The following is a 230686-nucleotide window of genomic DNA, read 5'->3' as shown; positions in this document are numbered from 1 at the left end:
CAAATAGGGTTGCGATTCGATGGAGGTGAGATTAAGGCTTGACCTATCGATAAAAAAGCGTAAAAAGTGGGTTCAATCAATCGATTAATCAGTTTGTTCCGCGCTGCAGCTCAAGGCGATCCGCAGCTTGATGATCTGCCGATTGAATTTGGCGGTGACATCGACGCTTTTACCGGCCGGTACGTTCACCCGTCGCACGCGCGGTGCCTCCGGGCCATTGCGAAAGGTCACCTTGCACGCCGCCGGGACCTGCCCATAGTTGTTGAGGGTGATGGCGCCGATGTCGTAGGCCGTGTCATAGGCGGTGTAGTCGAGCTTGACCCCGGTCAGCTCTTTCTCCACATCGATGGGGTACGCCATGGCCGCGAGGGGCAGGCACATCAGTATTGCCGCACAACATTTCTTCATCGGCCGCTCTCCTTGAAAGAGCGCAGCTTAGGACAACAGGAGCGAAAGATGAAAGCGCCGCGCGTAACCCTAGACCAGTGGCGAACCCTGCAAGCAGTGGTCGATCACGGCGGGTTTGCCCAGGCCGCCGAGGCGTTGCACCGCTCGCAGTCCTCGGTCAGCTACACCGTGGCCCGCATGCAAGAGCAACTGGGTGTGCCGCTGTTGCGCATCGATGGCCGCAAGGCGGTGCTGACCGAGGCCGGCAATGTGCTGCTGCGCCGCTCGCGCCACCTGGTCAAGCAGGCCAGCCAGCTCGAAGACCTTGCCCACCACATGGAACAGGGCTGGGAAGCCGAAGTGCGCCTGGTGGTCGATGCCGCCTACCCCAGTGCGCGCCTGGTGCGCGCGCTGGCCGCATTCATGCCACAGAGCCGCGGCTGCCGGGTGCGCCTGCGTGAAGAAGTGCTGTCTGGCGTAGAAGAAGTGATGCACGAAGGCATCGCCGACCTGGCCATCAGCAGTTACAGCATCGGCGGCTACCTGGGCGCCGAACTGAGCGCGGTCGAGTTTGTCGCCGTCGCTCACCCCGAACACAGCCTGCACCGCCTGGGCCGCGAACTGACCTTCCAGGACCTGGAAAGCCAATTGCAGGTGGTGATCCGCGACTCCGGCCGCGCCCAGCCACGCGACGTCGGCTGGCTGGGTGCCGAACAACGCTGGACCGTCGGCAGCCTGGGCACCGCTGCCACCTTCGTCAGCAGCGGCCTGGGCTTTGCCTGGCTGCCCCGGCACATGATCGAGCGTGAACTGCGCGAAGGCGTGCTCAAGCCTTTACCGCTAGATCAGGGTGGCAGCCGTCACCCGCTGTTCTACCTTTATTCGAGCAAAGAGAAGACCCTGGGCCCGGCTACGCAGATTCTCATCGACCTGCTGCGCAATTTCGACACCGCGCCACTGGACGTGCCCTTCGCAGCCCCCCCACAAGCTTGAGAGGACCGCGCCCATGGCCTATTTCGAACACGAAGGATGCTCACTGCATTACGAGGAATATGGCCAGGGCGAACCCCTGGTGTTGCTGCACGGTCTGGGCTCAAGCTGCCAGGACTGGGAGTTGCAGGTGCCGGCGCTCAGCCGCCACTACCGGGTAATCCTCATGGACATCCGTGGCCACGGCCGTTCCGACAAACCCCGCGACGGTTACCAGATCGCCACCTTCAGTGCCGACCTGCTGGCCTTGCTCGAACACCTGCACACAGGCCCCGTACACTTCGTCGGCCTGTCCATGGGTGGCATGATCGGCTTCCAGTTTGCCGTCGACCACCCGCAATGGCTGCGCAGCTTGTGCATCGTCAACAGTGCCCCCGAAGTCAAGCGCCGCACCCGCAGTGACTGGGTATGGTGGTTCAAGCGCTGGGGCCTGGCGCGTGTCCTGAGTGTCGAAACCGTTGGCAAGGGCCTGGCCGAGCGGCTGTTCCCCAAGCCCCGACAAGCAAACCTGCGGCAGACGATGGCCCAGCGCTGGGCACGCAATGACAAACGCGCCTACCTCAAGAGTTTCGACGCTATCGTCGACTGGGGCGTGCAGGAACGCATCGGGCAGATCCACTGTCCTACCCTGGTCATCGCCGCCGACCACGATTACACCCCGATACAACTGAAAGAGCGCTACGTCGCCCTTATGCCCAATGCCAGGCTGGTCGTCGTCGACGATTCCCGGCACGCTACCCCCCTCGATCAACCCGAGGTCTTCAACCAGACCCTGCTGCAGTTCCTCGCAGCCGCCTCCACCTCTCAAGGATCTTTGAGCCCATGCTGAAAAAACTCCTGCTCACCGCCTGTTCGGTCGCCTTCGCCACCAGCGTCATGGCCTCTGACAAGACCCCGCACGTTCTGCTGGACACCAGCTTCGGCCAGGTCGAAATCGAGCTGAACGCCGAGAAGGCACCGGTCAGCACGAAGAATTTCCTGCAATACGTCGACAGCGGTTTCTACAACAACACGATTTTCCACCGGGTGATCCCGGGCTTCATGGTGCAGGGCGGCGGCTTCACTGACCAGATGGTGCAGAAGAACACCAACGACCCGATCAAGAACGAAGCCAGCAATGGCCTGCTGAACACCCGTGGCACCCTGTCGATGGCGCGCACCTCGGACCCGAACTCCGCCACCAGCCAGTTCTTCATCAACGTGGCCGACAACGATTTCCTCAACCCAGGGCGTGACCGTGGCTACGCCGTATTCGGCAAGGTGACCAAGGGCATGGAAGTGGTCGACCAGATCGTCAATTCGCCGACCACCATCAAGAAAGGCATGCGCGATGTACCGGCGGACCCGGTGTACATCAAGTCGGCCAAACGCATCGACTGACCGCAGGCTTCACAGGGACGTGAAACCGCCTGAGGGCAGGATGGAACAGGAGTGCCGTTACCCATGCTGTACCGCCGTTTCGAGCAACTGATCGACATTTTTCGCGAAGCCCCCAGCGAGTCACCGCCGACTACCGTGTGGCCGTTCTACCTGTATTACCTGCGCCAGGTGTGGCCTAGCTTCCTGGCCCTGCTGGTGGTCGGCCTGTTCGCCTCGCTGATCGAGGTGGCGATGTTCAGCTACCTCAGCCGCATCATCGACCTGGCCCAGGGCACGCCCAATGCCAACTTCTTCAGCGAGCACAGTGGCGAGCTGATCTGGATGCTGGTGGTGATCCTGCTGCTGCGGCCGGTGTTTTTCGGCCTGCACGACCTGCTGGTGCACCAGACCATCAACCCCGGCATGACCAGCCTGATCCGCTGGCAAAACCACACCTATGTGCTCAAGCAGAGCCTGAACTTCTTCCAAAGCGACTTTGCCGGGCGCATCGCCCAGCGCATCATGCAGACCGGCAACTCCCTGCGCGACTCCGCTGTGCAGGCCGTGGACGCGCTGTGGCACGTGCTGATCTACGCCATCACCTCGCTGGTGCTGTTCGCCGAGGCCGACTGGCGCCTGATGCTGCCGCTGCTGCTGTGGATCGTCGGCTACATCGCCGCGCTCTTCTACTTCGTGCCAAGGGTCAAGGAACGCTCGGTGATCTCCTCCGACGCCCGTTCCAAGCTGATGGGGCGCATCGTCGATGGCTACACCAACATCGCCACCCTGAAGCTGTTTGCCCACACCGATTACGAACAGCAATACGCACGCGAAGCGATCCGCGAACAGACCGAAAAAACCCAGCTTGCATCGCGCGTGGTCACCAGCATGGACGTGGTCATCACCACCCTCAATGGCCTGCTGGTGGTCACCACCACGGGGCTTGCGCTGTGGCTGTGGAGCCAATCAATGATCACGGTCGGCGCCATCGCCCTGGCCACCGGCCTGGTGATCCGTATCGTCAACATGTCGGGCTGGATCATGTGGGTGGTCAACGGCATCTTCGAGAACATCGGCATGGTCCAGGACGGCCTGCAGACCATCGCCCAGCCAGTCACGGTCACCGACCTGCCCAATGCGCCGGCACTCAAGGTCAGCCGAGGCGCGGTGCGATTCGAGGACGTCGATTTCCACTACGGCAAAGCCGCCTACGTTATCGAAGGGCTTGACCTGAACATTCGCCCAGGCGAGAAAATCGGCTTGATCGGCCCGTCCGGGGCGGGCAAGTCGACCCTGGTCAACCTGCTGCTGCGCCTGTACGACGTGCAGGGTGGGCGCATCCTCATCGATGGCCAGGACATTGCCCAAGTGAGCCAGGCCAGCCTGCGCGCACAAATTGGCATGATCACCCAGGACACCTCGTTGCTGCACCGCTCGATCCGCGACAACCTGCTATATGGCCGCCCCGGCGCCAGCGAGGCCGAGTTGCTCGAAGCCGTGCGTCGTGCCCGCGCCGACGAGTTCATCCCGCAGCTGTCGGACGCCCAGGGGCGCACCGGCTTCGATGCCCATGTAGGTGAACGCGGGGTCAAGTTGTCGGGTGGCCAGCGCCAGCGCATCGCCATCGCCCGGGTGCTGTTGAAGAATGCGCCGATCCTGATCATGGACGAAGCCACGTCGGCGCTGGACTCGGAAGTGGAGGCAGCGATTCAGGAAAGCCTGGAGACGCTGATGCAGGGCAAGACAGTGATTGCCATCGCCCACCGGCTGTCGACCATTGCCCGCATGGATAGGCTGGTGGTGCTGGACAAGGGGCGGATTGTCGAAAGTGGCAGCCACAGTGAGCTACTGGAGCAACAAGGCTTGTATGCCCGCTTGTGGCACCACCAGACCGGGGGCTTTGTCGGGGTCGATTAGGCTCCCACAGGATGGGTGACAGCCTGAAACAACTCAGTCCCGACGATAGGGCAGCATCTCCCTGGCCTCTTCGGCATACCCCCTCACCCCTTCACGCTCCTGCTGCAGAAATTCCTCCACCGCCCGCCGTAGTCCTGGGTGCAGCAGGTAATGCCAGGAGCGCGTCAACACCGGCTCGAACCCGCGAATCAGCTTGTGCTCACCCTGTGCCCCGGCATCGAAACGCTGATAGCCCTCGGCAATGGCAAAGTCCATGCCCTGGTAGAAACACGTCTCGAAATGCAGCCGGTCGAACTCATCCAGGCAGCCCCAGTAACGGCCGAACAGGCTGTCGCCACCTACCAGGCTCAAGGCCATCGCCACATCACGCCCGCCCTGGCGCGCCATTACCACACGCACGGCCTCGGGCATGCGCTCGGCCAGCAGGCTGAAAAAATCGCGGGTCAGGTAAGGTGCACGGCGGCGCACCGCATAGGTGTTGGCATAACACAGGAAGACGAAATCCCACTGCGCCTCGTCCAGCTCATCGCCGCGGTACCAGCGAAAGTCGATGCCCTGCCCCGCCACCTGCTCGCGCTCCTTGCGCATCTGTTTGCGCTTGCGTGAGCTGAGGCTGTCGAGAAAGTCCTGGAAGTCGCGATACCCTCTGTTTTGCCAGTGAAACTGGCAACCCAGGCGTTCCATCCAGCCAGGCAAGCCAGCCAGCAGCGCATCCAGTGCCGGGTCGGTGAAATTGATGTGCGCACCGGATAGCCCGCCCTTGCCCAGATACTCCGGCAGGGCCTGCAGCATCAGCAAGCCGTCAGCCGGGTCAGCCGCCAGCAGGCGTGGCCCGCTGACCGGGCTGAACGGCACCGCGCCGAGCAACTTGGGGTAGTAGGCGATGCCGGCCCGCTCACAGGCATCGGCCCAGCCATGATCGAACACGTACTCGCCAAACGAGTGCCACTTGCGGTACGCCGGCAACAGCGCCCTTACCTGCCCGTCACGCTCCAGCACCAGGTGCTCGGCGGCCCAGCCGGTGTTGCGCGCCACGCTGCCGCTGTCCTCCATGGCACTGAGAAATGCATGGCGCAGGAACGGTTGACCGGCTGGCACCAGGGCATCCCAGGTGGTCGCCGGAAGATCACGTAAATGGGCAAGGCTGTACAGGCTGGTCACGGTTTCGGCTCGCTGTCTGAAGGCCTTCAGTATCCCCAAGGAATGCCCGCCACTCAAATGACGATCGCCAGGCTGATCCTTTTATTCTCAATTACTTAACAACAGTGCCACTAATTAGACATTAATCTGTCATTGCCCCCCGCAATACTTGCGCCTGTTTTCCGGAACCCCAGAACCTGTCTATTCAGGCCCTTTCCGAAGACATGCCAACGCAGGGGCAGGCGCTTGAGCCTCCCCCATTTTTTTCAGTAGGGAGAACCTTATGCGTCTTGTTTCTACACTTACCGGAGTGAGCCTCACCGGCATGATGCTGGCTCTGAGCGCCCCGGCCAGTGCTGCTGTCGACGCCAAGCTGCTCGAAATGCTCCGCGCCAATGGCTCGATCAACCAGGCGCAGTACAACGAACTGCAGGGCGACCTGGCAAAAGAAACCAAGGAAAAGGCCGACCAGAAAGCTCAGTCCGAACGTATGAGCTCCTTTGAACAAAAAGTGGCATGGGCCGCCAAGACCCAGATCAAGGGTGACGTGCGCCTGCGCTACGAAGACGTCAACGTCGACAACCCGATCTCCCGCAGTGGTAACCAGGACCGTGAGCGCGTACGTGCCCGTGTCGGCTTCTACAGCGAGATCAACCCGCAGGTCGACGCCGGTGTGCGTGTGGCCACCGGCAGCAGCGCCGACGCCCGCTCGACCAACCAGAGCCTGGACAACTACTTCGAGAAGAAATCGCTGTGGGTCGACCTGGCCTACCTCGACTGGCACCCGACCGCCGTGCCGAACCTGCACCTGATCGGCGGCAAGATGATGCAGCCATGGGTGAGCATGGGCGACATCATCTGGGACAGCGACATCAACCCGGAAGGTGTGGCCGCCACCTACAAGACCAACCTCGGCCCGGCCGAAGTGTTCGGCAGCATCGGCCACTACAACCTGAAGGACAACGTCGACGGCGACGGCGTGCAGTTCAAGCACGACGCACAGCTGTATGCGGCCCAGCTGGGTACCAAGTTCAACGCGGCGGATACCGTCAAGGTTACCGTTGGTGGCAGCATCTACGGCTACGACAACGACAAGGCCTCGGCAGCCCTGCGCTCGCTGGGCAACACCACCGACGAATTCAACCTGGTGGAAGGCTTCGGTCAGGTCGACTTTACCGGCTTCGCCATCCCTCTGTCGGCTTACGGCCAGTTCGTCAAGAACACCGAAAGCACCGATGGCAAGGACAAGGCATGGCTGGCCGGCCTGAAGAGCAAGATCGGTGCCTGGAGCCTGGACTACAACTACCGCGACGTGCAGCGCAACGGTGTCGTCAGCCTGTTCACCGACTCTGACTTCGGCAACGGTTTCACCGGTTCCCGTGGCCACAAGTTCAAAGTGGGTTACGAAATCGACAAGAACTTCGCCCTGGGCGCGGCCTACATGATGGCCAAGACCGACTACTCCAACCTGCCGAACAGCGATGCTGACGTAGACACCCTGCAGGTAGACCTGGAAGCCAAGTTCTAAGCTGCAAACGCCTCTGCTTCACCTGAAGCGGGAAACGCCGACCCCATCCGGCGTTTCCCGCTTTTTTTTGCCTGTGAAACTGTGCTGCGAATGGGCCGCAAAGCGGCCCCAAGCAATCAGCGCTTGCGCAGAATCACGCTACCAATCGAATACCCCGCACCAAACGAGCTCAACACACCCAGCGAGCCCTTGGCCAGGTCATCCTGGTACAGGTGGAAGGCAATCACCGACCCGGCCGAACTGGTATTGGCGTAACGGTCCAGAATCACCGGTGCATCTTGCTCGGCCACTTCACGTCCCAGCAGTTTCTTGACGATCAGGTGGTTCATGCTGAGGTTGGCCTGGTGCAGCCAGAAACGCTTCACATCGCTCGGTTGCAGGCCGTTTTCCTGCAGGTGCTCACCGATCAGCTCGGCCACTTTCGGGCACACCTCGCGGAACACCTTGCGGCCTTCCTGGATGAACAGCTTGTCCGCTGCGCCTTCGCCCTCTTCCGCCGCACGGTTGAGGAAACCGAAGTTGTTGCGGATGTTGTTGGAGAACTCGGTCCACAGCTTGCTGCTGACGATGTCGAACTGGTGCGCCGAGGTGGCCTGGTCGGCACGCTCGATCAGTACCGCGGTGGCGGCATCACCGAAAATGAAATGGCTGTCACGGTCACGGAAGTTCAGGTGGCCGGTGCACACCTCCGGGTTGACCATCAGCACTGCCCGGGCCTGGCCCAGGGCCACGCTGTTGGCGGCGGTCTGGATGCCGAAGGTGGCCGACGAACACGCCACGTTCATGTCGAAGGCAAAGCCCTGGATACCCAGCGCCTGCTGCACCTCGATGGCAATGGCCGGGTACGGGCGCTGCAGGTTGGAGCAGGCGACGATCACCCCGTCGACATCGGCAGCGGTGCGCCCAGCGCGCTCCAGGGCCTGGCGGGCAGCGGCCACGGCCATTTCGCAGAGCACCGACGGCTCATCGTTGCTGCGCTCTGGCAGGCGTGGCTTCATACGCTGCGGGTCGAGGATACCGGCCTTGTCCATGACAAAGCGGCTTTTGATGCCGGAGGCCTTTTCGATGAATGCCGCATCGGACAGCGGCGCCGCTTCGACTTCACCACGCTCGATGGCGGCGGCGTTGTCCTGGTTGAATTGCTGCGACCAGGCGTTGAAGGAGGCCACCAGTTCTTCGTTGGAAATGCTCTGGGCCGGGGTGTACAGGCCGGTGCCGCTGATCACGACGTTATGCACGGTCGTTCCTCTGGTCAAAGGCCATCGCCACAGGGCGCTGGCTGGAAACATGACAGGATAATGGCACCTTGGTACCAATTTAAAGGCGAGGGCTGCGCCCTCGTTCGCGGGCAAGCCCGCTCCTACAAGGATCGCGTCGCCCCCGAGAACACTGCTGTACCTGTGGGAGCGGGCGTGCCCGCGAAGGGCCGCAAAGCGGCCCCAAATTGCATCAATATTGCCACAACTGTGGAAGTTTAGCCTTCCACCTGACTCCATTGTTTGCTCAATCTTTTGTCGGAAATCGGCACCTTGGTCCCCAGCTGCTGGGCAAACAGCGACACCCGATATTCCTCCAGCCACCAGCGGTACAAGGCCAGTTGCTCATCGCGCTTGCCTTCCTGGGCATGCTTGTCGGCACGGGCCTTGTACTGCGCCCACAGGTTGGCCAGCTCACCGCTCCACACCCGGTCCTTCTGCACTTGCGACCCCAGCTTCTCCAGGCGCAGTTCCACCGCCTTGAGGTAACGCGGCAGTTCCTTGAACCAGGCCCCTGGCGTTTCGCGCACGAAGCCCGGGTAAACCAGGTTGCCCAACTGCTGCTTGATGTCGTTCAGTGCCACCGCCTGGCTCAGGTCGATCTTGCCCTTGAAGCGCTTCTGCAGGCCATGCCACAGTTTCAACACCTCCAGCGTCTGGCGTGCTAGGCGCTCGGCATGCTCGGCCCAGCTACCGCGCTTACGCTCGGCCAGCCCGGCCAAGGCCGCACCATCACGTGGCAACGGTTGCTCGCCTTCGAGGATGCAACTGTCCAGGCTGGCCAGCAGAATGTCTTCGACCAGCGCCTCGACCCGGCCCAATTCACGGTACAGCAGGCCCAGTTCAGTCAGCCCCGGCAGCTTGCCACGCAGAAACTTGGCCGGCTCGGCCAATTGCTGCAACAACAACCGTTGCAATGCACGGCGGTGTTGGAACTCGGCTTCGGCCTGGGTCGAGAAGCGCCCTTCACGTACAGTGCCGTTGTCTTCCACCAGCGCCGGGTACACGGTCATCGACAGGCCGGCGATCTTCTGCTGAGCGGTCTGCTTCACTTCGCTGAAGGCCTTGGCCTGCACCGGCTGTTCGCTTTTCGCATCACGCGGCACGGCCAGGGCAGCCTGACTGGCGGCAGCAAAGCGCGCGGTCAGTTCGGCCAGGTCACGGCCTTCGCCCAGGAACTTGCCCTGGCCATCGACCACCTCGATGTTCATGCGCAGATGGCCTTCGACCAAGTTGACCGATTCGTCCCAGGCCTCGTCCGGCACGCGCGCACCGGTCATGCGCAACAGCTCCTGGCCCAGGGCCTGCGGCAGTGCCCCTTGGCCGAAGGTCATGCGCGCCAGCGACGCCTTGACGAAGTCCGGCACCGGTACGAAGTTCTTGCGCAGGGCCTTGGGCAGGTTGCGCACCAGCGCCACGCACTTGGCTTCCAGCAGGCCTGGCACCAACCATTCCAGGCGCTCGCCCGGCAAGCTTGGCAGCAGCGGCGCCGGCACCCGCACGGTAACGCCATCGCGGGGGTGGCCGGGCTCGAAGTGGTAACTCAGCGGCAGGCGCAGCTCGCCCACTTGCAGGCTGTCAGGGTACTGCGCGGCGGTCACTTCGCTAGCCTCACGGGCCAGCACGTCTTCCTCGCGCATGATCAACAGGTTGGCGTCCTTCTGGCTGCCCATGCGGTACCAGCTGTCGAAGGTCGCGGTCTGATGGATTTCCGCCGGCAGACGCGCTTCGTAGAAGGCATAAAGCGTTTCTTCGTCAGCCAGGATGTCGCGCCGACGAGCCTTGGCCTCCAGCTCGTCGAGCTCTTCAAGCAGGCGTTTGTTGGCCGCCAGGCACTTGGCCCGTGACTGAATCTCGCCGCCCACCAGGCCTTCACGGATGAACAGCTCGCGTGAGGTGACCGGGTCGATCGGGCCGTAATGCACAGGCCGACGGCCGACCAGAATCAGCCCGTAGAGGGTGATCTGCTCATAGGCCACCACCTGCCCGCGCTTCTTCTCCCAGTGCGGCTCGAAGTGGTTCTTCTTGATCAGGTGACCGGCCAGCGGCTCGATCCAGTCCGGTTCGATCTTGGCCACCATGCGTGCATAAAGCTTGGTGGTTTCGACCAGCTCGGCAGCCATTACCCACTGCGGGCGCTTGCGCCCCAGGCCCGACGACGGATGCACCCAGAAGCGCCGCTGGCGGGCCCCTTGGTAGTCGCCTTCTTCGGTCTTCTGGCCGATCTGGCTGAGCAGCCCGCTAAGGATCGCCTTGTGCAGCTTCTGGTAGTCGGTCGGTTCCTTGTTCACCGTCAACTGCAGGTCGCGGCAGATCAGCGCCAGCTGACGATGGGCATCGCGCCACTCACGCAGGCGCAAGTAGTTCAGGAAGTGCTTGCGGCACCAGTTGCGCAGCGGGTTGGCGGTCAATGCCTGGCGCTGTTCCTCAAAACCACGCCACAGGTTGACCAGCGCGGCGAAGTCGGAGTCCACGTCTTTCCACTGTGCGTGCGCCTGGTCGGCGGCCTGCTGGCGCTCTGGCGGGCGTTCGCGCGGGTCCTGCACCGACAACGCACTGGTGACGATCAGCACTTCCTGCAAGCTGCCCTGGCGTGCGCCTTCGAGCAGCATGCGGCCCAACCTTGGGTCGATTGGCAAACGCGCCAGCTGGCGGCCGATAGGCGTCAGCTGGTTCTCGCGGTTGACCGCCGAAAGCTCCTGCAGCAGGTTGAAGCCGTCGCTGATGGCCTTGCCATCCGGCGGCTCGATGAACGGGAAGGCATCGATAGCGCCCAGGCGCAGGTGCAGCATCTGCAGGATCACCGCCGCCAGGTTGGTGCGCAGGATCTCTGGGTCGGTGAACGCTGGCCGGCTGTTGAAATCCTCTTCGCTGTACAGCCGCACGCATATGCCCGGTTCGACCCGGCCGCAACGGCCCTTGCGCTGGTTGGCGCTGGCCTGCGACACCGCTTCGATGGGCAGGCGCTGAACCTTGGCGCGGTAGCTGTAGCGGCTGATACGCGCAGTACCGGTGTCGATCACATAGCGGATGCCAGGTACAGTCAGCGAGGTTTCGGCGACGTTGGTGGCCAGCACCACGCGGCGCCCGGTGTGCGGCTGGAAAATGCGCTGCTGTTCGGCAGGCGACAGCCGCGCGTACAGCGGCAGAATCTCGGTGTGGCGCAATTGCGCCTTGCGCAGGATCTCCGCGGCATCGCGGATTTCCCGCTCGCCCGGCAGGAAGATCAGCACATCGCCGGGGCTTTTGCCCTCGCTGCGCTCATGCTGCGCCACTTCATCCAGGGTGGCGAGGATGGCCTGGTCGACGGTGAGGTCGTCCTCGATCTGGTTACCTTCCTCGTCCTGCTCGCTGGTCAGCGGGCGGTACCAGGTTTCCACCGGGAAGGTGCGCCCGGACACCTCGATGATCGGCGCGCCGTCAAAGTGTTTGGAGAAGCGCTCCAGGTCGATGGTGGCCGAAGTGATGATCAGTTTCAGGTCCGGCCGGCGATGCAGCAGCGTCTTCAGGTAGCCGAGCAGGAAGTCGATGTTCAGGCTGCGCTCGTGGGCCTCGTCGACGATGATCGTGTCGTAGCGCTCGAGGAAGCGGTCATGCTGGGTTTCAGCCAGCAGGATGCCATCGGTCATCAGCTTGACCAGGGTGTTGGCATCGCTCTGGTCTTCGAAGCGCACCTGGTAGCCAACCAGCCCGCCCAAGGGTGTGCCCAGCTCTTCGGCGACCCGCGCCGCCACGCTGCGCGCGGCGATCCGGCGTGGCTGGGTGTGGGCGATCAACCCATGGCTGCCACGGCCCAGTTCCAGGCAGATCTTCGGCAACTGGGTGGTCTTGCCCGAGCCGGTTTCACCGGCAATCACCAGCACCTGGTGTTCGGCCAGGGCCTTCTTGATTTCCTCACGCTTGGCGGCGATCGGCAGGTTGTCGTCGTAGCGCACGGTTGGCACGCTTTGCTGGCGCGCGGTGACCTGGGCGCAGGAGGCCTGGACCTTTTCCACCCACTGCGCCAGCTTTGCCTCATCGGGACGCTTGCGCAGTTCGTGCAGTTGCCGGCGCAGACGATGACGGTCGGCAATCATGGCGTGGTCGAGGTTTTGCAGCAGTTTGTCGATGGCGTGGTCAGTCATGGGGCTTTTTAGTGATGCAGGTGAGCCTGCTTTTTCATGATCGGCATTCGGTAAGTCGGGCGATTGTCGCAGATTTGCCGATTTTCTGCTGCCTGCACGATCCCTGTGGGAGCGGCCTTGAGTCGCGAAAGGGCCGCTCCCACATTGAACGAGCGGCCTTCCAGGCAATGTTTAGCCAGGTACGATGTAAAGGTTGCCATTCACTGCTTTAATCAACCTTACGCCGCATGTGAGTATCAAAGGCATGACTCCCGCCCAGCCCATCGCCCCACCGTCGTGCCGCCCTTCGCTAGCGAAGGCCCGGAGACGTGCCGGGGAAAATCCGCTGGTGCATGTCATCCTCGCCTTCTGGGCCCTGTGGCACTGCCGCCACGCACGCCCACCGGACACTTCGCTGACGCCATTGTGACCAAACCCGGCCTCCACCTGGCCGTTTGACTCAACTGGGCCGCCTGCTTGCGCGGAGGCCCTGTGCGCTCGTGAGCGAATCCATCATGCACTTTGCACCCGTAGAGCAGGCTACCCGTTTCCTGGCCGACAACCCCGATATCGAGCTGTTCGAGCTGTTCATCCTCGACGCCAACGGCGTACCACGCGGCAAGCTGCTGCACCGCGACGAACTGCTGGCCGTGTACCAGACCGGCCGGCCACTGCCCAGCACCATCCTCGGCCTGACCCTGAACGGCGACGACGTGGAAAACTCAGGCCTTGTGTGGGACGTCGGCGATATCGACTGCCGCGCCTACCCGCTTGACGGCAGCCTGGTGCGCCTGCCCTGGCGCCGGGTGCCTACCGCCGCCGTGCAGGTGAGCATGCACCCGAGCGAGGGCCTGCCGGCGAGCATCGCCGACCCACGCCATGTGCTGCTGCGCACCATCGAAGCATTGAAGGCCGACGGCTATCACCCGGTGATGGCCTGCGAACTGGAGTTCTACCTGCTCGACCAGCAGCGTGATGCCCAGGGCCGCCCGCAACCGGCGCTGGACAACGATGGCGGTCGCCCTCGCAGCACTCAGGTCTATGGCTTGCGCGAACTGGAGCAGATCGAGCCGTTTCTCGCCGACCTGTACGCCGCCTGCAAGGCCCAGGGCATCCCTGCGCGCACGGCCATCTCCGAGTACGCCCCCGGCCAGGTGGAAATCACCCTCGAGCACGGCGATGCACTGCAGGCGATGGACCAGGCGGTGCGCTACAAGCGCCTGGTGAAAGGTGTGGCCCATGCCCACGGCATGCAGGCTTGTTTCATGGCCAAGCCATTCGCGCAACTGGCCGGCACCGGCATGCACATGCACCTGAGCCTGGCCGACAGCGCGGGCAACAACCTGTTCGCCAGCGAAGACAAAGCCGGCACCCCGTTGCTGCGCCAGGCGGTGGCTGGCATGCTGCGCCACCTGCGCGACTCGCTGCTGCTGTTCTGCCCCAACGCCAACTCGTTCCGCCGCTTCCAGGCCAACAGCTATGCGCCCCTGGCGCCGACCTGGGGCGTGGACAACCGCACCGTGAGCCTGCGCGTGCCAGGCGGCCCGGCCAACAGCCGACATGTGGAACACCGCATCTGCGGCGCCGATGCCAACCCTTACCTGGCTGCAGCCGCGATCCTTGCAGCCAGCCACCGAGGCATCCGCGAACAGCTGGACCCTGGCGCACCGGTCGAAGGCAACGGCTATGCCCAGGCCACCGAACACCTGCCCACCGACTGGCTGACCGCCCTCGACGCCCTGCAAAACTCCCATTGGGCCCGTGAAGCATTGGGCGCAGACTTCCTTGGCGTGTACCTGAAGGTCAAGCGCGCCGAGTACCGCCAGTTCATGGCCGAAGTCAGCGAACAGGACTGGCGCTGGTACCTGCACCAGGCCTGAGCCCCTACATAACAAGGAACACCCATGAACGCAGCATTGAACAACGGCCCGGCGCAGCGCGCGCCGTCCTACTACACCGCCACCCTCAACGACCACACCGAGTACCCCCAACTCAAGGGTACCGTACAGGTGGATGTAGCCATCATCGGCGGTGGCTTCACTGGCGTAGCCACCGCGGTAGAGCTGGCCGAGCGAGGCCTGAAGGTCGCCATCGTCGAAACCAACCGCATCGGCTGGGGCGCCAGCGGGCGCAATGGCGGCCAGGTCACCGGCAGCCTGTCGGGCGACGAGGCCATGCGCTCGCAGATGCGCAGCCACCTGGGCAGCGAAGTCGATGACTTCATCTGGCGCTTGCGCTGGCGCGGGCACCAGGTGATCGAGCAACGCGTGGCGCGCTATGGCATCGATTGCGACCTCAAGCACGGCCATCTGCATGCGGCGATGAAGCCCTCGCACATGAACGAGCTGCGCGCATTCGAGGCCGAGGCCCGTCGGCGTGGCATGGGCGAGCAGGTGCAACTGCTCGACCGCGCTGCCGTGGCCGAGCACCTGCAAAGCCCGTTGTACCTGGGCGCGTTGAAAAACCTGCGCAATTTGCACCTGCACCCGCTCAACCTGTGCCTGGGTGAAGCCCGAGCTGCGCACAGCCTGGGCGCACTGATTTTCGAAAACTCCGAAGTGCTGGACATCGTCCATGGCCCGCGCCCGGCGGTAGTCACTGCCCACGGCAGGGTCGAGGCACGCCAGGTGATGCTGGCCGGCGACGTGTATCACAAACTGGAAAAGCGCCAGCTCAAGGGCAAGATCTTCCCGGCCATGGGCGGCATCGTCACCACTGCGCCGCTGGGTGAGCTGGCCGAACAGATCAACCCGCAGGACTTGGCGGTGTACGACTGCCGCTTCGTGCTCGACTACTACCGCCTGACCGCCGACAAGCGCTTGTTGTTCGGCGGTGGCGCCAACTATTCCGGCCGTGACTCACGGGACATCGAAGGCGAACTGCGCCCGTGCATCGAGCGCACCTTCCCGGCATTGAAAGGCGTGCCGATCGAGTTCCAGTGGAGCTGCGCCATGGGTATCGTGGTCAACCGCATCCCGCAGTTGGGCAAGCTGTCGGACAACGTGTGGTATTGCCAGGGTTATTCGGGGCATGGCATTGCCACCAGCCACATCATGGGCGAGATCATGGCCGAGGCGTTGACCGGGACGCTGGAGAAGTTCGACACCTTTGCCCAGTGCAAGCATGTGCGGGTGCCGATGGGGGACTTGTTGGGGAACCCGCTGCTGGCGGCGGGGATGTGGTACTACCAGATGCTTGAAAAACTGCGCTGATTTCACCTTCTCTAGAAGTATCTCGGCCAGTGTGAGAGCGGCCTTGCGCCGCTCCCACACTGGCCGTTCAGGCTTCTGATCAGGCGATCTTCTTCAAGCCTTGCTTCTTCAGTTCTTCATCGCGCAATTCGCGGCGCAGGATCTTGCCCACGTTGGTGGTCGGCAGTGCGTCGCGGAACTCGATCTGGCGCGGCACCTTGTAGCCGGTAACGTTGGCACGCATGTGCTCCATCACCTGCTCCTTGGTCACGGTCATGCCCGGCTTGACCACGATGAATACCTTGATCACTTCACCCGACTTCTCGTCCGGCACACCAATGGCTGCACACTGCAGCACGCCCGGCAGGGCCGCCAGCACGTCTTCCAGCTCGTTGGGGTACACGTTGAAGCCAGAAACCAGGATCATGTCCTTCTTGCGGTCGACGATGCGCATGTAACCGTCCGCCTGGATCAGGGCGATGTCACCGGTCTTCAGCCAGCCTTCGCTGTCGAGAATCTCGGCAGTGGCGTCTTCGCGCTGCCAGTAGCCCTTCATCACCTGCGGGCCCTTCACACACAGCTCGCCCACTTCGCCCAGCGGTAGCTCGTTGCCGGCGTCGTCGATGATCTTGCACAGGGTCGATGGCACCGGAATACCGATGGTGCCCACCTGGTTGGCCTCCGCCGGGTTCACTGCCGCCACCGGGCTGGTTTCGGTCATGCCGTAACCTTCGCAGATGGCGCAACCAGTAACGGCCTTCCAGCGCTCGGCCACGCTCAGTTGCAGGGCCATACCACCCGACAGGGTGATTTTCAGCGCCGAGAAGTCCAGGGCACGGAACGCCTCGTTGTTGCACAGGGCAACGAACAGTGTGTTGAGGCCGACAAAACCGCTGAACTTCCACTTGCCCAGTTCCTTGACCATGGCCGGCAGGTCACGCGGGTTGCTGATCAGCACGTTGTGGTTGCCGATCAGCATCATCGCCATGCAATGGAAGGTAAAGGCATAGATGTGGTACAGCGGCAGCGGGGTGATGAGGATCTCGCAGCCTTCGTGCAGGTTCGAGCCCATCAGCGCCCGGCACTGCAGCATGTTGGCCACCAGGTTGCGATGGGTCAGCATGGCGCCTTTGGCCACGCCGGTCGTACCGCCGGTGTATTGCAGCACGGCCACATCGTTGGCCTGCGGGTTGGCCTCGGTAACCGGCTGGCCCTTGCCCAACGCCAGGGCGTCGTTGAAGCGCACGGCTTGTGGCAGGCTGTAGGCCGGCACCATCTTCTTCACGTACTTGATCACGCTGTTGATCAACAGGCGCTTAAGCGGCGGCAGCAGGTCGGCCACTTCAGTGACGATGACGTGTTTGACCTGGGTCTTGGGTACCACCTTTTCGGCCAGGTGGGCCATGTTGGCCAGGCACACCAGGGCCTTGGCGCCGGAGTCGTTGAACTGGTGTTCCATCTCCCGCGCGGTATACAGCGGGTTGGTGTTGACCACGATCAGCCCGGCACGCATGGCGCCGAAGACCGCGACCGGGTATTGCAGGACATTGGGCAGTTGCACGGCAATGCGGTCACCCGGCTTGAGGTCGGTATGCTGCTGCAGCCAGGCGGCAAACGCCCCCGACAGCGCATACAACTCGCCATAAGTGATAGTCTTGCCCAGGTTGCTAAAGGCCGGTTTGTCGGCAAAGCGTTGGCAGGATTGCTTGAGTACTGCCTGGATATTGGGGAATTCGTCAGGATTGATTTCCGCCGTAATCCCGGCTGGGTACTTATCCTTCCAAAAATTTTCGATCATGGAAGCCCACTCCTTCAGCAACAGCGAAGTTCGATTCACGCGTCGATGCGCTTATTATTGATATGAGATGACGGTTCGTTGCAAACCGGATCATCTGAAAGCGGGCCGAGAGTAACAGCTTTGCCTGGGGTCGCCTAGAGGCCAAAACAGGCCTTGCGGTCACAAAAATGACTCAATGAACAATACAGGTCATTTTTAGAGTTTTTAACCAAAATGTCGCAGATCAGGCTGTAATTGGCCTGTTAGAGCTGTTCAAGGCAATCGCGGGCAAGCCCGCTCCTACAAAGACCGACGTAGGAGCGGGCTTGCTCGCAAAGTAGCCAACACTTACCTCAAGCGATGTCGCGCAACTCCCGTCGCAGAATCTTGCCTACCGGCGTCATCGGCAACGACTCGCGCAGCACGATGTGCTTGGGTACTTTGTAGCCGGTGAAGTTGGCCTTGCAGTAGGCCTTCAGCTCATCCACGCTCAGCCCGCCCTCGCGCGGCACCACGAACAGCTTCACCGCCTCGCCGGAGCGGTCGTCCGGCACGCCGATGGCTGCACAGTTGGCGACCTTGGGGTGGCCCATCACCACGTCCTCGATCTCGTTGGGGTACACGTTGAAACCCGAGACGATGATCATGTCCTTCTTGCGATCGACGATGCGGGTGAAGCCGTCCGGGTCGATCACCGCGATGTCACCGGTCTTGAACCAGCCTTCGGCATCCAGGGCCTGGGCCGTGGCCTCGGGCTGCTGCCAGTAACCCTTCATCACCTGTGGCCCCTTGATGCACAACTCGCCGCGCTCGCCCAGCGGCATTTCGTTGCCGTCATCATCAATGACCTTGAATGCAGTACCCGCCACCGGAGTACCCACTGTGCCCAGGCGCGCCAATTGACCATAGGGGTTGGTGCTGGCCACAGGCGAGGTTTCGGTCAGGCCGTAGCCTTCGACGATGCGGCACCCGGTAAGGGCTTCCCAGCGCTCGGCGGTTGCCTTGACCAGCGCCGTACCGCCGGAGTTGGTGACTTTCAGCGCCGAGAAATCCAGCTGGCGGAAACCAGGATGGTCCATCAGCGCAACAAACAGGGTGTTGAGGCCCAGCAACGCAGAGAATCGCCACTTGCCCAGCTCCTTGATGAAGCCGGGAATATCCCGAGGGTTGGTAATCAGCACGTTGTGGTTGCCGGTGACCATCATGCACATGCAGTTCGCGGTAAAGGCATAGATGTGGTAAAGCGGCAGGGGCGCGATCATCACCTCCTGGCCGTCCTTGAGCAGCTTCTGCCCATCGGGGCCGTGCTGCGAGAAGCACGCCAGCACCTGCAGCATGTTGGCCACCAGGTTGCCGTGGGTGAGCATGGCGCCCTTGGCCAGGCCGGTGGTGCCGCCGGTGTACTGCAGCACGGCGATGTCGTCGAGGTTCAGCGGCACGGGCTTGGGCGACAGCCCACGGCCCTCGCGCAGCACCTGCTTGAACGGCACCGCCTGGGGCAAATTGTAGGCCGGCACCATCTTCTTCAGCTTGTCGACCACAGTGTTGACCAGCCAGCCCTTGGCGGTGGGCAGCAGGTCGCCCATCTTCGCCTCGATCAGGTATTCGATACCGGTATCGGGCAGCACTTCCTGCACGCGCTTGCCGAACATGTTCAGGTACACCAGCGCACGGGCGCCGCTGTCCTTGAACTGGTGGCGCATCTCGCGCTCGGTGTACAGCGGGTTGGTGTTGACCACGATCAGCCCGGCGCGCATGGCACCGAACACGGCGATGGGGTACTGCAGCACATTGGGCATCTGCACCGCGATGCGGTCACCCGGCTTGAGGTCGGTGTGCTGCTGCAACCAGGCAGTGAAGGCTGCCGAATGGCGCTCCAGCTCGGCATAACTCAGCGTCACGCCCAGATTGCTGAACGCCGGGCGGTCGGCAAAGCGCTTGCAGGAGCGTTCGAACACCTCGACGACCGAGGCGTAGGCGTTGATGTCGATGGTGGAAGGCACGCCCGCCGGGCGCTTGTCATTCCAGAATTCGGCTTGCATTTATTATTGTTCCTCTGCCTGGACCTGCACTGCGTCCTTTTGTCCTCTACCCGATTGCCTGCTGGCAAAAAGGCGTTGATCCGACGTTAGCAGGTAAGCCCAAGGCGGCATATACGCCAAGTGCCGCCATTAACATTGTGAATCTTATTTGTGCCCTTCCTGCAATCCGGCCGGTTGTGCATACACTGTCCGGGTAACCGCGCGCACAAGGACCCGCCATGCCCCACGACGCCTTCTGGCTACCCGCCAGCGAGCACTGCAGCCTGTACGTACACCAATGGCTGCCGGCCACGCCAGTAAAGGCCGTGGTGCTGCTGGCCCATGGCATGGCCGAGCATGCCGGGCGCTACCAACGCCTGGGGCATGCCCTGAGCGAGGCCGGCTTTGCCCTGTTCGCTGCCGACCAACGCGGCCACGGGCGCACCGCCGAACAGGGCAGCCTCGGCCTGTTCGCCCGCCATCATGGCTGGAATGCCGTGGTCAACGACCTTGGACGCGTGGCCCAGCACATCGGCCAGCAATACCCGTGCACGCCACTGTTCCTGCTTGGCCACAGCATGGGTAGCTACATTGCCCAGGCCTACCTGTTGCACCACAGTGGCAGCCTGCACGGGGCGATCCTCAGCGGCTCCAACTACCAGCCGGCGGCGCTGTACCGCGTGGCACGGCTGATTGCCCGGCTTGAGGCCTGGCGCCAAGGGCCGTTGGGTAAAAGTGCACTGATCGAGTGGTTGTCGTTTGGTTCGTTCAACAAGGCCTTCAAGCCCAACCGCACAGCATTCGACTGGCTCAGCCGCGACCCCGGCGAGGTCGACCAGTACGTCAACGACCCGTTGTGCGGCTTTCGCTGCAGCAACCAGCTGTGGTTGGACCTGCTGCAAGGGTTGGCGCAGATCAGCCAGCCGAGTAACCTCGCGCAGATCGATCCCAACCTGCCAATACTGGTAATTGGTGGCGAATGTGATCCGGTCAGTGCTGGCAAGCGTCTTACCCATCTGGCCGACGCCCTGCGCGCGACCGGCAATCGACATGTACGGCTACGCGTCTATCCTGATGCGCGGCATGAAGTACTCAACGAAACCAACCGTGACGAGGTCACCGCCGATATTCTCGGCTGGCTTGAACAGGCGCTGGCCCTTGGCCGCCCTGTGCGCAGTGAATGATAGCCGCCCTCGCCCAACGCTTAAGGAAGCACCGATGTCCCAGGTCACCAACACGCCTTACGAAGCCCTCGAAGTCGGCCAGAAAGCCGAGTACAAGAAGTCCGTCGAAGAACGCGACATCCAGCTGTTCGCTGCGATGTCCGGTGACCACAACCCGGTTCACCTGGATGCCGAGTTCGCCGCAAAGAGCATGTTCCGCGAGCGGATTGCCCATGGCATGTTCAGCGGCGCGCTGATCAGTGCTGCAGTGGCCTGCACCCTGCCTGGCCCTGGCACCATCTACCTGGGCCAGCAGATGAGCTTCCAGAAACCGGTGAAAATTGGCGACACCCTGACCGTGCGGCTGGAAATTCTCGAGAAGTTGCCCAAGTTCAAGGTGCGCATCGCGACCAATGTGTACAACCAGAACGATGAGCTGGTGGTCCAGGGTGAAGCCGAGATCCTGGCACCGCGCAAGCAGCAGACCGTCGAGCTGGTGTCGCCGCCGAATTTTGTGGCTAGCTGAAAACTGATAAGCCAATACCGGCCTCTTCGCGGGCAAGCCCGCGAAGAGGCCGGTATCGCCAACATCATTCAATGAGTTTCAACCGCTGCTCGATATGCCGCCGCTCCGGCGCCTGTCGGGTCAACGCCAGTGCCTGCCGCCAGGCCGCACGCGCCTCCTCCATTTGCCCCAGCTGATAATGCAGCTCGGCCCGCGCCGCATGCGCCAGGTGATAGTCCAGCAGTTCACCCCGCGCCAGAATCCCTTCGACTACCCGCAGGCCAACCTCCGGCCCATCTCGCTTCGCCAGCGCCACCGCCCGGTTCAACTCCACCACCGCCGACGGCCAATGACGCTGCAACACGTCATAAAGCCCAACGATCTCAGCCCAATCTGTCTGTTCAGCCGTTGCCGCTTCGGCATGCACGGCAGCAATCGCCGCCTGAACGGTATAGGCGCCAAACGCCCGGCTCTGCAGGGCCTGGCGCACCAGTTCGCAGCCCTCTTCAATGCGTGGCCGGTCCCACAGGCTGCGGTCCTGCTGTTCCAGCACCACCAGGTTGCCCTGGGCATCGATACGTGCCTGCTGCCGGGACGCCTGCAGCAACATCAAGGCCAGCAGGCCGACCGCTTCCGGGTCGGGCAGCAACTGCACAAGCAACCGCGCCAGGCGAATGGCTTCATCACTGAGGTCCTGCTGCAGCAGTGCCTCGCCCGATGACGCCGAATAGCCCTCGTTGAACACCAGGTAGATCACCCGTAACACGCTATCCAGGCGCTCGCGCAGTTCGTTCAGTTCCGGCACTTGATAAGGGATGCCGGCCTCGCGGATCTTGGCCTTGGCGCGGACGATGCGCTGGGCGATGGTGGCCGGGCTTTGCAGAAAGGCACGGGCGATCTGCTCAGTGGTCAGGTCGCACACTTCGCGCAGGGTCAATGGCACCTGGGCGTCAGCCGACAGTGCCGGGTGGCAGCAGGTAAAGATCAGCCGCAGGCGGTCATCGGCCAGCAGTTCGTCGTCACTGGGATCCTGCGCCTGGCCTTCGAGCAGCATGCTCAGGTCTGCCTGGGAGCGGTCGAAACGGGCGCGTCGGCGCAACGCATCAATAGCTTTGAAGCGCCCGGTGGAAACCAGCCATGCCCTTGGGTTATCGGGTATGCCGTCGCGCTGCCAGCGCTCGACGGCGATGAAGAAGGCATCATGCATGGCCTCCTCGGCCAGGTCGAAGTCACCCAGCAAGCGGATCAACGTCGCCAGGATGCGCCGCGACTCACGCCGGTACACCGCCTCGACTTCGGCGCGCACCTGCGCCAGTGCCGTCATTAGTCGGGCATCCGCTGGGTCACCACCTCCACCAGGCGGTCCAGGCTTTCTCCCCAGCCCTGGTGGAAGCCCATTTCCTCGTGGGCACGGCAGTCAGCGGCAGTCAAGTGCCAGGCACGGGCGGTATAGCGAGTTTTGCCTTGTTCCTCGTCAAAGCTGATCACGGCAGTCATGAAGGCCTTGTCCGACGGCACCCAACCGGGGCCGAAGGCATCGGTGAACACCAACCGGCGCGGCGCGGCAATTTCCAGAAATACGCCCTGGTTCGGGTACTCGCTGCCATCCGGGGCCCGCATCAGGGTGCGAAACAGGCCGCCGGCCCATAACTGCATCTCGCACTCCGGGGTGGTCATGCCGTGCGGCCCCCACCACTGCATCAGCCACTGGGGGTCGGTCCAGGCACGGAATACCTTGGCCGGTGGTGCGTCGATCAGGCGGCTGATGGACAACTCGTGTTGCGCTTGCGCAGTGGGTGCAAGGCTCATGCTGGTTGTTCTCCTTGGCTATCAGGGTTGCAGTTCGCGCACCGGGCGCACCTCAACACTGCCAACCCGCGCGGCAGGGATGCCCTTGGCGATATTCAGTGCTTCGTTGAGGTCGCGGGCCTCCACCAGGTAAAAGCCGGCCAGTTGCTCCTTGGTTTCGGCGAAGGGGCCATCGGTCAGGCTCATGTGCCCCTTGCGCACGCGCACCGTGGTCGCCGTTTGCACCGGCTTCAACGCCTCGGCCGCCAGCATGCGCCCAGAACCGTGAATGGTTTCGGCGTAAGCCATGCATTCGGCGTCTTCCGGGCTGTCGGGAAGGCTGTGCAACAACCCCTCGTCACAATAGACCAGGCACAGGTATTTCATGGTCACCTCCAGAGCATTGGCAAAGTGCGTTTGGCGATAACGGCTCAGGGCTTGAGATCAAACAGGGCTTTTTGCGTTTCCATGTCGAACGGTGCCGACCAGTGCTCGTGGATCACCTGCCACTGGCCACCTTGACGACGATAGCCCACGGTGGCGCGCATGAAGCCGCACTGGCTTTCGTCATCCCCCGGCCCGCAGCGGTTAAGCCAATGGGCCAGGGCCAGGTCGCCAGCGGCGTGCACGGTGAGTTCGGCAAGCTCGAAGACCATGGGGCCCGTGCACATGTTCATGCACATTTCCCAGTGCGCGGTGTAGGGGGCTTTGCCTTTGAATTGCAGGGACTGGATGGCATCGAAGGCGACAATGTCATCGGCATAGGGGGCGGTGATGTTGGGGATGTCGCGATCGCGCACGGCCTGCATCCAGCGCTCGATCAGTTGGCGGATCTCGGTTTCGGCTGCGGTGCTCATCGGGGTTCCTCCGACAGGACAATGGGTTTGGGCACGGCGTGGAGCGTACCTTCACCTATTGTCGAACGATGTCTGAAGGAATCGACATGGCTTGTAGAAAATTCTGAAAGGTGATGGCTCCATCGCCGGCAAGCTGGCTTGCCGGCGATGGAGCCATCACCTAGTAGAATGGATATTTGTCGATCAGCCCTGCTGGCAACCCTCACCCATGGCTCGGTACTGGATGGTGTGCACCTGGCCCTGGTGGTCTTCGTAAGTCATGGTCGCAGGTACCACCTCGCAGACATTGGGGATGGTCGACAAGTTGATCACCCGCTTGATGTCCAGGTTCATGGAGTAGTCGTACTGCTGGGCCACAGGCTGGCTGGAGACGGGTGTGACCTCATCGGCAAGGGCGAACGAGGAAATACCGACCAATGCAAGAATCAGTAATGGTTTCATGTGGGTTTGCCTTTTGAGCATTCAAGCTGATCGATTGACTTCTATTGCCGTATCCGGCGCGGAGAAGTTGCCATCTACGGTGAAGATGGCACGAAGTACCGATCCCGCTTCGTACTGCCAGGGGGGACGAATAAAATTCTACTCCCGGCCAGCAATAGTTGAACCCCAGAGTCGGATATTCACCCTTGCCGGTTTTGCAACAATCTGCGACAAAGTGGCCGCAAATCATCAGGCCAGAGCCTCTGGCCACGTTTCAGGGTAGGGCTCGCCATTTCTGAAAAATTGTCCTGTTCGAAACTTTCGGACATAGAACGCCGTTTACTGGACCACTTTTATCGCCAGCACGGCTCACGCATGCGCGCGGCAAGCGACGCCGAACTGTGGGTAGCAAGGGCCCCAGGCATCATTGCTGGGCTGAGCCTGAGTGCGGTGGGTGAGGGTTTCTGGCTGACCGGCCTGTTCGTCGACCCACAGCAGCGCAGTCAGGGGGTGGCAGCACGGTTGGTGGAGGCGGCGCTGGTACAGGCTCGCAGGCCTGTCTGGCTGTTCTGCCATCCCGACCTTGTCCCCTTCTATCAGCGCCTGGGTTTCGACCTGGCTCAACAACTGCCAGAAGCCTTGGCCGGCCGCCTGCAACGCTACCAGCGCAGCAAATGCCTTGTCGCCTTGCAGCGGGGTCAGTCGTCGCTGACCTCAAGCCCAGGGAACAGCACCTCGGTGTAACCAAACTTGGCAAAGTCCTGGATACGCGAGGGGTACAGTCGGCCAATCAAGTGGTCGCACTCGTGCTGCACGACCCGCGCATGGAAGCCGTCGGCAAAGCGGTTGATCGGGTTGCCCTGGGGGTCGATGCCTTCGTAGCAGATATGCTTGAAGCGCGGCACCACGCCACGCAGGCCGGGCACCGAGAGGCAACCTTCCCAACCGTCCTCGACCTCGCTGGAGGTCGGGGTGATGACCGGGTTCAGCAAAATGGTCTGCGGCACCGCCTCGGCATCGGGGTAACGCTCGCTGCGCTCGAAGCCGAAAATCACCAGTTGCAGGTCGATGCCGATCTGCGGCGCGGCCAGGCCCACACCGCCCACATGGCGCATGGTTTCGAACATGTCGTCGATCAGTTGCTGCAGTTCGGCAGTGCCGAGCATGTGCTCAGGCACTGGCGGGGCGATGCGCAGCAGGCGTTCATCGCCCATCTTGAGAATGTCACGGATCATCGGGGGTTCGGCTCGACGGTATGAGGCTCGCTCGGGTTCGGGTGCTCGTGGCCCAGTACCGTCAAGGTTTCCTTGGGCTTTTCCCCGTCGAAGTCTTTTTCGCCCGGGTTCTTGCCTTCGGCTGACATGTGCTCGATCACCGCATTCATTTCGGCGCCGAGCAGCAGCACGGCGGCCGAGATATAGAAATACAGCAACAGCACGATGATTGCACCAATGCTGCCGTACATGGCGTTGTAGTCGGCAAAGGTCTTCACGTAATAGGCAAAGCCCAGTGAGGCCACGATCCACACCACCACCGCCAGCACCGAGCCTGGGGTGATGAAGCGAAACTTCTGTTTCACGTCGGGCATCACGTAGTAGATCAGCGCCACCGCCACCATCAACAGGATGATGATCACCGGCCAGCGCAGGATGGTCCACAGGGTGACGATGAACTCCTGCATACCGATCTGGGCAGCGATCCACTCCATCACCTGAGGGCCCAGCACCATCAGTGCCGCGGCCGCCAGCAGCATACCGGCCAGGCCCACGGTGTAGAAAATGGACAGCGGGATGCGCTTCCACACCGGGCGGCCTTCAGGCACGTCGTAGGCGGCGTTCATGGCGCTCATCATCAAGCGCACGCCGGCAGAGGCAGTCCACAAGGCAATCACGATACCTACCGACAACAGCCCGCCCTTGGACTGCTGCAGCTGGTCGATTACCGGGTTGACCTGCTCCAGCGCCTGGGGCGGTAACACCAGTTCCGACTGCAAGCGCAGCCAGGAGAAGAAGTCCGGCAAGTGCAGAAAGCCGATCAGGGCAATCAGAAACAACAGGAAGGGGAACAGCGAGAACAGCGCCTGATACGCCAGCGCTGAGGCATAGGTGGACATCTCGTCGTCGAGGAATTCCTTGACGGTGCGTACCAGCACGCGGTGCAGGGGCAGGCCGCGCAGGTCGGGGAAAATCATAGCGTCTCCTTTCGCCGCTTGATCATTACAACAGGCAAGTCTAATAGACCCTGTCGTTGCTGTGCTGCTCCCGGCCATGATTGAAGAATTTGCTTACGACAGTGCCGCCCCCTTTGCGGGCTTGCCCGCGAAGGGGGCGGCACAAACCACCTCGAATCAAGGCTTTTTCACCGCATCCTTCACATTGCCCTTGATTTGCTGCGCCTCGCCTTTGAGTTCCTGTGCCTTGCCCTCGGCCCGCAGCTTGTCGTTGTCGGTCACCTTGCCGACTCCCTGCTTCACGTTGCCGATCGCTTCGTTGGCCAGGCCTTTCGCTTTGTCTTTGGTACCGCTCATGGCAAAACTCCTGCAAATGGAGACACGTGGACCGTGTCGACAGTAGGTGGACCCAACGCCTTCATCAGGAGTTTCAACGAATTTTCCTTCCATAAGCCGAGCGGTAAATCTGCGGGCGAATACCGCACCCAATCGCCACCGCGCCCCTGCGCAGTCAGTACGGCTGCCCTAGAATCCCCGCAAACGTCCGCCCGAAGCAGGCGGACACTCGATAAGAACAATGTTTTCGGATACCCACACCCATGCGTTTGATGCCTGCGCTGGTGGCCTTGCTGCCACTGCTCCCCTTGCCCACCCTGGCCGCCGCACCGGCCAGCCCCGAAACCCTGCGTGTCGAGCGTTATGCCGACGACGGCCAACCCGGCTCGCTGCGCTGGGCCATCGAAACCAGCAACCAGAACCCAGGCCACTACCGCATCGATATTGCGGCCGTGGGCAAGCCGCCCTATGTCATCCGCCCCAGCCGTGCACTGCCGGAAATCAAAGGCCCGGTACGTATCACCGGCCTGTCCTGGGCACAAAACGGCCAATACATCGCCATCGACGGCTCGGCCTACATCAAGGACCAGGGCGTACACACCTGCCCCGGCGCCCTGCCCGGCCAGTTCGGCACCAACGTGCGCACCACCACCAACCCCGGGCTGGTGCTGCGTGACACCCAGGGCGTGCACCTGAGCGGCCTGGAAGTGCGCAATTTCTGCATCGGCATCCTGGTCAACCGCGCAAGCTACAACGTGATCGAAGACAACCGCATCGTCGCCAACAAGGGCGGCGCGGGCATCATGCTGACCGGCGACGACGGCGCCGGTAACCCCACCGCCACCACCACGAACAACAACAAGGTGCTGCGCAACCAGCTGATCGACAACGGCGACGGCCTGGAGCTGACCCGCGGTGCGGCGTTCAACCTGGTGGCCGACAACCTGTTCCGCTCCACCGCAGCCAACCCTGAGCCCTCCCAAGGCATCGAGATTCTGCTGGGCAACGACAACAGCGTGGTGCGCAACCGGTTCGAAAACTACTCCGACGGCCTGCAGATCAACTGGGGCAAGCGCAATTACCTGGCGGCCAATACCTTCAGCGGTAACTCGATCGGCGTCAGCGTCACCGGCGAGGGCAACATCCTCGACGGCAACCTGATCCACGGCAACCGCATCGGCGTGGCCCTACGCCCGGAGCCGGACATTACCGCCACGCGCCTGAGCGCCAACCGCATCTGGGGTAACAGCCAGGACATCCGCCGCTGCGAGGCCGGCGGTTCATGCGTGCCCGACCAGCGCACCGGCGCCATCGTGTTTGGCGTGCCGGCCCAGGCGCATGCGCTGTATGTGGGGTCGCGTGGGGTGGGGGCCGACCTTGCCAAGCAAGACCAGGCGATCATCTGCGATGCCAAGGGCGAGCCCAAGCCTTGCCAGCCGCTACCCAACCATAACCAGCAGGCACCACGGCTGTTAGCGCTGGAAGGCAATGTGTTGCGTGGAGAAGTGCAGGGGCCGGCGTCGAGCCTGCTGCGGGTGGAGTTCTTTGGCAATGCCGAGGCCGATGGCACCGAGGCGCAGCAGTACCTTGGGGACGTGCTGGTGAACAGCGACCCGCAGGGCGAGGCGCGGTTTGCGCAGGTGTTGGAGAATATGGGCGAGTTGCGCAGCTTTACTGCGACGGTGACCACTGCCGATGGGGCAACTTCTGAATTGAGCCCGCCGGTTCGCCGGTGAAGTACCGGCCCTTTCGCAGGCTTGCCCGCGAAAGGGCCCGCATACGCACCGCACGTTACAAGCCTTGCCCCGCCCGGTGCCACCCCTCACAATGCAGGCCTTCATAGCGTCAACCCGCAGGAACCTGCATGAAACTCGACAAACCCGCCGCCATTGCCCGGCGCAACGAAGCACTGGCCCGGCCGGTGCTGACCAGCAGCAATACCCTGTTCGCCATCCTCGACCGCAAGCGCAACCTGTGGTGGTTCGAAGTGCCGGTGGCGCTGCTGCGCAAGGGCCAGCCCGACTGGGTCAACCTGCTACTGCACAACCCAGAAAGCGATGAGCTGCAGCACCTGAAGGTGCCTACCAACTTCCTCAAAGCTCACCAGGAGCAAATGGAAGTGCGCAACCCCGGCAAGCGCCGCTCGACCATCAGCCTGGCCCTCAGCGCCGACCGCGACTCGTTGCTGCGCGACACCCGTCCCGGTGGCGAGCAGTTGGACTTCCGTACCTTCGTGCAGGCCTGATCAGGCCTTTTCGATCCGATCGTCATGGATGACGATCAGGCCCTGCTTGAACAACCCGCCAATGGCCTTCTTGAAGTTGCCCTTGCTGACGTTGAACAGCTTGCTGATCAACGCAGGATCGCTCTTGTCACACACACCCAACACCCCGCCTTCGGCCTCCAGGCGCGCCATGATCTGCTCTTGCAGGGTGTCTGCCAGGGCCGCGCCGACCGGCTGCAGGCTCAGCGAGATCTTGCCGTCCGGGCGCACTTCCTTGATGAAGCCCTTCTCGTGCATGCCCGAGCGCAGGAACTTGAACACCTCGTTCTTGTGGATCAAACCCCAGTGGCGGTTGTTGATGATGGCCTTGAAGCCCATCGGCGTTTCGCCGGCCACCAGCAACTCGACCGGCTGGCCAACCTTGTAGTCGGCCGGGGTAACGTCGAGGTAGCGGTCCAGACGCGAGGTGGCGGTGATGCGGCGGGTGCGCTTGTCGAGGTACACGTGCACCACGCAGTAATCGCCGATCTTCAGCGGCCGTGCCTCTTCCGAGTACGGCATCAGCAGGTCCTTGGACAGGCCCCAGTCAAGGAAGATACCGGCACCGTTGATGTCCTTGACCTTGAGGCTGGCGAACTCGCCCACCTGCACCTTGGGCTTCTCGGTGGTGGCGATCAGCTGGTCTTCGCTGTCCAGGTAGATGAACACGTTCAGCCAGTCATCGACCTCGGTCTCGGCATTTTTCGGGATATAGCGCCCGGGCAGCAGGATCTCGCCATCGGCGCCGCCGTCCAGGTACAGACCGAAGTCCACGTGTTTCACGATTTGCAAACTGTTGTAACGCCCAAGCAGAGCCATTTCCGATGATCCTCAAGACAAGGGGGCTATTTTCCGGATAGACATGGGGTGGTGTCAAAGCTTCCGGACGGTTGCCCCTTTGCGCTTGAGCTTTTGGGGCGCTGGATCAGAAATCGTAGCGCAGGTTCAACATGGCGTTACGCGGTGCACCGTAGTGCCCGTAGTTGCCAGCAAAGCCCGCATAGTACTTTTCGTCGAACAGGTTGTTGATATTGAGGGTGGTGCTGAGGTGATCGGTGACTTGGTAGCGTGCCATCAGGCTGGCCACATAGTAGTCATCCTGTTTAGCCCGAGTCTGGTAGCGGCTAAAGTACAGTGACGTACCCGAGTTCCAGTTGACGCCACCGCCGACGGTGAGCTTGTCCCATTCGCCAGGCAGGCGGTAGGTAGTCCAGAAACGCAACGTGTCTGTGGGCAACTGGGTCAGCTGGCGGTTGCCATCGGAGTCTTCGGTACGGGACCAGCTGTAGCTGGATTGTACGCTCCAGCCTGGCAGTACCTCGCCGGAAAGCTCCAGGTCGACACCTTTGGTTTCGGCACCACTGACAGCTTTATAGGCGATGTCGCTGGTACCTGGAATCGTCTCGCCCGTGGCAACACCCAGATTGTCACGCTTGATGTAGTAGATCGCGGCGTTGGCATTGAGGCGGCGGTCGAAGAACTCACCCTTCCAACCGGCCTCGTAGTTGGTGCCTTCCACGGGATCCAGTGGTTTGTTGTCGATGTCCCGGTTCGATTGCGGTTTGAAAATGTCGGTGTAGCTGACATAAACCGATTGCTCAGGCGTCAAGTCGTAGACGATGCCGGCATAGGGTGTGACCACGCCACGTTCGCGCATTCCATACACGGTAGGGTCCCGTTCGGGGATGGCATTGAGCACCTTAGAGTAATAGTTGTATTCGTAGTTGCTGCCGCGCGCCCCCAGGATCACGTGGAGATCATCGGTGAAGTTGAGGCGTGTTGCCGCAAAGTAACCGCTTTGCCGTGAGTTGATGTTGAAGTCCAGCAGTGGCGTGTAGCTGGCCGGTTTCGGCAGTTCGTTATCCCACGTATCGAAATCGAAACCTTGGGTGCCGCCGGTGTAGGAAAAGTGCGTGTTGTCATATTGCTGGTAGTTGTAGCCGATTATCAGCTCGTGGGTCTGTCCAAACGCTTGAAATGGCCCTTGCAGGGTCACGTCCACCCCTTTTTGGGTCTGGTCAGCCCACGATTTCCCTCGCTCAGCGTTAGCACGGTTGGTTGCCGGGTCCAGGCTGGAGGTCAGGCTGTTGGTTGCGTAGTAGGCTACGCCGACGTCCCGGTCTACGTCCATGTAGTTTGCGGCCACTTTCAACTGCCAATCGTTGGCAAGCTGCTGTTCGACATTGATGGTGTAGTTGAAGGTTTCATAGTCATCGTAGGCCCAGCGTGCCCCGGCGCTGGTCGAGCGCGAGAAGTTGGTTTGCTGGCCATTGTTGTACATCAAGGGTACGCCAGGGGCGCCAGTGGCCTTGTAGGTCTGATAGTCGACGCCGAAACGCACCAAGGTGGTATCGGTAACATCGGCTTCGATGACGCCATAGGCAATGTTCTTATCCTGGCTGTACCAGTCCATGAAGGTGTTGTTGTCCTGCTTGGCAGCCACGAAGCGGCCACGCAGCTTGCCGCTGTCGATCAGCGGACCGGAGACGTCTGCTTCGAGGCGGTTGTAGTCCCAAGAGCCGATTGTGCCTTGCACGTAGGATTGAAAATACGCAGTCGGGCGCTTGTGAATGACGTTGACTACGCCGCTGGGGTCGCCTGCACCGGTCATCAGGCCGGTAGCACCACGCACAATTTCCACGTGGTCGTACAGGGCCATGTCCAACAAGGTGCCAGGCATGGTGCGTGTCTGGTTTTCCTGCGTCGTGGTCACCCCATCAATCTGGTAAGTATTGATCTGGCTGCCGCGTGAATAGATATTGAAGCGCTCGCCGCCGTCCTGGGACATGGTAATTCCGGGGGCCTGTGTCAGCACTTCGCTCATGGTATGCAGTTGCTGGTCATCCATGCGCTGGCGGGTAATGACGCTAATCGTCTGCGGTGTCTCTCGAATCGACAGGTTCATCTTGGTCGCCGTATTGGTCGACCCGGTCGTATAAGACCCCATCCCTTCCGTCGTAGCCCCCAGGCCCGAGGCATTGATGCTGGTTGCGCCCAGCTCGAGTGCGCCATCCTTCGTACGCGGCAAAAGCAGGTAATTTCCATTACTGGCGGCCATCACCTGTAGATCGCTCCCTGCCAGCAACCGGGCAAACCCTTGGTCGACACTGTATGTCCCCTGCAAACCCGTACTGTGCTTACCCTGGGTCAGCTCGGCCTCGAACGACAGCACCACCCCGGCATCGCTGGCAAAGCGGCTGAGCACCGCGCCCAATGGCCCGCTGGCAATGGCATAGCTGCGAGTGGCTTCGACGGCACGGGCCTGCCCTGCCGCACTCAGCGGATGAATCACCGTGGCCTGCAGCAGCAAGGCGGCACTGAACATGGCAACGACGAGGGGTTTTCTGGGGTAGCAGTGAGGGGTAACGCGGCGTGGCATGAGGGGCTCCTTCAAAGGCCTGTGGTGGCGGTTTGCAGGAGGGGTCGTGTGAAATTGGAAAACCGACAATGCAAACGAGAAATATTTTTAAAAACGATCTGCTGCCCCAATGACAGTTTCAGGCCAAAGGCCGCACCCTCACCCAGAATCGCGTGCGGGTCTCGATCCGCACCGGCAGCGCCTGGGCAATCGCCTGCAACGCGCGCGCGGTATCGTCCAGCGGGAAGGCCCCAGACAGGCGTAGATGGGCAACCTCCTTGGCACACTCGATAAAGCCGGGGCGATAGCGCTGCAACTCATCCAGCACCTGGCCCAGCGGCCAGTTGTCGATCACCAGCCGGCCATTCACCCACTCATCCCGATTGGGGTCGAGCACTTGTGGCGCAGGCAGTGGCCCGGAACCAAAGCGCAGGCTCATGCCCGCCTCCACCCGCAACGGCTCGGTCTCTGGGCGGTTACGCACGGCAACGGCATGTTCCAGCACGTCCAGTTCGGTCTGCCCGTCCAACTGGCGCACGACAAAGCGCGTGCCCAGCGCACGCATCTCGCCCTGCTGGCTGCGCACGCTGAGTGGCCGTGCATCCTTGGCCGTGGTCACCATGATTTCTCCAGCGCGCAGGATGATCAGCCGCTGCTGGTGGTCATAGCGGATGTCCACGGCACTGGCCGTGTTAAGCGTGAGCTGTGTGCCATCCTCCAACCGCAGCTGGCGCCGTTCCCCCGTAGCGGTGCGTACATCGGCCAGCCACAGTGGCGTCTGGCGGTAGCCGGTCCAGGCCAGGCCCGACACGCCAAGGCCTAGCACCAGGCCCTTGAGCACAGTGCGCCGGCCAGTCAACGGCTGTTCCACCGCCAACGTTCGTTGTGCCACAGTCGACGGCACGCTGCGCAACTCGGCATGAAAGGCCTCCAGGCGCTGCCAGGCCCACTGATGAATCGGGTCGCCCTGATGCCAGGCCTGCCAACGCTGGTACAGCGTCTGATAGTCCGCCCCGGCACTCAAGCGGGCATGCCACTGCGCCGCATCACGCAGGGCCTGGCGTTGCTGGGCCGGGCTCACCGCTCGGCATCCAGCGCAAACAGCAGGCACTGCTCGGTGGCCTTGGCGATGTATTTGGTCACCGAACTGACAGACACCCCAAGGCGTTCGGCAATTTCGGCGTAGCTCAAGCCTTCGAGGTGGGAAAGAAACAGCGCCTGGCGCACCTTGTGGTTCAGGCCATCGAGCATGGCATCGAGTTGCAACAGCGTTTCCAGCAGCAGCACCCGTTGCTCGGGTGACGCCTCAACCAGTTCTGGCTCCAGCGCCAAGGCTTCCAGATAGGCCTGCTCCAGCGAGCGCCGGCGCAAATGGTCGACCATCACCCGCTTGGCCACCGTCGCCAGAAAATGACGCGGCTCGCGCAGCGGGTGGGCCACCGTGCTGGCGATCAGGCGCAGGAACGTGTCATGGGTCAGGTCCGCCGCCCGCTCGCGATCGCCCAGACGCCGGCGCAGCCAGCCTTGCAGCCAGCCGCTGTGGTCGCGGTACAGGCAGTGCATGTCATCGTGCGGTGCAGGCGGGACCTTGTACACGCAATCATCCTTGTAACGATGCGGATAAGAATTAGTCGCAATAATAGTGAGATTGCCGATGGAAGGAAACCGCCATTGCAACGATACGGTGGAACCCTGCGGCTACCCTTACCTCTACCGATTGGTTGCCAATGCAAGGAACAGCACATGCCCCTACGCCTGTCCAAAGCCCTGCTCATCACCATCGGCTTCGCTGCGGCCCTGGCCGCCTGCAGCCGTATCGACCTGGCCTACCGCAACCTCGACCGCCTGGTGCCATGGTCGCTGGGTGATTACCTGGACATGAACCGCGAGCAGAAGGCTTTGCTCGACGACCGGCTCAAGGAGCACCTGGCCTGGCATTGCAAGACTCAGCTGCCCGGCTACCTCGACTGGCTGGACCGGATACGCGGCATGGTCGCCGACGACCAGGTTACCGACCAGGCCCTGCAGCAACGCACCCGCGAGGCCCGCGAAGCGATTGGCCGGGTGGCCGAGGAAATCACCCCTTCGGCCACCGAGTTGCTGCGTGGTATGAGCGACAGCCAGGTAGCGGAGATGCGCGCGGCCTTCCGCGACGACATCAGTGAGCGGCAGAAGCAATACGTGGATACCCCTCTGCCGAAGCAGATCGCCCGCCGTACCGAACGTATGGAAAAACGCCTGACACCGTGGTTTGGCGAGCTGACCCCGGTGCAAAAACAACGTGTGCGGGCCTGGTCCGAAGCGCTGGGCGATCAGAACCGAGAATGGATCGCCAACCGGGCCCACTGGCAGCAGCAATTGCTGTTGGCGATGAACCAACGCAACGACGCGAGCTTCGAGCCGCGCCTGGCGACCTTGTTGCAGCACAAGGAGAGTTTGTGGACACCCGAATACCAGGCGGCCTATCAGAACACCGAGCGGCAGGCGCGCAGCTTGCTGGTGGATCTGGTGCAGCAAAGCACCCCGCAGCAGCGGCGGTTCTTACAGGAGCGGTTGGGCAAAGTACGTACCGATTTCAGTGATTTGAAGTGCCTGAAAGGTGCACCCGCCTGAGCTATCACCTTGATGCGGTAGCGGTGTGGCAGCTATCTAACACAAGCATTGGATCGGCTCATGCACGCTGTCGGCTTGGCCTGAAACCCAGGCCATGCCCCTACCATTATCGCGAGGATCAGGTGCATGAACGCTGAATCGACAATCCAAAAAGAGTTCAACCCTTTCATTTCAGGCACGCTTGAAGAACTGTTGAAGACCATAGCGTCAGACGGTGTGATATCAATAGAAGAATACCAGCAGGTCCGCGAAGAAGCGGACAAACGCATGGAAAACCTCATTGGCTTGTTCGGCACCCGCAACAGCACGCTGAAGGCCTACATGAACTCCATGGACGTCACCATGCAACTGCTGCAGTTGACAGCGCTACAGGCCAAGAACGCCAAACTCACGGATACTGGCGAAGCGATTGTCCGCGATGCATTGATGGCCCAGGTCGAGTACCTGCGGGCCGGTGCCAACCTCGTACTCAGGCTGCTGTAACAACACCCCAGGTCTCGGCGGACCAACGCTCGCTGAGGCCTAACGCCCCTTGCGCCGATAGGGAAACACATCGATCACCTTCCCCTCGCGTATCGCCGCCTGCAGCCCCTTCCAGTAATCCGCGTCATATAGTTCACCATGCAAACGGCTGAACAGCCGCCGCTGGCCCATATCGGCAAACAGAAACGGCGGAAACTCCTCGGGGAACACGTCATGGGGCCCGATCGAGTACCACGGCTCGCCCGACATTTCGTCCTCCGGGTAACGCGGCGGCGGGATGTGGCGGAAATTCACCTCGGTCAAAAAGCTGATTTCGTCATAGTCGTAGAACACCACCCGGCCATGGCGGGTAACGCCGAAGTTCTTCAGCAACATGTCGCCGGGGAAGATGTTCGCCGCCGCCAACTGCTTGATGGCCAGGCCATAATCCTCCAGCGCCTCCAGCACCTGGCCCTCGCTGGCATGCTCAAGGTACAGGTTCAGCGGCGTCATGCGCCGCTCGGTCCAGCAATGTCGGATCAGCACCGTGTCGCCCTCCAGCACCACCGTCGACGGTGCTACCTCGAGCAGTTCGGCCAGGCACTCCGGCTCGAATTTGTCACGTGGGAAGCGAAAATCGGCAAACTCCTGGGTATCGGCCATGCGCCCCACTCGGTCGACGCTTTTCACCAGCCGGTACTTGTCGATCACCGTGGCCCGGTCGACTGTTTTCGACGGCGAAAAACGGTCCTTGATGATCTTGAACACCGTATTGAAGCCCGGCAGAGTGAATACGCTCATGACCATGCCACGCACCCCCGGCGCCATGATGAAGCGGTCATCGCTGTTGGCCAGGTGGTTGATCAACGCCCGATAGAACTCCGACTTGCCGTGCTTGTAGAAACCGATCGACGTGTACAGCTCGGCAATATGCTTGCCCGGCAGGATACGCTTGAGAAAGTTGACGAACTCCGCCGGCACCGGCACATCGACCATGAAGTACGAGCGGGTGAAGGAAAAGATGATCGACACCTCGGCCTCGTCGGTGATCAACGCATCGGCCTCCACCCCATGGCCTTCGCGGTGCAGCAGCGGGATCACCAGCGGCCACTGCTCATCGCTGTTGTACAGCCTGCCGACCAGGTAGGCCCCCTTGTTGCGGTACAGCACAGGCGAAAACAGCTCAACCGTCAGCGTCGAGTCCTTGCATACCCAGTCCGGCAGGTGTTCACGCAGTTGCGCTTCAAGCCGTGACACGTCGCTTTCAAGGTCGCCATAAGCGAACGCGTAGTCAGCGAAGATTGCCCGCAACAGGCTCTGGAGGCTGGCATCAAGGCAATAGGTACGGGTTTGCGCAGCGCGCTGGTGGCTGCGGATCGATGGCCGGGTGGTGTGGATGAACATGCAGCCGTCGCTGATCTGGTCATGGCTGAACAAACTGCAGAACAACGAGTTGTACCAGGTCTCCGACAGTTCATCGTCCAGCCGTGGGTCGATCAGGCGGATGTAGGCACTTTTCACCAGAGGCCACTGCTCCACCTCCAGCAGCACCTCATCATCGAATGCATCACGCAACCAGCCATTGACCTCGCCGACCTTCTGTTCGTACAGGTTGATCCGTGCAGCGGCGGCCCGCTGGATATCTTGCCAACGCGCCTGTTCGAAGCGCTCGCGCGCGCCGAGGGTGATGCGGCGGAAGTGCTCGCGATAGTCGTCGAAGCCATCGAGGATCATCCGGGCGATCTCGCCGGCAGGCCAGTGCTGAGTCATGCGGGACACCTCGGTGCGGGGTGAGATAGACAGCTTAGCCGCACTCTCGAGGGAGTGTCGCCAGCACCGGCCTGTTCGAGGGATCCGAATTGCACCGCAAGAAAGCACAAGAATCCCCCTGCCCCCTGACGTACACTCGCGCCCCTGCCCTGTACCCGGAGACCGCCGTGAGCCCCATCGCCCTAGCCCGCCTGCTGACCCTTGCCGCCGTCTGGGGGGCGAGTTTCCTGTTCATGCGCATCATCGCCCCCGAACTCGGCACGGTGCCGACGGCGTTCTTCCGTGTGTCCATCGCCTGCCTCGGCTTGGTCGCCATCGTTGCCGCCGCCCGCGTGCGCTGGGACTTCCAGGGCAAGCTCGGCGCCTGCCTGGTGTTGGGCATGATCAACTCCGGTATCCCCGCCACCTTCTATTCCGTCGCCGCTCAGGTATTGCCGGCCGGTTACTCGGCGATTTTCAATGCCACCACGCCGCTGATGGGCGTGCTGATCGGCATGCTGTTCTTCCGCGAACCCATGACCCTGCCGAAGCTGTGCGGCATCTTCTTGGGCCTGTTTGGCGTCGGCATCCTCAGCGGCGCCGGCCCGGTAGCGCTGGACATGGCCTTGCTGCAAGGCGCCCTCGCCTGCCTGGCGGCCACCACCTGCTATGGCTTTGCCGGGTTCCTCGCGCGCCGCTGGGTCAGCGGCCTGGACAGCCGCCTGTCGGCGCTGGGCAGCATGCTTGGCGCCACCTTGCTGCTAAGCCCAGTGTTCGCCTGGAGCGCGCTCAGCCAGCCGCCCGCCAGCTGGGGCGGCTGGCAGGTATGGCTGTCGTTGCTGGGCCTGGGCCTGCTGTGCACCGCCTTCGCCTACATCCTGTACTTCCGCCTGCTCGAAGAAATCGGCCCGGTCAAAGCCAGCACCGTGACCTTCCTGATCCCGGTATTCGGCGTATTGTGGGGGGCGTGGTTGCTGGACGAGCCGCTGTCGATGGCACACCTGTACGGCGGCTTGCTGATTGGCATGGCACTGTGGCTGGTACTGCGGCCGGCGCGCAGTTGAGGCGGAGCACACGATGAGCAGCGCGTACAAGAAGGTCCTGTTCCGCCTGGAGCAGGACGCAAACGGCTACCCACCGGCCTCGGTCGAGGGCCTGTGGGCCAAGGCCGTGGAAGGTGGCTATGCCGTCGACAACATTCCCTTCCATGTCTACGGCATCGCCCCGGGTGACGTCATCGCTACCCGTGAAGAACAAGGCGAGACCTGGTTCGCCGAGCTGTGCCACAGCAGCGGCAGCTCGGTGTTCCGGGTGATCGTCAAACCACCGGAAACCCTCGACCAGGTGCGCGCCGCCTTGCAGGACTTCGGCTGCAACTGCGAAACCGAGCAGGCAGTGAAGATGCTGGCGGTCGAGGTCCCGCCGCAGCGTTCGCTCGACACCCTGCTCTATTACCTGCTCACCCAGCGCGAGGCCGGCTTGTTGGACTTCGAGGAAGGCGTACTGCACCACGCCATCCCCGAAGAGTTCCGCTAAGGCCTACGCCTCTGCCAAGCGCGCGGCGGGTTTGCGAAACACGAACAGCAAGCCCACCACGATCAGCCCCATGCCCAGCAGGCTGAGCGGTGCCAGGCGGTTACCGAAGATCAGGAAGTCCATCACCGCGGTTACCGCTGGCACCAGGTAGAACAGGCTGGTGACGTTGACCAGGTTGCCTTTGGCGATCAAGCGGTACAGCAGCAAGGTCGCCAGCAGCGAAACCACCAGCCCCATCCACAGCAGCGCACCGACAAAACCGCCGGTCCACGCCACCTGCAGTGGCTGCAGCGGTGCGAACAGCGCGCACATGGCGAAGCCCGCCAGGTATTGCAGCGGCAGCGTGCCCATGGGGTTGTCGGTAATGCGCTTCTGCAGGATCGAGCCAAAGGTCATGCTGACCAGCGCCAGCAGGGCGAACAGCATCCCCGCCAGCGACACCCCGCCCAGGTTGATGCCCTGGTAGACCACCATGATCAAGCCGCCCAGCCCCAACCCCAGGCCGAACAGGCGGCTCCAGGAGCGCTGACGCTCCATCAGCACCACGGTGAGAATCGGTTGTACCCCCATCACCGTGGCCATGACGCCAGGGGTGACGTGGGTGTTGAGCGCCAGCAAGTAGAAGATCTGGTAAGCGCCGAGCAGCACACACCCAGTACCCAGGGCGCGCAGAATGCCCCCGCGTGTACGCGGCCAGCGCAGCCCCAGCAGCGGGCTGACCATCAACAGGCCGGCCAGGGCCAGCGCCGAGCGCAACAGCAGAAAGGCGAACGGGCTGGCATGCGCCAGGCCCAGCTTGGAGACGATCGCCCCGCTGCTCCACAGCAGGACGAACAGGCTGGTAGTGGCCGCCGAGGCCACGGATGCTTTGTTAAAGACAGACATGTATTGCCACCTGATATAGGCAGATAAGCCAAACGGACGGCGTGCGCTTCAGCGAGGGAAGTAGCCGACCGTGTTCAGTAGGTTGCGTGTGCGAAAGGGAGCGGCCAGAAGCCGATCAGCCCAGCACGACCACGCAAGGAGGCGGAGCTACGCCGCCTACAACGCCACTGACAGGTGGTGGGTAATGACTGATCATGACCGGCTGCTGGCTACCACGCACGACCATGCCCGCGACGGGCGCGATGGCAAAGCATGGGGTGGAAGGGCTGGCTGGCATGAACAGGTCTTCGGGAAGAGAACAATGGGTTGGACTATAGCCCGGCGACTCACGGCTGACAACCTCGTCGGTATAGGTGCGGCGCCAGTGCTGGTTAATTTTCCACCGCCCCGGCTCGTCTGAATGCGAAACGCAGCACGCATTCACCCGTTTCGAGGATCACCAATGAACGTATCCACCTGGCTCTACCGGCCAGCCCAGATCACCTGCCTGCTGCTGGTCAGCGCCTACGCCCACGCCGCCAAGCCCGGCGACGTGTTCAAAGACTGCAAGGACTGCCCGGAAATGGTCGTGCTGCCCGCCGGCAGCTACGTGATGGGCGCGCCCGACGACGAAGTCGGCCGCCAGCCCGACGAAGGCCCATTGCACACCGTGACCTTCGCCAAGCCGTTCGCCATGAGCCGCTACCAGGTTACCGCCGGCGAACTGGATGCCTATATCAAGGCCACCGGCACCGTCATCAAAAGCGGTGACGACCGCCCCGGCCGCTGGTGCGAGGCCAGCAAGCCGACCTACAAGCAAGGCCCCCGCCAGCCGGCGGTGTGCGTCGACTACGACGAAGTGCAGGCCTACGCCCAGTGGCTGGCCAAGACCACCGGCAAACCCTACCGCATGGTCAGCGAGGCCGAGCGCGAATACGCCGCCCGCGGTGGTTCCACCGGGCCGTTCCCCTTCCCCTTCGACGAGCCGGGCAAGTATGAGATCAGCAAGCACGCCAACACCTACGGCCCCCGCGACGGCTACACCTACACCGCGCCGGTGGGCAGCTACCCGGCCAATGCCTTCGGCATGTACGACATGCACGGCAACGTCTACGAGTGGGTTGCCGACTGCTACCACGAAAGCTACGAAGGCGCCCCAAGCGACGGCAGTGCCTGGATCCAGGACCCCACGTGCATCCGCGCGCACATGCGTGGCAACGACTGGGGCGAGCCGCCGATCTTCTCGCGCTCAGCCAACCGCAACGACCGCCTCAAGACCACCCGCGGCGACTTCCTCGGTTTTCGTGTAGCACGCGAATTGTGAAGTTGTGACGCGGTTAACGCAGCAGTGGTGAAAAATACAGTCAATAAGAATCGTTCCGGTTTTTCACGGTTGCTGCGTCACATACCAGACATAGAAAAAAACCCCTCTGCCAACGAGACCGCAATAGATGTCCAAGTCCTTGCCCGGCCCGCTCAACCCGCTTGCCAAAGCGTTACTGATCCGTCACTCCCTTCGCCCCCGGCACGCGTTGTCTCGCGTCGGTCTGGGCCTGGCGCTGTCCACGGCGCTGGTTGCCCAGGTGCAGGCACAGGAGTGGACCCTGGATATTCCGGCACAGTCGATGAATTCGGCGTTGCAGGCACTGGCCAAGCAGACCGATATGCAATTGCTGTATAGCCCGGAGGACATCAGCGGGCTGCGTTCCACGGCGCTCAAGGGCCGGCATGACCTGCAGTCCTCGCTGCGCACCCTGCTGCAGGGGACCGGGCTGCGTTATCAGATCGATGGCAATACCGTGACCGTGACGGCGAGTTCGGCGGGAAAGGACGGTCAGGTCGAGCTTTCGGCGACCAACGTCAATAGCACTGGCCTTGGCGCCACTACCGAAGGCACTGGTTCCTACACCACGGGTGTGACCAATACAGCCACCAAAATGAACCTGTCGATCCGCGAGACGCCACAGACCATCACTGTGGTGACCCGCCAGCGAATGGATGACCAGCACCTGAGCAGCATGACCGATGTGCTGAAGCAGACACCTGGCATCACCATGTCCCAGGATGGTGGTGAGCGCTTCAACATCTATTCTCGTGGCAGTGCCATCAACACGTACCAGTTCGATGGTGTTACCACGTTTCAGGACAACCAGACTCGCAACATGCCCAGCACCTTGCTGGACATGGCCCTTTATGACCGAGTGGAGATCGTCCGTGGTGCAACGGGCCTGATGACGGGTGCCGGTGACCCCAGTGCGGTGGTCAACCTGATCCGCAAGCGCCCGACGCGCGAGTTCAAGTCCTACATCCAGGGCGATATCGGCTCCTGGGACTACTACCGTGCCGAGGCTGACGTTTCTGGTCCCCTGACCAAGGAAGGCAACGTGCGCGGGCGTTTTGTCGCTGCGCAGCAAAACAACCACACGTTCATGGACTGGTACACCCAGGACCGCAGCATCCTGTACGGTGCCCTGGAGGCCGACCTGACCGACACCACCCTGGTTCGCTTCGGCATTGACCGGCAAACTTACAAGGTCAACGGTGCCTCGGGTGTTCCACTCATTTTCACCAACGGCCAGCCCACCCACTTTTCTCGTTCGAAAAGTTCCGACGCTCGCTGGGGTTATGACGACTACGAAACCACCAACTACACCATGACGCTCGAACAGCAACTGGCCAACGACTGGCAGTTGAAAGTCTCGACCCTGTACATGGACGTTGATCGCAATACGTTCTCTTCCTACGTTTCGACAAGAACCAACAGGTCATACCTGGAACCGGATGGCTCAACAACCATCAGTGCTGGCGTGGCCTCGGCGGATCAATACCAAAAAGGTGTTGACGCCTCCCTGCAAGGGCCGTTTCAACTGTTTGGCCAAAGTCACGAACTCATTTTTGGCTACAACTATCTTGAGTACGAGAACAAACATCGCGAATACGCCGGGCCTGATCAGGATATCAACTACTTCACGTGGGAAAACGTGACCCCAAAACCCGGTAAAGACGAGCTTTCGCCAAGCATCAAATATGACATTTTCAACCGCCAAAGCGGCTACTACCTAGCCGGGCGGTTCAACTTCACCGATGACCTGCATCTGATTCTGGGCGCGCGAGCTTCCGACTACCGCTTCGACTACAGCCTTGGCATCATCGACAGCCCCGATGCGCCGCCCACCTACAACATGAAAGAGCATGGTGTAGTGACGCCGTATGCGGGGTTGGTCTATGACCTGACCCATGAGCAATCGGTGTACGTCAGCTACACCGACATCTTCAAGCCACAAAGCAATATCGACGCCAGCGGCAAACCACTTGACCCGGAAGTCGGCAAGAACTACGAAATGGGCTGGAAAGGCGAATTCCTGGATGGCCGCTTGAACGCCAACGTTGCCATCTACCTGGTACAAAGGGATAACTTCGCCGAAGAGACCACCGAACCTGCACCCAACGGCGGTAATGCCTACAAAGCAGTGGATGGTGCGCAAACCAAAGGCGTGGATCTGGAGCTCTCGGGCGAAGTGCTACCTGGCTGGAACGTTTTCACCGGCTACAGCCACTCCCGCACCGAGGATGCTGACGGCAACAGGCTGACCACCCAACTGCCAATGGACACCTTCCGCCTCTGGAACACCTACCGCCTGCCAGGCGAATGGGACAAGCTGACTGTGGGTGGGGGCGTGAACTGGAACTCCAAATCCACACTGCAATATGCGCGCTATAACAGCCACGTCACCCAGGATGACTACTTCGTCACCAGCCTGATGGCTCGCTACCGCATCAACCAGAACCTGGCGGCCACGCTTAACGTCAACAACGTATTCGACAAGAAGTACTATGCAGGCATGGCCGGCAGTTATGGCCACTACGGTGCACCACGCAACGCTACGGTGTCACTGCGCTACGACTTCTGAGCCGCGCTGGCCAGACCCACGCAAGTCCTGGGTCTGGCCACACACTCCCCGCGTCACCTCCCCGTCACTGCGTTCAACTTCCCGCCGCACACCTAAAGCGCTGCCCTTGCGCATGTTTACCCAGGACAGCAAGGTCACGTCTACGCGCTGAGCAAACGACATCGCCCCACGCCGACAGCCTGTGTGCTGTCGGCGTGGGGCGAGAGGTGATGGTGCCCTGTAAACCTGACAGTGACCGTTACTCGACCATGGAGCCCTCTTTCAACCAGTGCATGGCCAGACCGTCGATAACTTCACGCTGCCTGAGAATGTCGTAGTGCCCTGCCTCCACTGCATGGCTTGCCTTCGTTGCGAAAGTCCAGGCCGCGTCGCCATTGCGGCCCGCCCACCAGCATGTCGCCAAGGCTTGGGTGGGAGGCAGGCTGGTCAGGTTCAATGACAAAGCTTTCAGACGCATCGCCACCGCAAAGGTATGGGCCAGCTCCGAACTGTCGATATCGGCATAAAGCGATGGCTCGGTCTGCGCAGCACGAACGGCCTCGATGGCACCCTGCAACGTCGAAACGTCCGTCCCCACGGCCAGCTCAGGTACTGCCAGGCGGTCTTTTGGCACACCCAGCAATACACTGAGGAAGCCCTGCAAATCCTCCGTCCAGTCCTCGGCCACCTCGGTATGCAATGCACAGGGCACGAAGCTGTCCACCAGGCCGAGCAATGCTACCGTCTGGCCCTGACGCTCCAGCTCCTTGGTTACCAGCACCGCCAGGGTTCCCCCCAACGACCAGCCTGCCAAGCGGTATGGGCCTGCCGGCTGCTTCTGGCGGATGTATTGGGCATAGTCGATGGCCATCGCCTGCAACGATTCATCTTGCCACGTGCGGTCGAGCAGCATTCGGCACTGCACGCCATAAACACTGCAATGCCCCTCCAGGCGACGCGCCAGCGGCTCATAATCGAATACCGTGCCGAAACCTGCATGCAGGCAGAACAACGGTGTGGCATGGGCCACGCGGGTGTTGAGCAACAACACAGGATCCAGGCAGGCTTCATCCGCCGAATAACCTGACAGCTCACCAATGGTCGGTTTGGCCATCACGTCACGCAACTTCAGATCCAGCGCCAAATCGCTGTGCGCACGCACTTTGGAGAGCATTTTCAGCACCCGAAGCGAATCCCCCCCCAGCTCGAAGAAGTTGTCGTCGACTCCAATCGACTCAACACCCAGCACGTCTTGCCAGATGTGCGCCAAGGCCAACTCGGCTTCATTGCGCGGTGCCCGGTGCTGCCGATGCGCGGCAAAATCAGGCGCCGGCAGCGCCTTGCGGTCGACCTTGCCATTGGGCGTCAACGGCATCGCCTCCAGCACCACCAGTTGCGCCGGGACCATGTAGTCCGGCAGCTCGGTACGCAGGGCTTCACGCAGTTGTGCCGGGTTCGTATTCTCGCTGCCACTGACCACATAACCCACCAGCTGCTTGCCGGTGGCGCCTTCACGCGCCACCACAACCGCATCACGGACATCGGCCAAGTTGCGCAAGCGCGCCTCGATCTCGCCCGGCTCGATACGGAACCCGCGGATTTTCAACTGGTTGTCCAGCCTGCCGATGAAGTCCAAGGTGCCATCGGCACGGCGGCGTACGCGGTCACCAGTGCGATAAAGACGCGCGCCTTCCGCGAACGGGTCCGCGACAAAACGCTCGGCGGTAAGCGCTGCACGCTGGTGATACCCCCGCGCCAGCCCTTCACCGCCGATATAGAGCTCACCCGCCACGCCATCAGGCAACGGGTTGAGGTCCTGGTCGAGTACCTGCAAGGTCCGCAGGCCCACACGATCGCCAATCGGCGCATACACCGCCTGACAGGACTGATCGGCCGATACCTTCCACAGCAGGGGTGTCACCACCGTCTCGGTAGGCCCGTACCCGTTGGTCAGGTACTGTGGCCTTAGCGTGCGCTTGACCAGCTCGAACAACGCATCGGGCACCGCATCGCCACCAAAGCAGTAGATACGCACTGGCGGTGCAACCTGTTGCTGGCTCTCGCCGAACTCGGCCAACTGCTGCAGATACGCCGGAGGGAAGCAGGCGATATCGATGCGTTGCTCATGCAGCACCTGCCAGGTTTCCTCTGCCGTCCACAGGCGATTGCCACGGATCACCAGGCAGCCACCCGACGACAGCGTCGACAGCCAGCGCTCTTGCGCGCCGTCGAAAGCGAATGACATGAACAGCAGCTCACGGGTGCTTTCGTCCATCTCATAAAGTTCGGCAATGGCTTGGCAGTGCATGCGGATCTGCCCATGGCTGACGGCCACCCCCTTGGGCTTGCCAGTCGAACCCGAGGTGTAGATCAGGTACGCCAGGTTGTCATCTTCCACCCGCGCGCGTGGCACACCGTCGGGCAGGCCCGCCAGCGCCAGGCGGTCAAGCTCTACGATTCGCCCAACCGTGTCGAAACGCTGGCTCAAGGCACTGTTGGTCAGCAGCAGGTGCATGGCCGAGTCTTCGACAATCCATTGCAAACGGTCCTGCGGATAATCAATGTCCAGCGGTACATAGGCAGCACCGGTCTTCATCACGGCAAGGAAGGCAACGATCACCTCGACCGAACGCTCCAGGGCAATACCGACCGTACTCTCCGGCTTGGTGCCCAAGGCGATCAGATGGTGCGCCAGGCGGTTGGCGCGCTGGTCGAGTTGCGCATAGCTCAACTGCTGATCACCACATACGACGGCCAGGGCGTCAGGCCGCAACCGAGCGTGCTCGGCAATGCTCCGGGCCAGATGCGCAACATGCGTCGTAGCTGCCGCCAGCGTGTTGCGCTGACGGGTCTGCTGGCTCTGCTCCAGTGTCAGCATGTCGAGGCTGCCCAGCGTGGCATCCGGGTTATCCAGCATGCCCTCGAGCAGCCGCTCGAAGCTGCCGCGGATAACAGCCACTGCGGCCTCGCTGAAGCTGCCACGCAGGTACATGAACTCTACCGAAAGTGTCTCGCTCAAGTGCACGGCCAGGTCCATCGCATAGTTGGTGACGCCGCGCTCGCTCACTGCACCAAACTGCAACGCACTGTCGCCACTGTCGTTCAGGCGTTCGTCCAGCGGGTAGTTCTCGAACACGATAATGCTATCGAACAACGGTTGCCCCGGGCGCCCCGCCCAGCGCTGAACATTCGACAGCGTGGCATGTTCATGGTCACGCAGCTCAAGGTTGTAGGCTTGCAGTTGCTGCAACCAGTCGTTGACACGCCAATGTGCAGCAGGCGCCTGGACGACAGGCAGTGTGTTGATGAACAAACCGAGCATGTTGTCCACCCCCGGCAAATTCGCCGGCCGGCCAGCCACGGTGGCGCCAAAACAGACAGCCTGCTGCCCGCTATAGCGCTGCAGCAGCAGCAACCAGGCAGCCTGTACCAGCGTATTGGGCGTTACCCGCAAGCGTTGAGCCTGGGCGCGCAGGCGCTCGGTTCGCCTGGCATCCCAATGCAGGTACAGCGCGGCATGCCCAGGCAAGTTGGCATCCGGTCGTGGCAGCAACGTCTGCTCCAGCAGGGTCGAGCTTTCAAGGCTGCCAAGCTTGCGCGTCCAGAACGCCTCCAGCTCATCCTGGGGCTGCGCCTCGAGCCAGCGGATATAGTCTCCGAAGCGCGGTACCTGGGTATCCAGCGCTTGCCCGTGATAAGCCTGGAACACTTCACCCAACAGCCGCGAGTTGCTCCAGCCATCCATCAGGATGTGATGGCGGGTCCAGATCAGTTGCATGCGCTGTTCATCCAGGCGCACCAGCGTTACCCGCATCAACGGTGCCTGCGACAGGTCGAAGGCCTGCTCGGCATCAGCATCGACCAGTGCCTGCAAAGCGTCGGCCTGGTCATCACGCGCACGCCAGTCCAGCACACGGATCGGCAGCTCGACATGGCGATGGACGATTTGCAGTGGCTGTGCCAGTTGCGCGTCTGACCAGAAGCTGGTGCGCAGAATGTCATGACGCGCCACCACCTGCTTCCATGCCTGGGTGAAGCGTTCGATATCCAGGCCGTCGACCGCAACCGATGTCTGGTTGAGATAGAGCGCAGCGTCCCCTCCCTGGTCGCTGTAGAACAACATGCCTTGCTGCATCGGCGACAGAGGGTAGATAGCGTCAACCTGCGCCACCGGCACCGGCAAGTGCTGCAACTGCGTCTGGGTCAGGCCGGCCAGCGAAGGTTGTTGGCTACTTGTCACCGGGTCATCGGCAACCTGCTCACCCACCTCGGCTACAGCGGCCAATTGCTCAACGGTCTGATACTGGAACAATTGCTTGGGTGTGAAGCGGATACCCGCCTGGCGCGCGCGACTCACCACTTGTATCGAAATGATCGAGTCACCACCGAGCTCGAAGAAGTTGTCCGTTACCCCGACTTGCGCCACTTTCAATACGGCACCCCAGATATCCGCCAACTGCCGCTCGAGCGCGTTGCGCGGAGCCACATGCTCGCCCTGCGACTGCGTCTGATCGATATCCGGGAGGCGTTTGCGGTCGAGCTTGCCACTTGGCGTCATGGGCATGTGCTCGAGCAGCATCAGGTAGCTCGGCACCATGTAATCCGGCAAGCCGGCCTTCAGAGACTGCTTCAGCGTTGCCCGCAGCTCCGCCTGATCCGCGCCCTGGTCAACCGCGACCACATAGCCGCACAGCTGCTTGACGCCGGCGTGGTCGACAACGATCACTGCAGCCTGGCGAACCTGTGGGTGCGCCTGCAAGTGCTGCTCGATTTCCCCCAGCTCGATGCGGAAACCGCGAACTTTCACCTGATGGTCGGCCCGGCCACGGTAGGCAAGTTCACCCTGCTCATCGAAGTAACCCAAATCGCCGGTGCGGTACAAGCGAGCCCCCGCTGTTTCGGCCAGCGGGTCAGGGATGAAGCGCTCCGCCGTCAACGACGGGCGCTGGTGATAACAGCGTGCCAGGCAGCCGTCACCACCGATGTACAACTCACCCGGCACGCCAATCGGTGTAGGCAACAGGCCGTCGTCCAAGGCACGCAGGGTACGCCCGGCCAACGCGCGGCCAATCGGTACACCGCTATGTGCCGCAGGCACCTGCGCAAGCCGTGAGCAATCGTACGTGGTCGCCACCACGGTGGCCTCGGTAGGGCCGTAGGTGTTGAGCAGACGCACCTGCGCCGGCCCATCCTCCAGCCAGGCCTGCAACCCGTCCAGGGCCACCGCCTCACCCCCCACATGAATCTGCTTCAGCTGGCCATAGGCAACTGCAGCGCGACGGTCCAGCGCCAACAAGCGCCAGTAGGCTGCCGGCAAGTCAGCCACCGTAATGCCGTGGCGGATGACCTGCGTGCTGAATGTGTCTGTGTCCCACAGCTGCTGATCGCGCATCACCACGCAGGCGCCCCGTGACAATGGCGGGAAGAACTGCTCGATGAACCCGTCAAAACTGAACGTGGCGAACTGTAGCACCCGGTCATCCGGCGTCAGTCGCGAATAACCACTGGCAACTTCACAGAAGACTGACAGTGCCTGGTGAGCAATGGCCACCCCTTTCGGCATGCCCGTGGAGCCGGAGGTGTAGATGACATAGGCCAGGCTGTCGAGCGAGACCTCACATAACAGCGGCTGCTCACTGCAGTCTTGCAGCCAGTCCTCACCTGACTGTAGCTCGATACATGGCAACTCAGCAGGGACCGGCATGCGCGCCATCGCCTCGGCGTCACCCAGCAGCAGGCCGATGCCACTGTCCTCGATCAGGTAGGTCAGGCGGTCCTGCGGGTAATCCGGATCCAGCGGGACGTATGCCGCCCCGGCTTTGTGGATGGCAATCAAGGCCACGGCCAGCGCCAACCCACGCTCGGCGGCAACCCCAACCAGGCTGTTGGCGGTAACACCGTGCGCAGTCAGCAGATGCGCCAGACGATTGGTGCGCAGGTCCAACTCTCGGTAAGTCAGCTGTTGCTCGCCGAACACCAGCGCTGTCGCACCGGGGCGCTCTCGGGCCTGCAACTGGAACAACTGGTGAGCGCACAGGCCCGACGGGCTAACTGCCTCGCTTTGGTTCCAGTCATGCAGCAAAAGTTGGCGCTCTGCATCTCCCAGCATCGGCAGCTCGCCGATCGCCACCGAGGCATCATTTACCAGCGCCCGCAGCAGGTTGCCGAAGTGCTCGGCCAGACGCTGGATAGCCTCGTCGTCCCAACTGCCGCGGTTGTGACTGTACTGAATGGCCAAGGTGTCACTTAAGGTGGCCGCCAGGGTCAGCGGGTAGTTGGTCTGCTCCAGGTTGGCCACCGGACCAAAGCGCAAGCCATCGGGTGCACCTTCCTGCAAGGCCTGGGAAACCGGGTAGTTCTCGAACACCAGCAAGCTGTCGAACAGCGCTTCGCCACCCAAGCCGGCCCAGCGTTGTACCTCATTCAACGGGGTATGCTCGAAGTCACGCAAGGCCAGGTTGCAGGCTTGCACCTGGGCAACCCATTCGGCAACGGTCTGTTCGCTGCGCGGCGCACCGACGACTGGGAGGGTATTGATGAACAGGCCGATGTGTTCTTCCACCCCTGGCAGATCCGCCGGACGCCCAGCCACAGTGGCGCCAAAGCAAACGGCAGATTGACCGGTATAGCGTTGCAGCAGCAGCAACCAGGCTGATTGCACCAAGGTATTGACGGTGACCCGGTTGGCACGTGCAAAATTTTCGATGCGCTGGGTCGTCGAGTGGTCGAACAACTGATAGTGCTCACCCTGGCCTGACTGCGGCGCAGTGCTTCGGCGTACTACCTGAGCCAGCCGGGTCGACTCCTCCAGCGGTGCCAGTTGGTCCTTCCAGAACGCTTCGGCTGCTGCCGCGTCCTGGCGTTGGAGCCAGGCGATATAGTCACGATAAGGTGCGGCCGGCGCCGTTGCTTGCTGCCCGGCGTAATGCTGCAACACCTCGCCCAGCAGGCGCGAAGTGCTCCAGCCATCCATCAGGATGTGATGGTTGGTATAGATCAGGTGGTGGCTGTCATCTGCCGTGCGCACCAGGGTCAGCCGCTGCAACGGAACCTGGTCCAGCGCGAAGCCGGTTTGTCGGTCGCTCTCGGCCAGACGTTGCAGCTGCTCCGACGCTGGCTGACCACGCCAATCGTGCTCGGCCAAGGCCTGCACGACCTGCTTGTGTACCACTTGCACAGCCTGGTCGAGCTCTCCCTGCCAGATAAAGCCACTGCGCAGGATCGCGTGCTTATCCACCGCCGCCTGCCAGGCCTGGCGGAAGCGTTCCACGTCCAGCCCCTGAACATCCACGCGCAACTGGTTGATGTAGTCGCCGGACTGCTGTTCGTAAAGCGTATGGAACAACATGCCCTGCTGCATCGGCGACAGCGGGTACACATCGGCTATCTGTTCGGCCTCTATCGGCAGGTTGTCCAGTTGCGCCTGGGTAAGGTCAGCCAACGGGAAGTCCGAAGGCGTCACGCCACGGTGCTGCGGTTGGCGGCAATGATCGATCAGTAGCGCCAGCTCTTGCGCATAATCGTCGGCCAGGTGCTGGATGGTGGCTGTATCGAAAATGTCCCGGCTGAAGCGCCAACCCAGTTTCAGCTCCCCACCGTACACCTGCCCGTTCAGTGCCAAGAGGCTGCCCAACGGGGCACTTTCATCTTGGGTGGCACCGCCGTACTCCTTGGCCGGCACGAACAACCCTGCCTGCTGGTCGAAGCTGGCGTCGAACTGGCCGAGGTAGTTGAACACGACCTCACCCCGTGGCAATGCCGCCAGGGTCGCTTGCGCTTCAGGGCTACCCAAGTAGCGCAGCAGGCCATGGCCAAGGCCTTTGTTGGGTACCGCGCGCAACTGCTCCTTGATGGTCTTGAGCGAGTTGACCAGCCCGGCCTGTGGGCTGAGCCTGACCGGGTACATGCTGGTGAACCAGCCCACACTGCGGCTCAGGTCGCCGCCCTCGAACAGGTCTTCACGGCCATGGCCTTCCAGGCGTACCAGTACCTCGGCACGACCGGTCCAGCGGCTGATCACTCGCGCCAGGGCTGTCAGCAACAAGTCATTGATCTGCGTTCGGTAGGCGGCCGGCGCTTCCTGCAGCAGTTGTCGGGTCAGTTCGCGGTCCAGCTGGGTGCTGACCGAGGCGGCATGGCGTTCGAGGTTGCTGCCTTGCGGGCGGTCGCACGGCAAGGCATCACTGGCGCCTTGCAGTTGCGCCTGCCAATACCCCAGTTCCGCTTGCAGCTGCGCGCTGGCTGCATAGTCCTGCAGCTGCTCGGCCCAGGCCTTGAACGAGGTGGTCTTGGGCTGCAGTTTCAACGGCTGCTCATCGCGCAGCGCCTCATAAGCCTGCTGCAGATCTTCCAGCAGCACACGCCACGACACACCGTCCACCACCAGATGATGGATGACCAGCAGCAAGCGCTGGCCGCCGTCTGGCAAATCGGCCAGAACGGCGCGCAGCAGCGGCCCATGCGTCAGACTCAAGCTGCGTTGCGCCTCGTCAGCCAGCTGCGTCAACGCCTCGGAATCTACCACCGTACGATGCCATAACAGGGCGTGCTCTGCATCGCCGAACTCGGCCTGCCAGCGGCCATGCGCCTGGGTAAACTGCAAGCGCAAGGCATCATGGTGCGCCACCAACGCCTGCACGGCCGCTTGTAGGTGATGTTCGTCCAACACCTCGCTGGTTTGCAGCATCACCGATTGGTTCCAGTGGTGGCGCTCGACGATATCTGACTCGAAGAACCAGTGCTGGATCGGCGTCAGCGGCATGCTCCCCACTACCCGTCCCTGGTCGATCAACGTACTCACCTCACGCCGAGCAACCGCAGCCAAACCTTGCACGGTCTGGTGCTGGAACAGGTCTTTGGGCGTGAACTGTATGTCCACCTGGCGAGCACGGCTGACCACCTGCAGCGACATGATCGAATCGCCGCCCAGCTCGAAGAAGTTGTCGGCAAGGCCGACTCTTTCCAGCTTGAGCACGTCGGCCCAGATGGCCGCGATCTCTCGTTCCAGCTCGGTTTGCGGTGCCACGTACTCGCCCTGCAACAAGCTCGCATCAGGCGCAGGCAAGGCCTTGCGGTCGAGCTTGCCGTTGCCGGTCAGCGGCAGCTGCTCCAGGAACAGCAAATGCGCGGGCACCATATGCTCGGGCAGGCTTGCCTTCAGTTCGCTTCGCAGGCTGTCACGTAGCCTGGCCTGCTGCTCGGTGTCCTGCAGCACCTCAGACTCAACTGGCACCACGTAACCCACCAGTTGCTTGCCACTGGCGCCATCCACCGCCAGCACCGCCACTTGCCGTACCGCTGGTTGTTCGATCAGGCGTGCTTCGATCTCGCCCAGCTCGATACGGAAACCGCGAATCTTCACTTGATGATCGATTCGCCCGATGTACTCGATGACGCCATCGCTGCGGTAACGCGCCAGGTCGCCCGAGCGGTACAGGCGCCCGCCATTGCCATCGAACGGGTTCGGTACGAAGCGCTCGGCTGTCAGCCCGGGGCGGCCATGATAGCCACGCGCCAGGCCCGCCTGGCCAATCAACATTTCCCCCGTGCAACCCGGCAGAATCGGGTTCAATGCTGCATCGAGCAAGTACCACGACAGGTCGGGAATCACCTCGCCAATCGGGCTGCTGGCACCTTTGTGCAAGTCTTCGAAAGTGACCGGCCGATACGTCACGTGCACGGTGGTTTCGGTGATGCCATACATGTTGATCATGCGCGGCCGACGGTCGCCGAATACCTCGAACCAAGGCTTCAGGCTGCTCACTTCCAGGGCTTCGCCACCGAACACCACGTGCCGCAGGGCCAGGCCCTGCCCCGCTTTCATCGCCTCGCAGGCCACCGGGATCAGCGGCTTGAACGCAGAAGGTGTCTGGTTGAGTACGGTGACCTGCTCGCGAACCAGCAATGCGTGGAAGTCTTCACTGGAGCGCGCCACATCCTTGGGTACGATGATTGCCTTACCGCCATACAGCAACGCGCCGTACAACTCCCACACCGAGAAGTCGAAGGCGTAGGAATGGAACACCGTCCACACATCGCTGGCATCGAAGTTGAACCAGTGCTGGGTGGCCGCAAACAGGCGTACCACATTGCGGTGTGGCAACAGCGTGCCTTTGGGCTTGCCGGTTGAGCCGGAGGTATAGATCACATAGGCCAGGTTGTCCGGGGTCACTCGGCACACGGGGTTGGCGTCGCTGTAGCCCGCGAGGCCGGCGTGGCCATCCAGCACAAGGGTTTTCACCCCTGCCGGTACTGGCAGCGCATCACGCAAATGCTGCTGGGTCAGCAACAGATGAATGCCGCTGTCCTGGAACATGTAGCTGAGACGGTCCTGTGGATACTCTGGGTCCAACGGCACATAGGCAGCGCCAGCCTTGAGTATGCCCAGCAGGCCGATGACCATTTCCAGGCTGCGCTCCACAGCCAGGCCAACCAGCACATCCGGCCCGGCGCCCAGTTCCAGTAGTTTGTGTGCCAGTTGATTGGCGCGGCGGTTGAGCTCGGCGTAACTCAGGGAACGCTCACCGAACACCAGCGCCACGGCATCTGGGGCGGCCTCGACCTGGGCTTCGATCAGTTGGTGAAGTGGCCGCTCTGCCGGGTAGTGGGCCAGCGCCGGGTTCCAGGCGCGCTCGATCTGCTGCTGCTCCTGCTGGCCGATCAACGGCAGCTCGACGATCCGCTGCCCAGGCTGGCGAACGATGGCCTCCAGCAGGTTCACCCAGTGCCGTGCCATCTGCTCGATGGTGGCAGCATCGAACAGGTCGACCGCGTAGCTCAACGCGGCACCAAGGCTGTGTTCGTATTCGAAGGTATCCAGGGTCAGGTCGAACTTGGCCGTGTCGTGATCCCAGCTCAGCCCCTCCACGTGCAACCCTTGCACGCTGCGTTGCTTGCCCTTGGCCTGCATCTGGTGGTTGTACATCACCTGGAACAGCGGGCTGTGGCTCAGGCTACGCTCTGGTTGCAAAACCTCGACCAGTTGCTCGAAGGGCAAGTCCTGATGGCTTTGCGCCCCCAACGCTCGCTGCTTGACCTGCTCCAGCAACTCGCTGAAGGTCATCTGCAGATCGAACTCAGCGCGCAACACTTGGGTGTTGACGAAAAAGCCGATCAGCCGCTCGGTTTCTACCCGATTACGGTTGGCAACCGGCACCCCGACGCGAATGTCCGGCTGCCCGCTATAGCGGTGCAACAATGTCTGGAAGCTGGCCAGCAGCAGCATGAACAAGGTCGCACCCTGCTGTTGGGCAAGCTGCTTGAGTGAATGCACCAACGCGTCCGGCAGCCGAACCTCGTGCCGGGCGCCACGGTGGCTATTGGCGGCAGCACGTGGGCGGTCGGTCGGCAACTCAAGCACCGGCTGGTCATCGCCAAGCTGCGCCTTCCAGTACGCCAGTTGGCGCTCTTGCTCACCCGCCTCCATCCACTGACGCTGCCAGATCGCATAGTCGGCATATTGCACTGGCAACGTTGGCAGCTGCACGTCTTCACCTTGGCTGTATCCCGCATACAGCTGCATCAGCTCGTCGATCATCAGTGGCATCGACCAGCCATCGGAGACGATGTGATGCATTGTCACCACCAGCACATGCTCGTCCTGCGCAAGGCGCAGCAACTTGACCCGTAGCAGCGGCCCCTGCTGCAGGTCGAATGGGCGACGCGCCTCGGCCTGCACCTGCTCCAGCACGTCACGCTCAGCGGCGCTCTGCAGCATCAGGATGTCGAGCACCAAGGTGATTTCGGGGTGAATGACCTGGACGGTACCCTGCGCCTCTTCCCTGAAGAGTGTACGCAGGGTCTCGTGGCGGGCGATCAAGGCTTGGAAACTGCGCTGCAAAGCCTCGGCATCCAAGCGGCCGCGCAGACGCAGCGCAGCCGGGACGTTGTACGTCGGTGCACCAGGGTCAAGTTGCCACAGAAACCACTGCCGCTGCTGGGCATACGACAGCGGTAGGGAGGCTTCAGGCTCACGCTTGAAGATCGGGGTGACGCCATAAAGGTTCACCCCCTGCTGCTTGAGCAAGGCTGCCAGGGCCTGGCGCTCTTTGGTGGACAGTAGCTTTACAGACTCAAGCAGCTCTTGCACAGTAAAAATCTCCTAAGAAAGCAGCTTTTCAATTTCCTCCGTAGATAGACGTTTCAAGGCCTCCAGGGATTTAGCCAGTTCGTTCTGAACGGGGTCCGCCAGCGGTGCCAGTTGCTCCAACTGCGTGCAGTAGTCGCCAAGCACAGGGTTTTCGAACAGTGCCTTCAGGCTGACCGCCAACCCCGCCTGCTCCTGGACGCGACCGGTCACCTGGGTGGCGATCAGCGAGTGCCCGCCAAGGAAGAAGAAATTGTCGTTCAGGCCAACCCGTTCGATTTTCAGTACATCGGCCCAGATAGCGGCCACCTGCTGCTGCAGCGGCGTACGCGGCGGCACATGGGCCTCTGAGAGCTGGGCAGTGTCCGGGCGCGGCAGCGCCTTGCGGTCCAGCTTGCCGTTGGGCGTGAGTGGCAGTCTGTCCATCAGCACCAGGTGGGAGGGCACCATGTACTCCGGCAAGCTCTTGCGCAGCGCAGCCCGCAGGTTTTCACGCAGCGTCTCCTGTGCGGCCACATCGGCCATCACGCGGGCATCGGTAGGCACGACATAGGCCACCAGGTGTTGCCCCGCCGGCCCGTCGATGGCCATGACCACGGTTTCGCGCACCGCCTCTTGCTGCAGGCGGGTTTCGATCTCACCCAGTTCGATCCGAAAGCCGCGGACCTTCACCTGATGATCCACCCGGCCGACGTACTCCAGCACACCGTCGGGGCGATAGCGGGCAAGGTCACCGGTACGGTAGATACGCCCGCCCTGCTCATCGAAAGGGTTGGGCAAGAACCGCTCAGCACTGAGCCCCGGGCGTTTCAGGTAACCACGGGCCAACCCGGCACCGGCCAGGTACAATTCGCCTACCGCCCCCACCGGCACAGGTTGCAAGCCGCCGCTCAGCACATAGGCTGCACTGTTGTCCAACGGCCGGCCGATATTGGCCTTGCCGCCAGCGGCCCTGAGCGTGCAGGTAGAGTAGGTAGTGTCCTCGGACGGGCCGTAAAGGTCGTACACATCGCTCACATGCTCCAAGCGGTACAAATCGTCGACGATCGACTGCTTTAGCGCTTCGCCGCAAAGGTTGATGATTTTTACCGACGGCGGAATGTTGCCGGTTTCGCACAGCTGCTTGATGGCCGACGGTACGGTATTCACCAGCCGCACCCGGTCCCTGGCCGCCAGGTCAGGCAGTTCAAGGGCGTTGGCAGCCAACACCGCATAGCCACCAGCCGACAAGGTGACGAACAGCTCCCATACCGACAGGTCGAAGCAGATCGAGGTGGAGAAAAGCACACCGCACAGGTCCGCCTGGCTGTATACCGACAGCGACCAGCCGATCAGGGCCGCCACGCTGCGGTGCTCGATTTGCACCCCCTTGGGCTTGCCGGTGGAGCCTGATGTGTAGATGCAATAGATGAGGTTGCGGGCGGTGGGCAAACAGGCCAGGTCAGTATCCGGGTAGCCGTCGAGCGTCAACTGATCGAGCAGCAGCGTACGCGACTGGAACTGCGCAGGCATGCGCGTGATCAGGCTGGTCTCTGACAAAAGCAGGATCGCCTGGCTGTCATCGAGCATGTATTCCAGACGGTCCTGCGGGTATTCCGGGTCCAGCGGCACGTAGGCGCCACCCGCCTTGAGGATAGCCAGCAAGCCCACGACCATCTCCAGGCTGCGCTGTATGGCAATGCCCACCAGCACATCCGGGCCGACACCCTGCTCGCGCAGCTTGTGCGCCAGTTGATTGGCCCGGCGATTGAGTTCGCCATAGCTCAGCGTCTGCTCGCCAAAAATCAGCGCTGGCGCATCTGGGGCTTTCGTCACTTGTGCTTCGAACAGCTGGTGAATACAGCTGTCATCAGGGTAGCTGGCCAGGGTCGCGTTCCAGCCTTCGACGATCTGCTGATACTCATGATCGTCCAGCAGGGCAAGGTCGGCGATGCGCTGAGCAGGCTGTTCAATGATGACCGTCAGCAGATTCTGCCAATGCCGGGCGAACGTGCGAGCAGTCGAAGCATCGAACAGGTCGGTGGCGTAGATCAGCGCCGCGCCGATACCCTTGTCATGCTCGTAGGTTTCCAGGGTCAGGTCGAACTTGGCGGTATGGTTGTCCCACGCCACGGCTTGCACTTCCAGCCCCGGCAAGCTGTGCTGCTCGCCCCGGGCCTGGGTCTGATGGTTGTACATCACCTGGAACAGCGGGCTGTGGTTAAGGCTACGCTCTGGCTGCAGGGCCTCTACCAGCTGTTCGAACGGCAGGTCTTGGTGAGCCTGGGCCTCGACGACCCGCTGTTTGACCTGGCCGAGGAACTCGCTGAAAGACATCTGCACATCGAACTCGGCGCGCAGCACCTGGGTGTTGACGAACAACCCCACCAGGCGCTCGGTTTCCACACGGTTGCGGTTGGCCACCGGCACTCCGACGCGGATATCAGATTGCCCCGAATAACGGTGCAACAGGGTCTGGAAGCTGGCCAGCAGCACCATGAATGGCGTCACGCCCTGTTGCTGGGCGAACTGTTTGAGTGCATGTGCTTGCTGCTCGTGCAGGTCGATCGCCAGCCGCTCGCCCTTAAGGCTGCTGACCGTAGGTCGCGGGCGGTCCGTCGGCAATTCCAGCACGGGGTCCTCGCCCCCCAGTTGGGCGGTCCAGTAAGCCAGCTGCCGCTCCTGCTCACCGGCCTCCATCCAGCTGCGTTGCCAGATAGCATAGTCGGCGTACTGGATCGGCAGGGTAGGCAACTGCACGTCGCCCTCCTGGTTGTATGCTGCATACAGGCGCACCAACTCTTCCACCATCACTGGCATGGACCAGCCGTCAGCAATGATGTGGTGCAGCACCAGCACCAGCACATGCTCTTGAGCATTCAATTGCAGCAGTTTCACCCGCAGCAATGGGCCGTTTTCCAGGTCGAAGGTTTGACGGGCCTCACGCTCCACCTGCTCGCGCAGGGCATGTTCGCCGGCACCGTTCAAGTGCTCGTAGGCCACGGTCAATGGCAGGCTCGGGTGAACCACTTGTACCACCTTCTCGCCCTGTTGGCTGAAGGTTGTACGCAGCGCTTCATGCCGGACCAGCAACGTGTCGAAGGCACGCTGCAGAGCGGCCCGGTCCAGCTCGCCCTTGAAGCGCAAGGCCGAAGAGATGTTGTACACCGCGCTGTTCGGGTCGAGCTTCCACAGGAACCACTGTCGCTGCTGGGCGAAGGAAAGCGGCAGTTGCGCAAATTCCCCACGCACCTGCGGGATGGGCAACTGCGCCAGGCTGCTGCCCTTGGAGGCCAGCTTTTCCAGAAACAGCCTGCGCTGCTCGAGTGGCAGCCGAATGAAGCGGTGAACCAGGTCGGTGTTGCGGGTATCGGTGCTCATCTCAAACTGCCTCAAGCTCATTCATGAAGTCGTGGAACTCGTCCAGGTCAGCCGTGAGGTCAGTGCTTGCAGCGCTGACCGCGGCGGCGTAATCGCGTAGGTTGTCGGTCTGGAAAATCAGGGCCAGTGGTGTCTCGGCCCCCAGTTCCATCTGCAGGCGCGCCACCGCTTGTGTGGCCAACAGCGAATGCCCGCCGAGTTGGAAGAAGTTATCGGTCAGCCCAACCCTTTCCAGTTTCAGCACATCCGCCCAGATCGCCGCGATCTGCTGCTCCAGCTGGCTGTGTGGAGCAACGTATTCACGCTGCAGCAAGCTGGCATCCGGCTGCGGCAGGGCCTTGCGGTCCAGCTTGCCGTTCGGCGTCACCGGCAGCTTGCCGAGCAGCAGCAGGTGCGCCGGCACCATGTAGTCCGGCAGGCCAACCTTGAGGGCCTCGCGCAGGCTGTCGCGCAATGCGCTTTGGTCTTGCGTGCTGTCGGCAGGCACCACGTAGCCCACCAGTTGCTGGCCGTTCGGCCCGTCCTGGGCCAGCACCACGGCTTCCTGCACGCTCGGCAGCTCCAGCAGGCGCGCTTCGATCTCGCCCAGCTCGATGCGCAGGCCACGGATCTTCACCTGGTGGTCGATACGCCCGGCATAGTCGATCACGCCGTCGGCGCGGTAGCGCGCCAGGTCGCCGGTACGGTACAGGCGGCCACCGTTGTCACTGAACGGGTCCGGCACGAAGCGCTCGGCGGTCAGCGCCGGCCGCTGGTGATAACCACGGGCCAGGCCCACGCCGCCCAGGTACAGCTCGCCGGCACTGCCGCGCACGGCGGGTTGCAGGCTGCCTTCCAGGATGTGGGTTTTCAGGTTGTCGATCGGCTGGCCGATCGGCACGCTGATGCTTTCGTCTGGCTGGCAGGTCCAGTGAGTGACGTCGATGGCCGCCTCGGTCGGGCCGTAGAGGTTGTACAGGCCCGCCGCCGTCAGGCGTTGCAAGGTTTGGCGCGCCAGCTCGGCCGGCAGCGCTTCACCGCTGCACACCACGCGCTTGAGGCTGACGCAGCTCTCGACCGCTTCGTGGGTCATGAACGCCTGCAGCATCGACGGCACGAAGTGCAGCGTACTGATGCCATGGTGATTGATGGTTTCCACCAACAATTGCGGATCGCGGTGCGCGCCCGGCTGGGCCATGACCAGGCGGGCACCGGTCATCAGCGGCCAGAAGAACTCCCACACCGACACGTCGAAGCTGAACGGGGTCTTCTGCAGCACACTGTCGCTGGCGTCCAGGCCATAGGCCTTCTGCATCCACCACAGGCGGTTGACCAGGGCCTGATGGCTGTTGCCGGCGCCTTTCGGGCGGCCGGTGGAGCCGGAGGTGTAGATCACATAGGCCAGGTTCAGCGGCGCCACGTCGAGGTTCAGGTTGCCATCGCTGTAGCCGCTCAGGTCCTCGGTATCCAGGTCCAGGCTGCGCAGGCCGGCTGGAATCGGCAGGGCCTCGCGCAGGTGCGACTGGGTCAGCAGCAAGGCAATGCCGCTGTCGTCGAACATGTAGCTCAGGCGGTCCTGCGGGTACTCAGGGTCCAGCGGCACGTAAGCGCCGCCGGCTTTCACGATACCCAGCAGGCCAATGACCATCTCCAGGCTGCGCTGCATGGCGATGCCCACCAGCACATCGGGGCCAACGCCCTGTTCGCGCAGCTTGTGCGCCAGCTGGTTGGCACGGCCATTCAGTTCGGCATAGCTCAGGCTCTGCTCGCCAAACACCAGCGCCGGGGCGTCCGGGGTGGCGAACACCTGGGCCTCGATCAGCTGATGAATGCTGCGCTCATCCGGGTACGCGGCCTGGGTATCGTTCCAGCCTTCGACCATTCGTTGTTGTTCCGCTTGGCCCAGCATTGGCAGCTCGCCGATAACGGCATCTGGACGCTCGACCAGCGCCTGCAGCAAGTTGGCAAAGTGGCCAGCCAGGCGGCCGATCGTCTCGTCGCTCCACAGCGCACGGTCGTGGCTGTAGTGCATCGACAAGGTGGCGCCCAGTTCCACCACCAGGGTCAGCGGGTAGTTGGTCTGCTCCTGCACCGCGACGTCGCCAAAGCGCAGGCCACCCGGCGCGCCCTGTTGCAACGCTTCGGCCACCGGGTAGTTTTCGAACACCAGGATGCTATCGAACAGCGCTTCGCCGCCCTGCCCCGCCCAACGCTGCACGTCGTACAGCGGCGTGTGCTCGAACTCGCGCACGGCCAGGTTGCCGGCCTGCACCTGGCCGATCCACTCGGCCACGCGCTGCTCGGCACGCGGCGCGCCGATCACCGGCAAGGTGTTGATAAACAGGCCGATCTGCTCTTCCACGCCTGGCAGGTCTGCTGGGCGCCCGGCCACGGTGGCGCCGAAACACACGCTGGCCTGGCCGGTGCAGCGCTGCAGCAACAGCAGCCACGCAGACTGCACCAAGGTGTTGACCGTGACCCGATTGGCCCGGGCGAAGGCTTCGATGCGTGCGGTCTGCACGCGGTCGAAGGCCAGGCGGTAGTCGCCGTAGCCACTACCACCGGCGCCAGCACTGCCGGCAATGGCCTGGGCCAGGCGGGTCGGCTCGTCCAGCGTGGCAAGCTGGGCCTTCCAGAACGCTTCGGCAACGGCTGCGTCCTGGCCTTGCAGCCAGGCGATGTAGTCGCGGTAATGCGTGGCCGGCGCTTGCGGCGCCACACCTGCATAGCGTTGCAGCACTTCACCCAACAGGCGCGAAGTGCTCCAGCCGTCCATGAGGATATGGTGGTTGGTGTAGATCAAGTGGTGGCTGGCATCGCCGGTGCGCACCAGTACCAGACGCAGCAGCGGCGCGGCGGCCAGGTCGAAGCCGCGCTGGCGCTCACCCTCGGCCAGCGTCTGCAGGGCTTGCTCCAGGGCAGGCTGGCCGCGCCAGTCGTGCTCGCTGAAGGGCAGGTCGACGGCTTTGCGCACCACCTGTACGGCCTGCACCAGCTCACCCTGCAGGACAAAACCGCTGCGCAGGATGTCGTGGGCGTCCAGCGTGGCCTGCCAGGCTTGCTGAAAGCGTTGCACATCCAGCCCCTGCACTTCCACGCGCAGTTGGTTGATGTAATTGCCGGCCTGCTGGTCGTAAAGGGTGTGGAACAGCATGCCCTGCTGCATGGGCGACAGGGGGTAAACATCGGCGATCTGCGCTGCCGCCAGCGGCAGGTTGTCCAGTTGCGCCTGGGTCAACGCGGCCAGCGGGAAGTCCGACGGGGTCACCCCCTGGTGGCGGGTATCGCAGCAGTGCTCGACCAGCTCGACCAGGGCCAGTTCATAGGCGTTAGCCAAGCCTTCGATGGTTTCCGGGTGGTGCACGTCGGCGCTGTAGGTCCATTCCAGGAACAGCTCGCCGCCATACACCTGGCCAGTGATGCTCAGCCAGTTGCCTAGCTGCGCGCCTGCACATTGAGTGCGGCCCGCGCTTTCGCCGCTTGGGGTGAACAGTGCGCCAGCCTCACCTGCAAAGCTGGCATCGAACTGGCCCAGGTAGTTGAAGGTGACACGGGCCTGGGCGGCGCGTTGCAGTTGCCCACGCACGTGGGCATCGCCGAGGTAGCGCAGCAGACCGTAGCCAATGCCTTTGTCCGGTACGGCGCGCAGTTGCTCCTTGATGGCCTTGATCGACTGGCCAAGGTCCACGCCCGGCGTGAGGCGCACCGGGAACAGGCTGGTGAACCAGCCCACGGTGCGGCTTAGGTCGAGGTCGTCGAACAGGTCTTCGCGGCCATGGCCTTCGAGCTGGACCAACACATTGTCTTGCGTGCTCCACTGGCACAGCGTGCGCGCCAGTGCGGTCAGCAGCAGGTCGTTGATCTGCGTGCGGTAGGCTGCCGGAGCCTGCTTCAGCAGCTTGGCAGTGCGCTCGGCATCCAACCGTGTAGCGGCGGTGCGGGCGTGGCTATTGTCCAGGCTGCCCTGTGGGTTATCGCGTGGCAATTCAGCATTGTTGTCGGCCAGCGCTTGCAACCAGTAGTCGCACTGGGCTTGCAGCGTAGGGCTGCCGGCGTGGGCGACCAGGCGTTCGGCCCAGGTTTGTACTGCAGCGGTCTTGGCGGGCAGGTTTACGGCCTGGCCGTTCAGCAATTGCTTGTAGGCTTCTTGCAGGTCTTCCAGCAGCACCCGCCACGACACGCCGTCGACCACAAGATGGTGAACCACCAGCAGCAAACGCTGCTGGCCATCGGCGAAATCGAACAGTTCGGCACGCAGCAATGGCCCCTGTTCCAGGTTCAGGCTGGCTTGTACCTCGTTGCCGGCAGCATCCAGCTCGCCTAGCGCAGCCAACTGGCGCTGGTGCAGCAACGGTGCGCTGCCCAACGGCTGGAAGCGTGCCCGCCACTGGCCATCGCCACGGGTGAAGCGCAAACGCAGGGCATCATGCTGCTCGACCACCGCACGCAAGGCGGCCTCCAGCTGTTGCAACTGTACCGGGCTGGCGGGTTTGAGCAGTACCGACTGGTTCCAGTGCGCCGGTTGCGCCACATCCATCTCGAAGAACCGCGCCTGGGCCGGCAGCAGGGCTACCTCGCCGCTGAGGGCCGTGTCCACGAGCGCCGCCGCTGGCTGCTTGGCCTCGATACGCTTGGCCACCTGCGCCAGTTGGGCGATGGTCTGTTGTTCGAACAACTGCTTGGGGGTGATCTTGATGCCCTGGCGTTTGGCCCGGGCAATGATCTGCAGGCTGAGGATCGAGTCGCCGCCCAGCTCGAAGAAGTTGTCGCTGCTGCCGACTCGCTCCAGCTTGAGCACATCGGCCCATACGGCGGCCAGCTTCTCTTCGATTTCACCTTGCGGCGCCACGAAGCCTCGGCTGACAGCGCCCGGTGCCGGCAGTGCGCGCTTGTCGAGCTTGCCGTTGGCGGTCAGTGGCAGGCGTTCGAGCAGCAGCATCTGTGCCGGCACCATGTACTCAGGCAAGCGTGCTTGCAACTGTGCCAGCAGTTGCTGCTCGGTGACGCCAGCCTCGGCGACCACATAAGCCACCAGTTGCAGGCGCTCGGCATCACTGTCCAGCGGCAGGGCCAGCACCACGGCCTCACGGACTGCGGGCAAGCCCGCCAGTAGGCGAGCCACTTCGCCCGGCTCCACGCGGTAGCCACGAATCTTCACCTGGTCGTCGGCGCGGCCAACGAACTCGATCAGGCCATCGGCAGTCAGCCGCGCACGGTCGCCGGTGCGGTACACGCGGGCACCGTCCTCGGTGGGCACGAAGCGTTCGGCCGTCAGCCCAGGCTGGCCGAGATAACCCTGGGCTACGCCCTGCCCGCCCAGGTACAACTCGCCGGGCACATGCGCCGCCAGCGGGTTGAGATAGCCATCCAGCACCTGCGCGCTAGCGTTGCCCAGTGGGCGGCCGACCGGCACCGTGCGGCAGCCTGGCACGGGCTGGCCGGGCTCGAAGGTGAGCACGCCAACCGTGGTTTCGGTCGGGCCATAGTGGTTGATCACCCGGCAACCAGGGCGCAACTCGCGGATCTTTTCCAACAGGCCCCAACTGCATGCTTCGCCGCCAAGGATCAGCGCTTCGCCAGGTAGCACATCGGCAGCGCGGGCTGCTTGCAGCAAGCCTTGCAGGTGGCTCGGCACCAGTTTCAGCACACCAACCTGGTGCTGCGCCATGTAGCTGGCGAAACCATCCGGGTCGAAAGCCAATTCCTGTGGCAGCAAGTGCAGCAGGCGGCCCGAGGCCAAGGCGCCGAACAGCACGGTATGGCCAAGGTCGGCAGCCGTGGTGGAGACCATTGCCATGCTTGCCTCTGCCGGCAATTGCAGGCGCTCCAGCACCGCCTGGGTATAACTGGCCAGCGCCCCATGGCTGATCACCACGCCTTTCGGCTGCCCGGTCGAGCCCGAGGTGTAGATGAGGTAAGCCGGCTGTTCGGGGGCGACTGCCACGTCGAGCGGGCTGTCGCTGCAGGTTGCCCAGGCGCTGTGGTCGCAGGCAATCACCTGCAGGCCATCCAGGCCCACGAAACGCGAATCACCTGGCTCGTGCAGCAGCACTGTGGCAGCACTGTCGGCAAGCAGTTGCTGCAGGCGCTCCTGCGGTTGCTGGGTGTCCAGTGGCAGGTAGGCCGCACCGGTCTTGAGCACCGCAAGCAAGGCGCTGACCCATTCGATGGAGCGCGGCAGGCACAAGGCAACGACGCTGCCTGCGCCAACACCGCGCTGGCGCAGGTAATTGGCCAGGCGGTTGGACCCGGCCTCCAGCCCGGCCTGGGTCATGAACCGGTCACCCGCACGCACGCCGCCGCGCGCCTGGCCTTGAACAATTGCCTGGCGCCACAGCCCCAGGAAGTCGCCCTGTGGATAGGCCTGTCCGGCCATTGGCAACACTACTGGTACTTCCGGGCAATCGACGATCGCCTGCTGCGGGTCGCGGACCAGTGCCTCCAGTACCTGTCGCAGCGAAACCGCCATGCGCTCGATGGTGGCCTGCTCGAACAGGTCGGTGGCGAAGGTGAAGTAGCCTTCGATACCGTCGGCCTTGTCGGCGAAGTCGAAGGCCAGGTCGAAGCGAGCATCGCCGCCGTCACGGGCAAAGCCTTCCACCTCCAGCGCGCCCAGGCGCTGACGCCCCGCCTCACTGGTGGCCACATGCTGGTTGATCTTGAACTGGAACAGCGGGTTGTGGGCCAGGTTGCGCTCAGGCAACAAGGCGTCGACCAGGTGCTCGAACGGCAACTCCTGGTGCGACTGGGCGCCGCCGATCACCTCTTTCACCTGTTCCAGCAGCGCGGTGAAAGTGGCGCGCTCGTCCACCTGCACGCGCAGCACCTGGGTGTTGATGAAAAAGCCGATCAGGCCTTCCAGTTCCTTGCGGTTACGCCCGGCATTCGGTGCACCGATACGAATGTCGGCCTGGCCGCTGTAGCGCGACAGCACCACCGCCATGGCCGCCAGTACCAGCACGAACAGCGTGTGGCCGCCCTTGCGTGCCAGGCTGCGCAGGGCCTCGGCCCGTTCGCCCGCAATATCCACGCGCACCACCGCACCGCGCTGGCTTGGCGTGGCCGGGCGTTCGAAGTCCAGTGGCAGGCTCAGCACCGGCTGCTCGTCACCCAACTGCGCTTGCCAGTAGGCCAGCTGGCGCTGTGCTTCACCGGCTTCAAGCCAGGCGCGCTGCCAGATGGCGTAGTCGGCGTACTGGATCGGCAAAGCCGGCAAATCGGCCTGCCGCCCCTCGGCCAGGGCGGTGTACAGCTGGATGAACTCCTGCACCAGCACATCGCTGGACCAACCGTCGGAGATGATGTGATGCATGCTCAGCGCCAGTACGTGCTCCTGGTCCGCCACACGCAGCAAGGTCACCCGCAGCAGCGGCCCGCTCAGCAGGTCGAACGGCTGCTTGAGGGCCGCGTCCACGGCCACGCTCAGCGATGCTGCGTCGGGCTCGCCGTCGAACATCACCAGCTCCAGGGGCAGCGGGCACGGGTCGAGGATTTCCTGGTGGAATTCACCCTCCACGGAGGCGAAGCGCGTGCGCAGCGATTCGTGGCGCTGCACCAGCGCGTCCAGCGCCTGTTGCAGCACCGCCTGGTCCAGTGCGCCTTTCAGGCGTACGGCAATGGGCACGTTGTAGGCCGGGCTGTCGGGCTCCAGTTGCCAGAGGAACAACAGGCGCTGCTGGGCGTACGACAGCGGAATGCGTGCCAGGCCCTGGCGTGCCGGCACGATGGGCAGCAGGCGGAAGCTCTGCCCGCTGGCCTGCATCTTGTCCAGGATCTGCTGGCGTTGCTCCACGGGGAGGCCGACGAAACGTTGGGCGATGCGTTGTGCTGCAGTGAGTTCCATGTCAGGCCTCTGTGAATGCGTTCATCATTTTTTCGATATCGCTCAGGCCATCGTCGGTCAGCGACAGGGCCTGTTCATCCAGCGCCAGGGCGAAGGCGCGCAACTCGGGGTGGGTGAAGATCAGCCGCAGTGGGATGTCCAGCCCCAGCTCGACGTTGATCCGCGACACTGCCTGGGCGGCCAGCAAGGAGTGGCCGCCCAGCTCGAAGAAGTTGTCGTTCAAGCCGACCCTGGCGACGCTCAGCAATTGCGCCCAGATATTGGCCAACTGCTGTTGCCGCTCGGTCTGCGGCGCCTCGTAGTCATGCTGCGGCTGGCTCGGGTCAGGCAGCGGCAGGGCCTTGCGGTCGAGCTTGCCGCTTGGGGTCAGCGGCATGCTCGGCAGGGTCACCAGATAAGACGGAATCATGTAGTCCGGCAGGCTGGCCTTGAGGTAGTGCTTCAAGGCCAGGCGCAGGTCGCCGTCATGGCCTTCAACCGGCACGGCATAGGCGCACAGCTGCTTGCCCGCGGGCAGGTCGATGGCCAGTACAGTGGCTTCGCGCACGTCCGGGTGCGCGCGCAGGTACTGCTCGATCTCGCCCAGTTCGATGCGAAAGCCGCGCACTTTCACCTGGTGATCGGCCCGGCCGCGATAGGCCAGCTGGCCGTTTTCGTCATAGCAACCCAGGTCACCGGTGCGGTACAGGCGGCCGCCGCCAACCGGGTCGAACGGGTCAGGGATGAAGCGCTCGGCAGTCAGCGATGGCCGCTGGTGGTAACCGCGTGCCAGGCAACCTGCCCCGCCGATGAACAGCTCGCCTGGCACCCCCACCGGGGTTGGCGCCAGGCCATCGTCAAGGGCATGCAGGCTGCGGCCTGGTATGGCACGGCCAATGGGTACGCCACCCTGGCTGATCTGCTGCGGGGTCATCTGCGAGCAGTCATAGGTGGTGGCGACCACGGTGGCTTCGGTCGGGCCATAGGTGTTCAACAGGCGCACTGCGGTTGGGCCATCGGCCAGCCAGGCACGCAGGGCGTCTTCTGGCACCGCCTCGCCACCGACGTGAATCTGCTTCAGCCGGCCATAGGCTTCCGGTGCGCGGCGCTCCAGTGCCAGTAAACGCCAGTAGGCGGCTGGCAGGTCGGCTACGGTGACATCGTGGCGGTTGATTTCATCCAGCAGAGTCGCGGTGTCCCACAGCCGCAGATCGCGCAGCACGACGCAAGCGCCTTGGGCCAGCGGCGGGAAGAACTGCTCGATGAAGCCGTCGAAACTGAAGGTGGCGAACTGCAACACGCGGTCATTCGGGCTCAGCCGCGAATAGTCACCAGCCACTTGGCAGAACACCGACAAGGCATGGTGATCGATGGCCACGCCCTTGGGCATGCCGGTGGAGCCGGAGGTATAGATCACATAGGCCAGGTTCTCCGGCGCGGCCAGGTTGGCCAGCGGCTCGGCAGGCCAGGCACTCAGCCAGTCGTTACCCGGCTCCAGCACCACGCAGGGCAGCGGTGTGCTCAACTGCAGGCGTTCACGCGAAGGCACGTCGGCCAGCAACAAACCGATGCTGCTGTCCTCGACCATGTAGGCCAGGCGCTCCTGCGGGTAGTCCGGGTCCAGCGGCACATAAGCGCCACCCGCCTTGTGGATGGCAACCAGCGCCAGGGCCATGCCCAGGCCGCGCTCGACAGCCACGCCGACCAGACGGTCCGGGCCCACGCCCAGCGCCCGCAAACGATGCGCCAGCTGGTTGCTGCAGCGGTCGAGCTCGGCGTAGGTCATTTGCTGGTCGTCGAAGATCAACGCCACAGCGTCTGGTCGCAGACTTGCCTGGTGCTCCAGCAACTGGTGTGCGCACAGGCCGCTACTGGCCTGCGACGCCGGGTTCCAGCCATGGGTCAGTTGCTGGTGTTCGGCACTGCCTAGCAAGCCCAGCTCGCCAATGCAGCGCTGCGGCTCGGCGCAGATAGCTTCCAGCAACGCCTGCCAATGACCGGCCATGCGTTCGATGCGTGCGGCGTCGAACAGGTCGGTGGAGTAGTTGAACGAGGCCGTCACCCCATCGGAACGTTCCAGCGTGTTGAGCGAGATGTCGTACTGCGCACCGGGCTCCAGCAGGTCCACTTCCTTGACCTGCAAGCCGTGCAGGGCATCGCTGGATACCTGCTCACCCAGGTCGCGCAAGTGGTTGTACAGCACCTGGAAGAACGGGTTCACACCCTGTTCGCGGTCCGGGTACAGCGCCTCGGCCACTTCAAGGAACGGCACATCTTTGTTGGCCTGAGCCTGCAAGGTGGTTTCCTTGATCGCCGCCAGCAGTTGCGGGAACGGCTGGCTGCCATCGACGCCGATGCGGGCTACCACCACGTTGATGAAGAAGCCGATCAGCCCCTCCAGCTCCAGGCGGTTGCGGTTGGTGACGGGCACCCCGATGTTCAACGTGTCCTTGCGGCTGTAACGCGACAGTACGATGGCATAGGCCGCCAGGAATACATGGAACAGCGTGGCGTTGGACGCCACTGCCAGGGCCCGCAGGCGCTCGGTCAGGGCCAGCGGCAGGCGCACGTCGAAGCGGCTGCCCTGGTAGCTCTTGACCTGCGGGCGAATGCGGTCGGCGGGCAGTTCGAGCACTTCGAAGTCGTCTTCCAGGCGGGCCTTCCAGTAATCGATCTGCGCCTGCATCTGCCCTTCGGCCAGCCACTTGCGCTGCCACGCGGCGAAGTCGGCGTACTGCACCGGCAAGGGTTCGATGGCCTGCTGCCGGCCTGTGGCCGCCGCGTTGTAGACGGCAGCGAACTCGCGCACCAGCAGGCTCATCGACCAGCCATCGGAGACGATGTGATGCAGGGTCAGCGACAACAGGTGCTCTTGCGCATTCACCTTGAACAGACGGGCACGCAGCAGAGGCCCATGCTCCAGGTCGAACGGGACAAAGGCTTCGGCTTCCAGCTTGCGCAGCTGCGCCGCGTGGTCCTGGCCGCTGAGGTCTTCGAAGCCGATCGGCACCGTGGCGGCTGGCAGGATGCGCTGCCACGGCAAGCCGTCGGCTTCGACGAACACCGTGCGCAGTGACTCGTGGCGGGCCGCCAGTGCATCCAGTGCGGCCTGCACCGCCGAACGATCGAGGTTGCCCTGCATGCGCACGGCCATCGGCGTGTTGTAGGCCAGGCTTTGTGGGTTGAGCTTCCAGAACAACCACTGGCGGTTCTGCGAACGGGACACCGGCAGCGGCTGCTGGCGGTCGAGGATTTCGATGTCCAGGCCCGTGCCCTGCTCGCCCTCCGCCACCGCCTGGGCGAAGGCCAGCAGGTCGACGGTGTCGAACAGGGTGCGCAGCGGGATATCTACGCCCAACTGCTTGCGCACGCGAGATACGGCCTGGGTTGCAAGCAGCGAATGGCCACCGAGGGCAAAGAAGTTGTCGGTCAGGCCAACCTGCGGCACTTGCAGGACTTCGGCCCAGATCGTTGCCAACTGCACTTGCAGCGGGCTCTCTGGTGCCTGGTAGGCCTGCAGGGTGGCGACCGGCTCGGGCAGCGCCTTGACGTCGACCTTGCCGTTGGCGGTGACCGGCAGGTGCTCCAGCACCATCAAGTGGGTCGGCACCATATGTTCGGGCAGCCGGCTTTTGAGGGTGGCGCGGGTCGAATCCTGCCAGGCCTGGCAGTCGGCAGGCATTTCACTGGGCACCAGCCAGGCAGCCAGTTGCAATTGCGGCGCCTGGCCCTGCACGCGGACCAGGGCATTGGCCACACCGTCCAGTGCGCGCAGCTGGTTTTCGATTTCGGCCAGCTCGACACGGTAGCCACGGATCTTCACCTGGCCATCCATACGCCCGGCAAATTGCAGGTCGTTGCCCTGGCGTACCCAGTCACCGCTGCGGTACAGGCGCTGGCCGTGGCTGCCGTGCGGGTCGGGCACGAAGCGCTCAGCAGTGAGCGACGGGCGGTTCAGGTAGCCACGGGCAAGGCCTGCACCGCCTATGTACAGCTCGCCCTTGGCCTTGGCCGGCAGTGGCTGCAGGCAGCGGTCAAGCACTGCCACGCGGGTGTTGGCCAACGGCTGGCCGAGGCTGCTTTGTTCGCTCAGTTCGGCAACCAGCACGCCGACGGTGGTTTCGGTCGGGCCGTAGTGGTTGAACACCTTGAGCGCCGGGGCCAGTTGGCGGATCTTGCCCAGCAGGCCCGGGCTGATGGCCTCGCCACCCAATACCAGGCACTGGCTCGGCAGCGCCGCGCGGCCAGCCACCAGCATGGCCTCCAGGTGTGAAGGCACGATCTTCAGGGCATCCACCTGGTGTTCGGCCAGGTACGCGGCGAAACCTTCGGCATCCAGCACCTGTTCGCGCAGCAACAGGTGCAAGGTGTGGCCGCCGCACAGTGCGCCGAACAGCATGGTGTGGCCAAGGTCGGCAGCCGGGGTCGAGACCTGGGCCATGCTGCGGATTCGCTCGACAGGCAGGCGCGCGCTCATGCCATCGACATAGTTGGCCAGGGCGCCGTGGCTGATCGCCACGCCCTTGGGCTGGCCGGTGGTGCCAGAGGTGTAGATCACATAGGCCAGGTTTGCCGCAGCCGGCGCGGTGCGTGCGACGCTGCCGTTGCCCGCTTGCGCCCAGTCAAGGTGCTGCACGGCCGCGGGCAACTCGGCCTGCCAGTTACCGGGGGCCAGCACCCGGCGGGTGCCGCTGTCGGTCAGCATGTAGGCGAGGCGCTCAGCCGGCTGCTCGGGCTCCAGCGGCAGGTAGGCGCCCCCCGCCTTGAGTACCCCCAGAATGCTGGCGAGCATGCCGACGCTGCGGTCGGCCAGTACGCCAACCAGTGTGTCTGGCCCTACCCCGGCTTTGACCAGGCGGCTGGCAATGGCCTCGGCGCGGGCATCGAGTTCGGCGAAGCTCGCCTGTTCGCCCGCAGCCACTACCGCGATGCGCTCGGGGTGACGACTGGCGGCTGCAGCAAAGCGTTGCTGCACACTGGGCGACTCGGCGGCCTGCGCGGGGGCGCCCAGGGTTGCGGCCAGGCCCGGCAATGCCAGCTCGCCTACAGCACCAGCCGTTTCGGCAGCCAGCGCCTGCACCAGCGCCAGCCACTGCTCGCCAAGGGCTTCGATGGTGGCCGCCTCGAATACATCCGTCGCGTAGGTGAACGCGGCATGCAACTGCCCGGCGCGTTCGTGGGTGTCCAACGCCAGGTCGAAGCGTGCGCTGTGCTTTTCCAGGGCAATGGGCGCCAGGCTCAGGCCGGAGCGAGTCTCGATGGCCTGCACATCCGCCACCTGCGCTTGGTGGTTGAACAGCACACGAAAGAGCGGGCTTTCGCTGCTGCGCGGCAGGTCCAGGGCTTCGACCAACTGCTCGAAGGGCAAGTCCTGGTGGCTTTGTGCACCCACGGCGGTTTCGCGCACGCGCTGCAGCAGGCCGGCGATATCCAGCAGCGGGTCGATCTCGGTGTGCAGCACCTGGGTGTTGATGAAGCAGCCAATCAGCCCTTGGCCTTCTGCACGGTTGCGGTTGGCGATGGGCACGCCGACGCGGATCGCGGCCTGACCGCTGTAGCGCTGCAACAGCAGCTTGAAGGCAGCCAGCAACACCATGAACAGGGTGACGTTGTGCTTGCGCGCCACACCGCGCAGGCGCTCGGCAACGTCTGCGGCGACGGGGAATTCGTGGCGCGCGCCCCGGTAGCTGGGCCGGCCTTGGCGGGCACGATCCAGTGGCAGCTCCAGCGGCGAATGGTCCTCGCCCAGGCGGGCCTGCCAGTAGGCCAGCTGGCGCTCCTGCTCGCCAGCCTCCAGCCAGCTGCGTTGCCACAGGGCGAAGTCGCGATATTGGATTGGCAGCGCGTCGAGTGTGGCCTCGGTGCCGGCCACGGCGGCCTCGTACAGGTGCAGGAATTCATCGATCAGCACGTTCATCGACCAGCCGTCGGCGACGATGTGGTGCAGGGTCAGCAGCAGTACATGCTCCTGTGCGGCCAGTTGCAGCAGGCGTACGCGCAGCAATGGGCCACTGGCCAGGTCGAACGGGGCCAGAGCTTCGGCTTCGGCGATGCGTTCGATCGCGGCCTGGCGGGCGGTTTCGTCCAAGCTGGCCAAGGCGTCCTGGCGCAGCTGCAACGGAGCAGCCACGGCGTCTACTTGCTGGCGCACGTCATCGCCGTCGGCGACAAACCGAGTGCGCAGGGTTTCGTGGCGCGCCACCAGGGCATCGAAAGCCTGCTGTAGAGCGGCCAGGTCAAGCGGACCATGCAGGCGCACGGCCATCGGCAGGTTGTACGCTGCGCCCTGCGGGTCGAGCTGCCAGAGGAACCACATGCGCCGCTGGGCATACGACAGCTGGTCGCGCTCGGCCACCTCCACCCCGGGCGCGATCGGCAGCACGGAAAAATCCATGCCCTCGCCCTGCAGCGCCTTGAGGAACAGGCGGCGCTTGTCGGGGCTGAGTTCGATGAAGCGGCGGGCGAGCTTGAGCGTTTGATCAGCATTCATGTCGAGCGGTGTCCTGGCAGTCGAGCGGTAACTGTCAGACGAAGGCATGGGGGGCTGATTTAGGGGGGGGATTGAAGCAGGGCCACCAGGGGCCCGCCGTTGGGAATTTGGCGCCTGTGAGATCGAGCGCCGCGCGGGCGGCGCTCGATCTCACAGGCGCTGCACCTCCCACGACAAACACCTATCAGCCCAACACCTCGCTGTGCCCCTCGGCCATCGCCACCACCACCTTGCGCTTACCGGTAAACGGCGAGCGGGCGTGGGCCGCGAGCATGTTGTCGAGCATCAGCACATCGTTTGTCAGCCAGGGGAAGCTGATGGTGCATTCATCCAGCACCCCGCGCACTTCATCGAGCAACGAATCCTCGATGGTCGTACCGTCGCCGTAATACACGTTACGTGGCAGGTCCTCTTCCTCGACAATGTCCATCAGCGATTCACGCACCTCTGGCTGCAGGTTCGACACATGGAACAGGTGGGCCTGATTGAACCACACGTCATCCCCGGTTACCGGATGGCGCGCCACCACCTGGCAGCGCTGGCGCGTGCGCAGCTCGCCGTCGTCCTTCCATATGCACTCGATGGCATGCGCCCGGCAGTACGCCTCGACCTGGCGCGGGTCTTCGGTGTTGAACACCTGCGACCACTCCACATCCAGGCCGTTGCCATAGTTGCGCACATACATCAGCCCTTTCTCCTCCAAGCGCTGGCGAATGCGCGTCGGCATGCGTCGGTACACCTCGCGGCTATCGGCAATTGGCGTTTCGCCGCCGGTCTCGGCGGGGATCACGCTGTAGAACCAGATCTTCATCGGCCATTCCAGGGTGTAGGCCTGCTCGTTGTGCAGGGGAATGCTCTGGTGCGCCGGGTATTCGGTTGAGGTGTACACGCCCTTGGTCACGTTGCTGCGCGGGGTAGAGCCGAACTCGTAGTTGAGCAGTGGGTGACCAAAGGAGGCGGCAAACTGGCGGAAGGCTTCGGCGCCACCCACCTCGAAGCCGCGGAACAGGATGCCGCCAGCCTGCAGCAGGTGCCGATCCACCAGCGGCTGCAATTCGGTAAAAGCCTCCAGCAGGTCGATCCCCGGCTCCGGTGCGCGCACCAGCAGCGGCAGGTTGCCGCGCGCGGCGTCCAGCGGTTCGATGGCAAAGCTCAGCAGTTCACTCATGTACGGTCACCTCAAGCCAGGGCCGCGTTGGCGGCGAAATCGGGTTGTGCGCCATCACGGCGCCTGACTAGGTGAACGAGCGGGCCCGCGGGAAATTCACCAGAGCAGCACTCACAGGTAAAGCCAGCGCGTGCCGGTTCGTCTGAACGATGTGCACCCTTTTATCGCCCAGGAACCGTACATGACTCGCCAGCTTCTGCTCCTAGCCCTGCTCGCCACGGCCCCTGCCGCCTGGTCGGCGGAGCCATGCGCCATGGAAATCCACGGCACCGACCAGATGACCTTCGACAAGGCCGCCATCAGCGTGCCCAAAACCTGCACCACGTTCACCGTTACCCTCACCCACCCAGGCGACATGCCCAAGAACGTGATGGGCCACAACTGGGTATTGAGCACCCAGGCCGACATGCAGGGCGTACTGGATGACGGCCTGAAGGCCGGCGAGGCGCAGGACTACGTCAAGCCTGGCGACACACGGGTGATCGCTCATACCCGCCTGATCGGTGGTGGCGAGAAGGACAGCGTCACCCTCGATACCAAGGCGCTGAAGGCCGGTACCGACTACAGCTTCTACTGCTCGTTCCCGTTCCACAGCACCCTGATGAAGGGCACCCTGACCCTTGGTAGCTGACCCCGCCCCCCACTTTCACCAGCGAGATCACGCTTCATGAAAACCTCCTCCCCCGGGGCCATCCGCGAACTGCTGGGCCTGCTCAAACCTTACCGCCCGGCGGTCATCGTCTCGGTGCTGCTGGGCATGGTCGGCGGCCTGGCCGTCACTGCGCTGCTGGCCACCGTCAACCAGGGCCTGCACGCTGAAGGCGGCATGAGCCAGGGTGTGATCCTGGCCTTTGCCGGCCTCTGTGTATTGGCCCTGGTCAGTAGCGTGGCGGCCGACAGCGGCACCAACTACGTCGGCCAGAAGGTCATTGCCCGGTTGCGCAAGGACCTGGGCGCCAAGGTGCTGTCGGCACCGATCGAGCAGATCGAGCGCTACCGCACCCACCGCCTGATCCCCGTGCTGACCCGCGACGTCGACACCATCAGCGACTTTGCCTTCGCCTTTGCACCGCTGGCCATTTCGCTCACCACGGTAACCGGTTGCATGGCCTACCTGGCGTGGCTGTCGTGGCCGATCTTCCTCATCACCCTGGCAGCCATCGGCATCGGCAGCGGCATCCAGTACGTGGCACGGCAAAAAGGCGTGGCTGGCTTCAACGCCGCCCGCGATGCCGAAGACAACCTGCAGAAGCACTATTCGGCCATTGCCGAAGGGGCCAAGGAGCTGCGCATCGACCGCCGTCGCCGCCATGCCATGCTGACGCGCAACATCCAGGGCACCGCCGACTTCATCGCCAACACTCACATCCGCGCCATCAACATCTTCGTGGCGGCCAAGAGCCTGGGGTCGATGCTGTTCTTCGTGGTCATCGGCCTGACCTTGGCCCTGCAATCGCTGTGGCCAAGCAATGACCCGGCGGTGATGAGCGGTTTCGTGCTGGTGCTGCTGTACATGAAAGGCCCGCTGGAAACGCTGATCGGCAACCTGCCGATCCTCGGCCGCGCCCAGGTGGCGTTCCGCCGTATAGCCGACCTGTCCGAACGCTTCTCCTCGCCCGAACCGCACCTGCTGCTGGAGCCGCCGGTCAAGCGCGAAACCCCGGCTACCGCGCACCTGGAGCTGCACAACGTCGAATACGCGTACCCACCCGTGGACGGCAACGAGCCGTTTCGCGTTGGGCCTGTGAACCTGAGCATCGAACCGGGCGAAATCCTGTTCATCGTCGGGGAAAACGGCTGCGGCAAGACTTCGCTGATCAAGCTGCTACTGGGCCTGTACGCCCCACAACGCGGTGAAGTGCGCCTGAACGGCAAGGCCGTCGGCCCGGAGGCGCTGGACGACTATCGCCAGCTGTTCACCACCGTGTTCGCCGATTACTATCTGTTCGAAGACCTGCCCGAGCACGAGCACAGCCTGCCCAGCGATGCCACGCGTTACCTGGAACGGCTGGAAATTGCCCACAAGGTCAGCGTACGCGATGGCGCCTTCACCACCACCGACTTGTCGACCGGGCAGCGCAAGCGCCTGGCGCTGGTCAATGCCTGGCTGGATGGGCGGCCGGTACTGGTGTTCGATGAGTGGGCGGCGGACCAGGACCCAACCTTCCGCCGGGTGTTCTACACCGAGCTGTTGCCGGACCTGAAGCGTTTGGGCAAGACCATCATCGTGATCTCGCATGATGACCGGTACTTCGATACGGCGGACAAGGTGGTGCACCTGAGCCGTGGGAAGGTGGTCGAGGCATTGGAGCCGGCTTGAGTGACCGAGGGGCGCTATGCGCCCCATCACCTTTACGCTCCCTATAATCGATCTATAGTCGACCTATAATTGCCTATAAACCACGTCTCTCATACGGCCTATAATAGCTCTATAATCACTCTATAATTGACTATAAAGCTGTATGGGAGGCCGTAATGCCGGAAACCGCCCAGCGCTAGCATCGCGGCTGTCGAAATTGATCATGCAAGTTGCCGTGGGCAGTGCAGCAAGCTCGGGGGTGTTTCTGGCGGCCCCCAGGCGTACCGGTAAATCCACCTTTGCACGCGAAGACCTTCGACCCGCTCTCGAAGCTGCGCAGGCAATCGTGCTGTACGCCGACCTCTGGAAAGACCTGACCAAAGACCCAGGCCAAGTCATCGTGGAAACCGTGCGTGAGGCGCTCGGGCGTAACGAAGGCTTCATTACGCGGCTGGCAAAGTCCACTGGCATGGAGAAGGTAACCGTAGGTGGCCTGAATTTCAGCGTGGACAAGATCGGGCTGGGGCAAGATGTCGATCTCACCAGTGCGCTGGTCGCGCTCTCCGACGAATCACGCAAGATCATCGTGCTGATCATCGACGAGGCGCAACATGCAATCACGACCGACCAGGGAATAGCAGCCTTGTTCGCCCTCAAAGCGGCCCGGGACGAACTCAACAGCTCGAAGCACCATGGGTTGCGCATCGTTTGCACGGGCTCGAACCGGGACAAACTGGCCATGCTGCGCAATAGCAAAGATCAGGCGTTCTTCGGCGCTGCGATGGTGCAGTTCCCAACGCTGGATCAGGGCTTCATCGACTGGCTTTGCGCCAACATCGATCTCCCCTGCGCACTCGACCCGGTAGAGGTGTTCCAACTGTTCAAAGAAAGCGGCTACCGCCCTGAGTTACTGGGCGCGGCAGCGGATGAAATACGCTTCGACTTCAGCATCGAGCCTGAAGCCGTACCGGCACGGTTCCGAGAGCTTGTTCAGGCGCAAGCCAATGACCTTAACGCGAACCTGAAAAAGGTGATCCACAGCCTCACTCCGATTCAATCCGCCGTTCTACGCGTCATGTGCGTAAAGGGTAATGAATACGCACCGTTTGAGGCCCCAACCCTGGCACTGTACGCCAAAGCGATGGAACGGGCGGGTGTGCAGGAAAGCGAAATCAAGGCCGAGGTGCCGGGGGTTCAGCAAGCGCTCATCGCCTTGCAGGACAAGCATCTGGTGTGGAGGGCATCACGGGGCGTATACGCGGTAGATGAGCAGGTAATCGTCGATCTGGTCCGCGCTGATGGCTTGCTGGAAGGGCTTGGCTGAAGGTTCCTGTACGTAGAGCGCCCCATCAATCTGGCGCTCTACGCAGGCCGCAATCAGAACAACCAGCGGTACAGTGCGTAAGCCACCACCACCGCCAGCACCGGCCGCAGCACGCGGTAGGCCTTGGGGTTGGCGCGCTTGAACTGCTTCACGTGGCTGCTGATCTTGTTGCTGAAGCGCTTGCTCCAGGCATACGCCTGGTTGATCCCACCCACGCGCTCGTCGTCGGTGTTCTGCGGCGCGGTGGCACGGCCGAGAAAGGCACTGACCTGGCGGTTGATGCGGGTCATCAGCGGGCTGCTCAGTGGGCGCTCGATGTCGCAGAACAGGATCACCCGCGTAACGTCAGTTTCGTTCTTGACCCAGTGCACGTACGTTTCGTCGAACATCACGTCTTCGCCATCACGCCAGGCGTATTCCTGGCCATCCACGTAAATGCGGCAGGCGTCGGAGTTGGGCGTGGACAGGCCCAGGTGGTAGCGCAGCGAGCCTGCGAATGGGTCGCGGTGCGGGTTCAGGTGGCTGCCGCCGGGCAGCAGGGCGAACATCGCGCCTTTGACGTTGGGGATGCTGCTGACCAGCTCGACCGTGCGCGGGCACAAAGCTTCGGCCGACGGCAGGGGTTTGTCGTACCACTTCAGGTAAAAGCGCTTCCAGCCCTTCTTGAAGAACGAGCCAAAGCCTGCGTCGTTGTCCTTTTCGGCGGCGCGGATATAGCCCTCGTCGAACAGGCGCATGGCCTCTTCGCGGATCTCCTGCCAGTTGTCTTTCAGCACGTCCAGTTCTGGGAAGCGCTGGCGGTCCAGGTAGGGTTTGGACGGCACGCCGGAAAACAGGTACATCAACGCGTTGTAGGGGGCGAACAACGCCGAATGGTTGACGAACTGGCGCAACACCGGCAGGCGGGCCTTGCCGCGCAGGTGCACGAACAGCACGCTGCCGAAAAACACCAGCAAGACACCCGCCTTGGCTGCAAAGGAAAAGGTCATGCTTTTACTCCTTGGGGAAGAGCCAGGGCTGCGCGGCCTGCTCTCCAAAAAATCATCCTGCCATCATAAACCGATCCCGCCGAGGTAAAAACAACCCGGGCGGGATCGCATTGATGAAGATTTTGCAATAAACCAGGCCGCCCAACCTTGCGCCGGATCAGCGGCAACGCCGATTATTGCTGGTTTTCCTGCTCGCTGAACAGGTCGCTGAACAGCATGCTCGACAGGTAACGCTCGCCCGAATCGGGCAGGATTACGACGATGGTCTTACCTTGCATTTCCGGCTTTTCGGCCAGGCGCACGGCCGCCGCCATGGCCGCACCGCAAGAAATGCCGCACAGGATGCCCTCTTCCTGCATCAGGCGAATGGCCATGGCCTTGGACTCTTCGTCGGTCACCGTCGCCACTTGGTCGACGATCGACAAGTCGAGGTTTTTCGGCACGAAACCGGCGCCAATGCCCTGGATTTTGTGCGGGCTGGGCTTGAGTTCTTCGCCGGCCAGGGTCTGGGTAATCAGCGGCGACGAAACGGGTTCCACGGCCACCGAGAGGATCGCCTTGCCCTGGGTGTGCTTGATGTAGCGCGATACACCGGTGATGGTGCCACCGGTACCCACGCCCGCCACCAGCACGTCAACCGCACCGTCGGTATCGTTCCAGATCTCCGGTCCTGTGGTCTTTTCGTGGATGGCCGGGTTGGCCGGGTTTTCGAACTGGCCCGGCAGGAAGTACTGGGCGGGGTCGGAGGCGACGATTTCGTTGGCCTTCTCGATGGCGCCCTTCATGCCCTTGGCCGGGTCGGTCAGCACCAGTTCGGCGCCCAGCGCCTTCAGCACCTTGCGGCGCTCCAGGCTCATCGAGGCGGGCATGGTCAGCATCAGCTTGTAGCCACGGGCAGCGGCAACGAAGGCCAGGCCGATACCGGTGTTGCCCGAGGTAGGCTCGACGATGGTCATGCCCGGCTTGAGCTTGCCGCTGCTCTCGGCGTCCCAGACCATGTTCGCGCCGATGCGGCATTTGACCGAATAACCTGGGTTGCGCCCTTCGATCTTGGCAAGGATGGTCACACCGCGAGGGGCGATGCGGTTGATCTGCACCAACGGCGTGTTGCCGATGGAATGGGCGTTGTCTGCAAAGATACGGCTCATGGCAGGGGTCCTTGGCATGAAAAAAAGCAGGGAAAGACCTCAAGGGTAAGCCCCGGCCGATGGCCCGTAAAGCCTGTTCGAACTCAGCGGGGCGCGTCGCGGTCAACCGCACATCCTGCCTTGGAGACGCTCCGATGAGAGCCCGTTATCGCTGGCCGCTGTTGGGCCTGGGCAGCCTGATCGTGCTGCTGGTTGCCCTGCACCTGGCCCTGCCCTACCTGGTGCGCGACTACCTGAACGACAAACTGGCCGACATGGGTGACTACCGCGGCCAGGTAGCCGATGTGGACCTGGCCTGGTGGCGCGGCGCATACCAGATCAATGGCCTGAAAATCGTCAAGACCAGCGGCAAGGTGCCGGTACCGTTTCTCGACGCGCCGCTGATCGACCTTTCGGTGAGTTGGCGTTCGCTGTGGTACGACAAAGCGGTGGTGGCCGAGGTGACCTTCGTGCGCCCCGAGCTGAATTTCGTCGACGGTGGCAGCAAACAGGCATCGCAGACGGGCCAGGGCACCGACTGGCGCCAGCAGCTGGAAAAACTGCTGCCCATCACCCTCAACGAAGTGCGAATCGACAACGGCGTGCTGACCTTCCGCAACTTCAACTCCAAACCACCGGTCGACCTCAAGGCCACACAACTGAACGCCAACATCCGCAACCTGACCAATGTTCGCGACAAAAAAGGCCGTCGCGATGCGAGTTTCGAAGGTACGGCGCTCATCGCGGGCGATGCGAAGGTAGAAAGCCGTGCCACCTTCGACCCGTTCAGTGATTTCGATGACTTCAAATTCAGGCTTCGCGCTACCGGCATCGAACTGCGCAAACTGAATGATTTTGCCAGCGCCTATGGCAAGTTCGACTTCAATGCCGGGCATGGTGACGTGGTGATCGAGGCCCAGGCGGAAAACGGCCGGCTAAATGGCTATATAAAGCCGCTGCTGCGCGATGTCGACGTGTTCGACTGGCAACAGGACGTCGAAGAAAAGGACAAGGGCTTCTTCCGCTCGGTGTGGGAGGCCTTGGTGGGTGCGACCGAGACGGTCCTGAAGAACCAGCCGAAAAACCAGTTCGCCACCCGCGTGGAACTCAGTGGCAGCGTGCACAAGCAGGATATCAGCGCCTTCGAGGCGTTCTTGCAGATCCTGCGCAACGGGTTTATCCAGGCGTTCAATGCCCGGTATGAGCGGGGGGCGCCGGATGCCGACTGAGTCGGCGTGACGGGGCATTCAGGGACTGAATACCCGGTCTGCGTTTTCAGTTGCCTAACCCCGCGTTATAGTCGGTGACAAATAAATTCATGTGTTGCCTGTACCGGCCTCTTCGCGGGTAAAACCGCTCCTGCACAGGACCGCGCAGCCCTCAAGCTTGCGCCGTTCTGTGTAGGAGCGGTTTTACCCGCGAAGAGGCCTGTACAGGCTTACAACAGAGGACAAACCGATGAAGTTCGAAGGCACCCGCGACTACGTCGCCACAGACGACCTGAAACTGGCGGTAAATGCGGCTATCACCCTCGAACGCCCGCTGCTGGTCAAGGGTGAACCGGGCACCGGCAAGACCATGCTCGCCGAGCAGTTGGCCGCCTCGTTCGGCGCTCGCCTGATCACCTGGCACATCAAGTCCACCACCAAGGCCCACCAAGGGCTGTACGAGTACGACGCAGTCAGCCGCCTGCGCGATTCGCAGTTGGGCGTGGACAAGGTGCACGATGTGCGCAATTACCTGAAAAAGGGCAAGCTGTGGGAGGCCTTCGAGGCCGAAGAGCGGGTGATTCTGCTGATCGACGAAATCGACAAGGCCGACATCGAGTTCCCCAACGACCTGCTGCAAGAACTCGACAAGATGGAGTTCTACGTCTACGAAATCGACGAGACCATCAAGGCCAAGCAACGCCCGATCATCATCATTACCTCGAACAACGAAAAAGAGCTGCCGGACGCTTTCCTGCGCCGCTGCTTCTTCCACTACATTGCCTTCCCCGACCGCACCACCTTGCAGCAGATCGTCGACGTGCATTACCCGAACATCAGCCAGTCGCTGGTCAGTGAGGCGCTGGATGTGTTCTTCGACGTACGCAAAGTGCCGGGCCTGAAGAAAAAGCCGTCCACCTCCGAGCTGGTCGACTGGCTCAAGTTGCTGATGGCCGACAATATCGGTGAAGCGGTGTTGCGCGAACGCGACCCGACCAAGGCCATTCCGCCGCTGGCCGGTGCGCTGGTGAAGAACGAGCAGGACGTGCAACTGCTCGAGCGCCTGGCCTTCATGAGCCGGCGCGGCAACCGCTGACAGGAGCCGGGCCATGCTGCTCAACCTGTTCAATGAAATGCGTGCGGCCAAGGTGCCGGTATCGGTACGCGAGTTGCTGGACCTGCATCAGGCCCTGCAAAAGCACGTGGTGTTCGCCGACATGGACGAATTCTACTACCTCGCCCGCGCCATCCTGGTGAAGGACGAACGCCATTTCGACAAGTTCGACCGGGCCTTTGCCGCCTACTTCAAAGGCCTGGAAAACCTCGACCGGCATATCGAGGCACTGATCCCCGAAGACTGGCTGCGCAAGGAGTTCGAGCGCTCGCTGAGCGAGGAGGAACGCGCGCAGATCCAGTCGCTGGGCGGCCTGGACAAGCTGATCGAGGCATTCAAGAAACGCCTTGAAGAGCAAAAGGAACGCCACGCTGGCGGCAACAAGTGGATCGGTACCGGCGGCACCAGCCCGTTCGGCTCGGGCGGTTTCAACCCCGAAGGCATTCGCGTTGGCGAGGCCGGTAAACGCCAAGGCAAAGCGGTAAAGGTGTGGGACCAGCGCGAGTACAAGAACCTCGACGATCAGGTGGAACTGGGCACACGCAACATCAAGCTGGCCCTGCGCCGGCTGCGCAAGTTCGCCCGTGAAGGCGCCGCCGAAGAGCTGGACATCGACGGCACCATCGACCACACCGCGCGTGACGCCGGGTTGCTGAACATCCAGATGCGCCCGGAACGGCGCAACACCGTCAAGCTGCTGTTGCTGTTCGATATCGGCGGCTCGATGGACGCCCACATCAAGGTCTGCGAAGAGCTGTTCTCAGCCTGTAAAACCGAGTTCAAGCACCTGGAGTACTACTACTTCCACAACTTCCTCTACGAGTCGGTGTGGAAGAACAACCTGCGCCGCACCTCGGAGCGGTATTCCACCTTCGACCTGCTGCACAAGTATGGCGACGACTACAAAGTGATTTTCGTCGGCGACGCGGCCATGGCGCCCTACGAAATCACCCAGCCAGGTGGCAGCGTGGAGCACTGGAACGAAGAGGCCGGGTACGTGTGGATGCAGCGGTTCATGGAGAAATTCAGGAAGATCATCTGGATCAACCCGTATCCGAAGCAAGCCTGGGATTACACGGCTTCGACCCATCTGGTGAGGGACTTGATCGAGGACAAGATGTACCCGTTGACCTTGCAGGGGTTGGAGGAAGGGATGCGGTATCTGTCCAAGTGATGCAGCCTATATGGGCCCTTTCGCGGGTTTACCGCGAAAGGGCTGGCAGCCTCACCGCCAACGATCCAGGTAAACCTGGTGCTCCCGCCAAGCCTCGTCCTGCACCACCGCCTTGAACCGCACCACCGTCCCTGGCATGCACTGCGCCAGCTGCGCCAGCGCCAACGGCGTCAACGCCCCCAGCCGCGGATAACCGCCAATGGTCTGCCGGTCATTGAGCAACACGATCGGCTGCCCATCCGGCGGTACCTGCACCGCCCCCAGCGGTATCCCTTCGGAAATCATCGGTGCACCCTGATAGACCAGCTGCGGCCCCAACAGACGGATACCCATGCGGTCCGCCCGGCTGTCCAGTGTCCACTCCCGGTTGAAGGCCTCGAACAGGCTGGTACCGCTGAATTCACCGATCTGCGCGCCCATCACCAGGTCAAGCACAGGCTTTTGCGGGTACTGTGGACGCAGTGCGTGCGGCACCTCGCGCAGGGTTGCATCGCTGCCGGTGAAACTTAATGCCTGGCCTTTAGCCAACGCGGCACCCTGGCCATCGATGCCACCCAGTTCTTCACGGACCACCGTGGCACAACTGCCCAGTACATCCTCGCCCCTGAACCCACCCGGTGCCGCCAGGTATGCCCGCACACCCTGCCTGGGCTGCTTCAGGGTCAGGCGCTGCCCCTGGCCCAGAGCAAAGCTGCGCCAAGGTGCGATCGGCTGATCATCGACGCGCGCGTCCAGGTCGGCACCGGCCAGCGCCAGCACACAATCCTGCTCCGCCACTGCACAAAAACCTCCCAGCGCCACCTCGACAACCGGCGCGTCCAACGGGTTGCCCAGCAGCCAGTTGGCCCAGTGCATCGCCACCCAGTCCAACGCGCCGCCCTGGGTCACCCCCAGATGGCGTACGCCGAAACGCCCGGCGTCCTGCAACTGACACAACGGCGTACTGGCCTCGATCTTCAACTGCGTCATCCTTGCGCCTCCACATCACCGCCCAAGGCCAGGAACTCGCTACGTGAAACCGGCACGAAACGCACCCGATCACCCGGTTGCAACAGGCTGTAGCCCTCACGCTCTCGGTCGAACAAGCGCACCGGGGTACGCCCGATCAGGTTCCAGCCACCCGGCGATACCGCCGGATACGCCGCCGTCTGGCGCTCGGCAATGCCCACGCTACCCGCCGCCACCCGCTTGCGCGGGGTGCTCAGGCGTGGGCTGGCCAGGCGTTCGTCCACCAGGCCCATGAAACCGAAACCGGGGGCGAACCCCAAAGCAAAAACCGGGTAATCACGTTCGCTGTGCAAGTGAACAACCTCGGCTTCAGTCAACCCGCTACGGGCCGCCAGCACAGGCAGTTCAGGGCCGACGCTGGCGTCGTACCACACCGGGATCTCATGTCGGCGCCCGCCGCCGCCGGCGTCGGGCTGCAAACCTTCCAGCGCCTGATCAATCAGTGCCCTCGCCTCGCCAGGCGGCAGGGCGAACTGCACCATCAGCGTGGTGTAGGACGGCACCAGGTCCAGCAGATGCTCGCCGAACGCTGCGCTCAAACGCTGGCTGGCTGCAAGCATCCACGGCATGTTGGCCTCGTCGATACGGTCGAACAAGCGCACCATCAGGCTGTCGATGGCCACCACTTCAATGCGCGCTTTCATCGCGGCTCCAAGGCATCGAGGGCCTGGCGTATCTGCCGCACCGCCGCCACCGAGCTGTCGTTATCGCCATGTACGCACAGCGTGCTTGCCTGCAGGCGCAGGGCGCTACCATCGTCCGCTACCAGTGTGTCACCACGGGCCAGGCGCACGGCTTGCTCCACCACCAGCGCCGGGTCGTGATGCACCGCACCCGGCAAGCGGCGCGATACCAAGTGGCCGCTGGCGGTGTAGGCGCGGTCAGCGAACGCCTCGAACCACAGCGGTACGCCGATTTCATCGCCCAAGGCCTGGGCGGCCCGGTTGTCGGCGGTGGCCATCAACATCAGCGGCAGGGTGCTGTCGTAGGCTGCCACGGCCTCCAGCACCGTGCGCAGTTTGAGCGGGTCGGCCATCATGTCGTTGTACAGCGCACCATGGGGCTTCACGTAGGCCACGCGGCCACCCAGCACTTTGCAGATGCCGTCCAGCGCACCGATCTGGTAGTGCAGCAGGTCGCGGATTTCCTCGGGGCTGCAGGCCATGGAGCGGCGGCCGAAGCCGACCAGGTCCGGGTAGGCCGGGTGCGCACCGATGGTCACGCCGTGCTCCAACGCCAAAGCCACGGTGCGGCGCATGATGCTGGGGTCGCCAGCGTGGTAGCCGCAGGCGATGTTGGCGCAATCGATGTAAGGCATGACCTCGGCATCCAGGCCCATGCGCCAGCTGCCGAAACTCTCGCCCATGTCGCAATTGAGTAGCAGGCGTTCCACCACGCGGTCTCCCTTGTTGTTGTTCATAGGCCTACCTTACCGCGCCAGCAGCTGTTTGCCGCGTGTTTCCGGCAGGCTCAAGGCGGCCACGATCACAATGCCGTAGGACACCGCAGAAAACACGCCGATACCCAGGCCCAGGGGCACGTTCTGGCCGAGCATGCCGATCAGCAACGGGAACAGCGCCGCAATGACTTTGCCGATGTTGTAGCAGAAACCCTGCCCCGAGCCCCGGATGCGCGTGGGGAACAGTTCGGTCAGGAATGCGCCCATGCCGCTGAAGATACCCGATGCGAAGAAGCCCAGCGGGAAGCCCAGCCACAGCATCACCCCATCGCTGACCGGCATCTGCGTGTACAGCAGCACGATGACGAACGAGCCCACGGCGAACAGGATGAAGTTCTTCTTGCGCCCCAGCAGGTCGGACAAGTACGCGCTGACCACATAACCCACGTACGAGCCGACGATCACCATGGCCAGGTAGCCACCCGTGCCCAGCACGCTCAGACCGCGCTCGTTCTTGAGGAAGGTCGGCAGCCACGAGGTGATGGCGTAGTACCCACCCAGTGCGCCAGTGGTCAGCAGGGACGCACGTACAGTGGTCCAGAGCATGCCCGGTGCGAAGATTTCGTAGAAGTGCGAAGGTGCCTCGGCGTTTTCCACCGACTTGGCCTCGCGGTATACCTCGGGGTCCTTGACCAGGCGGCGAACGAAAATCACGAAGATCGCCGGTACCAGCCCCAGCAGGAACAGTGCACGCCAGGCCTGCTCTGGCGGCAACCATGAGAACAGCAGCGCATAGAGAATCGCCGTGAGGCCCCAGCCGATGGCCCAGCCGGACTGCACCATACCAACCGCCTTGCCTCGGTCCTGAGCACGGATCACTTCGCCGATCAACACCGCACCGGCGGTCCATTCGCCGCCGAAACCAAAGCCCATCAAGGTGCGGGCGATCAGCAGTTGCTCATAGTTCTGGGCGAAGCCGCACAGGAAGGTGAAGAAGGCGAACCACAGCACCGTCAACTGCAGGGTGCGTACCCGGCCGATGCGGTCGGAAAGAATACCGGCCACCCAGCCACCCACGGCCGAAGCGATCAGCGTGCTGGTGTGGATCAACCCGGCTTCGGTGGTGGTGATGCCCCACAGCATGATCAGCGTGGGGATGACGAAGCTGAGCATCTGCGTGTCCATGCCGTCCAGGCCATAGCCGATCTTGCAGCTCCAGAAGGTGCGCCGTTGCTGTTTGTCGATGTCGCGGTACCAGGCGAAGGGCCCGGACGAAGGGGGGGAACTGACCTGCTGCTGCACGCCGGTGGGGTTCATGGATGCCTCGGCTTGTTGGTATTGTTTTATGGGCGACATAAAGCGTCGCGGCCTGGGCACCATTGTTCAGAGGCCGCGACGCTTGAGTCCAACGATAAAAACCGCCGGTCTGGAACAAGAAAAACTGATCATGAACCTTCGCTTCCTCGAAACCTTCGTCTGGGTCGCCCGGCTCAAAAGCTTCCGCCTGACGGCGCAAAAGCTGTTCACCACCCAGGCCTCGGTGTCCAGCCGCATTGCCGCGCTGGAGGCCGACCTGGGCGTAAAACTGCTGCTGCGCGATTCCCGGGGCGTCAGCCTGACCCCAGAAGGTGGCAAGGTGCTGGAATATGCCGAGCGCATGCTGGAAACCGCCAAGGCCATGAAGCAGTCGCTGGACAGCGACCGGGCCAAGGTCGGGCGAATTCGTATTGGCGTGATGGACACGGTAATCCACACCTGGATGAGCGCGCTGGTGGCGGAACTGACCGAGCGCTACCCACAGGTGGAAATCGAGCTGGTGGCCGACACCGCGCTGAACCTGCGCGAGCAGTTGCAAAAGGGTTTTCTCGACGTGATTCTGCAGACCGACTTGCTGCGCGAGCAGTCCATCCGCAGCCTCGACCTGGCGCGCTACCCGATGGGCTGGGTAGTGGCTGCCGGCTCGCACCAGCACCGGGACTATGCCTCGCTGGCCGAGCTTGGTCGCGAGCGCATCATCACCTTCTCGAAGAACTCACGGCCGCACCAAGAGGTGCTGAGTCTTCTGCAAGCTGCGGGCGCAGAAGCGCCGCGGTTGAACTGCGTGAACTCGGTGGCGGCGATCACCCGGCTGTTGCGCGACGGTTTTGGCATTGGCGCATTGCCCCCAGCGCTGGTGGATGCCGAGCTGGGCCGGGGTGAGTTGGTGCTGCTGGAGGGGCTGCAACCGCCGCCGAGCCTGGAGCTGGTGGTGGCGTGGCAGACCGGGGTGGCGTTGGTGGATGAGGTGGTTGGGGTTTGTCGACAGGTGCTGGAAGCGTATGCGCGGGATGTGGGGGGGCAGCGGATAATGCTCTTCTGATACGACCAGCGTGGTTTTTGGACTACCGCCTACGGTTCTCATCCCGTGAATGGCTGCCACCCAAGTCCTGTGGAAACGATTGAACTGGCGGTTCCAGCAGAGAAAACGCCAAACTCCGCACCTGATAATTCTGCCAGTAGTAAATTCGGGTTATGCCGCGTAGTTTACCGTTCGTGCAACTACTGCACACCAGCGTAGAGTGAACGATCATGAAAAGTGAACGGCAACTGCTTGAGGATCCATTTTACGGTGAGCCCAAATCATCCGACAGCCACCCCGGAAAGTTCAAAGGCAAGATGAAATGGCCACTCGGGCGAGAAGCGCCTCTCAAACCTATCGATGTATATTTAACTATCAGTGATGCGAACTATTGGAGAGGTGTCGCCATTCTAGACAAACCGTTTGATCGCGTCGTCGTATCTATAAAAAAAGGACTTCCGGATGGAGTTTACTCGACCAGCGATTTCAACAATAATATCTTCGTCAAATGCATTTATGACGGCATGATTGCCGGCAGCATGGTTGGAACAGTAAAGTTTGATACAAAAATGGGAAACCTCAAGATTACCGATGTTTCTGGCAGTTTCGAGGCTGACTACAGCAGGACGCCAGACATGCCCGCCCCCCTGAAAAATGCCCCTCCCAAAACAAACAATGAAACATCCAAGTTCAAACTATCCTGCAATTTTGAGTTCTTGGATATTGCTAAATCATCCACGGACAAAACGTGATGAAATGCAGTTTCCTTCTCCAATTACCAACATGGCTTTCATGCGACCGCCTTGTCCTGACGACTGCGTTCGCATGAGAGGCCCGGCCACGGCCTGCAGGTCATGGAGCCAGAGAGTGTCGCCGGCCCGACAATCTAGGCATCACTGCTAAAGCCCTGGGGGCGCTGCGCGCAGCTTAGCGCCAGCTTTCTTTCACCGCCCTGCGCCGCCCACCCAGGATCACCCAGCCAATCCCCAGCAACAGGCTTTCGACCACAAAGGCCAGCACAAACCCTGCGCCAACGCCCCAGCCAATCGCCTCGGGCACCAGCAAAATCTGGTAGCTGTAACCATTGAGGGTTTCTTCGCGCAACTGCGGGTCGGCCTGCACCAGCACATGCCAGGTACGCTCGGCCCACGGCCCTTGCAGCGCCTGCCATTCGTTTTCCAGCAGTTCGTTGCGGATCATCAGGCTTTCGATGCTGTTGGCATCACTGTTGAACACCGGGTCGTCACTGCTGCGGTAATGCTGCAGCAACGCCTGCAAGTCGCCTTTGAAAAAGCGCTCAGCCGTTTGCCGAAACCCGTCGAGCGCCTCGCGCGACTCGAACAGGTGCGCCTCGACCCGCTGGCTATAGTCCTTGACCAGCCCCGGGACCTGAATGCCGGCCAGCAGGCCGAAGGTGAACAGCAGCAACCGCAGGTAACTTCTGAACATGCAGCGTCCTTAGCTTTGGCCGTGCGCCACGCATTCGCCATGGCGCCACAGCGCCCACTGACCCGGCTCGTAGCGGTGCCAGGTCTCGTTTTCGGTCAGGGCCTCGGTGGCGATCACCGTGACCACGTCGTTGGGGGTGGTTTCGGTATGAAAATCAACGATCAGGTCGACATCTTTCAAGCGTGCAGCGCCAAACGGCGCTCGCCGGGTGATGTGCACCAGCTTGGTCGAGCAGAAGCAGAACAGCCAGTCGCCGTCACTGAGCATGCAGTTGAACACGCCCTGCCCACGGTAACCCGCACAGGCTTCGACCAGCACCGGCAGCAGCTGTTCCACCGGCACCGGCTCTGGAAAGGCACTGCGAATGCGGTTGAGCAGGTCGCAGAAAGCCGCCTCGCTGTCGGTATCACCGACCGGCCGGTAGAAGCTGGCCTGGCCCTTGAAGTCGCCCAACTGGCCGTTGTGCGCGAAGCACCAGTTGCGCCCCCACATTTCCCGCACGAACGGGTGGGTGTTGGACAGGCACACCTTGCCGACGTTGGCCTGGCGGATATGACCGATCACCACTTCGCTCTTGATCGGGTAGCGCTGCACCAGGTTGGCCACTTCCGATTCGCTGCTCGCGGCTGGGTCCTGGAACAGGCGCAGGCCACGGCCTTCGTAAAAGCCGATACCCCAGCCATCACGGTGAGGGCCGGTGCGCCCACCGCGCTGCATCAGGCCTGTGAAGCTGAAAACGATGTCGGTAGGGACGTTGGCACTCATGCCCAGCAGTTCACACATAGGCGTGTCTCCGTTTACAGACGGGGCTCGACCCGGCCACCGCCACGCGGGGCGGCTGGGAGCGGGGCGTCACGGTAACGGTCGCCGCGCTCAGCGGCCAGCGGCGCATGGGCAACGACTGCATCATCTTCAACCGCTTGGCGCTTGGCGGCGGCTTCGGCCTGCGCGCGGCGCTCACGGGCGCGTTTTTCAAGCGGCCAGCGCAGCAGCACGAAGAGGAAATACAGGCCAAAGGCGATCAAGCCATACATGGCGAAGTCGGACACTGCTCGCCAGGCGTTGTTACCGACCTTGAAGGCGACGTCCAACGCGGTGATGGCAATGGCCGGGGCGAAGCTGTCCTTTACCGGGTCGACGATGGTCGGCGTCAGCAGCAGCACCGCCAGCACCACCCGCAGCGGTTCGCGCAGCCAGCGCCACATCCAGCCGGTGAGCTTGAAGCCCACCAGCAGGCAGCCCAGCGCGGCCACAGCGTACAGGCCCCAGGCGAAGGTGTAGTCGTTCTCGGTCATGGTGTTCGTGCAAGCCAGGCAAAGAGATGCCTATGATAAACACTTTTCCGGGCGCAGACAGTGTTTGCCTGTCCCCAGCCAAGAGATCACCCATGCCCAACAAGCCTCAGCCGCCCATCGCCCACGCCGATAACGCCGCCGACCCGTACGCCTGGCTGCAACAGCGCGACACTCCCGAGGTACTCGCCTACCTGCAAGCCGAAAACGCCTACCAGGAAGCCTGCCTGGCCGACCAGGCAGCGTTGCGTGAGCAGTTGTTCGAAGAGATCAAGGGTCGCATCCTGGAAACCGACCTGTCGCTGCCGTCGCCCTGGGGCCCCTACCTGTACTACACCCGCACCACCGCCGGCGACGAGTACCCACGTCACTACCGCTGCCCACGCCCTGCCGACGATTCGAACACCGTCGATGAAAGCCAGGAGCAACTGCTGCTCGACCCCAACGCCCTGGCCAATGGCGGCTTCCTGTCGCTGGGGGCGTTCAACGTCAGCCCCGACCACCGCCTGCTGGCCTACAGCCTCGACACCAGTGGCGACGAAATCTACACCCTGTACGTCAAGGACTTGGCCAGTGGCAGCGTCACGCCCCTGCCCTTCGACGACTGCGACGGCAGCCTGACCTGGGCCAACGACAGCCAAACGCTGTTCTTCGCCGAACTGGACGACACCCATCGGCCATGGCGCCTGCATCGCCACACCCTGGGCACTGACGCCGTGCAGACCGTGTTCGAAGAGCCCGACGGGCGCTTCTTCCTGCACTGCTATCGCACCAGCTCCGAGCGCCAACTGGTGCTGCTGCTGAACAGCAAGACCACCAGCGAAGCCTGGGTACTGGACGCCGAAACCCCGCAGGCGCCGTTCACCTGCCTGGCGCCGCGTGTCGAAGGCCATGAATATTTCCCCGACCATGGCCAGCTCGACGGCGAGTGGCGCTGGTTCATCCGTACCAACCAGGACGGCATCAACTTCGCTCTTTACCATGCCCCTGTCGCGCCAGTGCCAGGCCGTGAGCAATGGCAGGTGCTGGTGGCGCACCGCGACGCAATCATGCTCGAAGGCCTCAGCCTCAATGCCAGCGCCCTCACCCTGAGCCTGCGTGAAGGCGGCCTGCCAATCATCGAAGTACGCCCGCAGGGGCTGTCGGCCTATCGCGTCGAGCTACCCGACGCCGCCTACAGCCTGTACGTACAGGACAGCCTGGAGTTCGTCAGCACACGCGTGCGCCTGCGCTACGAAGCCCTCAATCGCCCGGCCCAGGTGCGCCAGCTGGAGCTGGCCACGGGCGCGCAGGTTGTGCTCAAGCAAACCCCGGTGCTGGGTGCGTTCGATGCCGATGACTATGTCAGCGAGCGCCTGTGGGCGACTGCGGCGGACGGCACCCAGGTGCCGATCAGCCTGGTACGCCGTCGCCGCGACCAGGGCAAGACCGTGCCGCTGTACCTGTACGGTTACGGCGCCTATGGGGAAAGCCTCGACCCGTGGTTCTCCCATGCGCGCCTGAGCCTGCTGGAGCGTGGCGTGGCCTTTGCCATCGCCCACGTGCGCGGCGGCGGTGAACTGGGTGAAGCCTGGTACCGCGCGGGCAAGCAGGAGTACAAGCACAACACCTTCAGCGACTTCATCGCCTGCGCCGAGCACCTGATCGCCAAAGGCGTGACGGCTGCCGATCGCTTGGCCATCAGCGGCGGCAGCGCCGGCGGCCTGCTGATCGGCACGGTGCTCAACCTGCGCCCCGAGCTGTTCCGCTGCGCGATTGCCGAAGTGCCGTTCGTCGACGTGCTCAACACCATGCTCGACCCCGAGCTACCGCTGACCGTGACCGAATACGACGAATGGGGCAACCCAGAGGAACCGCAGGTTTACGAGCGCATCAAGGCGTATGCACCTTATGAGAACGTAAAGGCCCAGGACTATCCAGCGATGCTGGTGGTGGCGGGTTACAACGACAGCCGCGTGCAGTACTGGGAAGCGGCCAAATGGGTGGCGCGGTTGCGTACGCGCAAGACCGACGACCACCTGCTGCTGCTCAAGACCGAAATGGGCGCAGGGCATGGCGGGATGAGCGGGCGATACCAAGGGCTGAAGGATGTGGCGCTGGAATATGCGTTCGTATTCGGCGAGCTGGGTATCGTTTGAGATAGCTAGGGGCGCTTTGCGCCCCTTTCGCGACACAAGGCCGCTCCCACATGAGTCCTGCGCGGTATCTGCGGAAGCGGCCTAGTGTCGCGATGGGCTGCAAAGCAGCCCCAAAAACCACCGCCACACACGTCTGCTATATCAATCATCATCCACCGCCGGTTTCGGCGGTTCTGGCCGCAACCCCGGCAATGGCTGGTCCTTCGGCGGCCCGGGCACCGGCATCGGTGGCAACAGCGGCGCCCCCGGCTGGCTGTCATAAGCCTTGGGCGGCGTACTCGGGGTTATCTGCGGGTATGGCGTAGGCGTCGGCGTACCGGGTGCGCCGGGTACCGGGGTAGTGAGCCGGGGTGGCGTGCTGGCGGCTTCGGCCAGGGGCCAGCCTGCCAGCAACAGCGCGGTGAGGATCGCGTGAAACATCAGCAACCTCCTGTCGGGAACCTTCCAACAGCCTACGCCTAAATCAAAGCTTTCGCCTGTCCGCCTGCCCTGCAAGCGCGCTAGACTCAATGACATAACCGTCATCTGCCTGATCAGAACAAAGGAAACAACATGAGCTCCACCTCTTCCGCCGCCGCCACCGCGCGCCTCGACCGCATTCTGGCCGACGCCAAGCGCGACAAGGAAATGGGCTACCGCGACAAGGCCCTGAGAATGTACCCGCACGTTTGTGGCCGCTGCGCCCGCGAGTTCGCCGGCAAGCGCCTGAGCGAGCTGACCGTGCACCACCGCGACCACAACCACGACAACAACCCGCAGGACGGCTCCAACTGGGAGCTGCTGTGCCTTTACTGCCACGACAACGAGCACTCGCGCTACACCGACCAGCAGTACTTCAGCGAAGGCTCCACCAGCACCCCGAGCATCGCCAAGGCCACTCACAACCCGTTCGCTGGTCTTGCGGGCATGCTGAAGAAAGACTGACCATCGATTTGCCCCCCGCAGCTACCGGGCAGCCCGTATAATCGCGCTTTTTTCGCGAAGGGCCCCGGTACGTGGCAAACAAACGATACAGCTGCATCGGCCTGTTCAACCCAAAGTCGGCAGAAAACGTCGGCTCGGTGATGCGCGCCGCGGGCTGCTATGGCGTCAATTCGGTGTTTTACACCGGCAAACGGTATGAGCGCGCGCGTGACTTCGTCACCGACACCAAGCGCGTGCACTACGACATCCCGCTGATCGGCATCGACGATCTGCAGCGCATCATCCCGCTGGGCTGCACGCCAGTGGCGGTGGAGCTGGTGGAAGGTGCGCGGCCCTTGCCGGAATATACCCACCCGGACCGGGCCATCTACATCTTCGGGCCGGAGGATGGTTCGTTGAGCGAGGAAGTGCGGGGGTGGTGTGAAGAGACTATCTACATTCCGACCGAGGGTTGCATGAACCTGGCAGCGACGGTGAACGTGGTGCTGTATGACCGTTTGGCCAAAGGGCTGAATACCCGCTCGGGGCCCAAGTTCAAGTAATGAAAAGGCCGCCACTGCAACAGCAGGGGCGGCCAGGTGCTGAGCTCCGTCAGAACAGCACCGGTCTTGCTCGAATCACGAAGCGTTGATCCAGATGGTCTTCAGCTCCGTGTACTGGTCGTGGGCCCAGATGGACTTGTCGCGCCCACCAAAGCCAGACTCTTTGTAGCCACCGAACGGCGTGGTCACGTCACCTTCGCCGAAGCAGTTGACTGTGACCACACCCGCGCGGATTTCACGCGACAGGCGCAGCGCATTGCGCAGGCTGCCGGTGTAGGCCGAAGCCGCCAGGCCGTATACGGTGTCGTTGGCCAGCTCGATCGCCTCGTCGATGGTCTCGAAGCTGGTCACGCTCAGCACCGGGCCGAAGATTTCCTCGACGAACAGTTTGTTGTCACGGCCAACGTTGTCGACGATGGTCGGCTGCACGAACACGCCGTCCTCGGTTTCGCCCCCCTGAACGATGCTGAGTTTTTGCTCGGCAGCGTATTCCAGGTACGACTTGACCTTCTCGAAATGCGACTTGCTGACCATGGCGCCCAGGCGGTTGTCCGGGTCCAGCGGGTCGCCCAGCTTCCAGCCCTTCAGGTGCTTGGCGATCAGGCTCAGCAGCTCGTCCTTCACGTCCTTGTGCACGATCAGGCGCGACGAGGCCGAGCAGTTCTCCCCCATGTTCCAGAACGCACCGGCGGTGACGAACTGGGCCACTTCGTCCAGGTCCTCGACGTCGTTCATGACCACGGCCGGGTTCTTGCCACCCAGCTCCAGGACGATGCGCTTGAGGTTGGACTCGGCAGCGTATTTCAGGAACAGGCGGCCAGTGTCGGTCGAGCCGGTGAAGCTGACCATCGGGATATCCATGTGCCGGCCGATGGCCTCACCCACTTCGCGGCCACCGCCAGGCACCAGGTTGAACACACCGGCCGGGATGCCGGCCTCGTGGGCCAGCTCGGCCACGCGCAGGGCGCTGAGGGTGGTTTCTTTGGCCGGTTTGACCACAATCGAGCAACCGGCAGCCAGCGATGGGGCAATCTTCCAGGCCAGCATCAGCAGCGGGAAGTTCCACGGCAGCACCAGGCCGACTACGCCAATGGCTTCACGCACCACCATGGTGACGGCTGCGTTGCCGGTCGGCGCGGTGGCGTCGTAGATCTTGTCGATCAGCTCGGCGTGCCAGCGGAGCGTGTGGATGGTTTCCGGTACATCGACTGTCTGGCACTCGCTGACCGGCTTGCCACTGTCCAACGCTTCCAGCACGGCCAGCTCGTGGGCATTGTCCTCCAGCAACTGGGCGAACTTCTGCAGCACGTGCTTGCGGTCGCTGGGCTGCATCTTCGACCAAGTGCCTGCTTCGAACACACGCTTGGCAGCGGCCACGGCGACGTTGACATCGTTGACGTCGCAGGCGGCGACCTCGGCCAGTTGCTTGCCGGTGGCCGGGTTGGTGGTGACGAAGGTCTTGCCCGAGATGGCATCGCGGAATTCGCCGTCGATGAAGGCCTTGGTCCGCAGTTGCAGTTCGGCGGCGATGGCCGCGTATTGTTCCTTGCTCAGCAATTCAGCCATTTTTCCGGCCTCCTTATTTGATCTGGGCGATGGTGGCTTTCAGCTCGGTGACCACGCGCTTGAGTGCTTGCTTCTCGGCGTCATCCAGGTCGTACAGCGGCTTGCGCACGCCGCCGGTTTTCAAGCCATTCAGGGCCACGCCGTTCTTGATGGCCTGGACGAACTTGCCACCTTCCAGGAAGTCCATCAGCGGCATCATGGCGGCCATGATCTTGCGGCCTTTGGCGAAGTCCTTCTCGATCACGCAGGCCTCGTAGAGGGCCACGTGCTCGCGCGGGATGAAGTTGGAACCGGCGCAGACCCAGCTCTGGGCGCCCCAGGCGAAGAACTCCAGGGCCTGGTCGTCCCAGCCGCACGACAGCTGGATGTTCGGGCGATGGATGGCCAGGCGGTGCAGCTGGGCCATGTCACCGGAGCTTTCCTTGATGGCGACGATGTTCTTCACGTCGGCCACGGCGTCGAAGAATGCTTCACCCATGCTCACGCTCATGCGGCCTGGGTAGTTGTAGAGCATGATCGGCAGACCGGCGGCAGCGTCGACAGCCTTCACGTGCAGGGCGATTTCCTGCTGGGTCGGCAGCGCGTACGGTGGGGTGCCGACCAGCAGCGCGTCAGCCTTGATTTCCTTGGCGTGCTGGGCGAAGGCAACCGCATCTTCGGTACGGATGCCACCGGTGCCGACGATCAGCGGCAGGCGGCCGTTGAGCACGTCCTTGGCCTGGGCAGCCAGGTCGATGCGCTCCTGGGTGGTGTGGGCGTAGTACTCGCCGGTGGAGCCGCCAATGATGACGCCGTGGACTTTCGACTCGACCAGGTATTCGAGGACCTCGGCGAACGCCGCCTTGTCGATCGAGCCGTCCGCAGCCAGCGGAGTGATTGCCGGGGTGTAGATGCCTTCGAATTTCACGGTAGGTTCTCCAGTGCGTTGCTCAGTGTTGTGAAGGCCGCAACGCAAAGACGCTGCGGCGGGTTGTAGGGTTTCAGCTCAGCGAAGCCGCTTGTTGCAGGTTCAGCGAGCGGGTTTCCGGGGCCAGGGCAACCGAGAAAGCCAGGCCGACGAAGGTCACGGCAGCGGCGGCGTACATGGTGGCGCCGATGCCGTAGCTATCGAGGGCGATGGGCACCAGCCAGGTGCCGACGGCGGCACCGACCCGCGACATGGAGGTGCCCACGCCCACGGCGCCGGCACGGATTTCGGTGGGGAACAATTCGTTGGGGTACACCAGCTGCAGCACCTGGGCGCCACCGATGAACAAGGCATAGGCACCAAACAGCACCAGGATGAGCATCTCGTTGCCGTTGCTGAAGGCACCCAGGCCCAGCAGCGCCAACCCCGACCAGAAGAAGCTGTGCAACAGCGTGGTGCGCCGGCCGATGGTGTTGAGCAGGCGGGTGCCCACAATACAGCCGACCACGAAGAGGAAGGTGATTGCAATGGAGCCGATCGATGCCCAGTCACCTTTGAGGTTCAGCGCGCCCAGCACTTTCGGGGCGAATGCGTACACCGCAAACACAGGGATCACCGAGCAGGTCCAGAACATGGTGACGAACAACATGCGCTTGCCATAGCCGGAGTGCAGCAGGCTGAGGAACGACAGTTTGCGGGCCTTGGGCTCTTCCGGCAGGTTGCTCAGCGAAAACCCCTGGCCGTAGACGCGCTTGATCACCTCATCGGCCTCGGCCGAGCGGCCCTTGCTGATCAGCCAGCGTGGCGATTCGGGAGTACCCAGGCGGATGGCGAACAGCAGCGCACCGATCACTGCGGCGCTGGCCAGCACCAGGCGCCAGGCATCGTCGCCGCCGTGGCGAAGGATGGCCTCACCCGCCAGATAGGCAGTGGCGGCGCCGGCAAACCACAACACCGTCAGGGTAGCCAGGCGCGGGCCACGGTTCTTCCTGGGCAGAAACTCCACCAGCAGCGACGTGGCGACCGGATATTCGATACCCACGGCAATACCGATGGCGAACCGCAGCAGGAACAATACCAGCGCCGACTCGACCCAGAACTGCGCGACCGAAGCCAGGATGAACAAGGTCGGGCCAACGAAGAACACGCGCTTGCGGCCGAAGCGGTCGGTCAGCCAACCGCCGAAGAAACCACCGAAGAAAATGCCGATCAACGCCGAGGCGGCGATCATGCCCTGCCAGAAACTGGTCAGGTTGAGCCCTGCGGACATCTGCACCATGGCCACGCCGATGATGCTCAGTACATAGCCGTCGACGAACGAGCCGCCACCGGAGCGCAGGGTCAGCCACTGGTGGAAGTTGTTGATCGGTACATCTTCAATCGAAACATTCGGACTTGTCATTATTGTTCCTACCATTTCTGCTACATGCACATTTGCAAGGCGAGCGCGTCCGCGAAACTGAAAACCGCCTTCAGCCCCGGGTGATCGAACTGCGCATCTCGATCATCAAGTTCGGGCAAGCCGCGCCCGTGCCGGCCAACCAATGCCGACGTAAATGTTCTATTGGCCTAACTCAGCTGACGATCAGCTTTCTTTGCCAGCGCGGAACTGCCCCCACATGAGGTTGGCGTTCAGCCCCAGGGAAACCAGGGGTTGCGGCGGGTTTGCAGAGGGCCCGGGGGCATTGAGCAAAAACTCGATCAGCTCGTGCTTGTCGCCAGCCAGCCAGTCGGCCAGCAACTTGCCGGTAACGGTGCCACGGGTAACGCCCAGGCCGTTGCAGCACAGTGCACCTACAACATTGGGCGCCAACTTGCCAAAGAAGCCCATGTGGTTGCGCGATAATGCCAGTGCACCGCCCCAGGTATATTCGAAGTTCACATTGGGCAACATCGGGAAGCGTCGGGCGAACGATTCGCGGTGGCGCTGGACGAAGCGCTCCAGGTATTTGCCATTGCTGCGCCCGTCGGGGTTGTAGCTGAAGCTGTTGCGGATCAACAGGCGGTTGTCGACGGTGCGGCGCATGGTGGTGCCGAACGGGTCGGCCGGGATCACGCCCCAGTAGGGCTTGCCGCCAAGACGTGCCTGTTCGTCCTCGGTCAGCGGCCGGGTGATGCTGCCGTAGGTGAACACCGGCAGCATGCGGCCCTTGAGGAAGCCGAAGCTCATGCCGAAGGCGTTGGTGGTGAGCACCAGCTTGTCGGCGGTGATCGAACCGTGGGCGTGGCGCAGCACCACCTTGTCGCCGTACTCGACGTCGGTGATCGGGGTGTGCTCGTACAACGAGACGTTGGACGGCAGGCTGTCGGCGAGGCCTTTGACCAACGCCGAAGGTTGCAGCAAGGCAGTGCCGGGCGTGAACAGGCCCTTGCGGTAGAAATCCGTGCCGATGTGCTCAGGCAGGTCGCGCCCCTCGACCACTTCGTAGGGTTGCCCCAGTTTGTCCAGCCCCCGGCGGTAGGCATCCAGCACGGCAATACCGCGGCCTTCGATGGCCGCCTGGTACTTGCCGCAGTGGCGGAACTGGCACTCGATGTCGTAACGCTCGATCAGGTCCTTGAGGTACTGCTGGCCACCCAGGTTGAGCTTGAGCACGGTCTTGGCGATATCGATGTCGCCAATGTAGTCCTCGGCGCCGATATCGTGCGGCAGGTCGATGGCAAAGCCGGCATTGCGCCCGGAGGTGCCATAACCGACCTCCTGGGCCTCGACCAGTATGATCTCGTCATGCGGAAAGTTCGTTGCCAGCTGCCGCGCGGCAGCCAGGCCGGTGAAACCGGCGCCGACCACCACCCAGCGCGTCTGGCTGTGGCCCTTGTGGGCCGGCCTTGGCGTGCGGGGCTTGCTCAGGTGATACCAGCCACAGGTGGCATCATCGGCGGGTAACGAACTTATTCTTGTCATGTCACAAACCTGGTTCTTGTAGTCGTCGAATGGTCAGCACCGGCGGGGCTTACCTGTGTAACTCAAATCTGAATCGGCACATCCAGCCCTTGCGGCGCGGCGTACTCCGCCATGCGCCGGCGCGACAGCTCGAAGTGCTCACGCACCAGCTGGCCTGCGGCTTGCGGGTCGCGGCGCTCGATGGCCTGGATCATTTGTTCGTGCTGTTCACACGCCAGCTCGAGGTCGCGCTGCATGTCGTCGGTGGTCGGGTGGCGATAGAAGATCTTGCCCAAGCGGGTGTGGTCGATCAGCAGGCGGCGCAGGCTTGGCATCAGGTAATCGTTGTGCGCCATCTTGCCGATTTCCAGGTGGAAGGCGTCGTTGTAAAGCACGCGGTTTTCCACGTCGCGCTCTTCGATGGCCTGGCGGAATTGGGCCTGGATAGCCTTGAGCACTGCGATTTCTTCAGCGCTGGCATAGGTGGCGGCCAGCTGGGTAGTGGCCACGTAGATAAGCGGGGCGGCAACGTAAAAGCTGTGCAGCGACTCGTGGTTCATGGCGGCGACGCGTGGCGCGCGGTTGGCTTCCAGTTCGATGTAGCCTTCGGCGGCAATCTGGCGCAGCAACTCGCGCACAGGGGGGCGCGACAGGCCAAATTCGTCGCACAGGGCCAATTCATCCACCACGGCGCCCGGGGCCAGTTCCATGCTCAGGATCCGGCGACGCAGCGCTTCGGCGAGGACGGCTTTGCGGTCCTGCGGCACTTCTGCAGCGAGTGGTTGGACGGTGGCTTTCATGGCGGCCTTCTTTGTTGTCATAGCGCTGTGTCTACTATTTGTATAACGACTATAGGGTACTGTTAGACAATGTGTCTACAGCATTTTCGATGAACGGCGAAATCTGTCTGAGCCTTTGTTTATAAGGGTTCCAGCGGGTTTCCGGGGGAGATTAAACACCCTTGAGGCTGCATTGCCAAACCGGACAAAAAACTCTCCAGACAAGACAAGTGCGCACAATGTGCCGGCCTCTTCGCCGCTACAAACAAAAAAGCCACCTGCAAGCAGGTGGCTCCCTTCCAGTCACATTTCCCGTTACGCGGTTGCCAAGGCCTCCCGCCGCGCATGCCGTTTGCTGGTAACCACCCCCAGCACCAGAATCACCAGCGCCAGTGCCAGAGTCAGCGACACCTCCATGCGGTGCTTGGGCATGACAAACATGGTGCCCAGGGCAAAGATGATGAAGCCGATGACTGCATAGGTCAGCCACGGGTACAGCCACATACGGAAAGCGATCTCGACATTCTGCCGCTGCAGGATCGCGCGCATGCGCAGTTGCGAGCACGCAATCGCCAGATACACCAGCAAGGCAATCGAACCGGAGCTGGCCAGCAGGAAGGCGAACACCTCAGCCGGGGCAAAGTAGTTGACGATGGTCGCCAACATGCCGATCAGCGTACTGCCAATCACCGCCGCACGCGGTACGCCAACCTTCGAGGTGCGCTGGATGAAGCCCGGTGCATCGCCACGCTTGCTCAGCGAGTAGAGCATCCGCGACGAGATGTAGATCGACGAGTTCAGGCAGCTGGCCACCGCCACCAGCACGACGATGTCCACCAACTGCTTGGCGTAGGGGATGCTCATGATTTCCAGCGCTCGCTGGTAGGAGCCCTGCACGGGCAGCAGCGGGTCGTTCCATGGCACCACCGAGATGATCACGAAGATCGAAAGCAGGTAGAACACGCTGATGCGCCAGATGACCGAACGGGTAGCCTTGGCGATGTTGCGTGCCGGGTCTTTCGATTCGGAGGCGGCAATGGTCACCGCCTCGGTACCCAGGTAACTGAACATGGTGGTCAGCAAGGCGCCGATAATCGCCGTCCAGCCATTGGGCATAAACCCGCCCTGCTGCTCCAGCAACCGTGGCAGCCCACTGACTTCACGCCCTGGCAACACACCGGCCAGCGCCGCTGCCCCCAGGGCGATGAACGCGACGATGGCAATGACCTTGAGCATGGCGAACCAGAATTCGAATTCGCCGTACTTGGCCACACTGAACAGGTTGGTCGCGGTCAGCAGCACGGTCATGCTCAGGGCAAAGAACCAGGCATCGATGTGCGGGAACCAGTTGTTGAGCACCACGCCAGCGGCGATGGCTTCGATGGGAATCACCAGCACCCAGAACCACCAGTACAGCCAGCCGATGGTAAAGCCGGCCCAGCGGCCGATGGCGCGGTCGGCGTAGGTGGAGAACGAGCCGGTATCGGGGCTGGCGACTGCCATTTCCCCGAGCATGCGCATCACCAGTACCACCAATGCACCTGCCAAGGCGTAGGCGACGATGGCCGAGGGGCCGGCCGCGGCGATGGCGTGCCCGGAGCCGATGAACAACCCGGCACCGATCACCCCGGCGATGGAGAGCATGGTCACATGGCGTTGCTTGAAGCCTTGCGCCAGCTGATTGCCGGCGCCACTCGCGCTTGTCATTGTCATCCTGATCCCTGCTTTTGTTTTCTTTGTGGGGGGACGTGAAGCTCCTGGATCGAAACCCAGCGTGGATGAGCTTCGCGCCCGGTCACGGTACGCCAGCAAGGGGGCGGTCAAGTTGCCTGGATCCGCCACGGAGTTGACCATAGATGACATTGCCACCGCCGGGCGCCCCGATTGAACGCCGGCGACTTCCTGCAGGTCACCTGCAGACATTTCACACGGAGGTCCTGCCATGTTCGATATCCACTCTGCTGCGACGTCGCAGCACAATGTTCATGGCCTGGAACGGGTCAGCTCGCTGGCTGGCGGAGCGCTGATGTTCAGCAAGGGGCTGCGCCATGGTGGCCTGGTCGGCTTGCTGCAAATGGTGGTGGGCGGCATTGCGGTAGCACGCGGCGTCAGCGGGCACTGCTCAACCAAGGCCTGGTGGCAGCGGCATCGGCAGGAATACCACCGGTTGCGTTCGGATATAGCGCGCAGCGCGGCAGAACTGGAGGTGTTGAAGGCCAGTGCCAGGGCGGCGACCAGAGGGGTGACGGTAACCGGGAAGGATCCGTTGGCCGACAGCTGAATCTGCTTTACCTGTACCGACCTCTTCGCGGGCAGGCCCGTGAAGAGGTCGGTACAGGTAACAAAAGTGCCTAGCGCAACGCCTTGCTCTGCAACACCTCGGAACGCCGGCCCAGCACATTCTCGCTGATCTGCACGAAGTCCTCGGTACTGACGCTGGGCAGGCGCATCAACCCGCGCACCACATCGTCCAGCGAGCGCTTGGCCTGGGTGTGAATGCGGATTTCCTTGTCCAGTGCCTGAAGCAAGATCACCCCACGGGCCACCTGGGCCGGGCTTGTGCGCTCGCCCTTGAGCCGGGTGACCTTGGCGCCTTGCTTGCTCAGGCGGGCCTGCCAGGCCTGGTAACGGTCATCGCTTACACCACCGGAACGGCGCAGCAACTCGCTGGCGTAGTAATCGGTCAGGCTCTCTACCAACCAGTCATTGCCGTCGCGCCCATGAATCTGCGCAAACAGCTGCACCACTTCGCGCAGCAACGGGCTGCTGCCATTCTCGCTGACCATCGGCCGAGCACTGTGCAGGTACAGCGAACCCTGGGCCGCCATCGCCCCACGCCACATGCCGTCACGCGCCCCCACCAGCAGCAGCTTTGGCGGATTGCGCGGGAACACTGCCTGCAATTGCGGCCAGACGAATGTGAGCAAGGTCAGGCTGTCCATACGCCGCATGCCCTGCCCCACCGGCGCGGCAACGGTCACTTCGGTATCGCCCAGGCGGGCACGGCGGCTGCCCAGGTCACCGGCCAGCATCCAGCCGGTCGGGCGATCGAACAGGCGCGAAACGTTGTCGATGCGGAATTTGTCCTTGCCAATACGCGGCCATGAGGTTTCGATGCTTTTCCACCCTTCGGGCAGGTCGAAAGCCAGGCGCGCCACAAGCTCCGTGCCATCCTGCTGATCGAGACGCGCAGGCGGTATCAGCTGATCGCCGAGAAACAGCGCCCAATGCGGGGTAATGCGCGATGAATAAGCGCCACTGGTCAGTTTCTGGTCCAACTGCACGCGGTAGCTGAGGCTGGTCTTGCCCGCCGCCGGCTGCCACACACCACGCTGGCCCTTGAGTTGCCATTGGCCATCTGCCTGGAAGCCACTGTAGGCACCGGCCTTGCCCAGGTCGAAGTCCAGGCTGCGCACGGCGCTGCCGTCGGCCAATGTCACGCGGACTTGCGCCTGACCACTGGCAGGCAGCAGGCGCACCTGGTAGTCGAGGTCGACTTTTTTCGCCCAGGCTGGCGAACTGGCCATCAGGCCCAACAGCAAGAACAGCTGGCAACGCATACAGAAACTCCTTGTTTCCCCGTGGCAGCGGGCCGCGCCGGTCAGCTGGCGCGGAAGATCAGGTGGTCTTCCCAGTCGTCTTCGTGCACATCCTGCTCCCTGAGCATACGCCCCGACTGGGAAATGCGCTGTTCATGGACCTGTTGACGATCGCCACAAACCAGGTGATGCCAGGCTGGCAGGTCCTTGCCCTCACTGACCAGGCGGTAGCCGCAGGTACTCGGCAGCCACTTGAATTGGTCGGCCTTGCCTGGGGTGAGCTGGATGCAGTCCGGCACCTGGGCGAAGCGGTTGGGGTAGTCGCTGCACTGGCAGGAATCAAGGTCCAGCAGCTTGCAGGCGATGCGCGTGTAATAGACGCTGTTGTCGTCTTCGTCCTCGAGCTTTTGCAGGCAGCACAGGCCGCAGCCGTCACACAGCGCCTCCCACTCTTGCGGGCTGAGTTGTTCGAGGGTCTTGCGCCGCCAGAACGGCGCGTTTTCAGCGATCATCACACGGGGTTCCTGCATTCATCTTGGGGCCACGGCGCGCGGCGGCGCCAGTCTAGAGCCTGGCCTTCGGCAAAGCCAGACCGCTTGTCAGTCGCGACGGAACGCAGTAGCGTGCGCTTTTCCCGTCCGTTTGCAGGAGCCGCCATGAGCGCCAACCCCCGCATTGCCGATTACGCCATCAACGAGCAGTTCATCAACCGCTGGTCGCCACGCGCCTTTACCGCCGAGCCAATCAGCGAAGAAACCCTGCTGAGCTTCCTTGAAGCCGCCCGTTGGGCACCGTCGGCGTACAACTCGCAGCCTTGGCGCTTCCTTTATGCCCGCCGTGACACGCCGAGCTGGGAGCGCTACCTGAGCCTGCTGGTGCCGTTCAACCGTAGCTGGGCGCAACAGGCGTCGGCACTGGTGCTGGTCATTTCCAAGACCACGTTCGCGGCCCCAGGCGCTACGGAAGAAAAACCGGCGCTGTGGCACACCTTCGACACCGGCTCCGCCTGGGGGCACCTGGCGCTGCAAGCCAGCATCAGCGGCTGGCATACCCATGGCATGGCCGGCTTCGACCAGGACCTGGCGCGTCAGGAACTGAAGATTCCTGAAGGCTATGTGCTGCATGCCATGGTGGCGATCGGCAAGCTGGGTGACAAGGCCAGCCTGGACGAGGCGCTGCAGGCGCGTGAAGTACCGAGCCCACGCAAGCCGTTGAGCGAGCTGGCGGCCGAGGGCGATTTCAGCCTGTAAGCTAGGGGTTGGCTGTACCGGCCGTGTGCTGCGAAAAGGACGGTACAGACAACAGAATTCAGTAGCCCCGAGCGAAGTCCACTTCGCCACGCAGCCCCTGCCCCGCTTCATAAGCCCGTGCATTCTCGACAAACAACCGCACCATCGCCGCAGGCGAGGTGGGTGCCGAGCTGTGCCCGGTGAGCAGCAAGCCCCATGCGGTCCAGAACGGGTGCTGCTTGGGCAACGGCTCCTGCCGGCAGACATCGATCACCGCACCGGCGAGATGGCCTTCCTTCAACGCCTCTACCAGGTCGGCATCGACCACCGCCACCCCGCGCCCGGCATTGATGAACAAGGCCGAGGGCTGGAAGCACTTGAACAGCGCCGCGTCGTACAGGTCATGGGTGGCCGGCGTGTCCGGCAGCAGGTTGAGCACGTAGTCGACCTGGGCAACCATGCGCGGCAGGTCGGCCAGCGCCGCCACCTCGACGAACGGCGCCTGTTCACGGGCGCTGCTGGCAACCCCGTACAGCACCACGCCAAACGGCTGCAGAAACTCGGCCACACGCTGGCCAATGTCGCCTGTGCCGACAACCAGCACCTTGCGCCCTTCCAGGCTGCGCCCCGGGCGGTCATCCCAACGCCGCTCGACCTGGCTGACCAGGCGCGACAGCACCTCGCGCTCGTGGCCAAGCATGTAGGTGAGCATGTATTCGGCCATCACTTGGCCGAAGATGCCCACTGCACGGGTCAGGCGGTAATCACGCGGCAGCCCATCGGCCAGCAACGGCGTGATACCGGCCCAGGTCGACTGCATCCAGCCCGGTTTGTGGCCCTGGCGCAGCAGGCTTGCCAGCAGGTCCGGCTGGCCCAGCCACACCGGGCACTGAGGCGCCAGGCGGGCCAGTTCGGCAGAGTCGCCGCTGGTCAAGACTTCCACTTCAGGTGCGGCTGCGCGCAACAGCTCGGCGTATCGAGCATGATCATGCTCGGCAATCAGTACACGCATGATCAGACCGGGTCGTTACGGCGCAGCAGCTCTTCGGGCAGGTGCTCGATATACTCGTCTTCCGCCGGCGGCATCTGCAGGTGGTAGCCCTGGTTGTCGAGGTTTTCCAGCACCTTGGTGATGTCCTCGCGGGCCAGCTTGCGCTCAGGGCTGAGCACCAGGTCGAACGCGTGCATCGGGGTGCCGAAGAACGGCAGCAGGCCTTCGGGCACGCGCTCCAGGCCGTCAGCCTTGAGCACGTACAGGTACATTTCGTTCTTGCGTGGGCTCTTGTAAATCGAGCAAATGCGTTTCATCGAATCTCTCCGGCACCTGCAAGGTTGTCCAGCAGGGCCTGGCCCATACGCTCACGGCGCCAGCCGCGCAGCGAATCGGGCAGTTGATAAGGACCATGGGGGTAACCGCTCTTGAGCAGCGCCTCCAGGGTTTTCTTGCGCAGCATCAGCTCAGGGGCAATCCCCAGGCGCTCGCCTTCGGCCTGGCCGATGGCACGCAGCTGCTTGAGGATGCCAGCGGCTTCGATCGGCAGCGGCTCGGGCAACACCTGCGGCCATTGTTCGGCGGGCAGGCTGGCGGCGCGCTTGATCAGCTGGATGAGAAACTCTCCGTCCTGACGAATGGTGCGCGGGTGCATCTCGTCGATCTTGGCCAACGCCGACAGGTTGTTTGGCTGGCTCTTGGCCATGGGCCACAGCGAGTGCTCTTTGAGGATGCGGTTACGCGGCACGTCGCGGTGGCGTGCTTCGCGCTCGCGCCAGGCGCACAGCTCACGCAGCACGGCCAGTTGCTGAGGCGCCAGCTTCCAGGCCAGTTTCACGTCGCGGTACAGGGTTTCGGGCTCGACTTCACGGCGCAACGCGGCCACCAGCTCGGCGCCGTCTTCCAGCACCCAGGTGTACTTGTCGTCGCTCAAACGCGGGCGCAGCTCGGTGAACAATTCGGCAAGGTGCACGGCATCTTCGGCAGCGTAGCTGACCTGGGTTTCCGAGAGCGGGCGTTGCAGCCAGTCGGAGCGGGTTTCACCCTTGGGCAGTTCGATGCCCAGCACGTCCTGCACCAGGCGCGAATAACCCATGGAGAAGCCCAGGTTCAGGTAACCGGCGGCCAACTGCGTGTCGAACAGTGGTTGGGGCAGCTTGCCGGTCAGGCGCAACAGCACTTCGAGGTCTTCGCTGCAGGCGTGCAGCACCTTGACCACACCGCTGTCTTCCAGCAAGTCGGCCAAAGGTTGCCAGTCACCGATCAGCAATGGATCGATCAAAAAGGCCCGCTGGCCGTCGCCGATCTGGATCAGCCCGGCTTTAGGGTAGAAGGTGTCGACCCGCATGAATTCGGTATCGACGGCGACGAAGGGCAGTTGGTGCCAGTCGCGGCAGTGTTCGGCCAGGCTCTGGTCGTCACGGATCCAGTGAATTTCGATGGCCACAAGGCTCTCCCACTAACATTGGCGCGCAGTATATACGGCGCGGGCACTGCTGGTGAAACCCGGGCCATCCTTGATATCGATCAGTGGTGCAGTTATGTGGGGGCGGGCACGCCCGCGCCCACGGAAAGCGCGCTTCGTTTCAGCGCTTGGCCGCCAGCCAAGGCCGGCAACTGGCGAACATGTCCAGCGACTGCCGGTAGACCTCGGTGCGCACCTGCAACAGGCCGAGCATCGAATGGAACAGGTTGTCCTGCGACAGCGGGGCATCGCTGAGCTTGGCCAGGCAGTCGGTATCGATGCCAAAGTCTTCCTTGTAGCTGTCGGAGAACCAGGTCAGCAGCGGTACGTGCTTCTGCTGCTCGGGGGCAATGGCGTACGGCGTGCCGTGCAGGAACAGGTTGTACTCACCCAGCGACTCGCCATGGTCGGACAGGTAGATCATCGCCGTGTCGACCTTGTCCTGCTTGCTGCGCAGGGTGTCGATCAGTGAGGCCAGCACCTTGTCGGTATAGGCCAGGGTGTTGTCGTAGCCGTTGATGATTTCCTGCTCGCTGCACTGGTTCAGCGCGTTGCTCTGGCACACCGGGGTGAAGCGTTCTTCGCCACTGGGGTAGCGCTTGAAATACTCGGGGCCGTGGCTGCCCATCTGGTGCAGCACCAGCACGGTGTCCTTGTCGAGGTTGTCGATCAGCTCGTCCAGGCCCTGCAGCAGGATTTGGTCATGGCATTCGCCATTGGCACACAGTTGCGGGTCCTTGAGATTGCTGACATCGATGAACTGCACCCGGTCGCAGGTACCCTTGCAACCCGACTGGTTGTCACGCCACTGCACGGCCAGGCCGGCACGCTGGAGGATGTCCAGCAGCCCTTCGCGGTTCTTGGCCACGCGGGCATCGTAGTCCTTGCGCGTCATGCCAGAGAACATGCACGGCACCGAGACCGCCGTTTCCGTACCGCACGAGTGCACGTCGGAAAACGCCAGCAAGCCCTGTTGCTTGGCGAGGTTCGGCGTGGTGTCGCGGTCGTAGCCCAGCACACCGAAATGGTCTGCCCGGGCACTTTCCCCAACCACCAGCACGGTCAGCGACTTGCGCTCATGTTTTTGCCAGGCTGCATCACGCTTGGCATCTTCGCCATAATTCTGGAACGGGCGCGAGGCGGTACCGACACGCTCGCTGACATAACCAATGGAGGCCCCGACGATATTGCTTGGGGTCAGCATCAGGCGCAGTTCATGGTGATTGCGAAACAGCGACGACAACCCTTGATAATTGACCAACGCTACCGAGCCGAGGGCCACCACGCAGGCACCGCTGACCACCAGCTTGCCCAGCAGCTCGCGGTGCCAGGCACGGTAGGCGATCGGCGCTTTCCACAACAGAACCGAAGGCAGTACGCCCAGCAGCAGAATATAGGCGGCAAACTTGAACGACATCAGGTCGCGCACTTCCGCAACATTGGTCTCGGCCATATTACGGAACATGCCAGAGTCAATAAGTACGCCGTACTGATTCATGAAGTAAGCCACACCCGCGCCACTCATGAACAACACGATAAGTACCGGCTTCAATACATAGCGGAAGGCAAACAACGTGAGGATTAGATTGAAAGCGAACAGCATCAGCACGGCAAACGCCAGGCTCAGCCAGAGCCCCGACAGGCCGGCGGGCACAATCTCTTGCAGATGCCCCCAAAGGAACATGTTGAAGCCGATCAGCAGGTAAAGGCTGGCCAGCAGCGTGACCCATTCAGTCCGCAGGGATTTGAAGTTGAGCATCAGTGTTCGCAATCAAGAGTGATTATCAACCCCCAGGCCAATTGGCACCGTGGGAAAGTTGGGCGAACTCTAGAAAGCGCGTCATCAATTTTTCGTGAAAAAGTCGGTAACAATTTCGTGAAGGCGCGTCTTTTATCAATTACCTGAAAGCCATTCAGCTGCCATTCAGGCTGGGCGGCCGCTACAAGCCTGCGCAAAGGCAGCTATCCTCAGTGGTCAGGACCTTACCGACAACCCTGACAGAGGTGAAGAAATGCCAGTTCCGCATGATCTGCTCGCTGACCTGCACGTTACCGCTGATGCATTCCAGGCGCTCATAGACAAGGACCACGACCTGCACAAACTGCACAAGGAGTACAACGCCAAGGACAAGGAGGTGGTCGCCGCCGAAGGCAACGGCACCAACGACGAGGCCGTCAACCGCCTGCGCAAGGAAAGGTTACTGATCAAGGACAAGATCGAACGGATCATTCATCCGCCCAAATCCTGACGGGCATTCATTGAACCTGCCGGCCTCTTCGCGGGCTCGCCCGCTCCCACAGAGTCACCACGGCCCTCAAGACCTGTGGAGTACCTGTGGAAGCGGGCAAGCCCGCGAAGAAGCCAGTTGCCCTTACACAGCAACCAGCGCTTTCAGCGCCCCATCCAGGTCCTCGACCAGGTCGCGGTAGTCCTCGATCCCCACCGACAGCCGCAGCAGGTTCTCGCTGATCCCCATCACCCCTTTCTGCTCAGGGCTCAACGAGCAGTGCGACATGCTCCAGGAGTGGTTGATCATGCTCTCCACCCCACCCAGCGAGTCGGCCAGCACAAAGATCTGCAGCGCCTCCACCAGGCGGTTGAGCGCAGCGCGGTCGCCCTTCACCTTCATCGCCACCACCGCACCGCCACTGCGCATTTGACGCTTGCACAGCGCATGCTGTGGGTGGCTTTCCAACCCTGGGTAATACACCTGCTCGACCTGCGCGTGGCTTTCGAGGAAGCGGGCCACTTGCAAGGCATTGGCGCATTGGCGTTCCATGCGTACATCCAGGGTCTTCAGACCGCGCAGGGCCAGGTAGCAGTCGAACGGCCCCTGCACCGCACCAATCGCCATGCTGATACGGCGCAGGCGCGCCAGCAGCGCATCATTGGCTGCCACCACCACACCACCCGTTAGGTCGGAGTGGCCGCCGATGTATTTGCTGGCCGAGTGCATCACCAGGTCCACGCCCAGGGTGATCGGGCGCTGGTTCCACGGTGAGCAGAAGGTGTTGTCGATACAGGTCAGAATACCCCGCGCCTTGGCCAGGTCGCATACCGCCTTGATGTCGACCAGGTGCAGCAACGGGTTGGTCGGCGATTCGATCCAGATCAGTTGGGTTTGCGGCTTGATCGCAGCCGCCACGGCCTCGAGGTCGTTGAGGTCGACGTAGGTGGTGGTCAGGCCCGAAGTGCGGCTGCGGTAGTCTTCCATGATGCGGAAGGTGCCACCGTACACACCGTTCATCACCACCACATGAGCATCTTTGGGCAGCAGCTCCAGCACGGTCGCGGTGGCATTCACCCCTGAGGCGCAGGCCACTGCGCCCACACCTTCTTCCAGGGCGGCAACGCAGGTTTCGTAGGCATGCCGGGTCGGGTTGCCGACGCGGCTGTAGGAATATTCCGGCTTGTCGTCCAGGCTGCGCTTGGTGAACGAGCTGGCGGTGACGATGGCCGGGAAAATGGCGTTATCGGCGACGCTGAACTGCTCGCCGGCGTGAATGGTGCGGGTGGCGAAATTGCGCGGCTTTTCGGACATGGTCAGGCCCATTGGCAGAGTGAAAGTCGCCACTATCGCATAACCCAAATCGTCTGGGCTTGGGGTAATCTGTGAAATATTTTTCTGCACGGCCAGCGCGCGATATGGACAGTTTCGACCAGCACATTCTCACCCTGCTTCAGCGCGACGCTTCGATCTCGCTGAAGGACCTGGCCGAGGCCGTCAACCTGTCCACCACGCCGTGCTGGAAGCGGGTCAAGCGCCTGGAGGAAGACGGCTACATCCTCGGCCGTGTCGCCCTGCTCGACCCCGAACGGCTCGGGCTGGGGCTTACCGTGTTCGTCCAGCTCAAGACCCAGCGCCACGACAGCGCCTGGCTGGAGCAGTTCGCCGCGACCGTGACGGGGTTCGAAGAAGTGATGGAGTTCTACCGCATGTCAGGGGATTGGGACTACATGCTGCGGGTGGTGGTGGGGGATATCTCGGCGTATGACCGGTTCTACAAAAAGCTGATTACCCGTACCGATGGGTTGTCGAACATCACCTCCAGCTTTGCCATGGAGCAGATGAAATACACCACGGCTTACCCCGTGCATCGCGCCTGAATCGGCGCTGGATTCTTCGCGGGCAAGCCCGCGAATACGCCGGTACAGGCAACCCATCAATCCGCTGCCAACACCGCCGCAATCCGGTTCCCCGCCTTGGCTTTCTCAACCTTGATCGCCACAAATTTCGAGGTCGGGGTGTAGGTCCCTTCGCCATAACTTTCCAACGGCACCAGCGGGTTGGTCTCCGGGTAGTACGCAGCTGCCTGCCCCTCGGGCACGTCATACGCCACCAGGCGAAAGCCCGACACCCGTCGCTCAACGCCATCCTCCCACAGCGACACCAGGTCCACCTGCTCGCCCGGCTCGAAGCCTAGGCGGCGGATGTCGGCCTCGTTGACGAACACCACTTCACGCAGGCCAAACACCCCGCGGTAGCGGTCGTCCAGGCCATAGAGGGTGGTGTTGTACTGGTCATGCGAACGCAGGGTCTGCAGGATCAGGTCGGGTTTGTCACCACGGGCCAGTACCTTGGCGTTGACCAACTCTTCGGGCAGCGCGTGGGGCATGAAGCGGGCCTTGCCCGTGGCCGTGCGGAAGTTGCGATCAGCGGCAGTGTTGCCCAGGTGGAAACCGCCTGGGCTATGGAGGCGTTCGTTGAAACCGGTGAAACCAGGGATCACATCGGCAATCATGTCACGAATGCGGTTATAGTCGGCCACCGCATACTCCCAGTCGATCGGCTGGTTGCCCAGCGTGGCCTTGGCCATGCCGGCAATGATCCACGGCTCCGAGCGCATGTGCGGCGAGCGTGGACGCAATTGGCCGTTGGAAATGTGCACCATGCTGAAGGTGTCTTCCACGGTCACGCCTTGCGGCCCTTCGGCCTGCAGGTCGATTTCGGTACGGCCCAGGCACGGCAAAATCAGCGCATCGCGGCCGGTGACCAGGTGCGAGCGGTTGAGCTTGGTGGAAATCTGCACGGTCAGCGCACAGTTCTGCAGTGCCGCGTGGGTGCGCGGAGTGTCGGGGGTGGCTTGGGCAAAGTTGCCACCCAGGGCGACGAACACCTTGGCCCGCCCCTCTTCCATGGCCTTGATCGCCAACACCGCGTTGTGCCCGTGGGCACGCGGCACACGGAACTGGAAGCGTTTTTCGATGGCATCGAGCAGCGCCGCCTTGGGTTTCTCGTCAATACCCATGGTGCGGTCGCCCTGCACGTTGCTGTGGCCACGCACCGGCGACAGGCCGGCACCGGGCTTGCCGACGTTGCCGCGCAGCAGCTGCAGGTTGACGATTTCCTGCACGGTCGGCACCGAATGGCGGTGCTGGGTGACGCCCATGGCCCAGCACATGATGACCCGCTCGGCCTTGCGGTACATGCGCGCGGCCAGCTCGATCTCGGCCAGGGTCAGGCCGGATTGCTTGACGATATGCTCCCAGGTGGTGGCGTCGACCGCTGCCAGGTAGTCATCGACGCCGCTGGTGTGCTCGGCGATGAAGGCGTGGTCGAACACCGCCGGTTCACCCTTGGCCTGGGCGTCGCGCTCCCACTGCAACAAGAACTTGGCGATGCCGCGCATGGCCGCCATGTCTCCACCCAAGGCTGGGCGGAAGTAGGCGCTGGAAGTCGGCTCGGAGCCGTTGCTGAGCATTTCGAACGGGTGCTGCGGGTGCTGGAAGCGCTCCAGGCCACGCTCTTTCAACGGGTTGAAGCAGACTACCTGGGCCCCGCGCTTGACCGCTTCGCGCAACGGTTCGAGCATGCGCGGGTGGTTGGTGCCGGGGTTCTGGCCGATGACGAAGATCGCGTCGGCCAGCTCCAGATCGTGGAACACCACGGTGCCCTTGCCCACGCCAAGGGTTTCCGACATGCCCGCGCCGCTGGCTTCGTGGCACATGTTCGAGCAGTCGGGGAAGTTGTTGGTGCCGTAGGCGCGCACGAACAGCTGATAGAGGAACGCCGCCTCGTTGCTGGCCCGGCCCGAGGTGTAGAACTCGGCCTCATCCGGCGACTGCAACGCACGCAAGTGCCGAGCGACCAGCTCGAAGGCCTCTTGCCAGGTGGTTTCGACATAGTGATCGGTGGCGGCGTCGTAGCGCATTGGGTGCGTGAGACGGCCTTGGTATTCGAGCCAGTAGTCGGTCTGTTCCTTCAGCGCGCTGACGCTGTACCTGGCAAAGAACGCCGGGTCCACCGAGCGGCCAGTGGCCTCCCAGTTGACTGCCTTGGCGCCGTTCTCGCAGAACTTGACCATGTCGCTTTCCGGTGACTCGCCCCAGGCGCAGCCGGGGCAATCGAAGCCGCCGTTCTGGTTGGTCCTGAGCATGGCCCGCAGGTTCTTGAAGGCATTTTCGCTGCCCAGCCAGCTCTTGGTCACGCTTTTGAGCGCACCCCAGCCGGCGGCGGCGCCTTTGTAGTCCCTGATGTGTTCGTCCTGGCTCATGCGATGAATCCTCACGCTTCGATGCTTTTTTCCAGCCTATTGAGCGTGGGGCGGGGGCGTCCAATCGAAAGATCTTACGGCGTGATAAGCGGTTTCGATCACCGGCTGAAACCCGCGTGTGGCCGTCATAGAGGCCATTGATCAATCAGTCGGGCAAAGCAATTTGACGGCCCTGCGGCCAGGTTATAGCTTGGAGTTGTGTCCCAACCCATTCGAGCGCGCACGTGGAACAGAACAGCCGGGCCCTGATCGACGGCTTCAACCGGAAAATCGACTACCTGCGGATGTCGGTCACCGACCGCTGTGACTTCCGTTGCGTGTACTGCATGGCTGAAGACATGCAGTTTTTGCCGCGCCAGCAAATCCTCAGCCTCGAAGAACTGTTCCAGGTAGCCGAGCGCTTCGTCGCCCTGGGCACCCGCAAGATCCGCCTGACCGGCGGCGAGCCCCTGGTACGCCAGGGCATCGTCGAGCTGTGCGGGCGCATCGCCGCCCTGCCCGGCCTGCGCGAGCTGTGCATGACCAGCAATGGTTCGCAACTCGGGCGCCTGGCCCAACCACTGTTCGACGCAGGCGTCACGCGCCTGAACATCAGCCTCGACAGCCTGGATACCGACCGCTTCAAACAGCTGACCCGCACCGGCGACCTGGCCCAGGTGGTCGCTGGCATCGACGCCGCACGCCAGGCCGGTTTCAAACGCACCAAGCTCAACTGCGTGGTACTCAAAGGCCGCAACGACCATGAACTGGTCGACCTGGTGCGTTTTGCCATCGACCGCGAACTGGACATCACCTTCATCGAAGAAATGCCACTGGGCACCATCAGCGAACATGAGCGCGGCGAATCGTTCTGCTCCAGCGATGAAGTACGTGAACGCCTGGCAGGGCAATTCACCCTGATCGAATCGACCGAGTCATCCCAAGGGCCGGCCCGTTACTGGCGCCTGGCCGAAGCGGCCAACACCCGGGTCGGTTTCATTTCCCCGCACAGCCACAACTTCTGCGCCACCTGCAACCGTGTGCGCCTCACCGTCGAAGGCCGCCTGCTGCTGTGCCTGGGCAACGAACATTCGGTAGACCTCAAGCACGTGCTGCGCGCCCACCCAGGCAACCCCGAGCGCCTGGAAAAGGCCATCCGCGATTCGCTGCACCTCAAGCCCTACCGCCATCACTTCGAAGTCGGCGGCGAGGTGCAGATCCTGCGCTTCATGAACATGACCGGCGGCTGAGCAGCCGCCTCTGGATTTCCATGATCGTCCACCCCACCCCCGATGTACTGCGTGTGCTGTTCACCCTCAAGGGGTCGATCGTCAAACGCATTGCCTTGCGTTGCCTGATGGTCACCCTGCTGGCCGCGCTGATCGTGCTGGTCGAGCGGCATTTCCCGGCGTTTTTCTACCCGGTCAGCGCCACCCCATTCACCTTGCTGGGCCTGTCGCTGTCGATTTTCATGAGCTTTCGCAACAACGCCTGCTACGACCGTTGGTGGGAGGGGCGCAAGGCCTGGGGCAAGCTGATCATCGAAACGCGTTCGTTCGTGCGTGAAAGCGTGGTCATTGCCGACCAGCAGTTGCGAGCCGAGCTGCTGCGCAGCCTGTGCGGCTATGCCCATGCACTGAATGCCCGGCTGCGTAACGAGGACGACCTGGCGGCCGCTCGCCCCTGGCTGGCCCGGTCGGAGACAATCAGCCCGCACAACGTGTGCGACGGTATCCTGCGTGAAATAGGCGAGCACTGCTCACGCCTGGCCGAACGACAACAGATCAGTGATTGGCGCTACAGCCTGCTGGAACAACGCCTGGTGGGCCTGACCGAAGTGCAGGCCACTTGCGAGCGGATCAAGTTCACCCCCTTGCCGTTTCCCTACACGCTGTTGCTGCACCGTACCATCTACATTTTTTGCATTCTGCTACCGTTTGCCCTGGCCGAGCCGCTGGGCTGGCTGGCGCCGTTGTTCACCACCATCGTGGGGTACACCTTCTTCGGGCTGGATGCGATTGGCAACGAACTGGAAGACCCATTCGGGCGGGATGAGAACGACCTGCCGACCGATGCCCTGGTGCGCACGGTGGAACGGGATGTGCTGGCGGGGCTGGGGGAACAGCAGTTACCACCGGCGTTGTTGCCGGTGGGGTATGTGTTGAGCTGACAGGCAGCAGCATCAGCCCCGGCTTGCACAGGCCTCGATCGGCAGCAGGTGTTTGACGAAGTTGCAGGGCCGGTGTCGGGCATCCAACTGCTCTGCCAAAATCCCCTCCCACGCGGTACGGCAAGCCCCGGTGGAGCCCGGCAGGCAGCATACCAAGGTTCTATTGGACAACCCGGCCAGCGCCCGGCTTTGCACGGTCGAGCTGCCAATATCGAGAATCGACAACGCCCGGAACAGCTCGCCAAAACCATCGATACGCTTATCCAGCAGGCACTCGACTGCTTCTGGCGTGCTGTCGCGCCCGGTAAAGCCGGTACCACCGGTTATCAGCACCACCTGCACCTGCTCATCGGCAATCCAGGTAGCCACCTGGGCGCGGATCTTGTACAGGTCGTCCTTGAGCAGTGCCCGCGCCACCAGTCGATGGCCGATCTCTACCGAGCGGCTGGCCAGCAGCTCGCCGGAAGTATCGTTGTCGTAGGTACGGGTGTCGCTGACAGTCAGCACGGCGATGTTCAGCGGTACGAAGACCGCATCGGGTTGGACGCGCACGGTGAAGCTCCTTGAATGGCATTGTCACCACGCTAGAGGCATGGCCCCAGGTGCGTCCAATCGATATGGCGTACCGGCCGATCAATGACATCTATCGCAGACGTAGGTTATGGTCTGCACAACCAGACGCCAGGCACTTCCATGGACATCAAGCAGCTCAAGTTCCTCATCGCCCTCGACCAGACCCGCCACTTCGGCCAGGCCGCGGCGCTGTGCCATATCACCCAGCCGACGCTGTCCATGCGCCTGCGCAACCTGGAAGACGAACTGGACCTGGTACTGGTCAAGCGTGGCCAGCGCTTCGAGGGTTTCACCGAGGCCGGCGAGCGCATCCTGGCCTGGGCCCGCACCCTGCTCGCCGCCCACGACGGCCTGCAGGCCGAGGCCGCCAGCTGCCGCGGCCAGGTGGTCGGCAGCCTGCGCCTGGGCACCGTGCCGCTGGCCAGCTTCAACCCCATGCACCTGCTGCTGCCGCTGCGCGAAAAGTACCCCGAACTGCACTTTCAGCTCAGCTCGCTGAGCTCGGAGCAGGTCATCGACGGGCTCAGCCGCAACCAGCTCGACCTGGGTATCTGCTACCTGGACCAGGTCAACACCAGCTTCTTCGACGTGATCGAGCTGGGCACGACCACCATGGGCCTGCTGCACGACACTCGGCACTTCCAGTTCGCCAGCGACACGCTGCGTTGGGACGAACTCGGCGACATTCCGCTAGGGCTGCTGAGCAAAGGCATGCACTACCGCCAGTCGCTGGACCTGAGCTTCCGCAGCCGTGGCCTGGAGCCCAATGCGGTGCTGGAGAGCGACTCGAGCTTCCAGCTGATCCAGGCGATCAACACCGGCATGTGCTGCGCGATCATGCCGCTTGACTGCGGCCTGGAAGACCTCAGCGAACACCTGCGTATACTGCCGGTGGCCGACGCCGCCATCCATAGCCCGGTCGGTTTGCTGCTGCGCCGCAGCGAGCCGCGCTCGGCAATTGCCGAACAATGCTTTGCCGAAGCGCGCGGGCTGTTTCAAGCCACCTGATCGGCAGTCGCCTGGCGGTACTGGCGCGGGGTGAAGCCGGTCAGTTGCTTGAACTGGCGGCTGAAGGCGCTGTGGTCGGTGTAGCCGCAGCACATCGCCACTTCAGTGATCGGTAGCGCCGAATGCAGCAAGCGGTGGGCGTGCTCCAGGCGCGCCTTGTGGATCATCTGCCGGGGCGTGAGGTGGAACACCCGCTTGCAGTAGCGCTCCAGCTGGGCCACGGAAATGCCGGCAATGCGGGTCAGCTCGCCCATGCTGATCGGTTGGTGGAAATGCCGCCGAATATGCTCGTCCACCGCGGCCAGGCGCTGGTAGGCAGGGTGGCTGTCGGCGGCTGACTGCAAATCTACCGAAATGCCAACCAGGCCGATGATCTCGCCCGCCTGGTTGTACAACGGGCGCTTGTGGGTCAGGCACCAGCCCGGTTCACGGCTGCCGTACAGGTGTAGCTCCAACTGGTCTTCCAGTACCAGCCCCTCCTTGAGAACGCGACGGTCCTGCTCGGTGTAGCCAGGGCCCAGCTGTGCCGGAAACACTTCGGCGCTGGTCTTGCCCAGCAACGGCTGCAGGCGCTTGAGGCCGCAGCGCTGAACCAGGGTGTCGTTGGCCAGTACGTAACGGGCAGCCGGGTCCTTGATGAAGATGGCGGCGTTGGGGATGGCGTCGAGAATCGGCAGCAGCAGCGATACACCGGCGAGCAAGGCCTCGAGGGTGGCGGGGCGGTGCTGGTCGATGGAATGGTAGAGGGTGGCCAAGGGGTTGACGGTCATCTTCGGTTCTCTGCTGGCTGTGCCGGCCCTTATGCAGTGTGGCTTTCAGCCTATCGTCCAGCTGTGCGCCTTGCCATCGTTTTTCTGCAACTGTGCCGATTTCGTCACCCCCTCTGCAGAAAACCATCAAGAACCGCCGACCCGACCGGTTCACTCTATGCCCCACGCAAGCCGCCCAAGTCCTACAAGAGCGCGGCCCAAAAAGCCGCATCTCGTGACATCAGACCTGCCTATCCAATAACCAACAAAAAGGCGAACCCATGTCAGGCAAATTCAAAAAACAGTTATCACTGCTGGACCTCACCTTCATCGGCCTAGGCGCCATCTTCGGCTCCGGCTGGCTGTTCGCCGCCAGCCACGTCTCGGCCATCGCTGGCCCGGCTGGCATCCTTTCCTGGTTCCTTGGCGGGTTCGCCGTACTGCTGCTGGGCATCGTCTACTGCGAGCTAGGCGCCGCCCTGCCCCGTGCCGGTGGCGTGGTGCGCTACCCGGTGTATTCGCACGGCCCACTGCTGGGCTACCTGATGGGCTTCATCACGCTGATCGCCTTTTCCAGCCTGATTGCCATCGAAGTGGTCGCCTCACGCCAATACGCCGCCGCCTGGTTTCCCGGGCTGACCAAGGCCGGCTCCAGTGACCCGACCGTACTCGGCTGGCTGGTGCAGTTCGCCCTGCTGGGGCTGTTCTTCTTCCTCAACTACCGCAGCGTGAAAACCTTCGCCAAGGCCAACAACCTGGTCAGCGTGTTCAAGTTCATTGTGCCGCTACTGGTGATCGGCGTGCTGTTCACCTTCTTCAAACCAGAAAACTTCGAGGCTCAGGGCTTTGCCCCATTCGGCTTGTCCGGCGTGGAAATGGCCGTGTCGGCGGGCGGCATCATCTTCGCCTACCTGGGCCTGACGCCGATCATTTCGGTGGCCAGCGAAGTGAAGAACCCGCAACGCACCATCCCGATCGCGCTGATCTTGTCTGTGCTGCTGTCCACCGCCATCTACGCCCTGCTGCAACTGGCCTTCCTTGGCAGTGTGCCCACCGAAATGCTGGCCAACGGCTGGGCCAGCGTGACCAAGGAGCTGGCCCTGCCCTACCGAGATATCGCCCTGGCCCTGGGTGTGGGCTGGTTGGCCTACCTGGTGGTGGCCGATGCGGTGATTTCGCCCAGCGGCTGCGGCAACATCTACATGAACGCCACCCCGCGCGTGATCTATGGCTGGGCGCAGACCGGCACCTTCTTCAAGTACTTCACCCGCATCGACGCAGAATCCGGCATCCCACGCCCGGCACTGTGGCTGACCTTTGGCCTGTCGGTGTTCTGGACCCTGCCGTTCCCATCGTGGGAAGCGCTGATCAACGTGGTATCGGCTGCCCTGGTACTGAGCTACGCCGTCGCCCCGGTCACCGTCGCCGCCCTGCGCCGCAACGCGCCAGACATGCCGCGCCCGTTCCGGGTCAAGGGCATGGGCGTGCTCGGCCCGCTGTCGTTCATCATCGCCGCGCTGATCGTGTACTGGTCGGGCTGGAACACCGTGTCGTGGTTGCTGGCCCTGCAGATCGTGATGTTCGTGCTGTACCTGCTGTGCGGCCGCTTCGTGCCCACCCAACACCTGTCGCTGGCCCAGCAAGTACGCTCGTCGGCGTGGCTGATCGGCTTCTACGCGGTGACCATCCTGCTGTCGTGGCTGGGCAGTTTTGGCGGCCTGGGCGTGCTAGCCCACCCGTTCGACACCCTGGCCGTGGCCGCCTGCGCGCTGGGCATCTACTACTGGGGCGCTGTGACTGGCGTACCTGCCCACCTGGTACGCCTGGAAGGTGAAGACGAAAGCGAAGCCAGCGCTGAAACCTATCCCAGCCGCCCCGCTGCCGTCGCTTCCTGATCTTTTACGCAAGGGACAAGCCCATGAAACAGATTCACGTCATCGACTCCCACACTGGCGGCGAACCCACCCGCCTGGTGATGAGGGGCTTCCCGCAACTGCACGGCCGCAGCATGGCCGAACAGCGTGACGAACTGCGCGAGCTGCACGACCAATGGCGCAAGGCCTGCCTGCTGGAGCCACGCGGCAACGATGTGCTGGTGGGCGCGCTGTACTGCCCGCCGGTGTCGGCCGACGCCACCTGCGGGGTGATCTTCTTCAACAACGCCGGCTACCTGAACATGTGCGGCCACGGCACCATCGGCCTGGTGGCCTCGCTGCAGCACCTGGGCCTGATCGCGCCGGGCGAGCACAAGATCGACACCCCGGTCGGCCAGGTCAGCGCCACCCTGCATGAAGACGGCGCCATCACCGTGGGCAACGTGCCCTCCTACCGGTACCGCCAGCAGGTGGCGGTGGCCGTGCCCGGCCATGGCGTGGTGCGCGGCGACATCGCCTGGGGCGGCAACTGGTTCTTCCTCGTTTCCGAGCATGGCCAGCGCATCGAACTGGATAACCGCGAAGCGCTGACCGAGTACACCTGGGCCATGCTCAAAGCCCTCGAAGCCCAGGGTATCACCGGCGAAAACGGCGCCCCCATCGACCACGTCGAGCTGTTCGCCGACGACGCCAACGCCGACAGCCGCAACTTCGTGATGTGCCCCGGCAAGGCTTACGACCGCTCGCCGTGCGGCACCGGCACCAGCGCCAAGCTGGCCTGCCTGGCCGCCGACGGCAAGCTTGCCGAAGGCCAGACCTGGGTGCAGGCCAGTATCACCGGTAGCCAGTTCCATGGCCGCTACGAGCACGACGGCGAGCGCATTCGCCCGTTCATCACCGGCCGCGCCTACATGACCGCCGACAGCACCCTGCTGATCGACGAACAGGACCCTTTCGCCTGGGGCATCTGACCCTCGGCCTTTTTCCGACTGAATACTGCTAGGAGTGATAACAATGACCGACAACATCTTCACCGGCACCATGCCTGCCCTGATGACCCCGTGCACCGCCGAGCGCAAGCCGGACTTCGACGCCCTGGTGCGCAAAGGCCGCGAACTCATCGAAGCCGGCATGAGCGCCGTGGTGTACTGCGGTTCGATGGGTGACTGGCCACTGTTGACCGAGGCCGAGCGCCAGGAAGGCGTGGCGCGCCTGGTGGCCGCCGGCATCCCAACCATTGTCGGCACCGGCGCGGTGAACACCCGTGAAGCGGTGTCTCATGCCGCCCACGCAGCCAGCGTCGGCGCCGCCGGCCTGATGGTCATCCCCCGCGTGCTCAGCCGCGGCGCTTCGTTGATCGCCCAGAAGCACCACTTCTCGGCCATTCTCGCCGCCGCACCAAAGCTGCCAGCGGTGATCTACAACAGCCCGTACTACGGCTTCGCCACCCGCGCCGACCTGTTCTTCGAGCTGCGCCGCGAGTTCCCCAACCTGATCGGTTTCAAGGAATTCGGCGGTGGCGCCGACCTGCGCTATGCCGCCGAACACATCACCTCCAAGGACGACGATGTGACCTTGATGGTCGGCGTGGATACCCAAGTGGTGCACGGCTTCGTCAACTGCAACGCCACCGGCGCCATCACCGGCATCGGCAACGCCCTGCCGCGTGAAGTGCTGCAGCTGGTGAGCCTGAGCAAGCAGGCGGCCAAGGGCGACGCCCGTGCCCGCCGCCTGGCGCGCGAGCTGGAGGCGGCACTGGCCGTGCTGTCGTCGTTCGATGAAGGTTGCGACCTGGTGCTGTACTACAAGCACCTGATGGTGCTGAACGGCGACACCGAGTACAGCCTGCACTTCAACCAGACCGACGTGCTGACCGACGCCCAGCGCAACTATGCCGAGCAGCAGTACGCGCTGTTCCGTAGCTGGTACGCCAGCTGGTCGGCCGAGCAGAACCTGGCCTGAGGCAGCCACTGCTTGCTCTGTGGGCGCGGGTACGCCCGCACCCACACTGCAAGCAGTCCCCCATGCACCTGCAATCGATTCCCAAGGAGGCTCCATGACCCTGACAGGCAACCTGCTGATCGGCCAGACGCCAGTAACCGGCAGCCGCCAAGCCATCCGCGCCATTGACCCGGCCACCGGCCAGGCGCTGGAACCGGCCTACCTGGGCGGCACCGGCGAACACGTGGCCCAGGCCTGCGCCCTGGCCTGGGCGGCGTTCGATGCCTACCGCGAAACCTCGCTCGAACAACGGGCACAGTTCCTCGAAACCATCGCCACGCAGATCGAGGCACTGGGCGATGCCCTGATCGACCGCGCCGTGGCCGAAACCGGCCTGCCCAAGGCACGCATACAGGGCGAACGTGGCCGCACCTGCACCCAGTTGCGCACCTTCGCCCGAGTGGTACGGGCTGGCGAATGGCTGGATGTGCGGGTCGACAACGCCCTGCCCGAACGCCAGCCACTGCCGCGCGCCGACCTGCGCCAGCGCCAGGTGGCCCTGGGGCCGGTAGCCGTGTTCGGCGCCAGCAACTTCCCGCTGGCATTCTCGGTGGCCGGTGGCGACACAGCCTCGGCTTTGGCTGCTGGCTGCCCTGTGGTCGTCAAGGCCCACAGCGCCCACCCAGGCACCAGCGAACTGGTCGGCCGGGCGGTGGCGCAAGCCGTGAAACAATGCGGCTTGCCAGCCGGTGTGTTTTCGCTGCTGTACGGCTCGGGTCGCGAAGTGGGCATTGCCCTGGTCAGCGACCCGCGTATCAAAGCCGTTGGCTTTACCGGCTCGCGCAGTGGCGGCGTGGCGCTGTGCCAGGCCGCCCAGGCGCGCCCGGAGCCAATCCCGGTGTATGCCGAAATGAGCTCGATCAACCCGGTGTTTCTGTTCGACGCCGCGCTGCAGGCCCGTGCCGAAGCACTGGCACAAGGTTTCGTCGCTTCGCTGACCCAAGGCGCCGGCCAGTTCTGCACCAACCCCGGCCTGGTAATCGCTCGCCAGGGGCCGGCGTTGCAGCGGTTTGTCGCAGCAGCCAGTGGGCATGTGCAGCAGGCTGCTGCGCAAACCATGCTCACGCCGGGCATATTTGACGCCTACCAGGCCGGCGTCGCTGCGCTTGCGGCCAACGCCAATGCCCAGGCCACCGCCTGCGGCCCGGCCAGCCACAGCCCCAATCAGTGCCAGGCACAGCTGTTCGTGACCCAGGCCGAGGCCTTCCTCGCCGACCCGGCGTTGCAGGCTGAAGTGTTCGGCGCAGCGTCGCTGATCGTGGCCTGCGACAGTGACGAGCAGGTCCGCCAGGTAGCCGAGCACCTTGAAGGTCAACTGACCGCCACCCTGCAGCTGGACGAGGCCGACATCGACAGCGCCCGCGCCCTGCTGCCGACCCTTGAGCGCAAGGCCGGGCGCATACTGGTCAATGGTTGGCCGACCGGCGTCGAGGTGTGCGATGCGATGGTGCATGGCGGGCCATTCCCGGCCACCTCCGATGCCCGTACCACCTCGGTGGGCACGGCAGCGATCCTGCGTTTCCTGCGCCCGGTGTGCTACCAGGACTTCCCCGATGCGCTGCTGCCGCACGCGTTGCAGCACGGCAACCCGCTGCGGCTGCGGCGCCTGCTTGATGGTAAACGGGAAGGCTGAGCATGGTCGAAACCGCTGAAACCGACATCGCCGTGGTGGGCGCCGGCATCGTCGGCGTCGCCTGCGCCCTGCAGCTGGCCCGTCAGGGCCGCCGGGTAACGCTGATCGACCGCCAGGCGCCAGGCCTTGGCGCGTCCTATGGCAATGCCGGGCACCTGGCCACTGAACAAGTGTTCCCGATTGCCGACCTGTCCATCCTCAAGCGCTTGCCCCGCATGCTGCTAGACCCGATGGGCCCGCTGCGCCTGGACTGGAAGTACTTGCCCAAGGCCATGCCGTGGTTCACCCGGCTGCTGCTCAACCTGCGAGCGGCGCCGTTCCAGCGCAGCGTGGCGGGCATCCGCACCTTGAACGAAGGCAGCCTGGGCGCCTGGCAGCGGTTGCTGGGCTCAATCGGGCGCAGCGAACTGTTCCAGGAGGATGGCTCGTTGCTGGTGTTCGAACGGCCCGAGTCGCGCCAGGCGCTGGAGGCGTTGCGCGCACGCATGCGCCAGCAGGCGGTACCGGTGAGTTTCTGGTCGGCCGAGGCCGTGCGCGAAGCGGCGCCACAATTGAGCCCATCATTGCTGGGCGGGCTGTTCTTCCCCAAGACCGGGCACTTCATCGACCCGTACCGGGTAGTGTGCGAACTGTTCGAAGCGGCCAAGGCCAGTGGCGTGCGCTTTGTCCAGGCGCAGGTGGAGGGTGGGCAACTGCACAGTGGCGGGGTCAGCCTGGCCAGCGACAAGGGCACGCTCGATGCTCGCCAGGTGCTGATCAGCTGTGGTGCGCATTCTGCGAAACTGACCGCCGCGCTGACTGGCAAGCGGGTACCGCTGGACACAGAGCGCGGCTACCACCTGATGTTGCCGGGTGAGCACCAGCGCCTGCCGTTTGCAGTCACCTCGCTTGAACGCAAGTTCATCATGACGCCCATGGCCGAAGGCTTGCGCCTGGCTGGCACGGTGGAGTTCGCCGGGTTGGAGGCGCCGCCGAGCATGCAACGGGCGTGGCAATTGCACCGGCTGAGCAAGGGGTTGTTCCGACAAGACCTGAGCGTCGAAGGGGCGACACCGTGGATGGGCTTCAGGCCTTCGTTGCCAGATTCATTGCCAGTGATCGACCGGGTGTGTGATGGGCGGGTGCTGTTGGCGTTCGGGCATCAGCACCTGGGGTTGACCCAAGCAGCGGTGACGGCGGAATGGATGGGGCGGTTGGCTGAGCGGGCCCGTGGGCATGAGATGGCAGCCTACCGGTTGGATCGCTTCTAGATTCGAGGGCCGCTGTGCGGCCCCCGGCATCACTCAGCGATAACGCTCGAGCCAGTGCGCATACGGCGCCGGCAAGGTCCAGGAGGCTTTCTCCACCCCCAGCTCCTTGGCTGCAAAGTACGCCCAGTGCGGGTCGGCCAGGTGCGCACGCCCTACCGAAACCAAGTCCAGTTGGTTGGCCTGCAAAGCCCCTTCCGCCAACTGCGGTGTGCCAAAGCCCCACGCCGAAGTCACCGGCAGCTTCGCCTCACGGCGCACACGCTCGGCAATCGGCCCCATGAACGCCGGGCCCCACGGGATGTTGGTCTCGGGAATGGTGAAGCCGACACTCACGCTCAGCAGGTCAAGGCCGCCGGCCTTGAAGCGGCGCGCCAGTTCGATCGACTCTTCCAGGGTCTGCTCGTCGCGGCCATCGTATTCCAGCACACCGAAACGCGCGGTCAGCGGCAGGTTTTCCGGCCACACTTCACGCACTGCGGCCAGGGTTTCCAGCAGGAAGCGGCTACGGTTGTCGAAGCTGCCACCGTAGGCATCGGTACGCTTGTTGGAGTGCTCGGAGAAGAAGCTCTGGCCCAGGTAACCATGGGCAAAGTGCAGCTCGATCCACTCGAAGCCGGCATCGCGCGCACGGCGAGCGGCATCGACAAAGTCCTGCTTGACCCGGGCGATGTCGTCCAGGGTCATCTCGCGCGGCACTTTCGGCAGATGCGCGCCAAATGCGATGGCCGACGGGGCAATGGTTTCCCAGCCACGGGCATCGTCGGCGGCAATATGATCATCACCTTCCCATGGGCGGTTGGCGCTGGCCTTGCGCCCGGCGTGGGCGATCTGGATACCCGGCACGGAGCCTGCCGCCTTGATGGCCTGCACCACTGGCACGAAGGCCTGGGCGTGGGCATCGTTCCAGATACCGGCACAACCGGGGGTAATGCGCCCTTCCGGCGCCACCGCAGTGGCCTCGACCACCAACAGGCCGGCACCACCACGGGCCAGGCCGGCCAGGTGCACGTGGTGCCAGTCGTTGATCATGCCGTCTTCGGCCATGTATTGGCACATCGGCGGAATGGCAATGCGGTTACGCAGGGTGACGTCTTTGAGGGTGTAGGGTTCGAACAGTGCGGACATGGGAAACTCCGGGTTCATTTGAATACTGTTGTTCGATCATAATCGAACTATGGCAATTAATGAAACCCCCGTTATCATGTCGGGCATGCGAGCCTATAAACATCCCAACCCTGAAGACCTGATCCTCGAACGCCTGCTCTATGCGCTCAGCGACCCCGTGCGCCTGGAAATCGTCCGCCATCTGGCCGGCGTGGCAGAGGCCAGCTGTGGCGAACTGGACGGGGGGCGGCCGAAGTCGAGCATGTCCCACCACTTCCGCGTTTTGCGTGATGCTGGGTTGGTACAAACCCGCAATGTGGGCACTACCCATATGAATTCACTGCGCAGCGAAATGCTGGATGAGCGGTTCCCTGGGTTGCTGGCGTGCATACTGCGCCAGGTGTGACCTGTCAGCCTGCCGGTTCTGGATGGGCCAGCGCAAACCGGCACACCTGCCCTCCCCTGAGCATGCACTCCTCATGGCTGACATCGGCCCCACCCAGCGCCCCGATCAGCGCCAGATCAAGCTCGCACACCACCGGATGCGCCTTGGCCAAATGATGGAACACACAATTGTGCGCCACGATCTGCGGCGCCCCCCCCGAGCGGAAGAACACCTGCGCTTCATAGCCGGCATTGTTCATGTGCTCGACGATGCGTGCTTCATCCACCACCTTGTGTTCAAGGTCCGCCGCCAGCTTGCGCCCCAGTTGGCGCATCAGCGCCAGCAGTGCCTCCTGGCCTAGCAACCCTGCCACCTCACCAATCAGCAGATTCGCCAGTAGCGGGTACTGCCGGGGAAACTGCTCGCGGGCAAGATCAGTCAGCTCATGCAACTGCTCCGGGCGCCGCCCGGTAGGCCGGGTGGCGCCGCGCTTGACCAGGCCATCACGCTCCAGCGCGGCCAGGTGCTGGCGTACCGCCGTGCGGGTAATGGCCAGGGCTTGCGCCAGGTCGTCGATACTCATGCCGGCTGGCTGGTGCAGCAACGCGTGGAGCAGGTCCTGTTGGGTACGGCCCAGTCCCTCGAGCATCAGAACTTGTCCGGGAACTGTTTGACCAGCGCCGCAGCGATGGCATCGGACAGGGTCAGAATATGCTCGCGCATCATCCCCCAGGTGCGCGCTTCGCCCGTATAGTCACCGGCCGCCAACTGATCGATCTGCGTCACATGGTGGCCACCGTGGGCGCTGAGCAATGTAAGCAGGGTCGCCTCGGGCAGGTTTGGGTTGGCCTTGGCCAGGAACGCCGCGATGGCCTTGGCATTGCTGGTCAGCTCGTCGACGCCAGCTTGCTGGCCCTTCTTGTCCTTGGCCACGGTGGCATCGCTGTAGTGCTTGATCGCGCCCCAGTGGCCGGCCAACAGTTTCAGCAACTGGTCGGCAGCGGGCTGGCCGTATAACGGCGCGATGCTGTTGGCGATTCGGGTCGCGTCGCTGACCACCTCATTGGCGGCGACTTCAGCCTGCTTGGCGTTGCCGGCCTGGTTGGCCACGGCGTAGTTGCGAACCCAGAAGATGTGCTCGACCCACAGGTCGCGCAGGGCCATGCGCGTGGTCATTGCAGCGGATTCGGCGGGTTTGGTGGCGGGGGGTGTGCTGGAGTAGGCGTAGCTCTGGCTCCATGCCGGCTGGGCGCACAGGGCCAGCAGCAGTAAGGCGGCAATCTTGGTATTCATGACGGCACCCTCCTGGAGGGGATCGACTGACAAGATTAATTTAAGCATCAAAATATGTTTTTATTGGTCGGCGAACAGGTTTCCGATCAGTGGTTTCCTGCGGACAGGCCCAAACAGACAACAAAAAAGCCACGAGGTCACCCCCGTGGCTTTGGATCACGACAAGGCTGCTGATTACAGCGCCATGTCGTTCTCAGGCTTGCTCTCGACCGGCTGGCCAGCAGCGCCACCGAAGTCGACGCTGGCGTCGATCACCGGCGGTTTCTCCAGCTGCAGCACTTCAGCGGTGTAGTTCCACTCTTTCTGAGTGGCCGCTGCCGAGTCGTTCAGCTTGGTGCCGTAGCTGGGCACGATTTCCTTGATCTTGGCCTGCCACTCTGGGGTAGCGACCTTCTCCTTGAACACGGTTTCCAGCACGTTCAGCATGATCGGCGCAGCAGTCGAAGCACCTGGCGATGCACCCAGCAGGCCCGCGATGGTGCGGTCTTCGGAGGCTACCACTTCAGTGCCCAGCTTCAGTACGCCGCCCTTCTCGGCATCACGCTTGATGATTTGTACACGCTGGCCGGCCTGCCACAGGCGCCAGTCTTCCTTCTTGGCGTTCGGGAAGTAGGTGCGCAGCGCTTCGAAGCGGTCATCGTCAGACAGCATCAGCTGGCCAGCGAGGTACTCGACCAGTGGGTACTGCTCGATACCGACTTTGGTCATCGGCCACACGTTGTGGGTAGTGGTGCTGCTGAGCAGGTCCAGGTACGAGCCGTTCTTCAGGAACTTGGTCGAGAAAGTGGCGAACGGGCCAAACAGGATCACGCGCTTGCCGTCCAGCACGCGGGTGTCCAGGTGCGGTACCGACATGGGTGGCGCACCGGTCGAGGCGATGCCGTAGGCCTTGGCCATGTGCTGCATGGCCACGGTCGGGTTCTCGGTCACCAGGAACGAACCACCCACCGGGAAGCCTGCGTATTCCTTGGCTTCCGGAATGCCCGACTTCTGCAACAGCTTCAGTGCGCCACCGCCAGCACCGATGAACAGGAACTTGGCGTCGGTGGCCGACTCGGTACCGTCCTTCAGGTTCTTGTACTCGACGTGCCAGGAGCCGTCCTTGTTGCGGGTGATGTCCTGCACTTCGCTGGACAGCTTCAGGTCGAAGCCTTTCTGGGTCTGCAGATGGCCAACGAACTGGCGGGTGATCTCGCCGAAGTTGACGTCAGTGCCGATTGGCGTCCAGGTCACGGCCAGCTTCTGGTTCGGGTCGCGGCCTTCCATCATCAGCGGGACCCACTTGGCGATCTGCGCGTGGTCCTCGGAGTACTGCATCGGGCGGAACAGCGGGCTGGCCTGCAGTGCGTCGTAGCGCTTCTTGAGGAACTTGATGTTGTCATCGCCCCAGACGAAGCTCATGTGCGGGGTGGTGTTGATGAACGAGTGCGGGTTCTTCAGCACGCCCTGGCGGACCTGCCACGACCAGAACTGGCGGGAGATCTGGAAGGCTTCGTTGATTTCGATGGCCTTGGTGATGTTGACGTTGCCGTCTTTGTCTTCCGGGGTGTAGTTCAGCTCGGCCAGCGCGGAGTGGCCGGTACCGGCGTTGTTCCAGCCGTTGGAGCTTTCTTCGGCCACGCCGTCCAGGCGCTCGACCATTTCCATCGACCAGCTTGGCTCCAGCTCGTGCAGCCACACGGCCAGGGTGGAGCTCATGATGCCGCCGCCGACCAGCAGCACGTCTACTTTCTTGGTTTCTACGGCGTGCGCTTGCATGACGCTTGCAGCGACAGCCAGACCCAGCAAGGTCTTGCCAGCTTTCTTGAACATTGATCAATTCCAGTCAGGAGAACAGAGTGAGGGCCTGTGGCTGGCCCCGGTAAAGCGTGTTCTTCAGCGCAGGCTTGTTGTTGATCATTGTTCAGCAGCCAGAGAACCAAAAAACGACCCGGGCTTTTGTCGAATTGACCGACAAGGCTGAATCGTTTTTCCGATTGTATCTGAAATGCCAGCACAAACAAATTGCAGGTCCTTGCGTCAAGGCGACGGGTTGCCCCAGCGGCAGAATGCCACGCCAAAAACAAAAACCCCCGGCCATTTGCATGACCGGGGGCCTTGGATCACGCCGCAAGCGTCGCGATCAGGGTACCGCCAAGATTACTGCTGCTGAGGCAGTTTATCGATTGGGCCGCAGCCACCGATGATCTTGGAGATGGAAACCGAAGGGTGGAACAGGTAGTCGTAGGTGCAGTTTTTTGGTTGGTTGTAAACCTGGCCAGTGCAACCCGACAGCAGGGCAACACCCGAAACGACAGCAACGGCTACGGTGGCCTTGAACAGCTTTTTCATTACTCAGTCCTTTAAATGAATCATCTTCGGCCATCGTCTGATGGCGCCGGGATGATACAGAACCTGAGCATTGGATCCAAGTCGCGGGTGGCATTGATGCTTTGCGAAGACGCAACAACCGGTTGTAAAGCACGCCGTTGGCGACGATAGTCATACTCTGCCTTTGCACTGCCCTACAGGAGTTCACCATGCTTGGCGTTACCGACTACGGCGCATTCGTCATCGCCTTCATCATTCTGTTGGCCATTCCCGGCCCGGGCAATTTCGCGCTGATCACCGCCACTGGCAAAGGCGGTATCAAAGCAGGCCTGGCTGCGACCTGTGGGGTGATCGTCGGTGACCAGGTGCTATTGTGGCTGGCAGTAGCCGGCGTCGCCACGTTGCTGGCCACCTACCCGGCAGCCTTCCATGTGGTGCAGTGGGCGGGCGCTGCGTACCTGGCCTATCTCGGCCTGCGCATGCTGCTGAGCAAACCAGGTGACGCGCCACGCACCAGCCGCATGGACAACGGCCAGTACTTGCGCCAGACCATGCTGATCACCCTGCTCAACCCCAAGGCGATCATGTTCTACATGGCATTCTTCCCACTGTTCATCGACCCATTGAAACACCAGGGGCTGGTGACTTTCGGCTTCATGGCGGCGACGGTGGCGGTGATCACGTTCCTGTACGGGTTGATTGCCGTGGTACTGACTCACCGACTGGCCGAACGCATGCGCGCCAACCCAAAGATCAGCAACCTGTTCGAGCGGCTGGCGGGCATTTGTCTGGTGGGGTTTGGCATTAAATTGGCCGCCATGCGCTGAGGCCCCTCGGGCGCGCCCCATGCGGCCCCAAAATTCCAAAGCAAAAAAAAGCCCCCGGCAACTCACAGTTCCCGGGGGCTTGTTCAATCAGCGACTACCCAATCAATTGGTTTCCAGCTGATATGCCTTGCTCACGAACAACGCCGCAAACAGGCTCTTGCCTTCCTTGAACGTGTACTGCTCTTCGAACTTGCCTTCCTCGACCAGCTTCTGCCCAATGGCACATTCCGAATCGCTGTGGTTCTTGCCCTTGGCGCCGAAATCACTGCTCCACGACGACAAGCCAACTTCTTCGCAGAAAGCCGCGAACTTCGCCTTCGGTACACTCTGCTGGAAGTCGCTGTAAGCCTCTTTCAGCGGTTTGAAGCCGCTGTAGCTCACGCTGTAGTTCTCCACCTTCGCCTTGCGCGCAAAGCCACTTACCGCTTCGGCCAAAACGGCCTGGCCGGTGTACGGGCTGTATGCCCCGATCAACATGGCGCTCAAGGCACTCTTGAGCTGGGTTTCGACATCGTCCAGCTCCGGCAGCGACTGGAAGTCGGCCTTGCGTACGATCTCACCCACCTTGGAGCCATCGTTACGGTGGGTTACCACAAACGCCATCGAACCTTCACCATCACTGGAGCGCATGAGGGTGAAATCCAAGTCGACCGTGGTGCCAAAATCACCCGTGCTGCTGACCAGGAACGCGCCAGTAACCGGCTGGCGTACCGCCATGTTGGCACCCCAATCGAAGCTCGACTCAGTGGCCCGACCATTGGCGGCCAGCTCGGCGCGCGGCTGGATCTCGTCGCTGACATCAGCCACCAGCACCACTTCGGCGCCCTTGCTGGCAACGAAGGGGTTGGCCATCTGCATGCCCAGCAATTGGATGTGAAGGGTGCCGTCCTTGCTGTCGCCGTCATGGGCCAGTTTCAGCGTATCGGCTTTGAGGTATATGCCGGCGACATTGCGGCTGACATTGAGCTGGTACTTGGCCCAACCTGCCAAGCCCTCCTCCGGCGAACCACCGCGAGCCGATTCCATCAAGCTGGTCAGGCCGCGCATGAACTGCTGGGCGCCATTGGTCTGGGCCGCAGCGACGCGGATTTCGGGGTCGGCGACTGTCAGGTTGCCAGAGAACGCCGAATAGGAAATGTCGCCCTCAGACAGTACATCTTCAAGGAAATAGCGCTTCTTGAAGTCCTCGTAGTAGGCCAGCGCAGCCTTCTTGCCCGAGCTGGAGACCATCGCATAGCCACCACCGAGCACCAGCACCGCCGCGGCTACACCGCCAATCAGCAGCTGCTTCTTGTTCATCTGTTTGATCATGGTGTTTGCCTCACTGGACCATGGCGGAAGCGTTGTTCCAGTCGTTCACGTACTTTTGGGAGACCTCGGGGGTCCAGCTGAAATCGATACCGGCGTTGGGGAATTCCTTGGCCAGCACGGCGCCGAACGACACACGGTCGGCACAGTGGTCCTGCTGGCAGGCCTCGGGTTCACCTGCGCTGTAGGCACGGTAGGTGGGCACGGCGCGGCCATCGTCCAGCGGGTAGTACGGCGTGGCGTTGGCGACCTGGGTCACGTACCAGCCTTCGCTGTACTCCTCGTCCGCCACCAGGCGGCCCTTGCTCGGGAAGTCGAGGGTGTAGAAATCGCCCTTCTTGCCGGTAACGTGCACCATCATTGGCGCAACGCGGGCCGAGGTCGCAGGGTCTTGCTGCGCCAGCGGCGAAGCGAAACGCACCTTGATGCCAGCCATTTGCGCCAGCGCCTCGGTTTCGCGCCCCTTGAAGTCGCTCATGCCGTCTTGCAGCTGCTGGTAGCGTTCCAGCACTCGGGTGTGCACGCGGGCCAGCTCCTGTTGACGCTGACGTTCTTCACGCACACGCTGCTGCTCTCGTTGAACCGCCCAGTTGGCACCCTCGCGCACATCGAAGAACAGGCCTTGGCGGGTGATGCCGATGCGGTTGCGAGTGATCTTCTGCGCGTCGTTGCCCCACATGCTGTTCGTAATCGCCGAAATATCTTTGACGATGAACAGGTTGGCCACATCGGTGGTGGTCGGCGAGGTGGCCTTGATCAGGTCGAAGATTTCCAGGGCGGCTTCCTTGTACTTGGCCGCGTCCAGGGCGAACGACTCGTCAGGCGTTACGGCAACGTAGTACGGATCGCTGCTGAACGGGCGGAGCACGCCGTAGCTGGAACGGGTGAAGGTCAGGTACACCTTCATCTGCCGGCTGGGGATCTCGCCCACCAGGAACGCGGCCTGGTCAGCATCCGCCGTGAGGTAGGAAACGGCCTTGTCCTTCACTGCAGATTCGAGGTTCTTGTTGAAGATCAGCCCGCTGGGGTGAGCGTATACGCGGGTCCAGTTGTCGCCACGGTAGGTGCCAACGGCCTTCCAGCTGATTTTTTCGAAGCTGCCTTCACCAAAGCCGGAGGCCGGGCACGGCATCACCGGGGTAGTGCCGAACGACAGGGTGTCGCCGTCGCTGATGATCGAGGTGCTAAGCACCCATTTGCAGCCTGTGCCATCCGTTACCTGCATCAGGTTGCGGTTTTGCAGGACCACGGCGCGGCCGAAGTCCGAGGTTGGGGCAGCGGCTACCGCATCAGCAGGTGCTGGAACAGGCGGTGCGACTGGGGCTGCTACCGGGGTTTCGGCAACGGGGGCTGGCGCGGGTTCTGCAGCAACCACCGGGGCCGGGGCCACCTCTGCTTTTGCAGGCGCTGGTTCAACTACAGCAGGCGCCGGCGCAGCGGCAACGGCTGCCGGGGCTTCTGCTGGCGCAGGTACAGCGGGTGCAGCCGGGGCCAGGGCAGCAACGGCCGGAGCAGGTGCTGGTGCTGGTGCTGGTGCTGGTGCTGGTGCTGGTGCTGGTGCTGGTGCAGCTGATGCAGCGGCAGGCGCGACGGCCAGGGTCACCAGGCCCAGGTTGGTGGCATTGCCCGAACCGCTGGCGTAAAGGTTGCCCTTGGCGTCAACCGCCTTCCAGCTCACCTTGGCGGTCGCGCAGTCCTTGGCGAACACGAACGGCAGCTTGGTCAGCAGCCCCGACAGCAGCTCCTGCTTGTCCCAGGCCGGGCGGGTGATGGTCAGCTCAACCTCGGGTTTGCACCAGGTGGCGGCGTCCCCAGGTACTTCGACCTTGATGTTTTCTTTCTTCGAGAAGGCCAGCTCGTGGGCGAACGCCTGCGGTACCAGACCACAAGCGCCGACCACAGCCAGCGCGAGCGCGTGCTTTTTCATGGAGTTCCTCAGATCAGTTCCCAGGTGCCGTTGGCTTGTTTGCAGAAGGTGTTCTGCTCTTGCTCGGTCTGGCCGCTTTGCGATTTCAGGCTGACCGTGACCGGGCGGCAGGCGGCTTCGGCGGCGACCGTTTCGGTCGGCAGCGACTGCACCGAATCCAGGTCGAAGCCTTGGGTTTCCTTGCTGGCGGCAACGTCCAGCTCGTCCAGGTTCACCGCTGGCGTCACACGCTTGGCCACGGCCTGCGCCTTGGGCTCGACGTAGTTCTTGTGCACGTAACCCACGGTCACGCCCTTGCGCCCGACCAGGATCCAGTCACCGGTGGAGCCGACGGCGGTGAACTCGGTGTGGTTTTTCAGGCTGCCAACTTTCTCGCCACTCTGGTTGGGTGCGGCACGCACGTTCAGGTTGTCGCTGACGGTCACGTAGGGCTCGTTGATCAACTTCATCGACGGCACCGCCTGGATCTTCGGCGCGCGCTTGACCTCGACCTTCTTGGTCTGGGTGTATTCCTTGCCCGGCACGATCTGCGCGGTAGCACCCGAGTGGTCGGACTTCCAGGTAACTGGCTGGGCGCTGGCGGTAGCCTGCTGCTGGCTCAACACTTCCTGGGTGCGCAGCGCCAGGGCCTGCTGGTCCTTCTCGTCCAGCATGTGACCGATGCGGTTGCCCACGTAGGCACCAATGCCACCGGCGATCAGGGCTGCGGCGATCTTGCCGTTGCCACTGCCCATGGTCGAGCCGATGGCCACACCGGCCAGGCCACCAATCACGGTGCCCGCTTGCTCTTTGCTGATCCCGAGCTGTGCACAGGCCGTGGTAGAGGCGATGGCGACCGCCAGAAGGGACGCGACGAATTTCTTACGCAAGTGGAGCACTCCATTTTCGGTGGGGCGCACAGCCGCGTACCGCAGCCAGGATCTGGCGGCAGCATTCGACGTTGTGCGGTTTTATGAGTGAGCTGGCAGCACTGGACGCGGACGGCAATTTAGCCGTCGAACGAAGGGCGTAGAGGAAGACCAGTACGGCGCGAAGCATCCAACGAATCCATGTCAGGAAGAGGTCATCGCCCAGCGCGCGTAATCATTACGGCGTTTGGCCTGGGCGTGAGTGGCGTATTAGAGGCCCGCATTGTAGCGCAAGGTGCCGTTGACAGTTCAAGACAAAATGTTGCGAGAAACCGCTCTGTCTCGGCTTAGTCGACATAGTTGCAGGAGCGGCTCTGTTTCGCGAAAGGACCAAGGCACTGCTGAATGATGCTGAATTTGGAATGATGCAAAACAAGGCACAACGAAAAAGCCCCTGAAAGCTTTCGCTTTCAGGGGCTTCATCTTGTATGGCGGAGAGATAGGGATTTGAACCCTAGGTACTGTTGCCAGTACAACGGATTTCGAATCCGTCCCGTTCGACCACTCCGGCATCTCTCCAATGCCGCGCATCATACCAGCGTTCTTTTAAAACGCAAACCTTTTTTTAAAAAAAATCGCGTGGTATCAGGCGCTTGCGTGAACGCGCCGCTTACAGCGGCACGCCCAGGCGCTTGGCAACTTCTTCGTAGGCTTCGATCACGTCGCCCAGGCCCTGACGGAAGCGGTCTTTGTCCATCTTCTTGCGGGTTTCCTTGTCCCACAGGCGGCAGCCGTCCGGGCTGAACTCGTCGCCCAGCACGATTTGGCCGTGGAATACGCCGAACTCCAGCTTGAAGTCGACCAGCAGCAGGCCGGCGTCATCGAAGAGCTTGCTCAGCACTTCGTTGACCTTCAGCGACAGCTTTTTCATTTCGACCAACTGCTCGGCGGTGCCCCAGCCGAACGCAACAACGTGGGATTCGTTGATGAAGGGGTCGCCCTTCTCGTCGTTCTTCAGGAACAGTTCGAAGGTGGACGGCTCCAGCTTGATGCCCTCCTCCACGCCCAGACGCTTGACCAGGCTGCCGGCGGCGTAGTTGCGCACCACGCACTCGACCGGGATCATGTCCAGTTTCTTCACCAGGCACTCGTTGTCGCCCAGCAGCTTGTCGAACTGGGTCGGCACGCCGGCTTCTTCCAGTTTCTGCATGATGAAGGCGTTGAACTTGTTGTTCACCATGCCTTTGCGGTCGAGTTGTTCGATACGCTTGCCGTCGAACGCCGAAGTGTCGTTACGGAACAGCAGGATCAAGCGGTCGGCGTCGTCGGTCTTGAAAACCGATTTGGCCTTGCCGCGGTAGAGTTCGTCGCGTTTTTCCATGATTGGGCTCCGCTTGCTTGAGGTGTTGGGCTAGGCGATTTCGCGCCAGTCGAGCCCGTGTTCCTGATTCGCCACCTGGAGCCAGTCCGGGTCGCACCCGAGGGTATCGACGAAGCACTGGCGGGCCAAGTGTGGCAGGTTGTTCTTGCTGCTGAGGTGGGCCAGCACCAGGTGTTGCAGGTTGCTCCAGCCCAACTCGTGCACCAGGCGCGCGGCCTGGTGGTTGTTCAAATGCCCTTGCATGCCCCCTACCCGCTGCTTCAAAAAGGCCGGGTAGTGACCGCGCGCCAGCAGGTCGCGGCAGTGGTTGGCCTCGATCAGCAGTGCATCCAGGCCCTGGTAGCGCTCCAGCAGCAACGCGTCGTACGAGCCCAGGTCGGTAAGCATGCCGAAGCGTCGCTGGCCGTCACTGACCACGTATTGCAATGGCTCGTAGGCGTCGTGCTCGACCCGCGCCGCAGTCACTTCCAGGCTGCCGATGCGCAGGCTTTCGCCACAAGCGAGAAAACCGGCCACCTCCACCGGCTTGCGCATGCCGCGCAAGGTCCCTTGGCTGAGGTAGACCGGTACATTGTAGCGCCGTGACAGCAAGCCGACCCCATGCACATGATCAGCATGTTCGTGGGTGACCAGTACTGCACTGAGCTGGGCCGCCGACACACCGAGCAGCGCCAGGCGCCGCTCGGTTTCGCGTAGGGAAAAGCCGCAATCGACCAGGATGAACGTGTCACCACTGGCGATCAGCGTGCCGTTCCCTTGGCTACCGCTTCCGAGTACCGCGAAGCGCACTTAGCCCAGGTGGTCCTGAATGGCGCTCAGCACGCGGCGGGCGACATCGGCCGGAGCCACGGTGTTGATGTTTTTCTCGACCGTGACCTGCACGCTCTCACCCACCTTGCTCAGGCGAACCTGGTAGCGCTCGGCACGGGCTTCACGCTCTTCCTTGGTCGGCTCGCTGCCGAACATGCGGCTAAAGAAGCCAGGCTGGTTCTGCTTGTCGTCAGGCTTTTCGGACAGGTTGATGTAGTACAGGCCCAGGCTGCGGTTGATGTCTTCGACACGCCACTCGCCACCCTGTTCCAGGGCACGGCCCACGCCAGACCAGGCGCGGTCCAGGTCAGAGCCCAGGTACAGCACCGGGTTGCCGCTTCCGTCTTCGCTCAGGCTGACGCGGCTTGGCGCGTCGAAATCGCGCGCGGCCAGCAGCGACACCGAACCGCCTTTCTCGGCGCTGCGGTTCATGCTGGCAAGCATTTCGTCGACCAGCAAGGCATCGGCACCGGTGTTGCTGGACGAGGACGGGAACGCAGGGTCGGCCGTGCTGCCAGCCGGGCGCTCGACGCTGACCACGTACACTTCGGAGGTGTTGCGCTGCACGCCAGGCTCCATGCGCACACGTACGCGCACTTCGCTGTCACCGCTGCTGGCAGTGCTGGCCAGACGCTGGCCAAGCGATGCCGACAGTTCATCGAAACGCTGCCAGGTAGTGTTGAACTCACCCGTCTGTGGGCGTTCTTCGGCAATGCGGAAGCCGTTGTCCTCGAAGAACTGGCGCGCTACCGGCCACACTTCGGCTGGCGAATGCTGGGCCAGTACCCAACGGCTGCTGCCACTGCGTTGCAGGCTGTAGTCGGTGACCTGGGCGGCACCGCCGGTCAGCGGTTGCGGGCGCGGCACTTCGAACTCGCCAGCAACATTATCGTCGGCAACGTTACGCGGAATCGGCAGCAGCGGGTCAAGACGCTTGACGTTGCTGGCGTCCGGCGGCAGCTGCATGGGCGCGGTCGGGTGCGCCTGCAGGTAGTCGCTGCCACGGTCGCGGAAATAGCCATCCTCGCCCCACAGCCAACCACACCCACTGGTGCTGGAAATGATCAGGGCAAGGGCGGAAAGACCAGCCAGTCGCTTCATGCGGTGTACTTCCTCTTAAACCAGTACGCCGGACTGGCGCAAGGCAGTACGGACTTTTTCGTGGCAGCCTTCGCTCAGCCAGGTCAGTGGCAGGCGAATGCCTTTGTGCATCAGGCCCATTTCAACGAGCGCCCATTTCACCGGGATCGGGTTGGCTTCGCAGAACAGGTCTTTGTGCAGCGGCATGAGTTTTTCGTTGATTGCACGGGCCTTCTCGGCATTGCCCTCAAGGGCGGCCTCGCACAGGTCGGCCATTTCGCGCGGGGCGACGTTGGCGGTGACCGAAATGTTGCCCTTGCCGCCCATCAGGATCAGCTCGACGGCCGTCGGGTCGTCGCCGGACATGACGATGAAGTCCTTGCTGACGCCATCGAGGATGGCCTTGGCGCGAACCAGGTCGCCGGTGGCTTCCTTGATGCCGATGATGTTCGGCACGGTCGACAGGCGGATCACGGTCTCGGCCTGCATGTCGCAGGAGGTGCGGCCGGGTACGTTATAGAGGATCTGCGGAATGTCGACGGCTTCGGCAATGTGCTTGAAGTGCTGGTACAGGCCTTCTTGCGTCGGCTTGTTGTAGTACGGCACGACCAGCAGGCAGGCGTCAGCGCCGGCATTCTTGGCGTTCTGGGTCAGGTGCACGGCTTCGGCGGTGGAGTTGGCACCGGTGCCGGCGATGACCGGAATCGGCTTCTTGCTGTGCTTGACGCGCTCGACCACGTGCTTGATGACCAGGATGTGTTCTTCGACATCCAGCGTGGCGGACTCACCGGTGGTGCCGACAGCGACGATCGCATGGGTGCCGTTTTCCAGGTGGAAGTCTACAAGTTTGTCGAGGCTGCCCCAATCAAGACGCCCTTGTGCATCCATGGGTGTGACCAATGCCACCATACTGCCCGCAATCATGTAACTGCTCCTGCCGGAAAAAGAGAGCGGTAATGGTACTGGGGGCATCGGCCTTGCACAAGCGAAGCAGGCGGGCGGAGCATTCCCCTCGGCGCCTTATTTCGCTACCCTTGATCCTTTGATCGGTGCAGCGCGGCCCGCCGGGCCGTCGACCTTGCTCCCCGCCAGCGTCCAAGACCTCGCATGCGAGCCCCGGGCACTGCCGACAGGAGGCTTTTGCCCGTCCTGTGCCGACCGCTCATCGCTTTAGGAATGCTGCATGTCCACCCCCACCGTCCGCGAACAATTCCTTGTCATCAGTGCCTTGGGCCCAAACCCCATGGAGCTGGCCAACGTCCTCAGCCGCGCTGCCTTCGAAAACCGCTGCGCGGTGGTCACCTCGCGCCTGAGCCGCCACGGCGAGACCAGCGCCCTGGTGCTGCAGGTGGGCGGCAGCTGGGACGCCCTGGCGCGCCTGGAGTCCACCCTGCCAGGCCTGGGCAAGAAGCACGGCCTGACCCTGGACGTGGTGCGCAGCGCCGACCAGGAAGTGCGCCCACAGGCCCTGCCATACGTGGCCTACGTCAGCGCCGCCTACCGCCCGGACATCATCAATGAGCTGTGCCAGTTCTTCCTCGATCACCGCGTCGAGCTGGAAGCCATGACCTGCGACACCTACCTGGCGCCGCAAACCGGCAGCAGCATGCTCAACGCCCAGTTCACCGTGATTTTGCCGGCCGGCACGCAGATCAGCTGGCTGCGCGACCAGTTCCTGGACTTTGCCGATGCCCTGAACCTCGATGCGTTGATCGAGCCATGGCGTCCACAGAACCCAATGTAAGGAAACCGACCATGGCTGTAGCACTCGACCAACCCGTTGCCGACTTCCAGGCCCAGGCTACCAGCGGGCAAACCGTCAGCCTGGCCGAACTCAAGGGCCAGCAAGTGGTGGTGTACTTCTACCCCAAGGACAGCACCCCAGGCTGCACCACCGAGGGCCAGGGCTTTCGCGACCAGCATGACGCCTTTGCCGCAGCCAATACCGTGGTGTTCGGCGTATCGCGCGATGGCATCAAGTCGCACGAAAACTTCAAAGCCAAGCAAGGCTTCCCCTTCGAGCTGATCAGCGACAAGGACGAGGCCCTGTGCCAGCTGTTCGACGTGATCAAACTGAAGAAGCTGTACGGCAAGGAATACATGGGCGTAGATCGCAGCACCTTCCTGATCGACAAGGACGGTGTGCTGCGCCAGGAATGGCGTGGGGTGAAGGTGCCCGGGCATGTGGATGCCGTGTTGGCCGCTGCCCAAGCCTTGAACAAGGCTTGAAATTGAATGGGGCTGCATTGCAGCCCCATTCACATTCAAAGCATCGGTGACACACTCGGCTCATGTCGCGGCCAGGCATCCAGCACAGCCTTGATCAACGTCGCCAGCGGAATCGCGAAGAAGATCCCCCAGAACCCCCACAACCCGCCAAACAGCAATACCGCGCAAATGATCGCCACCGGGTGCAGGCTCACCGCCTCGGAGAACAGCAGCGGCACCAGCACGTTGCCATCCAGCGCCTGGATGATCGCGTACACCGTCATCAGGTAGATGAACTGGTCGCCCCAACCCCACTGGAACAGCGCGATCAGCGTTACCGGTACGGTCACCACCACCGCCCCCACGTAAGGCACCACCACCGACAGCCCCACCAGCAACGCCAGCAGCGCGGCGTAGTTGAGCCCCAGGCTGATGAAGGCGATATAGGTGGCGATGCCGCAGATCAGGATCTCGATACCCTTGCCGCGAATGTAGTTGGCAATCTGCCGGTTCATCTCGCTGCCCACCCGGTTAAGCAGCGCGCGCTGGCTGGGCAGGTAGCCGCTGACCCAGCGGCCGATCAGCTCGCGATCCTTGAGGAAGAAGAACACCAGGATCGGCACCAGCACCAGGTAGATCATGGCATTGACCAGCAGCGGCAGGCTGGACAGCGAAAAGGTCAGCGCCCATTGGCCAAACTTGCCGATTTCACCGCGTACCGATTCGATGGCATGCAGCACCTGCTCGTCCGACACCAGATGCGGGTAGCGCTCGGGCAACAGCAGCAACAGCGACTGCCACTTGCCGAGCATGCCCGGCAACTCGTTGAACAGGGTGATCAACTGGTGCCACAGCAGCGGCACCAGCACCAGCATGAATACCGCCAGCGCGCCCATGAACAGGGCGAACACCAGCATCACCGCCAGCCGCGTAGGGACTCGCACACGCTCCAGGGCGTTGACAAGCCCTTGCATCAGGAACGCCAGCACCATGCCGGCCAGCACCGGCGCGAGCATACCGCCCAGGGTCAGTACCGCAGTAAAAGCCAGGAACAACAGGACCGCCAGCACCACCGCTTCTTCATCGGAGAAGTAGCGCTGCATCCAGTCGCGAAGCACTTTGAACATTGACGATCCTTGGAAAAGACTCAGGCCTTGCGCAGCCAGTAAGTGTAGGTGCCGGCCTCGGCCGTTTCCTGCAGCAGGGTATGACCGGCCAACTGGGCGAAAGTGCGGAAGTCGCGCTGCGAGCCTGCGTCAGTGGCGATCACCTTGAGTACCGCACCGCTAGCCAGGCGGTTGAGCTCCATCTTTGCCTTCAACAGTGGCAAAGGGCAATTCAGCCCGCTGGCGTCCAGTTCGGCGTCACAGGTCAGGGTGTCACTCATCGCGGGGTCTCCAAAGGCGTTGCCAGACTGCTTGCTGACAGGGCCGGCTAGAATAGCGCCACTGGTCGCCAACGTGTGAGCCCGCTACAGTAGGTATCTTTGACCGACGCGAGCTTCATGCATGAATCTACTGCGCCCTACCCTGCTGACGCTGGCCTGCCTGATGGCCCTTCCCGGCCATGCTGACGACCTGCCATCACTGGGGGATGCCAGTTCCGCGATCGTTTCGCCGCAACAAGAGCACCAACTGGGCCGCGCCTGGCTGAGCCTGCTGCGCGGCCAGGTCAACCAGCTCAACGACCCACAGCTCAAGGACTACGTCGAAACCAGCGTGTACAAGCTGGCCGAGACCAGCCAGCTGCAGGACCGGCGCCTGGAGTTCATCCTCATCGACAGCCGCGAGCTCAACGCCTTCGCCGCGCCGGGTGGAATCGTCGGGGTCAACGGTGGACTGTTCCTCAACGCTCAGACCGAAGGGGAATACGCCTCGGTTCTGGCCCACGAACTGGCGCACTTGTCGCAACGCCACTTCGCCCGCGGCGTCGAAGCCCAGCAACGCATGCAATTGCCGATGATGGCTGCACTGCTGGCCGGCATCGTGCTGGCCGCCGGTGGCGCTGGCGATGCGGGTATCGGCATGATCGCCGGCACCCAGGCAGCGGCCATCCAGGAACAACGGCGCTTTTCGCGGCAGAACGAACAGGAAGCCGACCGCATCGGCATCCAGAACCTGGAAAAGGCCGGCTACGACCCGCGCAACATGCCGACCATGTTCGAGCGCCTGGCACGCCAGTATCGCTATGACGCCAAGCCGCCGGAGTTCTTGCTGACTCACCCGGTGACTGAATCGCGTATCGCCGACACCCGCAACCGCGCCGACCAGGCGCCCAAAGGCGGCATAGAAGACAGCATGCGCTACCAGCTGATTCGTGCTCGGGTGGCGCTGACCTACGAAGGCACCCCAGGGCTTGCCGCCAAGCGCTTTCGCGCCCAGTTGGACGAAGACCCGAAACTGGACGCCGCGCGCTACGGCCTGGCCCTGGCACAGATCAAGGGCGGCCAGCTGAACGAGGCGCGCGAGTTGCTCAAGCCGCTGCTGGCCAAGGCGCCGAACGACATCACCTACAACCTGGCACAGATCGACCTGGACATTACCAATAATCGCCTGGCCGATGCACAACAGCGGGCCGAGCGAATGCAGGGGCTGTACCCGGGCAACTACCCGCTGAAGCAAGTGCGTGCCGACCTGCTGGTAAAGCAGAACAAGCCTGCCGAGGCGGAGAAGGTGTTGAACGAGCTGGTCAAGAGCCGACCGGACGACCCGGATGTGTGGTACGACATGGCCGAAGTACGCGGTTTGTCGGGCAATACCATTGGTTTGCACCGGGCGCGGGCCGAGTACTTCACCTTGGTTGGGGACTTTGACCAGGCGATTCAGCAGCTGGACTACGCCAAGCGCCGGGCGGGCGGCAACTTCCCACTGGCCTCGCAGATCGATCAGCGCCAGCGCGAGATCATGGAGCAGCAGCGCATGGTTCGGGAAATGATGGGGCGCTGAGAATCCGGGGGCGCTTTGCGCCCCAGCATTTTCAGGCGTTACCAGACAGCTTCAGGCGTGCCGCCTGGGTAAAGTCCAGCATGCGGTTCAGCGGCTTGATCGCCTTGGGCACCAGCGCAGGGTCGACGAAAATCTCATCGCCGCCCTTGCGCAGGCAGTCCAGCACCCGCTCCAGGGTGTTCATCGCCATCCACGGGCAGTGCGCGCAGCTGCGGCATGCCGCGCCGTTGCCGGCGGTAGGCGCTTCGACGAACTCTTTATCCGGGCACAGCTGCTGCATCTTGTAGAAGATGCCGCGGTCGGTGGCGACGATGAAGGTCTTGTTCGGCAGCGTCTGAGCAGCCTTGATCAGTTGGCTGGTGGACCCGACCGCGTCGGCCAGCTCGATCACCGCTTCCGGCGACTCGGGGTGCACCAGGATCGCAGCATCCGGGTACAGCGCCTTCATGTCGGCCAACTGACGCGACTTGAACTCCTCGTGAACGATGCAGGCACCGTCCCACAGCAGCATGTCGGCACCGGTCTGCTTCTGGATGTAACGGCCCAGATGCTGGTCCGGCCCCCAGATGATGGTTTCGCCGTTGTCCATCAGGCTTTCGACGATTTCCAGCGCGCAGCTCGACGTCACCACCCAGTCGGCACGTGCTTTCACCGCAGCGGACGTGTTGGCGTAGACCACCACGGTGCGCTCAGGGTGCTGGTCGCAGAAAGCCGAGAATTCTTCTACCGGGCAGCCCAGGTCGAGCGAGCAGGTGGCCTCCAGGGTCGGCATCAGCACGCGCTTTTCGGGGGTGAGAATTTTCGCCGTCTCGCCCATGAAACGCACACCGGCCACGATCACGGTTTCGGCCGGGTGGTTCTTGCCAAAACGGGCCATTTCCAGCGAGTCGGACACGCAGCCGCCGGTTTCTTCGGCCAGCGCCTGGATAACCGGGTCGCAGTAATAATGGGCAACCAGCACGGCATTCTGGGCTTTGAGCTCGGCAGCGATGGCCGCACGGTATTCGGCCTCCTGCTCGGCTGTCAGCGGATTGGGCTGCTTGGCGTCGAGGTGGGCCTGAACCAACAGGCGTTCGGAAATCTGGGTCATGATCGCTGGACCTGCAGGCGCGCGTGCGCGTCAAATCGAGTGTATCACCCGGCCCTGGCAGATCGGCTAAGGGTGCCGGACGGCACACTGGCCGCCACGGCCCTCTGCGGGCGCGGATTATTATCGGAGGCCGAAGGCTACAGACAATCCAGCGATTTCTAAAGTGGTTTTTGTGTTGCCTGCACAGGCCTCTTCGCGGGCTCGCCCGCGAAGAGGCCTGTGCAGGTTCAATCGATCACTCCTGCGGCGACAATGCCGCCAGGTGTGCGGCCATGAGCATGGCGAATTCTTCCACAGTCATCTTCTTGCCGTTGAAATCGACCATGCCATCGGCATAGTGCAGGCTGCTCACCACATCGTTGCCTTCGACAGTCGCCATGCCGCTCTGCAGCGCCATCATGCCGACCATCTCCCCCGCCTGGCCCGACTGCATGGCAATCGCCTGGGCGTCGGTCTGGCCGTCCAGCAGTGCCTGCAGGGTCGCCAGGTCACCGATCATCGGCTTGGACAGCGACAGCTTGCTCTTAACCTCGGTGATCATCTGCTTGCTCAACTGGTCCGGCGGCAGGTCGAAGCTGGCCGGGGCGGTGAAGCCCATCGACAGATTGAAGCGGCTCTCGCCATTGGCCGTTTTGAACGACAGGTTTTCTACCGCGACCTTGGGCTTGGCAGCCAGGAGTTTCTGCAAGTCGCCCTGGAACCTGGCTTTTTCGGCGTCGTCCATCTGGATTTGCGGTACTGGCTGGCCGGCTGCGGAGGCGGCCTCGAATTCCGGCAAGTGTGCCTGGTACCACTTCGACAATGCCTGCAGCGCCGGGACGTTGACCGAGGAAGCGCTCACCGCCATCTGCGCCTTGCCTACCGCACGGCCATCCCAGGTGATGTCGCCGACCTTGTACTCCACGCGGCCACCCACGGTGTCCGGGCCATCGAGGCTTTGCACGGCGTTCTGCTCCAGGCCCTTGATCAACAGCACCTGCTGTTTCGGCCCCAGGGTCACCTTGGTTTCGGCCAGCGCCAGGTCGACGTTACCCACGTAGATGGCGTCGTGCTCAGTGGCGGCAAGGTTGCCACCAACCGTCAGGCCGTTGAGTTCGAATGTGGCAGGCGGCTGATCATCGCGCACAAGTTTCATCACGAAACGGTCGGCCTGCCCGTGGAATTTCGAAGCCTTGCCTTCCTTGTCGCCACTGGCTTCAAACTGCATACCCGAGAAATCGAGGCTATTGCCATCTGCTTCGTCGAGCTTGATCGGTGCCAGTCGGACCTGGCTGACCACATTGCCGTCGTATCCCAGGCTCGTCTGTGCACTGACCGGGGCCTGCTCGCCTGCGGCGGCAAACCACGGCGCGGTGGCATCGTCCTTTTGCAAGGTGCTGTTGCTAACTGCCAGTACAGGCATCAGCTTGAGCGCCTTCACCCGCGACCAGGGGAACGGGCCGTGCTCGATCTGATCGGTCACACCTACGTCGAAATTGATCACCTCGCCCTCACCCACGTTGATGTCGCGGGCCTTGAGCCGGTATTGGGCGGTACTGCTGAAGAAATGCTGCTCCAGCGACACCCGCTCGATGCTCATGCTGCCGCCGGTGCTGACCAGGGCCTTCTTGAGGTCGGCGTTGCTGCGGGCAAGGGCGTTGTCCAGCTCGGCAGGCAGCTGCTTGCCGGTGTACCAGGCGCCAGCAGTGGTTGCGACGGCAATGGCGATCGCCAGGCCGGAAAGGATGCCAACTGATTTCTTCATGAATAGAACCGATTGCTGTCCGTAAGGGTTTCGATGGCGACCAGAGGCCACGCAGAAAGCGAAGAGTACCACTGCGGTAGAAGTCGAGGGCCGGCCCGGATCGAGAAAAACCATTTCCGGAAGCATCTGAGCACTCTGCCAGAAGGGCAACATTCGTTAATTTTTACGAACATTCAAATTGATCAAAACCGCAAAAAACCGCGCAAAAACCGAACAAACACCCTTAAAAATCGATAAATATTTCAATTCAGTAACATCTTGTCATGTTTAACTTGACACCCACCTACCCATCGTTTTTTATTTTCACCACTTTGCGCGTCCCCCCCGCGCCTTCCGCCGCTCCAACATAAAAGGTGAACAATATGGAGCCCACCCGCTCGCCCCTGCCGCATGCGCAATACACCGTGCCCGCCGTTTACGCCCAGCACCAGGAGCCATGCCAGCATGCAGCCTGACCACCGCGCTACCGGCAACGGCCAACTCCGCAAAACCCTGCGCCTCTGGCACGTGATCATCATCGGCCTGGCCTACCTGACCCCGATGACCGTGTTCGACACCTTCGGCATCGTCAGCGGGATTACTGCCGGCCACGTACCCAGCGCCTACATTCTGGCACTGGCCGGGATCCTGTTCACCGCCGTGAGCTACGGCACCCTGGTCAAGCGCTTCCCGCAGTCGGGCTCGGCCTACACCTACACCCAAAAGGCGATCAACCCGCACGTGGGCTTCCTGGTCGGCTGGTCGTCGTTGCTGGACTACCTGCTGTTGCCGATGGTCAACGCGCTGCTGGCCAAACTGTACCTTTCAGCGATGTTCCCGGAAGTGCCGGAGTGGATGTGGGTAGCAGGCTTCGTCACCCTGATCAGCCTGATCAACATGCGCAGCGTCAACCTGGTGGCGCACTTCAACCTGCTGTTCGTGGGCGTGCAGGTGGCGATCATTGCCGTATTCATCTACCTGTGCGTACGCGGCCTGGACCACGGTGAAGGGCTGGGTACCGCCTGGAGCCTGATGCCGTTCGCCGACAGCCAGACCCAATTCAGCGCCCTGGCCGCCGGTGCGACCATCCTGTGCTTCTCGTTCCTGGGCTTTGACGCGGTCACCTGCCTGTCCGAAGAAACCCGCGACCCGGCCAAGACCATCCCCCGTGCGATCTTCCTCACCGCACTGATCGGCGGCGTGGTGTTCATCACCGTTTCTTACTTCATCCAGGCCTACTTCCCGACCATGGCTCGCTTCCACGACCAGGAAGCGGCCCTGCCGGAAATCGCCCTGTACGTCGGCGGCAAGCTGTTCCAGTCGATTTTCATCGCCTGCACCGTGATCAACACCATCGCCTCGGGCCTGGCCTCGCAAACCAGCGTGTCGCGCCTGCTGTACGTGATGGGCCGCGACAACGTCATCCCGGCCAGCGTCTTCGCCCGCCTGCATTCACGCTACAAGACGCCAGTGCTGAACATTGCCGTAGTGGGGATCATTTCCCTGTCGGCGATCTTCTTCGACCTGGTGACCGCCACCTCGATCATCAACTTCGGCGCCCTGGTCGCGTTCAGCTTCGTCAACCTGTCGGTGATCAACCACTGCTACCTGCGCGAAGGCAACCGCAAGGGGCTGGCCAACCAGCTGAAGTACCTGGTGCTGCCCACCATCGGCTTCTGCATCATCGTCTCGCTGTGGCTGGACCTGAATGCGCACTCACTGATGTTTGGCGGCATCTGGGCCGCGCTTGGCCTGATCTACCTTGGCTGGCTGACCAAAGCCTTCCGCGCGGCACCGCCCAACTACATCGCCGAATGAACCATGCTGCTGACAACGCCCGCGCCTGATCGCGGGCGTTGTACTTGATCGAAAAGGAAAGCCCTCATGCCGCTGCGTCGCCTCTCCATCCAATGGAAGATCACCTTGCTTGCCGGCCTGTGTCTGCTGGCCATCGTCGCCTTGCTGGTGGCCACCTCGCTGACCCAGGCGCAACGCAGCGCGGCCTTGGTCAACCAGGCCAACACCGCCATGCTCGACAGCAGCGCCCGCCTGCGCCTGCAGGCCCATGCGCAAACCCAGGCCCTGCGAATACAGCGCTACTTCATGGACGCCTACCAATACGGCAATGGCTTTGCCCGCCTGGTACAGGTACTGAAGGCCCGAGGCGGCAGCGACCTGCGCGCCGAACTGACCCGCCAGGCGCGTGCCAGCCTGGCCGGCAACCCGGATGTGATCGGCCTGTACTTGGTATTCCAGCCCGATGCCCTGGACCAGCAAGACAGCCAGTACCTTGGCCAGGACGCCATGGGCAGCAATGAGCGCGGACGCTTTTCGCTTTACTGGTCGCAACCAACCCCCGGCACCCTGGAACTGGAAGCCATGCCGGAAACGATGCTTGGCGATACCAGTATCGGCAGCAACGGCGCAGCGAAAAACCGCTGGCTGACCTGCCCGCAGGACACCGGCAGAACCTGCATGCTCGAACCGTACCTCGACGAGGTCAACGGCCGCCAAGTACTGATGACCAGCATCGCCTTGCCGCTGCTGGAGCACGGCAAGGTGGTCGGCGTGGTCGGCCTGGACATCGGCCTGGCCAACCTGCAGCAACTGAGCGTGGACGGCCGCCGCGAGCTGTTCGATGGCCAGGGCCAAGTGAGTATCGCCAGCGCCGCCGGCCTGCTGGCCGGTAACAGCCGCGACGACACGACGCTCGGCAAACCCATGGACAACGCAGTAGCCGATGGCCTGCTGCGCGTGGCCCACCCTTTCACACCAATCCCTGACGCAGCCCCATGGCAAGTGTTGCTGGAGCTGCCGGAAAGCGTGCTGCAGGCCCCTGCCGCCGCACTCAACCAGCGCCTGGACGCGCACAACCAACGCGCCAACCTCACCAGCCTGCTGATCGGCCTGGGCGCAGCCGTGGTCGGCTTGCTGCTGGTGTGGCTGACCGCACGCGGCGTTACTCGGCCAATCCTGGCCGTGGCCGCACGCCTGGAAGACATCGCCAGCGGCGAAGGCGACCTGACCCGTCGCCTGGACTACGCCCGCCAGGACGAGCTGGGCCAGCTCACCGGCTGGTTCAACCGCTTCCTCGACAAGCTGCAGCCAGTCATCGCCCAAGTCAAAGGCTCACTGCAGGAGGCCCGCGGCACCGCCGACCAGTCGGCCGCCATCGCCAGCCAGACCAGCAACGGCATGCAGCAACAGCATCGCGAAATCGAACAGGTGGCCACGGCGGCCAACGAAATGAGCGCCACTGCCCTGGATGTCGCCCATAACGCCTCGCAGGCGGCCCAGGCCGCACGCGCCGCCGACCAGGCCAGCCAGGAAGGCCTGCAACTGATCGACAGCACGCGTCAAGGCATCGATCGACTGGCCGCCGGCATGAACACAGCCATGGACGAAGCGCGTGCGCTGGAAGGCCGCAGCGGGCAGATCGGCTCGGTGCTGGAGGTGATCCGTACCATTGCCGAGCAGACCAACCTGCTGGCACTGAATGCCGCCATCGAAGCGGCTCGTGCCGGCGAAGCCGGGCGTGGCTTCGCCGTGGTCGCCGACGAGGTGCGCGGCCTGGCTCAACGCACGCAGGTGTCGGTGGAGGAAATTCGCCAGGTCATCGAAGGCCTGCAGCAAGGCACGCAGGATGTCGTCGGTGCCATGCATGAAGGCCAGCGCCAGGCCCAGGACAGCGCCGCGCGCATGGAGCAGGCGCTGCCGGCACTGCAGCGAATTGGCGAGGCGGTGGCGGTCATCAGCGACATGAACTTGCAAATTGCCTCGGCGGCTGAGGAGCAGAGCGCGGTGGCCGAGGAAGTGAACCGCAACGTGGCCGGCATCCGTGATGTGACAGAATCACTGGCTGGCCAGGCTGACGAATCGGCGCGCATCAGCCAGGCGCTGAACCGGCTTGCCAATCAGCAGCAGGCGCTGATGGAGCAATTTCGCGTCTAGCCTGTAGGGTTTCTTGGCGGGTTTGCCCGCCAGCCAGCCCTTACAGGCGCCACAGCACTATCGTTTTTACTGAGCACAACTCATGCAAACCGCAACCAGATCCACCTTTTTTGACATCACCAGCGAACAGGGCCTGTTACGCACCTCGATTGCCGTCACCCTGTTCATCGCCACCATCGGCATCGCTTTCGGCCTGGCCTCCGGCTCGTTCTCCATCGTGTTCGACGGCGTGTACTCGCTGGTCGACGCCAGCATGAGTGGCCTGTCGCTGGTGGTGGTCAAGCTGATCACTTCGCACACCACCAGCGTGCAAATGTCGCGCAAGCTGCGCGAGCGCTTCACCATGGGCTTCTGGCACCTGGAACCGATGGTGCTGGCACTCAACGGCATCCTGCTCAGCGGCGTAGCCATCTACGCACTGATCAACGCCGTCAGCAGCCTGCTGCAAGGCGGCCGTCATCTGGAGTTCGGCATTGCCATGGTCTACGCGGTGTTGACGGTGATCACCTGCGTGACCATCGCCGTCGTCGAGGCGCGCGCCAACCGCAAGCTGCAATCGGACTTCGTGCGCATGGACGTCAAGGGCTGGGTGATGTCGGCCAGCATCACCGCCGCCCTGCTGATCGCCTTCTGCTTTGGCTACGCGGTGCAGGGCACCTCGCTGGAATGGGTGTCGCCGTACATCGACCCGGCGGTGCTGGCGCTGGTGTGCCTGGTGATCGTACCGCTGCCCTTGTCGGTGGTGCGCCAGGCGCTATCGGAAATTTTTCTGGTCACCCCCGGCGACCTCAAGCTGCATGTAGATGAAGTGGCCAAGGCCTTCGTCGCCCGCCACGGGCTGCAGTCTTACCGCGCCTATGTCGCCAAGGTCGGGCGCTCGCGGGAAATCGAGCTGTATTTCATCGTGCCAAAAGGCATGGCTGCGAAGACCATCGAAGAATGGGATGCGTGGCGCAACGAGATTGGCGATGCGGTAGGTGGCGAAGGGCCTGACCGTTGGATTACGGTGGTGTTTACCGGGGACCCGGAATGGGCTGAGTAAGCCAGCTGAACAAGGCCTGTGAAAACGAAAAAGCCCGCGACCATTACTGGTAGCGGGCTTTGACGTATTGCGTGTGGTGGGTCGTGTAGGATTCGAACCTACGACCAATTGGTTAAAAGCCAACTGCTCTACCAACTGAGCTAACGACCCATTTGATGGCGCGTATAATACTGATTTCTAACGAGAAATCAACACCCTATCAAAAAACCTTTGAAAAATACCGCGTTGGGTCTTCGACACCGGCGGCCTTGAAGCCGTCGGCGCGCAGGCGGCAGCTGTCGCATTTGCCACAGGCACGGCCGTCATCATCGGCCTGGTAGCAGGAAACGGTCAGGCTGTAATCCACACCGCGGGCCATACCGGCCTGCACGATCTGCGCCTTGCTCATGTTCTGCAGCGGCGCCTGGATGCGGAAACCCTGCCCCTCTACACCGGCTTTGGTCGCCAGGTTTGCCATGCGCTCGAAGGCTTCGACGAACTCGGGGCGGCAATCCGGGTAGCCGGAGTAATCCACGGCATTGACGCCAATGAAAATATCACGCGCCTCCAACACTTCGGCCCAGCCCAGGGCAAGCGAAAGGAACACGGTGTTGCGCGCTGGCACATAAGTGACCGGGATACCCTCACTTGGGGCTTCCGGCACATCGATGTTGCTGTCGGTCAACGCCGAACCGCCAATGCCGTCAAGGTTCAGCCCGATCACCTTGTGCTCCACCACTCCCAGGTCACGGGCCACGCGGGCAGCGGCATTCAACTCGGCACGATGGCGCTGGCCGTAATCGAAGCTCATGGTGTAGCAGCTGTAGCCTTCGGCCTTGGCCATGGCAACTACGGTGGCCGAGTCCAGGCCCCCGGACAACAGGATTACTGCGCGTTTATCGGTCATGTGTAGGTGCTCCTCAATCAACGTCCGGGTTCGTCGTTCCACAGCAGCTTGTGCAGCTGCAGCTGGAAGCGTACGGGCAGGTTGTCGGCAACGATCCAGTCCGCCAGGTCGCTGGCTTTCACCTGGTGGTGGCTCGGCGAGAACAACACCTCACCCGCACGCTCGGAAAGGTTGTACTGGATCAGCTTGGAAACCGCCCAGTCGTAGTCCTCGCGGGAACAGATGACGAACTTGACCTGGTCGTTACGGGTCAGCTGCTCGATGTTCTCGTAGCGGTTACGGTGCGATTCTTCGGAACCTGGGGTTTTCAGGTCGACCACACGGCTGACGCGGGTGTCGGTACCGGTAATGTCCAACGCACCGCTGGTTTCCAGCGACACTTCGTACCCGGCATCACACAGCCGCTGCAGTAACGGCAGGGCGTTGGGCTGGGCCAATGGCTCACCACCGGTGACACAGACGTAGCGCGGTTTGAAACCGGCCACCTGCTCAAGGATCGAATCGAGGGTGCGAAGGGTACCGCCACTGAAGGCATAGGCACTGTCGCAGTACTGGCAGCGCAGGGGGCAACCTGTGAGGCGCACGAATACGGTGGGCAACCCAGCCGTTCGCGTTTCACCCTGCAAAGAGTAAAAGACTTCGGTGATGCGTAATGTGTCTTGCATGCTCGCCACGGGCGTGACAGCTAAACAGGCTGCCCGCCTCCTCAGGCACTGTTACGGACTCGACATAGCGTTATCCGCAGCAGCGTGTTTACGAAAAAAGGGCAGTGATTCTAACGAAAAAACCCGCGACTGGCGCGGGTTTCTTTCGAGCGGTGCAACTACGACACTCAGAGCTTCTGCAGGTCACGCTGAGCCAGTTGCGCGGCCGAGGTGCCGGGGTACTGGGTAATAACCTGCTGCAGGATGCCCTTGACCTTGTCGGTATGCCCCATACGGCGCTCGACATCGGCCAGTTTGTACAGCGAATCGGGCACCTTGCTGTGCTTCGGATACTTCTGACTTACCTGAGCGAAGGCCTGGCTTGCGCCTGGCAGGTCACCCTTGGCCAGGTTCACTTCACCCAACCAGTACTGCGCGTTGCCGGCGTACTGGCTGTTTGGGTACTTGCGCAGGAATGCGTTGAACGCCTGGCTGGCCTTGTCGAAGTCTTTCTGTTTGATCAAGTCGAAAGCAGCATCGTAGTAAAGCTTTTCTTTCGCCGGATCACCGGGCTCGCTACTGGCGGCCGGTTGTTGCGCAGCAGCACCTGCTGCTGCATCCGGGGCGGCATTGGACGCACCACCACCGGTGGAATTGTCAGGGGTTGCGGCAGGCGCAGCGCCACTGTTGATGCGACGGTCCAGGTCCTGGTAACGCTCCAGGTTTTCCTGCTTCATGCGCGACACATCGTTTTGCAGCTCTTCGATGATGCCTTGCTGGCGGGAAAGCTGATCCTGCATCTGTTGCAGCTGCATGAACAGCTGGCCCTGTGCAGAGGCAGGGGCCGAAGCCCCTGACCCGGCATAGGCGCCGCTCGTGCCATAACCCGCAGGCGGATAGCTGCCTGCGTTGTCATCTACTACAGGGACCTCAGCCCAGGCCGCGAGCGGCAGGCTGAGTGCGAGGACGGTTACTACACGGCGGCACATACGCATAAGAACTTACTTACGCAGTTCTACGCGACGGTTCTGAGCCCAGGACTGCTCGTCGTTGCCGGTGGCAACTGGACGCTCTTCGCCGTAGGAAACCAGTTCCAGCTGAGCAGGGGAAACGCCCTGCAGAACCAGGTAGCGCTGAACGGCTTTCGCACGACGCTCACCCAGAGCCATGTTGTACTCGCGGGTGCCGCGCTCGTCGGTGTTGCCTTCCAGAACAACGCGGTTGCCGTTGGACTTCAGGTCCTTGGCGTGAACGTCCAGAGCGCGCATGGCTTCTGGCTTCAGGTCCGAGCTGTCGTATTCGAAGTAGAAGGTGGTGATTGCGCGCAGGGCGGCTTCTTCGCTCAGGGAACCGTCAACAGCGCCAGTGTTGGCACCGTAGCCAGCGTTAGGATCTACAGCAGCGCCTTCGCCTGCGTTATCACCGCCCTTCGAGGAGCAACCTACAGCTACAGCCATGGCCAGAGCCAGCGCAGCAAATTTACCAAACTTCAGCATTTCCATCGTGAAACTCCTAATGAAACCCCAGTGTGTTAAGCAAAACGTATTACGCCGCAATCAGTTCAGGTAAGGGGACCAGGACGGTTCTCTGACTTCGCCTTGAGCGGTAGGAAGTGGGAGCCTCACGCGGCCATTAAGCGACACGAGCATCAAGACTCCCCGGCCCTGCTGGCGGGTGGCGTAGATTAGCATGGTGCCGTTTGGCGCGACAGTGGGAGACTCATCAAGACTTGTTTCAGACAGAATCTTTACACTTCCGCGCTGCAAGTCCTGTGCCGCCACTTTGAAGTTGGTAAAGCCCTGTTGGCGATGGATCATCACCAGGGTCTTTTCGTCTGCCGAAAGTTTCGGGTTGGCGTTGTAGTTACCCACGAACGTTACACGCTCGGCACCGCCACCACTGACCGACTGTTTATAGATCTGCGGTTTGCCGCCACGGTCGGAAGTGAAGTAAAGGGTGTTGCCATCCTTACCCCAGAACGGCTCGGTATTGATACCTGGGCCGGCAGTCACACGGCTGATCTGGCGCGAAGCCACATTCATCACGTAGATGTCCGGGTTGCCGTCCTTGGACAGCACGAACGCCAGGCGCGAACCGTCCGGCGACCAGGCTGGCGCGCCGTTCAGGCCTTCGAAGTTGGTCACCTGCTCGCGGCGACCGGTATCGATGTTCTGAATGAAGATACGCGGGCGCTTCTGCTCGAACGAAACGTAGGCGATACGCTTGCCATCCGGCGCAAAGCGCGGCGACAGGATTGGTTCACGCGACTGCAGCAGGGTTACCGCACGCGCACCGTCGTAGTCCGAACGCTGCAGGGTGTAACGGGTGTTGTTGGTGGAGAAGCGCTCGGCCGTCACGTACAGCATGCGGGTAGAGAACGCCCCCTTGATGCCGGTGAGCTTCTCGAACGACTGGTCGGCAATGTAGTGCGCCATGTCGCGCAGCTGGTCGGTGCTGCCCGCCACGCTACCGGTCAGCACTTGCTGCTCGGTGGCGACGTTGAACAGCGCGTACTGCACCTGCAGGCGACCGCCCGACGGCACGATGCTGCCGACCATCACGTACTGGGCACCCAGCGCTTTCCAGTCACGGAAGATCACTTCGCTGGCCTGCGACGGCTGGCTGATCATGTTCTGCCGCGGAATCGGCGAGTAGTAACCAGAGTTGCGCAGGTCGTTGCCGATGATGTCGGCGATGTCTTCGGGCAGCACGCTGCCGCCCTGCAGGCCGAACGGCACTACCGCGATGGGTGTAGCCCGGTCACTGCCACTGGTGACCAGGATGTTCTTTTCCTCTGCCACCGCCATGCCTGCCACGCAGCACAGCATGACCAGCAGTCCTCTCAGACGTTTAATCACAACGCTAGATCCTCAGGTGTAAATGTCATCTTGAACGAACGATATTGGTTGAAATCGCTCGGCTTCATACCCTGCATCTCGGTCAAACGACCAATGTTCTTCACCGCAGCCACCGCCGAACTGTCATACGGGCCGTCACCACTGGAACGGGCCACGCTGACACTGGTGATGGTACCGTCCGGCAACATGTTGATCTGCAGGACCACCGTCATGCCCTTGCGCGCGGAAGGCGGACGCGCCCAGCCCTCGGCCGCGCGCATGCGGATCAGGTCGTCGAAGTCGCCGGCCACCTGGTCACCCTGCTCGTCGGCCAGCGCCTGCTGCCGCTCGGTGGTGTCGGACAACAGCTCGGCCAGGGCCTGGGCTTTCTTGTCTTCTGCCGCCTTGCGGGCCGCTTCCTGTGCCTTCTTTTTCTGGGCGTCTGCAGCGGCCTTTTTCTTGGCCTCTTCAGCTGCCTTCTTCTTAGCGTCCTCGGCCGCCGCCTTCTTCTTGGCGTCCTCGGCTGCTTTCTTCTTGGCCTCCTCGGCTGCCTTTTTCTTGGCGTCCTCGGCGGCTTGTTTCTTCGCCTCTTCAGCGGCCTCTTTCTTGGCCTCTTCTTCGGCTTTTTTCTTGGCTTCGTCCTCGGCCTTCTTCTTGGCGATGTCGGCCTGCTGCTTCTCGGCAGCCTTCTTCGCCTCGTCGGCCTTCTTGGCTTCGGCAGCTTTCTTGGCTTCGGCAGCCTTGGCGGCTTCTGCGGCCTTGGCAGCGTCTTCGGCTTTTTTCGCCTCGGCGGCTTCGCGGGCCTCCTCGGCCTTTTGAGCAGCGTCGGCTTTCTTTTGTTCCGCAGCCTTCACTGCTTCCTGCTCGACCTTCTTCTGCTCCAACTGCTCGACTTCGGTCTGGCGCGAAGCGGTTTTCTTCGCTTCCCCGGCAATCTTCTGATTGGTCTGGGTGGTCGCCTGGCTCTTGGACTTGAGCTGGTACAGGGTAGCCTGAACGATCGGCTTGGAAGGCGGCAGCTCAGGCGTCATGGCAAAACTGACGAACAGCAGGGCGAACACCAGCACATGCAGGCCGATGGCCCAGACACTGGGCCAGAAGTAGCTTTCCGAGGCGGATGGCTCTCGCTGTTGCATCAGGGCGCCTCGGTAATCAGGCCAACGTTACCGACACCGGCCTTCTGCAACCCGCCCATGGCACCCATGACCGCGCCATAGTCGACAGCCTTGTCGCCACGAATGAACACCTGGGTTTGCTTGCCCTGGTCACGGCCGGCAGCAATGATCTTGGTCACTGCATTGGTCATGTCAGGCAAGGTCATGGCCTTGTCCATCTGCTTGTCGGTATCGACTTCGCTGCCAAGGTTCCAGTAGTAGGTTTTATCGGCCTTGATGGAGATGGTGAGGATCTGGACGTTGTTGTCCTGCGGCAAGGCTTCGCTGGAAACCTTGGGCAGGTCGACCTTCACGCCCTGGTTGAGCATGGGCGCCGTCACCATGAAGATGACCAGCAGCACCAGCATCACGTCGATGTAGGGCACCACGTTCATCTCGGCGACGGGCTTGCGTTTGTGGCGAACTCGGGCCATGGGCTTCTACCTGATTACTCTTCGCTGGTGTGCACTTTGCGGTGCAGGATCGCCTGGAACTCGTCGGCGAAGGTGTAGTAACGACCGATCAGCACTTCACTGCGCGCGGCGAAACGGTTGTAGGCGATGACCGCCGGGATCGCTGCGAACAGGCCGATGGCGGTGGCGATCAGCGCTTCGGCGATACCTGGGGCGACTGTGGCCAGGGTGGCTTGCTGGGCGCTGGCCAGGCCGCGGAAGGAGTTCATGATGCCCCATACGGTACCGAACAGGCCGATGTACGGGCTGGTGGAACCAACGGTGGCCAGGAACGGCAGGCTCTGTTCGAGTTTTTCTTCCTCGCGAGAAATGGCCACGCGCATGGCACGGCCAACGCCTTCCATCACCGCGTCCGGGTCAACGCCCGGTTGCTGGCGCAGGCGCGAGAACTCCTTGAAGCCGGCACGGAACACCTGCTCCACGCCAGAGTCCGGGTCTGGGTTGCTGCCTGCCTGGCGGTACAGCTTGGACAGGTCGATGCCCGACCAGAAGCGCTCCTCGAAGGCATCCAGCGCACGACGACCGGCGCGCAGCATGGTGCTGCGCTGGAAGATCATGATCCATGAGGTGACCGAGGCGGCCACCAGGGTCAGCATTACCAGCTGTACCACCACGCTGGCATTGCTGACCAGACTCCACATGGAGGTATGGTCGACGACGTTAGCTTCCACGCTTATTCTCCTGCATTCGATTGATTACCCGAGCCGTCCGCCATAAAGGCTTCGCGCAGCTGGGGGGGTATGGCTCGGGGTTTGAAAGTGTCGGCGCGCACGGCGGCCACCAGGAACTGCCCTTCGCAAAGCAGCGTGTCATCCTTTTCCCGCCAGACCTGCTGCACGAAGCGCAAGCTGGCGCGATTGAGTTCAAGTACTTGCGCGGTCACCCGCAGTTCGTCATCAAGCCGCGCCGGCGCGTGATACCGCGCTTCGCTGGAATGAACCACGAACAGCAGGTTGTCTTCGGCCAGTTGCGACTGGGAAAAGCCCAGGTGCCGCAGGCGTTCGGTGCGCGCGCGCTCCATGAATTTCAGGTAGTTGACGTAATACACCACGCCGCCCGCATCGGTATCTTCGTAATAGACGCGACAACGGTGTGCGAACGGTTCGAGCTGATTTTGCGCGCGCATACTCTAGTGCTTACTCCTCAGCTTGCCAATCCGCTGTGGCAACTGTTTTTTCTTCATTGATGTCTTATTGCCAGCGCACTTTGGGCATGCCAGCGGTAGGACCACGAAAAGTCGCTTTCGATCTGTCATTCATCGCCTGGCTCGGAAAAATCACCACCCTCCCCCAAGCGCCCGGGAATATTCAGGCCAAAGTGCAGGTAGGCATGCCGGGTGACCACGCGGCCGCGCGGCGTACGCATGATGTAGCCCTGCTGGATCAGGTACGGCTCAAGCACATCCTCGATGGTATGACGCTCTTCGCTGATGGCCGCGGCCAGGTTGTCCACGCCCACCGGGCCGCCATCGAATTTTTCGATCATGGTCAACAGCAGGCGGCGGTCGGAATGATCGAAACCACGCTCGTCCACGTCCAGCAGGTTCAGCGCCATGTCGGCCACGGCCTTGGTGATCTGGCCCTTGCCGCGTACTTCGGCGTAGTCGCGTACCCGGCGCAGCAGGCGGTTGGCGATACGCGGCGTACCCCGAGCGCGGCGAGCGATCTCGTAGGCGCCGAGGTCTTCGATGGCCAGGCCAAGGATGTTGGCCGAACGGCTGACGATGGTGGCCAGGTCCTTGTCGCTGTAGAACTCCAGGCGCTGGACGATACCGAAGCGGTCACGCAACGGGTTGGTGAGCATGCCGGCACGGGTGGTAGCGCCCACCAGGGTGAACGGTGGCAGGTCCAGCTTGATCGAACGCGCCGCCGGGCCTTCGCCAATCATGATGTCGAGCTGGAAATCCTCCATGGCCGGGTACAACACCTCTTCGACGACCGGCGACAGCCGATGGATTTCGTCGATGAACAGCACATCGTGCGGCTCGAGGTTGGTCAGCATGGCTGCCAGGTCGCCAGGGCGTTCCAGAATAGGCCCCGAGGTGCTCTTCACCGACACGCCCATTTCATGGGCGATGATGTTGGCCAGGGTGGTCTTGCCCAGGCCTGGCGGGCCAAAGATCAGCGTGTGATCGAGCGACTCGCTGCGGCCACGCGCCGCCTGGATGAACAGCGCCATCTGCTCGCGCACCACCGGCTGGCCGATATAATCGTCCAGGCTCAGCGGGCGAATCGCACGGTCCTGGACCTCTTCGCGGTCGCGGCCACTGGCGGCGATCAGGCGGTCGGCTTCGATCACTTGGTTATCATCCCTTTCAGGCTGCGGCGGATCAGTTCTTCACTGCTCAAGCCGGCCTTGTCCTTGATCGCAGCGATTGCCTTGCTGGCTTCCTGCGGCTTGTAGCCGAGTGAGACCAGGGCACTGACCGCATCGGCCTCGGCGCTGGACTCGCTGGCGACCGGCAACGGCCCGTCGGACACCAGGGTGAACATGGCCGGTGACGTCTCCCAGGCTTTGAAGCGGTCCTTGAGCTCAACCAGCAAGCGTTCGGCGGTTTTTTTGCCAACACCGGGCACGCGCACCAGGGCCGACGTGTCCTGGGCTTGCACGCAGCGCACCAGTTCGTCCACTTCCAGCCCGGACATCAGCGCCAGGGCCAGCTTCGGCCCCACGCCGTTCAGGCGAATCAGCTCGCGGAACAACTCGCGCTCGCGCTTTTCGGCAAAGCCATAGAGCAAGTGGGCGTCTTCGCGCACGACCAGGTGGGTATGCACGGTGACGGCTTCGCCCACCTTGGGCAGACGGTACAGCGTGGTCATGGGAACTTCCAGTTCGTATCCCACGCCGTTGACGTCGATAATCAGGTGCGGCGGCTGTTTTTCCGCCAGGGTGCCGCGCAAACGTCCAATCACGTTCCGATCCTTCCTCTCGGGGAGCCGGTCAAAGACCGCTCAACCCTATCAGCAAATGCAGCGGGTGAACGCATCACCCGAACAAAATATGTATCAGCGCATGAAGCGCCTACAGACGCAAGCGCCCGCCGCGTCGCCGTGCCGTGGCCAGGCCATGTGGTACCAAGCTGGAACGGGTGTGAGCGTGGCACAGGGCGATGGCCAGGGCATCGGAGGCATCGATCTGTGGCTTTTGCGTCAATTTCAGCAGGTGCATGACCATCATCATCACCTGCTCCTTGTTGGCCCCACCCGTGCCGGCCACGGCCTGCTTGACCTGGGTGGCGCTGTATTCGGCGATTTCCAGGCCGGCCTCGGCGGCGGCCACGATGGCCGCGCCACGGGCCTGACCGAGCTTTAGCGCCGAATCGGCGTTGCGGGCCATGAACACCCGCTCGATACCCATGGTCACCGGGCCGTGCTGGGCGATGATTTCACTGACACCCCGAAAAACAATCTGCAGCCGCTCGTGCAGCTCGCCGCTGCCGGTGCGGATACAACCCGATGCCACGTACTCGCAACCACGGGCGGTCTGACGGACCACACCGTAACCGGTGATGCGCGAACCGGGGTCGATACCAAGAATCAGAGTCATAACACCTGCGGAGTTTTACCAATTTCACCGGTCTATTCGCGGGCAAGCCCGCCCCTACAAAGACCTCGCAGTCCCTGTAGGAGCGGGCTTGCCCGCGAATAAACCCTCAAGGCGAACGAAACAACCTTAGCCGAGGTTTTCCATGATCTCATCGGAAATCTGGGCGTTGGAGTAGACGTTCTGCACGTCGTCCAGGTCTTCGAGCATGTCGATCAGCTTGAGCACTTTTTCCGCACCGTCCTGGTCAAGTTCGGCGCTAGTGGTCGGCTGCATGACGATTTCCGCGTCAGCGGCCTTGAAGCCAGCCTCTTCCAGCGCGTTACGCACGGCATAGAAGCTATTGAACGAAGTGAACACCTCGAACGAGCCGTCATCGTTGGCCACCACGTCGTCGGCATCGGCCTCCATTGCCGCTTCCATCAACGCGTCTTCTTCAACGCCCGGGGCAAAGCTGATCTGCCCCTTGCGCTCGAACAGGTAGGCCACCGAACCGTCGGTGCCCAGGTTGCCACCGCACTTGGTAAAGGCATGGCGCACGGCGGCGGCGGTACGGTTGCGGTTGTCGGTCATGGCTTCGACCATGATCGCCACGCCACCGGGGCCGTAACCTTCGTAGCTGAGCTCTTCGACGTTGTCGCTTTCATTGGTGCCAGCGCCACGGGCCACGGCGCGGTCGATGATGTCGCGACTCATGTTGGCGCCCAGCGCCTTGTCCAGCGCCAGGCGCAAGCGCGGGTTGGATGCCGGGTCAGGGCCGCCTTGCTTGGCAGCTACCGTCAGCTCACGGATCCACTTGGTGAAGACCTTGCCTCTCTTGGCATCCTGGCGCTCTTTGCGGTGCTTGATGTTCGCCCACTTGGAATGACCAGCCATAACGACTCCGAATCCTTTGAATCACAAACAGCCCCGCCCCATGACGGGGCGGGACGGGAGAATACCTGCGCCGAAACGCAAAGGCGCATCCATATGGATGCGCCCGGGGACTGCTTACTCGACCTTGGTCTGTTCGCGCAGTCGGATGTGCAGCTCGCGCAGGGCCTTGGCGTCGACCAGGCCAGGGGCCTGGGTCATGACGCATGCAGCGCTCTGGGTTTTCGGGAACGCGATCACTTCACGGATCGACTGGGCGCCGGTCATCAGCATGACCAGGCGGTCCAGGCCGAAGGCCAGGCCGCCGTGGGGCGGTGCGCCGAATTTCAGGGCGTCGAGCAGGAAGCCGAACTTCTCTTCCTGTTCTTCTGCCTCGATACCCAGCAGGCGGAATACCGCCTGTTGCATCTCTTTACGGTGAATACGGATCGAGCCGCCACCCAGCTCGGTGCCGTTCAGGACCATGTCGTAGGCACGGGACAGGGCCGTGGCCGGGTTGGCCTCCAGCTCTTCCGGGGTGCACTTGGGCGCGGTGAACGGGTGGTGCAGCGCGGTGAAGCTACCGTCTTCGTTCTCTTCGAACATCGGGAAGTCGACGACCCACATCGGTGCCCACTCGCAGGTCAGCAGCTCGAAGTCGTGACCCAGGCGGATACGCAGCGCGCCCAGGGCTTCGCTGACCACCTTGAACTTGTCGGCGCCGAAGAACACGATGTCGCCATCTACAGCACCCACGCGGTCGAGGATGTTGTTGAGGTTGGCTTCGGGGATGTTCTTGACGATCGGCGACTGCAGGCCTTCGACGCCCTTGGCACGCTCGTTGACCTTGATGTAGGCCAGGCCCTTGGCACCGTAAATGCCGACGAACTTGGTGTACTCGTCGATCTTGCTGCGCGGCATGCTCGCACCGCCTGGCAGACGCAGGGCGGTAACACGGCACTTCGGATCGTTGGCCGGGCCGGCGAATACTTTGAAGTCGACATCCTTCAACTGGTCGGCAACGTCGACCAGTTCCAGCGGGTTACGCAGGTCTGGCTTGTCGGAGCCATAGCGGCGCATGGCCTCTTCGAAGGTCATGTGCGGGAATTCGCCGAACTCCAGGTCCAGCACTTCCTTGAACAGCTTGCGGATCATGCTTTCGGTCAAGCCCATGATCTCGCTTTCATCGAGGAAGCTGGTCTCGATGTCGATCTGGGTGAATTCCGGCTGGCGGTCGGCCCGCAGGTCTTCGTCACGGAAGCACTTGGCGATCTGGTAGTAGCGGTCGAAACCGGCGACCATCAGCAGCTGCTTGAACAGCTGTGGCGACTGCGGCAGAGCGAAGAAGCTACCGGCGTGGGTACGGCTTGGCACCAGGTAGTCACGCGCACCTTCCGGGGTAGCACGGGTGAGGATCGGGGTTTCGACGTCGAGGAAACCATTTTCGTCGAGGAAGCGACGAATGCTGCTGGTGATGCGCGAGCGCAGGCGCAGCTTGTCAGCCATTTCCGGGCGACGCAGATCGATGAAGCGGTAACGCAGGCGGGTTTCCTCGCCGACGTCGGAGTATTCGTTCAGCGGGAACGGCGGGGTTTCTGCTTCGTTGAGCACGTTCAGCTGGTAGCCGAGGATCTCGATTGCACCGGACGCCATGTTGGCATTCACCGCACCGTCAGGGCGCTTGCGGACCTTGCCGGTGATCTGCACGACGTATTCGCTGCGCACACGGTCGGCAGCGGCGAAGGTTTCGGCGCGATCCGGGTCGAACACGACCTGGGCCATGCCTTCGCGGTCACGGATGTCGAGGAAGATCACCCCGCCGTGGTCGCGGCGACGATGGACCCAGCCGCAAAGGGTGACTTCCTGGCCGTCCAGGCTCTCGTTCAGTTGGCCGCAATAATGGCTGCGCATCATGATGGTGGTTTCGCTTCTCGTGATTCGTGTATTCGGTGGAGGCCTTGGCCGCCCGGAGGGCTAATACTGCAAGACCCGGTCACAGCATTCAACTCAGTCGGCCTTGTCGCCGCCTGCCAGATTCTTTTTCGCCCCGGTCTTGAAGTCGGTTTCGTACCAACCATTACCGCTCAGGCGGAAGCCTGGCACCGACAGCAGCTTTTTCAGTGCCGGCGCCTGGCAGGCCGGGCAATCGACCAGCGGCGCGGCACTGATCTTCTGCAGCACTTCCATGCGGTGCTCGCAGGACGCACATTGATAGTCATAAAGGGGCATGGGTGTCTCTCGTCAACCACAACGCTGGCTGCCGGGGCAGCAAAAAGCGGGATTATATATGGTTAGCAAGCACTGCGCAGCCCGCCAGGCGATCAGCGCGCACTTGGCGGGTTCTGAAGCCACGCCACGCAGATGACCCGGATCAGCCCGCTGAAGTTGCGCACCCCACCCTGGCGCAGGTGCACTTCGCGGTCCACGTAGGACAACACGGCACTGACCGAGCAGCGGTTGGCAGCGGCGATGCGCTCCAGGATACCCCAGTAGACGGCCTCCAGGCGCAGACACGTGGAAAAGCCGTTGAGCCGCACCGAGCGCGACACCGGTTGGGCCTGCAACATGTCGAAATCCGCCTTGAACGGATCGATGCATTGTTTTGCGGGCCAACTCCCCTGGCCAATACTACGTTTGCTCGCTTGCATCATGCGCCACACTTCCTCGTCACAGGTACCAGGCGACCTATGAAGCGCTGATGCGCGAGCTTAAAGCAGCGGCAAAATCTTCCTGCACAACCTCTAGACCCCGGCCGGGCATGCCGACCAGGGCTTTTGCACGATGGCCGTTACTTGCCGTCGAGCAGCACCCGCAGCATCCAGGCGGTTTTCTCGTGCACTTGCATGCGCTGGGTCAGCAAGTCGGCGGTCGGCTCGTCACTGACTTTGTCCACCACCGGGAAAATACTGCGCGCAGTACGCACCACGGCCTCCTGACCCTGCACCAGCTGACGGATCATTTCGTCCGCAGGGGGCACGCCTTCCTCCTCCTTGATCGACGAGTGCCGCGCGTAGAATGCATACGACCCCGGCGCCGGGAAGCCCAGGGCACGGATGCGCTCGGCGATCGAATCGACTGCCAGCGCCAGTTCGTTGTACTGCTCTTCGAACATCAAATGCAGGGTGCGGAACGACGGACCGGTGACGTTCCAGTGAAAGTTATGGGTTTTCAGATACAGCACATAGGTATCCGACAACAGACGGGACAGCCCATCGACGATGGACTTGCGATCTTCTTCACTGATACCGATATCGATTGCCATGAAGTTCCCCTTTCCATAAGGCTTGAGACTCAAGCGGGCGCCGACCACTGTAGCAACACTTGGCGCATGCCGCATGTGACATGGCGCAACACATCGCCCGCCGGGCGGCCTGCGGTTTGAGTAGGCTGCGGCTTTACTGTTAAATAGGCACCGTGCCACCCGTGCGGACTGTCATTGCCGGGTGCATAGGCTGGCCTGTCCGTGTTCGCGCTCTACACCTCATGCGCACCGTGCTACCAGCTCTTCCTGTGATCGGCCTTATCAACTGTGAGCCAACCCCATGTTCAAGATCGTCCATCTGGTGACGGGCGTGGCAGCTTTGCTGCTATCGCTCATACCCAGCCTGAAAACCGATGCGACACCCTTCCTGCAGCAACCCGACGCGGTCTACCTGGCGCTGCTCGGCCTGCTCAACCTGGTACTGGCCCCGGTCGTGCCACTGTATTACCGCGGCGCGCGACAACAGCTGCAGCATCTAGCCTGCGCCCTGCTGGTGGTAGCCGTGGTACTGCAGACCCTGACGTTGCTGGCTCGCCCGGAAATGGGCAACCTGGCTGCCCTGGTCTGTGCGGTGCTGGCCGTAGCCCTGCACCTGGCCGTGGGCTTTGCCCGCACCCCGCGTAAAGCGCGCAGCAGCCAACACGCGGCACAAGATGTCGGCAGCCGTGATACCGGCACCGTCAAGTGGTTCAACACGTCGAAAGGCTTCGGTTTCATCTCCCGCGATTCGGGTGATGACATCTTCGTGCACTTTCGCGCCATTCGCGGTGAGGGCCACCGCATCCTGGTCGAAGGCCAGCGCGTGGAGTTTTCGGTGATGCACCGCGACAAGGGCCTGCAGGCCGAAGACGTGGTTGCAGTAACCCGACGCTGACGCCGCCTTCTCCGTGAGCGCGGGCTTGCCCGCTCTCACGGAGAGCATGCCCAAGCAGTAGTCAGTAATGCGGCGGCGGCGCCTCTTCCCCTTCGCTGCCGTACTGGCCAACCATCTCTTCATGACGCTTGATCAGCTCGGCCATCTGCAATTGCAGCCGGTCGATCACCCGCCCTTGCTCGACGACCACGTCATTCAGCGCCTGAATAGTGTCATCCTGAAACGCCTGACGGGTTTCCAGTTCCACCATACGCATTTCCAGTGTCATTTCAGGCCTCCTGGTAACCAGCCAATTGCAGCCCGCGCAGGCGCTGGCGAACGGCTTGCAGCTGATCATCGGTGTACGCCACCGACGGGCACTTGCCCCAAACCGGGGCCGGCCAGGCAGCATCGTCGCGCCGGCGCACGATCACATGCATATGCAGCTGGCTGACCACATTGCCCAACGTTGCCACGTTCATCTTGTCAGCGCCGTAGCTGGTCTTCAGTGCTTCGGCCAACACGGTGGTTTCCTGCCACAACTGTTGCTGTTCTGCCGCATCCAGCTCGAACAGTTCGCTGATGCCGGCGCGCTTGGGCACCAGGATGAACCATGGGTAATTGGCATCCTTGCTTAGCAGCAACTGGCACAGCGCAAACTCCCCCAGCACCAGGGAATCCAGCTGCAAACGTGAATCGAGGACGAACACGGCATATCTCCTTCAGGCAAAACCATCCCGCATCGAGCGGAAAACAGGCCTGCAAGGATACCTTGCACATTCCCGGTAACACAGCGCTACTTTTCGCACCAAAATGAGGCCGCCTGTCCGCCCTTCCCACACTTGCCACCCCACAAACGACTCTGGATGAACAAGTTGCGGTAACACATTGACTTTCATGGCAGCTTTTTAAATTTTAATGATTCTCGACTCCAATTTCTCATCAACCCGCCTTCGGCCCGTATTTACGGCACTTTCCGACCCTCGGTAGCAGGTTTTGTGAAAATTTCATGAAGTGTTGTGAATTTTGAGCACGCTTGTTGCATTCACTTCACGCCAAGTCGGCACGACATCTGCAACGGCAGGTGTACGCGACAAATAACAACAGCGGCATTGGTTACCAGGGAGTTTCCTCAACCAGAATCGGTAGTTACCGATTTGTTACGGTGACAGGAACAGCGCTGGCGTTGTACGGCCCTTAAACCGGGGCGTGATTTGCGACATGGAAATATCTAAAAGCGACATGGCGAAAAAGTTCCGCAAAGAGTGCTTATAGCCATATCGCCAACAACAGTCAGCGTGCTATACATTTTCGCCGACATAAAAAGAAAGAGCTGCCCCATATAACTAAAACACATGGACGCAGCGGTACTCTTCCTAAGGAAGGTCTGAAGTAACCCTGTATTTCCGGTCGACTTCAGCCCTTGCTGCTTTTGAAAGCGGGCCGTCGATCAAAATCGACCAGGTAACCCGCTCAGTTCTCCGTTTTTGGCCGCCGCGAGCACCTCGCAGCAGCCATTTTCCGCATTACAGGTGCACCTGTCCTGCGGTAGTCAGCAAATGTCGGCGCGCCATCCATAGGTTCGACAGCGCGAACAGCGTCACCAGCTGAGCGGTGTTCTTGGCCAGGCCACGGAAGCGCACCTTCACGTAACCGAACTGGCGCTTGATCACTCGAAACGGGTGCTCGACCTTCGCTCGCACTTGTGCCTTGGCCTTCTCGATCTTGCGCTTGGCTTTGTACAGGGCGCTGCGTTTATCGAGCTTCTTGTAGGTGCTGCGGCGTGCTGCGACCTGCCAGATCACTTCGCGGCCCGCATGTTCGGGGCGCTTTTCGACGCCGGTGTAGCCGGCATCGGCGCAGACGACGTTCTCGTTACCGTGCAGCAGTTTGTCGACCTGGGTGATATCCGCCACGTTGGCTGCCGTGCCTACCACGCTGTGTACCAGCCCCGACTCATCATCCACGCCGATGTGCGCCTTCATGCCAAAGTAATACTGGTTCCCTTTCTTGCTCTGGTGCATTTCCGGGTCGCGCTTGCCGTCCTGGTTCTTGGTCGAGCTGGGTGCGTGGATCAGTGTGGCATCGACGATAGTGCCCTGGCGCAGCGACAGGCCGCGATCCCCCAGGTAGCCATTGATTACGCCGAGGATGCCGGCTGCCAGCTCATGTTTCTCCAGCAAACGACGGAAGTTGAGGATGGTGGTTTCGTCGGGAATGCGCTCCAGGCTCAGCCCGGCGAACTGACGCAGGATGGTCGTCTCGTAGAGCGCTTCTTCCATGGCCGGGTCGCTGTAGCCGAACCAGTTCTGCATCAGATGGATACGTAACATGGCCATCAGCGGATAGGCTGGACGACCACCTTCACCCTTTGGGTAGTGTGGCTCGATCAGGGCAATCAATCCCTTCCACGGCACCACCTGATCCATCTCGATCAGGAACAATTCCTTACGGGTCTGCTTGCGCTTGCCGGCGTACTCGGCGTCGGCGAAGGTCATCTGCTTCATGGAAAAACTCGGCTGGCGGGATCGGCGTATTTCACCAGATTCGGGAAGTCTTTTTCAGACCTTCCCTAAAAACCAAAGGAGCAAATCACGATGCGCGTGATGAAGTGGAGCATGATCGCCCTGGCCGTTGCGGCAGGGACCTCGCAGTTGGCAATGGCCTCGGCACAAGACGAGTCCAAAGGTTTCATTGAAGACAGCAAGCTGAACGTCAAAACCCGCATGCTGTACTTCAGCCGAGACTTCCGCAACGTCCCGTCTGGCTCCCAGAGCCGCGTTGAAGAAACCGGCCTCGGCTTCCTCGGCACCTTCGAGTCGGGCTTCACCCAAGGTACCGTCGGCTTCGGCGTCGACGCCATCGGCATGCTCGGCATCAAGCTGGACAGCGGCAAAGGCCGTGCCGGCACCGGCCTGTTCCCGGAAGGCTCCGACGGTCGCTCGCAGGATGACTACTCCGAAGGCGGCGGCGCAGTGAAAATGCGCATTTCCAACACCGTGCTGAAGTTCGGCGACCAGTTCACCGCACTGCCAGTACTGGCTACCGACGACAGCCGACTGCTGCCGGAAGTTGCCGAAGGCGGCCTGATCACCAGCAACGAAATCGATGGCCTGACCCTGCACGCCGGTCACTTCACCGCGCTGAACGCACAGGCTCAGACTTACCACGACAGCCTGAACCTGACCGAGGCCAACGTCTTTGGTGGCACCTACGCCATCACCGAAAACCTCAGCACCAGCGTTTACTACTCGCGTGTCGAAGACCACTTCCGCAAGTGGTACGGCAACATCAACTGGGCGCTGCCGATCAGCGACAAGCAAGGCCTGGTGTTCGACTTCAACATTTACGACACCAAGTCGATCGGCGACAACCTGACCGGCGCATTCGTCAGCAAGTCCGACGGCAGCAACGAACTGGACAACATTGCAGCCAGCCTCTCGGCCGCCTACAACATTGGCGCACACACCTTCACCCTGGCCTACCAGAAAGTCAGCGGCGACGGTGACTATGCCTACGGCGTGGACGGTGGCGGCACGATCTTCCTGGCCAACTCGGTTGCCCGTTCCGACTTCAACGCCGAAGACGAAAAATCCTGGCAAGCGCGCTATGACCTGAACTTCGCCGAGTTCGGCGTACCAGGCCTGACCTTCATGACCCGTTACGTGCGCGGTACCGGTGCCTCCACCCGCACCACCGACGACGGTAAGGAATGGGAACGCGACATCGACGTCAAGTACGTGATGCAAAGCGGCCCGGCCAAGGACCTGAGCTTCCGCGTACGTCAGGCCACCTACCGTTCGGGCGATGGCGTGTACTACGGCTCCCCATCGATCGACGAACTGCGTCTGATCGTGGAGTACCCGCTGAGCATCCTGTAAGCCTGGCTTGCAGTGCCCCGCACTTGAAAAAGCCCGGCGATCACGCCGGGCTTTTTCTTGGCTGACAAGTGCCACGCCCTGGGGCATCCTGTACGCCTTCGTTTCGCCCCCGTACAATGCGGGGCTATTTCAACGTCTTAGGCAATCGACACGGCTAACCATGCGCACCAGTCAATATTTGCTCGCCACCCAGAAAGAAACCCCTGCCGACGCAGTGGTCATCAGCCATCAGCTCATGCTGCGTGCCGGCATGATCCGCAAACTGGCCTCCGGCCTGTACACCTGGCTGCCGATGGGCCTGCGGGTAATGCGCAAGGTCGAGGCCGTGGTGCGTGAGGAAATGAACGCCGCCGGCGCCCTGGAAGTGCTGATGCCGAGCATCCAGCCCGCCGAACTGTGGCAGGAATCCGGTCGCTGGGAGCAGTATGGCCCTGAGCTGCTGCGCCTGAAGGATCGCCACCAGCGCGACTTCTGCGTCGGCCCTACCCACGAAGAAGTGATCACCGATCTGGCCCGTAACGAGCTGTCCAGCTATAAACAGCTGCCGCTCAACATGTACCAGATCCAGACCAAGTTCCGTGACGAGATCCGCCCACGCTTCGGCTTGATGCGTGGCCGTGAATTCATCATGAAGGACGCCTACTCGTTCCATGCCGACCAGGCTTCCCTGCAGGAAACCTACGACCGCATGCACCAGGCGTACAGCAACGTGTTCACCCGCCTGGGCCTGGACTTCCGGCCTGTACAGGCCGACACCGGCTCGATCGGCGGCAGCTACTCGCACGAGTTCCACGTGCTGGCCGAGTCTGGCGAAGACGACGTGATCTTCAGCGACAGCTCCGATTACGCCGCCAACATCGAAAAGGCCGAGGCCATCCCGCGTGAAACCGTGCGCCCAGCCCCTACCGAGGAACTGCGCCTGGTCGACACTCCAGACGCCAAGACCATCGCCCAACTGGTGGAAAACCACGGCCTGGCGATCGAGAAAACCGTCAAGACCTTGATCGTACGCGGCGCCGAGGAAGGCAAGCTGGTGGCCCTGGTGGTACGTGGCGACCACGAGCTGAACGAAATCAAGGCCGCCAAGCTGGAGCAGGTTGCCGACCCGCTGATCATGGCCACCGACGCCGAACTGCGCGAGGCCATCGGTGCCGGCGCCGGTTCGCTCGGCCCGCTGAACCTGCCACTGGAGGTGGTGATCGACCGTTCGGTTGCACTGATGAGCGACTTCGGCATTGGCGCCAACATCGACGACAAACACTACTTCGGCGTGAACTGGGAGCGTGACCTGCCGGTTCCACAGGTCGCCGACCTGCGTAACGTGGTTGAAGGCGACCCGAGCCCGGACGGCCAGGGTACCCTGGTGATCAAGCGCGGTATCGAAGTGGGCCACATCTTCCAGCTCGGCACCAAGTACAGCGAAGCACTGAAGTGCCAGGTACTGGGCGAGAACGGCAAACCGGTCGTTCTGTCGATGGGTTGCTACGGCATCGGTGTGTCCCGTGTGGTCGCAGCTGCCATCGAGCAGAGCTATGACGACAAGGGCATCATCTGGAACGACGCCCTGGCGCCATTCCAGATTGCCCTGGTACCCCTGCGTTATGAAACCGACGTGGTCCGCGAGGCAACCGACAAGCTTTACGCCGAACTGACCGCCGCAGGCTTCGAAGTGCTGCTGGACGACCGCGACAAGAAAACCAGCCCAGGCATCAAGTTTGCCGACATGGAGCTGATCGGCATCCCGCACCGCATCGTCGTCAGCGATCGCGGCCTGGCCGACGGCAACCTGGAGTACAAGCACCGCACCGAGCAGGACGCCCAGGCGCTGCCGCTCAATGAAGTGCTGACCTTCCTGCAGGCCCGCGTTCGCCGCTGATAACCAATGCACGAGTGATCATGTTCAAGCGAAGTACCTTTACCCTGGGGGGCGCCGCACTGTGCGGCGCCCTGCTCGTCAGCGGTTGCGCCAATCAGATGTCCCAGCGCAGCGACCATGAGGAGCGCGTCGAGCGCAAACTGCTCGAGCACACCCTGCAGATCGATGTCGGCGAGCCGAAGGTGATGGAGCTCCCGCAGCGACGTGTGCGCGTGCATGAGCAGAAGCGCTTCGAGGTCACCGAGTTCGAAGTCACCCGTCGCTATGACCGCTATACGCCTTACCAGCCCTGGCGGGAGATCTATGAGATCCCGCTGGGTGCAGTGGCCGTGGTGGCTGGTGTCGGCGCCAACGTGATCAATGTCTTCACCTTGGGCAATCTGCCGCAAAGCATCACCCACGACTGGCTCAGCTACGGCGTGGACGGGCTCAACCCGTTCATGAACGTGCCTTCCAACGGCCGTGCGCAGCAGAACCTGGCGGGGATCAGCGAAGTGCAGAAAAGCCAGCGCGAGGAATCTACCAGCGTGCCCTGGAGCGAACGCCTGGTCGAGGTCAAGGCCGGCAAGATGACCCACGAGCTGACCACCGACAGAAATGGCGTACTGCGCCTGAACCTGCTCGACAGCCCGTTTTCCGAGCAGAACCTCAACCACGTCGGCACCCTGCACCTTCAGGTACTCGACGAAGACAATGCTGTGCGAGGTGATGCCAGCCTGCTGGTCAGTGCCACCCTGCGCAACAAGCTGCTCGAGGCTCATGAGCTGATCTTCGATGACCTCGAAGATGACGATGTCGGTCAGTGGGTACATCGGGTCAAGCGCCTGTCCGAGCTGGGCCTTGAAGAGGAGGCCAGCGAAATGGAGCAGAGCCTGATCGAGCTGACCCGCAACGATCCAGAGCTACAGCAGGAGTTTCTGCAGTCGCTGACCAAGGCCACCGGCCGGTTGGTGGCTGATCCAGGCGTGCAATAACAAATGGGGCTGCGTTGCAGCCCCATTCATTTAGGCGGGAACAGCTCCAGCTGTTCATGCGCCCCGCGCAAGTCGCGCAACCTCACCCCTACCCCTAGCAAGCGCACCGGCTTGCTACCCCGGGCGAACGCCTGCCCCAGCAACTGCCGATAACTCTCCAGGTCCCGGCCCGCCCCCGCCTGTTCCATGGTGGTCTGGCTGAAGTCATGAAACTTGACCTTAACGAACGGTTTGTCCGGCCGGTAACTGTTGTCCATGCGGGCAATACGTTCGTTCAGGCTATCCAGCAGCTCTGGCAGCCGCGCCAGACAACTGGCCAGGTCTGGAAGGTCGGTGTCGTAGGTGTTTTCCACGCTGACCGACTGGCGTCGGCTGTCGTTGTGTACCGCACGCTCATCGATACCCCGCGCCAGCCCCCACAATCGCTCACCAAAACTGCCAAACTCGCGCACCAGCGCCAGCCGTGACCACTCACGCAACTCCAGACAGGTTTCGATACCCAGTCGCGTCAGCTTGTCGGCCGTCACCTTGCCCACCCCATGCAACCTGGCCACCGGCAAGGCTGCAACGAACGCCTCCACTTCAGCCGGGGTAATCACGAACAGCCCATTGGGCTTACGCCAGTCACTGGCGATCTTGGCCAGAAACTTGTTCGGCGCCACCCCCGCCGACACGGTGATATGCAGGGTGCGGGCAACACGCCGGCGAATATCCTCGGCGATGCGCGTGGCACTGCCCGAATACCACTGGCTGTCGCTTACATCCAGGTAGGCTTCGTCCAGCGACAAAGGCTCGATCAGCTCTGTGTAGTCGCGGAAAATGCCGTGAATTTCCCGCGAGGCCTCACGGTAGGCTTCAAAGCGCGGCTTTACGATCAACAGATCGGGGCACAGCTTCAGCGCATGCCGCGACGACATGGCCGAGCGTACCCCATAGGCACGCGCTTCATAATTGCAGGTGGCAATTACCCCACGATGATCGGGCGAGCCCCCCACCGCCATGGGCCGCCCGGCCAGGCGCGGGTCGTCACGCATTTCGATCGCGGCGTAGAAGCAATCGCAGTCGACGTGGATGATCTTGCGCAAGGACATGGACGACCGTCAGCACTGTAAATTCATACAGATAGTATCGCATGCACCCTGCACTGAAACAGCTCACCCGCATCGCCACACGATAATCGGCCTGAAAGCCCCGCCGCGCCTGTGCCGAATACTGTTCTCAAGCGCTAAGGGTTTGAACAAAAAAGCTTTTTCCAAAACAATTGCTTGACACCAGGAAGTAAATCCGTAGAATTCGATCTCACAGGCGCGGGATGGAGCAGCCTGGTAGCTCGTCGGGCTCATAACCCGAAGGTCGTCGGTTCAAATCCGGCTCCCGCAACCAGATTCGAGAAAAGGCCACTGTTAACGCAGTGGCCTTTTTCTTTGCCCGCTGAAAAGCGTTTTCGAAAAAATCTCGAAAAATCAAAGCTTAGCGCTTGACATACCCCCCACAAGCTGTAGAATCCGCCCCACTGACGCGGGATGGAGCAGCCTGGTAGCTCGTCGGGCTCATAACCCGAAGGTCGTCGGTTCAAATCCGGCTCCCGCAACCAGATTCAAGAAAAGGCCACTGTTTACACAGTGGCCTTTTTCTTTGTCCGCGAAAAAGTGTTTGCGAAAAACTTCGTAAAATCAACGCTTGGCGCTTGACACCCAACCAGCAAGCTGTAGAATGCGCAACTCTGACGCGGGATGGAGCAGCCTGGTAGCTCGTCGGGCTCATAACCCGAAGGTCGTCGGTTCAAATCCGGCTCCCGCAACCATATTCGTCAGAACAAACCCCGCCTGTGTAACAGCAGCGCGGGGTTTGTTGCTTTATGCCTCCCTGTTATTCGTCGCCTCGTTTCCCCCTCCCTTCAAGCCAACCCGCAGGCTTGATGCGTTGTGCCCAGGATGAACTATCTTTAACCCTGCCAGGCCGCTGAAAGCGCATGAGGCCGGAGTAACATTGGATACGTTTTCCTAAGGGACTTCCACTTGGCCGCACCTTTCCTTTACCTCGCGCAACTCGCCCGGGGTTGTTCATGACTTCGCACAATCCCGAACCTCCGGTGCCGCTCGCCTCGGCGCTGCCCGGTGCCGTGCAGCGTCTGCCTTTGCTTGAGCGCCTGAGTCGCTACCGCCAGCCCATTGGCCTGGTCGTGACCCTGTTGCTGTTCACCATGGCCTTGATCGCCTGCCGCCACTTGCTCAGCGAGCTGGACATCTATGCCTTGCACGATGCCATGCTCAGCGTGCCAACCCAGTCTTTGCTGGGTGCCTTGCTGGCAACGGTTGTCGGCTTCGTGATTCTGCTGGGCTACGAGTGGTCGGCCAGCCGCTATGCCGGCGTGAAGCTGCCAGCACGCAGCCTGGTACTGGGCGGTTTCAGCGCCTTTGCCATCGGTAACGCCATCGGCCTGTCGATGTTATCCGGCGGCTCGGTTCGCTACCGCCTGTATGCACGCCAGGGGCTTGGTGCTGGCGAAGTCGCCCGCATGACCGTGTTTGCCAGCCTGTCACTGGGCTGCGCGCTGCCGCCCTTGGCCGCTTTGGCGACCTTGAGCAACCTGCCGGCGGCTTCGACTGCACTGGGGTTGGCGCCCGGGCTGCTGGCAGGTATCGCCAGCGCGGTGCTGATAGCGTCCGTCTTGCTGGTCATTGGCTTATACCGTCGACGGCTGGCCGAGCAACCGCTGGCCAACAACCTGCTCGTTCAACTGGGCCGGCGTACACTTCGCCTGCCTGATGCTCGCCTGGCCGCCCTGCAACTGCTGATCACCGCGCTGGATGTGGCGGCGGCCGCCACCGTGCTGTACCTGCTGCTGCCCGAAGCGCCCCCTTTCGGCGCATTCGTGCTGGTGTACCTGCTGGCCCTGGCTGCGGGTGTGCTCAGCCACGTACCGGGTGGCGTCGGGGTGTTCGAAGCGATTTTGTTGGCGGCCTTTGCCGACCAGCTCGGTGCCGCACCGCTGGCGGCTGCCCTGCTGCTGTACCGGCTGATCTATGTGGTCCTGCCACTGCTGCTGGCCTGTGTGCTGCTGTTGGCCAATGAAGCCCGACGCCTGCTGTTCGCGCAACAGGCCATCAAGGCCGCCTCGGGGCTGGCCGCACCGATCCTGTCGATCCTGGTGTTCCTGTCTGGCGTGGTGCTGCTGTTTTCGGGTGCCACACCCGAGATCGACACGCGCCTGGAGCACATGGGCTTTTTGGTCCCGCACCGGCTGATCGATGCCTCGCATTTCGGCGCCAGCCTGATCGGCGTGCTGTGCCTGCTGCTGGCACAGGGCTTGCGCAGGCGCCTGTCCGCCGCCTGGCTGCTGACCACCGTGCTGTTGCTGGTCGGCGCCCTGCTGTCACTGCTGAAGGGCTTTGATTGGGAAGAGGCCAGCCTGCTGACCTTCACCGCCACCCTGCTCGCCCTGTTCCGTCGCTCGTTCTACCGCCCCAGCCGTCTGCTGGAACTCCCCTTCTCGCCGGTGTTCCTGGTGGCCAGCGCCTGTGCGGTAGGTGCATCGGTGTGGCTGCTGCTGTTCGCCTACCAGGATGTGCCCTACAGCCATCAGCTGTGGTGGCAGTTCACCCTCGATGCCGACGCCCCGCGGGGCCTGCGCGCCGCCATGGGCAGTGCATTGCTGCTGGCTGCCGTGGCGCTGACTTGGCTGCTGCGCACCGCGCCGCCAGTGATCCACCTGCCCGATGAAGAAGAGCTGCAACGCGCCAACCGTATCCTGCTGGCCTCCGATCAGCCCGACGGCGGCCTGGCACTGACCGGCGACAAGGCATTGCTGTTCCACCCGCGTGACAATGCATTCCTCATGTACGCCCGGCGCGGCCGCAGCCTGGTGGCGCTGTACGACCCGATCGGCCCGGCTCAGGAACGCGCCGAGATGATCTGGCAGTTCCGCGACCTGTGCGACCTGCACCACGCCCGGCCGGTGTTCTACCAGGTACGTGCGGAAAACCTGCCGTTCTACATGGACATCGGCCTGACCGCCCTGAAGTTGGGCGAGGAAGCCCGGGTCGACTTGCGCCGCTTCGACCTTGAAGCCAAGGGCAAGGAGATGAAAGACCTGCGCTACACCTGGAACCGCGGCGGGCGCGATGGCTTGACCCTGGAAATCCATGAACCCGGCCACGCCCCGCTGGCTGAGTTGAAGGAAATTTCGGATGCCTGGCTCGGCGGCAAGAACGTGCGCGAGAAAGGCTTCTCGCTGGGGCGCTTCAGCCCGGACTACCTGCAGCATTTCCGCATAGCACTGATCCGCTTCCAGGGGCGCCCGGTGGCTTTCGCCAACCTGCTGGAAACCCATGGCAACGAACTGGCCAGCCTCGACCTGATGCGTGCGCACCCCGAGGCGCCAAAGCTGACCATGGAATTCATGATGATTGGCTTGATCCTGCATTACAAAAGCCATGACTACGGGCGTTTCAGCCTGGGCATGGTACCGCTGTCCGGCCTGCAACCACGGCGTGGCGCGCCTTTGACCCAGCGTTTGGGCTCGATGGTGTTCCGCCGTGGCGAGCAGCTTTACAACTTCCAGGGGCTTCGCCGCTTCAAGGACAAATTCCAACCGGATTGGGAACCCCGCTACATGGCCGTGCCGGCCGGGCTCGACCCGCTGGTGGCACTGGCCGACACCGCCGCCCTGATCGCAGGCGGCCTGACTGGATTGGTGAAACGTTGATGACCCGACGCTTTTGGCTGTACCTGCTGGTTCCCTTGCTGCTGGCCGCCCTGGGTGGTGCGCTGGCGTTCTGGCTGTGGACGCGCCCGGCCCCCGAGGCGCGCCTTGAGCAATTGAGCATCAATGACACCAGCATCACCCGGGCTACCCCAGGCGTGCACCCCAAGGCCCGGGTGGCCATCGGCGTGCCACAGGATCAGGCACTGACCGACAAGCAACTGCTGGACCTGAGCCAAGCCGGCGAAGCCCAGCTGGTGCAGGTGATCTTGCCGCCTAACGACTGCAGCAAGCAGCAACAGGTCATGGATCAGGCCCTTGCCGCGCTACCAGAAAAGCCGACGCTGGTAGCCGGTATCGGCCCTGGCGCCGCCCAGGCCTGGCGCTGGCTGGCCAGCCAGAACGATGACAAGGCCCGGGCAATTTCCGTGGACTTCACCGTCGAACAACCCGGCTGCCAGGCACCGCTGCCTAAATCGGCTACCCATGGCCACTGGAGTGTCGCCTGGAACGACAACCCGGATGACGCCAGCGCCGCCTTCGTGCGCGACCAGGCCAATGCCGAAACCAGCATCAGCGACTACGACATCCACCTGCCACAAGTGCTCAAGGCGCAACTGACCCAAGCCCTGGTCGGCCACGACGGCAATGCCCTAGCCATCCCGGTGGTCGAGGTACCGGCTGGGCAGACCACCGACACGGTCACCCTGTTCCTCTCCGGTGATGGTGGCTGGCGCGACCTCGACCGCGACGTGGCCGGGGAAATGGCCAAGCTGGGCTACCCGGTGGTGGGCATCGACACGCTGCGCTACTACTGGCAGCACAAGACTCCGGAGCAAAGCGCCGCCGACCTGTCCGAACTGATGCAGCACTACCGGCAGAAATGGGGTACCAAGCGCTTCGTGCTGACGGGTTATTCATTCGGTGCTGACGTGTTGCCAGCCATCTACAACCGCCTGCCACCAGAAGACCAACAGCGCATCGATGCCGTGATGTTGCTGGCGTTTGCCCGCAGTGGCAGCTTCGAGATCGAGGTCGAGGGCTGGCTGGGCAAGGAAGGCCAGGAAGCGCCAACCGGGCCGGAAATGGCCAAGCTGCCAGCATCCAAGGTGGTGTGTGTGTATGGCGTCGAGGAAACCGACGAGAGTGGCTGCACGGAGAAGACCGCAGTAGGTGAACGCCTGAAACTGCCAGGGGGCACCACTTCGACGAAAATTACCCGGCGCTGGCCAAACGCCTGATTGGCGAGATCGAGACCCGCCAGGGCAAATCGAGCGTGGCTGAGCAGAACTGACAATGATTGGGGCCGCTTTGCGGCCCCTTGGCATTCAGATCTCGACCTGAGTTCCCAGCTCGATCACTCGGTTGAGTGGCAGGTTGAAGAAGCGCAGGTTGCCGTTGGCATTCTTCAACAGGAACGCAAACAGGTTGCCTCGCCAGCGCGACATCCCTTCCAGCCGCGACGCGATCACCGTCTCGCGGCTGAGGAAGTAGGTGGTGCGCATCGGCGTGAAGTCCAGGTCATCCAGATGACACAGCTTCAACGCCGCCGGCACGTCCGGCTCATCCATGAAACCGAAGTGCAGCAACACGCGGAAGAATCCGTCGCCGTAGGCCTCTACCTCGAAACGCTCATGCTCTGGCACCCGTGGCTGGTCTTCGCTGACCACGGTCAGCAGCACAACCTGGCTGTGCAGCACCTGGTTGTGCAGCATGTTGTGCAACAGTGCATGCGGCACGGCATCGGAACGTGCGGTCAGGAATACCGCCGTACCTTCAACCCGGTGCGGCGGCTGAATGCGGATACTGCTGATGAACAGCGGTAACGGCAGTGCGCCTTCGTCGATGCGCTCCACCAGAATCTGCTTGCCGCGCTTCCAGGTGCTCATCAGCAGGAACAGTACACCGCCAGCCAACACCGGGAAGGCACCGCCCTGGACGATTTTCGGCACGTTGGCGGCGAAGAACAGCCCGTCGACGAACAGGAAGCCCATCAGAAGCGGCACGGCGAGCACCGGCGGCCACTTCCACAGCAGCAGCATCACCGCCGACACCAGGATGGTGGTCATCAGCATGGTACCGGTCACCGCCACCCCGTAGGCCGCAGCCAGAGCGCCTGACGACTCGAAGCCGATCACCAGCAACACAACACCCACCATCAGCGTCCAGTTCACCGCGCCAATGTAGATCTGCCCCTGTTCGTCGCTGGAGGTGTGCTGGATCTGCATGCGCGGGATGTAACCCAGCTGAATGGCCTGGCGAGTCAGGGAAAACGCCCCGGAAATGACCGCCTGCGAGGCAATCACCGTGGCCATCGTGGCCAACCCGACCAACGGCAACAGCGCCCAGCTCGGTGCCAGCAGGTAGAAGGGGTTACGTGCTGCCTCCGGGTTTTGCAGCAGCAGTGCACCCTGGCCGAAATAGTTGAGCACCAGCGCGGGTAGCACCAGGATGAACCAGGCCCGGGCGATCGGCTTGCGGCCAAAATGCCCCATGTCGGCGTACAGCGCCTCGGCACCGGTCAGCGCCAGCACCACCGCGCCGAGAATGGCCACGCCCATGCCGGGGTGCACCACGAAGAAGTTCACCGCCCAGCCTGGGTTGAAGGCCTTGAGCACTTCCGGGCTCTGCGAGATGCCATGCACACCGAGCGCGCCCAGCACCACGAACCAGGTGACCATGATCGGGCCGAACAGTTTGCCGATCGTCTCGGTACCGTGCTTCTGCACCAGGAACAGTGCCACCAGTACCACCAGCGAAATCGGCACTACCCAATGGTCGATACCGTCAAACGCCAGGCCCATGCCCTCCACTGCCGACAGCACCGATACTGCCGGGGTGATCATGCTGTCGCCATAAAACAACGAAGCGCCGATCAACCCGCAAATCACCATCAGCGTGCGCAGCCGCGGATAGGCCGCCGTGGCCCGTCGCGCCAGCGCGGTCAGGGCCATGGTGCCGCCCTCGCCCTGGTTGTCGGCGCGCAGGATGAACATCACGTACTTGAACGAAACCACCCACAGCAGCGACCACAGGATCAGCGACAGGATCCCCAGCACACCATCATGGTTGACCGGCACCCCATAACCGCCGGTAAAAACTTCCTTGAGGGTATACAACGGGCTGGTGCCGATATCGCCATAAACCACCCCGACCGCCGCCACGAGCAGGCCCAGCGACCGCGCTGCCCCCTGCTTGCCCTCGTGCCCGCCCTCAGCGTGACTGCTTGCCTGAACCATCGACCACTCCCGCACACGGCCATCACGGCCCTTGGTAATCACTCTGCTACCAGGCCCATGAAGGTACGCTGGCGCAACGGCGCGAAGCATAGCGCAGCGTTCGTCGTATTTCTGCTGGTCAAGCGCTCTTGCGCTCGCTAGAATTGCGCACTTTTTGATCAGAGGCGCCCAAAGCGCCCGTCAAGATCGCCCGCGATTCCGGCCGGGCGACCTGCATTCAATACCGAGGTTAGTCATGTCCACCACGCCCGCCACCCCCAAGGTAGGTTTCGTAAGCCTGGGTTGCCCAAAAGCCCTGGTCGATTCCGAGCGCATCCTGACCCAGCTGCGCATGGAAGGCTATGAAGTCGTGCCCACCTACGAGGACGCCGACGTTGTGGTGGTCAACACCTGCGGCTTCATCGACAGCGCCAAGGCCGAGTCGCTGGAAGTGATCGGCGAAGCGATCAAGGAAAACGGCAAGGTCATCGTCACCGGCTGCATGGGCGTAGAAGAAGGCAGCATCCGCGACGTGCACCCGAGCGTGCTGTCGGTCACCGGCCCGCAGCAGTACGAGCAGGTAGTCAACGCCGTGCACGAAGTGGTGCCGCCGCGTCAGGACCACAACCCACTGATCGACCTTGTGCCGCCACAGGGTGTCAAGCTGACCCCGCGCCACTATGCGTACCTGAAAATTTCCGAAGGCTGCAACCACAGCTGCAGTTTCTGCATCATCCCGTCGATGCGCGGCAAGCTGGTCAGCCGCCCGGTGGGCGAAGTGCTGAGCGAGGCCGAGCGCCTGGTGAAGGCTGGCGTGAAGGAGATCCTGGTGATTTCCCAGGACACCAGCGCCTACGGCGTCGACGTCAAGTACAAGACCGACTTCTGGAATGGCCGCCCGGTCAAGACCCGCATGCTTGAGCTGTGCGAAGCGCTGAGCAGCCTGGGCGCCTGGGTCCGTCTGCACTACGTGTACCCATACCCGAACGTGGACGACGTGATCCCGCTGATGGCCGCCGGCAAGATCCTGCCGTACCTGGACATCCCGTTCCAGCACGCCAGCCCGAAAGTGCTCAAGTCGATGAAGCGCCCGGCCTTCGAAGACCGCACCCTGGCGCGCATCAAGAACTGGCGCGAACAGTGCCCTGAGTTGGTGATCCGCTCTACCTTCATCGTCGGCTTCCCGGGCGAGACCGAGGAAGACTTCCAGTACCTGCTGGACTGGCTGACCGAGGCCCAGCTCGACCGCGTTGGCTGCTTCCAGTACTCGCCGGTGGAAGGCGCCCCGGCCAACGACCTGGGCCTGGAAGAAGTGCCGGACGACATCAAACAAGAGCGCTGGGACCGCTTCATGGCCCACCAACAAGCCATCAGCACCGCCCGCCTGCAACTGCGCATCGGTAAGGAAATCGAGGTGCTGATCGACGAAGTCGAGGAGCAGGGTTCGGTTGGCCGCAGCTTCTTCGATGCCCCGGAAATCGACGGCAACGTGTTCATCGACGGTGACCATGGTTTCAAGCCAGGCGACAAAGTGCGTTGCCGTGTCGTGGATGCCGACGAATACGACATGTGGGCAGAGCCTATCTAAAACGGCTGAAACATGAAAAGCCCCTGCCCCGGCACTCCCCACCAGGAACTACCGGCGCAGGGGCTTTTTTGTCAGAACGTGTGAAATAGCATCAGGCCGCCCTCGGCATCCGGGCTGGCATCCGAGAAGCCTTTGACCGCGTAGAGTTGTACTTTCCACTGCTGGTTGAGCTTGTGGGTGAGGAACAGCGTCAGTTCCTGGATCTGCGATCCGGTCGAGACCACTTTTTGCCGCCAATCATAGGAAGCACCTGCCGAAGTGCCCGCAGCCACGGGTAGCGCAAAGCCGAGGCTGGCAAATACCGGGTCGTCGAAGTTGCTGTCGGGTGGGTCACCGAACTTCTTCCAGCCCAGCGTGGCGAACCCGGTGACCAGGCCAAAGCCCTTGGTGATGTCGACCTGGGCGGTGTAGTCGTACTCACCGGTGCCCAGGCACTGGTCTTCATCGGCGGTGGGGAATTTGACCTTGCCGATCAGGTCCAGCATCAGGCCACCGTCACTGCCATCGAGCAGCGCATAGCCGGCGCTGGCAACCGTGTCGCCCAGCCCGCTTTCCACGTCCCGGCAACCGCCAGGCAAGGGGTCACCACTGGGGCCGACTTCGGGGTTGGTGATGCGCAACCAGGGCACAGTTACCTTGTAGGTCATAGGGCCGGTCTCGTACTTGCCGACCACCGGCATGTACCATATTTCCGACGTGGTGCCGGTGCCATAGTCGCCACTTGAATAGTCCATGCCGATGGCGGCGCTGAAGGTATCGGCCAAGGCCGAGGCACTGGTGCATGACAGCAAGCAAGCGAAAAGAGGGAGCGCTGGTCTCATCTGCACCTCAGTACCCTTTTGGGAAGTGTGGTCGGACTTACCCAGCCTAGTTGGCTAACGCCCGGATCGCTCTGGATGCTTGTAGTGGTCAACTAATCCCGGACACAGTTTTGAGTTTTTCCTCAGCTTTGGCCGGAGCCAGCCCATCGTTGAACTGATGGGGTCTTATCCAGTTGTAATGATCCATCAGGTACTGGCTAATGTCTCGCTGAGCTTGCTGTCCGGTCAGGTAGCCCGTGACCGGTATCCACTCTGTTTTCAAGCTGCGAAACACCCGCTCCATCGGCGCATTATCCCAGCAGTTGCCTCGGCGGCTCATGCTCTGGCGCATGCGGTAGCGCCACAATCGCTGGCGGAACTGACGGCTACCATATTGCGATCCCTGATCGGAGTGAAACAGCAGCCCTTGGGGCTTTCCACGTTGTTCGTACGCCACGTCCAGCGCCCTGATGACCAACTCTGCATCCGGTCTTTCTGACAAAGCCCAGCCCACCACGCGCCGCGCATAGAGATCGAGGACAACCGCCAGATAGTGCCATTTACCCTGCGCCCAAATGTAAGTGATGTCGCCACACCAGACCTGATTTGGCGCGTCGACATCAAACGCTCGGTTCAACACATTCGGAATGTCCGGCCGCTCCACCGTTGCTTTCTTGTAAGCGTGTGACCCTGGCTGCTTGCTGACCAGCGACAGCTCACGCATCAGGCTGCGCACCTTGAATCGTCCGATTTTCTCGCCTTCATCTTGCAGCATTAACTTGATGCTGCGGCTGCCGGGTGCACCTCGACCTTGTGTGAATAGCTCATTCACTCGACTGCGCAACTTCAGGCGCTCAACGTCAGGCGTCCGCCTTTTGTGGCGATGCGCGTAATAAGTTGAGCGAGTGATTTCAAACACTTCGCACAGGAAATCAACGGGTTCATGGGCGCTAAGCTGACGGATCAGCGTATGCGCTCGAGATCTTCCGACATCAAGAGCGCGGTAGCCTTTTTTAGTATCGATTTCTCGCGCTCCAGGCGCGTGATCCGAGCTTCCAACTCTTGGATTTTTTGCTGCTCTGGCGTCAACGCTTGGCTGGTCGGCGTGATGCCGCCACGCTCCTGCTGAAGCTGGTTGACCCAACGGCGCAGGGCCGACTCGACCAAACCGAGCGAGCGGGCTGCTTCAGCATGGCTGTAGCCTTGGTCGAGCACCAGGCAGGCAGCTTCGCGCTTGAACTCAGGGGTAAAGGTACGACGTTGCTTGGTCATCAGACACCTCTCTGTGGCGAGCATTCTCGCCTAAATGGGTGTCCGGTTTCATTAGACCACTACAGCTCGACTTTTTCGGCAGTCTCGACCTTTTCCGGCTTTTCGACTTTCTCGATTTTTTCTACTTTCTCCGGCAGCTCAACTTTCTCTACCTTTTCGACTCTTTCTACTTTCTCAACCTTCTCAACTTTTTCAGGCTTTTCGACTTTCTCTACCTTTTCTACTTTCTCTACCTTCTCTACCTTCTCTACCTTCTCTACCTTCTCTACCTTCTCTACCTTCTCTACCTTCTCTACCTTCTCTACCTTCTCTACCTTCTCTACCTTCTCTACCTTCTCTACCTTCTCAGGCTTTTCGACCTTTTCGCCCTTCTCGACCTTCTCGACCTTTTCGACTTCGACCTTTTCCACCCGATCAGAACTTCCGCTGTTACTCCGCTCGGCCTGCTCCACAGCGTCGAGGTGTTCCGACTTTCCAGATTTTTCCACGCCACCCCCGCTGCCATGGCCACTGGAGTCGTCAACGGCACTGCGCCCACGGTGATCATCACTGGCTTCATTGCGCACGCTGGTCGCATCGCTTGCGCCATGATCACTGTTGCTGGAGCCGCCGGAGCTGCTCCTTTCCTGCTCGCCATCGTGCCCCGAATGGCTTCTGTCCGGATTGTCGATACGGTCTCCCTGGAACTCCACACGGGTTGCCCGCAACTCGTGAGTACCACTGAGTACCCCGCTTACCCGCACACGTTGATCAAGCGCCAACGTCGCAGGCTGCCTGCCAACAATTACAGTGCCTTGCCCCAACGTCACATTGATGCCTGCAACCACCAGTTGCCGTGCCTGAGTGCGCTGCACCAACCCTTCGACCACTGCCTGCTGGACTCGGCCAGCAAAAGGCAGGCTCGGGTCGGGGCGGGTTTGCGCCACTTCCAGCTGGCGCCCGGTCCACTGGCCGCGCACCAGCACTTCCCGTGCAGGGGCCACACGGGTACCCAGCTTCAACCCCTGAAGGTTGCCAGCACGATCTACCGCACCGATGGCGCTGGCCTCCCTCAACCCCGGCGCCCGTTCGATACGTGTCGCCACCACTTCGCCCCGGGCATCACGCAGGCCGCTGACCCTCACGGGCTCGCCCGGGCGCAACCCTTCAGCCACTCGCGCGCCAGCGGCAAGCCGCACAGGTTGGCCCATGACTCGCAGGGGGGCCGAGGCATTGGGCAGCGCCGTTAGCGGCCCTTCGAAGACGTTGAGGATCGAAATGCGCCCTGCTTGCAGACCACGCTGTGTGGCGAACGCCTCCACCGCCACCACTTGCCCGATCGCCAGGTGACCACTGCTGGCAGGCGCCCCGTTTTCACTCACCGGTACGTCCTTGCCATAGTGCACCTCCATGCCATTGACGCAGATCGAGGCGAACCCGGTGATAGTGCCGACAATACCTGTGCCGCCCGTACCGCCCGGGCGCTTGATCGGCGCACCGGTACCGCCTACCCCACCGTGGCTGTGATCGAAGTAGGTACCGTCCACACCTTCCGCCACCGCCCCAGTACCACCCGTGCCACCGGGGCGTTGCTGGAGTGGCGCGCCGGTACCACCGACACCACCCGCCCTGGCCCCGGTACCGCCCACACCGCCGGGAAACTGCATACCTGCAGCACCGGCCATACCCACCTCGTCCCGGCTGACACACACCGGCGCCGCAACCACCTCGGCAGGCGCTATCAGGTTCAACCCGAAAACCAGGGCGAACGTGACAGCACTGAGGCAGCGCGCAAGAAGAGTCATGGGCCGGGTGTCTTCGACGAATCGGGATCGGTAGCTTCAGTGTAGAAATAAAGCCCGACAGTGATGCGCTGGCGTTGCTCGGCACTGGGCTCATCGACGCTTTCCAGCTCGGCTGCAAGGTGGCTGAAGGCAAGCAGCGTCTGCATGCCATCCTTGGCGACCACCTCACGCACATGCTCGACACTTGCCAGGCTCAGGGCGTCGTAATGCACGCTACGTTCAAAAAATGGTTGGCCGTCGTCACTGAGGTTGTGCACTGCTGCGCAGGCATGGTCATGCAGGTTGTGGCCGAAGTAGGCGGCTTTTTCATCAAAGCCCTTTTGCGGCACGAATGCCTGAGCTTGCAGGTGAACGCAATCCTGCTCGTCGAGCCGCACCACACCCAGGCGCAACCATTCATCCAGCACCACCCGGCCGCGGATATCGGTGCTGACCTTGGCCACCAGGGCATCAAATGAGCAATCCCCCCCCACGCTGGCCAGCCTCGGCAGCGCCAGTGCCTGACCAGGTACGGAACAGAATGGCGCAGTGGTAGTCCAGACGCTGACCAGCTGTGCGCCTAGCGTGATATTCGCGGGCAGGGCCGCAAGCACCGTATCGCCCTCGCTGCGCAGCCGTCGAACATCCTTACGATGTACGCCTGTAAGCAGGCTGATGCGGCTGTCACTTGGTGCGGTGTCGTTCAGACGAAACTCGCGATGCGCAACCTCGACGAACACTTCCTTGAGCAGGTCGGCGAACATCGTGTAGGTCACCCCCTTGCGTAGCATCAAACGCACCAAAGGGCGCATGACACGCCGCAGCGCGCTTAACATCGAGGGGGGTAAGGCGGGCGATTGCATTGAGCGCATTCCTTGACATATGAATCCTGCTCATACAAAACCCGTCCGCTGGGTTTTGTACGGGCCGCTTCGAATCAGCGCCAATCAGCTTCTGCTGTTGTCATCACCCGGTTCGCCACCCACATGGTTGCCGTGATCATCGCCAGGTTCACCACCAACATGATTGCCGTGATCATCGCCAGGCTCGCCGCCGACATGATTGCCATGATCATCCCCGGGCTCACCGCCAACATGGTTGCCATGATCGTCACCGGGCTCACCGCCAACGTGGTTGCCGTGATCATCACCGGGCTCACCACCCACGTGATTGCCATGATCGTCACCTGCTTCAGCATGACTGCTGCTGCGCCCAGAGTTCGAGTTGCCGTCGTGGCCCTGGCCATCATGGCCGCTGCCACTGTTGCCGTTGCCGGCATGGCCGCCGCCGTCGCCTCCACTGCCGTGGCCGCCGCCACTGCCACTTCCACCGCCACCACCGTGGCCACCGCCGCCGCTTCCGCCGCCACCTCCATGGCCACCGCCACCGCCGCTTCCGCCGCCACCTCCATGACCACCGCCACCGCCGTGGCCACCACCGCCACCACCGCCGTCTTTGGCGTAGGCACTGGAGCCATGAGTAATCGAATCAGGGATCAAGACAATGGATGTCGACAGCACGCCCGCTACGGCAGCCGCGAGTAAAGCCTTCTTGAACAGCAGGTGGATTTGCATAGTCCGTCTCCAGGTCTTCGCCACGAGAACGCCAAATCAGTCAGGAATTCTGCTTTCGGTTTTTTCTTTTCTTTGCGTGGGATTTTTTCCCACGTTTAATTAATAGACCTCCATACCCCGAGCTTCAAGCGCTGCGCGAACCAGCCGACCGGTGGTTGGCCTGCTATGTTTTCCCTACCGTCACGGAGGAATACCGGCATGCCTGCGCTACTGACGCTGCAAACCCCGCGCTTGTGCGACTACAGCGAATTGGTACAGGTATGGGAGGATTCGGTACGCGCCACCCACGACTTCCTGCCAGAGGGCTACATCCTGCTGCTGCGCGAACACGTGCTGCGCCGCTACCTCGACGCAGTGATGCTGATTTGCTGCAAGGACCGCCAACGGATCTGCGGTTTCGCCGGGGTCGCCAACGGGCGGGTGGACATGCTGTTCGTCGCACCTACCCACCGTGGCCAGGGTGTTGGCAAGCGCCTGCTGCGCTATGCCATCAACGAACTGAATGCCGAGTACCTGGACGTCAACGAACAAAACCCGCAAGCGTTGGGCTTCTACCTGCATGAAGGATTTGAAGTCATCGGCCGTTCGGAAACCGACGGTTTGGGCCAGCCCTACCCTCTGCTGCACATGAGGCTGGTGCGAAGCGTACCTTGAGGTGGCGCCTGAATGTGCCGCGCCAAGTGTCCAAAATGGCGCATCTGACACAGATTCCCATCATCAATCGCGCACGGGCAGGTACAATGGAGGTCTTTCCCTGCCTTGCGAATTGCCCCATGTCCGAACCCGTCCGCCTGTCCAAACGCCTCATCGAGCAGCTCGGCTGCTCCCGCCGCGAGGCCGAGCAGTACATTGAAGGAGGCTGGGTTACTGTCGATGGCGTGGTGGTCGAGCAGCCGCAGTTCAAAGTCGAACAGCAGCGCGTCGAACTGCTGCCGGGCGCCCGTGCCGAAACCCTGGAGCCAGTGACCCTGCTGCTGAATCAGCCGGCCGGCGTGGACAGCGAAACCGCTCGTGCCAGCATGAACATGGCTAGCCTCAGCGAAGCCCACCGCGAAGGCGTGCGCGCCCTGCACGGGCATTTTGCCCGGCAGGACTGCGTGGCACCGCTGGAGCGTGGGGCCAGCGGCCTGCAGGTGTTCACCCAGGACTGGCGGGTAACCCGCAAAGTCGAGGCGGACCTGCGTCGCCTGGAGCAGGAATTCATCGTTGAAGTGCGCGGCGAGACCACGCCTCAGGCGCTGGAGCGCCTGGCGCGCGGGGCCACGCGCAATGACCGCGAGCTGCCCAAGGCCAAGGCCAGTTGGCAGAACGAGACCCACCTGCGCATGGTGTTGAAAAACCCACAACCAGGGCAGATTTCCGAGCTTTGCGCCTACCTGCGCCTGGAGCTCATAAGCATGCGCCGCATTCGCCTGGGTGGCGTGTCCATGGGCAAGCTGCCTTTGGGCCAATGGCGCTACCTGGCCACTACCGAACGTTTCTAAGCAATGCGCCGCGCTGGAACGCGCGGCACCTGAACAGGATTCTGCAGCAATGAACCACAACGACGTCCTGCGCAGCCTGCGCTACATGCTCAAGGTGAACGACGCCAAGATGGCCGAGATCATCGGCCTCTCTGGCCTCGAAGTGAACCCGCTGGTGCTGGCCACCTACCTGAAAAAAGAAGAAGAGGAAGGCTTCGTGCGCTGCCCTGAACGGGTGATGGCGCACTTTCTCGACGGCCTGGTAATACACCGCCGTGGCAAGGACGACAGCCGCCCGCAGCAGCCGGTCGAGCTGCCGGTGACCAATAACCAGATCCTCAAAAAACTGCGGGTGGCCTTCGAGCTCAAGGAAGAGGACCTGCACGCGATCCTCAAGTCGGTCAACTTCCCGGTCAGCAAGCCTGAGCTCAGCGCACTGTTCCGCAAGGCTGGCCACGATAACTACCGCCCTTGCGGCGACCAGTTGCTGCGCAACTTCCTGAAGGGCCTGACCCTGCGCGTGCGCGGCTGAGTGGCCATGCAGCATACGGTTGCCCCAGTCGGCATCGTCCGCTCCTGTTTCAAGGAGAAGTTCGCCATCCCGCGCCAACCCCAGCTGGCGCCTGCCGCGCGTGGTGTACTCGAACTGCTGCCACCGTTCGACCAGGGTGATGCGGTCGAGGGCCTGGAGCAGGTCAGCCATGTCTGGTTGCTGTTTCTGTTCCACCAGGCCCTGGAGGACAAGCCGCGCCTGAAGGTGCGGCCACCGCGCCTGGGCGGCAACAAAAGCATGGGGGTGTTCGCTACCCGCGCCACCCACCGGCCCAATGGTATCGGCCAGTCGGTGGTGCGCCTGGAGGGCGTGGAGCCCGGGCGCCTGCTGCTGTCAGGCATCGACTTGCTCGACGGCACGCCGGTGCTGGACATCAAACCCTATGTGCCCTACGCCGACAGCATCGCTGGCGCCAGCAACCAGATGGCCAATGCAGCGCCTGTGGCAATTGCCGTGCAGTGGGCCGACAACGCCCTGCCCCAGGCCCGCGAGCATGCCTTGCGCCTGGGCGAGCCGCTGGTGGAACTGATCGAGCAATGCCTGGCGCAGGACCCACGGCCGGCTTATCAGGTACCGCCGGCCGAGCGGGTTTACGGGGTGAGGTTCTGGGACGTGCAGGTGAGGTGGCATTACCCGCAGCCGGACTCGATCCGGGTGCTGGAGGTTGTGCTGGCCTGACGCGAAGACCGCGCATGAAAAAGGCGACCCTGGGGTCGCCTTTTTCGTTTTACCGCAGCGCGATCAGCGAGCCGGGCCTTCGGCCACACCCAGGTCGTCGGTCGGACGCGCATCGACCAGCGGCGCACCACCGGAAGCCAGTTCCGAAGCCAGCTTGTCGTTGTCCATTTCCTTGACCCACTTGGCCACTACCACGGTAGCAACGGCGTTGCCCACTAGGTTGGTCAGGGCGCGGGCTTCGGACATGAAGCGGTCGATGCCGAGGATCAGCGCCAGGCCGGCAACCGGCAGGTGGCCAACGGCCGACAGGGTTGCGGCCAGGACGATGAAGCCCGAACCGGTAACGCCGGCAGCACCTTTGGAAGCTACCAACAGCACCAGCAGCAGGGTGATCTGGTGAGTGATGTCCATGGTGGTGTCGGTCGCCTGAGCGATGAACACCGCAGCCATGGTCAGGTAGATCGAGGTACCGTCCAGGTTGAACGAGTAACCGGTCGGGATGACCAGGCCCACCACCGACTTCTTCGCGCCCAGGCGCTCCATCTTGGCCAGCATGCGTGGCAGGGCCGACTCCGAGGACGAAGTACCCAGTACGATCAGCAGTTCTTCACGGATGTAGCGGATCAGCTTGAGCACGCTGAAACCGTGGGCACGGCAGATACCGCCCAGCACCACCAGCACGAACAGCAGGCAGGTGATGTAGAAGCAGGCCATCAGGTAGCCCAGCTGCACCAGCGAGCCAACGCCGTACTGGCCGATGGTGAAGGCCATGGCACCGAAGGCGCCGATCGGGGCCAGCTTCATGATCATGTTGATGATGTTGAACATGACATGGGCGAAGCGGTCGATCATGTCCAGCAACGGCTTGCCGTAGCTGCCCAGGCGGTGCAGGGCGAAGCCGAACAGCACCGAGAACATCAGCACTTGCAGGATGTCGCCGTTGGCGAAGGCGCCGACCACGGTGTTGGGGATGACGTTGAGCAGGAAGCCGACGGTGGTCTGCTGCGCGCCGGCGGCGGCATAGGCAGCCACGCTGCTGGCATTCAGGGTGCTGACGTCGATGTGCATGCCAGCGCCGGGCTTGACCACGTTGACGACGACGAGGCCGATGATCAGGGCGATGGTGGAGACGATTTCGAAATACAGCAGCGCGTAGCCGCCAGTCTTGCCGACCGACTTCATACTCTGCATGCCGGCGATGCCGCTGACCACGGTACAGAAGATGATCGGGGCGATGACCATCTTGATCAACTTGACGAAGCCGTCACCCAGGGGTTTGAGGGCGACGCCCGTTTCCGGGTAGTAGTGGCCGAGCAGGATGCCGATGGTGATGGCAATGATCACCTGGACATACAGGGATTTGTACAGCGGCTGACGTGTCGTCATGGCTCATTTTCCTCAAGTGTGCCGGTTCACCCTTCCCAGGGTGGTGGGGCACCTGAATCGCTAACCCTCCTGCACTTGGAGGGATTTGTCGTTGTGTTCGAGCTGCCTGGGCAGGCCTCTGCGAAGTTCAATAGCAAGGGTGGTGCCAAAATGCCCACGAAGGGTGCAAGGGCCGTATTTGCTAGGGATAAATGCCCAACGACAGGGCGATTTGGCGGAGGAAGGCTGGCGGATTTCCGCCCGATGGCGGGATTTGTACAGGGGGGCTGGCGGAAATCCGCCCTTGCTGGGCCGCCCTTGGTGGGAGGCCAGCGAAATCAATCGAGATTGAAGGTGATCCTGAACGCCGCGCCGCCCAAAGGCGAATCCCCCAGGCTCAGCTCGGCGTCATAGCTGTCGACGATATCCTTGACCACCGCCAACCCGATGCCCTGCCCCGGGTGCTGGCTGTCCAGCCGCTCCCCGCGCTCGAGAATACGCTCACGCTGGTCGGCGGGCACCCCCGGCCCATCGTCCTCGATGCACAAGGTCAACTGCCCTGGCGTCTGCTCCAGGCTCACCCGCACCTGGCCCAGACTCAGCCGGTAGGCGTTTTCCAGCAGGTTGCCGAGCATTTCCAGCAACGCACCCTGCTCCATCGGCACCTGCGCCGCATCGGGCAACGCCAGCACCACGCTCACCCGTTTATCCCGGTAAACCTTGGCCAAGGTGCTGCACAGGCTGTCGAGCAGCGGCCGCAACCTCACGCTGTGGCGTACCAGGCCACTCTTGCGCAGGCTGGCACGTTGCAGTTGGTAGTCGATCTGCTGGCTCATGCGCTCGATCTGGCTTTGCAGCACCCGCGCCTGCTCGCGCTCGCCGCTGCGTTGCTGCAGGCTTTCACCCACGCCCTGCAGCACTGCCAGCGGCGTCTTCAGGCTGTGCGCCAGGTCATCCAGCGAGTCACGGTAGCGCGTGCGTTGCTCACGCTCACTGCGCAACAGGCGGTTGAGCGAGCGGGTCAGGCGCAGCAGCTCGCGAGGGTGCTCGCCGCTCAGGCCCTCGCGCACGCCCGATTCCACCTCGTCCAGCTCATGGCTTAGCCGGCGCAACGAGCGCAGGCCCCAGGTCAGGCCAGCCCACAGCAGCACCATGAGCGCCAGCAATGCAGCGCCGAACCCCAGGTAGAGCTTTTCGCGCAGGCCATTGAGGGTAGCCTTGTACTCACTAAGCGGTTGCAGGGCGACAATGCTGTAAGCGGCGCTCTGACCACCCAGCAGCTTGATCTCGACGTCGTACACGAAGAACTCTTCGCCGTCGGACTGGTGAATGCGGGCGAACTCGTTGCCGCGCCCGTCATAGCGCGGGCGGTAGTTGATGTGCCGGTCAGCGGTGGCACGCGACTGCCAGACCAGGTTGCCATCACGGTCGAAAATATAGCCAAGCAGCCCGGTGTACGGCAGGTTATAGCGCTCGTCCGGGAGCAACGCAGGCATCTGCAACTGCCCATGTTCGATACGCGCAGCGGAAATCAACGTGGTCACATCCGAAGCCAGGCGCTGCTCGATCGATTCCTGCAGGGCCAGGCTGAAGGCCTTTTGCAAGGCCGGCAGCAGTGCCAGCATGAACAGCAGTGCCAACACTGCGGCAGCCAGCATCAGGCGCACCCGCAGCGAGCGGATCATCGGCAGCGCTCGGTGAACAGATAGCCCAGGCCACGCACCGTGTCGATGGGTTTGAAGCCGTGCGCGCCTTCAAGCTTGCGGCGCAGGCGGCCAACCAGCACTTCGATGACATTGGGGTCGCGCTCCTCATCCCCAGGGTACAGCTGCTCCATCAGTCGGTCCTTGGCCACTACCTGCTGATGATGGCGCATGAGGTATTCGAGAATGCGGTATTCGTAGGCGGTCAGTGCCAAAGGCAGTTCGTCGAGGGTGGCCTGCTTGCGGTTGAGGTCGAGCACCAAGGGGCCTGCGGCAATGGTCGACTGGGTGAAGCCACTGGAGCGGCGCAACAGGGCATTGAGCCGCGCTTCGAGCTCTTCGAACTGAAACGGCTTGACCAGGTAGTCGTCGGCACCGGCGGCCAGGCCTTCGACCTTGTCCTGCCAGTTGCCTCGAGCGGTAAGGATAAGAATGGGGAAGGTCTTGTCCTGGCTGCGCAGGCGCGTGATCAGCTCCAGTCCACTGATACCAGGCAGGCCCAGGTCGACGATGGCCAGGTCGAAGTGGTATTGCCCAGCCTGGTACAGCGCCTCCTCGGCGTCGGCAACGGCTTCGACCACATGGCCACTTTCGCCCAGGCGGGTGTAGAGGTGATGGCGAAGCAGGGCTTCGTCCTCGACCACCAGCAGTTTCATGTGCAGCTCCTTGTGTGTATTGCCTATACCGGCCTCTTCGCAGCACAAGGCTGCTCCTGCAGAAACATCACCCCTGCAGGAGCAGCCTTGTGCTGCGAACGGGCCGGTACAGGATAACGCGGCTCGCCGATCAGAACTTGTAGCTTGCTGCCAGATAGGTCTGCGCGCTGCTGGTCAGGCGCAGAGTGCCGTCCTTCGGCCCGCCATGCGCACCCACTTCGGTTGCAGCATTGGTGCGCAGGTAACGGTAGCCCAGTTCGACCGAGGCCTTGTCGGTGATGTCCTGAATCACGCCGGCCTGCAGGCCGTAGGCATAACCGTAGTCGGTATCGCGGCTGGCGCCTGGCGACTCCTGGCTGAGCTTGGTCATGCCCAGGCTGCCACCGCCGAACAGTTTGGTGGTATCGCCCACCGGCAGGAACAGGTCATAGCTGCCCAGCAGGTTTTCCTGGCGCAATTTCAGGCCGCTGTGGTCGCCCGAGACATTGTCATAGGTCATGTAGTAGCGGCCTTGGTCGTTGATCTTGCCCACACGCACACCCCAGGTGTTGTCCTTGCCAATGATACCGTCGGCGTTGAGGTGGTCGGTGTTGCGCTGCAGCAGGCCGGATTTGCGAACTTTGTCGCTGGTCTGGCCGTAGGTCAGGCTGGCGAAGTTATCGTCTGCGGCCTGGGCGGAGGTGATGCCAGCGGCGCAGACGGCCATGGCGGCAAGCAGGGTATTGAAGGTTTTCATGGCTGGATACTCCAGTTGGGTGCGCTGTTTCGGTCTGGAAGCTAGAGTAAGCAGGGCACCCTGAACCGCGACTGAACCCTGGCTGAACCCCGGCTGAACGAACCGATTGCAGAACAAGGAGTAGTGACCCATGCGTGCCCTGCTGGCCTTGACCCTGATGTGCAGCGCCGTCCTCGCCCAAGCGGCGGTACAAACCCGCGAAATCCCCTACCAGGATGCCGACGGCAACCGCCTGGTCGGCTATTACGCCTACGATGATGCCGTCGAGGGCAAGCGCCCCGGCATCGTCGTGGTGCATGAATGGTGGGGGCTGAACGACTACGCCAAGCGCCGTGCCCGCGACCTGGCAGCACTGGGCTACAACGCGCTGGCCATCGATATGTATGGCGACGGCAAGCACACCGAGCACCCGCAGGACGCCCAGGCGTTCATGGCCGAAGCGATGAAAGACCCGGCAGCGGCAGCCAGGCGCTTCGACGCCGGCCTCGAGCTTTTGAAGCTGCAACCGAACACCAACAAGCATGAGCTGGGTGCTGTCGGCTATTGCTTCGGTGGCAAGGTGGTCCTCGATGCCGCGCGGCGCGGCGAAAAACTGGACGGTGTGGTGAGCTTTCATGGCGCACTGGCCACCCAGACCCCGGCAAAACCTGGCGTGGTGCGGGCCGATATCCTGGTCGAGCATGGTGCGGCGGACAGCATGGTCACGCCGCAGCAGGTTGAGGCGTTCAAGGCCGAGATGGATGCTGCGAAGGTCAACTACCAGTTCGTCAGCATTGAAGGTGCCAAGCACGGGTTTACCAACCCCGATGCTGACCGGCTGAGCCATGGCGACCATGGTGGGCCCGACATTGGCTATAACAAGGCGGCGGACGAAAGCTCCTGGGCGGATATGCAGGCGTTCTTCAAGAAGGTATTCAAATAAAGATTGTCGCGGGCCGCTTGCGGCCCCAGCAATCCACCTCCCACACCGCCGCTGCGGCTGGCACAATAGCGCCATGAACACTCTCCCAGCCTGCTGCGCCCCACTCCAGCACCACTGGCCCTTGCCCCGCCCGCTGCCCGGCGCGGTGCTGGTCAGTTGCACGTTCGACCCTGCCCGCCTGGCACCCGACGATTTCCAGCGCGCCGGCATCGTGCCAAGTGCCAGCCTGCAACGCTCGGTGGCCAAGCGCCAGGCCGAGTACCTGGCCGGTCGCGTATGTGCCCGCGCCGCGCTGCAGCGCCTGGACGGCCGCGACTACGTACCGGCTACCCATGAGGACCGCTCGCCCATCTGGCCAGCCGGCATTCACGGTTCGATCACCCATGGCCAGGGCTGGGCCGCCGCAGTGGTCGCCGCCGAAGGCAGTTGCCAAGGCCTTGGGCTGGATCAGGAAGCCCTGCTCGATGACGAGCGTGCCGAGCGGCTGATGGGCGAAATTCTCACCTCGGCCGAGCTGGAGCGCCTGGACAGCCACCAGCTCGGCCTGACGGTAACCCTGACCTTCTCGTTGAAGGAAAGCCTGTTCAAGACCCTCTACCCGCTGACCCACCAGCGCTTCTACTTCGAGCACGCCGAAGTACTCGACTGGTCCGCCGAAGGCCTGGCGCGCCTGCGCCTGCTCACCGACCTGTCGCCGCAATGGCGGCACGGCGCTGAGCTTCAGGGCCAGTTCTGCCTGCAGGACGGCCACTTGCTGAGCCTGGTCAGCGTCTGACCTTTACAACGGTGCCTGCTGCCGGGGCCAGTTGAGGCTGAAGCAGGCGCCACCCAACGCGGCACTGCGCCCAACCGAAGCCCTGCCCGCGTGCCAGTAGATGATCCGCCGTACGATCGACAAGCCCAGGCCATGCCCGCCCGAGGCACGGGTACGGCTGTCATCAAGGCGGGTAAATGGCGTGAAGATGCGGTCCCAGACACCCTCGGGGATCCCAGGGCCGTCATCTTCCACGTCGATACGGCAGCGTTGCTGCCCCAACTGGTAGCTCAGACGCACTTCAGACTCGGCATGGCGCATGGCATTGCCGACCAGGTTCTGCAGGGCCCGGTGCAGGTAACGCGGCTCGGCTTCGACCCAGGCGCCCTCGGCATCCGCGCCCTGGCAGTCACCGCGCACCACCCGCACCTCGGCACGCAACGGCGCCAGCTCTCCGATCACCCGATCGAGCAAGGCATCCAGATCGACCCGCTGGAACTTCAAGGCTGGCGCGCCCTGCTCCAGACGGGCGTAGGTCAGCATCTCGTCCACCAGCTTGTCGAGGTCCTGAATGTCGCCGTCCATGCCGGCCAGGTGTTTGGCCCGGGCCTGCTCAGTCGTGGCGCTTTCGATCATTTCCAGGCCAAAGCGCAGGCGTGCCACTGGCGTGCGCAGCTCATGGGACACCGCCCGTACCAACTCGCGCTGCATGGTCAGCGAGCGCTGCAGGTGTTCGGCCATGCCATTGAAGGCAGCGGCCAGGCGCCCTACCGAGTCGGCATCGCCAGCCGGTACGCGGGTATCCAGGCTGCCTTGGGCAATGCGCGTGGCCGCAATCTCCAGCCCTGACACCCGGCGCTCCAGCTGACGCACCAGCAGGTATACCACCAGGCCGATCAAGCACAGGCCTAGGAAGGCAATCAGGATCAGCAACTGCGGCGGGTACGGGTTGAGCTGATACAACGGGCCGATTTCCAGCACCCAGGGAGAGCCCGTCAGCCCGGCGAATACACGGATCGAGTCGCCATCCTTGCCCAGCGCCATCACCGTGTCGCCCTCCTCGACCCGGCGCCGCTGGTCATCGTCCAGGCTGACCCGCTCGATACGCTGCAGGGCGACACCAAAGCCAAAGCCCTTTTCCAGCTTGATCTGGGCCAGGCGCTGCTGCTGTTCGGTTACCGGGTAGCGCACCAGTTCGTCAGCCAATAGATAGAGTGTGGCGCGCGCCAGCTGCTCGCTGATCTGTTTGATCTGCGCGACCAGCATCAGGTCTTCCTGGCCGACCTTGCGCAGTACTTGCGCCGCATGTGGCCCCGTCTTCTCGACTACCACCAGGCCACGGTACAGGCGCGCCCGCTGGCCACCGTCAAGGCTGCGCGCGGTCATTGGCTGCAACGTCAGCGGCACACCGAGCAGGCGCTCCCAGATCAGCAGCGAGCGCTTGCGTTCGGTTTCATTCTGCGTCGCCAGGTTGTCAGCCATCAGGCTGAAGGTTCCCTGAGCCAAGCCCTCGCGGTGCTGTGCGGCGCGTACTTCATTGACCAGGTGCAGTCTGAGCACGCCAAGCAAGGCCACCAGCACCAACACGGCCAGCATGCCGCCGTAGACGCGCAGGAAGATCGAATTGTTCATGGCGCCTCGCCGACAAACAGATAGCCCTTGCTGCGCAGGGTCTTGATCAACCGTGGCTGCAGTGGGTCATCGCCGATCTTGGGGCGGATTTTAGAAATGCGTATATCGATGGAGCGGTCCTGGCCGTCGTAGCCCACGCCCCGCAGTGCGGTGAAAATCTGCTCGCGCGTCAGCACCCGGCCGGCATTGCTGGCCAGCAGCCAGAGCAGGTCGAACTCGGCGCCGGTCAGCTCGATCAATTGTTCGCCCAGGCGCGCCTCGCGCAAGCGGTTGTCGATGTGCAGCGCACCGAAAGCCAGGTCTTGACGCTTGCTGTCCACGGTCTCGCTACGGCGCAGCAGGGCCTGAATGCGCGCCAGCAGCAGGCGTGGGCGCACCGGTTTGCAGACATAGTCGTCAGCCCCCAGGTCCAGGCCCTGGACCTGGTCCAGTTCGTCGCTGCGGGCGGTGAGCATCAGGATCGGGCCAAGGTACTGGCTACGCACACGGCGGCAGATGCTCAGACCGTCCTCGCCGGGGAGCATGAGGTCGAGAATGACCAGGTCGGGCTGGCTGTCGACGATGCGCCGCGCGGCGCGGGCTCCATCACCCTCGACACTGACCTCGTAGCCGTTGGCCTGCAGGTACTCGGCAGTGAGGTCGGCCAGACGCTGGTCGTCTTCGACAATGAGGATGCGTGGGGTGGGGTGGTCCATGGCCTCTGCCTTTAATTGTTGTTTTTCTGTTGCCAGTGCGGGCCGTTTCGCAGCTAAAGCCGCTCCCACAGGGACCGCGCCGCTTTCGAAACCTGCGCACTGCTCCTTTAACCTAAAAGCAATATCACAGCCGGATACTACGTCCCGCCCCCGGCACTGCCAACCCACCCACAGCCCCTCGACTGAACCGTTTTTTGTGATAGGGTTCGCGCCCGAAAAAAACTGCCCCGGGGCATCAAGGCGCAGAAAAATACTGCAAACCACTTGGCACAAGGCCTACAGCGAATACCCACCATTCACTCACAAAGTACACACACGTTATCCACAGGCGCTCGCCTTGCAAAGCCCCCAATACCGCATTATCTTGTATCCCGATCGCAGCGAACCACTAGATATAGGGGTTCGTGCAAAATCACACACAAAAGTCAACCCGCAAGATCAAGCGATTTTCCGGGTGGAACTTCAGGTGATTTCAGCAGCCGAACCGCTCCTGCGGAGGCGACCGAGGCAAGCCCTTCCAGGGCCTTGTTCGGGTATGGGTGTTGCAGGCCAGGCCTGGCATCCATCAGCAACAGTTTTTGGGCCCTGCCCAGAACCTTTGACTTCGGCCAGGGAGCGGCAAGCCATTGCCCCTTATTCCTGAGTCTGTCCCGAAGTCGGTACGCCCGCGCGGGCGGATGCGCATGCATTGCGCATCCCCGCCAGGCCATCGAGCAAGTGGACGGAACGGTGGGCGCCCAAAAGGCGCCTGAACAATATAGAAACTGTGGAGACACCCACCCATGCAAACCGACACAACTCGCGAGAACCCGCAGGCCAAGGTGCCGCAGGCCGCCGATTCCAACCAGGATCTGGCCGCCACCGCCCCCGGCCAACTGCGCGTGATCAAGCGTAACGGCACTGTCGTCCCTTACACCGACGACAAGATCACCGTGGCCATCACCAAGGCGTTCCTCGCAGTTGAAGGCGGCACCGCCGCCGCTTCGTCGCGCATCCACGACACCGTCGCGCGTCTGACCGAGCAGGTTACCGCCACGTTCAAGCGTCGCATGCCATCGGGTGGCACCATCCACATCGAAGAAATCCAGGACCAGGTCGAACTGGCCCTGATGCGCGCCGGCGAGCAGAAAGTTGCCCGCGACTACGTGATCTACCGCGACCAGCGTGCCAAGGAGCGTGCCACCCGCGCCAACACCGACGCCGTGGTCGAGCCGCACCCAAGCATCCGCATCACCCTGGCCGACGGCAGCCTGGCTCCGCTCGATATGGCCCGCCTGAACACCATCATCAGCGAAGCCTGCGAAGGCCTGGCCGAAGTCGATGGCGACCTGATCCAGCGCGAAACCCTGAAGAACCTGTACGACGGCGTGGCCATCAAGGACGTCAACACCGCCCTGGTGATGACCGCCCGTACCCTGGTAGAGCGCGAGCCCAACTACTCGTTCGTTACCGCACGCCTGCTGATGGACACCCTGCGCGCCGAAGGCCTGGGCTTCCTCAACGTAGCCGACAGCGCTACCCACCACGAAATGGCCGACCTGTACGCCAAGGCCCTGCCAGCCTACGTCGCCAAAGGTATCGAGTTCGAACTGCTGAACCCGGCGCTGGCCGACTTCGACCTGGAAAAACTGGGCAAGGCGATCAACCACGAACGCGACCAGCAGTTCACCTACCTGGGCCTGCAGACCCTGTACGACCGCTACTTCATCCACAAGGATGGCGTGCGCTTCGAGCTGCCGCAGGTGTTCTTCATGCGTGTGGCCATGGGCCTGGCGCTGGAGGAGAAAGACAAGGAAGCCCGTGCGATCGAGTTCTACAACCTGTTGTCGTCGTTCGACTACATGGCCTCGACCCCGACCCTGTTCAACGCCGGCACCCTGCGCCCGCAGCTGTCCAGCTGCTACCTGACCACCGTGCCGGACGATCTGTCGGGCATCTACCACGCGATTCACGACAACGCCATGCTGTCGAAATTCGCCGGTGGCCTGGGCAACGACTGGACCCCTGTGCGCGCACTGGGCTCCTACATCAAGGGTACCAACGGTAAATCCCAGGGCGTCGTACCGTTCCTGAAAGTGGTCAACGACACCGCCGTTGCCGTCAACCAGGGTGGCAAGCGCAAGGGCGCCGTGTGTGCCTACCTGGAAACCTGGCACCTGGACATCGAAGAGTTCATCGAGCTGCGCAAGAACACCGGTGATGACCGTCGTCGTACCCACGACATGAACACCGCCAACTGGATCCCCGACCTGTTCATGAAGCGTGTCTTCGATGACGGCAAGTGGACCCTGTTCTCGCCTTCGGAAGTGCCAGACCTGCACGACCTGACCGGCAAGGCCTTCGAAGAGCGCTACGAGTACTACGAAGCCCTGACCGAGTACAACAAGATCAAGGTGTTCAAGACCATCCAGGCCAAAGACCTGTGGCGCAAGATGCTGTCGATGCTGTTCGAGACCGGCCACCCATGGCTGACCTTCAAGGACCCGTGCAACCTGCGTTCGCCGCAGCAGCATGTGGGCGTGGTCCACAGCTCCAACCTGTGCACCGAGATCACCTTGAACACCAACAAGGATGAGATCGCGGTCTGCAACCTGGGCTCGATCAACCTGCCGAACCACATCGTCGATGGCAAGCTGGACACCGCCAAGCTGCAACGCACCGTCAACACCGCTGTGCGCATGCTCGACAACGTGATCGACATCAACTACTACTCGGTGCCGCAGGCGCGTAACTCGAACCTCAAGCACCGCCCGGTCGGCCTGGGCATCATGGGCTTCCAGGACGCACTGTACCTGCAGCACATCGCCTACGGCTCCGACGCTGCCGTCGAGTTCGCCGACAAGTCGATGGAAGCGGTCAGCTACTACGCGATCCAGGCGTCCTGCGACCTGGCCGACGAGCGTGGCGCCTACGAGACCTTCCAGGGTTCGCTGTGGTCCAAGGGCATCCTGCCGCTGGATTCGCAACAGATCCTGATCGAAGCCCGTGGCCAGAAGTACATCGACGTCGACCTGAACGAAACCCTGGACTGGGCGCCGGTACGTGCCCGCGTACAGAAAGGTATTCGTAACTCGAACATCATGGCCATCGCGCCAACCGCGACCATCGCCAACATCACCGGCGTGTCGCAGTCGATCGAGCCGACCTACCAGAACCTGTACGTGAAATCGAACCTGTCGGGCGAGTTCACCGTGATCAACCCGTACCTGGTCCGCGACCTGAAGGCCCGCGGCCTGTGGGACTCGGTCATGATCAACGACCTGAAGTACTACGACGGCTCGGTGCAGCAGATCGAACGTATCCCGCAAGAGCTGAAAGACCTGTACGCCACCGCGTTCGAAGTCGAGACCAAGTGGATTGTCGACGCAGCTTCCCGTCGCCAGAAGTGGATCGACCAGGCTCAGTCGCTGAACCTGTACATCGCCGGCGCCTCGGGCAAGAAGCTGGACGTGACCTACCGCATGGCCTGGTACCGTGGTCTGAAAACCACCTACTACCTCCGTGCCCTGGCCGCGACCAGCACCGAGAAGTCGACCATCAACACCGGCAAGCTCAACGCCGTTTCCAGCGGTGGCGACAGCGCCCCGGTTCAGGCAGCCGGCCCTGCGCCAGTGCCAAAGGCCTGCGCGATCGACGAGCCTGACTGCGAAGCCTGCCAGTAAGGCCTGAATGCCGCGCGGGGTGCCTACGGGTGCCCCGCGCGGCATTTTTGTATCCGCGCATCAGAGAAATCTTGCCCTTTGCCCACCGCTCGCGCGGCTCGGTAAAAGAACAAGACCTCTCGAACAGGACATTAGCCCATGGCGCGGAAAAAAAAGACAACTCGCAAGATTGGTCGCAATGCTGAAACCGGGCGTTTCACCACGGTCGCAGAAGCACGCAACAACCCCAAGACACACATTGTCGAAACGCTGCACACCCGTGGCAGCGGCCTCGTGTCGCATGGGGGTGTGAAGCGCCCCCAGGATTGCAGCAGCGCCGCATGATCGCCGGGGCCGCTTTGCGGCCCTATCGCGACACAAAGCCGAGCTTACAAAGATCGCGCCAACACCACATAATGTGTGAAAAAAATAAAATGGCACAATATGTAGTGCCATTCGCATTTTGCCGCTACACTCCCTCCCCGTAGCAAACGACACGAACCAGGTGAACGGACGCACGCAATTCCGGTCGAAATAGTTACGCTCGCCCGCAAGAGACGCGCCCCGATCGAAGGCGAAATCCTATATACTTCGCCCCCTCTGAAAAGAGCACCTTTCAATTGTCCTGGCCCCTCCCAGAGGCCTGGCCAGGTACAAGCCAGAACACATTCAGATGTAAACGAGAGTCAGCCTCTCGAGCTGTCCATTCGCCGTTACGGCCTTGCGTCAGGCATCACATTCTTAAAATCCAACCGGTTGCCCCAGGGCGACCCTCAAGCAGGAGCCAAACCATGCTGAGCTGGGACGAATTCGACAAAGAAGACGGCGAAGTAGCCGCCAAAGGCAATACCCCTGCGCAGGCCGCTGCCGCCGCCACTCTCGACAAGCTCGACAGCGCCGGTGGTGCCGCCGCCCTGGAAGCCCGTGCGGCCACCGCTTCTGACTCCGAAGCCGTCAAACGTGCCAAGGCTGCCCTGGATGCCCTCGACGTTGCCGAAGGCCTGGCCGAGCTGGAGGGTTCCTCGGCCCGTGTTGCAGTTGACGAAAAACGCATGATCAACTGCCGCGCCGACCTCAACCAGCTGGTACCGTTCAAGTACGACTGGGCCTGGCAGAAGTACCTGGACGGCTGCGCCAACCACTGGATGCCGCAAGAGGTCAACATGACCGCCGACATCGCCCTGTGGAAGAGCCAGGACGGCCTGACCGAAGACGAGCGCCGCATCGTCATGCGCAACCTGGGCTTCTTCTCCACCGCCGACTCGCTGGTTGCCAACAACCTGGCCCTGGCGGTGTACCGCCTGATCACCAACCCCGAGTGCCGCCAGTACATCCTGCGCCAGGCCTTCGAAGAGGCGATCCACACCCACGCCTACCAGTACTGCATCGAATCGCTGGGCATGGATGAAGGCGAGATCTTCAACATGTACCACGAGATCCCGTCGGTCGCGAAAAAAGCCGCCTGGGGCCTGAAGTACACCCGCGCCATCTCCGACCCGGAATTCAACACCGGCACCGTCGAAACCGACAAAGAGCTGCTGCGCAACCTGATCGCCTACTACTGCGTGCTGGAAGGCATCTTCTTCTACTGCGGCTTCACCCAGATCCTGTCCATGGGCCGCCGCAACAAGATGACCGGCGTGGCCGAGCAGTTCCAGTACATCCTGCGTGACGAGTCGATGCACCTGAACTTCGGTATCGACGTGATCAACCAGATCAAGATCGAAAACCCGCACCTGTGGGACGCGGCGATGAAGGAAGAAGCGACCCAGATGATCCTGCAAGGGACCCAGCTGGAAATCGAATACGCCCGTGACACCATGCCACGCGGCGTGCTGGGCATGAACGCGGCGATGATGGAGGATTACCTCAAGTTCATCGCCAACCGCCGTCTGACTCAGATTGGTCTGAAAGAAGAGTACCCAGGGACTACCAACCCGTTCCCTTGGATGAGCGAAATCATGGACTTGAAGAAGGAGAAGAACTTCTTTGAGACGCGCGTGATCGAGTATCAGACTGGTGGTGCACTGAGCTGGGACTGATCGTCCGGGCTGAGCATCGAGAAGGCTGCCGAATGGCAGCCTTTTTTTTTGCTGGAATGGCTTGGCAATGTGCTCTGTGAGATGACGCTGAGCCCTTCGCAGCAACTGTCCTGCATCATCGCTCAGGCTGCCCCTTCAGGGACTGTGCAAGCCTTGGAGCTTAAGCGAAGTCATCGTATGTCTTTGTAGAAGGCATGATAGAGCCGCTACACCTCATTATTCGAGTGCCGGGCCTATAATCAATAGGCCATTACACGTTGACAGCCTACCTCGGCCTTGCTAATAATCGTCCACAGTTGTACGACAACACATAACAAAAACAACAATCAGTGGACGATCCCATGTCGACACCCATCCCGCTGCATCCACGTCTGTTGCACATCCCTCTACCCCCAACTGGCTGGCGTACGCCCATCAGTACCTAGCGGCCCGTTTCCGCGCTTTCACCCCTGGCCCTGACCGGCCCGTTACCTACCCGCCCCTGCCGCAGGCCGCTCGCGCGTGCCCGGTGGACGGGCTGCCATACCCTTCGGGAGCACAACAATAATGAGAGTCTGCCATACCCTGCCTTTCGCCCTGTTGGGCGCCGGTGTCATCGCTGGCCTGCCGGGCACCAGCCTGGCTGCTGGATTTGTCGAAGACAGCAAGGCTACGCTCGGGCTGCGTAACTTCTACATCAACCGTAACTTCACCAACCCCAGCAACCCGCAAAGCAAGGCCGAGGAATGGACGCAAAGCTTCATCCTCGATGCGCGGTCGGGATTCACCCAAGGGCCGATCGGGTTCGGGGTGGATGTGCTGGGGCTATGGTCGGTAAAGCTCGATGGCGGCGGCGGCACTTATGGTACAGCGTTGCTCCCGCGCCACGACGATGGCAAGCCAGCAGACGACTACGGGCGCCTGGCAGTCGCAGGCAAGGCACGGATCTCCAAGACCGAACTGAAAATCGGCGAGTGGATGCCGGTGCTACCGATTTTGCGTTCGGACGACGGGCGCTCGCTGCCGCAGACGTTCCGTGGCGGGCAAGTCACCTCCAACGAGATCGCCGGGTTGACGTTGTATGGCGGCCAGTTCCGCGGCAACAGCCCGCGTAACGACGCCAGCATGGAAGACATGAGCTACGGCGGCGGGGTGTCAGACCGCTTCAACTTCGTCGGTGGCGAGTATAAATTCAACCAGGACCGCACGCTGGTGGGGTTGTGGAATGCGGTACTGAAGGACGTGTATCAGCAGCAGTATCTGCAAGTGAGCCATAACCAGCCAGTGGGTGACTGGACCCTGGGCGCCAACCTGGGCTACTTCCAGGGCGATGAGGATGGCTCCGAGCGCGCCGGGCAGTTGGACAACAAGACCTACTCGGGGATGTTCTCGGCCAAGTACGGCGGCAGCACGTTCTGGGTGGGGCTGCAGAAAGTTGATGGCGATACCTGGATGCGGGTCAACGGCACCAGCGGCGGGACCCTGGCCAACGACAGTTACAACTCCAGCTTCGACAATGCCAACGAACGCTCGTGGCAGGTGCGCCATGACTTCAACTTCGTGACGGTCGGGGTGCCGGGGTTGACCTTGATGAACCGCTATATCAGCGGGCGCGATGTGCATACCGGGTCGGTCACTGATGGCAAGGAGTGGGTGCGCGAGACGGAGCTTGCGTATGTGATCCAGAGCGGGGCGTTCAAGGACTTGAGTGTGAAGTGGCGCAACTCGTCGATTCGGCGGGATTACAGCAACAACGAGTTTGATGAGAACCGGTTGATCTTCAACTACCCGTTGTCGTTGCTGTAACCCGCTCAACACGGGCCCTTGTAGGAGCGGCCTTGTGTCGCGATCGGGGTGCGAGGCGCCCCCAGGGTCTTGGCCTCACCGCAAAATTGCCGGGGCCGCTTTGCGGCCCTTTCGCGACACAAGGCCGCTCCTACAAGTACCGCACATAACGCTAATCAGTCACTGAGTTGTCATTGACAACAACCGAACCCACCGCCAATAATCAGCTAAGTCATACGACAACCTACAACAATTAACAACAAGAGCCGGCCATGACCCCTACTCCCCTCAATCGCCTGCTGCTCACCGGAGCCGCAGGCGGCCTGGGCAAGGTCCTTCGCGAACGCCTGCAAGGCTACGCCGAGGTCCTGCGCCTTTCCGATATCAGCCCTATGGCACCTGCTGCCGGGCCGCACGAAGAAGTGATCACCTGCGACCTGGCCGACAAGGCTGCGGTCCACGCCCTGGTCGAAGGCGTGGACGCCATCATTCACTTCGGCGGCGTGTCCACCGAGCATTCCTTCGAAGACATCCTCGGCCCCAACATCTGCGGTGTGTTTCATGTCTACGAGGCAGCACGCAAGCATGGGGTGAAGCGCATCATCTTCGCCAGCTCGAACCACACCATCGGCTTCTACCGCCAGGATGAGCGCATCGACGCCCACTCCCCGCGCCGCCCCGACAGCTACTACGGGTTGTCCAAGTGCTACGGCGAGGATGTGGCCAGCTTCTATTTCGACCGCTACGGCATCGAGACCGTCAGCATTCGCATCGGCTCGTCGTTCCCGCAACCTCAGAACCCGCGCATGCTCTGCACCTGGCTGAGCTACGACGACCTGGTGCAACTGATCGAGCGTGGGTTGTTCACGCCCGACGTTGGCCACACCATCGTCTACGGCGCCTCCGACAACCGCACCGTGTGGTGGGACAACCGCCATGCCGAGCACCTTGGCTATGTGCCCAAGGACAGCTCCGAAGCCTTCCGCGCCGCCGTTGAAGCCCAGCCGGCGCCCGCCGCCGATGACCCGAGCATGGTCTACCAGGGCGGCGCCTTCGCCGTGGCCGGCCCATTCAACTGAACCCACACGCGCCAGGAGGCACGGCCATGAATTGCGAACTGATTGTCGACGCCCGCAACGGCACTGGGGAAAGCCCCGTGTGGCACGTCAGCGAACAGGCTCTGTACTGGGTCGACATTCCCGCCCGCCAGCTGCACTGCTGGCAGGCGGCCGATGGCAAGCACCAGGTCTGGCAGGGCGACGAGATGCTGGCCTGCATCGCCCGCAGCGCTCAGGGCTGGGTAGCAGGCATGGAAAGCGGCATCTTCCAGATCCAGGCCAAAGCCGACGGCAGCCTGGACAGCCGTTTGCTCAGCAGCGTCCAGCATGCCCAGGCCGGCATGCGCTTCAACGATGGCCGCTGCGACCGCCAGGGCCGCTTGTGGGCCGGGACCATGCTGCTGGACATGCAGCAAGGCGCCCATGTCGGCGCGCTGTACCGGCATGACAGCGAAGGCCACCTGCACCTGCAGCAAGACGGCATGATCGTGCCCAACGGGCTGGCCTTCAGCCCCGACGGCACGCGCATGTACCTGTCCGACTCGCACCCCAGCGTGCAAAAGGTCTGGGCTTTCGACTATGACATCGACAGCGGCACACCGCACAACAAGCGGCTGTTCGTCGATATGCGCGGCTACCCCGGCCGCCCCGATGGCGCCGCCATCGACCAAGATGGCTGCTACTGGATCTGCGGCAACGATGCCGGGCAGATCCACCGCTTTACCCCCGACGGGCGCCTCGACCGCTCACTCAGCGTGCCGGTGAAAAAGCCGGCGATGTGCGCCTTTGGCGGCGCCAGCCTGGACACCCTGTACGTCACTTCGATCCGCCCTGCGGGCACAGACCTCAGCGACCAGCCCCTGGCCGGCGGGGTATTTGCCCTCAACCCTGGCACCAAGGGCCTGGAAGAACCTGCCTACCGGGGCTGACGCCCCTTGCCGCCCCCACACTTGCACACACGAAACCAGATAATAAAAACCACGGAGTTTCATCATGACGTTCAAACGCAAGCTGCTCCTTGCCGTACTCCCCTTCGCCTTCAGCGTCGCCACACCCGCCTCGGCACTGGACATCAAGTTCGCCGAAATTCACCCGGCCGGCTACCCGACCGTGGTCGCCGAGCAAAACATGGGTAAAAAGCTGGAAGAAGCCAGCAACGGCGACATCACCTTCAAGATGTTCGCCGGCGGCGTGCTGGGCTCGGAGAAGGAAGTGATCGAACAGGCGCAGATCGGCGCCGTGCAGATGACCCGCGTCAGCCTGGGGATCGTCGGCCCGGTGGTGCCGGATGTAAACGTGTTCAACATGCCGTTCGTGTTCCGCGACCATGAGCACATGCGCAAGATCATCGACGGCGAGATCGGCCAGGAGATCCTCGACAAGATCACCAACTCCGATTTCAACCTGGTGGCCCTGGCCTGGATGGATGGCGGCTCGCGCAGCATCTACACGAAAAAACCGGTACGCAGCCTGGAAGACCTCAAGGGCATGAAGATTCGCGTACAGGGCAACCCGCTGTTCATCGACATGATGAACGCCATGGGCGGCAACGGTATCGCCATGGACACCGGGGAAATTTTCAGCGCCCTGCAGACCGGCGTGATCGATGGTGCCGAGAACAACCCGCCCACGCTGCTCGAGCACAACCACTACCAGAGCGCCAAGTACTACACCTTGACCGGGCACCTGATTCTGCCGGAGCCGGTGGTAATGTCCAAAACCACCTGGAACAAACTCAGCCCCGAGCAGCAAGCACTGGTGAAGAAGGTCGCGCGTGAAGCGCAGATGGAAGAACGCGCACTGTGGGATGCCAAGTCCGCCGCCAGCGAAGAGAAGCTCAAGGCCGCCGGTGTCGAGTTCATCACCGTGGACAAGAAGCCATTCTACGACGCCACTGCCTCGGTACGCGAAAAATACGGCGCGCAGTACGCCGACCTGATGAAGCGCATCGACGCCGTCCAGTAACAGCGCCCCCTACCCAAACGACCTCGGCAGTGCGGCGCCCGCCGCCCTGCCGCTTTGGTGATGCCCATGAAGAACCTTTTTCTGCGTGCGAACGACACGCTGTACCGCGGCTGCATCTGGATCGCCGGCCTGTCGATCCTGGCCATGTCGCTGATCATCCCTTGGGGCATTTTCGCCCGCTACGTGCTCGGCACTGGCTCAAGCTGGCCGGAGCCAGTGGCCATCTTGCTGATGGTGGTGTTCACCTTCGTCGGCGCCGCAGCCAGCTACCGGGCTGGGGCGCACATGGCGGTGGCGATGATTACAGACCGCCTGCCACCACTGCAGCGCCAGTTGGTTGCGCTGCTGGTGCAAGTGCTGATGATTCTGGTGTGCGTGTTCATGACTTACTACGGCACCAAGCTGTGCATCACTACCTGGAACCAGTCTCTGGCGTCATTGCCTGGGGTGCGGGTTGGCATGACCTATGCGCCGATTCCGCTCGGTGGTGTGCTGACCCTGGTGTTCGTACTGGAAAAACTCCTCTTGGGCGATCAGAGCCACCGCAAGGTGGTGCGCTTCGACCACGTAGAAGAAAGCGAAGGAGCGGCGTAAATGGATGCGTTCATTCTGTTGGGCAGTTTCATCATGCTCATTCTGCTGGGCATGCCGGTGGCCTATGCCCTGGGCCTGTCGGCGCTGATTGGCGCCTGGTGGATCGATATCCCGCTGCAGGCAATGATGATCCAGGTGGCCAGTGGGGTTAACAAGTTCTCGCTGCTGGCGATTCCGTTCTTCGTGCTGGCCGGCGCGATCATGGCCGAAGGCGGTATGTCACGGCGGCTGGTGGCATTTGCCGGAGTGCTGGTGGGCTTCGTGCGCGGCGGGCTGTCGCTGGTCAATATCATGGCCTCGACCTTCTTCGGCGCGATTTCCGGCTCGTCGGTGGCCGACACCGCCTCGGTGGGCTCGGTGCTGATCCCAGAGATGGAGCGCAAGGGTTACCCGCGCGAATTCTCCACTGCCGTGACCGTCAGCGGCTCGGTACAGGCGCTGCTGACCCCGCCCAGCCACAACTCGGTGCTGTATTCGCTGGCGGCGGGCGGCACGGTGTCGATTGCCTCGCTGTTCATGGCGGGAGTCATGCCCGGTTTGCTGCTGAGTGCGGTGATGATGGGCCTGTGCCTGATCTTCGCCAAGAAGCGCAACTACCCCAAGGGCGAAGTGATCCCGATGCGCCAGGCGCTGAAAATCGCCGGTGAAGCGCTGTGGGGCCTGATGGCCATGGTCATTATCCTTGGCGGCATTTTGTCGGGCGTGTTCACCGCTACCGAGTCGGCGGCAGTGGCGGTAGTGTGGTCGTTCTTCGTGACCATGTTCGTCTACCGCGACTACAAGTGGCGCGACCTGCCCAAGCTGATGCATCGCACGGTGCGCACCATCTCGATCGTGATGATTCTGATCGGCTTTGCCGCCAGCTTTGGTTACGTGATGACGCTGATGCAGATCCCGTCGAAAATCACCACGGCGTTTCTGACCCTGTCGGACAACCGCTATGTGATCCTGATGTGCATCAACTTCATGCTGTTGCTGCTGGGCACGGTGATGGACATGGCGCCGCTGATCCTGATCCTTACGCCGATCCTGTTGCCGGTAATCACCGGTATCGGCGTGGACCCGGTGCACTTCGGCATGATCATGCTGGTGAACCTGGGAATCGGGCTGATCACCCCACCGGTGGGCGCCGTGCTGTTCGTCGGTTCGGCCATCGGCAAGGTGAGCATCGAGTCGACGGTGAAGGCGCTGCTGCCGTTCTACCTGGCGCTGTTCTTGGTGCTGATGGCGGTGACCTACATTCCGGCCATTTCGCTGTGGCTGCCTAGCGTGGTGCTGTAAATAGAATCGGGGCCGCGTTGCGGCCCCTTTGGCTCTATCTGCAAACGGATCCTGCACATGACTGTCCCCTCCTCTGTTTCCCCCTTGTTCCCACGCAAGCTGGCCATTGCCCTGCTGGCTTTGCTGGCCTGCTCATTCGCCGGCAACCACATTGCCGCACGCATCGCCTTCGATGACGGCACCGGCGTGTTGCTGGCGATCCTCTGCCGCTCAGGTATTACCTTGCTGGTGCTGGCCGGCCTGCTGGTGTGGCAACGCCAGGCGCTGGGCCTGCCTGCCGGTACCCGGCACTGGCAACTGCTGCTCGGCCTGCTGATCGCCACCCAGAGCCTGTGCCTGTATTCGGCGGTAGCGCGCATCCCGGTCGCCCTGGCGCTGCTGGTGGGCAACACCTTTCCGATGCTGCTGGCACTGCTCACTTGGGCACTGGGTGGCGCACGCCCCACCGGCCGCACGGTGCTGTTCATGGGCCTGATCCTGTGCGGTCTGGTACTGGCACTGGATGTGCCGGCACGTCTGGCCGACAGTGGCGCGGCCAACCCGCACTGGGCAACGGGCATCAGCCTGGCCTTTGGCGCCGCCTGTGCCTTTGCCTGCGCCTTGTGGATCACCGACCACAAGTTGGCCAGCGTGCGGGGCCCCGTGCGCAGCCTGCTGACCTTGCTGATCGTGTTCTCCAGCATGCTGATTGCAGGCGCAAGCGGGGTGATGCCGTCCGGCCTGTCACTACCAGGAAGCAGCAGCGGCTGGGCGGCCCTGGCCAGCCTGGTGGTGTTATACGGCCTGGCCTTCACCTTGCTGTTCGTTTGTGTACCTCGCCTGAACATGGCGCAGAACGCGCCAGTCATGAACGTTGAACCCATCGCCACCTTGCTGCTGGGCTGGGCCTTGCTCGATCAGCACCTAAGCCCCCTGCAACTGGTCGGGGGCGCCGTGGTGGTGTGCGGCATCGTGCTGCTCACCTACCGTCGGCCCCATTGATCGATCACCCAGAAAGGAGCCTTGCATGGCTGTGACCGAGCTGCACCTGCAGGACCGCCTGACCCGTCTGAGCCTGGCACCGGGGGTGGGCGCCAGCCTGGTGAACTGGGAAGTGAAGGCAACCGGCCAGCCGTTGCTGCGCCATTCCGACACGGCTGCGCTGGCCAGTGGCACCCCGAGGCGGCTGGCCTGTTACCCGCTGGCACCGTGGTCCAACCGCATTGCCGAGGGTGGCTTTGCCCAGCCCGAGGGCTGGCAGGCACTGGCACCGAACACCGAGCATGATCCATACCCGATTCATGGAAGTGCCTGGCAGCAGGCCTGGCAGGTAGAGCACCACAGCGAACGACGTGCGCGGCTGAGGCTGGACAGTGCCGTGCCGTTTGCCTACCAAGCCACGCTGGATGTGCACTTGCATGAGGGCTGCCTGAACCTGGACCTGCATGTGGTGCACCTGGAAGCGCTGGCGACCTGGTATGGGCTGGGTTTGCACCCTTACTTTCCGCGCTATCCCGATACCAAGCTGTACGCGGCGGCGCGCAAGGTGTGGCTGGCCGAGGATGGGCGGTTGCCGTCGTATCAGGCCGAAGTGCCTGAACCGTGGCGTTTCAATGCCATGGGGCTTTTGCCTGAGAGCGTCGTCGATCATGCCTTCAGTGGTTGGCCGGGGGAGTGTGTGATTGAACAGCCAAGCGCGGGTCATCGACTGACGTGCAGTGCCAGCGGGGCTGAGCACTTCTTGCTGTTCTGCCCGCAAGGGCAAGGCTTTTTCTGCTTTGAGCCGGTAAGCCACCCGGTCAATGCGCATCACTTGCCAGGGCGGCCGGGGTTGCGGTTGCTGCAGCGTGGGGAAGCGATGAACCTTGGGTTCAGGATGCAGTATCAGGCGCTGTAAGGGAGCTGCCTGGAATTGGGGCTGCAAAGCGGCCCCAAAATCTCAAGCCTTATGCCAGTGCCTCGGTCGAGCTTGCCATCTTCCTGACAGAAGACTCGCCACTCACTTCGCGCGCCACCTTCCACACCAGCACCGCCGCCACGATATCGAACGCTGCCAGCACCACGAACAACGGGCTGTAGCCAATCTGCGTGACCAGCACGCCGAACACCAAGGTGAACACCGCCGCCCCCAGATAGCCGCACATGCCACCCATGCCGGTCGCCGTGGCCACCTGGTCCTTGCTGAACGAATCCGAAGTGATCGAGTACAGCGCCCCCGACAGCGTCTGGTGGGCAAAGCCGCCAATGCACAGCAACAGGATCGCGGTGTACGGGCTTTCCACCAGGCCGATGCAGGCCGGGCCGATCATGCAACTGGCACCGAACACCAGCACCATCTTGCGCGAGGTGAACAGCGACACCTTGAAGTAGCGGTGGAACAACGGGCTTAGGTAACCGCCCAGCACACAGCCGATATCGGCCGCCAGGAACGGCAGCCAGGCGAACATCGCCACTTCCTTGATGTTCATGTGCCGCTCGGTCATCAGGTACAGCGGGATCCAGGCATTGAAGGTTTGCCAGGCGGGCTCGGAAAGAATTCGCGCCGATGCGATGGCGTAGAAGTTGCGGGTCTTGAAGATGCGCTTCCACGCGCCCTTCTCGCGGGTGTCCTGTTTGAAGTGCGCTTCCTGCCCGGCAAGGATGTAGTCCCGTTCCTCATCACTCAGGCGCTTCTGGTCACGCGGGTGCTTGTACAGCAGCATCCACAGCAACGTCCAGACAATGCCTGACGCGCCAACAATGACGAACGCCAGTTGCCAGCCACTGTGCAGGATCGCCCACACCACCAGTGGCGGCGCCAGCAAGGCGCCAAGCGACGAGCCGATATTGAACCAACCGATCGCCACCGAACGCTCCTTGGCCGGGAACCACTCGGTAGTAGCCTTGACCCCGGCCGGCAAGCCCGCGGCCTCGGTCATGCCCAGCAGCCCGCGCATGAATGCCATGCTCTGCCAGCCTGTAGCCAGGGCCGCGCCGGCACAGGCCACAGACCAGGCCATGGCGAACACGGCAAAGCCCAGCTTGGTGCCGATGAAGTCGATGAACCAGCCGGCCACCGGCTGCATGAGGGCGTAGCACACCTGCCAGGCGGCGACGATCTTGGCGTATTGCTCGGTACTGATGGAAAGGTCGGTCATCAAGGTGGGGGCAGCCACCGAGAGGGTATTGCGGGCGAGGTAGTTGACGACGAGCCCGGCCGTGACAAGGCTGACCATCCACCAACGGATGCCTTTCATCTTCATGGTTCACCTGAATTTTTGTTTTTAGAGTTGCGGGTGATTGGCGCAAAGGCCGACGGGGGCTATTTGCGACAAATTGTTTCAGGCGGAAGATTGCCACGTCATAGGTCGTCGTACAACACTTATTATTTATAGCAGTTTGTAGCTATGTTGTACGACCTCAATCGAGCTGCTGGGCTCGCAGGGCCTGCGCCAGCATGTCGATAAAGGCCCTGACCTTGGCCGAGCCGTACTTGCTTTCGCGGTGCAGCACATGAATGGGCCAGGGCGCCTCCTCGTACTCGGCCAGGATCACCTGCAGTTGCCCGCTGGCCAGCTCTTCTGCCACTTGGTACGACAGCAGCCGGGCAATCCCCAGCCCGCCGCTGGCCGCTGCGATTGCCCCATCATTGCTGGTTACCGTCAGCCGCGGCTTCATGCGTACCAGCGTCGGCTCATCGGTGACCCCAAAGCGCCAACCGGCCCGTGGCGAAAGGTTGGTGGTGCCGATCACCGCATGCCCTGCCAGGTCCGACGGGTGCTCCGGTACGCCATGACGCGCCAGGTAGTCGGGCGAGGCACACAACATGCGACGCACCCTGCCCACCCGCAACGCCTTCAACCCGGAGTCGGGCAAAGGACCGATGCGCACGGCCACGTCCATGCCCTCCTCGACCATGTTCACAACACGGTCGAGGAAGTAGGCGGAAACATCGACTTCCGGGTACTGCTGCAAGTAGCGGACGATGCACGGCATGACGAACTTCTTGCCGAACAGGATCGGCGCGGTCACTGCCAGGTCGCCCTTGGGGGTGGCGTTGATACCGGCAGCCGCCTCGTTGGCTTCGTGAATGCTGGCAAGGATATGCCGCGTGTCTTCCAGATAGCGCCCGCCGGCCTCGGTCAGGCGCACGCTGCGGGTAGTACGCAGCAGCAGCTTGACCCCGAGCTGGTCTTCCAGAGCGCTGACGGCGCGGGTGACGGCGGCTGGCGAGATGTCCAGGCGGCGAGCAGCGGCGGCGAAGCTTTCCAGTTCGCCGACGGCAACGAACACCTTCATCAGGTGGATCTGGTCCATGCGAGCTCCTGGCATCGGAGGGGGTGGAGATTATCGGATATCCGGGCGTTTTATGCTTGCAGGACAGGCATATCAGATTTCCAGCACCAGGGCCTGTGCGCCCTCTTCCTGATGTGCCGGCACAGCACAACAGATCAGTACCGAACCCGACTCCGGCAGCTCTGCCGGTAGGTTCGGGTAATGCACCTGGCCACTGACGAGCTTGGTCTTGCAGGTGCCGCACGAGCCGCCCCGGCAACTGAACTCTGGCGCCAACCCACGCGCCTCGGCCAACTCCAATAACGTACCGCTACCGGGCGTCCAGCGTGCCTCCTTCGCCGAAGCCGCAAAATACACCGGCACCGGCTCGTTGGCAGCGGGTAGCTGTTGCACGGTGGGCCGCCCGTCATCCGTGTGCCGGCGCAGCGTCGACGGGCCAAAGGCCTCGGCGTGAATCCGCGCATCCGGCACATGCACCCCGCGCAGCCCTTCATACAATGCCTGGGTAAAGCTGCCTGGGCCGCACAGGTAGAAGTCATAGTCGTCCAGCGCCAGCGTCGCCTTGACCTGCTCGATGCCCAATCGCCCGATAAACTCGAAATCGCGACCGACCCGCGCATGCCCTTCCGGTTGGCTGAGGGCACGGTGCACGCGCAACAACCCAGCGGCCTGCTGCTGCAAACTCGCCAGCTCCTGCTGAAACGGCAATTCGGCCAGGCTGCGCGCGCCATGAAACAAATGAATTCGCCGGGCCTGCCCCGTGCTCACCTGCTCACGCAGCATGGCCAGCAAGGGCGTAATACCCACACCTGCACCAATCAGCACCAGCGGCCGTGTGCTTTGCTGGTCGAGCGTAAAGCTGCCCATCGGTGGGCGCACGTTCAACACATCACCCGCCACGATGCGCTCGTGCAAATAGCGCGAGGCCGGGCCCTGGGCCTTGACGCTGATGCGCAGGTAGCCATCAGCGGGTGCACTGGACAGGCTGTAGGTGCGGATCAGCGCAGCCTCGCAATCACGCTGCACTTGCACAGGAAGATGCTGGCCTGGCGCGAAGGCCACACGGCTACCGGCCGGTGGCTCAAGGTAGAACGAGCGGATATCACGGCTTTCCTGCTCCACCCGCAGCACACGCCAGGCTTGCCATTGGCGCTGTTGCCGGCGTTGCTCCAGGCGCGCGTCGGCCTCGGCCCAGGTACCCGTCATCAGGCTGGTCGGTGCGTACGCCTTGAAAGCCCAGCGCAGTGAGACCGCAGCCGGGCGCCACACCACCTGCTCGACCTGCAGCGTCCATAACCGCTCGGCACCTTCAAAAGCCTGGATGGCAGGGCTGTCCAGCAGCACCTCGGCACGCCCGCATACCTGCAGAACATTACCGTTACTGAAATCGATGAACAGCAAGCCTGCCTGCGGGTTGACCAGCAAATTGCCCAAGGTGTTGAAGTGCAGGTTGCCAGCGTAGTCGGGAATGGTCAGAAGGCTGCCTTCGACCTTGATGAACCCTGGCCGACCACCCCGATGGGAGACATCCACCGAGCGCTGGCCATTGCCGTGCTCGACATAGCTGGCGACAAAGAAGGTATCGGCGCCCTCGATCATGCTGGCAGTCGTGGCATCCAGTGCTGGGGCGTCAACGCGCCCCTGCGGGGGTTGGTCGACACGGGTGTAATCACGCAACTGAATGTACTGCGGGCAGTTGCCGAACGACTGCTCCACGGCCACCTGCAGTTGCCCTTGTGCAGCCTGACGGATTTGCCCATTGATGCGATTGCGCCGACGGGTGTGCAACTCGATACCCAACAGGCCGACCGCCTCTCCTGCTGCCAGCCCAGGGGTGGCGGGGTCGTCCGCTGGCAACGTGGTATCGATGGTCAGCAGGCGAGGGTCGGGCGAGCTGACAAACCCTTCTGGCCCCTCCAGCAGGGTGGCCCACGGCCGACCCAGGGTATCCACGCTGGCGGCGATCATGAAAGGTAACTGATGATAGAAAGTACGGTGCTGGTCGGGCATGTAGTCACGAATGACCTTTTGCCCGAACGCCTCCATGCGCTCTGCTACACCGACCTTTTCCTGCAGGGTCTTCTCGCCCGCATGCCAGGGCGAGGGGCGATGGTCCGGGGGCTGTTGCATGGCGGCGTTCCTCCCGATGGCGGGGTGTCAGGCGCTGGTCTGCAGCCCGATCACTGTGCGTGGCATGGGCACGAAGCCTGGCAGTGACTCGATCCGTGCCAGCCAGCTGCGCACGTTGGCATAGGGTTCCAGCGACACGTTGCCTTCGGGCGCGTGGGCGATGTACGAGTAATTGGCAATGTCGGCGATGGTGGGCGTGCTGCCCGCCAGGAATGGCGTCCTGGCTAGCTCTGTATCGATCACCTTGAGCAGGGTGTGGGCACGGCCAATCACTTCGTCGGTATTGAACGAAGCCCCGAACACCGTCACCAGGCGGGCCGCAGCCGGGCCGAAGGCCAGCGGACCGGCAGCGACTGACAGCCAACGTTGCACACGGGCAGCGGCAGCAGGCTCTTCGGGCAACCAAGTGCCGTTGTCATACTTTTTCGCCAAGTAGACGAGGATGGCATTGGAATCGGCGATCACCGTACCGTTGTCATCGATGACCGGGACCTGGCCAAACGGGTTGAGGGCAAGGAAGTCCGGCTGCTTGTGTGCACCTTTGGCCAGGTCGACGAACACCAGCTCTGTGGGCAGGTTCAGCAGCGAGAGCATCAGCTCGATGCGATGGGCGTGGCCAGACTTGGGGAAGTTGTAGAGCTTGATCGGGTTCGACATGGGCTTGGCTCCTGGTCAGCACCGGGATGGGCTGATGGAGCACATGCTGCACTGGATCGGCTGGCAGCAGAATCAGTGCGCAGGGGAAACCATAATTTCGCGCAGCGGAATAATGGTTTCCAGAACGTGCAGGTGGTCAGTTCAGTTTCTTGAAATAGCGGAACAACCCGCGCGAAGCCTCGACAACCTGCGGTACGCAGGCCTGGATATCCGCTTCGCTCATCTGGTCCAGCAGTTCGAAATTGTCCTCCAACCCATGCAGCGAAATCGCCTTGAGCAGTTGGTCCTGCTCCTGCGGCAACTCGCCCCAACCGGCAATCTGGGTACCGCGCATGTAGCCGAAGCACCATTCCTCCATCACGATCACAGTGCCCTGCTCGTCTTCCCTTTCTTCGAACAGCGGCTCGAACTGGTCGACATCATCGCTCAGCTCTTCCGCCACTTGGCTGGCATAGCGCAGCATCAACGCCACATAAGCCTCTTCATGTGCCGGCTTCTTGAACTTTGGCACCTTGCCACCGGCAGCGGCTGGCAACCAATGTTCCGGGGTCACGGTTACCGGTGAACTGGCCAGCGCGGTGAAGAAACCATTGAGCTCGGCCAGGTTGAGTACCGAGTAGTCGTTGCCATAGGTGATCAGCAGGTCTTCGAGGCGGTCGAGTTCTTTTTCGCTGAGTACGGGGAGCATGGGGTGAAAATCCTGGGAAGCAAAAGTGTGTGCACCCTAGCACAGCAACGGCGCAAGGGCTGCCCGCGAGCACCACTGCGCGGGCAGATTCCTCAGATGGCCAACCAGCCCTGCAACTCATGCTGCCGTTCGGTGCCAATCAGCAGCCAAAGCAAGATGCGGCACTTGCGCGGGCAGAGGTGCCCGGCCATTTGCACGCCTTTGCGCTGCAGGTCGATCTCGGAGCCTGCAAACCCGTATGTTGTCCGGGCTGTAGGGCCTCTACCTGTGCGGGTGGCTACAATGACCGGCAAGGTGGGCGCCAGATGCTCCAGCACATCGGACCAAGTACCGGAAACGTGCCCAGCACCGAAACCAGCAATGACCAGCCCTTCATAGCCCAATGGAGCCACAGCCTGCAGCAGCGCTGTGTCCACATCCAGACAAGCCTCCAGAAGGGCAACGCGCTGGTCGGTTCGGCCCGGTAACGGCAGCACAGCCCGACGACCTGGCGGATGGCGATAGACCACAACACCCTCTACAACTTCCGCCGAAGGGCCGAAGCCTGGTGACTCGAAAGCCGCCATCGCCAGGCTGGCCATCTTGCGAACCCTTGCCGCGCAATGGACCTGATCATTCATCACCACCAGTACACCACGCCCACGGCTGCCTTGTGCCAATGCAACCTGTGCCGCAGCCAGCAGGTTGGCCGGGCCATCGTTGCCCACCTGGCTGGCCGAGCGCATGGCACCGGTCATCACCAACGGTGCATCGAATGGCCAGAGCAGATCAAGGAAATAGGCCGTTTCCTCAAGGCTGTCAGTGCCTTGGGTCAGGATCACGGCCTGGGCACCGCGCTCTACCTCGCTGCGGGCCCAGACCAGCAAATCCAACAACGCCACGAAGCCCAGCGATGCACTGGGGAGCAGGGATAATGAAGCAACGTTCAACTGCGCCATTTCGCGCAACTGTGGGACTTGCAGCAGTTGCTGCTCACAATCCAGGGCTGGGGCCACGCCACACCCAGCAGCCCCGGCCTGCATACTGACAGTGCCCCCTAAGCTGGCGATCGACAGCCTGGGCAGGCTTGAATGCTCAATCATGCGTCTCCTCCCACAAGTAACCCGATCAACGGCACAATTCCCAGCGTGCTGATGGCCATCGACATCACGTTGCCAATGTAGCCATGCACATAGGCCGGCAACCGGCGCGTGATCGCCACCGCCAGCGGCGGAGCCACCAGCGCCCCCAGCACAGCACTGGTCACCACGACTTCCCAGCTGCCGCCATGCGTCAGCACCGCGGCCGGAACGATCGAGACAATCGGAATGTAGGTAGGGTACCACCCACGGGCTTGCCACTGGCTACGCCAGATGACGACACCAACCAGGGACGCCAGGGCCTGCCCTGCCACAATGTGCATCACCAGCATTGAACCGTATGCCGGTGCAGCCGGGGCCACAGCCCGCTGCCATAGCAGATGGCAAAACCTTGCCATCGATACCCGCGAACATGGGCCCAATGCGCCAGGCAAGCCCCTAGCAACAAGCCCAGAGCAGGCAGTTCATGTTTGTAGAATGCCACTTCGCTGATATCACCCACTATCCAGCGCAAGCGGCTTAGCGGCTGATCGAGTGTCGCCGCCAGTTGCGCGTAGTTCGGCCATTGGCCCAGCGCTAGGCTGGCTACCAGCAGCATCAACAAGCAAATGAAGAGCAATACAGGGGAGCGCTGCCGACTGGACAAACGTAATGCCTTCATACGCGCCCCCTTAGCGTGGCATAGGCGTATGCAAGCGATAGCCAAGCGACGCATCATAGAGGTCGGTGCGGCGGTCACGCTGCAGGTCGTTGAGGCTGTTCCAGATCGGTGCTGAACGCGCGCTGCTAAGGTCGACGTCGGCATACAGAATGGCCTCCTCCTGCGCACTGGCAACCTCCCCGATAGGCCAACCATTGGTACCGGCGATCAATGAACAACCGAGAAAGCGCCCTCCCCGTTCATTGCCGATACGGTTGGCGGCGGCAATGTAGACATTGTTTACGTGCGCGGCGGTCATGGTCAGGTACGAGGCCATGCAACGACCTGCTTCGTCGAACAGGGGGGGTGGAGTCCACACCCAATTGTTCAAACTGCAAATGATGTCTGTAGTGGTCTAATGAAACCGGACACCCATTTAGGCGAGAATGCTCGCCACAGAGAGGTGTCTGATGACCAAGCAACGTCGTACCTTTACCCCTGAGTTCAAGCGCGAAGCTGCCTGCCTGGTGCTCGACCAAGGCTACAGCCATGCTGAAGCAGCCCGCTCGCTCGGTTTGGTCGAGTCGGCCCTGCGCCGTTGGGTCAACCAGCTTCAGCAGGAGCGTGGCGGCATCACGCCGACCAGCCAAGCGTTGACGCCAGAGCAGCAAAAAATCCAAGAGTTGGAAGCTCGGATCACGCGCCTGGAGCGCGAGAAATCGATACTAAAAAAGGCTACCGCGCTCTTGATGTCGGAAGATCTCGAGCGCATACGCTGATCCGTCAGCTTAGCGCCCATGAACCCGTTGATTTCCTGTGCGAAGTGTTTGAAATCACTCGCTCAACTTATTACGCGCATCGCCACAAAAGGCGGACGCCTGACGTTGAGCGCCTGAAGTTGCGCAGTCGAGTGAATGAGCTATTCACACAAGGTCGAGGTGCACCCGGCAGCCGCAGCATCAAGTTAATGCTGCAAGATGAAGGCGAGAAAATCGGACGATTCAAGGTGCGCAGCCTGATGCGTGAGCTGTCGCTGGTCAGCAAGCAGCCAGGGTCACACGCTTACAAGAAAGCAACGGTGGAGCGGCCGGACATTCCGAATGTGTTGAACCGAGCGTTTGATGTCGACGCGCCAAATCAGGTCTGGTGTGGCGACATCACTTACATTTGGGCGCAGGGTAAATGGCACTATCTGGCGGTTGTCCTCGATCTCTATGCGCGGCGCGTGGTGGGCTGGGCTTTGTCAGAAAGACCGGATGCAGAGTTGGTCATCAGGGCGCTGGACGTGGCGTACGAACAACGTGGAAAGCCCCAAGGGCTGCTGTTTCACTCCGATCAGGGATCGCAATATGGTAGCCGTCAGTTCCGCCAGCGATTGTGGCGCTACCGCATGCGCCAGAGCATGAGCCGCCGAGGCAACTGCTGGGATAATGCGCCGATGGAGCGGGTGTTTCGCAGCTTGAAAACAGAGTGGATACCGGTCACGGGCTACCTGACCGGACAGCAAGCTCAGCGAGACATTAGCCAGTACCTGATGGATCATTACAACTGGATAAGACCCCATCAGTTCAACGATGGGCTGGCTCCGGCCAAAGCTGAGGAAAAACTCAAAACTGTGTCCGGGATTAGTTGACCACTACAGTCGGCGCCTTGTGCGGCCATAAGCCGCGGCACTTCAGGGAACCAGATATCCCAGCAGATCAACAGGCCTATACGACCGATAGCTGTCTCGAACACAGGGAACCCGAGGTTGCCCGGGGTGAACCAAAGCTTCTCCTGGTTCCATAGGTGAGCCTTGCGGTAATGCCCTAGCAGGCCGTTGGGGCCGAACAGTGCGGCACTGTCGTATAGCTTCAGTCCATCACGCTCGGTGAAACCCGCTGCCAGATACACCCGGTGCTCTCTGGCGAACGCTGCCCAAGCTTTCAGGCTGCGGCCCTCCTGCAACGTCTCGGCATGGGCGTAGGCCTCGGCACGGGAGTGGAAGGTATAGCCGGTGTTGGCCAGCTCGGGCAGCACGATCAGATTGGCGCCTTCACGCGCCGCGCGTCGAGCCAGTGCCAAGCCTTTGCTCAAATTGCCGTCGCTGTGTTCGACCCCGACCTGAGGGTCGTACTGGATGACGGCAATACGGACAGGGCTGACGGGGGTGCTGTGTTCAGACATGGCGGCTTCCTTCTTGTGGTTGTTTTGGAAGGTCGCCAGTAGAGCGGGGTTCGGCTTGGCGGGGACAGTCGGGTGAGTCCTATTGGGTCGACAGACAAGCGAATAATTGCAATAGGAAAAGTCTCACAGAAACGCTCGGACGCCGCTATTTCCCAACTTGATAATGGGGGTAGTCCTCAAGGGTGAGCCACCATTGAACGCCGCTGAAGTTCGATGGCAGAGGTTGATGACTGCATCCAGCGCGGTACGCAAACACGGCTCGGTCCAGCCGGCGTCAACAGAGAAAGACTCTCCAGCCAGATACAGCCCTGAGCGGGCTGAAATCGCGGTTGTATTTCATCAGCCCGACCGCGTCATAGTAGGTACCTGCTCGATACAGCTTCGCGCAGCCGAGCGCATTTTTGTCCGTCATCCAGCGCTGTATGCAAATGTTTCGGGTATCGATATAGGGCGATATGGCGTCATGCAGTCATCGGCGTAATGGTCGTTGTATCGGTAGGCATAGACGTCGTGGACAAAGCTGTCGGTGACGAGAATCTGCGGTAGCGCCGAGTTGCGGTCCAGATAGTGCTTCTTCAGTGGCGCATAGACCTTGCAGCTGGTTTCCCAATGAGCGTGGTTCCATGCGTCCATAATCGACTGCGGGAGTGCCCAATATAAGCCGGCCCGTTGAACATCAGCCCTCTGCTATCAGGCACAGTGCTGGCCTCCAGATACGGTGCAGCATATGGCACACCTTCCTTATCGACACGGCCATGCACCAGCTGCAAATGGCTGCTGAAACCCAAAATTGCTGTACGTAGTGGGTAAAGGCAGCAGACGTCATAGAACGCTCCCCAGCTCCCATCACCAATGCCGATGGAATAGAAAATGGCCGACTCTTCACGGCTCATGCCCAACCCACCGAAATCACCAGGGTTGGCGGGGTCCCACGCTGTCAGCATCGGCAAATGTACCAAATCCCTGAATGACATCAGGTGATAGCGCTCGACAACACTCTGCCATATCGACGCCCAGCATTGCGTGCCATATACCACAGCGATGCGCTCGGCAAACTGCCCGGCGAAGCGGTACCATTTTTCATAGACCTTTTGCAGTGTGGCTGTAGGTGGAGGGGTATTCCCTTCTGGATTTCGCCAAATCAGCAGCTCTGGCTTCCCCTCTCCTTCTAGTTGTCCATTCCGAAGATAGATACCCGTTGCATTCACCCAGGGTGTCCCAGGGTTTGGAAATTCGGAAAGCCGTAGCTCGAACAGCTTGGCGTAATAGCCATAAGCGAGCGTCCATCTTTAGGCGGTTCGCCTGTCCTGCTGAACAAAGGTATACGCATGGCCCCCATCTCGAATGGCGTTGAAGGCTGCTTGTGATTACCGCCTTTGTTCACCACAGTCAGGTGGCGACCGCCCACACGCTGCGACTGCTCTATCAAGGTGATGCGGGTGAAACCACAGCGTAGCAATTCCCGAGCAGCAGTTAACCCTGTGACACCAGCACCGACAATGCAGATCCGATGTTCCGGTTGGGCGGCACTTGCAACGCCTCCCGGTTGTTCAACCAGACGTCGGTAATCGAAGCAGAGGTCTGGTGGATTCGGAAACCGTGCGGCCCACGGCTGCAAGGGCAAGGATGGCTCAAGGGCCAGATCAGCAGGATAGTTGTGGGTCGAACCGATGGTCATGTTCTCGGGCGCTCCATGAATTGAGAAGCCTGAGCATGATCGAGTTGAGATGTGCGGAGTGTTGGTTATGTGTCACCAACACCCACAGAATCGAGAAAGGCCTGTGGGTGTTGGCTTGCGTTGGACGTTATACCGCCAGCGCGCGCTCACGCAACTCGCTGTTGAGGATGCGGTCGTTCTCGCTGTAGTCGACCGGGCAGTCGATCACGTGCACGCCTGGGGTCTTGATGCAGTGTTCCAGCAGCGGCAGCAGGCCTTCGGCGCTTTCCACGCGGTGGCCATTGGCACCATAGGCTTCGGCGTATTTGACGAAGTCCGGGTTGCCGTAGTCCAGGCCAAAATCGGTGAAGCCCATGTTGGCCTGCTTCCAGCGGATCATGCCATAGCCGTCGTCACGCAGGATCACCACGGTGATGTGCATGCCCAGACGTACCGCGGTTTCCAGCTCCTGGCTGTTCATCATGAAGCCACCGTCACCGCACACCGAAATCACCGGGCGGTCCGGGTGCACCAGGTGCGCGGCCATCGCCGATGGCAAGCCGGCGCCCATGGTCGCCAGGGCGTTGTCCAGCAGCACGGTGTTGGGCTTGTGCGCCTTGTAGTTACGGGCGAACCAGATCTTGTAGATGCCGTTGTCCAGGGCAACGATGCCTTCGGACGGCAGTACACGACGGATGTCGGCCACCAGGCGCTGCGGGTAGACCGGGAAGCGGTTATCGTCGGCACCTTCGGCGATCTGTGCTTCGTTGGCTTCACGAATGGCCATCAGGCGGGTGAAGTCCCAGTGCGACGTGTCGTTCAGCGCTTCGCTGATCTGCCACACGGCGTTGGCAATGTCGCCGATCACTTCAACCTGCGGGAAGTACACGGCATCGACTTCAGCGGAGCGGAAGTTGATGTGAATGACCTCGGTGCCGCCACGGACCATGAAGAATGGCGGCTTCTCGATCACGTCGTGGCCGATGTTGATGATCAGGTCGGCCGCTTCGACGGCGCGGTGAACGAAGTCACCCGACGACAGCGCAGCGTTGCCCAGGAAGCGCGGGTGGCGCTCGTCGACCACACCCTTACCCATCTGGGTGGTGATGAACGGGATGCCGGTTTTGTCGATCAGTTGCTTGAGGACCTTGGCGGTCATCTTGCGGTTGGCGCCTGCGCCGATCACCAGGATCGGGTTACGGGCGTTCAGCAGTTTCTCGACGGCTGCTTCGATGGCCACGTGCTCGGCCAGCGGGCGGCGGTGCAGGCTGCGCGGGATCGGCAGTGCATCAGTCTGCTCGGCGGCGATGTCTTCCGGCAGCTCCAGGTGTACCGCCCCCGGCTTTTCTTCTTCGGCCAGGCGGAAGGCTTCGCGCATGCGCGACGGGATGTTGTCGGCCGAGGCGAACTGGTGGGTGTACTTGGTGATGGGGTCCATCATGCCGCACACGTCAATGATCTGGAAGCGGCCCTGCTTGGACTTCTTGATCGGCTTCTGCCCGGTGATCATCATCATCGGCATGCCGCCCAGGTAGGCATAGGCGCTGGCGGTGACCAGGTTGGTGGCGCCAGGGCCGAGGGTCGACAGGCTGACGCCGGTCTTGCCGGTCAGGCGGCCGTAGGTGGCAGCCATGAAACCTGCAGACTGCTCGTGACGGGTCAGTACCAGCTTGATCTTCGACTTGCGCAGGGATTCGAGCAGGTCGAGGTTTTCCTCACCAGGAATGCCGAATACATACTCGACACCTTCGTTTTCCAGGCATTGCACAACGACATCGGCGGCCTTGGCCATCTTGCTTGCTACCTCAAGTGATGGGACGGTGGAAGTCCAGAAATGCGCAGCACGGTACGCTGGCATCGCCAGGTGCAGGGGCAGGAGTGCCCTGAACCAAAGTCTTGACGTAGGGGGGCAACAGGAAAGTCACGTTAATGCGATGGGAATATTGTCGCAGGTACCAGTAGGAACAGCCTTGTGCTGCTGTAGGAGTTGCAATTTTCAGGCGAAAAGACAAAACCCCTACCTGCATGCGCAGATAGGGGTTTTGCGAAATGAATCTTGACGATGACCTACTCTCACATGGGGAAACCCCACACTACCATCGGCGATGCATCGTTTCACTGCTGAGTTCGGGATGGGATCAGGTGGTTCCAATGCTCTATGGTCGTCAAGAAATTCTGTAGCCAGAATGTCCAGATGGACAGCCCAGCGAATTCGGATATGTGATTGTGTGGTTCGTTGCGAACTTTCGGTTCGTATCATCTTCACCACCGCAATTTGGCTGACGCACAAATTGCTTGGGTGTTATATGGTCAAGCCTCACGGGCAATTAGTATTGGTTAGCTCAACGCCTCACAGCGCTTACACACCCAACCTATCAACGTCGTAGTCTTCGACGGCCCTTTAGGGGATTCAAGATCCCAGTGAGATCTCATCTTGAGGCAAGTTTCCCGCTTAGATGCTTTCAGCGGTTATCTCTTCCGAACATAGCTACCCGGCAATGCCACTGGCGTGACAACCGGAACACCAGAGGTTCGTCCACTCCGGTCCTCTCGTACTAGGAGCAGCCCCTCTCAAATCTCAAACGTCCACGGCAGATAGGGACCGAACTGTCTCACGACGTTCTAAACCCAGCTCGCGTACCACTTTAAATGGCGAACAGCCATACCCTTGGGACCGGCTTCAGCCCCAGGATGTGATGAGCCGACATCGAGGTGCCAAACACCGCCGTCGATATGAACTCTTGGGCGGTATCAGCCTGTTATCCCCGGAGTACCTTTTATCCGTTGAGCGATGGCCCTTCCATACAGAACCACCGGATCACTAAGACCTACTTTCGTACCTGCTCGACGTGTGTGTCTCGCAGTCAAGCGCGCTTTTGCCTTTATACTCTACGACCGATTTCCGACCGGTCTGAGCGCACCTTCGTACTCCTCCGTTACTCTTTGGGAGGAGACCGCCCCAGTCAAACTACCCACCATACACTGTCATCGATCCGGATAACGGACCTGAGTTAGAACCTCAAAGTTGCCAGGGTGGTATTTCAAGGATGGCTCCATGAGAACTGGCGTCCCCACTTCAAAGCCTCCCACCTATCCTACACAAGCAAATTCAAAGTCCAGTGCAAAGCTATAGTAAAGGTTCACGGGGTCTTTCCGTCTAGCCGCGGATACACTGCATCTTCACAGCGATTTCAATTTCACTGAGTCTCGGGTGGAGACAGCGCCGCCATCGTTACGCCATTCGTGCAGGTCGGAACTTACCCGACAAGGAATTTCGCTACCTTAGGACCGTTATAGTTACGGCCGCCGTTTACCGGGGCTTCGATCAAGAGCTTCGCTTGCGCTAACCCCATCAATTAACCTTCCGGCACCGGGCAGGCGTCACACCCTATACGTCCACTTTCGTGTTTGCAGAGTGCTGTGTTTTTAATAAACAGTCGCAGCGGCCTGGTATCTTCGACCGGCATGGGCTTACGGAGCAAGTCCTTCACCCTCGCCGGCGCACCTTCTCCCGAAGTTACGGTGCCATTTTGCCTAGTTCCTTCACCCGAGTTCTCTCAAGCGCCTTGGTATTCTCTACCTAACCACCTGTGTCGGTTTGGGGTACGGTTCCCAGTTATCTGAAGCTTAGGAGCTTTTCTTGGAAGCATGGTATCAACCACTTCGTCGCCTAAAGGCAACTCGTCATCAGCTCTCGGCCTTAGAATCCCGGATTTGCCTAAGATTCCAGCCTACCACCTTAAACCTGGACAACCAACGCCAGGCTGGCCTAACCTTCTCCGTCCCTCCATCGCAATAACTGGAAGTACAGGAATATTAACCTGTTTTCCATCGACTACGCTTTTCAGCCTCGCCTTAGGGACCGACTAACCCTGCGTCGATTAACGTTGCGCAGGAAACCTTGGTCTTTCGGCGTGCGAGTTTTTCACTCGCATTGTCGTTACTCATGTCAGCATTCGCACTTCTGATACCTCCAGCAAGCTTCTCAACTCACCTTCACAGGCTTACAGAACGCTCCTCTACCGCATCACCAAAAGGTGATACCCGTAGCTTCGGTGCATGGTTTGAGCCCCGTTACATCTTCCGCGCAGGCCGACTCGACTAGTGAGCTATTACGCTTTCTTTAAAGGGTGGCTGCTTCTAAGCCAACCTCCTAGCTGTCTAAGCCTTCCCACATCGTTTCCCACTTAACCATGACTTTGGGACCTTAGCTGACGGTCTGGGTTGTTTCCCTTTTCACGACGGACGTTAGCACCCGCCGTGTGTCTCCCATGCTCGGCACTTGTAGGTATTCGGAGTTTGCATCGGTTTGGTAAGTCGGGATGACCCCCTAGCCGAAACAGTGCTCTACCCCCTACAGTGATACATGAGGCGCTACCTAAATAGCTTTCGAGGAGAACCAGCTATCTCCGAGCTTGATTAGCCTTTCACTCCGATCCACAGGTCATCCGCTAACTTTTCAACGGTAGTCGGTTCGGTCCTCCAGTCAGTGTTACCTAACCTTCAACCTGCCCATGGATAGATCGCCCGGTTTCGGGTCTATACCCAGCGACTAAACGCCCTATTAAGACTCGCTTTCGCTACGCCTCCCCTATTCGGTTAAGCTCGCCACTGAATATAAGTCGCTGACCCATTATACAAAAGGTACGCAGTCACCTAACAAAGTAGGCTCCCACTGCTTGTACGCATACGGTTTCAGGTTCTATTTCACTCCCCTCTCCGGGGTTCTTTTCGCCTTTCCCTCACGGTACTGGTTCACTATCGGTCAGTCAGTAGTATTTAGCCTTGGAGGATGGTCCCCCCATATTCAGACAAAGTTTCTCGTGCTCCGTCCTACTCGATTTCATTGATAAGAGATTTTCGTGTACGGGGCTATCACCCACTATGGCCGCACTTTCCAGAGCGTTCCACTAATCTCAAACCAACTTAAGGGCTGGTCCCCGTTCGCTCGCCACTACTAAGGGAATCTCGGTTGATTTCTTTTCCTCAGGGTACTTAGATGTTTCAGTTCCCCTGGTTCGCCTCTTGCACCTATGTATTCAGTACAAGATAACCAGCTTATGCTGGCTGGGTTCCCCCATTCAGAGATCTCTGGATCACAGTCTGCTTGCCGACTCCCCAAAGCTTATCGCAGGCTACCACGTCTTTCATCGCCTCTGACTGCCAAGGCATCCACCGTATGCGCTTCTTCACTTGACCATATAACCCCAAGCAATCTGGTTATACTGTGAAGACGACATTCGCCGAAAATTCGCACGTCGCTCTTTCGAGCAGAACTCACAAATTTTACCTTAGCCTGATTAACCAGCAGTGAAACTGGCCATCAGTCTATTTCTATCACATATCCGAATTTTTAAAGAACGATTTGACAAAAGTCAGAAGTCAACATTCGCAGGGAATGCTCATTTCTGAGTTCTGATCAGCAAATGAATCAAGCAATTCGTGTGGGAGCTCATCAGCAGGCTGATGTCGTCGATTAAGGAGGTGATCCAGCCGCAGGTTCCCCTACGGCTACCTTGTTACGACTTCACCCCAGTCATGAATCACACCGTGGTAACCGTC

General features: G+C 62.1%; 181 protein-coding genes, 5 tRNA genes, 3 rRNA genes and 5 pseudogenes (1 of these 194 cut by a window edge). 77 read left to right on the top strand and 117 right to left on the bottom strand.

All coding sequences use genetic code 11. The annotated features are described in order from the left end of the window. Positions 1-84: 84 nt before the first annotated feature. Complete coding sequence (locus Q9451_RS09945) at positions 85-408, bottom strand: hypothetical protein (RefSeq protein WP_012273619.1); 324 nt, start codon at positions 406-408, stop codon at positions 85-87. Positions 409-456: 48 nt separating this feature from the next. Here Q9451_RS09945 and Q9451_RS09940 point away from each other — a divergent pair, with 48 nt between their 5' ends. The 4 genes from Q9451_RS09940 to Q9451_RS09925 all read left to right on the top strand — a co-directional run bounded on the left by Q9451_RS09940 (position 457) and on the right by Q9451_RS09925 (position 4653). Further along, a complete protein-coding gene (locus Q9451_RS09940) occupies positions 457-1380 on the top strand; it encodes a LysR family transcriptional regulator (RefSeq protein ID WP_012273620.1) in 924 nt (307 codons plus the stop codon). A 13-nt stretch (positions 1381-1393) separates the two neighbouring features. After that, on the top strand, positions 1394-2206 hold the full coding sequence (locus tag Q9451_RS09935; protein ID WP_012273621.1) for an alpha/beta hydrolase: 813 nt from the start codon (positions 1394-1396) through the stop codon (positions 2204-2206). Continuing rightward, complete coding sequence (locus tag Q9451_RS09930) at positions 2200-2757, top strand: peptidylprolyl isomerase A (protein ID WP_012273622.1); 558 nt, start codon at positions 2200-2202, stop codon at positions 2755-2757. The genes Q9451_RS09935 and Q9451_RS09930 overlap by 7 nt, the downstream gene beginning before the upstream one ends. A 63-nt stretch (positions 2758-2820) precedes the next feature. Further along, on the top strand, positions 2821-4653 hold the full coding sequence (locus Q9451_RS09925) for an ABC transporter ATP-binding protein (RefSeq protein ID WP_012273623.1): 1833 nt from the start codon (positions 2821-2823) through the stop codon (positions 4651-4653). A gap of 33 nt (positions 4654-4686) precedes the next feature. Here Q9451_RS09925 and Q9451_RS09920 read toward each other — a convergent pair whose 3' ends face one another. After that, a complete protein-coding gene (locus Q9451_RS09920; RefSeq protein ID WP_012273624.1) occupies positions 4687-5814 on the bottom strand; it encodes a GNAT family N-acetyltransferase in 1128 nt (375 codons plus the stop codon). Between the two features lie 262 nt (positions 5815-6076). Here Q9451_RS09920 and Q9451_RS09915 point away from each other — a divergent pair, with 262 nt between their 5' ends. Continuing rightward, positions 6077-7321, top strand: a complete 1245-nt coding sequence (locus tag Q9451_RS09915) for a putative porin (protein ID WP_012273625.1) — start codon at positions 6077-6079, stop codon at positions 7319-7321. A gap of 116 nt (positions 7322-7437) precedes the next feature. Here the strand turns inward: Q9451_RS09915 and Q9451_RS09910 are convergent, their stop codons facing one another. Together Q9451_RS09910 and hrpA are read right to left on the bottom strand one after the other, a co-directional pair. Next, a complete protein-coding gene (locus Q9451_RS09910; protein ID WP_012273626.1) occupies positions 7438-8559 on the bottom strand; it encodes a beta-ketoacyl-ACP synthase III in 1122 nt (373 codons plus the stop codon). Between the two features lie 236 nt (positions 8560-8795). Further along, positions 8796-12701 (bottom strand): ATP-dependent RNA helicase HrpA, encoded by a 3906-nt coding sequence (gene hrpA / locus Q9451_RS09905; protein WP_012273627.1) that lies wholly within the window; start codon positions 12699-12701, stop codon positions 8796-8798. A gap of 494 nt (positions 12702-13195) precedes the next feature. Here hrpA and Q9451_RS09900 point away from each other — a divergent pair, with 494 nt between their 5' ends. Next, positions 13196-14560, top strand: coding sequence for a glutamine synthetase family protein (locus Q9451_RS09900; RefSeq protein WP_012273628.1), 1365 nt, complete (start codon positions 13196-13198; stop codon positions 14558-14560). A 24-nt stretch (positions 14561-14584) separates the two neighbouring features. Continuing rightward, positions 14585-15892 (top strand): FAD-binding oxidoreductase, encoded by a 1308-nt coding sequence (locus Q9451_RS09895; RefSeq protein ID WP_012273629.1) that lies wholly within the window; start codon positions 14585-14587, stop codon positions 15890-15892. 79 nt (positions 15893-15971) lie between these two features. Here Q9451_RS09895 and fadD1 read toward each other — a convergent pair whose 3' ends face one another. Further along, complete coding sequence (gene fadD1, locus Q9451_RS09890; protein ID WP_012273630.1) at positions 15972-17669, bottom strand: long-chain-fatty-acid--CoA ligase FadD1; 1698 nt, start codon at positions 17667-17669, stop codon at positions 15972-15974. A 332-nt stretch (positions 17670-18001) separates the two neighbouring features. After that, entirely contained in the window at positions 18002-19690 is a 1689-nt protein-coding gene (gene fadD2, locus Q9451_RS09885; RefSeq protein WP_012273631.1) for a long-chain-fatty-acid--CoA ligase FadD2, read from the bottom strand. Between the two features lie 218 nt (positions 19691-19908). Between fadD2 and Q9451_RS09880 the strand changes: the two genes are divergently transcribed. Next, the gene (locus Q9451_RS09880; protein WP_012273632.1) at positions 19909-20853 is read left to right on the top strand and encodes an alpha/beta hydrolase; all 945 of its coding nucleotides are present in this window, start codon (positions 19909-19911) and stop codon (positions 20851-20853) included. A 34-nt stretch (positions 20854-20887) separates the two neighbouring features. After that, positions 20888-21358: a MaoC family dehydratase gene (locus Q9451_RS09875; protein ID WP_012273633.1), complete on the top strand. Its 471-nt coding sequence runs from the start codon at positions 20888-20890 to the stop codon at positions 21356-21358. 64 nt (positions 21359-21422) lie between these two features. Here Q9451_RS09875 and Q9451_RS09870 read toward each other — a convergent pair whose 3' ends face one another. The 5 genes from Q9451_RS09870 to Q9451_RS09850 all read right to left on the bottom strand — a co-directional run bounded on the left by Q9451_RS09870 (position 21423) and on the right by Q9451_RS09850 (position 24423). Continuing rightward, positions 21423-22661 (bottom strand): RNA polymerase sigma factor, encoded by a 1239-nt coding sequence (locus Q9451_RS09870; RefSeq protein ID WP_012273634.1) that lies wholly within the window; start codon positions 22659-22661, stop codon positions 21423-21425. Further along, on the bottom strand, positions 22661-23146 hold the full coding sequence (locus Q9451_RS09865; protein WP_345960911.1) for an SRPBCC family protein: 486 nt from the start codon (positions 23144-23146) through the stop codon (positions 22661-22663). Before Q9451_RS09865 ends, Q9451_RS09870 begins: the two co-directional genes overlap by 1 nt. 21 nt (positions 23147-23167) lie before the next feature. Further along, positions 23168-23512, bottom strand: a complete 345-nt coding sequence (locus Q9451_RS09860; RefSeq protein WP_012273636.1) for a YciI family protein — start codon at positions 23510-23512, stop codon at positions 23168-23170. Between the two features lie 44 nt (positions 23513-23556). Next, positions 23557-23982 (bottom strand): nuclear transport factor 2 family protein, encoded by a 426-nt coding sequence (locus Q9451_RS09855; protein WP_012273637.1) that lies wholly within the window; start codon positions 23980-23982, stop codon positions 23557-23559. A gap of 183 nt (positions 23983-24165) precedes the next feature. Next, on the bottom strand, positions 24166-24423 hold the full coding sequence (locus Q9451_RS09850; protein ID WP_041166557.1) for a DUF2790 domain-containing protein: 258 nt from the start codon (positions 24421-24423) through the stop codon (positions 24166-24168). Positions 24424-24777: 354 nt separating this feature from the next. Between Q9451_RS09850 and Q9451_RS09845 the strand changes: the two genes are divergently transcribed. Next, positions 24778-25146 carry a GNAT family N-acetyltransferase gene (locus tag Q9451_RS09845; protein ID WP_012273639.1) on the top strand — a complete coding sequence of 123 codons (369 nt, stop codon included), beginning with the start codon at positions 24778-24780 and terminating at the stop codon, positions 25144-25146. On the opposite strand, the gene def is transcribed toward Q9451_RS09845, so the two are convergent. The 3 genes from def to Q9451_RS09830 all read right to left on the bottom strand — a co-directional run bounded on the left by def (position 25101) and on the right by Q9451_RS09830 (position 26929). After that, positions 25101-25637: a peptide deformylase gene (gene def, locus Q9451_RS09840; RefSeq protein WP_012273640.1), complete on the bottom strand. Its 537-nt coding sequence runs from the start codon at positions 25635-25637 to the stop codon at positions 25101-25103. The two genes, Q9451_RS09845 and def, sit on opposite strands and share 46 nt — an antisense overlap. Then, positions 25634-26593: a YihY/virulence factor BrkB family protein gene (locus tag Q9451_RS09835; RefSeq protein ID WP_012273641.1), complete on the bottom strand. Its 960-nt coding sequence runs from the start codon at positions 26591-26593 to the stop codon at positions 25634-25636. Before Q9451_RS09835 ends, def begins: the two co-directional genes overlap by 4 nt. A gap of 156 nt (positions 26594-26749) precedes the next feature. Beyond that, positions 26750-26929, bottom strand: a complete 180-nt coding sequence (locus Q9451_RS09830) for a CsbD family protein (protein WP_003254639.1) — start codon at positions 26927-26929, stop codon at positions 26750-26752. Positions 26930-27171: 242 nt separating this feature from the next. Here Q9451_RS09830 and Q9451_RS09825 point away from each other — a divergent pair, with 242 nt between their 5' ends. Both Q9451_RS09825 and Q9451_RS09820 read left to right on the top strand, forming a co-directional pair. Beyond that, entirely contained in the window at positions 27172-28644 is a 1473-nt protein-coding gene (locus tag Q9451_RS09825) for a NosD domain-containing protein (protein ID WP_012273642.1), read from the top strand. A 128-nt stretch (positions 28645-28772) separates the two neighbouring features. Then, positions 28773-29153, top strand: coding sequence for a hypothetical protein (locus Q9451_RS09820; protein WP_012273643.1), 381 nt, complete (start codon positions 28773-28775; stop codon positions 29151-29153). On the opposite strand, the gene Q9451_RS09815 is transcribed toward Q9451_RS09820, so the two are convergent. The 4 genes from Q9451_RS09815 to Q9451_RS09800 all read right to left on the bottom strand — a co-directional run bounded on the left by Q9451_RS09815 (position 29154) and on the right by Q9451_RS09800 (position 34125). Then, positions 29154-29990 carry a S1-like domain-containing RNA-binding protein gene (locus tag Q9451_RS09815; RefSeq protein ID WP_012273644.1) on the bottom strand — a complete coding sequence of 279 codons (837 nt, stop codon included), beginning with the start codon at positions 29988-29990 and terminating at the stop codon, positions 29154-29156. A 106-nt stretch (positions 29991-30096) separates the two neighbouring features. Beyond that, entirely contained in the window at positions 30097-32550 is a 2454-nt protein-coding gene (locus tag Q9451_RS09810; RefSeq protein ID WP_012273645.1) for a TonB-dependent receptor, read from the bottom strand. Positions 32551-32668: 118 nt separating this feature from the next. Beyond that, positions 32669-33610: a FecR domain-containing protein gene (locus Q9451_RS09805; RefSeq protein ID WP_012273646.1), complete on the bottom strand. Its 942-nt coding sequence runs from the start codon at positions 33608-33610 to the stop codon at positions 32669-32671. Further along, the gene (locus Q9451_RS09800; RefSeq protein ID WP_012273647.1) at positions 33607-34125 is read right to left on the bottom strand and encodes a sigma-70 family RNA polymerase sigma factor; all 519 of its coding nucleotides are present in this window, start codon (positions 34123-34125) and stop codon (positions 33607-33609) included. The genes Q9451_RS09805 and Q9451_RS09800 overlap by 4 nt, the downstream gene beginning before the upstream one ends. Before the next feature lie 147 nt (positions 34126-34272). On the opposite strand from Q9451_RS09800, the gene Q9451_RS09795 reads away from it, so the two are divergent. Together Q9451_RS09795 and Q9451_RS09790 are read left to right on the top strand one after the other, a co-directional pair. Continuing rightward, a complete protein-coding gene (locus tag Q9451_RS09795) occupies positions 34273-35142 on the top strand; it encodes a DUF6279 family lipoprotein (protein WP_012273648.1) in 870 nt (289 codons plus the stop codon). A 126-nt stretch (positions 35143-35268) separates the two neighbouring features. Next, complete coding sequence (locus Q9451_RS09790; protein ID WP_012273649.1) at positions 35269-35625, top strand: hypothetical protein; 357 nt, start codon at positions 35269-35271, stop codon at positions 35623-35625. 39 nt (positions 35626-35664) lie between these two features. Here the strand turns inward: Q9451_RS09790 and aceK are convergent, their stop codons facing one another. Then, positions 35665-37374 (bottom strand): bifunctional isocitrate dehydrogenase kinase/phosphatase, encoded by a 1710-nt coding sequence (gene aceK / locus Q9451_RS09785; protein ID WP_012273650.1) that lies wholly within the window; start codon positions 37372-37374, stop codon positions 35665-35667. A gap of 167 nt (positions 37375-37541) precedes the next feature. Between aceK and Q9451_RS09780 the strand changes: the two genes are divergently transcribed. Together Q9451_RS09780 and Q9451_RS09775 are read left to right on the top strand one after the other, a co-directional pair. Beyond that, positions 37542-38417, top strand: coding sequence for a DMT family transporter (locus tag Q9451_RS09780; RefSeq protein WP_041166558.1), 876 nt, complete (start codon positions 37542-37544; stop codon positions 38415-38417). Positions 38418-38430: 13 nt separating this feature from the next. After that, complete coding sequence (locus Q9451_RS09775) at positions 38431-38889, top strand: DUF4265 domain-containing protein (protein ID WP_012273652.1); 459 nt, start codon at positions 38431-38433, stop codon at positions 38887-38889. Positions 38890-38892: 3 nt separating this feature from the next. On the opposite strand, the gene Q9451_RS09770 is transcribed toward Q9451_RS09775, so the two are convergent. Together Q9451_RS09770 and Q9451_RS09765 are read right to left on the bottom strand one after the other, a co-directional pair. Next, positions 38893-39774: a DMT family transporter gene (locus Q9451_RS09770; protein ID WP_012273653.1), complete on the bottom strand. Its 882-nt coding sequence runs from the start codon at positions 39772-39774 to the stop codon at positions 38893-38895. Between the two features lie 115 nt (positions 39775-39889). After that, entirely contained in the window at positions 39890-40051 is a 162-nt protein-coding gene (locus Q9451_RS09765; protein WP_171577262.1) for a hypothetical protein, read from the bottom strand. Between the two features lie 165 nt (positions 40052-40216). On the opposite strand from Q9451_RS09765, the gene Q9451_RS09760 reads away from it, so the two are divergent. Together Q9451_RS09760 and Q9451_RS09755 are read left to right on the top strand one after the other, a co-directional pair. Next, positions 40217-41077, top strand: a complete 861-nt coding sequence (locus Q9451_RS09760) for a formylglycine-generating enzyme family protein (protein ID WP_012273654.1) — start codon at positions 40217-40219, stop codon at positions 41075-41077. A 127-nt stretch (positions 41078-41204) separates the two neighbouring features. After that, complete coding sequence (locus Q9451_RS09755; protein WP_345960910.1) at positions 41205-43664, top strand: TonB-dependent siderophore receptor; 2460 nt, start codon at positions 41205-41207, stop codon at positions 43662-43664. Between the two features lie 238 nt (positions 43665-43902). On the opposite strand, the gene Q9451_RS09750 is transcribed toward Q9451_RS09755, so the two are convergent. The 5 genes from Q9451_RS09750 to Q9451_RS09730 all read right to left on the bottom strand — a co-directional run bounded on the left by Q9451_RS09750 (position 43903) and on the right by Q9451_RS09730 (position 74547). Then, positions 43903-55731, bottom strand: coding sequence for a non-ribosomal peptide synthetase (locus tag Q9451_RS09750; protein ID WP_012273656.1), 11829 nt, complete (start codon positions 55729-55731; stop codon positions 43903-43905). A gap of 12 nt (positions 55732-55743) precedes the next feature. Further along, positions 55744-59088: a non-ribosomal peptide synthetase gene (locus tag Q9451_RS09745; RefSeq protein WP_012273657.1), complete on the bottom strand. Its 3345-nt coding sequence runs from the start codon at positions 59086-59088 to the stop codon at positions 55744-55746. Position 59089: 1 nt separating this feature from the next. Beyond that, positions 59090-66910, bottom strand: a complete 7821-nt coding sequence (locus tag Q9451_RS09740) for a non-ribosomal peptide synthetase (protein ID WP_012273658.1) — start codon at positions 66908-66910, stop codon at positions 59090-59092. 1 nt (position 66911) lies between these two features. Next, entirely contained in the window at positions 66912-73379 is a 6468-nt protein-coding gene (locus tag Q9451_RS09735; protein ID WP_012273659.1) for a non-ribosomal peptide synthetase, read from the bottom strand. 184 nt (positions 73380-73563) lie between these two features. Further along, positions 73564-74547: a TauD/TfdA family dioxygenase gene (locus Q9451_RS09730; protein WP_012273660.1), complete on the bottom strand. Its 984-nt coding sequence runs from the start codon at positions 74545-74547 to the stop codon at positions 73564-73566. A gap of 181 nt (positions 74548-74728) precedes the next feature. On the opposite strand from Q9451_RS09730, the gene azu reads away from it, so the two are divergent. From azu to Q9451_RS09715, 3 genes are all read left to right on the top strand, one after another. Beyond that, positions 74729-75178: an azurin gene (gene azu, locus Q9451_RS09725; protein WP_012273661.1), complete on the top strand. Its 450-nt coding sequence runs from the start codon at positions 74729-74731 to the stop codon at positions 75176-75178. A 36-nt stretch (positions 75179-75214) separates the two neighbouring features. Continuing rightward, on the top strand, positions 75215-76867 hold the full coding sequence (locus Q9451_RS09720) for a cyclic peptide export ABC transporter (protein WP_012273662.1): 1653 nt from the start codon (positions 75215-75217) through the stop codon (positions 76865-76867). Between the two features lie 325 nt (positions 76868-77192). Continuing rightward, positions 77193-78170, top strand: coding sequence for an ATP-binding protein (locus tag Q9451_RS09715; protein ID WP_226342945.1), 978 nt, complete (start codon positions 77193-77195; stop codon positions 78168-78170). Positions 78171-78223: 53 nt separating this feature from the next. Here the strand turns inward: Q9451_RS09715 and Q9451_RS09710 are convergent, their stop codons facing one another. Continuing rightward, a complete protein-coding gene (locus tag Q9451_RS09710; protein WP_012273664.1) occupies positions 78224-79159 on the bottom strand; it encodes an aspartyl/asparaginyl beta-hydroxylase domain-containing protein in 936 nt (311 codons plus the stop codon). A 173-nt stretch (positions 79160-79332) separates the two neighbouring features. Then, positions 79333-80307, bottom strand: a complete 975-nt coding sequence (gene cysK / locus Q9451_RS09705; protein WP_012273665.1) for a cysteine synthase A — start codon at positions 80305-80307, stop codon at positions 79333-79335. Between the two features lie 134 nt (positions 80308-80441). Between cysK and Q9451_RS09700 the strand changes: the two genes are divergently transcribed. The 3 genes from Q9451_RS09700 (at position 80442) to Q9451_RS09690 (ending at position 83782) form a co-directional block, all read left to right on the top strand. Next, entirely contained in the window at positions 80442-81515 is a 1074-nt protein-coding gene (locus Q9451_RS09700; RefSeq protein WP_012273666.1) for a DUF748 domain-containing protein, read from the top strand. Between the two features lie 229 nt (positions 81516-81744). Beyond that, positions 81745-82590 carry a MoxR family ATPase gene (locus Q9451_RS09695; protein ID WP_012273667.1) on the top strand — a complete coding sequence of 282 codons (846 nt, stop codon included), beginning with the start codon at positions 81745-81747 and terminating at the stop codon, positions 82588-82590. 13 nt (positions 82591-82603) lie between these two features. Further along, on the top strand, positions 82604-83782 hold the full coding sequence (locus Q9451_RS09690) for a VWA domain-containing protein (protein ID WP_012273668.1): 1179 nt from the start codon (positions 82604-82606) through the stop codon (positions 83780-83782). Positions 83783-83833: 51 nt separating this feature from the next. Here the strand turns inward: Q9451_RS09690 and Q9451_RS09685 are convergent, their stop codons facing one another. From Q9451_RS09685 to Q9451_RS09670, 4 genes are read right to left on the bottom strand one after another with little or no spacing between them, the layout of a single operon-like run. Then, positions 83834-84751: a biotin-dependent carboxyltransferase family protein gene (locus tag Q9451_RS09685; protein ID WP_012273669.1), complete on the bottom strand. Its 918-nt coding sequence runs from the start codon at positions 84749-84751 to the stop codon at positions 83834-83836. Then, positions 84748-85434 carry a 5-oxoprolinase subunit PxpB gene (gene pxpB / locus Q9451_RS09680; RefSeq protein ID WP_012273670.1) on the bottom strand — a complete coding sequence of 229 codons (687 nt, stop codon included), beginning with the start codon at positions 85432-85434 and terminating at the stop codon, positions 84748-84750. Before pxpB ends, Q9451_RS09685 begins: the two co-directional genes overlap by 4 nt. After that, positions 85431-86210 (bottom strand): 5-oxoprolinase subunit PxpA, encoded by a 780-nt coding sequence (locus Q9451_RS09675; protein ID WP_012273671.1) that lies wholly within the window; start codon positions 86208-86210, stop codon positions 85431-85433. Before Q9451_RS09675 ends, pxpB begins: the two co-directional genes overlap by 4 nt. A 9-nt stretch (positions 86211-86219) precedes the next feature. Further along, positions 86220-87506: an MFS transporter gene (locus Q9451_RS09670; protein WP_012273672.1), complete on the bottom strand. Its 1287-nt coding sequence runs from the start codon at positions 87504-87506 to the stop codon at positions 86220-86222. 130 nt (positions 87507-87636) lie between these two features. Between Q9451_RS09670 and Q9451_RS09665 the strand changes: the two genes are divergently transcribed. Both Q9451_RS09665 and Q9451_RS09660 read left to right on the top strand, forming a co-directional pair. Beyond that, a complete protein-coding gene (locus Q9451_RS09665; RefSeq protein ID WP_012273673.1) occupies positions 87637-88548 on the top strand; it encodes a LysR family transcriptional regulator in 912 nt (303 codons plus the stop codon). Positions 88549-88757: 209 nt separating this feature from the next. Beyond that, positions 88758-89279 carry a hypothetical protein gene (locus Q9451_RS09660; RefSeq protein WP_012273674.1) on the top strand — a complete coding sequence of 174 codons (522 nt, stop codon included), beginning with the start codon at positions 88758-88760 and terminating at the stop codon, positions 89277-89279. Positions 89280-89454: 175 nt separating this feature from the next. Here the strand turns inward: Q9451_RS09660 and Q9451_RS09655 are convergent, their stop codons facing one another. The 3 genes from Q9451_RS09655 to Q9451_RS09645 are packed head-to-tail and all read right to left on the bottom strand — an operon-like array spanning position 89455 to position 91271. Further along, complete coding sequence (locus tag Q9451_RS09655; RefSeq protein ID WP_012273675.1) at positions 89455-89976, bottom strand: DUF2937 family protein; 522 nt, start codon at positions 89974-89976, stop codon at positions 89455-89457. Between the two features lie 9 nt (positions 89977-89985). Then, entirely contained in the window at positions 89986-90759 is a 774-nt protein-coding gene (locus Q9451_RS09650) for a class II glutamine amidotransferase (protein WP_012273676.1), read from the bottom strand. A 14-nt stretch (positions 90760-90773) separates the two neighbouring features. After that, entirely contained in the window at positions 90774-91271 is a 498-nt protein-coding gene (locus Q9451_RS09645; protein ID WP_012273677.1) for a hypothetical protein, read from the bottom strand. A gap of 92 nt (positions 91272-91363) precedes the next feature. Here Q9451_RS09645 and Q9451_RS09640 point away from each other — a divergent pair, with 92 nt between their 5' ends. Continuing rightward, a complete protein-coding gene (locus Q9451_RS09640; RefSeq protein ID WP_012273678.1) occupies positions 91364-93406 on the top strand; it encodes a S9 family peptidase in 2043 nt (680 codons plus the stop codon). A gap of 141 nt (positions 93407-93547) precedes the next feature. Here Q9451_RS09640 and Q9451_RS09635 read toward each other — a convergent pair whose 3' ends face one another. Continuing rightward, positions 93548-93826, bottom strand: coding sequence for a hypothetical protein (locus Q9451_RS09635; RefSeq protein WP_012273679.1), 279 nt, complete (start codon positions 93824-93826; stop codon positions 93548-93550). A 132-nt stretch (positions 93827-93958) separates the two neighbouring features. Between Q9451_RS09635 and Q9451_RS09630 the strand changes: the two genes are divergently transcribed. Both Q9451_RS09630 and Q9451_RS09625 read left to right on the top strand, forming a co-directional pair. Beyond that, positions 93959-94330 carry a YajD family HNH nuclease gene (locus Q9451_RS09630; protein WP_003254676.1) on the top strand — a complete coding sequence of 124 codons (372 nt, stop codon included), beginning with the start codon at positions 93959-93961 and terminating at the stop codon, positions 94328-94330. 71 nt (positions 94331-94401) lie between these two features. After that, positions 94402-94872, top strand: a complete 471-nt coding sequence (locus Q9451_RS09625; RefSeq protein ID WP_012273680.1) for an RNA methyltransferase — start codon at positions 94402-94404, stop codon at positions 94870-94872. A 75-nt stretch (positions 94873-94947) separates the two neighbouring features. Here the strand turns inward: Q9451_RS09625 and Q9451_RS09620 are convergent, their stop codons facing one another. The 6 genes from Q9451_RS09620 to gabP all read right to left on the bottom strand — a co-directional run bounded on the left by Q9451_RS09620 (position 94948) and on the right by gabP (position 102721). Continuing rightward, complete coding sequence (locus tag Q9451_RS09620) at positions 94948-96438, bottom strand: aldehyde dehydrogenase (protein ID WP_012273681.1); 1491 nt, start codon at positions 96436-96438, stop codon at positions 94948-94950. A 13-nt stretch (positions 96439-96451) separates the two neighbouring features. Continuing rightward, a complete protein-coding gene (locus Q9451_RS09615) occupies positions 96452-97345 on the bottom strand; it encodes a dihydrodipicolinate synthase family protein (RefSeq protein WP_012273682.1) in 894 nt (297 codons plus the stop codon). 73 nt (positions 97346-97418) lie between these two features. After that, positions 97419-98747, bottom strand: coding sequence for an MFS transporter (locus tag Q9451_RS09610; RefSeq protein ID WP_012273683.1), 1329 nt, complete (start codon positions 98745-98747; stop codon positions 97419-97421). A 183-nt stretch (positions 98748-98930) separates the two neighbouring features. Continuing rightward, on the bottom strand, positions 98931-100250 hold the full coding sequence (locus Q9451_RS09605; protein WP_012273684.1) for an FAD-binding oxidoreductase: 1320 nt from the start codon (positions 100248-100250) through the stop codon (positions 98931-98933). Positions 100251-100312: 62 nt separating this feature from the next. Next, positions 100313-101029, bottom strand: coding sequence for a GntR family transcriptional regulator (locus Q9451_RS09600; protein WP_012273685.1), 717 nt, complete (start codon positions 101027-101029; stop codon positions 100313-100315). A 294-nt stretch (positions 101030-101323) separates the two neighbouring features. Then, complete coding sequence (gene gabP / locus Q9451_RS09595) at positions 101324-102721, bottom strand: GABA permease (RefSeq protein WP_041166559.1); 1398 nt, start codon at positions 102719-102721, stop codon at positions 101324-101326. Between the two features lie 229 nt (positions 102722-102950). Here gabP and Q9451_RS09590 point away from each other — a divergent pair, with 229 nt between their 5' ends. Continuing rightward, positions 102951-103289 carry a YgaP-like transmembrane domain gene (locus Q9451_RS09590; RefSeq protein WP_012273687.1) on the top strand — a complete coding sequence of 113 codons (339 nt, stop codon included), beginning with the start codon at positions 102951-102953 and terminating at the stop codon, positions 103287-103289. A 70-nt stretch (positions 103290-103359) separates the two neighbouring features. Here the strand turns inward: Q9451_RS09590 and Q9451_RS09585 are convergent, their stop codons facing one another. Together Q9451_RS09585 and Q9451_RS09580 are read right to left on the bottom strand one after the other, a co-directional pair. Further along, positions 103360-104568: a hypothetical protein gene (locus tag Q9451_RS09585; protein ID WP_012273688.1), complete on the bottom strand. Its 1209-nt coding sequence runs from the start codon at positions 104566-104568 to the stop codon at positions 103360-103362. Between the two features lie 41 nt (positions 104569-104609). Further along, positions 104610-105059, bottom strand: coding sequence for a YcgN family cysteine cluster protein (locus Q9451_RS09580; protein ID WP_041166560.1), 450 nt, complete (start codon positions 105057-105059; stop codon positions 104610-104612). 144 nt (positions 105060-105203) lie between these two features. Between Q9451_RS09580 and Q9451_RS09575 the strand changes: the two genes are divergently transcribed. Then, positions 105204-105797 carry a nitroreductase family protein gene (locus tag Q9451_RS09575; RefSeq protein ID WP_012273690.1) on the top strand — a complete coding sequence of 198 codons (594 nt, stop codon included), beginning with the start codon at positions 105204-105206 and terminating at the stop codon, positions 105795-105797. 58 nt (positions 105798-105855) lie between these two features. Here the strand turns inward: Q9451_RS09575 and Q9451_RS09570 are convergent, their stop codons facing one another. The 4 genes from Q9451_RS09570 to Q9451_RS09555 form a co-directional block, all read right to left on the bottom strand. After that, entirely contained in the window at positions 105856-106788 is a 933-nt protein-coding gene (locus Q9451_RS09570) for a D-2-hydroxyacid dehydrogenase (protein ID WP_012273691.1), read from the bottom strand. Positions 106789-106790: 2 nt separating this feature from the next. Further along, positions 106791-107084 (bottom strand): YcgL domain-containing protein, encoded by a 294-nt coding sequence (locus tag Q9451_RS09565; RefSeq protein WP_012273692.1) that lies wholly within the window; start codon positions 107082-107084, stop codon positions 106791-106793. Further along, positions 107081-108214, bottom strand: coding sequence for a ribonuclease D (gene rnd, locus Q9451_RS09560; protein ID WP_012273693.1), 1134 nt, complete (start codon positions 108212-108214; stop codon positions 107081-107083). Before rnd ends, Q9451_RS09565 begins: the two co-directional genes overlap by 4 nt. A gap of 139 nt (positions 108215-108353) precedes the next feature. Next, positions 108354-109991: a phosphoethanolamine--lipid A transferase gene (locus tag Q9451_RS09555; RefSeq protein WP_012273694.1), complete on the bottom strand. Its 1638-nt coding sequence runs from the start codon at positions 109989-109991 to the stop codon at positions 108354-108356. A 253-nt stretch (positions 109992-110244) separates the two neighbouring features. Here Q9451_RS09555 and Q9451_RS09550 point away from each other — a divergent pair, with 253 nt between their 5' ends. Next, positions 110245-110481: a YdcH family protein gene (locus Q9451_RS09550; protein WP_012273695.1), complete on the top strand. Its 237-nt coding sequence runs from the start codon at positions 110245-110247 to the stop codon at positions 110479-110481. Between the two features lie 123 nt (positions 110482-110604). On the opposite strand, the gene Q9451_RS09545 is transcribed toward Q9451_RS09550, so the two are convergent. Beyond that, positions 110605-111786 carry an aminotransferase class I/II-fold pyridoxal phosphate-dependent enzyme gene (locus Q9451_RS09545; RefSeq protein ID WP_012273696.1) on the bottom strand — a complete coding sequence of 394 codons (1182 nt, stop codon included), beginning with the start codon at positions 111784-111786 and terminating at the stop codon, positions 110605-110607. 92 nt (positions 111787-111878) lie between these two features. Between Q9451_RS09545 and Q9451_RS09540 the strand changes: the two genes are divergently transcribed. Next, the gene (locus Q9451_RS09540; RefSeq protein ID WP_012273697.1) at positions 111879-112340 is read left to right on the top strand and encodes an Lrp/AsnC family transcriptional regulator; all 462 of its coding nucleotides are present in this window, start codon (positions 111879-111881) and stop codon (positions 112338-112340) included. A gap of 56 nt (positions 112341-112396) precedes the next feature. On the opposite strand, the gene Q9451_RS09535 is transcribed toward Q9451_RS09540, so the two are convergent. Further along, positions 112397-114727 (bottom strand): FdhF/YdeP family oxidoreductase, encoded by a 2331-nt coding sequence (locus Q9451_RS09535; protein WP_012273698.1) that lies wholly within the window; start codon positions 114725-114727, stop codon positions 112397-112399. A gap of 224 nt (positions 114728-114951) precedes the next feature. Between Q9451_RS09535 and moaA the strand changes: the two genes are divergently transcribed. Together moaA and Q9451_RS09525 are read left to right on the top strand one after the other, a co-directional pair. Next, on the top strand, positions 114952-115956 hold the full coding sequence (gene moaA, locus Q9451_RS09530) for a GTP 3',8-cyclase MoaA (protein WP_012273699.1): 1005 nt from the start codon (positions 114952-114954) through the stop codon (positions 115954-115956). A gap of 20 nt (positions 115957-115976) precedes the next feature. Further along, on the top strand, positions 115977-116876 hold the full coding sequence (locus Q9451_RS09525) for a bestrophin family protein (RefSeq protein ID WP_012273700.1): 900 nt from the start codon (positions 115977-115979) through the stop codon (positions 116874-116876). A 12-nt stretch (positions 116877-116888) separates the two neighbouring features. Here Q9451_RS09525 and moaB read toward each other — a convergent pair whose 3' ends face one another. Next, on the bottom strand, positions 116889-117428 hold the full coding sequence (gene moaB / locus Q9451_RS09520; RefSeq protein WP_012273701.1) for a molybdenum cofactor biosynthesis protein B: 540 nt from the start codon (positions 117426-117428) through the stop codon (positions 116889-116891). Between the two features lie 141 nt (positions 117429-117569). On the opposite strand from moaB, the gene Q9451_RS09515 reads away from it, so the two are divergent. Next, positions 117570-118457: a LysR family transcriptional regulator gene (locus tag Q9451_RS09515; protein WP_012273702.1), complete on the top strand. Its 888-nt coding sequence runs from the start codon at positions 117570-117572 to the stop codon at positions 118455-118457. Here Q9451_RS09515 and Q9451_RS09510 read toward each other — a convergent pair. Next, the gene (locus tag Q9451_RS09510; RefSeq protein ID WP_012273703.1) at positions 118445-119227 is read right to left on the bottom strand and encodes an AraC family transcriptional regulator; all 783 of its coding nucleotides are present in this window, start codon (positions 119225-119227) and stop codon (positions 118445-118447) included. The two genes, Q9451_RS09515 and Q9451_RS09510, sit on opposite strands and share 13 nt — an antisense overlap. A gap of 260 nt (positions 119228-119487) precedes the next feature. Between Q9451_RS09510 and Q9451_RS09505 the strand changes: the two genes are divergently transcribed. The 5 genes from Q9451_RS09505 to Q9451_RS09485 all read left to right on the top strand — a co-directional run bounded on the left by Q9451_RS09505 (position 119488) and on the right by Q9451_RS09485 (position 125964). Continuing rightward, the gene (locus Q9451_RS09505) at positions 119488-121101 is read left to right on the top strand and encodes an APC family permease (RefSeq protein WP_012273704.1); all 1614 of its coding nucleotides are present in this window, start codon (positions 119488-119490) and stop codon (positions 121099-121101) included. 23 nt (positions 121102-121124) lie between these two features. Further along, positions 121125-122051, top strand: a complete 927-nt coding sequence (locus Q9451_RS09500) for a 4-hydroxyproline epimerase (protein ID WP_012273705.1) — start codon at positions 121125-121127, stop codon at positions 122049-122051. A 43-nt stretch (positions 122052-122094) separates the two neighbouring features. Next, entirely contained in the window at positions 122095-123042 is a 948-nt protein-coding gene (locus Q9451_RS09495; protein ID WP_012273706.1) for a dihydrodipicolinate synthase family protein, read from the top strand. A 94-nt stretch (positions 123043-123136) separates the two neighbouring features. Continuing rightward, positions 123137-124714, top strand: coding sequence for an aldehyde dehydrogenase (NADP(+)) (locus Q9451_RS09490; protein WP_012273707.1), 1578 nt, complete (start codon positions 123137-123139; stop codon positions 124712-124714). Positions 124715-124716: 2 nt separating this feature from the next. Then, complete coding sequence (locus tag Q9451_RS09485) at positions 124717-125964, top strand: FAD-dependent oxidoreductase (RefSeq protein ID WP_012273708.1); 1248 nt, start codon at positions 124717-124719, stop codon at positions 125962-125964. Positions 125965-125997: 33 nt separating this feature from the next. Here the strand turns inward: Q9451_RS09485 and xenA are convergent, their stop codons facing one another. Beyond that, a complete protein-coding gene (gene xenA / locus Q9451_RS09480) occupies positions 125998-127089 on the bottom strand; it encodes a xenobiotic reductase XenA (protein ID WP_345960909.1) in 1092 nt (363 codons plus the stop codon). Positions 127090-127138: 49 nt separating this feature from the next. On the opposite strand from xenA, the gene Q9451_RS09475 reads away from it, so the two are divergent. Then, the gene (locus Q9451_RS09475; protein ID WP_012273710.1) at positions 127139-127474 is read left to right on the top strand and encodes a helix-turn-helix domain-containing protein; all 336 of its coding nucleotides are present in this window, start codon (positions 127139-127141) and stop codon (positions 127472-127474) included. A 4-nt stretch (positions 127475-127478) separates the two neighbouring features. On the opposite strand, the gene Q9451_RS09470 is transcribed toward Q9451_RS09475, so the two are convergent. The 4 genes from Q9451_RS09470 to Q9451_RS09455 form a co-directional block, all read right to left on the bottom strand. Beyond that, entirely contained in the window at positions 127479-128102 is a 624-nt protein-coding gene (locus tag Q9451_RS09470; protein ID WP_012273711.1) for a MarR family transcriptional regulator, read from the bottom strand. Then, on the bottom strand, positions 128102-128746 hold the full coding sequence (locus tag Q9451_RS09465) for a hypothetical protein (protein WP_012273712.1): 645 nt from the start codon (positions 128744-128746) through the stop codon (positions 128102-128104). The genes Q9451_RS09470 and Q9451_RS09465 overlap by 1 nt, the downstream gene beginning before the upstream one ends. A gap of 174 nt (positions 128747-128920) precedes the next feature. After that, the gene (gene mqo / locus Q9451_RS09460; RefSeq protein WP_012273713.1) at positions 128921-130558 is read right to left on the bottom strand and encodes a malate dehydrogenase (quinone); all 1638 of its coding nucleotides are present in this window, start codon (positions 130556-130558) and stop codon (positions 128921-128923) included. Between the two features lie 327 nt (positions 130559-130885). Then, positions 130886-131077, bottom strand: a complete 192-nt coding sequence (locus Q9451_RS09455; protein ID WP_003254720.1) for a YhfL family protein — start codon at positions 131075-131077, stop codon at positions 130886-130888. A 188-nt stretch (positions 131078-131265) separates the two neighbouring features. Between Q9451_RS09455 and Q9451_RS09450 the strand changes: the two genes are divergently transcribed. Further along, positions 131266-131883 carry a LysE family transporter gene (locus Q9451_RS09450; RefSeq protein WP_012273714.1) on the top strand — a complete coding sequence of 206 codons (618 nt, stop codon included), beginning with the start codon at positions 131266-131268 and terminating at the stop codon, positions 131881-131883. Between the two features lie 102 nt (positions 131884-131985). Here Q9451_RS09450 and Q9451_RS09445 read toward each other — a convergent pair whose 3' ends face one another. The 8 genes from Q9451_RS09445 to dapA form a co-directional block, all read right to left on the bottom strand. Continuing rightward, the gene (locus tag Q9451_RS09445; protein WP_345960908.1) at positions 131986-133194 is read right to left on the bottom strand and encodes a hypothetical protein; all 1209 of its coding nucleotides are present in this window, start codon (positions 133192-133194) and stop codon (positions 131986-131988) included. A 10-nt stretch (positions 133195-133204) separates the two neighbouring features. Continuing rightward, positions 133205-135118 carry a hypothetical protein gene (locus tag Q9451_RS09440; protein ID WP_012273716.1) on the bottom strand — a complete coding sequence of 638 codons (1914 nt, stop codon included), beginning with the start codon at positions 135116-135118 and terminating at the stop codon, positions 133205-133207. Positions 135119-135126: 8 nt separating this feature from the next. Next, positions 135127-135987, bottom strand: coding sequence for an SH3 domain-containing protein (locus tag Q9451_RS09435; RefSeq protein ID WP_012273717.1), 861 nt, complete (start codon positions 135985-135987; stop codon positions 135127-135129). A gap of 468 nt (positions 135988-136455) precedes the next feature. Continuing rightward, a tRNA-Ser gene (locus Q9451_RS09430) sits at positions 136456-136545 on the bottom strand. Between the two features lie 91 nt (positions 136546-136636). Beyond that, the gene (gene purC / locus Q9451_RS09425; RefSeq protein WP_012273747.1) at positions 136637-137347 is read right to left on the bottom strand and encodes a phosphoribosylaminoimidazolesuccinocarboxamide synthase; all 711 of its coding nucleotides are present in this window, start codon (positions 137345-137347) and stop codon (positions 136637-136639) included. A gap of 30 nt (positions 137348-137377) precedes the next feature. Beyond that, on the bottom strand, positions 137378-138136 hold the full coding sequence (locus tag Q9451_RS09420; RefSeq protein ID WP_012273748.1) for an MBL fold metallo-hydrolase: 759 nt from the start codon (positions 138134-138136) through the stop codon (positions 137378-137380). Continuing rightward, positions 138137-139258 (bottom strand): outer membrane protein assembly factor BamC, encoded by a 1122-nt coding sequence (gene bamC, locus Q9451_RS09415; RefSeq protein ID WP_012273749.1) that lies wholly within the window; start codon positions 139256-139258, stop codon positions 138137-138139. A gap of 15 nt (positions 139259-139273) precedes the next feature. Further along, positions 139274-140161 (bottom strand): 4-hydroxy-tetrahydrodipicolinate synthase, encoded by an 888-nt coding sequence (dapA, locus tag Q9451_RS09410; RefSeq protein ID WP_012273750.1) that lies wholly within the window; start codon positions 140159-140161, stop codon positions 139274-139276. A gap of 259 nt (positions 140162-140420) precedes the next feature. Here dapA and Q9451_RS09405 point away from each other — a divergent pair, with 259 nt between their 5' ends. Next, positions 140421-140981 (top strand): glycine cleavage system protein R, encoded by a 561-nt coding sequence (locus Q9451_RS09405; RefSeq protein WP_003254741.1) that lies wholly within the window; start codon positions 140421-140423, stop codon positions 140979-140981. Between the two features lie 11 nt (positions 140982-140992). After that, positions 140993-141466 carry a peroxiredoxin gene (locus Q9451_RS09400; RefSeq protein ID WP_003254742.1) on the top strand — a complete coding sequence of 158 codons (474 nt, stop codon included), beginning with the start codon at positions 140993-140995 and terminating at the stop codon, positions 141464-141466. Positions 141467-141501: 35 nt separating this feature from the next. Here Q9451_RS09400 and Q9451_RS09395 read toward each other — a convergent pair whose 3' ends face one another. Then, a complete protein-coding gene (locus Q9451_RS09395; RefSeq protein WP_012273751.1) occupies positions 141502-142572 on the bottom strand; it encodes an AI-2E family transporter in 1071 nt (356 codons plus the stop codon). A 20-nt stretch (positions 142573-142592) separates the two neighbouring features. Then, entirely contained in the window at positions 142593-142832 is a 240-nt protein-coding gene (locus tag Q9451_RS09390; RefSeq protein WP_012273752.1) for a sulfurtransferase TusA family protein, read from the bottom strand. Positions 142833-142953: 121 nt separating this feature from the next. Here Q9451_RS09390 and Q9451_RS09385 point away from each other — a divergent pair, with 121 nt between their 5' ends. Further along, positions 142954-144390 carry a M48 family metalloprotease gene (locus tag Q9451_RS09385; protein ID WP_012273753.1) on the top strand — a complete coding sequence of 479 codons (1437 nt, stop codon included), beginning with the start codon at positions 142954-142956 and terminating at the stop codon, positions 144388-144390. A 31-nt stretch (positions 144391-144421) separates the two neighbouring features. On the opposite strand, the gene nadA is transcribed toward Q9451_RS09385, so the two are convergent. Both nadA and Q9451_RS09375 read right to left on the bottom strand, forming a co-directional pair. Continuing rightward, positions 144422-145480, bottom strand: coding sequence for a quinolinate synthase NadA (gene nadA, locus Q9451_RS09380; protein WP_012273754.1), 1059 nt, complete (start codon positions 145478-145480; stop codon positions 144422-144424). A gap of 235 nt (positions 145481-145715) precedes the next feature. Next, entirely contained in the window at positions 145716-147224 is a 1509-nt protein-coding gene (locus Q9451_RS09375; protein ID WP_012273755.1) for a YdgA family protein, read from the bottom strand. Positions 147225-147668: 444 nt separating this feature from the next. Here Q9451_RS09375 and Q9451_RS09370 point away from each other — a divergent pair, with 444 nt between their 5' ends. From Q9451_RS09370 to Q9451_RS09360, 3 genes are all read left to right on the top strand, one after another. Beyond that, entirely contained in the window at positions 147669-149021 is a 1353-nt protein-coding gene (locus Q9451_RS09370) for an APC family permease (RefSeq protein WP_012273756.1), read from the top strand. A 66-nt stretch (positions 149022-149087) separates the two neighbouring features. Then, positions 149088-151154, top strand: a complete 2067-nt coding sequence (mcpU, locus tag Q9451_RS09365) for a methyl-accepting chemotaxis protein McpU (protein WP_012273757.1) — start codon at positions 149088-149090, stop codon at positions 151152-151154. Positions 151155-151236: 82 nt separating this feature from the next. Beyond that, complete coding sequence (locus Q9451_RS09360; RefSeq protein WP_012273758.1) at positions 151237-152196, top strand: cation transporter; 960 nt, start codon at positions 151237-151239, stop codon at positions 152194-152196. 74 nt (positions 152197-152270) lie between these two features. Here the strand turns inward: Q9451_RS09360 and Q9451_RS09355 are convergent. The 18 genes from Q9451_RS09355 to Q9451_RS09270 all read right to left on the bottom strand — a co-directional run bounded on the left by Q9451_RS09355 (position 152271) and on the right by Q9451_RS09270 (position 165847). Beyond that, positions 152271-152346: transfer RNA gene (locus Q9451_RS09355), tRNA-Lys, on the bottom strand. A gap of 49 nt (positions 152347-152395) precedes the next feature. Then, entirely contained in the window at positions 152396-153082 is a 687-nt protein-coding gene (gene queC, locus Q9451_RS09350) for a 7-cyano-7-deazaguanine synthase QueC (RefSeq protein ID WP_012273759.1), read from the bottom strand. A 17-nt stretch (positions 153083-153099) separates the two neighbouring features. Continuing rightward, complete coding sequence (gene queE / locus Q9451_RS09345) at positions 153100-153747, bottom strand: 7-carboxy-7-deazaguanine synthase QueE (protein ID WP_012273760.1); 648 nt, start codon at positions 153745-153747, stop codon at positions 153100-153102. Between the two features lie 167 nt (positions 153748-153914). Beyond that, on the bottom strand, positions 153915-154721 hold the full coding sequence (gene ybgF / locus Q9451_RS09340) for a tol-pal system protein YbgF (RefSeq protein ID WP_012273761.1): 807 nt from the start codon (positions 154719-154721) through the stop codon (positions 153915-153917). A 6-nt stretch (positions 154722-154727) separates the two neighbouring features. Next, on the bottom strand, positions 154728-155228 hold the full coding sequence (gene pal / locus Q9451_RS09335) for a peptidoglycan-associated lipoprotein Pal (protein WP_012273762.1): 501 nt from the start codon (positions 155226-155228) through the stop codon (positions 154728-154730). Between the two features lie 54 nt (positions 155229-155282). Further along, a complete protein-coding gene (gene tolB, locus Q9451_RS09330) occupies positions 155283-156554 on the bottom strand; it encodes a Tol-Pal system beta propeller repeat protein TolB (RefSeq protein WP_012273763.1) in 1272 nt (423 codons plus the stop codon). A 26-nt stretch (positions 156555-156580) separates the two neighbouring features. Then, positions 156581-157699 carry a cell envelope integrity protein TolA gene (tolA, locus tag Q9451_RS09325; protein ID WP_012273764.1) on the bottom strand — a complete coding sequence of 373 codons (1119 nt, stop codon included), beginning with the start codon at positions 157697-157699 and terminating at the stop codon, positions 156581-156583. Then, a complete protein-coding gene (gene tolR / locus Q9451_RS09320; protein ID WP_012273765.1) occupies positions 157699-158151 on the bottom strand; it encodes a protein TolR in 453 nt (150 codons plus the stop codon). Before tolR ends, tolA begins: the two co-directional genes overlap by 1 nt. Positions 158152-158165: 14 nt before the next feature. Continuing rightward, positions 158166-158861, bottom strand: coding sequence for a protein TolQ (gene tolQ / locus Q9451_RS09315; protein WP_010952367.1), 696 nt, complete (start codon positions 158859-158861; stop codon positions 158166-158168). A 2-nt stretch (positions 158862-158863) separates the two neighbouring features. After that, entirely contained in the window at positions 158864-159316 is a 453-nt protein-coding gene (ybgC, locus tag Q9451_RS09310) for a tol-pal system-associated acyl-CoA thioesterase (protein ID WP_012273766.1), read from the bottom strand. Between the two features lie 125 nt (positions 159317-159441). Then, positions 159442-160488 carry a Holliday junction branch migration DNA helicase RuvB gene (gene ruvB, locus Q9451_RS09305; protein ID WP_012273767.1) on the bottom strand — a complete coding sequence of 349 codons (1047 nt, stop codon included), beginning with the start codon at positions 160486-160488 and terminating at the stop codon, positions 159442-159444. Further along, positions 160485-161102, bottom strand: a complete 618-nt coding sequence (ruvA, locus tag Q9451_RS09300; RefSeq protein WP_012273768.1) for a Holliday junction branch migration protein RuvA — start codon at positions 161100-161102, stop codon at positions 160485-160487. Before ruvA ends, ruvB begins: the two co-directional genes overlap by 4 nt. Before the next feature lie 109 nt (positions 161103-161211). Continuing rightward, positions 161212-161736 carry a crossover junction endodeoxyribonuclease RuvC gene (gene ruvC / locus Q9451_RS09295; protein WP_012273769.1) on the bottom strand — a complete coding sequence of 175 codons (525 nt, stop codon included), beginning with the start codon at positions 161734-161736 and terminating at the stop codon, positions 161212-161214. A 126-nt stretch (positions 161737-161862) separates the two neighbouring features. Next, entirely contained in the window at positions 161863-162609 is a 747-nt protein-coding gene (locus tag Q9451_RS09290; protein ID WP_012273770.1) for a YebC/PmpR family DNA-binding transcriptional regulator, read from the bottom strand. A 114-nt stretch (positions 162610-162723) separates the two neighbouring features. Then, the gene (gene aspS / locus Q9451_RS09285) at positions 162724-164499 is read right to left on the bottom strand and encodes an aspartate--tRNA ligase (RefSeq protein WP_012273771.1); all 1776 of its coding nucleotides are present in this window, start codon (positions 164497-164499) and stop codon (positions 162724-162726) included. A gap of 93 nt (positions 164500-164592) precedes the next feature. Further along, complete coding sequence (locus Q9451_RS09280) at positions 164593-164814, bottom strand: zinc ribbon domain-containing protein (protein WP_012273772.1); 222 nt, start codon at positions 164812-164814, stop codon at positions 164593-164595. 92 nt (positions 164815-164906) lie between these two features. Continuing rightward, complete coding sequence (locus tag Q9451_RS09275; protein ID WP_012273773.1) at positions 164907-165236, bottom strand: ribbon-helix-helix domain-containing protein; 330 nt, start codon at positions 165234-165236, stop codon at positions 164907-164909. A 137-nt stretch (positions 165237-165373) separates the two neighbouring features. Further along, the gene (locus Q9451_RS09270; RefSeq protein ID WP_003254783.1) at positions 165374-165847 is read right to left on the bottom strand and encodes a Dps family protein; all 474 of its coding nucleotides are present in this window, start codon (positions 165845-165847) and stop codon (positions 165374-165376) included. 280 nt (positions 165848-166127) lie between these two features. Between Q9451_RS09270 and Q9451_RS09265 the strand changes: the two genes are divergently transcribed. Then, positions 166128-166721, top strand: a complete 594-nt coding sequence (locus Q9451_RS09265) for a cold-shock protein (RefSeq protein ID WP_012273774.1) — start codon at positions 166128-166130, stop codon at positions 166719-166721. A 61-nt stretch (positions 166722-166782) separates the two neighbouring features. Here the strand turns inward: Q9451_RS09265 and Q9451_RS09260 are convergent, their stop codons facing one another. From Q9451_RS09260 to Q9451_RS09250, 3 genes are all read right to left on the bottom strand, one after another. Continuing rightward, a complete protein-coding gene (locus Q9451_RS09260; protein WP_012273775.1) occupies positions 166783-166989 on the bottom strand; it encodes a SlyX family protein in 207 nt (68 codons plus the stop codon). A 1-nt stretch (position 166990) separates the two neighbouring features. Continuing rightward, positions 166991-167410 (bottom strand): HIT domain-containing protein, encoded by a 420-nt coding sequence (locus Q9451_RS09255; RefSeq protein WP_012273776.1) that lies wholly within the window; start codon positions 167408-167410, stop codon positions 166991-166993. A gap of 816 nt (positions 167411-168226) precedes the next feature. Further along, positions 168227-169207, bottom strand: coding sequence for an IS5-like element ISPa16 family transposase (locus tag Q9451_RS09250; RefSeq protein ID WP_038410028.1), 981 nt, complete (start codon positions 169205-169207; stop codon positions 168227-168229). A gap of 90 nt (positions 169208-169297) precedes the next feature. Here Q9451_RS09250 and Q9451_RS09245 point away from each other — a divergent pair, with 90 nt between their 5' ends. The 3 genes from Q9451_RS09245 (at position 169298) to Q9451_RS09235 (ending at position 173431) form a co-directional block, all read left to right on the top strand. Continuing rightward, positions 169298-170581, top strand: coding sequence for an OprD family porin (locus Q9451_RS09245; protein ID WP_012273777.1), 1284 nt, complete (start codon positions 169298-169300; stop codon positions 170579-170581). 160 nt (positions 170582-170741) lie between these two features. Further along, entirely contained in the window at positions 170742-172457 is a 1716-nt protein-coding gene (locus Q9451_RS09240) for a proline--tRNA ligase (protein WP_012273778.1), read from the top strand. 20 nt (positions 172458-172477) lie between these two features. Continuing rightward, entirely contained in the window at positions 172478-173431 is a 954-nt protein-coding gene (locus tag Q9451_RS09235; protein WP_012273779.1) for a hypothetical protein, read from the top strand. A gap of 26 nt (positions 173432-173457) precedes the next feature. Here the strand turns inward: Q9451_RS09235 and dinB are convergent, their stop codons facing one another. Beyond that, positions 173458-174516, bottom strand: a complete 1059-nt coding sequence (gene dinB / locus Q9451_RS09230) for a DNA polymerase IV (protein WP_171577274.1) — start codon at positions 174514-174516, stop codon at positions 173458-173460. A 221-nt stretch (positions 174517-174737) separates the two neighbouring features. On the opposite strand from dinB, the gene Q9451_RS09225 reads away from it, so the two are divergent. From Q9451_RS09225 to Q9451_RS09205, 5 genes and pseudogenes are all read left to right on the top strand, one after another. Then, positions 174738-174814 (top strand) — tRNA-Met (locus Q9451_RS09225). Between the two features lie 134 nt (positions 174815-174948). Further along, positions 174949-175025, top strand: a tRNA-Met gene (locus tag Q9451_RS09220). A 133-nt stretch (positions 175026-175158) separates the two neighbouring features. Further along, positions 175159-175235: transfer RNA gene (locus tag Q9451_RS09215), tRNA-Met, on the top strand. A 261-nt stretch (positions 175236-175496) separates the two neighbouring features. Then, positions 175497-178139 (top strand): bifunctional lysylphosphatidylglycerol flippase/synthetase MprF, encoded by a 2643-nt coding sequence (mprF, locus tag Q9451_RS09210; protein WP_012273781.1) that lies wholly within the window; start codon positions 175497-175499, stop codon positions 178137-178139. Beyond that, positions 178139-179430, top strand: a pseudogene (locus Q9451_RS09205) (AcvB/VirJ family lysyl-phosphatidylglycerol hydrolase). The gene mprF and the pseudogene Q9451_RS09205 overlap by 1 nt, the downstream one beginning before the upstream one ends. A gap of 34 nt (positions 179431-179464) precedes the next feature. Here Q9451_RS09205 and Q9451_RS09200 read toward each other — a convergent pair. After that, positions 179465-181375: a potassium transporter Kup gene (locus tag Q9451_RS09200; RefSeq protein WP_012273783.1), complete on the bottom strand. Its 1911-nt coding sequence runs from the start codon at positions 181373-181375 to the stop codon at positions 179465-179467. 235 nt (positions 181376-181610) lie between these two features. Between Q9451_RS09200 and rimO the strand changes: the two genes are divergently transcribed. Next, positions 181611-182942 (top strand): 30S ribosomal protein S12 methylthiotransferase RimO, encoded by a 1332-nt coding sequence (gene rimO / locus Q9451_RS09195; protein WP_012273784.1) that lies wholly within the window; start codon positions 181611-181613, stop codon positions 182940-182942. Positions 182943-183013: 71 nt separating this feature from the next. Here rimO and Q9451_RS09190 read toward each other — a convergent pair whose 3' ends face one another. From Q9451_RS09190 to Q9451_RS09170, 5 genes are all read right to left on the bottom strand, one after another. Beyond that, positions 183014-183763, bottom strand: a complete 750-nt coding sequence (locus tag Q9451_RS09190; RefSeq protein ID WP_012273785.1) for a hypothetical protein — start codon at positions 183761-183763, stop codon at positions 183014-183016. A gap of 88 nt (positions 183764-183851) precedes the next feature. Continuing rightward, positions 183852-185014, bottom strand: a protein-coding gene (locus Q9451_RS09185; RefSeq protein WP_176704564.1) for an IS3 family transposase whose coding sequence is annotated in 2 segments (ribosomal slippage) — positions 183852-184759 and positions 184759-185014 — 1164 coding nt in all. Because the reading frame shifts where the segments join, the coding sequence is not laid out codon by codon here. A 59-nt stretch (positions 185015-185073) separates the two neighbouring features. Continuing rightward, positions 185074-186798, bottom strand: a complete 1725-nt coding sequence (locus tag Q9451_RS09180) for a DUF5666 domain-containing protein (RefSeq protein WP_345960905.1) — start codon at positions 186796-186798, stop codon at positions 185074-185076. Continuing rightward, on the bottom strand, positions 186795-187640 hold the full coding sequence (locus Q9451_RS09175) for a DUF6502 family protein (RefSeq protein ID WP_012273787.1): 846 nt from the start codon (positions 187638-187640) through the stop codon (positions 186795-186797). The genes Q9451_RS09180 and Q9451_RS09175 overlap by 4 nt, the downstream gene beginning before the upstream one ends. Before the next feature lie 74 nt (positions 187641-187714). After that, positions 187715-188254 carry a hypothetical protein gene (locus Q9451_RS09170; RefSeq protein WP_306106360.1) on the bottom strand — a complete coding sequence of 180 codons (540 nt, stop codon included), beginning with the start codon at positions 188252-188254 and terminating at the stop codon, positions 187715-187717. Positions 188255-188549: 295 nt separating this feature from the next. On the opposite strand from Q9451_RS09170, the gene Q9451_RS09165 reads away from it, so the two are divergent. The 4 genes from Q9451_RS09165 (at position 188550) to tsaA (ending at position 191045) form a co-directional block, all read left to right on the top strand. After that, positions 188550-189005: a GNAT family N-acetyltransferase gene (locus Q9451_RS09165; protein ID WP_012273789.1), complete on the top strand. Its 456-nt coding sequence runs from the start codon at positions 188550-188552 to the stop codon at positions 189003-189005. Positions 189006-189124: 119 nt separating this feature from the next. After that, positions 189125-189835: an rRNA pseudouridine synthase gene (locus Q9451_RS09160; RefSeq protein ID WP_012273790.1), complete on the top strand. Its 711-nt coding sequence runs from the start codon at positions 189125-189127 to the stop codon at positions 189833-189835. A 49-nt stretch (positions 189836-189884) separates the two neighbouring features. Then, positions 189885-190346 carry a DUF1456 family protein gene (locus Q9451_RS09155; protein WP_012273791.1) on the top strand — a complete coding sequence of 154 codons (462 nt, stop codon included), beginning with the start codon at positions 189885-189887 and terminating at the stop codon, positions 190344-190346. 6 nt (positions 190347-190352) lie between these two features. Then, entirely contained in the window at positions 190353-191045 is a 693-nt protein-coding gene (gene tsaA / locus Q9451_RS09150) for a tRNA (N6-threonylcarbamoyladenosine(37)-N6)-methyltransferase TrmO (protein WP_012273792.1), read from the top strand. A 63-nt stretch (positions 191046-191108) separates the two neighbouring features. On the opposite strand, the gene Q9451_RS09145 is transcribed toward tsaA, so the two are convergent. From Q9451_RS09145 to Q9451_RS09130, 4 genes are all read right to left on the bottom strand, one after another. Continuing rightward, a complete protein-coding gene (locus Q9451_RS09145) occupies positions 191109-192431 on the bottom strand; it encodes a dicarboxylate/amino acid:cation symporter (RefSeq protein WP_012273793.1) in 1323 nt (440 codons plus the stop codon). A gap of 317 nt (positions 192432-192748) precedes the next feature. Further along, complete coding sequence (locus Q9451_RS09140; protein ID WP_012273794.1) at positions 192749-194095, bottom strand: ATP-binding protein; 1347 nt, start codon at positions 194093-194095, stop codon at positions 192749-192751. Continuing rightward, the gene (locus Q9451_RS09135) at positions 194092-194769 is read right to left on the bottom strand and encodes a response regulator (RefSeq protein WP_041166575.1); all 678 of its coding nucleotides are present in this window, start codon (positions 194767-194769) and stop codon (positions 194092-194094) included. Before Q9451_RS09135 ends, Q9451_RS09140 begins: the two co-directional genes overlap by 4 nt. A 130-nt stretch (positions 194770-194899) precedes the next feature. Then, positions 194900-195505 carry an outer membrane beta-barrel protein gene (locus Q9451_RS09130; protein ID WP_012273796.1) on the bottom strand — a complete coding sequence of 202 codons (606 nt, stop codon included), beginning with the start codon at positions 195503-195505 and terminating at the stop codon, positions 194900-194902. A 130-nt stretch (positions 195506-195635) separates the two neighbouring features. On the opposite strand from Q9451_RS09130, the gene Q9451_RS09125 reads away from it, so the two are divergent. Together Q9451_RS09125 and Q9451_RS09120 are read left to right on the top strand one after the other, a co-directional pair. Continuing rightward, positions 195636-196427: a dienelactone hydrolase family protein gene (locus Q9451_RS09125; protein WP_012273797.1), complete on the top strand. Its 792-nt coding sequence runs from the start codon at positions 195636-195638 to the stop codon at positions 196425-196427. 73 nt (positions 196428-196500) lie between these two features. Then, entirely contained in the window at positions 196501-197202 is a 702-nt protein-coding gene (locus Q9451_RS09120) for a 4'-phosphopantetheinyl transferase superfamily protein (RefSeq protein ID WP_012273798.1), read from the top strand. Positions 197203-197205: 3 nt separating this feature from the next. On the opposite strand, the gene Q9451_RS09115 is transcribed toward Q9451_RS09120, so the two are convergent. Next, positions 197206-198813 carry an ATP-binding protein gene (locus Q9451_RS09115; RefSeq protein WP_345960904.1) on the bottom strand — a complete coding sequence of 536 codons (1608 nt, stop codon included), beginning with the start codon at positions 198811-198813 and terminating at the stop codon, positions 197206-197208. Beyond that, positions 198810-199508: a response regulator transcription factor gene (locus Q9451_RS09110; protein WP_012273800.1), complete on the bottom strand. Its 699-nt coding sequence runs from the start codon at positions 199506-199508 to the stop codon at positions 198810-198812. Before Q9451_RS09110 ends, Q9451_RS09115 begins: the two co-directional genes overlap by 4 nt. Before the next feature lie 782 nt (positions 199509-200290). On the opposite strand from Q9451_RS09110, the gene Q9451_RS09105 reads away from it, so the two are divergent. The 11 genes from Q9451_RS09105 (at position 200291) to Q9451_RS09055 (ending at position 213729) form a co-directional block, all read left to right on the top strand. Beyond that, entirely contained in the window at positions 200291-203170 is a 2880-nt protein-coding gene (locus Q9451_RS09105) for a ribonucleoside-diphosphate reductase subunit alpha (protein WP_012273801.1), read from the top strand. Positions 203171-203308: 138 nt separating this feature from the next. After that, positions 203309-203494: a hypothetical protein gene (locus Q9451_RS09100; RefSeq protein WP_012273802.1), complete on the top strand. Its 186-nt coding sequence runs from the start codon at positions 203309-203311 to the stop codon at positions 203492-203494. A gap of 446 nt (positions 203495-203940) precedes the next feature. Further along, complete coding sequence (locus tag Q9451_RS09095) at positions 203941-205191, top strand: ribonucleotide-diphosphate reductase subunit beta (protein ID WP_003254823.1); 1251 nt, start codon at positions 203941-203943, stop codon at positions 205189-205191. 546 nt (positions 205192-205737) lie between these two features. Continuing rightward, complete coding sequence (locus Q9451_RS09090; protein ID WP_012273803.1) at positions 205738-206976, top strand: OprD family porin; 1239 nt, start codon at positions 205738-205740, stop codon at positions 206974-206976. A 251-nt stretch (positions 206977-207227) separates the two neighbouring features. Beyond that, a complete protein-coding gene (locus Q9451_RS09085) occupies positions 207228-208034 on the top strand; it encodes an NAD(P)-dependent oxidoreductase (protein WP_012273804.1) in 807 nt (268 codons plus the stop codon). Between the two features lie 26 nt (positions 208035-208060). Further along, a complete protein-coding gene (locus Q9451_RS09080; RefSeq protein WP_012273805.1) occupies positions 208061-208942 on the top strand; it encodes an SMP-30/gluconolactonase/LRE family protein in 882 nt (293 codons plus the stop codon). Between the two features lie 64 nt (positions 208943-209006). Then, positions 209007-209978, top strand: a complete 972-nt coding sequence (locus Q9451_RS09075) for a TRAP transporter substrate-binding protein (protein WP_012273806.1) — start codon at positions 209007-209009, stop codon at positions 209976-209978. Between the two features lie 66 nt (positions 209979-210044). Beyond that, positions 210045-210572 carry a TRAP transporter small permease gene (locus Q9451_RS09070; protein WP_012273807.1) on the top strand — a complete coding sequence of 176 codons (528 nt, stop codon included), beginning with the start codon at positions 210045-210047 and terminating at the stop codon, positions 210570-210572. Then, the gene (locus Q9451_RS09065) at positions 210573-211853 is read left to right on the top strand and encodes a TRAP transporter large permease (protein WP_012273808.1); all 1281 of its coding nucleotides are present in this window, start codon (positions 210573-210575) and stop codon (positions 211851-211853) included. A gap of 57 nt (positions 211854-211910) precedes the next feature. Then, positions 211911-212834, top strand: a complete 924-nt coding sequence (locus tag Q9451_RS09060) for a DMT family transporter (protein ID WP_345960903.1) — start codon at positions 211911-211913, stop codon at positions 212832-212834. Positions 212835-212859: 25 nt separating this feature from the next. Beyond that, the gene (locus tag Q9451_RS09055) at positions 212860-213729 is read left to right on the top strand and encodes an aldose 1-epimerase (RefSeq protein ID WP_012273810.1); all 870 of its coding nucleotides are present in this window, start codon (positions 212860-212862) and stop codon (positions 213727-213729) included. A gap of 49 nt (positions 213730-213778) precedes the next feature. Here the strand turns inward: Q9451_RS09055 and Q9451_RS09050 are convergent, their stop codons facing one another. The 8 genes and pseudogenes from Q9451_RS09050 to Q9451_RS09015 form a co-directional block, all read right to left on the bottom strand. Next, positions 213779-215074: an MFS transporter gene (locus Q9451_RS09050; protein ID WP_041166576.1), complete on the bottom strand. Its 1296-nt coding sequence runs from the start codon at positions 215072-215074 to the stop codon at positions 213779-213781. A gap of 157 nt (positions 215075-215231) precedes the next feature. Continuing rightward, positions 215232-216128 carry a LysR family transcriptional regulator gene (locus tag Q9451_RS09045; protein ID WP_012273812.1) on the bottom strand — a complete coding sequence of 299 codons (897 nt, stop codon included), beginning with the start codon at positions 216126-216128 and terminating at the stop codon, positions 215232-215234. Between the two features lie 72 nt (positions 216129-216200). Continuing rightward, entirely contained in the window at positions 216201-218237 is a 2037-nt protein-coding gene (locus tag Q9451_RS09040) for a pyridoxamine 5'-phosphate oxidase family protein (RefSeq protein WP_012273813.1), read from the bottom strand. Positions 218238-218264: 27 nt separating this feature from the next. Continuing rightward, a complete protein-coding gene (locus Q9451_RS09035) occupies positions 218265-218894 on the bottom strand; it encodes a glutathione S-transferase (RefSeq protein ID WP_012273814.1) in 630 nt (209 codons plus the stop codon). A gap of 136 nt (positions 218895-219030) precedes the next feature. Beyond that, on the bottom strand, positions 219031-219582 hold the full coding sequence (locus tag Q9451_RS09030) for a UPF0149 family protein (protein WP_012273815.1): 552 nt from the start codon (positions 219580-219582) through the stop codon (positions 219031-219033). A 92-nt stretch (positions 219583-219674) separates the two neighbouring features. After that, positions 219675-220664, bottom strand: coding sequence for an asparaginase (locus Q9451_RS09025; RefSeq protein WP_012273816.1), 990 nt, complete (start codon positions 220662-220664; stop codon positions 219675-219677). Beyond that, positions 220661-221322 (bottom strand): annotated as a pseudogene (locus Q9451_RS09020) (hypothetical protein). The gene Q9451_RS09025 and the pseudogene Q9451_RS09020 overlap by 4 nt, the downstream one beginning before the upstream one ends. 10 nt (positions 221323-221332) lie before the next feature. Beyond that, a pseudogene (locus Q9451_RS09015) lies at positions 221333-221707 on the bottom strand (nitrilase-related carbon-nitrogen hydrolase); the annotation flags it as partial. A gap of 64 nt (positions 221708-221771) precedes the next feature. On the opposite strand from Q9451_RS09015, the gene Q9451_RS09010 reads away from it, so the two are divergent. Beyond that, positions 221772-222934, top strand: a protein-coding gene (locus Q9451_RS09010; RefSeq protein WP_176704564.1) for an IS3 family transposase whose coding sequence is annotated in 2 segments (ribosomal slippage) — positions 221772-222027 and positions 222027-222934 — 1164 coding nt in all. Because the reading frame shifts where the segments join, the coding sequence is not laid out codon by codon here. Between the two features lie 2 nt (positions 222935-222936). Here the strand turns inward: Q9451_RS09010 and Q9451_RS09005 are convergent. The 6 genes and pseudogenes from Q9451_RS09005 to Q9451_RS08980 all read right to left on the bottom strand — a co-directional run. After that, a pseudogene (locus tag Q9451_RS09005) lies at positions 222937-223467 on the bottom strand (nitrilase-related carbon-nitrogen hydrolase); the annotation flags it as partial. 145 nt (positions 223468-223612) lie between these two features. Continuing rightward, positions 223613-225145: pseudogene (locus tag Q9451_RS09000) on the bottom strand (FAD-dependent oxidoreductase). Between the two features lie 127 nt (positions 225146-225272). After that, positions 225273-226916, bottom strand: coding sequence for an acetolactate synthase large subunit (locus tag Q9451_RS08995; protein WP_012272225.1), 1644 nt, complete (start codon positions 226914-226916; stop codon positions 225273-225275). A 262-nt stretch (positions 226917-227178) separates the two neighbouring features. Continuing rightward, positions 227179-227294 (bottom strand): 5S ribosomal RNA (gene rrf, locus Q9451_RS08990). 136 nt (positions 227295-227430) lie between these two features. Next, positions 227431-230323, bottom strand: a 23S ribosomal RNA gene (locus tag Q9451_RS08985). A gap of 278 nt (positions 230324-230601) precedes the next feature. After that, positions 230602-230686, bottom strand: a 16S ribosomal RNA gene (locus Q9451_RS08980) (it continues 1452 nt past the right edge of the window). Together the 16S, 23S and 5S rRNA genes form the textbook arrangement of a ribosomal RNA operon.

Source organism: Pseudomonas sp. NY8896 (assembly GCF_039634505.1).
This window is presented reverse-complemented; position numbering and strand designations above follow the sequence as displayed.

Excerpts from the sequence above, each read along its gene's own strand:
- Q9451_RS09795 (WP_012273648.1), top strand. The coding sequence starts at position 34,273 with ATGCCCCTACGCCTGTCCAAAGCCCTGCTCATCACCATCGGCTTCGCT.
- Q9451_RS09710 (WP_012273664.1), bottom strand. The coding sequence starts at position 79,159 with ATGACCTTTTCCTTTGCAGCCAAGGCGGGTGTCTTGCTGGTGTTTTTC.
- Q9451_RS09590 (WP_012273687.1), top strand. The coding sequence starts at position 102,951 with ATGTTCGATATCCACTCTGCTGCGACGTCGCAGCACAATGTTCATGGC.
- Q9451_RS09465 (WP_012273712.1), bottom strand. The coding sequence starts at position 128,746 with ATGAATACCAAGATTGCCGCCTTACTGCTGCTGGCCCTGTGCGCCCAG.
- Q9451_RS09095 (WP_003254823.1), top strand. The coding sequence starts at position 203,941 with ATGCTGAGCTGGGACGAATTCGACAAAGAAGACGGCGAAGTAGCCGCC.
- Q9451_RS09385 (WP_012273753.1), top strand. The coding sequence starts at position 142,954 with ATGAATCTACTGCGCCCTACCCTGCTGACGCTGGCCTGCCTGATGGCC.
- Q9451_RS09915 (WP_012273625.1), top strand. The coding sequence starts at position 6,077 with ATGCGTCTTGTTTCTACACTTACCGGAGTGAGCCTCACCGGCATGATG.
- queC (WP_012273759.1), bottom strand. The coding sequence starts at position 153,082 with ATGACCGATAAACGCGCAGTAATCCTGTTGTCCGGGGGCCTGGACTCG.
- Q9451_RS09875 (WP_012273633.1), top strand. The coding sequence starts at position 20,888 with ATGTCCCAGGTCACCAACACGCCTTACGAAGCCCTCGAAGTCGGCCAG.
- Q9451_RS09940 (WP_012273620.1), top strand. The coding sequence starts at position 457 with ATGAAAGCGCCGCGCGTAACCCTAGACCAGTGGCGAACCCTGCAAGCA.
- Q9451_RS09640 (WP_012273678.1), top strand. The coding sequence starts at position 91,364 with ATGCCCAACAAGCCTCAGCCGCCCATCGCCCACGCCGATAACGCCGCC.
- Q9451_RS09925 (WP_012273623.1), top strand. The coding sequence starts at position 2,821 with ATGCTGTACCGCCGTTTCGAGCAACTGATCGACATTTTTCGCGAAGCC.
- purC (WP_012273747.1), bottom strand. The coding sequence starts at position 137,347 with ATGGAAAAACGCGACGAACTCTACCGCGGCAAGGCCAAATCGGTTTTC.
- Q9451_RS09775 (WP_012273652.1), top strand. The coding sequence starts at position 38,431 with ATGAGCAGCGCGTACAAGAAGGTCCTGTTCCGCCTGGAGCAGGACGCA.
- Q9451_RS09860 (WP_012273636.1), bottom strand. The coding sequence starts at position 23,512 with ATGAAATACCTGTGCCTGGTCTATTGTGACGAGGGGTTGTTGCACAGC.
- Q9451_RS09930 (WP_012273622.1), top strand. The coding sequence starts at position 2,200 with ATGCTGAAAAAACTCCTGCTCACCGCCTGTTCGGTCGCCTTCGCCACC.
- Q9451_RS09400 (WP_003254742.1), top strand. The coding sequence starts at position 140,993 with ATGGCTGTAGCACTCGACCAACCCGTTGCCGACTTCCAGGCCCAGGCT.
- queE (WP_012273760.1), bottom strand. The coding sequence starts at position 153,747 with ATGCAAGACACATTACGCATCACCGAAGTCTTTTACTCTTTGCAGGGT.
- Q9451_RS09085 (WP_012273804.1), top strand. The coding sequence starts at position 207,228 with ATGACCCCTACTCCCCTCAATCGCCTGCTGCTCACCGGAGCCGCAGGC.
- Q9451_RS09540 (WP_012273697.1), top strand. The coding sequence starts at position 111,879 with ATGGACAGTTTCGACCAGCACATTCTCACCCTGCTTCAGCGCGACGCT.
- Q9451_RS09470 (WP_012273711.1), bottom strand. The coding sequence starts at position 128,102 with ATGCTCGAGGGACTGGGCCGTACCCAACAGGACCTGCTCCACGCGTTG.
- Q9451_RS09730 (WP_012273660.1), bottom strand. The coding sequence starts at position 74,547 with ATGAGTGAACTGCTGAGCTTTGCCATCGAACCGCTGGACGCCGCGCGC.
- Q9451_RS09835 (WP_012273641.1), bottom strand. The coding sequence starts at position 26,593 with ATGATTTTCCCCGACCTGCGCGGCCTGCCCCTGCACCGCGTGCTGGTA.
- Q9451_RS09505 (WP_012273704.1), top strand. The coding sequence starts at position 119,488 with ATGTCAGGCAAATTCAAAAAACAGTTATCACTGCTGGACCTCACCTTC.
- tolB (WP_012273763.1), bottom strand. The coding sequence starts at position 156,554 with ATGCTGTGCTGCGTGGCAGGCATGGCGGTGGCAGAGGAAAAGAACATC.
- Q9451_RS09525 (WP_012273700.1), top strand. The coding sequence starts at position 115,977 with ATGATCGTCCACCCCACCCCCGATGTACTGCGTGTGCTGTTCACCCTC.
- Q9451_RS09665 (WP_012273673.1), top strand. The coding sequence starts at position 87,637 with ATGAACCTTCGCTTCCTCGAAACCTTCGTCTGGGTCGCCCGGCTCAAA.
- Q9451_RS09070 (WP_012273807.1), top strand. The coding sequence starts at position 210,045 with ATGAAGAACCTTTTTCTGCGTGCGAACGACACGCTGTACCGCGGCTGC.
- ybgF (WP_012273761.1), bottom strand. The coding sequence starts at position 154,721 with ATGCGTATGTGCCGCCGTGTAGTAACCGTCCTCGCACTCAGCCTGCCG.
- Q9451_RS09440 (WP_012273716.1), bottom strand. The coding sequence starts at position 135,118 with ATGAAAAAGCACGCGCTCGCGCTGGCTGTGGTCGGCGCTTGTGGTCTG.
- Q9451_RS09160 (WP_012273790.1), top strand. The coding sequence starts at position 189,125 with ATGTCCGAACCCGTCCGCCTGTCCAAACGCCTCATCGAGCAGCTCGGC.
- Q9451_RS09500 (WP_012273705.1), top strand. The coding sequence starts at position 121,125 with ATGAAACAGATTCACGTCATCGACTCCCACACTGGCGGCGAACCCACC.
- mprF (WP_012273781.1), top strand. The coding sequence starts at position 175,497 with ATGACTTCGCACAATCCCGAACCTCCGGTGCCGCTCGCCTCGGCGCTG.
- Q9451_RS09405 (WP_003254741.1), top strand. The coding sequence starts at position 140,421 with ATGTCCACCCCCACCGTCCGCGAACAATTCCTTGTCATCAGTGCCTTG.
- xenA (WP_345960909.1), bottom strand. The coding sequence starts at position 127,089 with ATGTCCGCACTGTTCGAACCCTACACCCTCAAAGACGTCACCCTGCGT.
- Q9451_RS09735 (WP_012273659.1), bottom strand. The coding sequence starts at position 73,379 with ATGAATGCTGATCAAACGCTCAAGCTCGCCCGCCGCTTCATCGAACTC.
- Q9451_RS09040 (WP_012273813.1), bottom strand. The coding sequence starts at position 218,237 with ATGCAACAGCCCCCGGACCATCGCCCCTCGCCCTGGCATGCGGGCGAG.
- Q9451_RS09855 (WP_012273637.1), bottom strand. The coding sequence starts at position 23,982 with ATGAGCACCGCAGCCGAAACCGAGATCCGCCAACTGATCGAGCGCTGG.
- Q9451_RS09825 (WP_012273642.1), top strand. The coding sequence starts at position 27,172 with ATGCGTTTGATGCCTGCGCTGGTGGCCTTGCTGCCACTGCTCCCCTTG.
- Q9451_RS09275 (WP_012273773.1), bottom strand. The coding sequence starts at position 165,236 with ATGATGCAAGCGAGCAAACGTAGTATTGGCCAGGGGAGTTGGCCCGCA.
- Q9451_RS09635 (WP_012273679.1), bottom strand. The coding sequence starts at position 93,826 with ATGTTTCACGCGATCCTCACCGCGCTGTTGCTGGCAGGCTGGCCCCTG.
- Q9451_RS09690 (WP_012273668.1), top strand. The coding sequence starts at position 82,604 with ATGCTGCTCAACCTGTTCAATGAAATGCGTGCGGCCAAGGTGCCGGTA.
- Q9451_RS09270 (WP_003254783.1), bottom strand. The coding sequence starts at position 165,847 with ATGGCAATCGATATCGGTATCAGTGAAGAAGATCGCAAGTCCATCGTC.
- bamC (WP_012273749.1), bottom strand. The coding sequence starts at position 139,258 with ATGAAGCGACTGGCTGGTCTTTCCGCCCTTGCCCTGATCATTTCCAGC.
- tolR (WP_012273765.1), bottom strand. The coding sequence starts at position 158,151 with ATGGCCCGAGTTCGCCACAAACGCAAGCCCGTCGCCGAGATGAACGTG.
- Q9451_RS09790 (WP_012273649.1), top strand. The coding sequence starts at position 35,269 with ATGAACGCTGAATCGACAATCCAAAAAGAGTTCAACCCTTTCATTTCA.
- Q9451_RS09515 (WP_012273702.1), top strand. The coding sequence starts at position 117,570 with ATGGACATCAAGCAGCTCAAGTTCCTCATCGCCCTCGACCAGACCCGC.
- Q9451_RS09080 (WP_012273805.1), top strand. The coding sequence starts at position 208,061 with ATGAATTGCGAACTGATTGTCGACGCCCGCAACGGCACTGGGGAAAGC.
- tolA (WP_012273764.1), bottom strand. The coding sequence starts at position 157,699 with ATGCAACAGCGAGAGCCATCCGCCTCGGAAAGCTACTTCTGGCCCAGT.
- Q9451_RS09265 (WP_012273774.1), top strand. The coding sequence starts at position 166,128 with ATGTTCAAGATCGTCCATCTGGTGACGGGCGTGGCAGCTTTGCTGCTA.
- Q9451_RS09175 (WP_012273787.1), bottom strand. The coding sequence starts at position 187,640 with ATGCAATCGCCCGCCTTACCCCCCTCGATGTTAAGCGCGCTGCGGCGT.
- pxpB (WP_012273670.1), bottom strand. The coding sequence starts at position 85,434 with ATGAAAGCGCGCATTGAAGTGGTGGCCATCGACAGCCTGATGGTGCGC.
- Q9451_RS09510 (WP_012273703.1), bottom strand. The coding sequence starts at position 119,227 with ATGACCGTCAACCCCTTGGCCACCCTCTACCATTCCATCGACCAGCAC.
- Q9451_RS09110 (WP_012273800.1), bottom strand. The coding sequence starts at position 199,508 with ATGGACCACCCCACCCCACGCATCCTCATTGTCGAAGACGACCAGCGT.
- Q9451_RS09495 (WP_012273706.1), top strand. The coding sequence starts at position 122,095 with ATGACCGACAACATCTTCACCGGCACCATGCCTGCCCTGATGACCCCG.
- Q9451_RS09865 (WP_345960911.1), bottom strand. The coding sequence starts at position 23,146 with ATGAGCCTTGCACCCACTGCGCAAGCGCAACACGAGTTGTCCATCAGC.
- Q9451_RS09055 (WP_012273810.1), top strand. The coding sequence starts at position 212,860 with ATGGCTGTGACCGAGCTGCACCTGCAGGACCGCCTGACCCGTCTGAGC.
- Q9451_RS09075 (WP_012273806.1), top strand. The coding sequence starts at position 209,007 with ATGACGTTCAAACGCAAGCTGCTCCTTGCCGTACTCCCCTTCGCCTTC.
- aceK (WP_012273650.1), bottom strand. The coding sequence starts at position 37,374 with ATGACTCAGCACTGGCCTGCCGGCGAGATCGCCCGGATGATCCTCGAT.
- Q9451_RS09810 (WP_012273645.1), bottom strand. The coding sequence starts at position 32,550 with ATGCCACGCCGCGTTACCCCTCACTGCTACCCCAGAAAACCCCTCGTC.
- Q9451_RS09145 (WP_012273793.1), bottom strand. The coding sequence starts at position 192,431 with ATGACGACACGTCAGCCGCTGTACAAATCCCTGTATGTCCAGGTGATC.
- Q9451_RS09945 (WP_012273619.1), bottom strand. The coding sequence starts at position 408 with ATGAAGAAATGTTGTGCGGCAATACTGATGTGCCTGCCCCTCGCGGCC.
- Q9451_RS09600 (WP_012273685.1), bottom strand. The coding sequence starts at position 101,029 with ATGAAAGCCACCGTCCAACCACTCGCTGCAGAAGTGCCGCAGGACCGC.
- Q9451_RS09765 (WP_171577262.1), bottom strand. The coding sequence starts at position 40,051 with ATGCCAGCCAGCCCTTCCACCCCATGCTTTGCCATCGCGCCCGTCGCG.
- Q9451_RS09115 (WP_345960904.1), bottom strand. The coding sequence starts at position 198,813 with ATGAACAATTCGATCTTCCTGCGCGTCTACGGCGGCATGCTGGCCGTG.
- Q9451_RS09695 (WP_012273667.1), top strand. The coding sequence starts at position 81,745 with ATGAAGTTCGAAGGCACCCGCGACTACGTCGCCACAGACGACCTGAAA.
- dapA (WP_012273750.1), bottom strand. The coding sequence starts at position 140,161 with ATGATTGCGGGCAGTATGGTGGCATTGGTCACACCCATGGATGCACAA.
- mcpU (WP_012273757.1), top strand. The coding sequence starts at position 149,088 with ATGCCGCTGCGTCGCCTCTCCATCCAATGGAAGATCACCTTGCTTGCC.
- Q9451_RS09700 (WP_012273666.1), top strand. The coding sequence starts at position 80,442 with ATGAGAGCCCGTTATCGCTGGCCGCTGTTGGGCCTGGGCAGCCTGATC.
- Q9451_RS09375 (WP_012273755.1), bottom strand. The coding sequence starts at position 147,224 with ATGAAGAAATCAGTTGGCATCCTTTCCGGCCTGGCGATCGCCATTGCC.
- azu (WP_012273661.1), top strand. The coding sequence starts at position 74,729 with ATGACTCGCCAGCTTCTGCTCCTAGCCCTGCTCGCCACGGCCCCTGCC.
- Q9451_RS09190 (WP_012273785.1), bottom strand. The coding sequence starts at position 183,763 with ATGAGACCAGCGCTCCCTCTTTTCGCTTGCTTGCTGTCATGCACCAGT.
- Q9451_RS09815 (WP_012273644.1), bottom strand. The coding sequence starts at position 29,990 with ATGGCTCTGCTTGGGCGTTACAACAGTTTGCAAATCGTGAAACACGTG.
- Q9451_RS09120 (WP_012273798.1), top strand. The coding sequence starts at position 196,501 with ATGAACACTCTCCCAGCCTGCTGCGCCCCACTCCAGCACCACTGGCCC.
- Q9451_RS09605 (WP_012273684.1), bottom strand. The coding sequence starts at position 100,250 with ATGACAAGAATAAGTTCGTTACCCGCCGATGATGCCACCTGTGGCTGG.
- ybgC (WP_012273766.1), bottom strand. The coding sequence starts at position 159,316 with ATGCGCGCGCAAAATCAGCTCGAACCGTTCGCACACCGTTGTCGCGTC.
- Q9451_RS09280 (WP_012273772.1), bottom strand. The coding sequence starts at position 164,814 with ATGCCCCTTTATGACTATCAATGTGCGTCCTGCGAGCACCGCATGGAA.
- Q9451_RS09155 (WP_012273791.1), top strand. The coding sequence starts at position 189,885 with ATGAACCACAACGACGTCCTGCGCAGCCTGCGCTACATGCTCAAGGTG.
- gabP (WP_041166559.1), bottom strand. The coding sequence starts at position 102,721 with ATGACAATGACAAGCGCGAGTGGCGCCGGCAATCAGCTGGCGCAAGGC.
- Q9451_RS09135 (WP_041166575.1), bottom strand. The coding sequence starts at position 194,769 with ATGAAACTGCTGGTGGTCGAGGACGAAGCCCTGCTTCGCCATCACCTC.
- Q9451_RS09870 (WP_012273634.1), bottom strand. The coding sequence starts at position 22,661 with ATGACGGCACTGGCGCAGGTGCGCGCCGAAGTCGAGGCGGTGTACCGG.
- Q9451_RS09895 (WP_012273629.1), top strand. The coding sequence starts at position 14,585 with ATGAACGCAGCATTGAACAACGGCCCGGCGCAGCGCGCGCCGTCCTAC.
- def (WP_012273640.1), bottom strand. The coding sequence starts at position 25,637 with ATGATCCGTGACATTCTCAAGATGGGCGATGAACGCCTGCTGCGCATC.
- Q9451_RS09240 (WP_012273778.1), top strand. The coding sequence starts at position 170,742 with ATGCGCACCAGTCAATATTTGCTCGCCACCCAGAAAGAAACCCCTGCC.
- Q9451_RS09760 (WP_012273654.1), top strand. The coding sequence starts at position 40,217 with ATGAACGTATCCACCTGGCTCTACCGGCCAGCCCAGATCACCTGCCTG.
- Q9451_RS09455 (WP_003254720.1), bottom strand. The coding sequence starts at position 131,077 with ATGAAAAAGCTGTTCAAGGCCACCGTAGCCGTTGCTGTCGTTTCGGGT.
- Q9451_RS09100 (WP_012273802.1), top strand. The coding sequence starts at position 203,309 with ATGGCGCGGAAAAAAAAGACAACTCGCAAGATTGGTCGCAATGCTGAA.
- Q9451_RS09395 (WP_012273751.1), bottom strand. The coding sequence starts at position 142,572 with ATGTTCAAAGTGCTTCGCGACTGGATGCAGCGCTACTTCTCCGATGAA.
- Q9451_RS09165 (WP_012273789.1), top strand. The coding sequence starts at position 188,550 with ATGCCTGCGCTACTGACGCTGCAAACCCCGCGCTTGTGCGACTACAGC.
- Q9451_RS09130 (WP_012273796.1), bottom strand. The coding sequence starts at position 195,505 with ATGAAAACCTTCAATACCCTGCTTGCCGCCATGGCCGTCTGCGCCGCT.
- Q9451_RS09045 (WP_012273812.1), bottom strand. The coding sequence starts at position 216,128 with ATGGACCAGATCCACCTGATGAAGGTGTTCGTTGCCGTCGGCGAACTG.
- Q9451_RS09935 (WP_012273621.1), top strand. The coding sequence starts at position 1,394 with ATGGCCTATTTCGAACACGAAGGATGCTCACTGCATTACGAGGAATAT.
- Q9451_RS09740 (WP_012273658.1), bottom strand. The coding sequence starts at position 66,910 with ATGGAACTCACTGCAGCACAACGCATCGCCCAACGTTTCGTCGGCCTC.
- Q9451_RS09030 (WP_012273815.1), bottom strand. The coding sequence starts at position 219,582 with ATGCTCCCCGTACTCAGCGAAAAAGAACTCGACCGCCTCGAAGACCTG.
- Q9451_RS09250 (WP_038410028.1), bottom strand. The coding sequence starts at position 169,207 with ATGAAGCAGATGACCTTCGCCGACGCCGAGTACGCCGGCAAGCGCAAG.
- Q9451_RS09755 (WP_345960910.1), top strand. The coding sequence starts at position 41,205 with ATGTCCAAGTCCTTGCCCGGCCCGCTCAACCCGCTTGCCAAAGCGTTA.
- Q9451_RS09845 (WP_012273639.1), top strand. The coding sequence starts at position 24,778 with ATGCGCGCGGCAAGCGACGCCGAACTGTGGGTAGCAAGGGCCCCAGGC.
- tsaA (WP_012273792.1), top strand. The coding sequence starts at position 190,353 with ATGCAGCATACGGTTGCCCCAGTCGGCATCGTCCGCTCCTGTTTCAAG.
- nadA (WP_012273754.1), bottom strand. The coding sequence starts at position 145,480 with ATGACCCAGATTTCCGAACGCCTGTTGGTTCAGGCCCACCTCGACGCC.
- Q9451_RS09535 (WP_012273698.1), bottom strand. The coding sequence starts at position 114,727 with ATGAGCCAGGACGAACACATCAGGGACTACAAAGGCGCCGCCGCCGGC.
- Q9451_RS09260 (WP_012273775.1), bottom strand. The coding sequence starts at position 166,989 with ATGACACTGGAAATGCGTATGGTGGAACTGGAAACCCGTCAGGCGTTT.
- Q9451_RS09550 (WP_012273695.1), top strand. The coding sequence starts at position 110,245 with ATGCCAGTTCCGCATGATCTGCTCGCTGACCTGCACGTTACCGCTGAT.
- Q9451_RS09485 (WP_012273708.1), top strand. The coding sequence starts at position 124,717 with ATGGTCGAAACCGCTGAAACCGACATCGCCGTGGTGGGCGCCGGCATC.
- Q9451_RS09575 (WP_012273690.1), top strand. The coding sequence starts at position 105,204 with ATGAGCGCCAACCCCCGCATTGCCGATTACGCCATCAACGAGCAGTTC.
- Q9451_RS09670 (WP_012273672.1), bottom strand. The coding sequence starts at position 87,506 with ATGAACCCCACCGGCGTGCAGCAGCAGGTCAGTTCCCCCCCTTCGTCC.
- Q9451_RS09585 (WP_012273688.1), bottom strand. The coding sequence starts at position 104,568 with ATGCGTTGCCAGCTGTTCTTGCTGTTGGGCCTGATGGCCAGTTCGCCA.
- Q9451_RS09745 (WP_012273657.1), bottom strand. The coding sequence starts at position 59,088 with ATGAGCACCGATACCCGCAACACCGACCTGGTTCACCGCTTCATTCGG.
- mqo (WP_012273713.1), bottom strand. The coding sequence starts at position 130,558 with ATGTTCAAGAAAGCTGGCAAGACCTTGCTGGGTCTGGCTGTCGCTGCA.
- Q9451_RS09880 (WP_012273632.1), top strand. The coding sequence starts at position 19,909 with ATGCCCCACGACGCCTTCTGGCTACCCGCCAGCGAGCACTGCAGCCTG.
- Q9451_RS09050 (WP_041166576.1), bottom strand. The coding sequence starts at position 215,074 with ATGAAGATGAAAGGCATCCGTTGGTGGATGGTCAGCCTTGTCACGGCC.
- Q9451_RS09645 (WP_012273677.1), bottom strand. The coding sequence starts at position 91,271 with ATGACCGAGAACGACTACACCTTCGCCTGGGGCCTGTACGCTGTGGCC.
- Q9451_RS09650 (WP_012273676.1), bottom strand. The coding sequence starts at position 90,759 with ATGTGTGAACTGCTGGGCATGAGTGCCAACGTCCCTACCGACATCGTT.
- Q9451_RS09630 (WP_003254676.1), top strand. The coding sequence starts at position 93,959 with ATGAGCTCCACCTCTTCCGCCGCCGCCACCGCGCGCCTCGACCGCATT.
- Q9451_RS09850 (WP_041166557.1), bottom strand. The coding sequence starts at position 24,423 with ATGAAACCATTACTGATTCTTGCATTGGTCGGTATTTCCTCGTTCGCC.
- Q9451_RS09060 (WP_345960903.1), top strand. The coding sequence starts at position 211,911 with ATGACTGTCCCCTCCTCTGTTTCCCCCTTGTTCCCACGCAAGCTGGCC.
- Q9451_RS09620 (WP_012273681.1), bottom strand. The coding sequence starts at position 96,438 with ATGGCTGAATTGCTGAGCAAGGAACAATACGCGGCCATCGCCGCCGAA.
- pal (WP_012273762.1), bottom strand. The coding sequence starts at position 155,228 with ATGGAAATGCTGAAGTTTGGTAAATTTGCTGCGCTGGCTCTGGCCATG.
- Q9451_RS09570 (WP_012273691.1), bottom strand. The coding sequence starts at position 106,788 with ATGCGTGTACTGATTGCCGAGCATGATCATGCTCGATACGCCGAGCTG.
- fadD2 (WP_012273631.1), bottom strand. The coding sequence starts at position 19,690 with ATGCAAGCCGAATTCTGGAATGACAAGCGCCCGGCGGGCGTGCCTTCC.
- rimO (WP_012273784.1), top strand. The coding sequence starts at position 181,611 with ATGTCCACCACGCCCGCCACCCCCAAGGTAGGTTTCGTAAGCCTGGGT.
- Q9451_RS09610 (WP_012273683.1), bottom strand. The coding sequence starts at position 98,747 with ATGACAAGTCCGAATGTTTCGATTGAAGATGTACCGATCAACAACTTC.
- Q9451_RS09180 (WP_345960905.1), bottom strand. The coding sequence starts at position 186,798 with ATGACTCTTCTTGCGCGCTGCCTCAGTGCTGTCACGTTCGCCCTGGTT.
- Q9451_RS09830 (WP_003254639.1), bottom strand. The coding sequence starts at position 26,929 with ATGAGCGGTACCAAAGACAAAGCGAAAGGCCTGGCCAACGAAGCGATC.
- Q9451_RS09170 (WP_306106360.1), bottom strand. The coding sequence starts at position 188,254 with ATGGCTCCAGTGCCTACGCCAAAGACGGCGGTGGTGGCGGTGGTGGCC.
- Q9451_RS09035 (WP_012273814.1), bottom strand. The coding sequence starts at position 218,894 with ATGTCGAACCCGATCAAGCTCTACAACTTCCCCAAGTCTGGCCACGCC.
- fadD1 (WP_012273630.1), bottom strand. The coding sequence starts at position 17,669 with ATGATCGAAAATTTTTGGAAGGATAAGTACCCAGCCGGGATTACGGCG.
- hrpA (WP_012273627.1), bottom strand. The coding sequence starts at position 12,701 with ATGACTGACCACGCCATCGACAAACTGCTGCAAAACCTCGACCACGCC.
- Q9451_RS09475 (WP_012273710.1), top strand. The coding sequence starts at position 127,139 with ATGGCAATTAATGAAACCCCCGTTATCATGTCGGGCATGCGAGCCTAT.
- Q9451_RS09450 (WP_012273714.1), top strand. The coding sequence starts at position 131,266 with ATGCTTGGCGTTACCGACTACGGCGCATTCGTCATCGCCTTCATCATT.
- Q9451_RS09720 (WP_012273662.1), top strand. The coding sequence starts at position 75,215 with ATGAAAACCTCCTCCCCCGGGGCCATCCGCGAACTGCTGGGCCTGCTC.
- Q9451_RS09105 (WP_012273801.1), top strand. The coding sequence starts at position 200,291 with ATGCAAACCGACACAACTCGCGAGAACCCGCAGGCCAAGGTGCCGCAG.
- cysK (WP_012273665.1), bottom strand. The coding sequence starts at position 80,307 with ATGAGCCGTATCTTTGCAGACAACGCCCATTCCATCGGCAACACGCCG.
- Q9451_RS09140 (WP_012273794.1), bottom strand. The coding sequence starts at position 194,095 with ATGATCCGCTCGCTGCGGGTGCGCCTGATGCTGGCTGCCGCAGTGTTG.
- Q9451_RS09685 (WP_012273669.1), bottom strand. The coding sequence starts at position 84,751 with ATGACGCAGTTGAAGATCGAGGCCAGTACGCCGTTGTGTCAGTTGCAG.
- Q9451_RS09090 (WP_012273803.1), top strand. The coding sequence starts at position 205,738 with ATGAGAGTCTGCCATACCCTGCCTTTCGCCCTGTTGGGCGCCGGTGTC.
- Q9451_RS09545 (WP_012273696.1), bottom strand. The coding sequence starts at position 111,786 with ATGGGCCTGACCATGTCCGAAAAGCCGCGCAATTTCGCCACCCGCACC.
- Q9451_RS09200 (WP_012273783.1), bottom strand. The coding sequence starts at position 181,375 with ATGGTTCAGGCAAGCAGTCACGCTGAGGGCGGGCACGAGGGCAAGCAG.
- Q9451_RS09360 (WP_012273758.1), top strand. The coding sequence starts at position 151,237 with ATGCAAACCGCAACCAGATCCACCTTTTTTGACATCACCAGCGAACAG.
- Q9451_RS09820 (WP_012273643.1), top strand. The coding sequence starts at position 28,773 with ATGAAACTCGACAAACCCGCCGCCATTGCCCGGCGCAACGAAGCACTG.
- Q9451_RS09900 (WP_012273628.1), top strand. The coding sequence starts at position 13,196 with ATGCACTTTGCACCCGTAGAGCAGGCTACCCGTTTCCTGGCCGACAAC.
- ruvC (WP_012273769.1), bottom strand. The coding sequence starts at position 161,736 with ATGACTCTGATTCTTGGTATCGACCCCGGTTCGCGCATCACCGGTTAC.
- Q9451_RS09125 (WP_012273797.1), top strand. The coding sequence starts at position 195,636 with ATGCGTGCCCTGCTGGCCTTGACCCTGATGTGCAGCGCCGTCCTCGCC.
- Q9451_RS09065 (WP_012273808.1), top strand. The coding sequence starts at position 210,573 with ATGGATGCGTTCATTCTGTTGGGCAGTTTCATCATGCTCATTCTGCTG.
- Q9451_RS09565 (WP_012273692.1), bottom strand. The coding sequence starts at position 107,084 with ATGAAACGCATTTGCTCGATTTACAAGAGCCCACGCAAGAACGAAATG.
- Q9451_RS09390 (WP_012273752.1), bottom strand. The coding sequence starts at position 142,832 with ATGAGTGACACCCTGACCTGTGACGCCGAACTGGACGCCAGCGGGCTG.
- Q9451_RS09675 (WP_012273671.1), bottom strand. The coding sequence starts at position 86,210 with ATGAACAACAACAAGGGAGACCGCGTGGTGGAACGCCTGCTACTCAAT.
- Q9451_RS09660 (WP_012273674.1), top strand. The coding sequence starts at position 88,758 with ATGAAAAGTGAACGGCAACTGCTTGAGGATCCATTTTACGGTGAGCCC.
- Q9451_RS08995 (WP_012272225.1), bottom strand. The coding sequence starts at position 226,916 with ATGGCCAAGGCCGCCGATGTCGTTGTGCAATGCCTGGAAAACGAAGGT.
- Q9451_RS09290 (WP_012273770.1), bottom strand. The coding sequence starts at position 162,609 with ATGGCTGGTCATTCCAAGTGGGCGAACATCAAGCACCGCAAAGAGCGC.
- Q9451_RS09245 (WP_012273777.1), top strand. The coding sequence starts at position 169,298 with ATGCGCGTGATGAAGTGGAGCATGATCGCCCTGGCCGTTGCGGCAGGG.
- Q9451_RS09655 (WP_012273675.1), bottom strand. The coding sequence starts at position 89,976 with ATGTTCAGAAGTTACCTGCGGTTGCTGCTGTTCACCTTCGGCCTGCTG.
- Q9451_RS09370 (WP_012273756.1), top strand. The coding sequence starts at position 147,669 with ATGCAGCCTGACCACCGCGCTACCGGCAACGGCCAACTCCGCAAAACC.
- Q9451_RS09490 (WP_012273707.1), top strand. The coding sequence starts at position 123,137 with ATGACCCTGACAGGCAACCTGCTGATCGGCCAGACGCCAGTAACCGGC.
- Q9451_RS09445 (WP_345960908.1), bottom strand. The coding sequence starts at position 133,194 with ATGATCAAACAGATGAACAAGAAGCAGCTGCTGATTGGCGGTGTAGCC.
- Q9451_RS09580 (WP_041166560.1), bottom strand. The coding sequence starts at position 105,059 with ATGATCGCTGAAAACGCGCCGTTCTGGCGGCGCAAGACCCTCGAACAA.
- Q9451_RS09555 (WP_012273694.1), bottom strand. The coding sequence starts at position 109,991 with ATGCTCAACTTCAAATCCCTGCGGACTGAATGGGTCACGCTGCTGGCC.
- Q9451_RS09025 (WP_012273816.1), bottom strand. The coding sequence starts at position 220,664 with ATGATTGAGCATTCAAGCCTGCCCAGGCTGTCGATCGCCAGCTTAGGG.
- Q9451_RS09770 (WP_012273653.1), bottom strand. The coding sequence starts at position 39,774 with ATGTCTGTCTTTAACAAAGCATCCGTGGCCTCGGCGGCCACTACCAGC.
- Q9451_RS09235 (WP_012273779.1), top strand. The coding sequence starts at position 172,478 with ATGTTCAAGCGAAGTACCTTTACCCTGGGGGGCGCCGCACTGTGCGGC.
- aspS (WP_012273771.1), bottom strand. The coding sequence starts at position 164,499 with ATGATGCGCAGCCATTATTGCGGCCAACTGAACGAGAGCCTGGACGGC.